Genomic DNA, 214,650 nt, shown 5'->3' on the forward strand with positions numbered 1-214,650 from the left:
GCGCGTCGGGTTCCAGGATGATCGTGACGGGTCCGCCGCCGATCTGGGACGCGACGGTGTCGATCCACCCGCGGTAGGACGCGGCCGATCCATGCCCACCCGAGGCGAAGCTGCCGCAGTCGCGATTCGGCAGCGAATACATGGCCAGCATCGGCATGGCGCCCGCAGCCCAGGCACCGGTCAGGTACTTGGTGACCGCGGCGGCCGGAACCAGGTTGTCGATCCAGTAGGCCTGCGGCGTGTTGGCGATGTAGGCCAGCTGGGGATTGTCCGGGTTGGCACGCGAGGCACGCATGGCCGCGGAGTTCGGGTCCACATAGAAGGGCGACCCGCCGATCGGGGCGGCATCGTCGGCCAGGCGAACCGGCCCGACCTGCACCGGTCCGGTGGACAGAACCATGCCGGCGACGACCGCAGCCGTCATGAACGGGGCGATCCATCGTGCGACCGCACCAGCAGCTGAGGACATCACCGAAGAAAAGCTAGTGCCGGGGGTCCAGAAACGCCAACCGTGTACCGAAGCCACCCGCAGTTCACGGCGTGAGGATGACCTTGACGACCTCGCCACCCCGGGCGGCTACCGCGGCATAACCCTCGGCGGCCTGATCGAGAGACAGGTTGGTGGTGAAGATGCCGTCGACGTCCAGCCGCCCGTTCTGCAGCAGCGGGATCAGTTCCGGCCAGGTCTGCTGAACGGGCGCCGTCGTCATCCGGAAGGTCAGGCTGCGCAGCAGGCCGGTGAGCGCCGGGAACGGGTAGGGGTTGAGGTTGTGCACCCCGACCACCGACACCGTGCCGCGGGCACGCACGGTGGCGATCGCGTCGTCGATCGTGGTGTCGTTGCCGACGGCGTCGATCACCGAGTCCGCGCCCCGGCCACCCGTGGCCTCCATGACCGCCTGCGCTGAGGGCGGCGCGATCGCCGTCGCACCGAGTTTCGCAGCCCGCTCACGCCGCTCGGCCACCGGATCGACGGCGAAAACCTGTGCCGCACCGAGGAACAACGCACTGCGCACTGTGCACAGACCGACCGCACCCAGGCCGATCACCACGGCGGTGCCACCGACCGGGATGTCGGCGCGCTGGGCGGCCGACCACCCGGTGGCCAGATTGTCGGTGAGCAGCAGCGCCGCCTCGGTGCTGATGTTCTCCGGCATTTTCAGCAGCTGGAAGTCGGCGGCCGGCACGGCCATCAGTTCGGCCTGCGCTCCGCCCAGCACACCGGAACCGAAAACCTGTGGACCCGAGGCGCATTGGATCGGATCCAGGGTCGCACAGCCTGCGCAGTGGCCGCAGCCGGCCACCGAGGACACGATGACCTGGTCGCCGACCTTGACCGTGCGCACGTCCGCCCCGACCTCGACCACCGTGCCGATGGCCTCGTGCCCCAGCGAGACCGGCTGGAAGAGCGGATAGTCACCCTCGTAGAAGTGCAGGTCCGAGCCGCAGATGGCGGCCGCGGTCACCTGGACGATGGCTCCGGTCGGTCCCGGCAATACCGGGTCGGGCCAGTTGTCGACCCGGACGGATCCCGGCGTTTCGATGAGCACCGCGCGCATGAGTCTTCCTCACTTCTCTTTTGTCACAACGAAGTTCGACCATTCGGGCTCACGCACCGCGTTCCAGTACACCGGAAGGCGCCACGGACTCACGGTGTGGATCTCCCCGTCGGGGTTCTTGAAGTACGAGTGCTTGATCGAGGGATGGGCCCACACCATCGTGTTGATCTCGGCCTGATGCCTCTGGTGCCACGCCTCGGTGGCCTCGGCGGTCGGCTCAATTGCGTTCCAGCCGTTGCCGATCACTTCCGCAAGGCAGTCGTTGATATAGCGCATCTGCAGCTCGGAGTTGAAGATCAGGCTGCCGCCGTGCGCCAGATGGTTGCCCGGGCCGTAGATCATGAAGAAGTTCGGGAACCCGGGCGCGGTGATGCCGAGGTAGGCGGCGGGTCGCTCCCCCCACGAAGCGCGCAGGTCCACCCCGTCACGGCCGGTGATCGTCATCGGAAACAGCACCTCGGTGGCGCGGAATCCGGTGGCGTAGACGACGACGTCGACGTCGTGGGTCACCCCGTCGGCGGTGACCACCCCGTGCGGGGTGATCCGTTCGATCGGCGTACGCACCAGCTCGACGTCGTCGCGGCGCAGGGTGGTGAGCCAAGTTCCGTTGTCCTGCAACGTGCGTTTGCCGGTCGCGGGATAGTCGGGCAGCACCTTGGCCAAGAGTTCGTGATCGTCACCGACCTGGGTGGTGATCCAGTCGGTGAACATCAGGCGTGCCACCGCGTTGATCTCGCTGACCGCATAGTTCGGGTCGTCGGCGTTGGTGTAGGCCGGATCCGAGCGGGCCGCCTCCAGACCCTTGTCGGCGCCGGGCCACATCACCAGGAAGCGATACCAACGGTTGTAGTACGGAAGGTGATTCATCGCCCAGCGCACACCGTCGCCGACGCTGTCGTGGTACATCGGATTGGGAAACATCCACTGCGCGGTGCGCTGGAACACGGTCAGGTGCTCGACCCGGTCGGCGATGGCCGGCGCGATCTGGAACCCGCTTGCGCCGGCACCGATCAGCGCCACCCGCTTGCCGGTGAGGTCCACGGAGTGATCCCAGGCCGCGGAATGAAATGCGGGACCTTCGAAGGTGTCGGCGCCGTCGATGTCGGGCAGCTGCGGCCGGTTCAGCTGGCCGACCGCGGTGATGACCGCCCTGGCGCGAATGGTGGATTCGGTTCCGTCCTTGCCGCGCACGACCACAGCCCAGCTGCCGTCGTCGTCGCTCCAGGTCGCGGAAACGACCTCGGTTTCCCAGCGCACGTTCTCGTCGAGTTCGTGGCGGGCCAGCACGGTTTCGAAATAGGCACGCAATTCAGGCTGTTCGGCGAAATAGTGCGACCAGTCGTTGCTCGGTTCGAAGCTGTAGCAGTAGAAGTGATTGGCGACGTCGACCCGGGCACCGGGATAGCTGTTCTCCCACCATGTTCCGCCGGGGCCGGCATTCTTCTCGACGACGGTGAACGGGATATTGGCTTGTTTGAGCCGGATCGCGGCGAGCAGACCGGATTCACCGCACCCGATCACGACGACCGGGAAGTCGGCTGTCGCCTCGGGGTCGAGCGCGACGGGACGGCGTGGGTCGACATCCTCGAGGTCCATCTCCTCCAGGACCATCGGGCGGTATTCGTCGTCGACGTGTTCGCAGGCGGCCCAGTCCAGCATCTCGGCGATCAGATCGGGACTCAGCGGCACCGGTCCCGGGCAGCCCCGGTCGCGGTAGTCGGCGATGACCGGCAGCGCCACTTCGCGGGCCTTGGCCTTGTCCTCCTCGGACATGAAGCCCTGGACCTCGTTGAGGAAGACGCCGTTCTGCTTGAACTCGCGGATGAATCGAGGATCGCCGGTGATGTGCACCAGGGACAGCAGCATCGTGGGGATGCTGACCTGCTCCAATGCTGCGGCAATCTCGGCGTCGGTGGACGTGAAGGGTTGCCCCGCATACGGATTGGTCGACATTGACGTGTCCTCTCGCCGCTACGCAATTACGCTACGCAGCGTTCCGTAATTGCCGCCATCACGATACTGTCGGTGCCGTCGTGGATCAAGGTCCTGTCCCAGCCCCATCGCCGGTGGTAATACTGGGCTGCGTGGCGACCACCGACATCCATCCCGAACTGCGCAAAGCCGCGCGGTTCGCCCCCCGCAGGCTGATCACCCCCCTGACGCTGCCGGTCATCCGCCGGCTGACCGTCTTCCAGCGAGCCAGGACCGACGACGTCGACATTCTGACGCTGGAATCGGGCATCGGCATCCGCCTCTACCGGCCCGCCGGAACGGAAACGACCGCCCCGGCCCTGCTGTGGATCCACGGTGGCGGCTACGTCATCGGCAGCGCCGCCCAGGACGATCTGCTGTGCCGCAGATTCGTCAAGGAGCTGGGAATCACGGTGGCCGCGGTCGACTACCGGCTGGCGCCCGAGCACCCGTACCCGGTACCGCTGGAGGACTGCTACACGGCGCTGCAGTGGCTGGCCCGGCTGCCCGGTGTCGACGCCGACCGGATCGCGATCGGCGGGGCCAGTGCCGGTGGCGGCCTGTGCGCGGCGCTGGCGCTGCTGGCCCGTGATCGCGATGGGGTGAAGCCGGTCTTCCAGGTGCTGGTCTATCCGATGATCGACGACCGCAGTGTGGGCACCCACCTCTACAACCCCGGGCACCGGCTGTGGGACGCCACCAGCAACAAGTTCGGCTGGAAGGCCTATCTGGGCGGCGCCGACCCGGCGGTTGCCGCGCCCGCCCGTCGGACCGATCTCGCCGGCCTGCCGCCGGCGTGGCTCGGTGTCGGGACGCTTGATCTCTTCCACGACGAGGACCTCGAGTACGCCGAGCGCCTCAAGGCCGCCGGCGTGCCCTGCCAAGTTCATGTGGTGCCCGGCGCCTTCCACGGGTTCGATGGAATCGTCGCCAAGGCCGACATCTCGACGGCGTTCTTCTACAGCCAGTGCGACAGCCTGCGCGAGAGCTTCGGAGGCTAGGTGTCGGCTGCACTGACCACCGAGCAGCGGGATCTGGCCGACGCGGTGGCCGAGCTGATGGCCAAGCGCTCGCCGGAGACCGAGGTCCGCCGGTTGATGGCGACCGACACCGGATACGACCCCGCGGTGTGGTCTGAGCTGGCCGCGATGGGTCTGCTCGGCCTCGCGATCCCCGATGAGTTCGGGGGTTCCGGCGCCGGAGCCGTCGAGGTCGGGGTGGTCATGGAGGTGATGGGCAAGGCCCTGCTGTGCGCGCCGTACCTGTCGTCGCTGTTGACCACGCAACTGTTGTTGGCCCTCGGCGACTCCGAGGAGCAGGCCGACGTCCTGCCCCGCATCGCAGCAGGCGAATTCCTCACGACAGTGGCGTTCGCCGAGCCGGGGTCGGCCCGGCCGGGGTCAGCCACTGTCGCGCGCGCGGCCGGCTTCGACTGGTTGTTGTCCGGCACCAAGACCTACGTGCTCGATGCGACGATCGCCCAGCGGATCTACGTGCTGGCCGGAGACTCGATCTTTGCGATCGCTCCGGGCGCCCCCGGCCTGGAGATCAGCGCGCTGTCGACGGTGGACCAGACCCGCAAACAGGGCCGAATCACGTTGAACGACACGCCCGCTCGTCTGGTCGGCGCCTTGGACGGCGGGGCCACCGCGCTCGACACCGCACTGGATCTCGCGGCAGTGGCGCTGCTGGGCGAGCAGGCTGGTGGCTCGATGCACGCGATGCGGATGGCCGCCGACTATGCCAAGACACGCTTCCAGTTCGGCCGTGCGATCGGCAGCTTCCAGGCGGTCAAGCACATGTGCGCCGACATGCTGCTGGACGCCGAGTCTTCTGTGTCGGCGGCGCGGCACGTTGCCGCGGCGTTCGACGCCGACGATCCCGGTCGCCTGGTGGATCTGGCTGCCGCACAGTCCTATTGCTCGGAGGCGTTCGTGTCGATCGCGGCGAACAGCATTCAGGTGCACGGCGGCATCGGCTTCACCTGGGAGCACCCCGCCCACCTGTACCTGCGGCGGGCACGGACCGACGCCCAATTGTTCGGCGACCCGGCGTGGCATCGGGAACGCTACGTACGACTGCGGGAGGCGCAGTGACCGACGACGAGGTGCGCGAGGAAGTCCGGCAATGGCTCGCGGACCACTGGGATGCCGCGCTGGATCGTGGGCAGTGGGCGCAGTTGGTGTTCGACGCCGGCTGGGCGGTGCCGAGCTGGGAGCCACAGTGGTGGGGACGCGGATTGAGCGACCCGCAATCTCGCATCGTGGCAGCAGAATTCGCCGCGGTGGGCGCGCCGGGCACGGGGCACGACCGGGCCAACCTGTTCGCCTGCACACTGCACGATCTGGGGACCGACGAGCAGAAGCATCGGCTGATCCCGCCATCGATCCGCGGCGAGACCAAATGGTGCCTGCTGTATTCCGAGCCCGGCGCCGGATCCGATCTGGCCGGGTTGCGCACCCGCGCCGAACGCGACGGCGACGAATGGGTGATCGACGGACAGAAGGTGTGGACGTCGTTCGCGAAGACGGCCGATTACGGGCTGCTGGTGGCCCGTAGCGATTGGGATGTGCCCAAGCACAACGGAATCAGCTTCTTCATGTTCCCGATGCGTCAGCCGGGCGTCGAAGTTCGGCCGATCCACCAGATCACCGGGGAGTCCGAGTTCAACGAGGTGTTCATCTCCGGTGCGAGGGTGCCGGACGCGAACCTGGTCGGCGAGCCGGGTGGCGGCTGGTCGGTGTTGCAGGTGGCGCTGTCCTATGAGCGGCGGTTGATGGGTGACCTGGCCCGCACCACGCGCTCGGCGCGCAAGCCGCAGGCGGACGCCGACAGCCTGGTCGAAATGGCCCGCCGCGCCGGCAGACTCGACGACTCGTTCATCCGCCAGGAGATCGCCCGGGTCGAGGCATATGCGGCGGTGAACCGGTGGAACACCCAGCGCGCCAAGGCCACCACCGACCGGGCCGAGGCCGCCACGTTGCTGGCGCTCGGCAAGATCGCCATGTCCCGGATCCTGCACGAGACGGCGAAGGTGCAGACCGAGATCGCCGGTCCCGAGTCGATGCTGACCGGTCCGGACAATCCGGTCGGTGACGCGGTGACGTTCCGGACGCTGAACGCCTATTTCACCTCCATCGGCGGGGGTACCGACCAGATTCAGCGCAATATCGTCGGCGAGCGCGTCCTCGGCCTGCCGAAAGAGCCGGAGCCATACCGTAATACGGCCTTCCGGGAGTTGCCGACGTCGAGCTAGTTCTGCACAGACTCAGGTTCATCCACAGGCCTGGTTCTGGTGCCAATTCCTGTCGGAGGCGCGGCGTAATCTTTCGAACATGCGTTCGATAGAGGTTGCCCTGGAGGCGCTCGATACCGCGATCGAACTCATGGGTGCCGCCGACATCGAGGAGCTACCAGCACCGCAGCGATTCGCCGCTCTGGAACGCTTCGAAAGCGCGATCCGCCGCCAGGTCGCCATGTCGCACAGCCAGATCACGCAACTCGAGCGCTACGAAGGCTGCCCGCCGATCCCGATCGTGCTGGCCGACGTGTTGCGCATCAGCCGCGCGGCCGCCAAACGCCGCGTTCGCGATGCCGAACAGCTGACACCGCGCACAACGCTAACCGGGGAGCCATTGCCAGCACCACTGCCCGACACCGGCCAGGCCTGGGAGGCCGGCGAATTGGATATCGAGCATGTGCGGGTGATCCAGAAGTTCTTCCGCGACCTCCCCGACCATGTCGGCCCGACCGAGGTGGAGAAGGCTCAACGCACCCTGGCCCAACACGCCCGCACAATGCGGCCCGATCAGCTGGAGAAAGTGGCCGACCGGCTGGCCGCCCACCTCAACCCCGACGGGCGGTTCTCCGACGAAGACCGCGCCCGCAAACGCGGCTTCCAATGGTGCGGCGGCCAACGCGCCGACGGTATGAGTGTGGGAAAGCTGATCGCTGATCCGCTGCTGCGGGCCCAGCTCGACGCCTGGTTTGCGAAATTCGCCGCACCGCAGCCCGACGATCTGCGCAGTCATGCCCAACGCCAGCACGACGCCTTGACCTACTTGGTGCGGGACCGGCTGGGTGATCCGAAGCTGGGGCAGCACAACGGCCTTCCCGTCACAATGATCGTCACCACGATGTTGCAGGACCTGCAAGCCGGAGCCGGTCAGGCAGTCACCGCAGGGGGAACACTGATTCCGATCTCCGACCTCATTCGCAAGGCCACACCGTCGAACAACTACCTGGCAGTGTTCGACGGCGTCACCGGCCAATCGCTGTGGCTGGGCCGCAGCAAGCGACTGGCCTCAGCCGATCAACGAATCATGCTGCTCGCCAAATACCGTGGCTGCACGGCACCCGGCTGCACCGTCAACGGCTACAACAGCCAAGTGCATCACGCCACCACAGACTGGAAACACGGCGGCACCACCGACATCGACCACCTCACCCTGGCCTGCAAATGCGACAACCTGCTCGTTGAGAACGACGGCTGGAACACCCGCCAACTCCCTGACGGCCAGACCGAATGGACTCCACCACCCGACGTCCCATTGCGCGGCGGCACCAACGACTACCACCACCCCGAACGACTGCTGCCGAAGGATGACGAAAAAGACTAATTCCGGACGTGCGGGTGCCCGCCCACGATCGTGGCGGTGACCAGCTCGGCATCCAGCGCGTCGAGCACATCGGCGGGCGGCGCGCCGAGCACACAGAGATCCCCGGGCTGCCCCGGCTCGACGGTCCTGGGCACGTCGGGACGTTCGGCATGACCGGTGAACATCGTCAGAGCCGTTGTCGCCGAGACACATTCATCGGCATTCAGGACCGCGCCACTAGGGGCGGTGCGGCGGGTGGCCGCGTGCATCGCCGCCCACGGGTCCGCGCCGCCGAACGGCAGGTCCGTCGACAGGGCGACCCGGACTCCGGCATCGAGCAACGAGGCCAGCCGCCAGAGCGCGGGCTGGTCGGCCGGCTCGACATCGGCGAGGTACTGGTCACCGCGTTCGGCGACGAAGTTCGGCTGAGTTACCACCAGCACGCCGATGTCGGCGAGCTCGGCGAGGCTGTCGGCGGGCACCACGGCGGCATGTTCGATCCGGTCGCCGGGGTGGGTGCCGGCCGCTCGCAACGCGGCCAGGGATACCACCAGTTGGCTGGCGGTCACGCAGTGCAGGGCAACCGCCCCACTGACGCGGTGTCGTTCGGCGATCCAGCCGGTCAGCTCATCGAGATCCAGCGAATCATCGTGCAGGATGCGCTTTCCCGGGGCCAGCCAGTGCACCCCCTGATGCAATCCCCCATGCCGATGTTCCTCGGTCAAGGTGACGATGTCGTCGGCACCCAACGCCGGGGTGGCGTCGGTGACGCTCGTGACGCCGAAGCCGAGGAGGCGCTTGCTGATCGTGGCCAGATTGGTGTCGCGGCGTGCGACCGCGTCCGACCAGCTGTCGTAACTACGCAGCCTGCCGTCGGGATGATCGGGCAGGCCGACCGCGGCCAGGCCTGCGGAGTTGAGGAACCACAGCACTCCGCTGCGGTGCTGGATGCGCACCGGCGCAGCGTCGAACAGCTCGTCGAGGGTAAACCGGTCGAGTGGGCCCGCAGCGGTTTCGTGGTAGCCGACCGCGCGGATCCAGCCGTCGACCCCTACCGGGGCCTGAGCCAAGACCTGGGAAAGTTCTTCGCGGCTATGAACTTTCGCGGGGCCGACCTGGACGGAGTCCAGTGCGGCCGCGGCGGCCCGCAGGTGCACGTGGTGATCGTGCAGGCCGGGGATCACGGTGCCGCCCGCAGCGTCCAGAACAGTCTCGGCCAGCCGCGGAGTCAGCGTGTCGGCGACCTCTTCGATATGAGATGTCACCCGGATGTCGGCACCTCGGCCGTCGAGTAGGCGGGCGCGCTGGATCAGCATGGGACCGTATTCCTTTGTCTGACAATGGCGTCGACGGCGTCGTTGTCGGCGCCGAGTGGGGCCGCGTGGGCCGTTGCCTGCGGGCGTGTGGGCTCGGTGACCGGCGCTGGGGAATCCTCGGCGGGTAACGTCGCATACCCAGCCGCGACCGTCGCCATTCCCAGTTCGATCGTCTCGCCACCACCTCCGCGCAGGGAATGTGTCACGGCCAGAGCCGATTCCAATCCGGTGAGCGGATCAGCGATAGCGTCGCCACAGAACACCGGCCCGCTCGGGCTGGTCCCCACCAATCCCCCCGCCACTGCCGCGTCGTCACCGAAGGCCGCGCGGTGCGAGTCCGGTCCGTGGCCGCTGATCCGCAGCCACACTCTTCCGTCGCGGCCGGACAGGGTCTCCGGACTCAGGCCCCGCCGCGCCAGCACACCCGGCCGAGAGCCCTCGATCACGATGTCGGCGGCCACCAGCAGAGCCTGAATGCGGTCGAAGTCCCGGTCGAAATCCACGGCATACGAGAGCTTTCCGTGATTGATCCAGTCGTAGAAGCTCTGGTCACCGGATCGCGTCCCGTCGGGGCGCGCCGGGCTCTCCACCTTCACGACGGTGGCACCCGCGGCCGCGAGGAGCCGGCCGCAGAGCGGGCCGGCCCACATCGACGACAGGTCGGCCACCAGCAATCCCGCCGGCGAACGGGGTGGGCCCTGAATCCCCGAGGGCCGGACGTGGGGACTCACGGCGGCCGTCTCGCCGAGGCGCGCCGCGGGCAGGTTCAGCAGGGCCGCCCGGCTGACGGCATCGTCGCCGTAGTGCTGGGCCGCCCACTGCTCGATGGCCGGCCAGGGGTCGTCGGGAACGGTGTCGGCCTCGACGAGGGCCGGGATGGCCGCGATATCGTCGGCGCGCGAGAGGGTCAGCGCCCACCAGCCGTCCCGGGTCGGCATCAGCCGGGTGGCACCGCCTGCCGAGATGCGACCCCGACGCTGCAGTCCGAGCAGCGCGGCCCGGCCCGTCACGATGGTGCCCGCATCCACGGGCACGCCCAGCTGTTCGGTGAGTTCGGCGGCGACGGCTTCGGCGCGGGTCAGCACTGCCGATCGTGAGTGATCCGGCGGCCCGTCGGGCATGCCGGTCAGCCAGGCCAGGGCGCCAGCACCGGAGCTACTCACCCACCCATTGTCGCGCGCACGCGCCAGCGCCTAGAAGTGCAGTGCCGTGAACTTCCAGTCCAGGACCGGACGGTCGTCACTCTCGTCGGCCGCCGCGAAGACCAGCGAGCGCAGGGTGAGCACTCCGCCGCGATCACCGGGTAGCGCATCGGCTCCCTCGATGCGCAGCTCGCTGTACAGCGTGTCGCCCTCGTGGACCGGACCGGTGTGGTCGCAGGACTGCCAGCCCAGCACGGTCACGAGGTTGGGCAGCAGCCGGCTAGCCTGGGCCAGTGCCAACCCGATGGTGTGCCCGCCGTACACCAGACGCTGCCCGCCGACCCGCGAATCATGGTGGGTGGCAGCGATGTTCAGGCTCAGCCGGGCCAGATCGGGCGCGGAGCTGACGACGTCGCCGGTGCTGTGCAGCACAGCGCCGGCCAGGCCCGGCGAGAAGTACGGGCCGGGGACGCGTTCGCGGAAGGCCACCGCATTCCAGGCGAGGGTCGGGTCCGGTGCGGGCGCCAGGTCGGCTCCGACCAGCGACAGATCGTCGGCATGGCCGGTCTCCCCGGCGTCCGGGCTCAGCGGCAGCATCGCGCAGCGGTAGAAGTCCAGCACCTGCCGGCCGGCTTGGTCGGTGGTCGTCATCCGCAACGCCGCCAGCCCCGTCGCGGCCCGACCGGGCTTGGCGGTGTTCTGGCGCAGCCCGACCACCTCGGTGCGGGTGACGATGGTGTCGCCGACGACCGGATAGCGGTGGAAGGTCAGCCCGCGGTAGAAGAGGTTGGCCTTGACCCTCTGGGTCACCAGCGTGCTCTGGCCGATCGCGACATCGCACACCAGCGCCGGATGCACGAGCGCGGCACCGCCGCCCACGACGGCCTGCGCCAGGTCAGCATCCAAGGACAGCCGCATGCGATCGCCCAGGATTGCCTGGTGGGTGGCCGCCGCACCCGACGTCAACGTCATCGACGGCGCCCAGTCGAAGACCTGGCCGACGGCCAGATCATCGAAGTAGGGACCGCCGGCCTCGCTACCGCCAATATGGCCGTACAAAGTCACAGTCGCTCATACTGGCGGTTCTTCCCGTCCCGTGTCAATATGGCCGTACATTTCCCAACCCTGGAGCGATCTGGTGAGCACTGCACTCAACGACGAAGAAACGATGCTGGTAGAGACGGTGCGCGCGTTCGTCGACCGCGACGTCAAACCCACGGTGCGCGAGGTCGAACACGCCAACAGCTATCCCGAGGCCTGGATCGAGCAGATGAAGCGGATCGGGATCTACGGGCTCGCGATCAGCGAGCAGTACGGCGGGTCCCCGGTGTCGATGCCCTGCTACGTCGAGGTCACCCAGGAGTTGGCCCGCGGGTGGATGACCCTGGCCGGCGCGATGGGCGGGCACACCGTAGTGGCCAAGCTGCTCGAGATCTTCGGCACCGAGGAGCAGAAGCAGGCGTACCTGCCGAGGATGGCCACCGGCGAGATTCGGGCCACGATGGCGCTGACCGAACCCGGCGGCGGGTCGGATCTGCAGAACATGATCACCGTCGCCCGCCGCGACGGCGACGAGTTGGTGATCAACGGTGCCAAGACGTGGATCACCAACGCCCGCCGATCGGGTCTGATCGCCCTGCTGTGCAAGACCGATCCGCAGGCCACCCCGCGACACAAGGGCATCTCGGTGGTGCTCGTCGAGGCCGAGACGCCGGGGATGACGGTGTCGCGCGACCTGCCCAAGCTGGGCTACAAGGGCGTCGAATCCTGCGAGATCGCCTTCGACGACTGCCGGCTGCCGGCTACCGCGATCTTGGGCGGCGAGCCCGGTCGTGGCTTCGGCCAGATGATGAAAGGCCTTGAGACCGGCCGCATTCAGGTGGCGTCACGGGCGCTGGGGGTGGCGACCGCCGCATTGGAGGACGCGCTGGCCTACGCCCAGGACCGGGAGAGCTTCGGCCAGCCGATCTGGAAGCACCAGTCGATCGGCAACTATCTTGCCGATATGGCCACCAAGCTGACCGCCGCCCGTCAGCTGACCCGCTACGCGGCCGAACGCTACGACAGCGGCGAGCGCTGCGATATGGAGGCAGGCATGGCGAAGCTGTTCGCCTCCGAGATCGCGATGGAGATCGCGCTCAACGCCGTGCGGATCCACGGCGGCTACGGCTACTCGACCGAGTACGACGTCGAACGCTACTTCCGGGACGCGCCGCTGATGATCGTCGGTGAGGGCACCAACGAGATCCAACGCAACGTCATCGCCGGTCAATTGGTCGCTCGCGGGGGCATTTAACCGGCCATGAAACCCGAGCCCGCGTATCAGGTTCTGCGGCAACGCCTTCGCGAAGAGATCGCCGCCGGGGCCTACCCCGAGGGCGTCCGGTTGCCGACGGAGTCCGAACTGGTCGCCGAGCACGGGCTGTCGCGGCAGACGGTTCGCCGGGCGTTCCAGGACCTGGTTGCCGAGGGGGTGGTGTACCGGGTGCCGGGGCGCGGAACCTACGCCAATCGCGGGTACCTGCGGCAGCTGGGCTCCATCGAGGACCTGATGAGCCTGTCCGAGGACACCACGATGGAAGTCCTGCAGGGTCTTTCACGCCGGGTCGACGTCACCGCGGCAAGCAGGCTGAGGCTGGATCACGACGTGGTCTACACGGTGGTGTTCCGGCGGCTGCACGACGCGGTTCCGTTCGTGGTGACCACCGTGCACCTGCCCGAGTCGATCGCGCGGGTGGTGTTCGACTCCACGGAGCTGGCCGACGGCGCCGTCGGCACCAACACCGTCATCGGTGTTCTCGAACCGCACCTGGACCACCCCATTGCCGAAGCCGCACAGTCGATCACGGTGGCCCCCGCCGACGAGCTGGTCGCCGGGGCGCTCGACTGCCCGCCCGGACACCCGATGCTGCGGGTGGACCGGCTCTATTCCGACACCACCGGCACCCCGGTCGAACTGTCGGTCAGCCACTTCCTGCCCGAGCAGTACACCTATCGGGTCACGCTGCGTCGATCGAGCTGATCTCGTCGACCAGGCCCCACGCCTGCGCGGTCACGGGGTCGATGGTCTGACCCGACAACACCAAATATGCTGTGCGCCAACGTCCGATCCGACGGGTGATGCTCACGGTTCCGCCTGCGCCGGGAATGAGGCCCAGCGTCAGTTCGGGCAGCCCGAGCACCGCGTCAGCGTGACAGCTGACCCAGCCGCAGAACGACGCCATCTCCAGACCGCTGCCGAGAACGCGGCCGTGAATCTCGGCTCGGCAGGCCCGGCCCAGTCGCCGAGTCAGCTCGTCGAGCGCCAGCGCAGGGCTGTGCCGAGTGCGGGCCAGATGAGCGCTGGCTGGATCGGCAAACGTGCCGAACTCGCCGAGATCCCCACCGCTGCAGAAGGATGCGCCGTTGCCGCCGAGCACCACCTCGGTGATGGTGTCGTCGAGTAGCGCGACGTTGAGCGCCTCGAGCAACAGCGCACGGGCGTCGGTGCTGAAGGCGTTGTGCCGCTTGGGCCTGTTGAACCGGATGTGCAGTGTGCCGCCGTCGCGTTCCGCCAGAACGGGATCGGGGATGTCAGGCAGGCTGGCGGGCCCGCGCTCGGCAAGCCAGCGGGCGAACTCGAGGCCGGACTGCAGCGTCGAATAGGCCAGCGATTCGGAGATGACCCCAGGCAGGGCGGGGCCGGTCACGTCCACCGATCGCAGTACGTCATCGCACACCGCACTGGCGTGTGGCCAGTGCTGACAACGCTCCGCAAGCTCTGCCACCGTCTCGTCGACCGATTCCACCGTGACGAACCGACGGTCCTCGTGCTCGGTCTCGGTCAGCGCGAATGTGGCTGTATCAAGCCAGAATTCACCATCCGGCGTCGAAGACTCTCCGACCGCGACGACCACGCCCGGTGGACCCGTCACCCCGATCGGGGGCGGGTCGGACAGGTCGACAAGCAGCATCTAGCCGGTGGTGGCCGGCGAGTACTTGGCGATCAGCTCCTGCTTGTAGAGCTTGCCGGTGTCGGTGCGCGGCAGCTGCGCCTCGAACGAGATGGACCGCGGACACTTGTAGTGCGTCAACCGATCTCGCAGCCATACCAACAGCTCTTCGGCAAACGCGTCGGTAGCGTCGGCCGGGTCGACCACCTGGACGACACCCTTCACGCTTTGGCCCATCTCCTCGTCGGGCACGCCGAACACGGCCGCGTCCATCACCTTCGGGTGGGTGACGAGCATGTTCTCGGCTTCCTGCGGATAGATGTTCACACCGCCGGAGATGATCATGTGGTGCCTGCGGTCGGTGAGGTAGAGGTAGCCGTCCTCGTCGACGTAACCGATATCGCCGACCGACTTCCAGCCGTGGCTGTCGCGCGACTTCGCCGTCTTCTCAGGATCATTGAGGTACTCGAAGTCGAATCCGCCCTCGAAGTAGATCTCTCCCGCCTGTCCTGGCGGCAGCTCGTTGCCGTCCTCGTCGAGGATGTGCAGGCCACCCAGCATCGGCTTGCCGACGGACCCGGGATGGGTCAGCCAGTCCTCGGCGGTGATCAGTGTGGAGCCGATCGCCTCGGAGGAGGCGTAGTACTCGTCGACGATCGGGCCCCACCAGTCGATCATCTGCTTCTTGATCTCGACCGGGCACGGCGCCGCGGCGTGCATGATCCGCTGCAGGCTCGATAGGTCGTACGAATTACGCACGGTCTCAGGAAGTTTCAGCATCCGAGTGAACATCACCGGGACGAACTGCCCGTGGGTGACACCGTGGCGCTGGATCGCGTCGAGGCAGCCCTCGGCGTCGAACTTCTCCAGCACCACCGTGGTGATACCGCCCGCCAGCGTCTGCATCGACCAGACCGACGGCGCGGTGTGGTACAGCGGCGCGGGGCTGATGTACACGGCCTGCGGGTTCATCCAGAACTCGACGAGCGCCGACATCAAGCCGGGCACCTCGGCGGGCGGCAGGTGCGGCAGCTCGCGCTTGATGCCCTTGGGACGCCCGGTGGTGCCTGACGAGTACTGCAGCAGGTCACCGTCGATCTCGTCGTCAATGGGCGTAACCGGTTGATCCGCAACGCATTCGGGGTAGCTCTGCCAACCATCGAGCTGACCGCCTGCGATGATTCGCAGCGATGGCAGACCGTTGGGCAGCTCAGCCTCGAGCCCGGCGAGGGTCTCACGCAGCGCCACCGAGCCGATGACGGCTTTGGCCTCGCTGTTGTCGATGATGTAGGCGGCTTCCGCGGAATTCAGATGGGTGTTGATCGGCACGTAGTACAGGCCGCAGCGCCGCGCCGCCCAGAGCACCGTGTGGAAATGCTCGTTGTTCTCGATGAGCACCGCGACGGCGTCGCCCTCGCGCAGCCCGGCCTGCCGGAACAAGTGTGCCAGCTGGTTGGCCCGGGCTTCCATCTCGCCGAACGTGACGGTTTTTCCGGACGGATACAGGATGACGGCCGGCTTGTCGGGCGTGGCCTCAGCATGCTCGCGGATCTGCATGGCTGCACAATACGACAGGGCCAGTTGACGGGTGTCAACTGGCCCTGTCGTATGTGCTCAGCAGTTAGGAACTCTCGGCGAGACGCTGCTTGAGCGCCTCGAACTCGTCCTTCACGCCGGTCGGCAGCTTCTCGCCGACGAACTCGAACCACTCCTCGATCAGCGGCAGTTCGTCGCGCCACTCCTGAACGTTCACGGCCAGGGCCTCGTTGACGTCAGCCGGATCGGCGTCCAGGCCGTCGAGGTCGAGATCGGCTGCGCCCGGCACGATGCCGATCGGCGTGGTGGAGCCGTTGGCCTTGCCCTCGACGCGCTCGATGATCCACTTCATCACGCGGCTGTTCTCACCGAAGCCCGGCCACAGGAAGCGGCCGTCGTCGCCGCGGCGGAACCAGTTGACGAAGAAGATCTTCGGCAGCTTCGACTCGTCGGCGTTCTTGCCCAGGTTGATCCAGTGCCCCATGTAGTCGCCGACGTTGTAGCCGATGAACGGGATCATCGCCATCGGGTCGCGGCGGACGGTGCCGACCTTGCCCTCGGCGGCGGCGGTCTGCTCGGAACCCAGCGTGGCGCCGATGAAGACGCCGTGCTGCCAGTCGCGGGCCTGCGTCACCAGCGGCACCGTCGTCTTGCGGCGGCCGCCGAACAGGATCGCCGAGATCGGCACGCCCTGCGGGTCATCCCACTCCGGCGCCAGCGTCGGGCACTGCGACATCGGGGTGCAGTAGCGCGAGTTCGGGTGCGCGGCCTTCTCGTCGGAGTCGGGCGTCCACTCGTTGCCCTTCCAATCGATGAGGTGCTGCGGATCGCCTTCGAGGCCCTCCCACCAGACGCCGCCCTCGTCGGTCAGCGCGACATTGGTGAAGACGGTGTTGCCCGCCGCGACGGTCTTCATCGCATTCGGGTTGGAACTCCAGTTGGTGCCCGGCGCGACGCCGAAGAAGCCGAACTCGGGGTTGGTGGCGTACAGCCGGCCGTCCTTGCCGAAGCGCATCCAGGCGATGTCATCGCCGACGGTCTCGGCACGCCAGCCTTGGATGGTGGGCTGCAGCATCGCGAGGTTGGTCTTGCCGCAGGCCGACGGGAACGCGGCGGCGACGAAGTACGCCTTGTTCTCCGGGGAGATCAGCTTGAGGATCAGCATGTGCTCGGCGAGCCAGCCCTCGTCGTGAGCCATCGCCGAGGCGATGCGCAGCGAGTAGCACTTCTTGCCCAGCAGCGCGTTGCCGCCGTAACCCGAACCGAAGCTCCAGATTTCGCGGGTCTCCGGGAAGTGGGTGATGTACTTCGTGTCGTTGCACGGCCACGGCACGTCTTCGGCGCCCGACTCGAGCGGCGCACCGAGCGAGTGCAGCGCCTTGACGAAGAAGCCGTCCTCGCCGATCTTGTCCAGCGCGGCCTTGCCCATGCGCGTCATCGTCCGCATGGAGACGACCACATATTCGGAGTCGGTGATCTCGACGCCGAGCTTCGGATCCTCGGCACCGAGCGGGCCCATGCAGAACGGGACCACGTACATCGTGCGACCGCGCATCGAACCGCGGTACAGGTCGGTCATGAGGGCCCGCATCTCGGTCGGGTCCATCCAGTTGTTCGTCGGGCCGGCGTCGATCGCGCGCTCCGAGCAGATGTAGGTCCGCGACTCCACGCGCGCCACGTCGGACGGAGCCGAGCGGGCCAGGTAGGAGCTGGGCTCCTCGGTGTCGCTCAGCTTGGTGAAGGTTCCGGCGGCGACCAGTTGGTCGCACAGCCGCTGGTACTCCTCGTCGGAGCCGTCGGCGAAGACAACGCGGTCGGGCTGGGTGAGTTCGGCGATTTCCTGGACCCAAGCGAGCAGGCCCTGGTGCTTGGTCGGTGCGTTATCCAGACCGGGGATGGTCGCTGAAGTCATTGCTATTCTCCTGCTTAATTTCTTATGGCCAGGACGCAGGCCGGATTCCGCGCCGAGACACGGTCCTCCCTGAAAAGTAGGTTAACGCGGGTGAGATACCCGCGGTTAATCGGGATTATGTCCGATCACTCACAGGAACGATTCAGAAAGCCATAATCGGGGCTTTCATCGGTCCAGTTCGGCCCGTACCGCCCTCAGCGCCCTCTCGATCACCGGGACTTGCCGGTCCCGAACCGCAGAAGCTCGCGCCCGCTGCATGCCGTGTTCGCGGATTTCCCGGTCGATCCGGGTCACGGATTCGTCCATGCCGGCGTGCTCGACGGCGTCCCGCTCGGCGACGGCTCGGCCCAGTGACGCCTCCGCGGCAAGGACGCGGGTGGCCACCCATTCCTCCATGGCGGTGCGCAGTCCGGTGACGACATCGACGACCCAGCGATCCAGGACCGCCCGGTCGTGCAGCAGTCCGCGGACACCGACCACCCACAGCGTCACCGCCAGCCCGACGGCCGCACCGCCGATGCCGCCTGCGAGCGCCCACTGCGGAGCCAGGTCGGCCAACAGCCGACCCAGTGTCAGCGCGACGCCCAGACCGAAGCCCGCCCCCAGCAGCACCATCAACCGGGTCTCGGCACTGCGTGACCACCGCGGTGCGGTGCCCACCTCGACCACCGGAGCCGACTCGGTCGCGGCGCCGACCGGCAGGCCCAGTTGCTCTCCGACGCCGGCCAGATGCCGCGCGGTGGCCTCCTGTACCTCATCGCTCACCTGCGCGGCCCGGCGTCGCACCCGCTCGGCGAAGCCCCCGAACTCGCGTCGAGAGATCGTCGCGACGTCCTCCTGAAGCGCGGTCCGCGCGGCCGCACAGCGGGTGCGTGCGAAGGAGGACAACTGCACGCGGGCCTGCTGGATCTGGCTGCGCACCGCGATCGAACGCTGCGACTTGTCCAGCCGAAGTCTGCGCAGCTGCTCGGCGCGCTCTTCCCGCAGCACCGTCAGCCGGGCCTCCCGCCCGGCGCCCTCGACATCGCGATCCAGCCGGCGATGGCCACCGACGAGCCGATTTTCCCACGCCCGCAACCGATTTCGACGCTCCAACGAGTCGCAGGCCAGCGTGGCGGTCAATGCCGCAACGAGGTCGTCGACGACGGGCGCACCGATATCCGGGGCAGCCGCGGCCCCGACCCAGATCACGGCACCGTAGCGGGGCGCCCGCTGCGCCAGCAGCGCGCGGTCGGCGTCGAGCACGTCTCGCCAGGTGCGGTACACATCGATCTTGGCCACCACCGCGATCACGGCATCGGTGTCGGCGGCCACCACATCCAATAGCGCACAGTCGGATTCGGTCATCGGGGCGGTGGCCGAGACCACGAACACCACCGCGGCGGGCGCCTCACCGGCGGCCAGATCGGGTGCTTCGAGCACCGTGTGCCCGGGCAGCCGGTGCCGCAGTGCGGCGGCCACACCGCTGGTGCCGGCCAGCCACGGACCCGCGACCAGCACGACGTCGCGACGCAGGATCGACGGCGGCGGCAGGTCCGGGTCGATCTGCGCGACCACGTGGTCGGCGTCGATCACGACAGCCGCTCCGCGACCCCGCCGGCACGCTCCCACAGCAGCAATGAGCCGCGGACGATGTCGGCGCCACAGCTGCGATGCAGTCGGGACACCGGCCCGCGGGAGTATCGCTGCCAGGTGATCGCGCGCCGCAGGTGGGCGGACGCGCTGGCATCGTCATCCACGTCGTCCACCTCCAATCCGGCGGCGCGTATCACCGCGACGGCCGCGGCCATCCGGGTGTCGACCGCCTCGTCTGCAGCCAGGCGCTGGTAGCGCACCGGCGCGGCGGCCGCGTCGATGCCGGCGAGCAGTCCGTCGACCGCGCTGGCCCGCCGCAGCGCGGCCATCAGCCCGGCCCGGTCGGCGCCGGCGCGCAACGCCAGCACACCGTGGGCGATGCCGAACAGGTCGAGCCGGACGAGCAGTCGCTGCCGGGTCGCGGCCGGAAGCCGGTGGGAGGTGGCGGCGAACCGGTCCGTCGAGCCGAGGTCGGCCGGATCGGTGATCAGCGCCCGCAACGCGTCGACCAGGTCGTCGTCGATGACGGTGTCATCGGTGGCGGCGACGGCGGCGAGCCCGGCCAGCGGGAAGAAGGGAACGCCGGTGAGATCGCCGAGGCGCCCGCAGTGTGAGGCGGCGGCCGCCAGCGGACCCGGGCCGCCGAATCCGGCCAGGTCGGCCTTGTTGAGGACGGCGACGACCGGCCGTGGCGACTCCGCGAGGGCGCGCCGGTCCTCGGGTTTCAGGGTCTCGGTGAGCACGTAAACATCGAGGTCCGCGGGCTCCGACGCGTCGGCGATCGCCACACCCGCCCCACGCAGCGCACGGGCCACCGTGCGCCGGCCACATCCGGGGCGGCCACCGACCCTGACCTGCACCGGCAGCTTCACCACACCCGACATGCTGGCATCAGCTGACCTGTTGCGCGATTCACTACCAGGGGAAGGCAACTGTTGGGTATCAAATTGCACCACGGTGCGGGTACACCCACATTCATGAGCGACGATGGACGGATGCATGTGCAGCGCCAGGGTGGCTCAACCACGCCCGATGCCTTGGCGACGCATCCGTATCCCCGGATCACAAGCTTCCGCTCGCGCCGGTCTGCGCTGACCGATGCGCAGCAGGAGGTGTGGGACAGGCTGTGGTCTGAGCTGGGGACCGTCGCGCGCGCCGACGGTGAGCCGGCCGCTCACCTGGACACGAACGCGTGGTTCGGCAGGCAGGCACCGGTCGTCCTGGAGATCGGCTGCGGCACCGGCACCTCGACGCACGCGATGGCGCTGGCCGAACCGGATATCGACGTGGTGGCCGTCGAGGTCTACCGGCGCGGACTGGCACAGCTGCTCAGCGCGATCGACCGGGACGGGGTGACCAACATCCGCCTGGTCCGGGGCGATGCCGTCGACGTGCTCGAGCACATGTTCACCACCGGCGACCTGACCGGGGCGCGGGTGTTCTTCCCCGACCCCTGGCCGAAATCACGTCACCACAAGCGCCGGCTGCTGCAGCCGAACACCATCGCGCTGATTGCCGACCGGCTGCGGCCCGGTGGTGTGCTGCACGCCGCCACCGACCACGCAGGCTATGCCGAGCAGATCGCCGAGGCCGGTGACGCCGAGCCGCTGCTGCGTCGGGTTCAGCCGGACGAGCTGGGGGTACCTCCCGCTTGCGGGGGACTGCCGATCTCGGTGCAGCGCCCCACGACCAAGTACGAGACGAAGGCCGCTCACGCAGGCAGCGCGGTGACCGAACTTCTGTGGATGAGGCGCCCATGAGTGTGATGGAAGACGCCGCAGCGGCCCCGGCACCGCCCGAGGGCGACGACCCGGTGATCAGCCCGTCGGTCCAGCGGGTTCTTCTGGTCTGGGACGCCCCCAATCTGGACATGGGCCTGGGCTCCATTCTCGGCGGACGGCCGACGGCCGCCCACCGACCGCGGTTCGACGCGCTGGGACGCTGGCTGCTGAACCGCACCGCCGAACTGTCGGCCGGCCACCCGGAGATCTCGGTGGAACCCGAGGCAACCGTGTTCACCAACATCGCGCCCGGCAGCGCGGACGTTGTCCGCCCCTGGGTCGAGGCGCTGCGCAACGTCGGCTTCGCGGTGTTCGCCAAACCGAAGGTCGACGAGGACAGCGACGTCGACAGCGACATGCTGGCGCACATCGAACTGCGCCGCACCGAAGGCCTGGCCGCCGTCCTGGTCGCGTCGGCCGACGGGCAGGCGTTCCGCGCGCCGCTGGAAGACATCGCCCGGGCGGGCACCCCCGCCTACGTGCTCGGATTTCGCGAACATGCCAGCTGGGCGTTAGCGTCGGATACCTTGGAGTTCGTCGACCTGGAGGACATTCCTGGTGTTTTCCGAGAGCCGCTGCCGCGAATCGGCCTAGATTCGCTACCAGAGCAAGGGGCGTGGCTGCAACCGTTCCGGCCGTTGTCCTCGCTACTGACATCGCGCGTGTAGGAGAACCCGATGCGCAGGTCGCCACAGATTTAGTTAGGAGATTACGTGTTCGCCTGGTGGGGTCGAACCGTGTATCGGTTCCGATACATCGTGATCGCGGTCATGGTCAGTTTGTGCCTCGGCGCCGGTGTGTTCGGGCTGAGCCTGGGCAAGCACGTCACGCAAAGCGGTTTCTACGACGACAACAGCCAGTCGGTGAAGGCATCGGTGCTGGCCGACGAGGTCTACGGTCGCGATCGATCCAGCCACATCGTGGCGATTTTCACCGCCCCCGAGGGCAAGACCGTCGACGACCCGGAATGGTCCAAGAAGATCGTCGACGAGTTGAACAAGGTCGTCGCTGACCACCCCGATCAGATGCTCCCGTGGGCCGGCTACCTGAAGGCGCCGACCCTGCCCGCAGTCCAGAAACTCGCGACCGACGACAAGACGCGCACGTTCGTCACGTTGCCGCTCAAGGGCGACGACGACGACACCATCCTGAACAACTTCAAGATCGTGCAGCCCGACCTGCAGAAGATGGACGGCGGCAAGGTCGAACTGGCCGGCCTGCAACCGGTGGCCAGTGAGCTGACCGGCACGATCGGCAAGGATCAGCAGCGCGCCGAGGTCCTGGCGCTGCCCTTGGTCGCGGTCGTGCTGTTCTTCGTGTTCGGCGGCGTCGTGGCGGCCTGCCTTCCCGCAATGGTCGGTGGTCTGTCCATCCTGGGCTCACTGGGCATCATGCGGCTGATCTCACTGTTCGCGCCCGTGCACTTCTTCGCCCAACCCGTCGTCACCCTGATCGGCCTGGGTATCGCGATCGACTACGGCTTGTTCGTGGTCAGCCGGTTCCGCGAGGAACTCGCCGAGGGCTATGACACCGAGGCCGCGATCCGGCGCACCGTGATGACAGCGGGCCGCACGGTCACCTTCTCGGCCGTCCTGATCGTGGCCTCGCTGGCCGGCCTGCTGCTGTTCCCGCAGGGCTTCCTGAAGTCGCTGACCTACGCCGGTATCGCCTCGGTCATGCTGGCCGCGATCTTGTCGATCAGCGTGCTGCCCGCGGTGCTGAGCATCCTGGGTCCCAACGTCGACGCACTCGGTGTGCGCACGCTGCTCCGGGTGCCGTTCTTCCGTAACTGGAAGCCGATGCGCGTGTACCTGGAGTGGCTGGCCAACAAGCTGCAGAAGACCCAGACGCGCGAGCAGGTCGAGAAGGGCTTCTGGGGCAAGCTCGTCAACATGGTCATGAAGCGGCCGATCATGTTCGCGCTTCCGATCGTCGTCATCATGATCTTGCTGATCATCCCGCTGGGCAAACTGTCGCTTGGTGGATTCAGTGAAAAGTATTTGCCCCCAACGAATTCCGTGCGCATGGCGCAGGAGGATTTCGACAGGACCTTCCCCGGCTTCCGCACCGAGCAGATGACGCTGGTGATCCAGAACGCCACCCCGGCGCAGATCGAACAGATCACCCAGCAGGCCAATGCGATCTCCGGATTCACCGGGCAGTGGACCCCACGGACCGCGACCGACGAGGGCACCAAAGACCCGAACGTCACCGTGATCCAGAACGGCCTACAGGTCCGCAATGACGCGCCACAGAAGATCAAGGACCTGCGGGCGATACCGCCGCCCAAGGGCGTGACCATCTGGGTGGGCGGCACCCCGGCGCTGGAGCAGGACAGTATCCACAGCCTGCTCGACAAGGGGCCGCTGATGGTGTTGATCCTGATCACCACCACGACGATCCTGATGTTCTTGGCATTCGGCTCACTGGTGCTGCCGATCAAGGCCGCGTTGATGAGCGCACTGACACTCGGTTCGACCATGGGCGTACTGACGTGGATATTCGTCGACGGCCACTTGTCGAAGTGGCTGAACTTCACCGCGACACCACTGACCGCACCGGTGATCGGCCTCATCATCGCCGTGATCTACGGCCTGTCCACCGACTACGAGGTGTTCCTCGTCTCGCGCATGGTCGAGGCCAGGGAGCGCGGAATGTCAACCGCAGAGGCCATCCGGATCGGTACCGCCACCACCGGACGCATCATCACCGCGGCGGCGCTGGTGCTGATCGTGGTGGCCGGCGCATTCGCCTTCTCCGACCTGGTGATGATGAAGTACCTGGCGTTCGGCCTGATCACAGCGCTGGTCCTGGACGCGACGATCATCCGAATGTTCCTCGTCCCCGCGGTGATGAAACTGCTCGGCGACGACTGCTGGTGGGCTCCGCGCTGGATGAAGCGGCTGCAGGTCAAGCTCGGCCTCGGCGAGATCCACCTGCCCGACGAGCGCAAGCGCCCGATCGTGCGTGATCCGGATCCCGCACTGGTCGGCGCCGGCGCGCCCGTCGCGGCGGCGCGCCCGGCGCACGATCCCACCCATCCCGGCATCGAAGGCCGGGCCATGCCGCGGGTCGTGGGCCGTGCCGAATACCGCACCCCGCCCCCGCAGGATCCGCCGTCGGCGGCAGGCACGTCACGGATGCCCGATCCGAGTGACGCCACTACCGACGCACCGACCACCCGCTTCTCGGTAGCCAAGAACGTCGTCAAGAACGCGGTGAACACCGCGGCATCTGCGGCATCGGCGGCCCGGTCCACCCGTCCGCCGGCCCCGCCGGCGCCGGATCGGGAGATCGAGTCGTGGCTGGGCGAATTGCGGGGATCCGGCGGGCAGGAGCGCAGCGACCGGGGAATGACACAGCCGGGTTCTGGGCCTACTCCCCCGCCGCCGCCGTCAACCGAACCCACCGAGACGTTGCCGCCACCGGATGACGCCACAACGGCGATCCCAGCGCAGCGCGAGCCCAAGGACGACGAGGTGTCGCCCGCGATCAGCGCCGAGGAGACCCGGGCGATCCCGGTGAGCCGACCCGAGCAGGGCGACTCCGAGGTCGCCACCGAGAAGCTGAACTCGCGCGGAAAGAAAGAGGGCGACGAGCAGCGTCGCCGCGGCACCGGTGGTGGGCTCAGCGCCGCCGATCTGCTGCGCCGCGAAGGCCGCCTCTGATCGATCCAGAACGCAGAGCGACGATTCAGCCGAAATCTCGCTCTCAGTACTGACTCGATGCCGCCACTCGGGAGCGCCACCCGTTTCCAGTGAATATTTGCTGTGCTGGCACCCCGCCGTAGCTAATCGCCTGTTATACATAGTGCTGGCAGTTCTTCACAAGTAACTTGCAGCAATTTCACAGGTGGCTCTGGGGGGTCAGTCAGTGGTGAGTCGTCAGCGCGTCATGCCCTACCAGTGGCTGGGTGCCGGAGCGGTCACGTTGGGCATCGGCGCGGCGATAGCCGGCGGCTCAGCTGTTGCGCACGCCGACAGTGAGTCCGGCACGGGTTCGGCCGGCCCGTCGTCTCGATCGTCGGCGGGTGACAACTCCGCGTCGTCGAAGCCGCTCCGCAAGAACACTCCGAAGGCCGCGATGGCCGGCTCGGCCAGGAAGGCCGGCTCGGCGAGTACGGCCCGCAGTGCACGGCCGTCGCCAAGGACGCCGAGTCCAGCCACCCCGAGCGCCGAGGTGCTCGCGACAGCCCTGGCGGCGACGACCCGCCGCGGGGCCGGGAAGACACCAGTCTCGACCGCGGTCACCAACTCGACGGCTGAACTCGAACGCGAGAAGGCCGTCGCCGACATCAACATGTCGGTCGGGTGGGTCCCGGGAGTCGGCACCGTCGTCAACGGCATGAGCCTGGTATCGGACTTCCTCGACTTCACCCTCGCGGTGCTGCGGGGCGACACCGCTGATATGGCCGACGAAATACGGGACATGGCTATCGATGTCGTCGGGATGGTTCCGATCATCGGTGCTCCCTTGGCGGCGACGATCCACCGGGCGACGGCGCCGGTCGTCCCACCACCCAATCACGCTCCCGGCGCCGTCAACGACAGCTTCACCGTCGACGAGAACGCCCAGTTGACCGGCAATGTGTTGACCAACGACACCGATCCCGACGGCGACGTCTTAACCGCTGCCGTGGACACCGCGCCGGGCCACGGCGTTCTCACGCTCAATTCCAACGGATCATTCACGTACACACCGGCTTCCGGCTTCTACGGCACCGACGTCTTCAGCTACACGGTCAGCGACGGCAAAGGCGGCACCGCGGCGGGCACTGCCACCATCACGGTGAAATCCGTTGATCCCGCACCTGTCGTGGACCCGCAGCACCCGTACTCGGTCGACTCAATCGACCCCGATACCGGGAAGATCAGCGGACACTTCAACGTCACTGACGACGATGCGCTGACCTATCACGTTGTCACTGCACCAGATCCGACGTTGGGTACCTTCGAGCTTGACGAGCAGACTGGCGCATGGACCTTCACTCCGCACCCTCGGACCAGGGTGCTGGCGAGCTACTTCGAGCCGGATTCGCCTGCAGCGGTGAAGCTTACGTTCGCCGTCACGGCCACCGACGGCATCACGACGACCGCGCCTATCGCGGTGACCGAACAGATCGCCGCGTCCCCGCGCGCCGCAGTCGCGCTGCCCACCGGCACTGTGCCGGTGCTGTCGCTGGTCGATCCCCGCACCGGTGACGCCTACATATTCGGTTACCACGGAGCCTTTTTCGAGGGTTTCGACGAACAGACATCCTCGTACCTGGCGGTCATCGTGCACAGCGACGGCAGCTACGACGTCCCCACAACCGGAAACCAGACGGTGGGTGTGGCGCTCACCGCGTTCATCTCGAATGGCACCACCTACGTGGTGACCCGAGTCGGTGATACCTCCGACAGCTACCAGACCTTCGTGTCGGAGCTGGGGCCCGACGGTCTGACGACTGTCACAGGCCCACTTTCGGGGGTGTTTCAGCGTTCGATTGCCGTGGGCGACACCACGTTCGTGGTGACCGTGTCCCAAGATCTCGACTCGAGTTACCAGTACCACGTCACCGGACTGGGGCCCGCCGGCGTGACACCGACGACGTCGACCCCAGGCTTCCCCTACGGCGATCCAATCGTCGTAGGGGACACCACGTACCTGGTGAGCGAAACCGGTGATGACGAATCCGGCTTCCAGACCCACCTGACAGCGCTGAGACTCGACGGCTCGACAACAACGGCGTCGATTCCCGGCTCTTTCATCCGATCGATCGTCGCCGCCGACGCCACCTACCTGGTGAGCGAAACGGGGCAGTATGAATCCGGCTACCAAACCCACCTGGCAGCGCTAGGGCCCGACGGCGTCACGTCGACGACATCGATACCCGGGCAGTTCCATGAGGACTCGTGGGGATATTCGGTTGTCGTTGGCGAGACCACGTACGTGGTGACACTCACCGGTCGCTACGAATCCGGCTACGAAACCCACGTCACGGCGCTGGGCCCAGAAGGTGTCGGCTCGACGATCACGATTGCCGGCTCGACACAACACGATCCGGTCATCATCGGCGACACCACCTATCTGTTGGTGACCCCGTATTCGCGCATCGTGACCCACGTTCTCGCGTTGACGTCCGACGGCACAGTGCCAGTGGGGTCGATTCCCGGTGTGCTGAGCGGGGATCCGATCACGGTCGGGGGCACCACTTGCCTGGTGTCGCAGACGGGTGCTTCCGACGACGCGGAGACCTGGCAGACCTATGTGACGACGCTGTCACCGACACCGGGCGGCATCACCTTCATCGGCGATCCCATCGCCGGATACCGTTACGGGCATCGCCCGATCGTCGTCGGCGACACGACCTACCTGGTGACCGAAACCTGGAACTCCACCATCGGCTCCGAGACCGACCTGACGGCTATCGGTCCCGACGGGCTGATGTCTGTCGTCACCGATATCCCCGGCCGGATGTGGTCGGATGCGTACGTCGTAACCATCGGCGGCACAACGTATCTGGCGACAACGACAAGCTACTATTACCCTGGCGACTCGACCAACACCTACGAGCACACCTACCTGACCGGACTGGGGCCCGACGGGCCTGCACCGGCATTGGATCCGGTGTCGGGATACCCGGCCACAGCCCCGATCGTCGTCGGCGATACCACCTACCTGGTGATGGAGATCGACGATCCGTCCACCGGATACCAAGTACAGCTGGTATCGGTCACCCCCGACGTCCTCACAGCGATCGGCGGTCCGGTAGCGGGCCGGGTGAATTCCCACAACGATCTCGACGTGATCGTCATCGGCGGCAGCACCTACTTGGCGGTCGAGACCTCCGACCACGAGACCTCCCTCGTCGCAGTGGGATCCGGCGGTCTGACCACCGGGCTCGGCACGCTGCCCGGGCACCTGATCACCACCCCGATCGCCGTCGGCACGACCACCTACCTGGTGACCCAGACCGGCGAATACGAGTCGGCTCAAACATATTTCACGGCAGTCGGGCCTGACGGCCTCCCGCTGTCCACGTCCGCAGTCCGCGGCGAGGTGAGTTCCTATGAGCCGATCATCCTGGCGGGGGACGTCACGCACGTGGTGACAGTCGAATGGGAGGCGACCGACTCCGGCGGCTACTCGAGCAGTACTCGGCACGTCACGGCGTTGATGCCAGACGGCAGCAGCGCGTCGGTGGACCTTCCCGATGGCTGGGGCCAGACGATCACCGTCGGCGACACCACCTACTTCACAACGGAGGTTTATCCCGACGACGGCGGCGAGAGTCAGACCCACCTCGTGGCATTGACACCCGACGGCTTCAGGACGCTCGCCGCTCCGCTGACCGGATACTGGTTTCCGCCAATCTCGCTCGGCGACAACGTGTATCTGCTGTCGATCACCGGCGATCCCGCCTCCGGCATCGAGAGCTACCAGACTCCCATCGTGGTGTTGACCCCCGAGGGCCCCGTTCGGATCGCAGAGCCCGTCCCCGGGGCGGTCCTCGGGACCTCCGACGCGATCTTCGTGGTCGGAGATACCCGGTACATCGCGACGACGGCGGGAGTGTGGGCGATCGGCGTCGGCGAGGGCGACGACAGCCTCAACCTCTGACGCCGGGTCAGTCCTTCTCGCTTTTGGGCGGCACGACGTCAGGTTCGGCGGTGATCACGACGCCGTCCTGCGCCTCGAGTTCGGCGGCCTCCTCGGCGGGGTCGTCGGCCACCAGCACCCGGATCGCGCTGTTGAGGAAGGCCACCAGCGGCACCGACAACAGCGCGCCGACGATGCCTGCCAGCACGCCGCCCGTCGAGATCGCCAGCACGATCGCCAGCGGGTGGATCGACACGGCCCGACCCATCACCAGCGGTTGCAGGATGTGGGCCTCCAGCTGCTGCACCGCGATGATCAGCCCGAGGGTGATCAGGGCGTAGACGACGCCTTTGGCCAGCAGTGCCACCACGACGGCGAGGAATCCGGTGACCACCGCACCCACGAGCGGGATGAAGGCGCCGAGGAACACCAGTGACGCCAGAGGCAGCGCCAGCGGGATACCCATGATCGCCAGGCCGGTGCCGATACCGACCGCGTCCACCAGCGCCACCAGGAAGGTGGCCCGCACGTAGCCGATCAGCGATCCGAACCCGGCGCGACCGGCGTCGCGCACCCGTTCCCGGGTGTGTGACGGGACGATCCTGGTGACGAAGTCGTAGATGTTGCGGCCGCCGTGCAACAAGAAGATCAGCGTGAAGAACACCAGCAGTGCACCGGTGATGATCTCGGTGAGCGTGGCCGCCGTGGACAGCGCGCCGGTGGTCAGCTTCTCCTGGTTGTCGCGCAGCGCCTTGATCGCGGTGGTGCCGGCGCTGTCGATCTGCTCGCGGCTCAGGTGCGCGGGCCCTTCGATGAGCCACTTTCGCAGGTTGTCGATGCTGTGGGTGACCTGTTCCACCAGCCCTGGCAGGCCCGAAACGAATTGGCTGACAACGAAAGTCATGATCCCGCCGAAGATGGCGAAGCCGCCGAGGATGACCAGGGCGACCGCGCCACCCCGCGGCGCCCCGCGGCGGTCGAGCCAGTCGACGGCGGGCAGCAACAGGGCGGCCAGCATGGTCGCCAACGCCACCGGGACCAGGATGACCTCGAGCCGAACGACCACCCACATCAGTGCCAGGATCGCGGCCCCGACCACCAGCAGGCGCCAACACCACGCTGCGGATTTGCGGAGGAAGGGTTCTACCGAATCGTCATCCGTAGCTAGGGTGGCCGGCATGCGGCCAAGCGTAACCGCCACCGGCGGCGATCCCGTGCCGAACACCGTCGATACCGGCCTGCACAGTTAGGCTCAACGGCGTGTCCTACGACGCGTCGGTCAACACCGCCCGCGAGGAACACGACCCCCCGGCGCGCGGGAAGTGGTGGTGGGTCCGCTGGGCGGTGCTCGGCGTCGCCCTGATCGTGCTGGCTGTCGAGGCCACCCTGGTGTGGGATCAGTTGGCCAAAGCCTGGAAGAGCCTCATCACGGCGAACGCGTGGTGGGTGCTGGCCGCCATCGCCGCGGCCATGTTGTCGATGCACAGTTTCGCCCAGATCCAGCGGACCCTGCTGCGATCGGCCGGTGTCGTCGTGCACCAGTGGCGCTCGGAGGCGGCGTTCTACGCAGGTAATGCGCTGAGCACCACGATGCCCGGCGGACCGGTGCTCTCGGCCACCTTCGTCTACCGACAGCAACGGCTTTGGGGCGCCTCGCCGGTGGTGGCGTCCTGGCAGCTGGTGATGTCGGGGGCACTTCAGGTCGTCGGCCTGGCGCTGTTGGGCCTCGGCGGCGCATTCCTGTTGGGCGCCAAGAACAATCCGTTCTCGCTGCTGTTCACCCTCGGCGGATTCATCGCATTGCTCTTGCTCGCGCAGGCGGTGGCCACCCGGCCCGAACTCATCGACGGCATCGGGGTCAAGGTGCTGGGCTGGGTCAACTCGGTACGGGGCAAGCCCGCCGACAGCGGCCTGCACAAGTGGCGCGAGACGCTCAACCAGCTCGAATCGGTCAGCCTGAGCCGGCGCACCCTCGGCGTGGCGTTCAGCTGGTCGTTCTTCAACTGGGTCTGCGACGTGGCATGCCTGGCCTTCGCCGCCTACGCCGCGGGCGGTAAACCGTCGCTGGCCGGGCTGACCGTCGCCTACGCGGCCGCCCGCGCCGTCGGCTCGATCCCCCTGATGCCCGGTGGGCTGCTGGTGGTCGAGGCCGTGCTGGTCCCCGGCCTGGTCTCCAGCGGGATGGCGCTGTCGGCCGCCATCTCGGCGATGCTGATCTACCGCCTGGTCAGCTGGATCTTCATCTCATCGATCGGCTGGGTGGTGTTCTTCTTCATGTTCCGCACCGAGGGCGCACTCGACCCTGACGCGGTGGCCGAAGAGATCGCCGAGGCCGAGGCGGACGCCGCCCGCGGGGGAGCCGACGATCCTGCCGACACCGCCTTACAGGGTCCGGTGCCGCCGCCGTGCCCGGGTCCAGACGACGACGTCCGTCACTGACGCGAGGGGGCGCGTGCTTGAATCCGAGCATGGCAGTTCGTACCAACACCCGGCCCACGGTTCTCGCGCTCGCCGGTGACATCGTCTGCGTCCTGGTGTTCTGCGCCCTCGGCCGGCGCAGTCACGCCGAGGGGCTGACCCTCGCCGGAATCGCCGAGACCGCATGGCCGTTCCTGTCCGGCACGCTGTTGGGATGGGTGATCTCGCGCGGCTGGCGAGCGCCGACCGCCGTCGCTCCCACCGGGGTGATCGTCTGGGTGGCTACCGTTGTGGTCGGAATGTTGTTGCGCAAAGCCAGTTCTCAAGGTGTCGCGACGAGTTTCATCATCGTCGCGTCAGTGGTGACCGCACTGCTTCTGCTTGGCTGGCGCGGGATCGCCGCGCTGGTGCGTAAGCGCAGCGGCTAGTTCAGGCCATCCCGGTCGGAAACTCGGGGCCGGGGAATGCCGCCACCGTGAGCACGGCCCGCAATCCGCCGAGCGGGCCGTCGGACAGTTCGATGTCGCCGCCGTGCAGGGCCGCCTGCTGAGCCACCAGCGCCAGGCCCAGACCCGAACCGCCGGCCGTGGCGGTGCTGCCACGCGCGAAGCGCCCCAACACCTTTCGATGCTCCTCCGCGGGCAGGCCACGGCCGTTGTCGTCGACGGTGATGGCCAGCATCGCCTCGTGACGGCTGGCCCGAAGCACGATGCGGGTCGCCTCGCCGTGGGTGATCGCATTGCGAACCAGGTTGTCCACCGCCAGCCGCAGGCCGGCCGGCCAGCCCCATACCGTGCCGGCCTCGTCGGCCTCCACGATGATCTCGACCGCGCCGGAGCGGACGTTCTCGCGCGCCACCCGGTCCAGCATCTCGGCGACGTCGATCGACTCCCGATCCTCGGCCCGCGCCAGCTGTCCCGACGCCAGCTGCCCGAGCGCGGTGATGATCGCCTCGACGCGGCGCTGCGCCCGCGACAGGTCGCCGACCACTTCCTCGCGCTCTTCGGGCGGCAGGTCGTGAATCCGCAACGTGTCCAGATCGGCCCGCATCGCCGTCAGCGGCGTGCGCAGTTCGTGGGCGGCGTTGGCCGCGAAATCCTGCGCGGCCTGAAGCGAATTCGTGGTCGCCACTTGAGCATCGGCCAACCGGTGCAGCATCGCCACCATCGCCTCGGAGAGGTCCTCGGCCTCGGCGGCACCGTGTACCGGCTCCAGCCGGTCACTGCCTTTGCCCAGCCGCCTGGTCTGTTCGGTGAGCCGCAGCAGCGGCCGGATCGCCGGGCCTGCCAGAATCCAGCCCAGCGCGGCCGCGATCATCACGGCGAGGCAGACGATGAACACATACAGCGGAATCCGGGCGCGGCTCAACAGGATGCTGTCTGCGCGAATCCCGATCGAGACCAGAATGCCGCCGGACTGATCGACGCTCACGGTGCGCACCCGGTAGTCGACGGTGTTGACGGTGACCGTCGCCGTTCCTGGCGGAAGCGGGGGCAGTTGGAATCCACGCTGGAAGACGACCTGGCCCGTCGACCGGGAACGTCCGGTGGTCAGCACCCGGCTGGGGTCGCGCAGCTGCTCGGGAAACATGCTGGCGTCGACGATCGAATCCAGACGCCGATCCAGTTGCGCATTGTCGTTGTTGGCCAACACAACTGACGTCACCAGCGACAGAAGCGCCACGACGACGGCGGCGGCCAACGCGGCGGCCAAGGCGACCCGAACGCGCAAGGAAAGGCTGCGGCCCGACCAATTCACGGAAGGCTCACGGCTCCGACCGCAACACGTAACCGATTCCCCGCACCGTGTGGATCACCCGCGGGACACCCTCGCGCTCAAGCTTGCGGCGCAGGTAACTGATGAACACGTCGGCGACGTTGGTGTCGACCTCGAAGTCGTAGCCCCACACCAACTCCAGCAGACGCTGCCGGGACAGCACCACACCGGAGTTCTCGGCCAGCACCGCCAACAGATCGAACTCACGCTTGGTCAGCTCGACCCGGTCGCCGTTGACGAACACCAGCCGGCGGGCGGTGTCGATGGTCAGCGGTCCGATGGTGACGGCGTCCGAACCCTCGTGCGAGCTCGCCGCCCGCCGCAGCAGCGCGTGCAGCCGCGCCACCAACTCACCCAGGTCGAAGGGCTTCGTCAGATAGTCGTCGGCGCCCGCCTCCAGACCGGCGATGCGGTCGTTGACGGTGTCGCGTGCCGACAGCACACAGATCGGAATATCGTTCCCCAGCGCGCGCAAGGCGGTCACCACCGCGACACCGTCGAGCTCGGGCATCTGAACGTCGAGAACCAACGCGTCGTGATTCTCATTCGCCAAGAGCCGCAGAGCTTCCTTGCCGGTCGCCGCGACCCGGACGTCGAACCCCGAATGCCGCAAACCGCGTGCGACCGAGGTCCGGACATCCGGGTCATCATCGACCATCAGGACGGTGCGGCCGGCGCCTTCCTGCGCGGGCTGCTGTCCTACCCGCACTGCCGAGCTAGGAGACAGGAACGTCAGGGGCGCTGCCGCAGCGGTTCTTGAGGTCAACCAACGGCTGGCGGATGCCCTGCAGCTCGGCCTTCACCGTCGGGTTGTAGTCCAGGTACTGCTTCACCTCGGAGCGGATGGTGTCGCGCGGCGCACCCTCCAGACCGGTGAAGAAGGCGTTGACGTCCGGATGCGTGAACAGGTACGCCGACGTCGCGGCGGACACACCCGCGGCGACCCCGGCAAGGTCGGCAGCGGTGCAGTTCGGCGGCGGATCGGCGAGCGCGGACGGGGCGCCAACCAGGATCGCGCCGGCGACGGCGCCCGTCCCGATCACACCGACGACCGCGCGACGGGCCAGACGGGCATTAACAGACATGCTCGGACTCCTTAAGCGGGTGGGGAGAAGCCATGCCAGTAACCGCTACTGACAGAAGAAAGCTAAGCAGAATTGCTGCAGACTTTCGCGCCTTGAGCTTAACCAATCGTGAGAATGTTCCAATGCGGCTGGTCAGGGCCCCATTCCGCGGTGCCCAACGCCGCGTCGATCAGCGGGTAGTGACCGCCGCAGGCCCAGGTAGCGGGCCGCCGCTGGACGGCACCTGCGTCCCGGCGACCTGCTGCGCGGTCGTCACACCCGGCAGTGGGGTCGCCACACCCGGGATCGTCGACTGCCCGGCGCCGGGCAGGCCACCCGCCTGGGCCGACTGCAGCAAGCCGAGCAGCTGCGGCAGGCTCACCGGCAACGTGCACTGGGTGGACAGACTCGTCAGCGGCTGCTGGAGGGTCTGCAAGTCCTTGGCCGCATCGGGATTGGCGTCGAAATAGGTCTTCAGCGCCGCCACGGTCTGCGGGCCGGCCTGCTGCCGCGAGATCGTCGTCAGCGCCTGGTTGGTCTGCGGGTGGCTGTCCAGGTATGTGCCGGTGTTGGTGGCGACGGTGCCGACGGTCTTGGCGATCGAACTGGCCGCACAGGGGTCCGATGCGGCCGTCGCCGGGGTGGCCGACAGCGCGAGTGCGCCCACGCCCCCGGCGGCCGTCGCGGCCAGCACCGCACACAGGCCGCGGCGCAGCACCTCAGTCGTCGAGAGGGTGAACGCTGCCATGGGGACTCCTCGGGTTCGCTGACAACAAGCCGTGCCGCAGCAGCGCTGCCACCCGGCTAATTCCCCGACCCGGTGAACTTCTCAGCGCACATCCTGCCATCGGCGGCGGCGCAGCTGCCACTTCAGCGTCGGTTACGAGCACCTGATCAGGAGGTCTCAATACAGCTAAGACCGCCCATCACGGCAGGTCACCGCACAGCTATCTGCGGTACGCTCGCAGCCAAGTAACCCGGGGAGAATGCGGGGAGATCGACATCCAGCAGTTCATGATGCGCCTCAGCAGCAACCTGCGCAGATTCCGCTGGCTGGTTTTCACATGCTGGTTGCTGGCCCTGGTGCCGGCCGTATATCTGGCCCTCACCGAGTCCAACCACCTGACCGGTGGCGGCTTCGACGTGGCCGGCTCACAGTCGCTGCATGTGCAGTATCAACTCGAGGACCACTACCCCGAGCAGGGCGCCTCCCCGCTGGCCCTGGTCGCCGCTCCGCGTGCCGACGCCAGCTACGACGATATGAACGCCGCCGTCGCCAAGTTGGAAGAGATAGCAAAAGGCACCCCCAGCGTCGTGGTGGTTCCCAACCCCGCCCAGCCCGCACCTGCCCCGGACAAGCCCTATGTGGTCTCGCTACGGCTGGACTTCCACAACACCGGCGCCGTCGACGTCGCGCGCCAATTGCGCCAGAAGATCGGTGTCGACGGTGACCAGCCCGGGCAGATCCGGGACGGCCGGGTGCGGCTGTACGTGATCGGCCAGGGTGCACTCGGTGCCGCGGCCCAGACGACGACCAAACACGACATCGCCGAGGCCGAGCGCTGGAACCTTCCGATCGTCCTGATTGTCTTGCTCGCGGTGTTCGGATCCCTGGCCGCCGCCGCCGTCCCGCTGGCACTCGGACTGTGCACGGTCGTGGTGACGATGGGCGTGGTCTATCTGTTGTCCACCGTCACCACGATGTCGGTGTTCGTCACGTCCACGGTGTCGATGTTCGGTATCGCCTTGGCCGTCGACTATTCGCTGTTCATCCTGATGCGTTTCCGCGAGGAACTGCGCGCCGGGCGCGATCCCAAACAGGCGGCCGACGCGGCCATGGCCACCTCGGGTCTGGCGGTGCTGCTGTCTGGCCTGACCGTGATCGCCTCACTCACCGGCATCTACCTGATCAACACACCCGTGCTGCGCTCGATGGCCACCGGCGCGATCCTGGCGGTCGCGATCGCCGTGCTGACGTCGGTCACGCTCATCCCGGCCGTGCTGGCCACGTTCGGCCGGTCGGTGGCCAAGCGTTCCTCGATGCTGCAATGGTCCCGGCGTGCGGAGGCGACCCAGTCGCGGTTCTGGACCCGCTGGGTCCACGAGGTCATGCGCCGGCCCTGGTTGTCGGCATTGGCGGCGACATTGGTCCTGTTGCTGATGGCCGCACCGGCGTTCTCGATGGTGCTGGGCAACAGCATGCAGCGACAGTTCAAGTCGTCCCACGAGATCCGCGGCGGCGTCGCGGCCGCCGCCGAAGCGTTGGGCCCCGGCGCATTGGGCCCGGTGCGCGTGCTCGTCACGTTCCCGAAGGGCGGCGCATCCGATCCCGCGAACGCCCCCGCGCTCGAAGCCATCGGCACCGAGATGGCCAAGGCGCCTGACGTCGTCTCGGTCTCCAAACCGGCATTCGCCGACAACAACGGCAGCGCCCTGCTCTCCGCCGTGCTGTCGGTGGACCCCGAGGACCTCGGTGCGCGCAATTCCATCGACTGGATGCGGGCGCATCTGCATGCGCTGCCGGCGGCGTCCGGCACCCAGATCGACGTCGGCGGCCCCACCGCGCTGATCAAGGACTTCGACGACCGGGTCGGCCACACCCAGCCCCTGGTGTTCGTATTCGTCGCGGCGATCGCGTTCGTGATGCTGCTGATCTCCGTGCGGTCGGTGTTCCTGGCGTTCAAGGGCGTGCTGATGACGGTGCTGTCCGTCGCGGCCGCCTACGGCAGCCTGGTGATGGTCTTCCAATGGGGCTGGCTGGAAGGGCTCGGCTTCGAGAAGATCACGTCGATCGACAGCACGATTCCGCCGCTGGTCCTGGCGATGACGTTCGGCCTGTCGATGGACTACGAGATCTTCCTGCTGACCCGGATCCGGGAGCGCTATCTACAAGCCGGTGACACCCGCGACGCCGTCGCCTATGGCGTGTCCACCAGCGCCCGCACGATCACCAGCGCCGCGCTGATCATGATCGCGGTGTTCACCGGGTTCGCGTTCGCCGGCATGCCGCTGGTGGCCGAGCTGGGCGTGGCGTGCGCGGTGGCAATCGCCGTGGACGCCACCATCGTTCGGCTGGTCCTGGTGCCGGCGCTGATGGCCATGTTCGACCAGTGGAACTGGTGGCTGCCGGCCTGGTTGGCCCGCATCCTGCCGTCGGTGGACTTCGAGAAGCCGCTGCCGAAGGTGGACCTCGGCGACCTCGTGGTCATCCCCGACGACATCTCCTCGCTCGTGCCGCCGAGCGCGGATCTGAAGATGGTGGTCAAGGGCGCGGCCCGGCTGAAGAACCTGGCGCCCGACGCCGTCAGCGTCGCCGACCCCCTGGCGTTCACCGGCTGCAGCGAACTGGCGGGCAAGGTCAAGGGCAGCGACGACGCCCGGGCGCTGCCGATGCGCGTCGGTGCGGGCAGCACCGCGACGGTCAAGCTGATTCGGGGCTACCGCAGCGCCAGGATGGCCGCACCCCGGCCGGTGCACCCGGTCACCATGTGGCGCGGGCGGCTCGCCATCGCGCTGGATGCCCTGGAAACCGGGGCCGATCTGGCGCACCCGTCGGTCGAGCGGCTGAGCCCGGTGGAGACCACGAATGTCCAGCTGCCGACCGGCGACCGGCTGCAGATCCCGACCTGCGCCGAGACGCTGCGGATGCAGGCCTACCTGATCATGTGCCGCAACAGCCGGTCGGACTTCGCGGAGTTCGCCGACCTGGTCGGTGTGATGGATACCGAGGCCGCAGCGGTGGTACTCGGTGGCATGGACCGGTATTACTGTTCTGGACAATCTAAGCGACAATGGGTGACAACCCAGTTGGTGCGGCGGCTCGCCGATCCCAACCCGTCCGACGTCGACGACGACGTCCGGTGGGCGGGACCGGAAGGGGCAGCCGAATGGGAGCGGATCAGGCAGCGTTGCCTTTCGGTGGCGGTGGCGATCCTGGAGGAGGCGAGGTGACGGTGGCTGCGGATCGCGATGCCATGCCCGCGCCGGCCACGCAGTCCTTCGCCGACAGCCGACCCGTCGAGTTCTGGCCGACGGCCTCGATCCGGGACGCGCTGGAAACCGGTGACGTCACCGTCTGGCAGCGGATCGTCGTGGCGATCAAGCGTGATCCCTACGGCCGCACCGCCCGCCAGGTCGAGGAAGTGCTGGAGCACTCGCAGCCCTACGGCATCTCCAAGGCGCTGTCGGAGGTTCTGGTCCGGTCGCGCGCACACCTGGAAGCCAACGAACGCGCCGAGGCGGCCCGCCATGTGCGGTTGCTGCTCGACCGGTCCGGGCTTGCCGTGCAGGAGTTCGCCTCCCGTATCGGCGTCGCCCAGCCGGATCTGGCCGCCTACCTCGAGGGGACGGTCAGCCCGCCGGCGTCACTGATGATCCGGATGCGCCGGTTGTCGGACCGCTTCGCCAAGATGCGCGCCCAGCGCGCGTCCGGCGGAGAGTAGCCCGTGGCGGTGCCCTTCTCGATGGGCCAGGATTCGGCTGAGCTGCAACAGATTCTGCGTGACACCCGCACGGTCGCGGTGGTCGGCGTTTCGGACAATCCGGCCCGGCCCAGCAACGAGGTGTACCAATACCTGGCCAGGAACAGTGATTTCGAGCTGTACCCGGTGAACCCGAACGTCTCCGAAATCGACGGAAAGCCCGTCTACCCGTCACTGGCCGCGTTGCCCGTCGTGCCGGACATGGTCGACGTCTTCCGCCGCTACGACGATCTGCCCGCGGTTCTGGCCGAGACCCTCGCGTTGAACCCGCGCCCCAAATACCTCTGGCTGCAACAGGGTCTGTGGCACGACGAGGTCGGCGAACAGGCTGCGGCCGCGGGTCTGCGTGTGGTGATGGACCGGTGTCTGAAAGTCGACTACGCCCGGCTCATCGGGCGTTGATCGGCGCGATGTCGAGGACGACCCACCGATCGTCCTGCTTGGCCAGCCCCACCCGCAGCGCCAGCACGGCGGTGCTCGGCTGCTGACCGGGCTGGCTCTGGGTTCCTCGCATCACCACGGCCACACTGGCCGCTGAGGGGCCGAGCGCCTCCAGGCCCGCGGAGATGGTCTGGGCCGAGGCGGAGATGTTCTTCTTCGCCAAATCCGAAGTGGCCTTGCCGAACTCACCCTTGAACGCGTCTGCCCGCTCGGGCGCCATGAACGATGCGGCCCGGTCGATCGACGACAGCGGGTCGGCGGGGCTGAAGGTGGCGGTGGCCTCGGAGACAGCGGTGGCGATGCGCACCACGTCCGCGGAGTCGCGGGTGAAGTCCTCGTCGGGCTGCGTCCACTGCAGATAGCCGACGACGACCGCGGCCACCACTGCCACGCTGGCCAGCCCGACAACCGCGAGGCGCAGCCCGGGGCCGTCGTCGTCGGTGCCGACGGTCACCGAATCACGGCGGTACAGAACGAAATTGACGACGATGCCCTGGACGATGAGCAGGCATAGCACCGAACACAACGACACCCACCACAACGGCCACTCGAGGACGACGCCGATCGCCAGCAGTGCGGCGATCGCCGCGAGCGGCGCGGCGACGTCGAAGGCCAGCACCCGGGCCAGATTCCTCATCGCAGCGACTCCAGCCGCGAGATCATCAGCTTGCCGTTCACCTCGGAGACGCCAAGGCGCAGATTCCAGCGCACGGTGGCCGGCTTGTCGCCGGCGTTCTCGCTGACCGACGTTGCGACGACCAGGACGTTGTCGGTGCGCTGGGCCAGTTCCGGCGGCAACGCGGCTGCCGGTTGCGGACGCTGCCCCGGCTGCACGTCGAGGTCGTGGTGGACCAATTCGAAGGACACCGAGTCGATCTGTCCGGTGGTGCGGGCCTTCAACGTCCGGACGACCTCGCGGTAGGGCGTGATCGCGGCTTCGAAATCAGAGTTGAGCTGCCCGACGGTGCCGTCGTGCAGCTTCTGCAGGCTGGCGTCGACGTTGTCGACGTTCATGTTGATCAGCACACCGGTCCAGTCCGCGGCCGCGGCCATCACCCGGGTCTGGTAGGCGCGCTCATCGGTGGCGTCGCGGTGTCCCGTCCAGATCAACGTGCCCAGCACGATCGCGGCCACCGACACCAGCCCGAGCACCGCCGAGGCGACGCCGTACGCGGAGAACACCCGCTTGGGCGCCTCGTCCGCGTCAGACTGCACCGTCTTTTCGGGCTCAGGCATGAAGCGAGGCTACCGGGCCGCTCACGGGCCAGACGCCGCGGTCTGACCTCTGGTAAGGATGGTTGGGTGACGGTAGAAGCACTGCGCTCGGGTATCGACCTCTCCCACGTCGAGGCCGAGGTTCGCCCGCAAGATGACCTGTTCGGCCACGTCAACGGACGTTGGCTGACCGAATACACCATCCCCGGGGACCGGGCCACCGACGGCGCGTTTCGCACGCTGTACGACCGGGCCGAAGAGCAGGTTCGGGAGCTGATCACCCAGGCCAGCGGTGCGCCGGGAACCGACGAGCAGCGCATCGGCGACCTGTACGCCAGCTTCCTGGCCGAGGACGTCGTCGAGCGCCGCGGCGTGCAACCCCTGCTCGACGAGCTGGCGACCATCGATGCCGCGGCCGACCCGGTCGCGCTGGCGGCGGTGATCGGGGCCCTGCAACGCACCGGCGTGGGCGGCGGTGTCGGGCTCTATATCGACACCGACTCGAAGAACTCCTCGCGCTATCTGCTGCATGCGTCACAGTCGGGGCTGGGCCTGCCCGACGAGTCGTACTACCGAGACGAGCAGCACGCCGCGATCCTGGGCGCCTACCCCGCGCACATTGCCGCGATGTTCGCCCTGGTGCTGGGCGGCACGGCCGACGACCACGCCGATCGGGCAGCCCGGATCGTGGCTCTGGAGGCCAAATTGGCTGCCGCGCACTGGGATGTCGTCAAGCGCCGCGATGCCGACCTGACCTACAACCTGCGCGCGTTCGCCGATCTCACGGACGAGGCGCCCGGCTTCGACTGGGCGGGCTGGATCGCCGCACAGGGCACGACACCGGAGGTTGTCGCGGAACTGGTTGTGCGCCAGCCCGATTACCTGACGGCGTTCGCCGAGCTGTGGTCGAGCCACGACTTCGCCGACTGGCAGGATTGGGCACGCTGGCGGCTGATCCACGGCCGCGCCGCCGTGTTGACCGACGCCCTGGTGGCCGAGGACTTCGCCTTCTACGGCCGCACCTTGTCGGGCACCGAGCAAATCCGCGACCGCTGGAAGCGGGCGGTGTCACTGGTGGAAAGCCTGATGGGCGACGCGGTCGGCCGGATGTATGTCGAACAACACTTCCCGCCGGATGCCAAGGCCCGCATGGACGTTCTCGTCGACAACCTGCGCGAGGCCTACCGGGTCAGCATCAACGACCTGGAGTGGATGACGCCGGCCACTCGCCAACGCGCGCTGGCCAAGCTGGACAAGTTCACCGCCAAGATCGGCTATCCCGCCAAGTGGCGCGACTACTCGACGCTGGTGATCGATCGAGACGATCTGTACGGCAATGTTATTCGCGGTAACGAGGTCGCACATGACCGCGAGCTGGCCAAGCTGGGCGGGCCGGTCGACCGCGACGAGTGGTTCATGACGCCGCAGACGGTCAACGCCTATTACAACCCCGGCATGAACGAGATCGTCTTCCCCGCCGCGATCCTACAACCGCCGTTCTTCGACGCCGAGGCCGACGACGCGGCCAATTACGGCGGTATCGGCGCAGTGATCGGTCACGAGATCGGTCACGGATTCGACGACCAGGGCGCCAAATACGACGGTGACGGCAACCTGGTCGACTGGTGGACCGACGAGGATCGCGCCGAGTTCGGGGTACGCACCAAGGCGCTCATCGAGCAGTACGAGACGTTCGTTCCGCGCGGGCTCGAGTCGTCCCACCACGTCAACGGAGCCTTCACGGTCGGCGAGAACATCGGCGACCTTGGCGGGCTGTCCATCGCGCTGCTCGCTTATGAGCTGTCATTGGACGGCAAGGAGGCCCCGGTGATCGACGGACTGACCGGTCAGCAGCGCGTGTTCTTCGGCTGGGCTCAGGTGTGGCGCACGAAATCGCGTGAGGCCGAGGCCATTCGACGTTTGGCCACCGATCCGCACTCGCCGCCGGAGTTCCGCTGCAACGGCGTGATCCGCAACATGGACGCGTTCTACGACGCGTTCGAGGTCAGCACCGATGACGAGCTGTACCTGGAACCCGAACATCGCGTGCGGATCTGGAGCTGATGGACGCCTGGGACGCCATCCGGGCGCGGCGCAACGTTCGCAGCTACACGGCGACGTCGATCCCCGAGGCTGACATCGACCAGATCCTCGAGGCCGGCTGGCGGGCCCCGTCGGCGCGCAACAACCAGCACTGGGACTTCGTGATCGTCACCGATCACGCTCAGCTGCAAGAGCTTTCGACTGTGTGGGTGGGCGCAGGGCATATCGCTGGGGCACAGGCCGCGATCGCCCTGGTGATTCCCGAGCCGCCCGACGAGCGTACGAAGCTCCTCGACCAGTACGACCTGGGCCAGGCCACCATGGCGATGGCGATCGCGGCCACCGACCTGGGTGTGGGCACCGGCCACTCGGCAATCGGCGACCAGGACAAGGCTCGCGCGATTCTCGGCGTCCCCGACGGCTATCTCGTCGCGTATCTGCTGGGCCTCGGCTACCCAGCAGACCGTCCGCTCGCTCCGATTCACAAGCCGAGTCGGCGCCCCTTCACCGAGGTGGTGCACCGCGGAAGCTGGTAGGTCAGCGGGCGGCGGCTTCGCGGTTGGCGCCGTCGACCACCGATGCCAGTAGCCCCGGCAGCGCCGCGTCGAGCTCGTCGGCGCGCAGCCGCTGATGAGTGAGCCCGCCGAGCACCAACCGCTCGGTCACCCCGGCCTCGCGCAGAATCTTGAAGTGATGCGTGGCAGTGGATTTGTTGATGCCGTCGTAGAGCGCGCTGCATTGCAGCGGCGCCTGCGCGTTGCGTAGCCGCCGGACCATTTCCAGGCGCACTGGATCCTGCAGCGCGGCCAGCACCAGGTGCAGGGCCGCGACCGGGTGGGAGGGATAGCTCTCCGGCGGGAATGGCGCTGGCTCAGCCATGGTTGTGTCCTCCATCACCACCTGCGAAGTTTGATCGTTATCAAACCAAGCGTACGCTCAAGCAAGTTCGATAGCTGTCAAACATACGGGAGTCGTCATGGCCTGCGTTGACGAGCCACACGCGAGTCACGTCACCGGTCAGCGCTGGGCGTACCCGCTGCTTCTCGTGCTCAGCGGCGTCGCGCTAGGGGTCTCGGGCCTGCCCGCGCCGCTCTACGGCATCTACGAGTCGAACTGGCATCTCACCCCGCTGGCCACCACCATCGTTTTCGCGGTGTACGCCTTCGCCGCACTGGCGGCGGTCCTGGTGTCCGGCCGGATCTCCGACGTCGTCGGCCGTAAGCCCGTCCTGCTCGGCGCGCTGATCGCCCTGATCGCCGGCCTCGGCATCTTCCTGATCGCCGACAGCATCGAGATGCTGCTGCTGGCCCGGACCATTCATGGCGCCGCGGTGGGCTCGATCGTGGTGGCCGCCGCGGCCGCATTGCTGGACCTGCGGCCACACCACGGTGTGCGGTCCGGACAGCTCAGCGGAGTCAGCTTCAACATCGGCATGACCGTCGCGATCGTCGGCTCGTCGGTGCTGGCCCAATACGTCGCCCACCCGCTGCGCACCCCGTATGCGGTCGTCGCCGTGGTGTGCGCCGTCGTCGGCGTCGGTGTGGTGGCGCTACGAGAGACGCATGCCGGGCGTACCGGCGGCCGCATCCGCATCAGTAAGCCGGCTGTGCCGCAACAGATTCGCGACGACTTCTGGTTCGCCGCCCTGGGCGCGATGGCGTCGTGGTCGGTGCTGGGTGTGCTGTTGTCGCTGTATCCGTCACTGGCCGCCGAGCAGACCCACGTGCACAACCTGGTATTCGGTGGCGGCGTGGTCGGGGTGACGGCGTTCTCGGCGGCGATGGCCCAACTGGTTGCCACCCGGGTGCCGGCTCGACGCTCCGCGGTGATCGGCGACATCGGGATGGCCGGCGCGCTGCTGCTGACGATTCCCGTTCTGCACACTCATCACTGGGCGTTGGTGTTCGTCGCGGCCGCCCTGCTGGGCGCGACGTTCGGGCTCGGGTTCGGTGGCTCGCTACGCCACCTGTCCGACGTGGTGCCGGCCGACCGGCGCGGCGAGACGATGTCGGCGTTCTATCTGCTGGCCTATACCGCGATGGCGCTGCCCACGATCGCAGCCGGCTGGGCCGCCACCAAATGGCCACTGGCACAGGTGTTCCCGTGGTTCGCGGCGATCGTCGCGCTGGCCTGCCTTGCCGCGGCAGCGGTGGGTGTCAGGCGTTCGGCGCCGGGGCCGAACCCGGCGTCTTGATCTGAGCTGCCAGCCACGGAAGGGCGTCGGAGAACGACCGCTCGGCGAACTGCCAGGTGTGCCCGCTGATGATCCGGTGCACCGAGCAGCTGATACCCACCTTCTGTGCGGTCGCGCACAGGTCGTCGGCCGCACCGGCCTCGTCGGAGTCGCGGACGTCGTCGTGGCCGCCGAAGCCCGCGGGCGCGTCGGACGTCGGCCGGTGCCCACCGCCGTAGGGCGATGCGGCGTTGGCGGGTTTGACGGTGTCCTCGAACCAGCCCGCGACCCCTTGATAGGGACCGTGTTTGAGCATCACGGTCTGCGGGTCGAACTGATCCCATGCCGCCGCGTTCCCGCCGTAGAGGCGGCTGATCGTCTGATCCTTGGTACCAGCGGTCGGCCCGTGGTCACCGGCGATGTCCTCGAACGTGCTGAACAGTTCCGGATGCATCACGGTCAGGTCGATCGCGCAGGTGCCGCCCATCGACCAGCCCACTATCGCCCAGTTGGCGGCCTGGTCGGAAACGCCGAAATGGTCTATGACATAAGGCCGGACGTCTTTGGTCAGATGGTCGGCGGAGTCGCCGCGCGGCCCGTTGACGCATTCGGTGTCGTTGTTGAAACTCCCGCCGGTGTCGACGAACACGAAGATCGGCGCCTGGCCGCCATGGCTCTGGGCGTACCCGTCGATGATGGGCATCGCATTGCCGGTACGCAGCCAGTCAGCGGGCGTGTTGAACTCGCCGGCCACCATCATGATGACGGGCAGCGTCGGCGGGGTGGGGCCGGCGAACCAGGCCGGCGGCAGGTAGACGTACTCGTTGCGATGGTTGAATCCGCTTGCATCAGAGGGAATGTCGACCTCGACCAGTTTGCCCGTGGTCTGCACGGTGTTCCGCAGGCCAGGAAGGTCGGCGGCGTCGATCTCATTCGGCAACGGACCGGCGGTCAGCGCTCCCCACGCGGTCTGCACGCTCGGGTAGTAGCCCACCCATTTGTTCAGTGCGAGCAGCGCCGTCAGCAGCGTCAACGGAATCGCCAGCAGCGCGACACCTCGTCGCCACCAAGGATTTCCGCGCCAGCCCAGTACCGCCACCGCGATGCCCGCGGCGAAAACCCCGATCCAGATCCACAAGTAGAAGGGCGCCGGATCCGATGCCAAGCCTTCGGAGTTGATGTATTCGAATGCGGCCAACGCGCCGAGCACACCGACCACGACGCAGATCGGCAACCACACCAGCCACCAGCGCCGGGTCCTGCGCCAGCCGATCGCGACTAGTAGCGCAACCACCGCGACGATCTCGAGAGTCAACGGCAACCAGCCGCCCAGCAGTGAAACCCCGTGGGCGTACTGGTGCATGTCAGGCGCGGGTAGCTGCGGCAAGGGTGCCGGCGGCGCGGGCGTCGGTGTCGGCGACGTTGATGGCGGCACGAACCCCATTGTGAGGGGCGTTGCTGTGCCTAAGCTTTGAGCTTGCTAAGCCCGGTTAAGCCAGCTGCCATTGCCAGTCGTCGGCGCCGTCCGGGTTGTTGTAGAGCCCCACCGAGTTCTTGATCACGATCGGGTCGCCGCTGCCGAAGTTGTCGTAGAACCACTTCGCATTGTCCGGAGACAGGTTGATGCAGCCGTGGCTGACGTTGCGCTTGCCCTGGTCGGCCACCGACCACGGGGCGCTGTGAACGAAGGCACCGCTGTTGTCGATGCGCACGGCGTATTGGACTTTGAGCTTGTATCCCTCGGGTGAGGTGTTCGGCACGCCGTAGGTGGCCGAGTCCATGATGATGTCCGGGAACTTCTCCAGCACGTAGTAGGTGCCGTTCTTGGTCTCGTGCTTGCCGTCGGGCTTGCCCATCGAGACCGGCATGGTCTTCACCACCGCGCCGTTCTTGGTCACGGTCATCTGATGCGTCTTGTCGTCGACGGTGGCCACCAGGGCGTCACCCACGCGGAAGCTGGACTTCGCGCCACTGGCGTCGATGTTGACGACGGTGCCCTGCGGCCAGAAGGCGTAGGGCCGCCAGCGCACCTGGGTGTCGGTGGTCCAGTAGAACGCACCCGGAACCGGGGGCACCGACGAGATGTGGATCGCCGACTCGGCCATCGGCCGGTTGGCGATCGGACGGGCGAAGTTAATGATGATCGGCTTGGCGACACCGACCATCGCACCGTTGACCGGATTGAATGACGGCGGCGCGAACACCGGGTCGCCGGTGTAGGGCAGCGGGTTCTGGCCCTTGACCGAGCCGGCGGGAGGCGCGGTCTGCTGCGCGGCCAGCGGGTCAGCCGGCGGCGGCGCGAACGGATCAGCCGGCGGAGGCGGCGGGGGTGCGAACGGATCGGGTGCCGGTGCAGGCGGCGGGAACGCGGCCGGGTCGGCGGGCGGCGGCGCGAACGGATCGGGCGGCGGCACCTGGGCCGGCGGCACGTCCACGATCCCGGGATCGGTGGGCGCTTGGTCGGGATCGGCCAGTGCCGATCCGCTGCCGAGACTGATTCCGGCGGCCACTCCGACCACGCATAACGTGGCGGCGATCGCCCCCTTCACCCGCAGCGTCATAACCAAAACTCCCTCGTACCGACGTTGACCCAGTCTCGCATAACACGCTGGGTGCGCCTGAAGAGTTCATTCGCCAGCGAACCTGGCCTCGAACCCCGTCAACGCTCTGAACTGTGCAGATAGTCGGGCAGACGGTGACAAGCGTTACTTTTCGCTGGTAGCCGGAGCGAGAGCGAACAGCCCTCGGCTGAACATCACGCAGACCAACGCCGCCAGCATCAAGGCACCCGACGCGGTGAGCATGGCGGCCACCCCGGCCCGTTGATAGAGCACGCCTCCGGTCAGCGATCCGGCCATGATGCCGACCTGGAACATCGCCACGTACAGACCCGAGGCGCCGTCCGGGTCGTCCGGCGAGTGCCGCATGGCGGCCGCTTGCAGCATCGGCGGCATCGCGTTGGCCGTCGACCCCCACAGGATGATCGCCGCCGCCCCCACCAGGGACGCGGCCAGGACATGCCGGTCGGCGTAGCCCAGCGCCGCCAGCGTCGCGAAGGCCAGCGACGAGCCCGCGAGGCATCCCACGACCGCGAGCTTCGGCCGCCGGTCCCCCGGCCGCGCCAACAGCGCCATGCCGGTCAACCCGGCGACGCCGTAGGCGGCAAGCAGCCAGGCCTGATGCGCGCCGTGCACGCCGACCACATCGCGGATGACCACCACGATGAACGTGTAGGAGATGAAATGGGCGGTGACACCCACCAGGGTCAGCGCGCACAGCATCACCAGCGGCCGATTGCGGTGGTGGCCGCCCCGCTGCGGGTGGACGCCCTCAGCCGCACCTTCCATCGCCATCGCGGGGAGTGCGATCCGCGCCGCCACCAGCACCACCACCGACGCGACCGTGATCGCACCGACCGCCGGCCGCCAGCCCCACAGTTCGCTCATCGCCGCGGTCAGCGGGCTGCCGACGACCAGGGCCAGCCCGGTGCCGACGTAGACGGCCATGGTGGCGCGACCGGCATGGCTGGGTGGCACCAGGCGCGCGCCGATCGGCGCGATCACCGACCACATCAGTCCGTGGGTCAGCGCGCACAGCACTCGGCCGACGGCCAGCACCGTGAACGTCGGCGCAAGTGCGGAGATCAACTGCGACACCGACAGGCAGGCCAGCGTCCACATCAGGGTGCGCCGCCGCGGCCAGGTCGCCGTCCACCGCACGAGCGGCATCGTGGCCACCGCGGCGACCAGGGCATAACTGGCCAGCAGGGTGCCGACCACGGCCTCGCTGACGTCTAGGTCGCGTGCGATGGCGGGCAGGGCACCGACCGGCATGATCTCGGCGGTGACATAGATGAACGCCGCCGCGGCGAGCACGGCCAACGCCGCCGTCACCCTCGGTGTCCACGGGCCGGTGCGAATCGGCACTGAGGACACCCGGCCACGGTATCGGCTGCCCGTCCGAAACCGGCGGACATTGCCTAGGTCAGGAGCGAACCAACCGGGCGATCGCGGCCGAGGCCTCGGCCAGCTTCTTGTCGGCCTCGTCGCCACCTTCGGCGACGGCATGGCTGACGCAATGGCCGAGGTGTTCATCGAGCAGACCCAGCGCCACCGACTGCAACGCACTGTTGACGGCGCTGATCTGGGTCAGCACGTCGATGCAGTACTTGTCCTCGTCGATCATCTTGGCGATGCCGCGGACCTGGCCCTCGATTCGGCGCAGCCGCTTGGCGTAGTTTTCCTTGCGCGCCGAATATCCATGTGCGCCAGTCATTTACCCTCCCAGCATCTGCTTCATCTGGTCGATCTCGGCCTGCTGCGCAGCGATCATGGTCTTGGCCATCGCGGTCATGTCGGCGCTCTGCCCGTTCGCGATCTCGGCCTTGGCCATCTCGATGGCCCCCTGGTGATGGCCGATCATCGCCTGCAGCCACAGTGTGTCGAACTGCGGCCCGTTGAGCGACTTGAGTCTGGTCATCGTCGCGTCATCGACCATGCCCTGCATGCCGGCGCCGTGGCCGCCGTGCTCGGGCATCGCGTTGGGGTCGACATCCCACTGCAGCAGCAGTGCCTTCATCGCGTTGATCTCCGGCTGCTGCTCGGTGGAGATCTTGCCCGCCAGGGCGCGGACGGCCTGGTTGGTGGTGTGTACGGCAGCGATGGCCGCGAGATCAACGGCCTGCTGGTGATGCGGGATCATCATCTGCGCGAACATGACGTCGTCGGCGTTGTGCGCCGCCACGGTAGAACTGGTGGTGGTCGCCGGGTGGTCGTGCTCGCTGTGATCCTCGGACTTGCTACACGAGGAGACGACGACGGCGGTGGCCAGGGCTGCGGTGACCGCCACGAAGCGGACGGGCGTGGACATCATGAGCCCACCGTACCTGAATACCCCTCGGGGGTATCAAAAGAATTTGGTGACCACCCACGACCACGGCATACTTGTCCGGTGACTCAAACGCCCGATATCAAGCCCCGCAGTCGTGACGTCACCGACGGTCTGGAGAAGACCGCCGCGCGCGGCATGCTCCGCGCGGTAGGCATGGGCGACGACGACTGGGCCAAGCCGCAGATCGGCGTCGGCTCGTCGTGGAACGAGATCACCCCGTGCAACATGTCGCTGCAGCGGCTCGCGCAGGCGGTCAAGACCGGCGTGCACGCCGCCGGCGGCTACCCGCTCGAGTTCGGCACCATCTCGGTGTCCGACGGCATCTCGATGGGTCATGAGGGCATGCACTTCTCGCTGGTGTCCCGCGAGGTCATCGCCGACAGCGTCGAGACCGTCATGCAGGCGGAGCGCCTGGACGGATCGGTGCTGCTGGCCGGCTGCGACAAGTCGATCCCCGGCATGCTGATGGCCGCGGCCCGCCTGAACCTGGCGAGCGTCTTCCTCTACAACGGCTCGATCATGCCTGGCGTCGCGAAGCTCACCGACGGTAGCGAGAAGGAAGTCACGATCATCGACGCCTTCGAGGCTGTCGGAGCGTGTGCGCGCGGACTGATGTCGCGCGAGGACGTCGACATCATCGAACGCGCGATCTGTCCCGGCGAGGGCGCCTGCGGTGGCATGTACACCGCCAACACGATGGCCTCGGCGGCCGAGGCACTGGGAATGTCGTTGCCGGGCAGCGCATCCCCGGTCGCCATCGACGGCCGCCGCGACGAGTACGCGCGCAAGTCCGGTGAGGCCGTTGTCGAGATGCTGCGCCGCGGCATCACCACCAGCGACATCCTCACCAAGGAGGCGTTCGAGAACGCCATCGCCGTGGTGATGGCGTTCGGCGGGTCCACCAACGCGGTGCTGCATCTGCTGGCGATCGCCGCCGAGGCAGGAGTCGAGCTCTCGCTGGCGGACTTCACCCGGGTCGGGCAGAAGGTGCCGCACCTGGCTGACGTCAAGCCGTTCGGTCGCCACGTGATGAAGCACGTCGACGAGATCGGCGGTGTGCCGGTGGTGATGAAAGCTCTGTTGGACGCTGGCCTCTTGCACGGTGATTGCCTCACCGTGACGGGCCAGACCATGGCCGAGAACCTCGCGCACATCGAGCCGCCGGATCCCGACGGCAAGGTGCTGCGCGCGATGAACAATCCGATCCACCCGACCGGCGGCATCACGATCCTGCACGGCTCGCTGGCTCCCGAGGGCGCGGTGGTCAAGTCGGCCGGCTTCGACTCCGATGTGTTCGAAGGCACCGCAAGGGTTTTCGAGCGTGAGCGGGCAGCACTCGACGCTCTCGAGGACGGCACCATCACTCACGGCGACGTGGTCGTCATCCGCTACGAGGGCCCCAAGGGCGGCCCGGGCATGCGCGAGATGCTCGCGATCACCGGCGCCATCAAGGGTGCGGGCCTCGGCAAGGACGTGCTGCTGATGACCGACGGCCGGTTCTCGGGCGGCACGACGGGTCTGTGCGTCGGGCATATCGCGCCCGAAGCCGTCGACGGCGGCCCGATCGCCTTCATCAAGGACGGCGACAAGATCCGGCTCGACGTCGGCAAGGGCACGCTGGACCTGCTGGTCGACGAGGCTGAATTCGAGTCTCGCAAGGTCGGTTTCGAGCCGCTGCCGCCGGTGTACAAGACCGGCGTGCTGGCCAAGTACATCAAGCTCGTCGGCTCGGCCGCGACCGGAGCCGTCTGCGGGTAGCCCGTCACCCACTGTGCTCGTTGTGCATTGATTTCACTGGAAATCCGTGCACAACAAGCACACTCGGCTAGCTGGCGGCTCGCTTCGATCCGCCGACACCCTTCTTCGCCGACGCCTTCGGCGCTGAACTCTTCTTGCTCGTCGTCGAACTCAGCTTCTTCGACGGCTTGGCGGACTTGGCGGTGGGAGACGTCGTCGCCGCGCTGGCAACCGGCGTGGTCGACAACGCGGCCGCAGGCTCCGGCTCCACCGGCGTCACCGGATCCGGCGTATTGGGCGACTGCATCGGCTTGCCGGTCAACACATCGCGGAACCCGGTGAACAGAGCCTTGACTACATCGCGGGGAACCGCTGCCCACTCCTGCGGCGTCAGCGTCGCCTGCGACAGGAACGGAACATATTGCCCCGATTGGTCATACGTCCGGTTGTAGGTGCCGCCCTCGCTCGGCGTCTGCACGTCGGTGTAGCCGATGTTGACCAGAATCGACAGCGCCGGCTGCAGCGCATCGGCCAGCGGCGTGCCCAACGTGATCGGGATCTTCGCCGCCTTGAAGACCTCGTTGAGGATGCGCGACGGCAGGCGCAGCGGCTCCAGCAGCGGAAGATCCGTGGACACCAGGGTGCTGTAGGAGGTGCTCGGCACGCCCAGGGTCAGCAGCGCGATCAGATTGCCCTCGATCGTGGGGAGATCAGCACCCTTCAACTCCGCGCCGCCCAGCAGGTAGGTCGGCAGCACACTGGCCATGAACGAGTTGGCCAGCGCGAACGGGTTCAGCGTCTCGGGGAAGTCCGACAACATGTCATAGCCGAGCGCGACGTTGACGAACCCGCTGGAGAATTTGATACCGACGCTCCCGCCGGACTGTGCGTTGGGGCTGACCGGGTTCATCCCGAACAGATTGAAGACCGGCGCGAAACGCGAGTACAGCCCGCCATTCGGCGTTTCGGGGTTGCGCACCAACGCAATCGGCAGGTATGTGACGTTATAACCCTGCGCGCAGGTCGGACCCGTGGTGCAGGAACTGCCGGTGAAGATGTTCACCTTCCCCGACGGGGTCAGTGGCGTGTAGCCGGCCGGGGTGTTGCCATTGGCGCTCGCCAGCATCGCCTGGTAGGCCGCCAGCGCGGCGGGCACGCCGGTGCCCGAGGCAACCATGAGCGGCCCGGTCGGGCTGGTGGCCAGAATGTTGGGCCGGGTGAACGAGGCGTTGATCGGGTTGAAGCCGCCGAACGTCGCCGCATTCAGGTCGTTGTACAGCCCGACGGGATCGGCCCGGTTGTAGTCGAAGGCGAGCGTGATCGACCCCACCACCGGCACATTGTCGAAGGTGTAGCTCTTGAACCCGAGCTGGTCGGCAAGCCACAGCAGCGGGCCGGTGGTGGTCGTGTCGAGGGTGAGTGCGGCGTTTGCCGAAGGCGCCACCGGCGGCGCGACCGTACCCATCGTCATCGCGACGGCGGTGGCGGCCGATGCACCGACCAGCGCGGCCTTCCTACCCCCGGCCTTCGATCCTCGCCGAATCCTGCCCATCAACGCTGCAGCTACCATTGCCCCACCCCTTTATCCGACCCTGAGGCTGCTCCCGCCGAAGATAACCCCTCAGGTTGGCGGTGGTGGGGATTTGGCAAACTCCGCGCGCGGCAGCACGCCGCGATCAGGTGGCAGCGAACTCGGCGTAGATCGCGGGCAGGATGCCGGCCAGGTGGTTCATCTCCTGTGAGCAGTGCACCAGCAGGTCGCGCGGGTCCGGCAGTTGGTGGGCCGCGATCGGCCGGATCACCGAATCGGTCAATCGGTTGCCGCGCCGCACACCGGTGTACGGACCGCCCATCCAGAATCGGGACCGCATTTCGGCCCCGCCGGGAACAGCCCGGACGTGGTGGACGAACCAGCCGGTGTCCACCGGCACCTCACTGGAGCCCAGCCGCGCGCACACGGCGAGGTCATCGCCCAGCCGGGACGCGTCGAGGCCCAGCGCGGACGGCTCCAGGAACTGGATGGCCGCCTTGGCGTATGCCGAGCCCAGGTACTCCTCGATGATCGAGGTACGCCCGACGTACCCGGTGCCGTCGCTGTCACCCCAGCGCGCGGAGGCGTGCGCGCGCGGATGCCACAGCTTGTATCGGGTGGACTCGCTGCCGTGCCAGGCGAACCACCAGTCCCACATCGCCGGTGTGACGCCGGGCATGTCGGTGCGGATCGCGACGTGGAAGCCGCCGCCGCGAAGCTCGCCGTAACCGTTCTCCGTCTGCTGGTATCCCTCGTCGAGAATGGTTGCCGCGGAATCGAATCCGAGCATCACCTGATCGGCTTGCGGGCCGTGCTCGAGCGCGACGACGGCGTGCCGGGGCAGCTCGGCCATCTCCGGGTTGAAGTACTTGCCCCATGCGGTGTCGCCGTCGCCGGCCCGGTAGCCCAGATACGTCTCGGCCATCAGAGTCGTCCCATCCAGCTGTGGAACCGGCCGTCGGGGTCGTATTGCGCCCGTACCCGGTCGAGCTTGGCCATGCTGTCGTCCGTGGCGAATCTCGCCGGCCGCTTGCCCAGGTTCTCGTCGGCCAGCTGAATGCCGGTGGCCAACGGCGCCATCGACGCCATGTTGGAACGTGGCCAGTCGCCGTACTTTTCGTCGTCGGCCGGGTCCATCCAGCCGGCGTAGAGGGCGAGATAGATCTCGCTCTCCAGGCTGTAGGCCATGTCCTGACGCTCCGGCGAGGGACCCCAGTTCAGCCACAGGAAGTGCGACGGATGCGGCGGCAGCGTGTCCAGGATGCGGTGGATACCCGGCATCAGCTCGGCGGCCGAGGCGTTGGTCCACATGTTGTCAGCCGTGTACCGATGGTCCTCGAGATAGTTGCTCATCACCGCGGTGTACCAATCAGCAAGGGCCATCGGCGCATACGGGAACGCGGCCAGCGCCTTGTCGACGACGGGGCAGCGGTCCAGGATGCCGAAGGCCTCCTTGGCCTCGGCTTCGGTGTCGGCGAACACCGGTGAGGCCATCACGATCGCCGGCTGGTCTATGCCCGCGTTCGGCACGCTGCTGGTGGCCACGATCTGCAGCTCGACGCGGCGGTCCACATCGGCGGAGATGTTGCGCGCCCAAGTGAAGATGTCGTCGGCGAGTTCGATGGGATAGGCGTAGAAGCTGCTGCCCAGCACGGCAGGTTTCTTGTACAGCTTGAGGTGGAACGCGGTGACCACGGCGAAGAAGCCCGGTCCAGAACCGCGGGCTGCCCAGTACAGATCCGGGTGGTTGTCGGCGTCGATGTAGATCTGGTCGCCGTCGGCGGTTACCACGTCGAGGCCGATCACGCTTTCGCAGGCGGGGCCCACGACCCGGCTGTTCCAGCCGTAGCCGCCCTGCAGCAGGTAACCACCGATGCAGACGCCCTTGCAGTGGCCGGCGGGGAAGAACAACCCCACGGCGTCGAGCTCGGCGGCCAGCACGCTGCCGCCCTTGCCCGGGCCGGCGACCGCGGTCCTCTTGTCGGTGTCGATGCTGGTCTGGTCCACCCGGCTCATGTCGAGTAGCACCGCCCCGTCGCGCAGGTGACTGGCCGCCCAGCTGTGCCCGCCGGACTTGATGCTGACCTGCTTGTTGTTGGCCTTGGCGTAGCGCACGGCGGCCACCACGTCGTCGGCGTCGACCGCGTGGACGATGACGTCCGGATAGCGGTCGGGCACGCGCTGGTTCCACACCGTGTCGCGACGCGCCTCTTCGTAACCATCGTCGCCTCGGAAGAAATGACGACCCTCAGGAAGTGACCCCACGAAAGCCTCCTATGGTTCACATAGCGGAACGCTATAATCCGTATTGCGGCACACTACCGTGGTGAGAACGGCGAGGGAAGGGACGTCAGTTGACTGATCCGAAAATTTCCGTGGCCGATGACGGACGCTCGGCCAACACCCGCGACGACGGCATTCAGGTGCTCCGCCGCGCTGCGGCCGCGCTCGACGAGATCGCCACTGCTCCTGGGCGCCTCCGCCTTGTCGACCTGCACAGCCGCCTCGGGCTGGCCAAATCCACCGCGCGGCGGTTGCTGTTCGGCCTGGTCGAGGTGGGATTCGCCACGGTCGACGACGACGGCCGCATCATCCTTGGCGAGCGACTGCTCGGCCTGGCCAACGCCAACGCCGCGCACATCACGTCCGCATTCCGGCCCACCCTGGAACGCGTCGCCGAGGCCACCGGCGAAACCGCCGACCTCTCGGTGTTCCGCGGCGGCCAGATGCTGTTCATCGACCAGATCGAATCGCCGCATCGGCTGCGCGCCGTCTCGGCGATCGGCGGGCGGTTCACCCTCTCCGACACGGCGAACGGGAAGGCCGCACTGGCGCTGTTCGACGACGCCGACGTCGACTCCGCGGTGGCTGCCCTCGATCCGCCGGAAGCGGACCGGGTGCGCGCCGAAGTCCGCGAGATCCGCACCAGCCGAATCGCTTTCGACCGCGACGAACACACCCACGGCATCTCGGCCGCGGGCATCGCCGGCCGCGCGATCGGCGGCAATATCGTCGCGATCTCGGTGCCCGCGCCAACCGAGCGATTCAACAGTCACCGCGACCGCATCGTGGCCGCGCTCCACGCGGCCTTGGCCTCACCGGTCTGGTCGAGCTAGCAGGAATCTGACCATCCGGTTGGTTGGGCTTGCCAGCAGCGTGAGCCACAGAGCACAGTGGCAGGCATGAGCCGCACCGCTTTGCGAATCTGTCCGCTGTGCGAGGCCACCTGCGGGATGGTCCTCACCATCGACGACACCGACCGGGTCACCGCGGCCCGGGGCGATCGTGACGACGTCTTCAGCCACGGCTTCATCTGCCCGAAGGGCGCCAGCTTCGCCGAGCTGGACAACGATCCCGACCGGCTGCAGAACCCACTGGTGCGCCGCGACGGCGAACTGGTCGAGACCACCTGGCCCGAAGCCTTCGCCGCGGCGGCCGAAGGACTACAGCGCGTCATCGGCGAGACCGGCGGCGCATCGGTCGCCGTCTACCTGGGCAACCCGAACGCGCACACCATCGCCGGCTCGCTCTACGGACCCGTCGTCATCAAGTCGCTGGGTACCCGCCAGGTGTACTCCGCCAGCACGCTGGATCAGATGCCCAAGCACGTCTCGTGCGGCTTTCTCTACGGCAACCCGGTGGCGTTCACGGTCCCGGATCTCGACCGCACCGACTACCTCGTGGTCATCGGCGGAAACCCGTTGGTGTCCAACGGTTCTCTGGCCACCGCCGCCGATTTCCCCGGAAAGATCAAGGCCTTGCGGCGGCGCGGCGGCACGTTGGTGGTGATCGATCCCAGCCGGACCCGTACCGCCGAATTGGCCGATCGCCACCTGGCCGTGCGACCCGGCTCGGACGCCGCGCTGCTATTCGCGATCGTGCACGTCCTCTTCGACGAGGATCTGGTCGACCTCGGCCGCCTCGCCGATCACGTCACCGGGCTCGATCGGGTCCGGGCGGCCGCGCAGGACTTCACGCCGGATGCCGTCGCCGGGCACTGCGGAGTGGACGCCGACGAAATCCGCACCCTCGCACGCGAAATCGCCGCGGCGCCCAGTGCGGCGGTCTACGGCCGGATCGGCACCTCGACCGTCGAGTTCGGCACCCTCACCAGCTGGCTGGTGGACGTGGTGAACATCCTGACCGGCAACCTGGACCGGCCCGGCGGGGTGATGTTCGCCAGTTCGCCGATCGCGGGCGCCCCGCGACCGGCGAGGCCCGGCCGCGGTTTCAAGACCGGCCGCTGGCGCAGCCGGGTATCCGGCCACAACGAGGTACTCTCCGAGCTGCCCGCGGTCGCGTTGGCCGAGGAGATCGAGACCCCCGGCGAGGGCCAGATCCGGGCGATGATCACGATCGCGGGCAACCCTGTGCTGTCCGCGCCCGACGGGGCACGGCTGGCCGATGCCCTCGACAGCGTCGGCTTCATGGTGTCGGTGGACCCGTACCTCAACGAGACGACGCGGCACGCCGACGTGATCCTTCCGCCGCCTCCGCCTTCTCGCGCAGCACATTTCGACCTCGCGCTGAGCGGCGCGGTGGTGCGCAACAACGCGCGGTTCTCCCCGCCGGTGCTGCCGCTGGCCGAGGGCAGGCCCGACGAGTGCGAAATTCTCTCGCGGCTGGCCCTGATCGTGCTCGGCATGGGCCCCGACGCCGATCCGACACTGGTCGACGACCAGGTCATCGGATCCACGCTCGGTAAAGAGGTCGCCGACGAGCACTCCCCCGTCGCCGGCCGCTCGGTCGAGGAACTGACCGCAATGCTCCCCGACGGCCGGGGCTACGAGCGACGCCTCGACATGATGCTGCGGCTGGGCCCGTTCGGTGACGGGTTCGGCGCCGACCCCGACGGCCTCACCCTGCAGACGGTGAAGGACGCTCCGCACGGGGTCGACCTCGGCGCGCTGGTCCCGCGCATCCCCGAGGTACTCCGAACACCCTCCGGGACAGTCGAATTGGACCACGATGTGATCCTCGCCGACATCCCGCGACTGTTGGCATCGTTGTCATCGGAACCGGGATTCCTGCTGATCGGCCGGCGCCACCTGCGCTCCAACAATAGCTGGATGCACAATCTGCCCGCCCTGTCCGGCGGCTCCAACCGCTGCACGCTGCAGATCCATCCCGACGACGCCGCGCGGCTGGGCCTCGACGACATGGCTGTGGTGACCGGTCCGGGCGGGAAACTCGAAGTGCCCGTTGAGATCACCGACGCGATCCGGCCGGGTGTGGTGTCCCTGCCGCACGGCTGGGGTCACACCGAACCGGGCACCCGCATGCAGGTGGCGGCGCGGGAGCCGGGCGTGAACGTCAACAACCTCAATGACGGCACGTTGCTGGATCCGTTGTCGGGCACCGCGGTGCTCAACGCCCTGCCGGTCGAGGTCGCTCGGGTCGGCTAGTACATGGAACGCCGGATGTTGTCCTCGCTGTAGCGCTCCTCGAGTTGGGCGTCGGTCCAGTCCGTCCGCAAGGCCCGGGCCATCTGGGCCACGGTGGGCAAGGCGGTCGGGTTCCAGGTCTCGGGCTTCCAGGTGTCGGATCGCAGGAACGCCTTGGAGCAGTGGAAGAACACTTCTTCGATGTCGATCTCCATCACCAGCAGGGGCCGCTTGCCCTGCACGATCATCGTGTCGAAGTAGTCGGCGTCGGCGAGGATCCGGGCCCGCCCGTTGATGCGCAGGGTGTCGCCGCGGCCGGGAATCACAAACAGGGTTCCGACCTGCGGACGTTGTAGCAGGTTGAGGTAGCCGTCGACCCGCCTGTTGCCGACGCGATCCGGGATCGCGATCCGTTGGTCGTCGATCACATGCACGAAGCCCGGCGGGTCGCCCTTCGGGGAAACGTCCACGCGCCCTTGCTCACCCGTGGTCGCCACGAACGCCAGCGGCGAATGTGCCAGCCAATCGCGCTGAACCGGCGATAGCCGGTCCTTGACCTTGTTGGCGACGTAGTGATCGGGCTCGCCCACGATGTCCCGAAGTTCGGCAACGGTGGTCACTTCACGGCGCATGCCTCGAGTATCGTCCGCCGAGCCGCTCAGCGGACACCTTCCTTGGCGTAGACGACGCGCAGCACATGGCCGGCTTCCGGGCCCATCACCAGGGCGGCCAGCTCGCAGAACGTCGCGACGAAGTCCGGACCGTGGGCTGGGCCCTGCGGTGTCAGATGGTGGGCGATCTCGTGCAGCAGGACCAGTTCACGCATCGCCCAATCAGCGGAGTCTCGGTCCGGCACTGCGATAACCCCTGTGCCGTCGGCATTTTCGTAGTGGGCGGCGCTGGCGGCACGTCGGGCCCGCACGCGGAGCGGTCCCGGCGCGGGCCAACGGGCGGTCACGGCGGGCAGCGCGAGAACATCGTCGACGTAGCGCTGGACCGACGGCATCGAGGCGAACCGCCCCTCCGGGGGCAGGGTGAGCTGCGCACCGAAAAAGTCGATGGTGCGGGAACTGTGTTGGGCGGCACGGTCGAACAGCGTGCGGACGAACTCTTCGGCCGCGTAGACGCGGGCGCGCTGGCTGTCGCGCGCCGTCACCTGGGCAGCCGGGTCCGCGCCCCCGGCAGCTCAGGGCTGGACCCCAGCCGGGCCTGTTTGCCCGCTCGGTCGCCCGCGCGCCGGGCGGCCGAGGAGTAGCCCGCCGATGCGCGGCTGGCCTGCCAGGTCCCGCGGGCTTTCGAGTTCTGCCGGTAGTGGTCGCGCAGTTCGAGTTCCTTGTCGCGCAGCGCAATCGCGGTGCCGGGAGCGGTCTTGCGATCCCGGGTGGCCTCCTGGCGGGCCTCCTCCCGCGCCGCCGACAGGCGCTGGGCGACACGGGCGCCGAAAGCCAGCTGGAAGTTGAGCCGCGCGGTGATCGTCGGCGTCGGCTTGTGCGCTCCGGTGGCCAGGTACGCGTCGCAGGTCCGAACCATCTGGACCACCAGGCTCGCGTACAGCGCGTGGCTGGCGTCGATGTCCTCGGTGAAGCCGTAGGCGTAGACGAAGGTCGAGTTCGAGGCGACATCGCACTGCACGTCGTTGGCCGCCGCGATACCGGCGAACAGCTGCACGTAGGTGCGCAACCCGCGCGCACCGGGTTCGCCGATGGTGATGGTCCGCTGGGTCGGCGCTTGGGCGGCCGACCGGGTGGCGGAGTGCGCGCGGGCAACGGCCAGGTCGATCGAGGTGGCGGTGGCCAGCCGTTGCGCGGCGGCCATGAAGGCCTCGGCCTCGTGGACGTTGTCGGTGCCTTCGGCCTGCCGCAACAGCGCCGCGATCCGCGCCAGCATCTTGTCGTCGGTCACGCTTGGCAACCTAGCCGAGCGGTCTGACGGCGGCACTCCACGCGAAGGGTCACTTGTTGACGAAGGTGTCCAGCGCTGCCGTCAGCTGCGGCGAGAGCGGTCCCGGCTTCGAGTAGGCCGCGATGTTGTCGGTCGGATCGTCGCGCAACACATGGTTGACGCCCTTCAGCTCGACCAGGCTCAGCGAGGTGTGGCCCAGCGCGTCGGCGAGCGGCTTCATATCGGCGCACTTGGCCTGACCGTCGGAGTCCGAGCACGTCAGCAACACCGGCGTACCGGCGGGGATGCGGGCGGCCAGGTCCACCGGATCGATGGCGTCGGCCTCGACCACGGCTTTGACGTTGCCGGCGTTGACGATCGCGTTGAGGCCGTCGGGCAGGTTGTCGGGCACGGTGCCCTTGGTCCGGATCTGGTCGACGGCGGCGTTCCACGCGGCGATCGTCGAATCGGCCTGCGGCTGGATCTTCTGGCCACTCGTCACGGCGGCGGCCATGTCGGCTCGGACCCGATTGCTGATCAGGTCGAGATAGCGGCCCGCCAGTGGCTGCAGCAGACCCAGCGAATGGATCTTGGGGGCGCCTGCGGAGGTGTCGTCGGCCAGCCTCATCGCGAAGACGGAGCCCTCGCCGAGCCCGTAGGCCGAGATGCGCTCCTTGTCGGTGCCGGACTGCCCGGCCAGGAACCGGACGGCTGCCTTCGCCCCGGTGGTGTAGACCGCACTGCCCACGTCCTGCCGGTGATCCTCGTAGGGGCCCAGGCCGGTCTGCCCGGTGCCGACCTTGTCGTAGCGCAGCGAGGCCACCCCGTGATCAGACAGGTAACCGGCGAGCTGACGCATGTTGCCGATCGGCCCGGCGACATTGTTGTCGCCATTGCGGTCGGTTCGGCCGCTCTCCGAGATCAGCAGCGCGGCGGGTCCCTGCTGGTTGCCCTTCTGATGGCGGTAGGTGCCGTGGATGGTCAGCCCGTCGGCGTCGAACGTCACCTCGTCCTCGACCCAGGTGGTGGCCGATTCGGTGTGCGACGAGCAACCGGCCACCAGTGCCAGCGCCATCGCCGCCAGGGCGAGGCGACGGCGCAAGCTCACAGCCTGGCCTCGATCCAGGCGGTCACGTCGTCTAGCACCCGGTCGCGCTCGGGCTCGTTGAACACCTCGTGGTACAGCTCCGGGTACACCTTCAGGTGCACGTCGGTGGAGCCGACGCAGTCGACCAGCAGCTCACTGCCTGCGGCGGGCACCAGCGCGTCTTCGGCGCCGTGCACCACCAGCAGCGGCTTGGTGAGCTTGCGGGCCTTCTGCGGCATGGTCTCGCCGACGCTCACCAGCGCCTTGGCGATGCCGGCGGGAATCTTGCCGTGATGCACCAGCGGGTCGGCGTTGTAGGCGGCGACCACCTCGGGATCGCGCGAGATCGCGTTGGAATCGAGCTCCTCGACCGGCAGGTCCGGCAGCAGCGAGCCCACCGCCTTGCCCAGCAGGAGCTTGCCGCGGGACACCCCCGACTGGGCCGCGACGGCCGGGCCGGACAGCACCATGAGGTCGAAGTCGTCCGCGTGGTCGACACCCCAGGCGAACACGATGCCGCCGCCCATGCTGTGGCCGAGCACGATTCGCTTCAGGCCCGGGTGCTCGGTGGTGGCGATTGTGACGAGGGTGCCGAAGTCGCCGGTGTACTCGTCGATCGACCTGACGCGCACCCGCTTTCCGCCGGAGCGGCCGTGGCCGCGGTGGTCGAGCGCATACGTCAGCAGGCCGGCCTGACCGAACCGCTCGGCGACGTGGTCGTAACGGCGGGCATGTTCGCCCAGGCCGTGGGAGAGCACGACGAGCCCGCGCGGCTCGGTGTCCGGTGTCCACACGTCGTAGACGATGCGAACGCCACCGACTCCGTCGAACGTCCGCTCGGTGCGCGTTGTGACCATCAAGGGAGCCTATCGGGAGCGCAGCCCCCTCCTCTTGTCGGTGCGCGTGCGTAAGCTCGGTCGGTGTGAGCGTGCTCGCACATGATCTGGATGACGGGCTCGACCCGAACCGGGGCGATTTCCTGGTGCAGGCCGAGCCGTACCGGCGCGAATTGCTGGCCCACTGCTACCGGATGACCGGCTCGCTGCACGACGCCGAGGACCTGGTGCAGGAGACGTTCCTGCGGGCGTGGAAGTCCTATGACCGCTTCGAGGGCAAGTCCTCGGTGCGCACCTGGCTGCATCGCATCGCCACCAACACCTGTCTGACCGCGTTGGAGGGCAGGCAGCGCCGGCCGCTGCCGACGGGTCTGGGTGCGCCGGACTCGCAACCCACCGACGAGCTGGTCGAGCGGTCCGAGGTGCTGTGGCTGGAGCCGCTACCCGATTCGGCATCGGATGACCCGGCAGACCCTTTGACGATCGTCGGCACCCGGGAGTCGGTGCGGTTGGCCTTCGTTGCCGCGCTGCAGCATCTCTCGCCGCGCCAGCGGGCTGTTCTGGTACTGCGTGATGTGTTGCAGTGGAAGGCCGCTGAAGTGGCCGACGCCATCGGCACCTCCGTCGCCGCCGTGAACAGCCTGTTGCAACGCGCCCGCGCCCAGCTCGACGCCGTCGGCCCCAGCCAGGACGATCAGCTGTCGCCGCCGGATTCTGCCGAAGCCCGCGAGCAGCTGGCCCGCTACATCTCGGCGTTCGAGGACTACGACATCGAGCGGCTGGTGGAAATGTTTACCGCCGAAGCGATTTGGGAGATGCCGCCGTTCGACAGCTGGTATCGGGGCGGCCCCGCCATCGGTGCGCTCATTCACCACAATTGCCCGGCGGAGAAGGCCGAGGACATGCGTCTGCTACCGCTGACCGCCAATGGTCAGCCCGCCGCCGCCATGTACATGCGGCTGCCCGACACCAACGGCCGCTGGGTGCCCTTTCAGCTTCATGTGCTCGACCTCGGCCCCGACGGCATCTCGCACGTCGTGGCCTTCCTGGACACCAGCCTGTTCGCGAAATTCGGTCTACCCGAATCCCTTTAGCTATAGACCCAGCGACTCCTGCGCGGTCCGCAGGGTAGTCGCGGAGGCCTGCAAGCCGAGCAGTTCCGGTACCGAGAGCGGCACCTGTAACACCTGACCGGCGCCGGACGCCGACACGACCGTCGGCAATGAGAGTGCCACATCGGTGATGTCGTACGAGCCACGCTGAACGGTCGAGATCGGGAGGACCCGGTGCTGGTCGCCGAGCACCGCCTCGATGATGCGGGCGGTGGACAGACCGATCGCCAGGTTCGTCGCCCCCTTGCCTTCGATGATTTCGTAGGCGGCATTGACCACCTCGGCCGAGATGCCGGTTCGGGCGGCCTCGTCGAACACCGCCGCGCCGTCGGCGCGGAACTGATCGGCAGGCATCCCGCCGATCGAGACGCTCGACCACAGCGAGATCTCCGAGTCGCCGTGCTCGCCGACGATGAAACCGTGCACATTGCCGACTGCCATGTCGGCGCGTTGGGCGATGAGGAACCGAAACCGACTGCTGTCCAACACAGTTCCCGATCCGAAGATCCGTCCCGGCGGCGCATCGACGGCGTGCGCGGCGGCGTATGTGACGACGTCGACGGGGTTGGTGACGAAGATGATCACCGCGTGCGGGGACAGCGCCAGCAGTTGCGGCGTGAGGTGTTGGGCCATGGCCACATTCGTGGCAGCCAGGTCCAGCCGGCTCTGCCCGGGATGCTGTTTGGCGCCCGCGGTGACCACGACGATCGCCGATCCGGCGGTGACGTCGATCTGGTCGGACCCCGACACCGTGCAGTGCGGGACGAATTGGCTGCCGTGGTTCAGGTCGAGCACCTCGGCACGGACCTTCTTGGCGTTGGTGTCGTAGAGCGCGAGCGCGCCCGCCGATCCGCGGATCAGGCAGGCGTAGGCGATCGCCGTCCCGACGCTGCCGACCCCGACGATGGCGACCTTACGGTTCCGTTGTTCGGACACCCCACCATCATCGGGGTTCGGCGCGCGCGGGGTCAGTCGATGCCGACGATCTCCTGCGCGATGGCGGCCACCCGGGTCTGAGCGGCGGACACCAGGCGCGCCCGGTTCTTGTTCGCCTCCTCGTAGGCGACGATGGCACGGATATCGGCGGGATCCTCGAGTTCCTTCACCGCGGCGACGGCGTCGTTGAGGTTGAGTTCGTCATACCCGTCGATGGGCAGCTCCTCGGGCGTCAGCACGCCGGTGACACTGCGCAGCGAATGCAGGGCGTCGGCTGCGCCGTCGGCACCTTCGCGGCGGGCCACCTTCTCGGCGGTCTCCAGTGCGGCGTCACGAGCTCCGGCCGCCGCCTTCACGGCCACTTCACCAGCATGCTGGCCACGGGTGACCAGCTGGTCCACGACGGGACGACTGTTGCGCAGGGTGTCCAGCGCGCGGTCGATGCCGCGGACCGAGGAGATCACCGGCCAGTTGGCCACCCGGACCGTCAGGCCCGTGAGGATCTGCAGCGGGGTGCGCTTGAGCGCGGCGGGCCCGCCCAGTGCGTCCTCGGCCAGGACGGTGGTCAGCCAGTCGACGGTGGCCGAGTGGGCCGTGATCAAGCGGTTGGCCAGGCTTTCGACCTCGGGCTGCTTGGCCGCCACAGCCAATGCCTTCAGATAGCGCGACCGGTCGAGCAGCTGACCCTCGAGCGCGAGGTCGCCCAGCAGCGCCTCGTCGAACGGCTGCGCCTGCTCGGTGAGTGCCTTGACCGCCGCGGCGGCACGGCCGAGGAACGGTCCGATGACATCGGGGAAGCCGCCGAGGTCGCGGATGGCGCCCTCGATGGCCTCGGCCCGTTCACGGCCGTTGGCAGCGTTCTGGGTGAGCTCGGTACGCACCGCATCGGTACGCGCCTGCGCCACCCTGGTCTCGGCAATCTGGATCTCGGTGTTGGTCAAATCGAGCACCGCCCGCAGCTGGGCGAGCAGAGTGGTGGTGTCTGGCGTGGTCATCGCGTTTTTCCCCTTATGCGTTGACGAATTGGTGTCGGCGCGGGGTTTGTGCGCCTCGTTCAGGGCTCTACCCGCTCTGGCGGGTGTGTATTCGCTTCGCAGGTGGGCTGACAGATTCTCTTCAGGTGATTTCATGTTCAATTAAGGTCGCCGACGACGCGCCTTCACCGGCTGACCACCGCCTTTGCCGGTATCACGATTGAGTCACAGTCGACATCACGATCAGCTAAGAGAATCCCGGTGTGATTAAGGGCTCACAGAACGGGCCCAAACCGGTACCGGCGATCCGAGACCAACATCACGGCCACAGCTGTAACGCTTCCCGTACCCCGCCAATCCTGTTGCGACACAGAGGTTTGCTGGAAAACCTCATGGGTACTTTGGGTTTCAGGACGGGGGAATCCAGTGAAAGAGAGAAGTGATCTATATGTTCAGCGGTATCGCGCCGAGCAAGAAGGCTGCGGCCGTATGTACCGGTTGGCTCGTGGGGGGCATGGCGGCGGCGACACTGGCCGCACCGATGGCCTCGGCAGCACCGGACTGCAGCAGCGCAGGCGTTGCCAACACCGTCAGCTCGGTGACCGGTTCAGCCAATCAGTACCTCGACGGTCATCCCGGCGCCAAGCAGGTCTTGACCGCGGCCTACGGCCAGCCCTTCGGGCAGGCGGAAGCCAACGTTCGCGGGTACTTCACCGCCAACCCCGGGGAGTACTACGACCTGCGCGGGATCCTGTCGCCGATCGGTGACACCCAGCGGGCCTGCAATGTGAACGTGTTGCCGCCCAACCTGCAGACGGCCTACAACGCCTTCATGGCCGGCTGATTCAACGCCATACGTCGATCCGCCGTCACGGCCCCCGGGCTGTGGCGGCGGATTGCGTCACTCGCCAAGACGGTCCAGTGCCGTCGTCATCACCTGATCGAACGCATGAAGCTGCGCCGGTGTCGTCCCGTCGAACAGCACCGAGCGGACGAACGCGACATGGTCAGGCGCCGCAGTGGCCAACGCGTCGCGCCCGGCATCGGTGATCTCGACGGTGGCGCCACGCCGGTCGTCCTGGCTGTCATGCCGCTCCAGGAGCTCGCGATCGCGCATCCGGCGCACCTGATGGGAAACCCGGCTCTGCTCCCAGCCCAGCGCATCGACGAGGCCGAGCACCCGGATCGGCCCGCGCTCAGACAGGGCGACCAATACCTCGTAGTCGGCCAGTGACAATCCGCATCGCGCCTGGAGCTGGCGGTTCATCGCCGCTTGCAGGCGGTTACCCAGCGTCAGGTAGTTGCGCCAGATCCGCTGCTCGTCATCGGTCAACCACCGTTGCGCCATCGCATCAGGATAGCGGAATACATGACACGTCATCTATGTTGTCGCTGTCAGCGCCGGCCACCTAGGCTGGCATGGACCCGAGGGGTGATGACATGGCCGCAACCGTCGACATCAGACGTGCCGCCGACCGCGCCGCGACGAAGATCGACTGGCTCGACTCCAAGCATTCGTTCTCGTTCGGCCACCACTACGACCCGGCGAACACCCACCACGGCCTGCTGTTGGTGAACAACGACGACATCGTCAATCCCGGCACCGGGTTTGACACCCACCCGCACCGGGACATGGAGATCGTCACCTGGGTGCTGCAGGGCTCGCTCGTGCATCAGGACTCCACCGGCAATTCCGGGGTGATCTATCCCGGTCTGGCCCAACGGATGTCGGCGGGCCGAGGGATCCTGCATTCGGAGAAGAACGACTCGTGGACGCTGACTGGTCGTGAAACACACAGCGAGCCGGTACATTTCGTCCAGATGTGGGTGGTTCCCGACGAGTCGGGGCTCGACCCGGGCTATCAGCAGCTGGAGATCGACGACGAGTTGCTGCGCGGCGGCCTGGTGACGATCGCCTCCGGCATGCCCGAACACAAGGACCAGACCGCGATCGCAATTCGCAACCGGTACGCGGCATTACACGGTGCACGGCTGCAGCCCGGCGAAACGGTCGAGTTGCCCGAGGCTCCGTATCTGCACCTGTTCGTCCCGCGTGGGGCGGTGACCCTCGAAGGGGCCGGCGAGCTGAGCGAGGGTGACGCGGTCCGTTTCACCGCGGCCGGCGGTCAGCGGATCACCGCGACGGACCCGTCGGAAATCCTGGTCTGGGAGATGCATGCCGGGCTGGCGGGCTAAAGCCGCCTGCATCGGCGTCGCGGTGGTGACGGCGGCGTGCGGGCATCCGGCGCCGCCGGCACCACCTGCCTCGGCTCCCACCGGTTTGGTGCCCGTCACCGTCGCCGTTCCGGCCGGGTTGGGCGATGCGCCACTGGACATTTCACGCCAGGCGTTGGTGCCGGCCGGTTGGTCCATGGCGGTCTGGGCACGGGTCCCCCGAGCCAGGCTGGCGGCATGGGCACCAGACGGCACCCTCCTGGTTTCGGTGCCCGCCTCCGGTCAAGTGCTGCGGTTGACACCCGGGCAGCAAGTACAGACTTCGGTGTTGCTCGACGGGCTGGATCAACCGCACGGCCTCACGTTCGGCGGCGACAAACTCTATGTGGCCGAAAGCGATCAGGTCGACGAGTTCGACTACCGCAACGGGCAGGCCACCGGCCGCCGCGTCATGTCCGACGGCCTGCCCGACGCCCGCAGCCCCGATCTCGGCGGAGCCTATGCCCACGCCCTCAAGAGCGTGGCCGTCGGCCCGGAAGGCGCGGTGTACTTCTCGATCGGCTCCACCGGGAACGTCACCTCCGCCGACCGGGACGCCACCCCGCCGCGTGCGACGGTCATGCGGATACCTCCCGGCGGCGGTCCGGCGGCCGTATTCGCCACCGGGGTACGCAATGGCACGGGCTTGGCCGTCGCGCCGGACGGGTCGATATGGACGGCGGTGAACAACCGCGATCAGATCGCCGACCCACGTCCGGGTGCGTCGTACGGCAAAGTCACCGACTATGTGAACGACCATCCTTCGGAAGCGATCGCCCGGCTGACCCCGGGACGCGAACTCGGTTGGCCCTATTGCCATCCCGACACGGACGGGCAGCCGGTGTTTCTGCGGGATGTCCAGACCAATGCCGACGGCGGCCGACTGGACTGTGCGGCGCTATCGCCCGTCGAACAGACACTCGGGGCGCATTCGGCTCCACTTGGCTTGAGCTTCGAGGACGGCGCCCTGCCCGCCCCATACACTTCCGGTGCCCTGGTCGGAGTGCACGGTTCGTGGAACCGCACCCCACCCAGGGCACCGGAAGTATCGTTCTTTGCTTGGCACAGCGGGACATTGGGCCCCCAGCAGACCCTCGTCGGGGGATTTCAAGCCAATGATGGCTCGCGCTGGGGACGTCCTGTCGCTGCGGTGGTCGGCCCGGACGGCGCGGTGTACATCACCGACGACTACGCCGGTGCCGTGTACCGGCTCGCGCCGCCGGGCCGCTGACCTCCTAGTGGTGAACTCGGTTGCTGCGTCCGGTGATCGCGAGGTAGGCCGCGATCAGGAGGACGGCGACAACGATGCCGACCAAGAACGGGATGATGGCAAATCCGCCGTTGGCGTTGGAGTATCCGACCTGGTAGGAAATCCACGTTCCCAGGAAGGAGCCCACCGCTCCGAGCAGGACCGTCATGATGATGCCGATGTTCTGCTTGCCGGGCATCACCAACCGCGCCAGCACGCCGACGATCAGTCCGACGACGATGGCTCCGATAATCGTTCCGATCATTGCTGCTCCTTGTGTTCCGGCGGGGCCGCCGACGGCACCGCGCCAAGCAGTGATTCCCCACACACAGCCCGAATAACCATCCCGGGCCCAACGAATTGTCGGTGCGGCAAATCAACGCCCTGGTCGTGACGACGCCGGTGCCGAACCGTCGCGGGTCCGTTACCAAAGTTGACTGTGTGGTTGCTGAGAATGAGGGGGTACGTCCCGTAGCGAATTCTCAGTCACGAAAGGGCAACTGTGCCAACCGTCGCCGCGAAGTTGCGTCGCCTTGCCGCGGGCAGCATGGCCGTGGTCAGCTGCCTGACGCTGGCGGCCACGATGGGCGCGCCCGTGGCGACGGCCGACGGTCGTGAACAACTCGCGCAGGCCATCGCCACCACGCGCGGCAGCTACCTCGTCTACAACTTCGGAAGTGGTTATCCCGCACCGATGCGCAACGCGGCCGGCAACTGGTATGAGCTGAGCAACGGCGGGCACCTGATGATCATCAAGGCGGCCTCCAGGCGGCTCACGCCCCGGCTGCTGGTCGACACCCACTCCGGCTATCAGGCCCGCTGCGAACAGACTCCGGGCACCCGCACCCGCGAGGGACTGGTGCAGGCGTCGGAGACCTACACGCCGCTGCAGGCGTGGCAGGCACTCGGGCAGCCGACCATCGCGATCAACGCCAACTTCTTCGATGTCCGTGGGCAGCAAGCGGGTTCGTGGAAATCGACCGGGTGCAGTTCTCCGCTGGGGGCGTACGTCGACAACACCCAGGGTCAGGGCCGGGCGAACGCCGCGGTGACGGGAACCGTCGTCTACGCGGGCAAGCAGGCGCTGTCCGGCGGCGACGAAGTGTGGACCGCACTGACCACGATGGTCCTTCCCGTCGCGGGCCCGCCGTTCGTCGTGACACCCAAGTCGCCCGACGACTACGACGCGGCGACCCCGGTGATCCAGGGGCTACTGGACAAGGGCACGCGGTTCGCCGCCGTCAGCGGCCTGGGGCTGCTGGCCCCTGGCGACACCGGCCAGCTGAACGACCCCGGCCCCAGCGCGGCACGTACCGCGCTGGCCTACGCCAGGGACAAGGACGAGATGTACGTCTTCCAGGGCGGCAGCTATACGCCGGATCAGATCCAGGATTTGTTCCGGGGCTTGGGCAGCGACACCGCGATCCTGCTCGACGGGGGCGGCTCGTCGGCGATCGTGATGCGCCGCGATACCGGCGGCATGTGGGCGGGTGCGGGCGTACCGAAGGGATCGTGCGACACGATGCAGGTGCTGTGCGACTCCCGCGAGCGCGCGCTGCCCGCGTGGCTCGGGTTCAACTGAGCGCGATTTCGGTGTGAAAACGTTCGCTGAGCGACGGTTTTCACGCCGAAATCGCTTAGGGCAAGCCGAACAACCGGCGTAGGCCCGCGTCACGCACGCGGGTGGGGAGGTTGGTCATCAGCCCCATCTGCGCAGCGGTCGCCAGGCCGACCGGATAGCGCGCCCGGGGCTTGTTGTCGGTCAACGCCTTCAGCACGACCTTCGACACCTTGTCCGGATCCACCGCCAGCCGTTGGGACAGCGGAATCGACTTACGCATGCCTGCAACGTGTTTGGTGTACAACGCCCGATGCTGCGGCGTCATCGCGGCTTCCATATCAATGACACTCTGGTCGGCGGTACGCCACAGGTCGGTATCGGTCTGCGCGGGCTGGACCACGCTCACCCCGATGCCCCACGGTCGAAGCTCGACCCGCAGTGCGTCGGCGGCCGCCTCGAGCGCGAACTTCGATGCGCTGTAGGCACCCATCATCGGCACCGAAAGCTTGCCGTTCACACTGGAAATGAACACGATTCGCCCACGCGACTCCCGCAGCAGCGGCAGCACCGCCGAGGTGACCGCGAGCTGGCCGACGACATTGACCTCCAACTGCTGACGAATCTCCGCTGAGGTCAACGCTTCCAGCGGGCCGCTGACCGCAATGCCGGCGTTGTTGACCACCGCGTCGAGCCGACTGGGCAGAGCCGCGGGCAGCGCGGCACCCTGCGCGTCGTCGGTGATGTCGAGGGTGACCGCGCTGACCTTCGGGAGCGCCGATAGAGCCTCGGCATCCGCCGCGTTACGCACACCGCCGATGACATCCCATCCGGCGGCGGCCAGATACTTCACGATCGACTTGCCGATTCCGCGGGCGGCGCCGGTGACCAGGACTGTAGGCATACCCGCGACTCTAGTTACCCGCTCGCGGGCCGTACCGGAAGATCGCCAGGCTGGCGGCCACCACGATCGCGGCCAGCCCGATCACCGGCGCCACCACCCAGCGCGTCATCGTCGCACCGACCATCGCGCCGGCGCACAGCGTCAAAACCACGCTGTAGCGAAGCTTTTCCCGCTCGCCAGTCCCACCGGCGAGCCGGCTGTCCACGCCAATCCCCACCAGCGTGGACGTCAGCACCGTGGTGCTGAGCTCCTGCACGCCGAACTGGCGCGCGGCGGCGTTCTGCGCACCGAAGGTCACCGCCAGCCCGGCGATCAGGATCAGCTTGCCGTTGTCGTGATAGTTCACGACGCCGGTCCCCGCGAGCACGGCCAGCACGCCCAGCAACACCACCTCCGTGCCCAGCGCCGCCGTCAACCACACCCGCACCTCATAATCGAAGTGGCGTGCGAACCGGCCCCCCAACACGGTCCCGACCAAGAAGCTGACGAACGAGAGGATCGCGGCGATCATGTCGACCCCGGAGTGCGGAACGAACCAGAACCCCAAGAACACCACGTTGCCGGTCATGTTGGCGACGAACACGTGCCCGAGCACCAGCACGCTGATCGCGTCGACCAGACCCGTGGCGAACGTCAACAGCAGCAGCGCGACGACGGTAGAGCGTTCCGATACGGGCGAGGCGACGGCCATGGGCTCAGTATCGCGAACGGATCGTTATAACTTGGGCGTGAGGTCCAGTGACGTCACGGTGGTCATCTTGGTGACCAGCCAATGCGAGCCGTCGCGGGTCAGCTGCACCCGGTAGGAGAGGTACTTCGTCGACGGGATGTCCTTGCTCAGCGGGCTCTTCGAGGTGGTGTTGGTGTAGACGATCGCGGTGGCGTCCTTGCCGTTCAGCGCTTCGACCGCCGCTCCGACCACTTCGGTGCTGTTGGTGACCTTGGCCTGCTTGTTGGTCGGAACGATCGCGTCGACGTACTTGCGGTACTCGTCCTGGAAGTCACCGGACAGATACTTCGCCGACCGGTCGGGCAGCTTGTCCATGTCGTCGGGGGTATAGGTCCACAGCGTCGTGATCGCCTCGGCCGCGGTGCGGGCGATGGTGAGCTTGGTGTCGACGGTCGCCCGGTCCACCAGGTACGGCTGCACGGTCGCACCGGCGAACGCCCCCGCGGCGACGAACAGTGCCGCGCACACACCGACCGCCACGCCAGTCTTGTTGAGACTGCGAGACTTTGGCGATCCTGCGGACTCGTCCGCGGTGAGTTCGGTCGCGGTCGATTCCTCCTCGGGCGCGGCGTCGGTCAGATCACCTGCTTGAAGCTGCTGATCTTCCACTGCGCTCCTTCCTTGGTCGCGGTGGCTAACCATCGGCTACCGCTCTCGATGGTCTTGCCGTCGGGCATCGTGGTCTTGGTCGTGGCGGCCACCACCACATCGGCACTGCCGTCACGGTTCCAGCGCTCGATGCCGACGGCCTGCACGGTTCCCCGCGTCGGCTCTGCCCGGGCCACCTGGATGACGATCTCGTTCTTCCTGGCCTGGAATTGCTTGGCGAAATCGCCGGTGCCCTGGGCCAGGATCCCGTCGGCGTAGTCGTTTGCGTGGAACGGGTCAAGGGACGCGTACTGCGTGACGAAGCCGCGAACGAAGCTCAGCACCGCGACATCCCGAATCGCGTTCTCCCGCTGCGTTTCCCGCTTCACCAGCAGCAGCGCGCTCACAGTGACCGCAGCGATGATCATCACCGCCGCCAGTCCGGCAACCAGCGGGAGCACCCAGCGGCGCGGTTGCGGCTCGGGCAGCCGAAACAGCTCCTCGCTGTCGGGTTCGACCTTGTGCCGTGGGCTCACTTCGGCCCCCCGGGCTTGGCCAGCACCGAGAAGTCCGCGACCTTCCACTGGCCGTCGGCGGCCCGTTCGAATTTCACCTGCACGGTGGCGGTGATCAGACGCAGCTTGGGCGCCTCACCGCGCTGACCCTGCATGAACATCAGCATCTCGGCCCGGTCGCGGCTGTTGGTCAGAACGGAGCTGTTGACCACCCAGTACTCGGTGTCGGACAGGCCGAGCTTGCGCGCCCGATCCTGGTCGGCCACCAGGGTCGGCCGGTAGGCGTCGGTGACCAGTCCGCGGGCCCGCGCGAAATCGGCGTCGGTGGAGGCGAGGCTGTAGCTCAGCATTTCCTGGACGGTCTTGGGCCCCTGCACGGCCAGCTGCTCGCGGGCCTGTTGGACGGCGAGCTCGGGCCGGTACACCAAGAAATAGCTCAACGCGGTGGCCGCGACGGCAAGTGCGGCGAGCACCGCCAGAACCCCGCCCGCCAGCCGTCGCCGGTTGGGCCGATCGCCGTCGGTGCGGTGGACCTCGGTGCGGGTGAGCAGGTCGGCGAACGTGCGGCCCCGGGAATCCCACAGCGGCCACAGCCAGCCCAGGAAGAGCGCCGCGGTGTCCAGCAGGTGCGCCAGATCGCGAATGAGCAAGCGCCACGGGCCAATTGGGGCGCCGTCCCGGCTGACGACGGTGATGCCGGCCAGCAGGCGGCCCAAGGTCCACCCGGTGATCGACGGCAGCAGCAGGCGGTTCACGGCCATCGCGAGGAACACCGCGCCCGCCACCGCGATCGCGGTCCACCGCAGCCAGCCGAGGCCGGAGATCGACGCCGACTGCGCTACCAGCGCGCAGCTGATCACCACACCGGTGCCGAAAAACACGTCGACCGCGAAGGCGCCGGCACGGGCCGGCCAGCTCGCAGGCAACCAGGCGGGAAGCTGGCCGGTGGGCTCGGTGGACTCCGCGGGCTCCGTGTCTTCGACGCGGTCTGCGGCAGCACCGTCCTTGCGAAGCGAAACCGTCACTTGCTCACCTGGTCGAGCTTGGCGATCTTGTACGTGCCTCCCTCGGGCGCCATCCGAACCCGCAGGCGATAGCCCTGCTCCTGATCTTGGGCCTGGCTGTTGGACACCTTCACCCGCACCGCGACCAGGACGTCCATCGACCCGTCGTCGTTGTGCCGTTCCACCGCCGCGCGCATGTTGGAGACCTGAACCTGCACCTTGGCGGCTTGGTAGGCGTCCACCAGAAGTCCGCTGTACAGCGTGGCCTGCGCGCCGAAGTCGCCGGTGGCGCATTCGACGATCTTCTGCTGGCTGGCCGCCATCGCGGCGGCGTCGGGCGCCTGGGTCGCGGTCACACAATCCTTGGCGGCGGCCAGCGCACGGGTCTCCGCCTGCGCCGCGGCGACGCTGTTGTGGTGCGCCCGCAGCGCGAAGAATCCGCCGGTGGCGACAAGCAGGCTCGCGATGACCAGCGCGGCACACACGGCCGCCAGGCGGCGTCCACTCAACCGCGACCCGCGCGGCTGCTGACCATCTACTGCGTCAGTCTCGTCGACCGTATTGGCCTCGGCCTCGACGCTTTCGTCTTCGTCGGTTGGCGGGTTGGGAGTCAGCCGGCCGGAGCCAGCATCGTCTTCCATCCGTCGTCTCCTGTACTGCTCGAGTTGCTGACGTTGTATTTCACACCGTCAGGACCAACCAACTCCCCGCTCTGCGGACTGTAGATGGCCGTATTACTTGCTGCCGGGGTGTACGTGCAGGGGTTCGGTTGCTGGCCGTTGCACTGCACGGTGCCAGTCCCGGGTGGACTGAGGTCGTCACTGATCGGCGGCGTGGGCCCTGGCAGCAGATCGGCCGGCAACGGGTTCATCCCGTTGTTGATCGACGGTGCCGGTATCACGGTACCGGGGTTCACTGGCTGGTCGCATCGAGCGCCCGGCGCCGGGCAGTTCAGCACCTGGTTGGGGTCGCCGTACCAGGGGTTGTTGCCCAGCGGGGTGTACGGCTCGTTGCTGCGGCACTCCATCGGCGTCGCCGCCCGCTTGCCGGGCACATCGGCGCACGGGAAGTTCCGCGCACCACGCACCACGTTGGCGGGGGTGTCCTTGGGGATCTTGCAGTACAGACCGTTCTCCACCGGCATCGGCCTGGTGTCGGCCGGGGCCCGCCACTGGCTGGCCGGCAGGAAGCCGGTCAGACACGGTGGTGGCTGGTTGATGGTCAAGCCGAAGTCCAGCGCCGCCTGGCGCGGGTACGGCGCCGAGACGGACTGCGCGACGGCAGCGCCCTGGGGAAGCAGCACCAGCGACTGCTCGACGCCCTTGTTGTAGCGCTTGAGCATGTCCAGCACGATCTCGAGGTTGGCCAGCGTCTGGGGTAACGCATCCCGCACGTCACTGAACACCGCATTGACCGCATCGGCGGTCGGCGCCGCCTGGCGCAGCCCGTCGCGCAGCGCCTGATCCTGCGCCGCGGTCTGCGACGCGATGGTGTTCAGGTTCGCCGACCACTGCTGGATCGCGCTCGAGGAGTCGATCTGGCTGTCGATGACGGCAGGCGAATTCTGGATGATGTCGTTGACGTCTTGGATGTTCGTCTTGAAATCACTGACGATCGCCTGCGTGCCGTCGACCAGACGTTGCAGCGACGGCCCCAAACCGCCTACCGCTTGGGCGGTTTCGTTCAACAGCACCGGGATCTTGTCGGCAGGCAGCGCGGCGAGCCCCTTGTTGGCCGCATCCAGGGCCGGGCCGATCTCCTCGGGCACCGTCGACTTCGTGATGGTCTGCCCACTGGCGAAGTACTGGCCGGGATTGCCGTCGGACACCAGGTCGAGATACTGCTCACCGACCGCGGACACCGAGTGCACATTGGCGGTCGCATCCAGCGGGATCTTGTACTTGTCGCTGATGCTCATGGTCGCGCGCACACCGGTCTCGGTGGGCTCCACCTCGGTGACCTTGCCGATCGTGATGCCGCGGTAGGTGACGTTGGCCGTCCGGTACAGGCCGCCCGAGGACGGCAGGTCCGCCTTCAGTTCGTACTGCCCGATCCCTGCCAGCGTGGGCAGGCGCAGGAAGTACCAACCCAGCACCAGCAGGGCGATCACGGTCAGCACACCGAACACGATGAGCTGTTTCTTGATGAACGTCGTCAGCATTTCTCCGTCACCCCCCTCACTCGCCGCGCTCGACGAAGGGTCCGCCGCCGTCGGTCATGTTCGGATGCGGTGTGAACCGGACATCCGGAATCATCGTCTGCGGATCACGTCCCCAGGACTGCTCGAGAGCACGGAGCATTCCGGACACACCGGTACCGGTGAGGAACGCGTTGTCGATCGAGCTCAGCGTCAGGTCGAAGGTGGCCGACGTGTTGATGTAGTCGCCACGAATAACCTTCGGGATGTTGTCGATCGGGTACGGGGCCGTGATGACCAGCTTCAGCGAGTCGATCAGGTACGGCGCCGCACGGCCCAGCTGCTTGAGCGGCCGCTGCAGCAGCGCCAGGTTGGTGTCGAAGTCGGCGCGCGCCTGCGACAACGTCTGGTCGGTGATCCGGCTGAACCGGCCGAGCGCCTCGACGGCACCGGTGAACCGATCCCGGGCATCCGCGAAATACTTGATCAGCGGCGGGAATTCGGTGAGCACGCGGTCCAGCGTGGCATCGCGCGCGGCCACGATCGAGACCAGCTCGTTGGTCTTGTCGATGGCCCGGGTCAGGTCGTCGCGCTGCTGGTTGAGCTGATCGGTGAACGTGTCCAGCTTGCCGAGGAAGTCACGGATCTGTTCGGCGTTGCCGTCCAGGATGTTGGTCACCTCGGTCTGGATGATCTCCAGGTTCGGGATGCCGCCGCCGCGCAGCACGGTGGCGATGCTGGCCAGGGTGCGCTCGGTGGTCGGGAAGGACTGGGAGTTCTTCAGCGGAATCGTCGCGCCGTTGCGCAGCGGCTCGGACGACGGATTCGGCGGCGGATCCAGCTCGACGTGCTGGGTGCCCAGAAGGCTGGTCTGACCGATGCGCGCAATTGCGTTGGCGGGCAGCTTGACTCCGGGCTCGAGGTCGAGCGTCAGAGTCGGGATCCAGTTCTTCAGCTCGATGGCGCGCACCGAGCCGACGAAGACGTCGGCCACCCGGACCCGGCTGTTGACGTTGAGCGCCAACGTATCCGGCATCTGGACGTAGACGGTCATCCGGTCCTTGCCAGTGCCTGGGCCGCCGGGCATCGGCACGTTGGCGATACCGCGCCAACCGCACGAGGTCAGCACCAGCGCCGTGATCAGCAGCACGAAACCGCGCCAGCCGAACCGGCGGGTGGTGGTCAGGATCGCGCTCACTGTCCACCTCCTGCTTCAGCGGGCAACGCCGGGCCTGCGGGGGCCGCGGGAGCCGGAGCCGCTCCTGGGGGAGCCCCACCGTTGATCTGCTGCGACAGCGGCAGCGGTCCGGGGATCACGTTCGGTCCCGGCGGCGGCGGCGGGATCGCACCCGGGTACCACGGCGGCGGCAACGGGTTGTTCTGGTCGTAGGAGTTCGACGGAGCTCCACCACGCGGACCGCCCGGCGGGTAGTCCACGGGGTCGGGCCCGCCGAGCAACGCGGCCAGCGAGTCAGGAGTGAGCATGTTCGCGGTGAACGGCTGCACGTCGACGCCCTGCATACCCGGCGCCACGATCCAGCCCGGCTCGTGATTGCCGTGCGAGAACAGCGTGTCCCGCGACCAGATGCCGGGCACCGTCGTGTCCTTGTATCCCGGCGGCGGCTGCAGCCGCGGCTCGGAGTAGGCGATGTATTTCGGCAGCGTCTCAGCGGTCGAGAACTGGTTGACACCGAACGGGGGGAAGTTGAACTTGATCGCGTCCATGATCGGCGCCAGGTACTCCGCGCACATCTCCGCCGAATCCTGGTAGCCCAATCGGCTACCGGACTGGATCGCCGAGCAGATGAACTGCAGCGGGTTGGCGAAGCTGGCCACCGTCGGAATCGCCACCAGCGCACCGTGTGTCGGGTGGTAGATGTTCTGGAGGTTGGCCGCCAGGTTCGGGTAGACGTGCAGCACCGTCTCCAGACCGTTGCGTGAATCCGGCTGCAGCACCTGGGTGGTGACATCAGAGAGGTTCTGGATGTCCTTGGTCAGCACCGAACCGTTGTCGTTGACGAACTTTCGCGCGGTGGTCAGCAGGGCGTCAATGTCCTTGACCGCCTTGGCCACTTCCTGATCGGAGTTCGAGAACGAGTTGGTGAAGGTGGCCAGGTTGTTGTTCAGCGACACCAGCTGCTGGTCGCTCTTGTGCAGCGCGTTGACGAACAGGGCCAGGCTCTTGAGCACGGCGAAGAAGTCGCCGCGTCCCTCGTTCAGCGCGGTGACCGCATCGGACAGCGCCTTGAACGTGGTGTTGATCTGCTCGCCCTTGCCCTCCAGCCCGTTGGCGAAGGACTCCAGGACGTCACCGAACGGGCCCTTCGGCTGCTCGGGTGTGGGGCCGAGTTTGGTGACGATGTCGGAGATCTGGTTGCGCAGGTCGTCCCACTCCACCGGCACCTGGGTGCGATCGATCGGGATGACGGCGTTGTTCTCCATCACCGCACCGCCGGTGTAGGGCGGCGCGAGCTGGATCACCCGGGAGGCGACCAGGCTGGGGTTGAGGATCGTCGCCGTGGCGTTGGCGGGCACCTTGTACTTGTTCTGGTAGTTGAAGGTGACCTTCATCTTGTCGCCGGCCGGCTCGATGCTCTCGATCTTGCCGACCTGAACGCCCATGATCTGCACCCGGTCACCCGGGTAAAGGGCAAGTGCCTCAGGGAAATACGCCACCACCGTGTTGGTGGTCACCTTCTTGTACAGGTAGAAACCGCCGTACGCGGCAGCGAGCGCGACAATCACCACGAGCGTGCTGATGATGACGGTCGCCCGAGACACCTTCGGCAGACCCAGATTTCGAACGTTGAAGACAGTCGACATCGGTTAGGCTCCCCCTCCCTGATCGACGGGCGCCAAGTCACCGACCGGCGGCACCTGCGGCCCCGGTCCCGGCGGCGGGATCGGCCCGATGAGCGCGTTCGGCGGTGGTGCGTAGCCGGGGATGTCGGTGGCGGGTCCCGGTGTCGGAGCGACCGGGACGGTGCGGGCTCCCGGCGGGCCGGGTGCCAGCGGCGGGGCGGGCACACCCTGGATGGCCGGGGAGAGTTCGCCAGGGAAGGCGGCACTCGGGACACCCGGGCTGTAGCCCGCGGCCGGGTTCGGCGCCGAGATCGGCACGTCCGGCGGCGGGTAGTCACCTTCTGCCACCGGCCCGAACGGAAGGTTGTTCAGGTGGGCGCAGGGCAGCGGGTTGTTGTTGGTCGGGATGCCGTCCGGGGGCGGGGTGTACGAGCACGGCGAGCCGGGGCCGACCGCGGGTCCCGGATGGTCCGGGGTGCCCTCGAGCGGAGTCGGGGCCGGCGGCGGAGCACCGTTGGGCTGGCGCTGTCCGTTGGGATCCGGGAACCGGAAGGCCGGCAGACCGGCGTTGCGCCAGAACTCTTCTGGGTCGATACCGCGCTTCTTGAACGCGGCGTCCACCCACGGCTGCAGGATCTGGTAGGGCACCAGGTTGACCACGAGCACCTTGAAGTACGGGCCCGACCCGATGGCCTCGGCCAGTGCACCCATGAACTTCGAGGCGGTGATCAGCACGTCCGACAGATCCGTCTTGTGCTTCACCAGCACATCGCTGATCGTCTTCAGCTGCTCCAGGACGTGATTCAGGTTCGGATTGTCGTTGATGAACCCGGCGAACTGCTCGGAGATCAGTGAGACGTTGGCCAGCAGGTAGTCGATCTCGGAGCGACGCTCGTTGACCGCGGCCAACAGGCTCTGCGCGTTGACCGCCAGCCGGTTGATCTGCTCACTGCGGTTACCCAGAACCGCGGCCACCTTGTTGGCGTTGGCGAGCAATTGCTTGAACTGCTCGTCGCGCTTGCCGATCGTGTCTGAGAACCGGGCGACCCCGTCCAGCGCCGCGCTCAGGTGCGGGTAGGTCTGATCGATGGTCTCCGACAACACATTCAGCGATCGCTTGACGGTGTCGATATCCCAGCCCGCTGCGGCTTTCGTCACGTCGAAGACCGCGTCGTAGATCTGATAGGGCGTGGTGGTCTGCCCCACCGGCAGTACCGCGCTGGCACGCAGCAGCTTGCCGCCGCGCGGCTCGATCTCGAGAACCCGCTTGCCCAGGATCGTCTCGGTGCGGATCGCGACCCGGCTCTCGGTGCCGATCTGCCTGGCGCCCAGGTTGAATCCGATCAGCACGTGATCGCCGTCGATCTTCAGCGACTTCACTTCGCCGACGTCCATACCCGCGATGCGCACCTTGTCGCCCGGGTTCAGGCCCGCGCTGTCGGTGAACTGGCCGTAATAGGTCGGCTGGGCGAACAGTTGCGGAATGCCCGAAAAGCTCTGCCCCACAGCGACGACCAGCAGCACGATCACGATGCCGGCCAGGCCGTTCTTGATCCGGTTGGGAGTCTCTAGCGTCCTCATTGCGGCGTGCACCTACCCGTGGGCTGCTGAGTGATCTTCACGGTGCGGACTGGGCCACCGGGCTGCAGGCCGTTGAGCTTCAGGTTGATGTCGCACAGATAGAAGTTGAAGAAGTCGCCGTAGATACCGCCGGCGCGGCCGATCATCTTGACCGCCTCCGGCAGCTTCGTCAGCAGATCGTCAAGCCGGTCCTGACCGTCGGCCAGCGGCTGCTGGATGGTCTCCAGCTTGCCGATCGTGTCCTTGAGCTGCGGGCGGTCGTCGGCCAGCAGGTCACCGACAGTGCCTGCGGCACTGCTGATGTCGGCGATGGACTGGGCCAGCGGATCCTGCCGATCCTTCAGACCGGTGATCAGGATCTCGAGGTTGTTGACCGTCTGGTCGAAGTCCTTCTCGTGCTTGACCGTGGTGTCGAGCACCGTGTTCAGGTTGGTGATCACATCACCGATCGCCTGGTCGCGGTCGGCCAGCGCGGACGTCAGCTGCGAGGTCTGATCCAGGATGTCGTTGATGGTGCCGCCCTGCCCCTGGAACACCGTGATCAGCGACGAGGCAATGGTGTTGACCTTCTGCGGGTCCAACGACTTGAACAGAGGCTTGAAGCCGCCGATGAGCGCGTCGAGGTCCAGCGCGGGCTGGGTGCGCGACATCGGGATGAAGCCGTTCGCGGGCAGAATCCGGTCTGCGCCTTCGCCGGTGCCACGATCGAGGTTGACGTAGCGGTTGCCGATCAGGTCCTGGTAGCGGATCTGGGCAGTGGTCGACTGGTACAGCGGCAGGGTCCGGTCGACGTTGAGCGTCACCTGAACACGGTCGCCGTTGCCGATGAGCTTGATGTCGGAGACCTTGCCGACCTCGACACCACCAGCACGGACGAACTGACCGTCACGCAAACCGCTGGCATTGCTGAATTCCGCTGTGTACGCGGTCGTTCGGTCGAAACGGAACTGCCCGAACACGATGATGATGATCGCCGTGAAGAGCAGGAGCACCAAGGAGAAGGCTCCGAGTTTGACTGCTGTGCCGGTGATTTTCATGGGTTGATCGTGTTCTCCCCGACTTGGCGTCCCCAGACGTACTCGGTCAGGATCGGCTGGCCGAGCTCGAAGTGGTTGTACGGCGCGAGCGAGGCACCGTCGTCGACCACGAGGTGCGGTGCCGGCCAGAAGTTACGGTCGATCTTCTGCCAGCAGCCGGGTGCACCGCCGGGGCCACCATGCCCGTTGATCCTGGGCAGGTTGTCCGGGTAGACGTAAGGGTTAGGGGCACCGAGGAATTCGGTGACGGTGTCCAGCGAATAGCCGTTGCCGCCGAACGCATCGAGCGCCGGTTGCAGAGCCTCGGCCTCACCCTTGATCTGGCAGTACAGCTGCGGGCTGTAGGTGTCCAGGAGTTTGGCGGTGGGGATCAGGTCGGCCTGGCCACGCACGAAGTAGGGGCCGCCGCGCTCGAAGATGTCGGCACCGGTATTGCCGAACCCGGTCGACGCCAACAAAGCAGCGTCGAGATCCTTCTGCTGCTCATTGAGCGTGCGCGCGGTGGTCACCGCGTGATCGAGGAAGTCCCATAGATCAGGGCTGGCCTTGGTGTACACATCGGCCAGCTTCGAAAGCTGCTGAATATTGGTACGGATCTGCGGCATCTGCGGATTGACGTCATCGAGCACCGCATTGCCGTTGACGATCGACTGCCCGAACTTGGTCCCCAGACCATCCAACGCCTCGGCCGCCGCCGACAACGTCAGATTCAGCTTGACCGGATCCACCTTCTCCGAGATCGACGTCAACGTCTCGAACAACGTATTGAACTCGGTCGTGACCCCGGACGACTGGATCACGTCCGCACTCGAAATCCTGGCCTTGGCCGGATCTTTCGGGCTGGTGAACGAGACGTACTTGTTGCCGAACACGGTGCTGGCCTTGACCTGAGCGTCCACGTTGGCGGGGATCAGCGAGATGTAGCGCGGGGCGACCTCGAGGGTGAGTTCGGCGACCGACTTGCCGTCGCGGTTGACCGAGGCGACATTGCTGACGCGGCCGATCTCCACCCCGTTGTAGGTCACCTTCGACCCGGGATCCATCACCAGGCCCGCGCGGTCGGAGACCATGGTGAGCTTCGTCTTCGGCGTCAGGTCCCCACGGAACTGGAGGTAGACCAGTGCCACCAGGACGACGGCAAGCACCAGGAAGACCACACCCGCCAACTTGAGTGGCGGGCGCCGGGAAGAGTTCAACGGCTGGGTCATACCGCTACACCGTGAGGTTGAAGTTCGGGTCGGTGCCGTACAGCGCCAACGAGGCCAACAGAACAACCGTCGCGACGGCGACCAGAGACGCGCGCATCGAGATCCCGACGGCCTCACCAACACCCACCGGACCACCGCTGGCGTTGTAGCCGAAGTAGCAGTGATTGATCATCACGAACATCGCGATGATGATCGCGACGACGAAGGACCAGAACACGTCGTCGGGGCGCAGGAACGTGCGGAAGTAGTGGTCGTAGGTGCCGGTCGACTGGCCGTACAGCACCGTGGTGGTGAGCTGAGCGGACAGGAACGACAGCAGCAGAGCCATCGCGTACAGCGGGATGATCACGACCATGCCGGCGAGGATGCGGGTCGACACCAGGTAGCTGATGGACTTGATGCCCATCACCTCGAGCGCGTCGATCTCCTCGCTGATCCGCATGGCGCCCAGCTCGGCGGTGGCGCCTGCGCCGACCGTCGCGGCCAGTGCGTGCCCGGACACCAGGGGCGCGACGACGCGGACGTTGACCAGCGCCGCGACGAAGCCGGTGAAGGCCTCGACACCGATGTTGCCCAGTGAGGCATAGCCCTGGATCGCGATGAGCGAACCACCCGACAGGGTCACGAAGCCGACGATCGCGATCGTGCCGCCGATGACGGCCATCGCGCCGGTACCCATCCCGATCTCGGCGATCAGCCGCAGCGTCGCGCGGCGGTAGTAGCGCAACGCGTGCGGGATCTGGCCGACGGCGGTGACGGTGAACCAGGCCACGTCACCGACGCGGGTGACGAACCGGCCGGGAGCCGACGCCCACTGGGTCGCCCTGGAATACGCGCGGGGATACCGGCCCCGCAGAACTGTGGCTGTACTCATGTCAGTGCCCCGTTCCGAAGCGAACACCGATCGTCGTGAGGACCACGTTGACGGCGAACAATGCGACCACGGAAAGCACGAGCGTTTCGTTCACCGCCGTACCAAGGCCTTTGGAGCCGCCGGACACGGTCAGCCCGCGGTAGCAGCCGACCAGGCCGGCGATCAGTCCGAAGGTGAGAGCCTTGACGATCGAGATGATGACCTCGGGAAGTCCGGTGATCAGCGTGAGGGTGGAGACGTAGGCGCCGGCGGAGATGTTCTGCATGTACACGCCGAAGATGAATCCGCCGACCAGGCCGACGGTGATGACCGCGCCGTTGAGTAGGACGGCGACGAACGTCGAGGCGACCACGCGGGGCAGCACGAGACGGTGGATCGGATCGATGCCCAGCACCTCGAGGGCGTCGATCTCCTCACGAATCGTGCGCGCGCCGAGGTCGGCACAGATGGCCGTCGACCCGGCGCCGGCGACCACCAGCACGGTCACGATCGGACCGAGCTGCGTCACCGCGGCCAGCGCGGCACCCGCCCCGGAGACGTCGGCGGCGCCGAACTCCACGAGCAGGATGTTGATGGTGAAGATGATCAGGATCGTGTTCGGGACCGCGACGGCGATCGTCGGCAGGAACGTCACACGGAACTGAAACCAGCCCTGAAGGATGAACTCTCGCCACTCGAACGGCCACTTCGTGGTGGCCTTCGCGGTGAGTACGCACATGCGGAAGAAGCCGCCGATGGCGGTGAGCGCGGGACGGACCTTGTCCGATACGTAGTCGCCAACGCCCGTCGTCGTCGCCGTCACCTGGACACCCACATGACGGAACCACGTCGGTCGTGGCTGGGCGGCAATCCGTCTGGCACATACCCTCCTTGCCCCGACCCGCAGTGAGTGAGTGTCGTCTCCCTACTAACGAGTAGTAAGGCGGACCACAGGAATGTACCCGATCGCAAAGGGCCCGTGCACCGCATCTGCACTATTGACCCTCCCTCGTTATCCAGCGAAATTTGTCGCCCTGGTAAGTGGTTCGCGCGCTAGTTGGGATCGGCTGTATCCGAAGCATTTTCGCCAGCTTGATCCGTTTCGGCGCTGGCGCTGAAGCGAATCCGCAGTTCTGTCTTCAGCACTTTGCCAGCGGGGTTGCGGGGTAAGGCATCCACGATTTCGAGGCCCTTGGGGTGCTTGTAACGGGCCAAACGTTGGGTCAGGAACTCGTCGAGTTCGGCCAGTCGAAGTTCGCCAGATGAGATGGCCGCGACCGCGACCGGGACCTCACCCCACTTCGGATGGGTGCGACCGATGACGGCCACCTCGACGATCGCCGGGTGGGCGGCAAGGACGTTCTCCACCTCTGCGCAATAGATGTTCTCGCCACCGGAGATGATCATGTCCTTTTTCCGGTCGACGACCCAGACGTATCCGTCGGCGTCCATTTTGACCAGATCGCCCGAGTGGAACCAGCCGCCGGCAAACGCCTCGGCGGTGGCCTCCGGGTTGTTCCAGTAGCCGGCCATGAGAGTCGGTGCGCGATAGACGATTTCGCCGACCTCGCCCACCGGCACGTCGTTCATGTCTTCGTCGACGACGCGGGCGGCGACGGTCGGGATGACTTTGCCGACCGATCCGCGCTTCCTGATCGCGTCGTCGCCGAGCAACATGCACGTCACCGGCGACATCTCGGTCTGGCCGAACGCAGCGAGGATCTTGCTGTCGGGGAACGTTTCCGACATCTCGCGCAGCAGGGTGTCCGAAGCCGGGGCCGCACCCCAGGACAGGGACCGCAGCCGGATGTCGCGCGGCTTGGCCTGCTGAGCCGCGCAGACCGCCTGCCACTGCGCGGGCACCAGGAAGATTCCGGTGACCCGTTCGGCCTCGAGAACGTCGAGCAGTTGCCCCGGGTCGAACCCACCCAGCGGGTGGATGACGGTCGGGGTGCCCAGGATCAGGCCGCCGAGGGTGTTGCCGATGCCGGCGATGTGGAACAGCGGCACCCCGATGAACCCGACGTCGTGATTGATGTCAGGGCCGGTGGTGTACATCCCGGTCATGGCCTGGCCGGCCAGGTTGGTGTGGGTCAGCACCGCGCCCTTGGGGCGCCCGGTGGTGCCCGAGGTGTACATGATCAGGGCCGGGCTGTCGTTGGGGATGTCGACGGGCTCGTGCTGCTCGCCCTCTTCGACGATGAGGTCCTCGTAGCCGAGCACACCGTCGTCGGTCGCGCCGCCGGCCACGATGACGCTGGTCAATGCCGGTGCCAGATCACGGACGGCCTTGGCGACGTCGGCGAGCACGGTCTCGGTGACCACCACCGCCGCCTCGCAGTCCTGGACCAGGAAGGCCAGCTCGGGCGGGGTCAGCCGGAAGTTGACCGGGACCGCGATCGCGCCCAACTGGTTAGCGGCCAGGGTGGCCTCGACGAACTCGGGGCGGTTGAGCATCAGGATCATCACCCGGTCGCCGAACCGGACACCGCGCCGGCTCAGCGCATTCGCCAGGGCGGTGACCCGGCGGTCGAAGTCGGCCCAGGTGGTGGTGTGGCCCATGAAGCGCAGTGCGGTCGCGTCCGGCTGCATGAGTGCGTGCCGGGCCAGTTGGTTCGTCCAGTTCTGGCGGCGCGCGAGGTAGGGCTGGTCGGTGGTCGCGGTCAGCTGCCTGGTCACTTGTCCTCTTTATCCGTCCGTCTGGCGTGAACGTTGCGTGAACCCGATGCTGGAGAACGCAGGAATCGTTATATTTGATCAAATCTGTTGTTGCTTGGGTCACACTATTGCCTGGCCGCTCCCCACACAAGTCCTCGGAGGTCACGTGAACGCACCGGCTTCCGCACGGCTTGAAAACCGTCGAGGACGCCGTCGCTCACAGCTGTCGGACGAGGTCGCGGCCCACCTCAGGGAAGCGATCATGACCGGCGCGCTGCGGCCCGGCACGTTCATCCGGCTCGACGAGACGGCCGCCCGGCTCGGCGTCAGCATCACCCCGGTGCGCGAGGCGCTGCTGACCCTGCGGGGCGAGGGGATGGTGGCGCTGGAACCGCGGCGCGGTTACGTGGTGCAACCGCTGAGTCGCCAGGACGTCGCCGATATCTATTGGCTGCAGGCCACGATCGCCAAGGAACTGGTGACCAGTGCGGCCGAGCGACTGACCGAGGGGCAGATCGTCGAGCTGGAGGACGCCAACGAACGGCTGGCCGCCGCGGTCGTCGAGGGCGATCCGACGACCATCGGTGCCGCCGAGTTCGCGTTTCACCGGTTGCTCAACCGTGGGGCCGGGCGGATGAAGCTGGCCTGGTTCCTGCTGCACGCCGCGCGCTACATGCCGCCGCAGATCTACGTCACCGACGCGTCATGGGGTGAGGCGTCCGTCGAGACTCATCGCCAGCTGATCGCCGCGCTGCGCCGCCGCGACACGGCGTCGCTGGTGGAGCTGTCCGGGGCGGAGTTCAGCGATGGTGTGGACCGGCTGCTCGAACAGCTGGAGCGCAACGGGATGTGGCGCTGACTAGCTGCTGGCGCTCAGTTGCTCGGCGCGCGTCTTGAGGTTGTTGGCCAGATGCTCGAGCACATCGTTCACGAGCTTCTTGACCATCATGTCCGGCACCGGCAGCGAGACCTCGACCTCCAGGTCCACCGTGAGCAGGCTCGACGGCCCCATTGCGACCACCGAGAACAGCTGGTCCTGCTTGGTGAACACCTCGCCCTGCTGCAGCACGGTCTGGATCTGATTGTCGCCGGGGTAATAGACAGCCTGGATGAAGGTGCCCGACTGCCCCTGGATCTCCATGTCGAGGCGCAACTGGCTGGGCCGGCCGTCGTCGTAGCGGGCCAGGACGTAGACGGCCTTGGCCTCGTCGTTCCATTCCGGGTACTTCTCGAAATCGGCGACGATGGCCAGGATCGACTCGGCATCGGCATTGACTTCGACGGTCTTACTGACGAGCGGCATCGGGCGAGTCTATCGGCGGTTAGGCGTTGGCCTTGTCGACGTTGGCCGCCGGGCCCAGCGGTGACTCGGCCCGGACCTTCTCGTCGCGGATCAGGCCGCGCAGCAGCGCGGTGCTGAACTCGGCGGCGATCTCCTTGGCGGTGCGCCGGCCGTCCGGGCGCAGCCAGCGATAGGCACCCAGCGTCATCCCGATGTAGCCCAGCGCCACCACGTGGGTATCGCACTCGAAGAACTCGCCGCTGGCAATGCCGCGCCCGATCAGGCCGTGGACGTGCTCGTACACCAGGGATTCCTTTTCCCTGACCTCGGCGACCTGCTCCTCGGTGAACCACTCGGTGATGTAGGGCGCCTCCTGGAAGTACACCGCCGCGCCCTCGGGGTTGTCGGCGATATTCGTCAGCAGCCGGACGGTGTACTGGTAGAGCGCCTCGCGGGCGGTCCAGGACGGATCGTCGTGAACGGCTTCCAGAGTGTTGTCGGCGGCCCGGCGGTAGATGTCGAACAGGATCAGCGACTTGCTGGCGTAGTAGTGGTAGACGGTCGCCTTGTTCAGGCCGACGACGTCGGCGACATCATCCATCCTGGTGCCGTGATAACCGCGCGCGGCAAAGAGCTTGGTGGCGACAGTCAGCAGCTCTTCGCGCCGGGTCATCCCGTTTTCGGGTGGCATGATGTCCTCGCTTGTCCTTTTTCCGGGCTTGTCTTCATGGGAAGGCCCGGCTCTCTATCAACTGGTTGGATAGTTTAATGACCGGTGTCGCGGTATGGACCCGCGGACTAGACTCAGCCGAAGTTGCGGTAGCTCTGGGAGGTGTGGCGGATGGATCCGAATCCGGATTACGACGCAAGCGATGAGGTCGAGTACTTCTTCAGCTGGCTTCCGTGGGCATTGCGTGGGGTGTACCCGCCGCCCGCGTATCCGCCGGTTTAAGCCAGCCTGACCGAATACCTTTGCCGGCCGGCCTGCGGGCGATGCTCGCCCGCGACCCCGATGAACCGCACCGCGCGGCCAGCTCGCTAGAGCTCCTTTTCGACCTCGTCTTCGTGGTCGCCGTGTCCCAGGCGTCCGGTGCCCTGCACCACATCTGGGAGGAACAGCATTTCGTCGAGGGCCTGGTGTCCTACGCGATGGTGTTCTTCGCGATCGTCAACGCCTGGAAGGATTTCACCTGGTTCGCCAGCGCCTACGACACTGACGACTGGCTCTACCGGCTGACGGCATTCGTCCAGATGGGCGGCGCGTTGGTGATCGCCGCAGGGGCGCAGAGCGCGATGCTGGACAAAGACTTCGGGACCATCGTCGCCGGCTACGTGATCATGCGGGTGGCCTCGGCCGCACAGTGGATCCGGGCAGCGATCACCGATCGCGAACACCGGGGCACCTGTGTGCGGTACGCGGTCGGCATCGTCGTCGTCCAGGTGCTGTGGGTGTCCTGGTGGTTCTTTCACGGCCCGGTGTGGCTGTATGTGTTTCTGGCGGCGGCCGATCTGGCGGTCTCGCCGATCGCCGAGCGATACCGGCCAACGGCCTACCACCATCACCACATCGCCGAGCGCTACGGCTTGTTCACGCTCATCGTCCTCGGTGAATCGATCCTGGCGGCGGCCAATTCGATCATCGGCGGGGTGTCGAACGACGATGCCCGGGTCGGCCTGATCGGAGTCGCGGCGTGCGTGCTGGCCATTGTCACCTCGATGTGGTGGATCTACTTCGACCGCCCACAGCATCACCAGACACTGACGTTGCGCCGGTCATTCTTCTGGGGCTACCTGCACTACTTCATCTTCGCTGCGGCCGCGGCGTTCTCGGCCGGGGTTGAGGTGACCGTCGCCGAGCACCTCGGTGAAAGCCACCTCTCGCATACGGCGGCGGGCCTGACGCTGACCGTCCCGCTGGCGGTGTTCCTGCTGACGACCTGGCTGGTGCTCGACGCCGGCCGGCGTGACATCTTCCAAACCGCCGGCGTGATGGTGCTGACCATCGCCATGGTGGCCGCAGCGCTGCTGCCCGCGCCGACGTTCGCTGCGGCCGTGATCATGGTGGCCGCGGCGGCGCTCGTCAGCTGGCGACACTCGGCCGATAAGCTTCCTGCCTTGTGAGCGACTGGACAACCACCGCGGCGCGCCCGCACGAGATGCGGCTTCGCCTGGACTCCTACCCCGTCATCGACGCCATCCAGGCGCGCTATGGCGACATGGACACCAACGCACACCTCAACAACCTGGCGCTGGAGTCACTGCACGAGAACGCGCGGGCGACCATGAACCGCAGCCTGTTCGCCGATATCTACGACAGGAAGACCCGCCGTCTGCGCCTGGTCACCTCGCAGAACGCGGTGCACTTCCTCGCCGAGGTGCACTGGCCGGGGACCATCCAGACCGGGGCCGGGGTGGGCCGCATCGGCCGTACCTCGTTCGTGGCGTCGACGGGATTGTTCGTCGAGGGCAGATGCGTCGGCCTGTGCGACACCGTGCTGGTCTTCCTCGGCGACGAGGGCCCGACGCCGATTCCCGAGGAATGGCTGCCCGCCCTGGAAAAGGTCAGATTGGGCGCGCCGAGATCGACGTAATACCGCCTTGCACTTGGACTTTCGCTGCTAAGTGTCGGTTTGGGCGACTCGCAAGACAGATGGTCTAATTCGTCGGAATGCTGTAACCGTACGAATTGATCGGGGTGATCTGCACATTGCCGGAGGCAGACACCGTCAACTTGAACACCATCCAGTAGGTCCCTCCGCTCACGCCGTCGCCGATGTAGGCGGCGTGAACTTGCGCATCGTTGGTGTAAACCTGCACGGTCACACCAGATGTCGCGAGCGCGGTCGACTCGCTCGAGCCCCTGTTCGAGTAATCGTGGACGTAGAAGTAGTAATCACCCGCGGTCGGGATACGAATCGTTGTCGCCTCGGGTCCGTATGACGTGGTGTCGTCGTAGTCCAGATCAGCGACCAGTGAGTCGGCAGAGTAGTAGGTCTTGCCGCCGTACCACGTGTGGAAACGCGAACCGTCCTGTGTGACAGCCGGTCCGGTCAGATGCGAGTCCAGATCGCTCGGTGTCTGTCCCCAGCGCAGCACGATGCGAACCTGAGCGTTGTCGTAGATCCCGACGGAATCAAATGCGTCAACGACTGCCTGCACCTGGTCCTGGCTGAAGCCGAGGGCTTGAGAACTACTGATGATCGCAGCGCGGGCATCGACGAATTTTGCGGTCGAACTGAGCCTGAACATCGAGTTGTAGTAAACGTGTGCCCAGGTTTCACTGGTGATCGCGGCGGTTCGCGGATCGGTCATCATCGTGTACGCGGCCAAGTTGAAGATGCCGCTGTTCGTGTGCACGCCCCCGTAGTCGCATTCCCTGGTGGTGCAGCCAGGGTTGTCCAGATCGGCGTAGTTTTCGGGCTGCCCGTAGAGCGAGGGGTCAGAAAGCGATCGACGGAAGATTCCGGTGGTGTCGTTCGGTACGTCCTCGCCGAAAACCCAACGTCCGTCGCCCACTTTGCCTTCGATGATGCTGCCCATGATGTCGGCGTACGACTCGTTGAGCGCACCTGACTCGCCGGCATAGACCAATCCGACATTCCCGCCGACGATTTTCGAGATGACCGCATGGGTGAACTCGTGGCCGACGATGTCCAGGGCGTATTCCGATCGCATGCCGAAGGCGAATTGCTGCGCGGTCCCACTCCAAAAGGCATTTGCCCATGGGCCGTTCACCAGAGTGATCACAATTCCTGTGTTTTGGCCGTCATAGGAGGCTCTGCCGAGAACGTTCGCGTAGAAGTTGTAGACCCTCGACATATTGTTGTATGCGATCGACGTGGAGTCGTTCAAGTTCACGCTCACCGCGTGGCCGGGCAACTCGGCAGGCCCGGTGTGTCCCGATGGATCGGCGCTGGTTCCGGTGACATTCATGTAGATCACGCCAGAACTCACATCCGCGTCAGCGATGTTCGAAACCCCGATCAGCACAGTTCCGGCATTGGCGCCGTTGGCATACACGTAATACGTGCTGCTGATGTAGGGCAGATCCGCCGCGGGACTGGTCGTGCTGGCATTGACTTGCCAAGCCAGCGATGGCGAAACAGCGGCGTCGAGAGCGTAGACGACAAGCTCGCCGCTGACCGTCACGCTCGCAAGGATCGTTGCTTGATCCTCGGGTGACAATTGATCGCCGACGCTGCCCAACAGCGCCGCCTGAACAACCGCGACTGCCTGCTCCAGGCCGATATCAGCCGTCGTGTTTACGTTCTGAATACCCTTGACGTAGTAGCTGAATAAGCTCGTGGCAGTACCGGCACCATCGGTCACGAGAATTACCTGACTGCCCACTACCCGCACACCGTTGACCTCTTGGGACAGCCGGTAGAAGGTCTCGTCAACACCGGCCCCAGTCGACTGCGCCACGATGTTCACTGCCGTTGCAAACGCTCCGTCCGCGCCAAGCACCGCACCCAATTTGTTGATCAGGGCGGCCGCATCGGCATTGCTTGCCACGGTGTCATCACTGAACGTCCCGTCGATGACCCGGATCGTCCCGTCGTTGTTCTCCGACACAGCCACAACGTCTTGCGCGACAAGCCCTTCCAAGTCGGCAAGGGTCAGGACGCCGTCGTCGTCCGGATGAGTGCCATCACCGGCTGGTGTCACGATGATGTTCACAGTCCCAGTGGCGGTGCCGCCCTGACCGTCGTCGACGGTATAGGTGAAGGTGTCGCCGCCGACGTAGTCGGCGGCCGGCGTGTAGGTCACGGAACCGCCTGACACTGCGGCCGTGCCGTGAGCAGGTGCTGTGACCCCCGTCAATGCCAGTGTGTCGCCATCGACATCACTGTCGTTGTCCAACACCGCGATCACTGCCACCGCGTCCGCGGCGACGACGGCCGAATCGCCAACGAGATGCGGCACGTCGTTGACCGCCGCCACGACAATTGTGACAACGGCGGGAGCGCTGGTCGCAGAACCATCCGTCACCGTGTATGTAAATGAGTCTGCGCCAAAATAATTCGCATTGGGAACGTACGACCAACTGTCACCGGTGAGCGTCACCACGCCGTGAGACGCCGGCGCGCCGACCGCATACGTCAGCGATGCGGAATCAATATCCGAGCCCGCCAATGTGCCCGTGATCGTGCTGTCCTCAGCCCCTGCGCCAGTCAACCCCTCGGCGGCGACCGGTGCGTCGTTGACTGCAGCCACGGTCACCGCGACAGTGCCCGTCGCCGTACCGCCATGTCCGTCAGAGAGGGTGTAGGTGAAGGTGTCTGCGCCGTTGTAGTCCGCGTCAGGGGTGTAGGTGACGGAGCCCCCTGCCAGCACCGCCGAGCCATGCGCCGGTGTCGAGACACCCGTCACGGTCAGCACATCTCCGTCGACATCGGAGTCATTGCCTGTCAACGTGACCACGGGGACCGAAACCGGTGTGTCCTCAGCGGTACTCGCCGCATCAGCCACCGCAGCCGGTGCGTCGTTGACCGCAGTGACGGTCACCGCAACGGTGCCCGTCGCCGTCCCGCCATGGCCGTCAGAAACCGTATAGGTGAAGCTGTCCGCCCCGGCGAAATCAGCGTTCGGCGTATACGTGACCGTGGTGCCCGCCAACACCGCCGTACCATGGGCCGCCGTCGAGACACCTGTCACGGTCAGCACATCGCCGTTGGCATCGGAATCATTGCCCACCAAGTCCGCAGTGGTCACCGAAACCGCCGTGTCCTCAATGGTGGTGGTGCCGTCATCGACCGTGATCGGCGATTGGTTGCGCCGGTGGATCACGCCGATCGCAGTCAAGAAGTTGGTGATCGCGTTGCTGATGGCGGTGAACACCGAGTTGATCAGCGTGCTGACGCTGGAGATGAAAGACTCCAGCGGGTTGGCCGCCGCCAGCGGAGTAGCCAACGCCGACAACGTCTTTGCCACCCCACTGGCGGTCAGCGGGTCGGCCTCGCCGGGCCCCGGTTGCGCCGCCCGGTGTGCGCTCGTGACGACCTGCCGAATGCGGCCGCCGCCGAATTCCCTTCGCGTACCCGCCAACAGCACCGACTCCGCCGGCGAAGTCGGCGGATCGCCGACCGGTGAACCGGCAGCCGACACTGCCGCCTGCATGCCGCCGACCACGCGGGCGTTCGACAGCGCAGCGACGGCCGCAGGGGCCGGCGAATCAATACCCGCGTGCCCGGGGGCCTCGTCGCGCGGCGGCGCGTGATCGTCGTCGACGACCGAGGGTCCCGACGAGCCGTCCGATCGCGCAGAACTGTCCCCTCGACCGTGACGCCGTGGCGTCTCGCCCTTACCCGGCTTCTCGGCCCTGTCGTCGGCCGGGCCGCGTGCCGTGCGAGCAGGTGACCGCTTGCTGGCCCCTGCCGCGGCCTGACCCGACGACGTCCCCCGGCCCGAATGGTCAGAACTGGCCGAAGATGAGTCCGCTGAGTCGGCATAAGCCACACCACAGGCCAGCGAGGCGCTCAGGCCGACCCCCACCCCCAGTGCTACCGCCAGCGCGCCGATGCGCCCGATCGACTTCTCGGAGCACAGCGTCTTGCCGGTGAGAATTGAGTACATGATGCGGCCTCCCCGTCTACCCGGAACATCCGGTCCCCGCGCGAAGATTAAGGAGCCGGGATCGGGCGCGGATACCGGGATTTCCCTGGTATTCAGCGGGGCGGCCCAAATATCGACGATGTCGTCAAAAAATGAGTAGCGTCCGCCCTCCAGGCGAGTAGTGATTGCTGGCGGTTACCTGCCAGGCGTCTGCCATGATCCTGTGTGTGGCGGGGGTGATCGTCGGCCGCAGCGATGAACTACGGGCGATGCAGGCAATGCTGGACCGGGCTCGGCACGCGCCGACAGCCCTGATCCTCGACGGTCCGGCCGGGATCGGGAAGACCACCCTGCTGCGGGCGACTGCGCAGCGGGCAAATGCGTCGGAATTCCTCGTCTTGACGACCACCGGGGCGGCCGCGGAAGTGGGCCTGGCGTGGACCGCACTTGCTGATCTGTTGGGCGGTATCGACAAGACGGTGTTGGCGGGGCTACCTGCGTTGCACCAGCGTGCCCTGAGTGCGGTGAGCACCGGCGAGGCAGGACCGGGTGGGGACGAGCGGCTGGTGGCCACTGCCTTCCGCGCCGCGTTGGAAGCGGTGTGCCGCCGGCAGCCGGTGCTACTCGTGGTCGACGACGCCCACTGGGTCGACGAGGCCAGCAAGCTCGCGCTCGGTTTTGCTGTACGGCGATTGTCAGGACCGGTCGGCGTGCTGACTGCTTACCGCAGCGGCGAGCCCGGCTCCCGTGACCAGTCCTGGCTGTCACTACCGAACTCCGGCTCCGTGTCCCGGCTGACGATGGGGCCATTGAGTCTCGGGGCGCTATACGAGGTGATCGCCGACCGCGATGGTGCCGCTCCGCCCCGGCCGACGATGATACGAATCCACACCCTCTCTGGCGGCAATCCCTTCTACGCACTGGAACTGGCTCGCGGTCTTCACGCGCACCCCGGCGCCGACTTGACCGTCCTGCCGGCGACCCTGACCCGGCTCATCGTGGGCGAGCGCATCGGCGACCTCGACCCGGTGACCGCGCAGGCGGCCGTGACGGTGGCCATCGCCGCCGAGCCGACCGTGGAGATGGTCGCGGCGGCCACCGGGCATTGCCCCACTGCACTTGTCGCGATCCTGCAGCCCCTGGAAAGCCGCGGGGTGCTCGCCTTCGCCGGCCACCACATCCGGTTCACTCACCCGTTGATCGCGTCAGCACTTGCCACCGACGCCGATCCGGCCGTTCGGCGTCACGCCCACCGCCGACTGGCCGACATCGTCGACAACCCGGAGCTCCGCGCACGCCACCTCGCGCTGAGCACCCCTCACGGGGATCCGGACACATTGACCGCACTCGACCGCGGTGCCGAGACGGCGGCAGCACGCGGGGCCTACAGCGCGGCCGCCGAGCTGGTCGGGCTCGCGATCCGGCTGGGCGGCGACACAGAATCACGCCGGCTGCGCGGAGCCGAGTTCCACTTCCGCGCCGGCGCCCTCGACGACGCCGAGGCGCTGATCGCCCCCGTCGTCGAGACATTTCCCCCGGGGTTGGTCCGGGCACTCGGATTCATGATTCTGGGCGGCGTCCGTGGCTACCGCGACGGGATGGTCAGTGCCGCCGGCGTGCTCCAGCGCGCCGTGGCCGAAGCCGCTGAATACCCGGTGCTGCGCACGCAGGCGCTGATGCTGCTGGCTCTCGCGAGCGGCCTCAGCGACGACATGGCAGCCTGCGTGGACCACGCCCGTCAGGCGCGTGCCGACGCCGACAAGACCGGTATCGCGGCGTTGCGCAGCCAGGCACTAGCCCTGTGGGTGCATGTCAGCTTCATGTACGGGCTGGGCACCGACACCGCCGCATTGCAGGCCGCCCTCGAGATCGAAGACCGCGAGGCGACTGTTCCCGCGACTCTCCAGCCCACTGCCGTGTATGCCCTCAACTGTGCCTGGACCGGGCGGCTCGACGACGCCCGCGCAGCGATGAATGAGGTGGTGCGCCGCTGCGCCGAGCGCGGAAGCGAAGTCGACATGATCTGGGCCGCAGAACAACTCACCATGATCGACATCGGACGGGGCCGCTACCTCGATGCGCAGCAGACTGCGACCGAGGCCCTCGATCGAGCCCGCCAACTCGACGCCCAACTTCCCCTGATCAGCGCGCACACCGCAGTGGCCAGCGCGGCCGCCTATCAGGGAGACGTGAACGTCACTCTCGCCGCGGCCAGCCGGGCGATCGAGACAGCCACCGCTGCCGGACTGAGCTACCTCGTCCGTCCAGCCTTGATGAGCGTGGCGTTCGCACAGGTCTCCGCCGGCGACTACGCGGCTGCATTGCACAGCATGCAGCCACTGCTGGACACCTTCGACCCTCACCACGACAGCGAGATCATGGCCGGGGCATACATTCCCGATGCGGTGGAGGCACTCACCTCCCTCGGCCGCAGCGCGGAAGCTGAACCATTGGTCGCGGCGCTGGAAACCAATGGCGCACATCGGGATCGGCCATGGATGTTGGCGGTGGGAGCGCGGTGCCGCGCGCTTGTGGCGGCGGCCGCCGGTGATCTCGACGGCGCCTATCGGCATGCTGAAGTGGCGCTGGCACACCACGAGCGCTTACCCATGCCGTTCGAACGCGCGCGCACCCAACTACTGCTCGGCCAGCTGCTCCGGCGACGGCGTCGTACGAGGGCCGCCATCGAAGCTGTGCGCGGCGCAGCCGCCGCGTTCGATGAACTCGGCAGTCCGCTGTGGGCTGCCCGGGCCCAGCGGGAACTGGATCGCCTCGCCCCAAGATCGGTGGGTGCCCTCACCGGCGCGGAATGCCAAGTTGCCGAGAAGGCCGCCTCGGGCCTGTCCAACAAGCAGATCGCCGCTGCCATGTATCTGTCACCGAAAACCGTGGAGATGTACCTGTCCAACGCCTATCGCAAGCTGGGCATCCGCTCCCGCGCTCAACTGGCAGGGCGGCTGCACCAGGACCATCTCGCCGAGCACGTCGAACCACGTTAGCTGGCTGAAACTGAGCTGGCCGTGCGCGTTGTCCCAGCGGGCTAATCGCGCTCAGTAGGAAAGTCGCCGTCCGGCACAGTCACGACGGCGGTCGTGCCGCCGCCGGGAGTGTCCACCAACTCGACCGAACCGCCCATCGCTTCGACGCCGACCAGCAGCGACGACAACCCGATATGGCCTTCGGCCACCTTGCGATCCAGAACCGCGGGGTCGAATCCGACTCCGTTGTCGATCACCCGCAATACCAGCGACCCGGGCATGGGCTCAAGCTCCACCCGCAGCCGGGTGGCGCGAGAGTGCTTGTGCGCGTTGGCAAGTAGCTCACGGGCGGCGCGGTAGAGCAGAGCCTGCGACGGCGGCTTACCGACTTCTTCGGCCGCACAGTCGATGGTGACGTTCCAGCGCCGCTCGTACTGGCCGACCAGCTCGCGCAGCGCCGCGCCCAGGCCCACCTGAGCCAGCACCTGCGGGTGCAACGTGGAGACCGCGCTGCGCAGCATGTTGATCGCGTCCTGCAGCGCTTCTTCGACCCGTTCGAAACCGTCCTCGGACGGTTGTTCACGAAGATCCTCCAGGTCCAGCCGAGCGGCCAGCAGATTCTGCAACGGGCCGTCGTGCAGTTGTTCGGACAGCTGACGGTTATTGCGTTCGTCGGCCTGCATCGACTCCGAGACCAGGCGCCGGCGCACCTCGAGAAGAGCGCGCACCCGGGCTCGGCGCCGCGCCAGCACCAGGCACAGTGCGGTGGTGGCCAGAGCCAGCCACATCAGGCAGCCGACCTGCACGTAGACGATGTTGGGCAGGCCCATCGTGTCGTCGCGCTTGGAATAGAAGATCCACGCCCCCAGGTACCCGACCGCGGTGCTCGCACCGATCAGGGCGGTGATCTCGGGCCGGTCCAGGAACGCGACGGTGATCGGGATCAGGAAGAAGATCGGCAGCAGCCATGACGTCGCCCCGCCGGAGGCGACACACATCGCGAGCACGGCCACCACGTCGATAGCGGTTGAGGCCCAACCGAACCACCACTGCAACGGCCTGCGCAGCACGACCGTCAACCACACGGCGGCGGTGGCCGTATAGACGATCAGCACCGTCCAATAGACCATCGGCAACCAATGGTCGACGCCCTCGATCCAGACCAGTAGCGCGATCAACACGATCAGCGGCAGGCGCAGGACAGCGGCGACCCGCACCGGCTCGGTGCCCAGGAAATCGGCCGCGCGCGCCAACGGGGGCGGCAAGTTACTCAAGCAGGCCCCGTCGCATGGCCTCGGCGACCGCCGCGGCGCGATCGCCGACGCCGAGCTTCTCGTAGAGCCGCTGGACATGGGTCTTGACCGTCGAGGGGGCCAGGAACAGCGCCTCGGCGATCGCCGGGATGCTGCGACCGCCCGCGATCATGCTGAGCACCTCGCGTTCCCGGGAGCTCAGCGACGGCCCGGAAGGTTCGGCGCGGCGCCGGATTTCGACGGCCAGCCCCGAGGCCAGCCGAGGTGCCAGAACGTCGCGGCCCTTGGCACAGTCCAGGACCGCGTTGACGATCTCGGACCGGGTGGAATCCTTGGGCAGATAGCCGGCCGCCCCCTGCTGCAGCGCGTGATAGACGATCTCGGCGTCGTCGTGGGCAGAGACCAACAGCACCCTGGTCGACAGTTCGTCGCGGCGCACGGCGGCGGCCACCTCGGCACCGTCCATGCCCGGCATCCGGTAGTCCAGCAGCGCGACATCTGGGCTGTGCTCTTTGATCGCCGCCAGCGCCGACGCACCGTCCTCGGCCTCGGCGACGACCTCGACGTCACCGCTGCCGGACAAGGCCCGAACCAAGCCGTCACGGAACAACGGATGGTCGTCCCCGACGACGACGCGCACCTTGCGGTTATCGGCCATACCAGCAGTTTTCCACATCGTGTCCACCAATCGGGGGACAAACACTTCATCCCTGCCAGGGCCCCATCAGCGGACAGACACCGCACCGCGGGCGGGCAATAGTCATTGCATAGCCGAAAGTCATCGGCCCGCAAGGTAAGGGAGACGGACATGGACCGCACATTCACTCGCCGCTTCACCACCGCTCTGGCGGGACCCACCCTCGCGGTCGGTGTTCTGGCCGGCACCTTGGTCGTCGCCACCCCCGCCGCGGCCGACACCATGGGCCTGAGCCTGGCGGCACCCGACTCCCCCTCCCCCGCCGGGATGGTTCCAATCTCTCTGTGAACAGGGTCGCGGCCCTCGACCCATCAGCCCGTCACCCGCTCGCGGGAGTTCGGAGGTCTATTGATCGATAACCTTTCTCCACATGCCTACGAGGCCCTCCCTACGGTCATAAGGGAGGGCCTCGTCGTGGATTTAACGGGTGTCATATCGTGGCGGCATGGATTTCGCCATGTCTGCCAAGGGTGCTGACTACCACAAACGCCTCACTGAGTTCATGGTCGAGCACGTCTTCCCGGCCGAGAAGTCCTACGACGAGTACCGGGCCGCCGCCGGCCCGAATGACTTCACCGTGCCGCCGGTGGTGGAGGAGTTGAAGGTGCTGGCCCGCGGCCAAGGGCTGTGGAATCTGTTCCTGCCGTCGGAGTCGGGGTTGACCAACCTGGAGTACGCGCCGCTGGCCGAGCTGACCGGCTGGAGCACCGAGATCGCGCCCGAGGTGATCAACTGCGCGGCACCCGACACCGGCAACATGGAGACCCTGCATCTGTTCGCGACCGAGGCACAGCGCAAGCAGTGGTTGGAGCCGCTGCTGGCCGGCGAGATCCGCAGCGCGTTCTCGATGACCGAGCCCGCGGTGGCCTCCAGCGACGCCCGCAATATCCAGACCGCGATCGTCCGCGACGGGGACGACTACATCATCAACGGCCACAAGTGGTGGACTTCGGGCGCCAACGATCCGCGCTGCAAGATCCTGATTGTCATGGGCCGCACCAACGCTGACGCCGCGTCCCATCAGCAGCAGTCGATGATCCTGGTGCCCACCGATACGCCAGGGGTCAACATCAAGCGCTCCACGTCGGTGTTCGGCTGGCAGGACCAGCACGGCCACGCCGAGGTGATCTACGACAACGTGCGGGTGCCCGCGACCAACCTACTGGCCGAGGAGGGCATGGGCTTCGCGATCGCCCAGGCCCGGCTCGGGCCTGGTCGGATCCATCACTGCATGCGAGCGATCGGCGTGGCCGAGCGGGCGCTGGCATTGATGACCGAGCGCGCCCGCACCCGCATCGCGTTCGGCAAGCCGCTCGCCGAGCAGGGTGTGGTGCAGCAGCAGATCGCCTTGTCCCGCAACGAGATCGACCAGGCCCGCCTGCTGTGTGAGAAGGCGGCGTGGACCATCGACCAGCAGGGCAACAAGGAAGCCCGCAATCTCGTCGCCCAGATCAAGGCCGTCGCACCGCAGATGGCGTGCAACGTCATCGACCGCGCCATCCAGGTGCACGGCGGCGGCGGGGTCAGCGACGACTTCCCGCTGGCCCGGATGTACGGCTGGCAGCGGGCCATGCGGATCTTCGACGGACCCGACGAGGTCCACATGCGCAGCATCGCCCGCGCCGAAATCGGCAGGGAACAAAGCGCTTTCGCCGCGGCGGTGACCGGAGCGTGAACAACGGTCAGCTCTCGGGTGCGTGGAACTTCCGCGATATCGCCGCCACCGCCGGGCTACGCCCCGGCCGGTTCTTCAGGTCCAGTGAGCTGAGCCGGCTCGACGAGTCCGGCCGCGAGGTCTTCCGTGGACTCGGTATCACCGACGTCGCCGACCTGCGCTCACCGCAGGAGGTAGAGCGGCGCGGCGCCGGCGCAGTTCCGGACGGCGTCGCGATCCACCTGCTGCCGTTCCCGGATCTGTCGAACACCACCGCCGAGGCTCCGCACGAGACCAGCTGGCAGAAAATGATGACCGACAAGACCGCCGAGGACGACGTCGAGGCCGCGGCGGAACGGTTCATGACCGAGGAGTACCAGAAGTTCCCGGTCCTCGGTGGCGCGCAACGTGCTGTGCGGCAAGTGTTTTCGCTGCTGGGTTCGGGCCGTCCGGTGATCACGCACTGCTTCGCAGGCAAAGACCGCACCGGGTTCACCGTGGCGGTGGTACTCGAGGCGATCGGGATTCGGCAGGACGCCATCTTGACCGACTTCCTGCGCAGCAATGACGCGGTCGACTCGCTGCGCGCGCGCATCATGGAGTCGGTGGTCGACCATGCGGGCGAGACGCCCGAGATCACCACTTTCGCCGAGGCACGCCTGACCAATGGGGTGCTGGGCGTACGTGAGGAATACCTGGCGACCGCGCGGCGCACCATCGACGAGAACTACGGCAACCTGGACGGCTTCCTGCGGGTGTGCGATGTCAGCGTCGAGGACGTCGAGCGAGCCCGTACCGAGCTACTGGGTTAACACCACGCCGGCCACCCACACCACGGTGGCGATCAGCCCGCCGGCGAGCTCGACACCCACCGACAGAGCGGCGGCCTTCAGCGCGTGCCACGTGGCCGCCCAGGCTCGGCGCTGATCGCGGCGCGAGGCCAGCTCGGCGAGGTACACCCCGAGCACGAACCCCAGCAGCAGGCCGACGACCGGCACCACGAAGAAGCCGATCACCCCCAGCACGGCTCCCGCCGCCAGCGTCCACCTGCCGACCTCGGCGGCCCGCATCCGCTTGGCCGGCCACAGATACTTGATCAGCAGACTGGCGCCGAGCACCGCGGTGACCACGCCGAGCACCACCCAGGACACCAGAGTGTGTTCGACCACGGCCCACACCGCGATGGCGGCATAGACCAGCAGGGTGCCCGGTAGCAGCGGCACGATGACGCCGACCAGTCCGATCGCGATGGCCAGGCCAACCAGGACGATGCCACCGGTGCTCACCCCGTCGAATCTAGGCGGTACCCGAGGTCGGATGTCGCTCAAGACTCCTTCGAAGTAACTGGACACTTGTCTTGCAGAATGTCGGACAGGCTGGAGTTGTGGCCGTGCTGCACGGGTGAAACGTGCATCCCGCTCTCTCGCGGTCAGCAGATAATTGCATGTCAAATGCCATTGTGCTACATGTCAGTACCGTAGTGCCCGGGGAGGAGCTAAAGTAGACAGGTGTCCAGTTTGGGGTAGGGAGTGCGCAACCGCACACTGCTATTCCATACACTGACATCTTCCACCCAGCCTCCGCACGACCAACCAGATCGGATCGCACTGATGATCATCGGGATTCCGCGTGAGTCTCTGCCTGGGGAAACACGGGTCGCCGCCACTCCACAGACGGTCGGACAGCTCATCAAGCTCGGTTACGAGGTACTGGTGGAGTCCGGTGCGGGCGTCGCGGCGAGCTTCTCCGACGAGGCGTTCGTCGAGGCCGGTGCCAGTATCGGGACCAACGCGGAAGCACTGGCCACCGATATCGTCCTCAAGGTCAACGCACCGACCAGTGCGGAGATCGCCGCGCTGCGCGACGGCGCCACACTGATCAGCCTGATCTCTCCCGCACTCAAACCTGAACTCGTCGAGGAGCTGTCCACGCGGCCGATCACGGTGCTGGCGATGGATGCCGTGCCACGGATCTCGCGGGCTCAATCCCTGGACGTGCTGTCGTCGATGGCCAATATCGCCGGGTACCGCGCGGTCGTCGAGGCAGCGCATTCGTTCGGCCGGTTCTTCACCGGCCAGGTGACCGCGGCAGGCAAGGTCCCGCCGGCCAAGGTGCTGGTGGTCGGCGCGGGTGTGGCCGGGCTGGCGGCGATCGGTGCCGCGGGCAGCCTCGGTGCCATCGTGCGTGCCACCGACCCGCGCCCCGAGGTCGCCGATCAGGTCAAATCCCTTGGTGGCGAATACCTTTCGATCGAATCAGCAGAGGCCGAGGTATCGGCCACCGGCTACGCCAAAGAGATGGGTGACGACTACAAGGCCCGCGAAGCGGCGCTGTACGCCGAGCAGAGCCAAGACGTCGACATCATCATCACCACTGCCCTGATTCCCGGGCGGCCCGCGCCGCGCATCATCACCGCCGACATGGTGGCCTCGATGAAATCGGGCAGCGTCATCGTCGATATGGCCGCGGCCAACGGCGGCAACGTCGAGGGCACTGTCAAAGACCAGGCCGTCCTCACCGACAACGGCGTGACGATCATCGGCTACACCGACCTGGCCGGCCGACTGCCCGCCCAGGCATCGCAGCTCTACGGCACCAACCTAGTCAACCTGCTCAAACTGCTGACCCCGGAAAAAGACGGCACGCTCGTCCTCGACTTCGACGACGTCGTGCAGCGGTCGGTGACCGTCGTGCGCGATGGCGAGACGACGTGGCCGCCCCCACCGGTCCAGGTCTCGGCTGCCCCGGCACCGACCGCGGCGGCCGCCCCCGCAGTGCAGCAGACCAAAGAGCCGATGACGATGGGCCGCCGGCTCGGCATCACCTTCGGTGCCGCCGCCGTACTGTTTCTGCTCATCGCGTTGTCCCCGGCCGCACTACAGGTGCACCTGACGGTCTTCGCGCTCGCGATCGTCATCGGCTACTACGTGATCGGCCACGTCCACCACGCACTGCACACACCACTGATGTCGGTGACCAACGCCATCTCCGGCATCATCGTCGTCGGCGCGCTGCTCCAGATCGGCCACGGTGACGTCGTCGTCACGACATTGGCCGCCGTCGCCATCCTGCTTGCCAGTATCAACATCTTCGGTGGCTTCGCGGTGACGCGTCGCATGCTCGCGATGTTCTCGAGGAGCTGAGTTGTTCACATTGGAGACGGCCGCCACCGCGGCCTACGTCGTCGCGGCCCTGCTGTTCATTCTCGCCCTGGCGGGATTGTCGAAGCACGAAACCTCGCGGGCCGGAAACACATTCGGCATGGCCGGCATGGTGGTCGCCTTGGTCGCCACCATCACCCTGGCGCTGGCACGCCATATCGAACCACTGGGCCTGGGCCTGCTCGTCGGCGCTATGGCCATCGGTGGCGCCATCGGGTTGTGGCGTGCCCGGGTCGTCGAGATGACCGGGATGCCCGAGCTGATCGCCCTGCTGCACAGCTTCGTCGGTCTGGCGGCGGTGTTGGTCGGCTGGAACGGCTACCTGCACGTCGAACACGATCTGGCCGGCGCCGAGGCCGCAGTGCTGAGCGGCGAGGGCATGCTCGGCATCCACTCCGCCGAGGTCTTCATCGGGGTGTTCATCGGCGCCGTCACCTTCACCGGATCGATCGTCGCCAACCTGAAACTGTCGGCGCGTATCAAATCGGCCCCACTGATGTTGCCCGGCAAGAACTTTCTCAATGTCGGCGCCCTGGTGCTGTTCGTTGCGCTCACCGTCTGGTTCGTCATCGAACCCCAGCTGTGGCTGCTCATCGCCGTCACGGTGTTGGCGCTGCTGCTGGGCTGGCACCTGGTCGCCTCGATCGGCGGTGGCGACATGCCGGTCGTGGTGTCGATGCTCAACAGCTATTCCGGTTGGGCTGCAGCAGCTTCGGGCTTCCTGCTGTCCAACGATCTGTTGATCGTCACCGGCGCCCTGGTCGGATCCTCAGGTGCCTACCTGTCCTACATCATGTGCAAGGCCATGAACCGCTCGTTCATCTCGGTCATCGCCGGTGGGTTCGGCATCGAAGCAGGCCCGGCCGAGGACAAGGATTACGGCGAGCACCGGGAGATCAACGCCGAAGGCGCCGCCGAACTGTTGTCGTCGGCCAGCTCGGTGATCATCACCCCCGGCTACGGGATGGCCGTGGCCCAGGCCCAGTACGGCGTGGCCGAGCTCACCCGCAAGTTGCGCGAGCGTGGTGTCACTGTGCGATTCGGCATCCACCCCGTCGCAGGCCGTCTGCCCGGACACATGAACGTGCTGCTGGCAGAGGCCAAGGTGCCCTACGACATCGTGCTCGAAATGGACGAGATCAACGACGATTTCGACAGCACCTCAGTGGTTTTGGTCATCGGCGCCAACGACACGGTGAACCCGGCGGCATCCGAGGATCCGAGCAGTCCGATCGCCGGCATGCCGGTGCTGACGGTCTGGAATGCCGAGCACGTCATCGTGTTCAAACGGTCCATGGCCTCCGGTTACGCCGGTGTGCAGAACCCACTGTTCTTCCGCGAGAACACCCAGATGCTGTTCGGCGACGCCCGCGACAGGGTCGACGACATCAACGCCGCGCTGTAAGACGGTGCGGTGAACCGCCGCGTCCCGACGTGGTCGGTGCCGATGTTCTTCATCGTCGGCGCCGTATCGCAGTATGTCGGTGCCGCGCTGGCGGTGTTCCTGTTCACCACAGCCAATCCGGCCGCGGTGGCCTGGCTGCGCGCCGCGGGGGCCGCCGTCGTGCTGCTCGCCTGGCGCAGACCGTGGCGCCGGCTGTGGACGCGCCGTGGCCTCGCCGTCGCCGCCGGGTTCGGAATCGTCACCGTCGGAATGAATGTGGCCTTCTTCGAGGCGATTTCACGTATTCCGCTCGGTACCGCGGTGGCGATCGAATTCATCGGACCCGTCGCGGTGGCGACACTGGGCGCGCGGCGGCCCCGTGATGTCCTGGCCGTCATCCTCGCGACAGGCGGGGTGGCGCTGCTCGCCGGGGTGCAGGCCGGTGCCAACGCAGTCGGGGTGTTCTTCGCCCTGACGGCAGCGGCGCTGTGGGCGGGTTACATCCTGCTCGGCAAACGGGTCGCCGACGCGGGTTCGGGGCTGGATTCCCTGGCCATCGGGATGGCCGTCGCGGCAGTGCTTCTGGCGGCGCCCTTGCTGGCTGGTCAGCTCCACACCGATGCGCATGTGCTCGGCGACCCCCGGACCTGGTTGTTGGGACTTGGCGTCGGCGTATTGTCCACGGCGGTGCCGTACGGGCTGGATCAGTTCGTCCTGACGGTCATCAGTCGGGCCCGCTTCGCCTTGCTTCTGGCGCTGCTGCCCGCTGCCGCCGCCGGTACCGGCGCGGTCATGCTGCATCAGTGGCCGACACCCGCCGAGCTCGCGGGCATCGCCTTGGTGATGACGGCGCTGGTCATCAGTGCGGACGACTCGGTTGCCGAGGACACCGGAAACTAGAGCTTGTCGGTGAGGTCCAGGAAATCCGTTGCCGTCACGTCGAATTCGCCGGGCTCGAACGCCACCCGATTGCGCCCTGGTTGTCCCCATTCCAGTGGCCGGTCGACGTATGCGGTCCGCAGCCCCGCGTCGCGTGCGGCCCGCAGGTCACTCGGATGCGCAGCGACCAGCATGAGCTCGTCGGGCGCGACATCCAGGATCCGCGCGCAGCCCAGGTACGCCTCGCGGTCGGGCTTGTAGTGGCCGAACAACTCGGCCGACAGCACGCAATCCCACGGCAGCCCTGCGTGTTTGGCCATGTCCGTCAGCAGCGACACATTGCCATTCGACAGCGTGGTGATGGTGAAACGCTCCTTCAGCCGGTGCAGCCCCGCGACGCTGTCGGGCCAGGCGTCCAGCCGATGCCACGCCCGGTTGAGATGATCGACGTCGTCGTCCGACACCTCGATGCCGGCTTCGCGGAGTAACTCGTCGAGGATCCTGCGGTGCAGGTCGTCCAGCCGCGTCCACGGGAGCTCACCGCGGCGGACCAGATTCATCGCCGGAACGTAACCGGCTCGCCAGCCGTCGGCGAATACGGCCCAATCCCGTTGCACGCCTTGGCGATTCCCGAACTGCTCGAGCTCCGCGATGATGCTCGAGCGCCAGTCGACAACAGTCCCGAACACGTCGAAGGCCAGCACGCGAACCTCTTGCGTGCTGGCCGACGGCGTGGTCATGGTCTAGCCGAGTTTGAAGGTCGCGTGCTCGGCCGACGACAGGTCGTCGATCGCCGACCACTGCGCGGCGATATCGTCGACGCTCGGAACGTGGTCGAAGGTGACGCCCTCGTTCTGGAACAGCGCGGCGCGCTGCACCTTGCCGCCGCCCACGATGAACACCGACGCCGAGTCCGGCACCTCTTCGGTGCACAGGTAGCCGACCACCGGCGCGACGTACTCCGGGGTGAGCTTGGCGAGCACCTCCTTGGGCAGGATGTCCTCGGTCATGCGGGTGGCCGCGATCGGCGCGACGGCGTTGGCCTTGATGTTGTACTTGGCGCCTTCCTGGGCCAGCGAGTTGATCAGACCGACCAGGCCCAGCTTGGCGGCGCTGTAGTTGGACTGACCGAAGTTGCCGAACAGGCCGCTGGTGGAGGTGGCGACGACGACCCGGCCGTAGCTCTGCTCGCGAAAGTGCGGCCAGGCGGCGCGAATCACGTTGTAGCCGCCGTAGAGGTGGACCTTGAGCACGGAGTCCCACGCGGCGAATTCCATCTTGTGGAACGTGCCGTCGCGCAGGATGCCCGCGTTGCTCACCACACCGTCGACCTTGCCGAATTCGTCGATCGCGGTCTTGATGATGTTCGCGGCACCCTCGGGCTCGGCAACCGAGTCGTAGTTGGCGACGGCGCGGCCGCCGGCATCCTTGATCTCCTGCACCACCTGGTCGGCCATGTTGTGGCCGGCGCCGGTGCCGTCACGCGCACCGCCGAGGTCGTTGACCACGACACTGGCGCCCTCGCGAGCCAGGGTCAGGGCGTATTCACGGCCCAGACCACCGCCGGCACCGGTGACGACGACGACTCGATCAACAACTCCGGGCATGACGCATCCTTTCTCCGACTGACTTCAACGTTGCTCTCTGTATACGTGGGCCGCCGGAGCTGCAGGCACCCGGGTTGGGGTCAGGCCTTCTGCGCGACGACGAAGGTCGAGAACGCGTCGGGATCGTCGGACATCGGCACCTCGACCCAGCGGCCCAGCCGGCGCATCACGTCGGTCGAGGGCTCACCCTTGGCGAGCCAGCCGTGGGCGTTGAGCCAGTCGGTTACATCGGCGCGATCCGCGTCGTTGTAGGTCAGGTTCTGCATGTCGATGGTGCGCTCGATACCGAGCTGGTCGGCGAACTTCTCGAACCGCTCGCGGGCCTGCTCGCGCCGCTCCTCGGAGTGGTGGCCCATGGTCTCGGCCGACACCCGGCTGCCGGGCGCGCTGAGTTCGGTGACGAGTTCGAACAACCGGTCCTGGGCGTCGGCGGGCAGGTACATCAGCAGGCCCTCGGCCAGCCAGGCGGTGGGCTGCGACGGGTCGAAACCCTGCTCGGTGAGTGCGGCCGGCCAGTCCTGGCGCAGGTCGACGGGAACCTCGTGGCGCTCGGCAGCCGGCCGCACGTCGTGTTCGGCCAGCTTCTTGGCCTTGTAGTCGAGCACCAGGGGCTGGTCGATCTCGAAGACGCGGGTGCCGGCCGGCCAGTCCAGCCGATAGGCACGCGAGTCCAGTCCCGACGCCAGGATCACGATCTGCCGGATACCGGCGGCGGTGGCATCGGTGAAGAACGCGTCGAAGAAGTGCGTGCGCACCGCCTGGTAGTTGAGCATGTGGGTGAGCATCGCGACGGCTTCGGGATCGGCGTCGGTCAGCCGATCCACGAGGGATGCGTCGAGGAAGTGCTCCCACATCCCGGTCCCGGCGCCCTCGACCAGGATCCGGGCGTACGGGTCCCGGATCAGCGGGTCGGGACGGTCGGTCTCGCTGGCGCGGGCGGCGGCCACCAATACGGCGGTCGAACCCACGCTTGTCGCGATGTCCCAGGTGTCGTCGTCAGTACGCAGAGTGCTCATGGCAGCGGTATCCCCAATTCGGCGTCGCTTTATCGGCTCGACACTGGTCCGCAGGCCCCGGAAGGGGGCGCATCAACCCAGTTCAGCCAGGGTTATACGACGATCGTACCGAGAAACTTAGCCTAGCTATGCGACTGTGGTGTATGTCACCGCGCGCCTAGCCGGCGTGCCAGGCCTTGCCGTTGAGCAGCTCGAGGAACTGGTCGGTGATCGCGACCAGCCGCTCGTTGTCACCCACGAATCCGGCGTAAAAGCCCAGACCCCACATCACGGCCATGAACATCTCCGCGGCCGCCTCGATATCGATGTCGGAACGAACCTCGCCCGACTCGATGGCGTCCTTGATGGCGGCCTTGATGTACCCGCGGGTGAACTCCCGCGAGTCATGGTTGGACTCGGCCAACTCCGGATGTCGCTCGGCCTCGAGCACGGCAGTCACCAGGAACGCAGCAACCGAGCGATCCTGGCCCTCGGCCGACACCACCGCCTGGATGAAGGCACGGATCCGGCCGGCGAGCGTCCCCTCACGCTGCGACTGCTGGACGGCGGCCTCGATGACCATGGCGTTGGTCTGGTCCACTACCTCTTGATAGAGCAGCCGTTTGCTGGCGAAGTAGTGGTTGATGGCGGGTCTGGTCAGGTCAGCACGGATGGCGATTGCCTGAAAGGTGGCAGCGTCGTATCCCAATTCGCTGAACACCTCGCGGGCAGCGCGCATGATGCGCTCGCGTGTTTCCGCGGCCTTAGCTGCTGGGGGGCGACCCGGGCCCCGACTCGCTGTATGCGGCACGGGTCAAATTGTGCCACAACCAAGGTAGAAATTTTGACGGCCGACAACATTTGCTCGCCCGTTCCAAATTAGAATTCCACTCATATTCAAACCGACCTGCGGAATCCGTTGCAGCTGCATCGTTTTGGCTCGTGATCCGTGTGCGGCCTGCGGTTTTCTTTTCGCATATCGGATAGCTGCCGTCACTGTAAATCTTTTGGAAATGAAATTCCGCATGAGAATTAGCTGAGAAGCGATTTGCGCGCGGGAGTTGGGCGTCAATACGCTACCGAGTGATGAAGGCATGTTTGCCGGAGGCGATTTTGGGGCTCTAGAACGCCTTTCGCATGAGCCTGATCGCACGATCAGTGTAAGGCGGGTACATGAGTTTCAAATCTAATTTGGTCGATTTGGCCAACACGGCGCGTCGGTGGCTCAGCGCCTCGAAGCCCCACTTGCCGTGATACGCCCCCATGCCGCTGGCTCCGACACCACCGAACGGAAGTTGCGGGACGAGGCAGTGGACCGCCACGTGGTTGACCACCGCACCGCCGGACGGCATCCGGTCGACGAGGTTCCGGGCCACCTGCTGCGAGCCCGTAAAGACGTACAGCGCCAGTGGCTTGGGCCGGGCATTCACGAACGCGACAGCTTCGTCTGGCGAATCCACCGCGATGATTGGAAGGATCGGACCGAAGATCTCGTCGGACATCACCGGGTCGTCTGCGGCGGGGTTGACGATCACGGTCGGATCGATCCGCAGCGCCGCCCGATCCGAGCCGCCGCCGGTGACCACGGTGCCGCTGGTCGCACTGATCAGTGACACCAGCCGATCGAACTGCCGCTCGTTCACGATCCGCAGCGACGGGTCCTTCTCCTCGGCGCGGAACTGCGCGATCGTCGCCACGATCTTGTCGGCGAGCTCCTTGGCGATCGTGCGATCGGCGAGCACATAGTCCGGGGCGATGCAGGTCTGGCCCGAGTTCAGCATCTTGATCCAGGCGATCCGCCGGGCTGCCACGTCGAGATCGGCGTCGGCGAGCACCACGACCGGGCTCTTTCCGCCCAGCTCCAGGGTGACCGGCGTCAACGTCGGCGCGGCGGCGGCCATGATCTTGCGGCCGATCTCGGTGCCACCGGTGAACAGCGCGTGGTCGAACCCCTGCGCCATCAGGTCCTGGGTGACCGTCGCGTCACCCTCGACCACCCGGATGGCCTCGGAGTCCAGGTACTCCGGGACCAGCCGCGCGATCAACGCCGAAGTGGCCGGCGCCAGCTCCGACGGCTTGATGACCATGCCGTTTCCGGCGGCGATCGCGGCGACCACCGGTGCCATGCACAGGTAGAACGGGTAATTCCACGGCCCGATCACCAGGATCACGCCCAGCGGGTCGTACTGCACCCAGGCCTTGCCCGGAAGTTGTGCCAACGGAAGCCCGTACCGCTGCGGCTTCACCCACTTCTTCAGGTGCTTGCGGGCGAAAGCGGCCTCGGCCTTCGTCGAGCCGATGTCACCGAGCCACGCCTCGAACGACGACCGGCCCAGATCGCTGGCCAGCGCTTCGGCGATCTCCGGCTCACGTTCTTCGCACATCCGCTCCACGGCGCGCAACTGCTCGGCACGCCACGTCAGCGAGCGGGTCCGGCCGCTGTTGAAAACTCGGCGCACGTCGGCGAGCACACCGGCGGCACCGCCCTCGGTGGCCTGGTCATTGGTGATCTGGACGGTCATGCCAACTCCTCGAATCGATCCCGTGTTTCCAGCTTGCCCCATCGCCGGCGTCGCGTCACAGGGGGCCTGGCAGCGGATCGGCACGAAATTGGCCACGAATACTGCACGTCACGGCCGTCTCTGCCGGGGCCGCGCACTATCGTCTTCTGTCATGGCCACCGTTGCCAACCGAGAGGCGTATTTCGAGACCGGCCTCGAGGTTCTCGCAGACGTGGGTTACGGCGGACTCAAACTTGCCGAAGTGTGCAACCGGCTCGGCGTGACGACCGGGTCGTTTTACCACTACTTCTCCAGTTGGCCGGCGTACACCCGAGACCTGGTTTCGTACTGGGTCCAGGACCGGACGGTCCGCCTGATCGGCGCGATCCGCGAGGTCTCCGACCCGCGCCGTCGCATCGAGGCGATCATCCAGGTCGGGTTGTCCCTGCCGCATGGGGCGGAGGCCGCCATCCGATCGTGGAGCTCGGTGGACCCGCACGTGCTCGCGGTGCAGACCGAGGTCGACCGCGCGCGCTTCAAGATCCTCTACGACTCGGCGATCGAGATCGTCGACGACACCCGCCAGGCCGAGGTCTACGCCGCCTGGGCGGTCTACGTCTTCGTCGGCTACGAGCAGGCCACCCTGCCGCGTGAGCCGGGGATGTTCGGCTGGATCGCCCGCTACATGCTCGACGCGCTCGATTCGGGCAGTTTCGCCAGCGTGCCGCGGTGAGCCTGGCTGCCCTGTGGCACCGGGCGGCCGAGCGAGTCAAGACACGCGACCCTGAAAACGACGGTGCGCGCCGCGCCCTGCGGGCAGCCGTCGTCGTCCCGATCGCCGCCGCGGTAAGTTTCGCCGTCGGCGGGGGCACGCAGACCCCGCTGTTCACGATCTTCAGGTCGATCGCGCTCCTGATCGTCACGGACTTCCCCGGCAATATGAACGCGCGGGCGCTCGCCTACAGCGGTCTGGGCGTCAACGGTGCGGTGCTGATCAGCCTGGGCACCCTGGCCGCACCCATCCCCTGGCTGGCGGTCACGCTGATGTTCGTCATCGGGGTGGCCGTCACGTTTTCCGGCGTGCTCAGCGAGATCGTCGCCGCCGGGCAGCGGGCCACCCTGCTGACGTTCGTGCTCCCGGTGTGCACGCCGGTGGGCCCACTCGGTGAGCGGCTGTTCGGCTGGCTGATCGCACTGGCGATCTGCGTGCCTGCCTCGTTGTTCCTCTTGCCGCCGCGACACCACGGCGAGCTGCGCCAGCACGCCGCCGCGGTCTGCGCGGTTCTTGCCAACCGGATCGAGGGCACCGCGTCGGGCGCCGACGTCACCACCGCCATGGACGCTCTTCGCGCCAACTTCCTCGGGGTCGCCTATCGGCCGGTGGCCCTGACCGCCGGCAGCCGCGCCCTGGTCCGGGTGGTCGACGACCTGCAATGGATCTGCGATCGGGTCACCGAGGACACCGGTCACCTGCTCGGGCCGATGCGCGAACCGGTGACGAGAGTGCTGCGGGATTGTGCCCGGGTCCTACGGATCACCCGGCCGGGCGCTCGGACCGGTGCACGCGCGCAACTGGCCGAGGCGTCGATCAACCTGCGCACGGTCGCGATCGGCAGCTACCGACAGGACATCGTCGACATCCTCGCCGAGCCCGACGACGCGGAAGCCGTCGCCCTGGGCCGCACCCTGCTGAATCGGCGCACGATCGGCGCGGCGGTCGGCGTCACGGGACGGCTGATCGCCAGCGCCGCGGCGGCCGACGCGCGGCCGGTGTGGGCGCGGGTGCTGGGCCGGCAGCTTCCCGAGACGGGGATCGCCGAACGGGTGTATTCGGAGACGACGGCCTTCACCGCATTGACCAGCGGCCACCTGGCGACTCGTTCGGTCACGGCCCGCAACAGCGTGCGGACCGGGCTGGGTCTGGCGCTGGCCGTGCTCGTCACGTTTGTGTTCCCGGTGCAGCACGGGTTCTGGGTGGTCCTCGGGGCGTTGTCGGTGCTGCGCAGCAGCGCGCTCACCACCGGCACCACCGTCCTGCGGGCGGTGACCGGCACGGTGATCGGCTTCGTCCTCGGCGCAATCGTCATCGAGCTGCTCGGCACCGACCCGATCGTGATGTGGATTCTCTTGCCGATGGTGGCCTTCGGGTCGGCCTATGTGCCCGAGATCGGTTCGTTCACCGCCAGCCAGGCCGCGTTCACGATGATGGTGCTGATCGTGTTCAACCTGATCGTCCCCAGTGGCTGGGCCGTCGGCCTGATCCGCATCGAGGACGTTGTGGTGGGCGCGTCGGTGGGTGTGGTCGTCTCGCTGCTGCTGTGGCCGCGCGGGATCAAATCCGCTGTGCAGCAGGCGATCGACGCCGTGCGCGAGGTCGGCTCCCGCTATCTGCGGGCCGCGGTGCTGCGGGTCACCCGCGGGGCATTCGAGCAGGCCGAGAACCAGGTCAACGCACTCAGCCACGACGCCTTGACGGCCTCGCGGACATTGGATGACGCCGTGCGCCAATACCTTTCAGAGAATGGCGGACCGACGGACTCCCGCGCGCCAGTGGTGCGGTCGTCCAGCCGCGCGGTCCGGTTGCGTGCCGCAGCCGATCTGATCGCCGATATCGTGCCGCCGCCGCTGGGCGTGTACCCGCGGGCGCGGGCTGTGCTCGAGGCCCACGCCGCCGCGCTGTGTGCCCGCTTCGACGGCAGCGGCGGAACCGGGCTGACCGCACCGATCAGTGACGATCTGGTGCCCGCGCTACGCGCCGAGGCCGGGGCCGGGGATCTGGCGGTATCGGCGGCACTGCCACTGGTCACCGCGGCGGCCAACATCGGCGAGCTCGAACTCACCTATCCGCCGGAGCTGGCCGCGGCCGGTACTGCGACGAGATCGACCTGAGGGCTGCGTTTTCGCGTGATCTACGACCACCAGGTCGATCTCGCGCTTACTTTCCGCGGTGCGGCATCAGCGCGCCGGGCGGGATGGTCCCGAACCGGCCCGCGTTGAAATCGTCCATCGCCTGGATGATCTCGGACTTGGAGTTCATCACGAATGGCCCGTACTGGAAGACCGGCTCACGAATCGGCTTGCCGCCCAACAGAAGAACCTCCATGGCCGGACGGTTGGAGTCCTGGCCGGGATCGGCGGCCACCGTGATGCGGTCACCGGGACCGAGTACGGCGAGCTGGCCCTGCTGAATGGGGTGGCCGATCGAACCGACCGTGCCGCGGCCCGACAACACGTACACCAACGCGTTGTACTCGCGCGGCCAGGGCATGTTCAGCTGGGCTCCTGGCTCGATGGTGCTGTGCGCCAAGGTGATCGGGGTGTGGGTCGCCCCTGGGCCGGCAAAGCCGTCGACGTCACCGGCGATGACGCGGACCAGCGCACCGCCGTCCTCCGAGGACAGGAGCCGGACCGCGGGACCCTCGATGGACTGGTAGCGCGGCTGCGCGAACTTGTCCTTGCGGGGCAGGTTGACCCACAACTGGATGCCGTGGAAGAGCCCGCCGCTCTCGACGAGTTCGGCCGGCGGCGTCTCGATGTGCAGGATGCCGGACCCTGCGGTCATCCACTGGGTGGCCCCGTCAGAGATGAGGCCGCCGCCGCCGTGCGAATCCTGATGGGCGAAGCGGCCGTCGATCATGTACGTGACGGTCTCGAAGCCGCGGTGCGGGTGCCAATCGGTGCCCTTGGGCTCGCCCGGCGAGTACTCGACTTCGCCCATCTGGTCCATGTGGACGAAGGGATCGAGTTCGGCGGCACTGACGCCGGCGAACGCGCGTACGACGGGAAAGCCTTCGCCTTCGAACCCGCGCGGTCCGGTGGTGACGGACCGAACGGGCCGTTCGGTATCGGTCGGGGCGGCTGCGCTCAGCCGCGGCAGGGACAACGTGTCTGCGGTAACTGCTGGCATGCCATCGATAACCGGACCGCGGTCCGATTAATTCCGTCAGCCCAGGACGCCGAGCGCCGCCGCCCGCGCCTCGGCCGCGCTCGCCGTGGTCAGCACGGCATCGGCGGCCTCGCGGCACTGCTGCAGGGTGACCGAGGCGAGCTTGGCGCCGACGCCGGTGACAGCGGCCGACGCCGCGGACAGTGACGTGATGCCCAGCCCGACCAGCACGCAGGCCAGCAGCGGGTCGGCAGCGGCCTCGCCGCAGACCCCGACCGGCTTTCCCCTGTTCGCGCCCGCGCGGGCGGTCTGCGCGACGAGCGCCAGCACACCGGGCTGCCAGGGATCGGTCAACGTGGCCAGCTCGGCCGACATCCGATCGGCGGCCATCGTGTACTGCGCCAGGTCATTGGTGCCGATTGAGAGGAATTCGACGTGGGCCAGGATGTGGTCGGCCAGGAGCGCGGCGGCCGGCACCTCGATCATCACACCGGGGACGAGGCCGCGCTGACGGGCCCGGTCGGCGAACCGCTTGGCCTCGTCGGGCGTGGCGATCATCGGTGCCATGACCCACGGCGGATTGCCGGTCTGCTCGGCGGCGGCCGCGATCGCGTCGAGTTGGCGCTCGAGGACTTCAGGGTGGATAGCCTCGATGCGGATTCCTCGGACGCCGAGTGCCGGGTTGGCCTCGTCGGGGTGACCGACGAACTTCAGCGGCTTGTCCGATCCCGCGTCCAGGGTGCGGATGACGACCTTGCATCCGGCGAAGGCGTCGAGCACCTCGCCGTAGATCGCGGCCTGTTCGTCGACGGTCGGTTCGGTGTCGCGGTTGAGGAAACACAGTTCGGTGCGGAACAGCCCGATGCCTTCGGCGGGAGTTTCCCGCGCGGCCCGGGCGGCGGCTCCGTCCTGGACGTTGGCCAGGATCGACACCGGGTGGCCATCGGCGGTCGCACCCGGACCCGTCCAGCCGGCCATCGCAGCGGCGACGGCTTCAGCGGCTTCGACCGCGGCGGTCGCGTCGGCCGGGTCAGGCGTCACGCTGATGGTGCCGCGGGTGCCGTCGATCAGGACGTCGGTGCCGGCCGGCACGTCATCGAGGCCGGAAACCGCAACCACACAAGGGATTCCGAGCTGTCGGGCAATGATCGCGGTGTGGCTGGTCGGCCCGCCGAGGGTGGTGGCAAGGCCGACGACGAGCGTCGGGTCCAGCCCCGCCGTGTCGGCGGGCGCCAGATCCTCCGCGCACAGGATGGCCGGCCGGTCCGGCACCGGAACGCCGGGCTCGGACAGGCCGCTGAGTTCAGCCACCACCCGGTCGCGGATATCGCGCAGATCGGTGACGCGTTCGGCCATCAACCCGCCCATCTGGGTGAAGAGGTCGACGAACTGGGCGACCGCGGCGGCGGTCGCGCGGACCGCGGGCGCCCCCTCCTTGATGCGCTTCTCGGCAGCACCCAGCCAGGCGCGGTCCTGCGCCAGCATCGCGGTGGCGGCCAGCACTTCGGAGGCGGCTCCGGTGGCGTGCGCGGCACGCTCCCGCAGTCGCTCGGCAACGGCGGCCGCGGCCGCGGCAAACCGCGTCGCCTCGCCGTCGCGCTTGTCCTCGGCGAGCTCGCCGCCCGGATCGAGGTCGTCGATGGCGGGAAGGCGGCCGGGGCGGATGACCGGCGCATAGCGGACGCCGGGGACGACCGGGACACCGGCGAGGACCGGTCCGGCACCGAGTGAGGTAGGTGTGGAAGAGGCGGTCATGTGAACTAGGTTACAACGATTCGTTGACAAGTCAACACGAACGGGAGTAAAACAACACATACCCACATCCGATTCGGCCACAAGCCCACACAAACGGAGAATTGTGTACCCGGAAGAACGTCAGCAGGCAATCGCCGCCCGAGTGCTGTCCCAGGGACGGGCCTCGGTGACCGAGCTCGCCCAGGCCTACGACGTCACGACCGAGACCGTCCGGCGTGACCTCGCGGTCCTGGACCGGGCCGGTGTGCTGCGGCGGGTGCACGGCGGCGCGGTCCCGGTGCGCGCGCTGCACGTGGTCGAGCCCGGCGTCGACGAGCGGGAGACCACCCGCGCCGATTACAAAGAGGCCATCGCCCGGGCCGCCGCGGAATTCCTGCCGCTGTCCGGGGCGACCGTGCTGTTCGACGCCGGCACCACCACCGCCCGCGTCGCGGCCCTGTTGCCGTCTGACCGGGAACTCGTGGCGGTCACCAATTCGGTGCCGATCGCGGCACGACTGGCCGCCATGCCGTCGATCAATCTGCAGCTGCTGGGCGGCCGGGTCCGCGGCCTGACCCAGGCGGCGGTCGGCGAGCCGGTGCTGCGCGCCCTGGATGCCCTGCGCGTGGACATCGCGTTCGTCGGCACCAACGGCATCACCGTCCGGCACGGACTCTCCACCCCCGACAGCGACGAGGCCGCCGTCAAGCGTGCGATCGTGCGTTGCGCCAATTATGTTGTTGTGCTTGCTGATTCATCGAAGATTGGCCGCGAGGAGTTCGTCAGCTTTGCCCCCATCGACAGCGTCGACGCCTTGATCACCGACCGCGAGATCAGTGCGGCCGATCGCGCGGCGCTGACCGACCAGGGCATCGAAGTCGTTGTGGCAGGGGAGGAATCATGATCGTCACCGTCACACCCAATCCCAGCATCGACCGCACCGTGACGTTGCCCGCCCAACTGGTGCGCGGCGCGGTGCACCGGGTGCAGTCGGTGACCAACGAGCCCGGCGGCAAGGGTGTCAACGTCGCACGGGCGCTGACGCTCGCCGGGCTGGACACCGTTGCGGTGCTGCCCGCGGCCAGGCACGACCCGATCATCGCCGCACTGGCGTCGTGCGGCGTTCCCTTCCACGCCGTGCCTATCGACGGCGCGGTGCGCACCAATCTCACGATCACCGAATCCGACGGCACCACAACGAAGATCAACGAGCCGGGCGCGGCGGTCGATGCTCCCGCGCTGGCCGCGCTGACCCAGGCAATCCTCGATCGCGCGGCGACGGCGCGGTGGGTGGTGCTGTCCGGTTCCTTGCCGCCCGGAATTCCGGACACCTGGTACGCGGATGTGGTGGCCCAATTGCAGCCCTACGAATGCAAAGTCGCCGTCGACACCTCGGATGCCCCGCTGGCCGCGCTGGCCGCCGGCTTCGCGACCGCCGCCCCCGACCTGATCAAACCCAACTCCGAGGAACTTGCCAGCTTGGCAGGCGTCGACGCACAGGCACTGGAAGACGCTCTGGCCCAGGGCAACCCAGATCCGGTCGTCGAGGCGGCCCGGCAACTGCTCGACCGCGGCGCCAAGACAGTGCTGGCCACCCTCGGTGCGGCCGGCGCACTGCTGGTCAACGACACCGGCAGCTGGTTGGCCACGCCGCCTCCGATCCAACCCAGGAGCACCGTCGGCGCCGGCGACTCCTCCCTCGCGGGCTACGTGCGCGCCGACGTCGGTGGTGCCCAGGCGCCGCAACGACTGCAGATGGCCGTTGCCTACGGCAGCGCCGCTGCGGCGCTTCCCGGTTCGGCGCTGCCGTCGCCGGCCGAGATCGACCTCGACGACGTCGCGGTGACGTCCCTGTCCCCGTATCCGACTGCCTGAGAATCAGAGAGCATCATGACGCATTCGACCACCTCCATCATCAGCACCGATCTGGTGCTCCTCGACGTCGACGCCGGGTCGGACAAGGAGTCGGTGATCGGCCGGCTCGCCACCCGGCTCGCCGAGAGCGGCCGGGTCAGTGACGGCGCGGCACTTCAAGCGGCCGCCATGGCGCGGGAAGCACAGTCCGCCACCGGCCTTCCCGGCGGTATCGCAATCCCGCACTGCCGGTCCGCGGCGGTCGCGAGTCCCTCGATCGGATTCGCCCGGCTGGCACCGAAGGTCGATTTCGGCGCACCGGACGGACCCGCGGATCTGGTGTTCCTGATCGCCGCGCCGGACGGCGCCGGTGCCGAGCACATGAAGCTGCTGTCCAGCCTGGCGCGCGCCTTGGTGCGGCCGGACTTCGTGCACTCGTTGCGCGAGGCCGCATCGGCCGAAGACGTGGTGGGCCTGGTCGACGGTGTGGTCAACCCCGAGGCGGCCGAGCCGGCCGCTCCTGCCGCCGCCGAACCCGCTCCGGCACAGACCAAGTCGATCGTCGCCATCACAGCGTGCCCAACCGGTATCGCCCACACCTACATGGCCGCCGACGCGCTGAAGCTGGCCGCCGAACGCGCCGGGGTGACGCTGACGGTCGAGACCCAGGGTTCCTCGGGCAGCACCCCGGTGAGCGCCGACACCATCAGCGGAGCCGACGCCGTCATTTTCGCCACCGATGTCGGGGTGAAGGACCGGCAGCGGTTCGCAGGCAAGCCGGTGATCGCCTCCGGCGTCAAGCGAGCCATCAACGAACCCGACACCATGATCGCCGAAGCTGTTGCCGCATCGGATAATCCGAAGGCGCCGCGGGTAGAGGGCACCGCCGCCGCGGCCGACAGCGGCGCGCCCGCGGGCGGGGTCGGGTGGGGAACGCGGATCCGGCAGATCCTGCTGACCGGCGTGAGTTACATGATCCCGTTCGTGGCCGCAGGCGGTCTGCTGATCGCGCTCGGTTTCCTGTTGGCCGGTGCCGACATCGCGAGCAAACCCGAGGGCAAGACGGACTCGTGGGGCCACATCATGGCCCTCACGAACTCTCTGACGAATCTGCCGGAGCCCCTTCGCCAACTGCCTGCATGGTTGCAACCCGTCAATCCGCTCGCCACATATCTCGGCGCGGTGCTCTTCACCCTCGGCGGGCTGGCGTTCAGCTTCCTGGTTCCGGCGCTGGCGGGCTACATCTCGTTCGCGGTCGCCGACCGGCCCGGTATCGCACCGGGTTTCACCGCGGGTGCGGTGGCGGTGTTAGTCGGCGGCGGTTTCATCGGCGGTATCGTCGGCGGCCTGATCGCGGGCTTTGCGGCCCTGTGGATCAGCCGCATCAATGTGCCGCAATGGCTCCGCGGTCTGATGCCGGTGGTGATCATCCCGCTGTTCGCCTCACTCGTCGTCGGCCTGCTGATGTTCCTGCTGCTCGGCCGCCCGCTGGCCGCCATCACCTCGGGTCTGACCAACTGGCTGAACGGCATGACCGGCGGTTCGGTCATCATTCTCGGCATCATCCTGGGCTTGATGATGTGCTTCGACCTCGGTGGCCCGGTCAACAAGGCCGCCTACGCTTTCGCGGTCGCGGGCCTCAACGTCGCCGACCCCGCGTCGCTGCGGATCATGGCCGCGGTGATGGCCGCCGGCATGGTGCCGCCGCTGGCGATGGCGCTGGCCACCACCATCCGGCCCGGCCTGTTCAGTGAGCCGGAGCGTGAGAACGGCCGTGCCGCTTGGCTGTTGGGCGCCTCATTCATCTCCGAGGGGGCGATCCCGTTCGCCGCAGCCGATCCACTGCGGGTCATCCCATCGATGATGGCCGGCGGCGCCGTCACCGGCGCGCTGATCATGGCCTTCGGGGTCTCCCAGACTGTGCCGCACGGCGGGCTCTTCGTGTTCTTCGCGATCGGCAAGCTGGTCTGGTTCCTGGTGGCGCTGGCCGCCGGCACCGTCGTCAGCGCCTTCGCCGTGCTGGGCGCCAAACAGTTCGTCCGCAATACGTCCGCCGCACCGGCGACCGCCTAGTCAGTTTCGACCACAACAACGAAGGAGTCCCATGCACACCAAGACCGTCATCGTCGGATCGGCGATCGGCCTGCACGCCCGCCCGGCCGCGATCATCTCCGAAGCCGTTGTCAACGCCGGTGTTCCGGTGACGTTGTCGCTGGACGGTGGCGAGCCGGTGGATGCCGGTTCCGCGCTGATGATCATGACCCTGGGGGCCGGTAACGGCGCACAGGTCACCGTCGCCTCCGAGGACGAGGCGGCGTGCGCGACGATCGCCGACCTGGTCCAGAAGGACCTCGACGCCTGACGTTGCGGCTCAGGCGTTCTGGGCGCTGCTAACATCCGCACCATGGCCCAGGCGCCCACCAGTAAGGCAGGCGGACCGCTGGGCGAATTCCTGCGAGAGTCGCCCTACCTGAGAAAATGGCTGATTCTCGGGGTGGCGATCGGCATCATCGCCGGACTCGGCGCCGTGGTCTTCTTCCTCGCCCTGCAGTACACCGGCCAGTTCCTGCTCGGATATCTCGGCGGCTATCACCCGCCCGAGGCCTTCGCCGACGGCGGCGGCACCGGGTCGGCCGGCTTCGCCCGACCGTGGGCCATCCCACTGATCGTGTTCGGAGGCGCGCTCGTTTCGGCGGTCCTGGTGGCCAAGCTGGCGCCGGAGGCCGAGGGTCACGGCACCGACAGCGCCATCGAAGCCGTCCACACCGATCCCCGCTCGATTCGCGTGCGCGCGGTGCTGGTCAAGCTGGTCTCCAGCGCACTGACGATCGGCTCCGGCGGATCAGCCGGCCGCGAGGGGCCCACCGCCCAGATCTCGGCCGGGTTCGGGTCGCTACTGACGCGGATGTTCGACCTGTCCGACGACGACGGCCGGGTCGCCGTCTCGCTGGGCATCGGCTCCGGGATCGGCGCGATCTTCGGCGCGCCCCTCGGCGGCGCGGTGCTGGCCGCTTCGATCGTCTACCGCGAAGATTTCGACTACAAAGCACTGATTCCCGGCTTCGTCACCTCAGGGACCGCCTACGCCATCTACGGCTCGATCCTCGGTTTCGAGCCGATGTTCGGATTCGTCGAGCACAACTACGTCTTCGACCCCGCCCAGCTGGGCTGGTTCGCCCTCATCGGAATCGTCTCGGCGGCAATCGGATACCTGTACGCCCGAGTGTTCTACGGCACGGTGGCGCTGACCCGCGCGCTGCCTGGCAACAAGATCATCAAGCCCGCCATCGGCGGTCTGCTGGTCGGCTTACTGGCCCTGGCCATTCCGCAGATCCTGTCGAGCGGCTACGGCTGGGTACAGATCGCGACGACGCGGGAGGGTCTGCTGTCGATCCCGTTGTGGATCGTGCTCGTGCTCCCGCTCGCCAAGATCGTTGCGACGTCGCTGTCGATCGGAAGTGGCGGTTCCGGAGGAATTTTCGGCCCCGGCATCGTGATCGGCGCGTTCGTGGGCGCGGCAATATGGCGGCTGGCCGATCTGGCAGGCATGCCTGCGGTTCCGGGCGGGCCGGGCGTCTTCGTCATCGCCGGCATGATGGCCTGCTTCGGCAGTGTGGCCCACGCACCTCTTGCGGTCATGCTCATGGTCGCCGAGATGACCGGATCGTTCTCCGTGATTCCCGGAGCGATGGTCGCCGTCGGCATCGCCTACCTGATCATCATCCGCACGCCGGTGTCGATTTATCAGGCGCAGCGGCTCAACCGTGAAACCGCAGCCGCCGAACGCATCAACGTCCCCGCGCCGGAGATCCTCGCCACCAGCGAGGATGACGAGCCCCAGAAGTAACAGCTCGGGACACTGTCACAACACGATTCAGCAAAGCTACGTGTGCTATTGCTCGTCGCCGTGGGATATTTCACCAAGGCACGGACCCGATTCAATGGCGAAGGGGTTTACCAGTGAACGCTCCCACAATGGCGCACCGACTGGCCGCAGAATTCGTCGGCACCTTCTGGTTGGTTCTCGGCGGCTGCGGCGCAGCGGTATTCGCGGCGAACCCGGCCGGTGACCTTTCCGTCGGTATCGGATTCCTCGGGGTATCACTCGCTTTCGGCCTGACAGTACTTACCGGCGTATATGCATTCGGCACAATCTCAGGCGGCCACTTCAACCCGGCCGTGACGCTGGGCGCGGCATTGGCCAAGCGCGTGGAGTGGAAGGCGCTTCCGGCGTATTGGGTGGTGCAGGTGGTCGGCGGCCTGGCGGCCGGCGGCGTCATCTACTGGATCGCCAAGGGCAGACCTGATTTCACGCCGACCGGGCACATGGCCGCCAACGGGTTCGGTGAGCATTCGCCCTTCGGCTATTCGATGGCCGCGGTGATCATCGCCGAGGTTCTGCTGACGTTCCTGTTCCTGCTCGTGATCCTCGGTGCGACCGACGACCGCGCGCCAAAGGGGTTCGCGGGCTTGGCGATCGGCTTGATGCTCACGCTGATCCACCTGATCTCGATCCCGATCTCGAACACGTCGGTCAACCCGGCCCGCTCGACCGGCGTCGCCTTCTTCAACGCCGACGGGGCCCCCGCACAGCTGTGGGTGTTCTGGCTGGCCCCGCTTCTCGGCGCAGCCTTGGCCGGCGTGCTCTACCCGGTGTTGTTCGGCCGCAAGGAAGAACTCGCCGAGCGGCCGGTTCGCGACGACGCCCTAGAGGCGGCGAGCGCCAGCTAGCGCGCAGCTTTGGCGGCGCCCTTCTCCGTCGACTTGCCCTCGTGTTCCAATGTGCCGCCGGCACTTTCGAGATGGGCCCGCACAAACCACTGGAACTTCTCCAGCTCGGCAGCATGACCGATGAGGATGTCCTGGGTCACCGGATCCGGCTCTTCGGTAGCCTCGATGCCCTTGCGGGTATCCTCGATCACGCCGTCGTAGACCAGGTCGAGGGCAGCCAGATGCGCCTGCACGGTGTCCCGGCCGAGGGAATAGTCGTCCCACGTGCGATCTTTGAGGATCGCGCCCGGAGTGCCCTGAGGTGACGCGCCGAGTGTGGCGATCCGCTCGGCGACCTCGTCGGCGTAACCACGGACGAGTTCGACCTGCGGGTCGATCATCTCGTGCACGCCGATGAAGTTGGGGCCCACCACATTCCAGTGCACGTGCTTCAGAGTCAGGTGCAGGTCGTTGTATGTGCTCAACTGCTTCTGCAGGAGATCAGTGACCTTGCGAGTATCGGCTTTCGACATCCCGGCGACGGTGAATTTCGAACCCATTTTTTCGCTCCCTTCGCGTTCTGGCTTCACGACGCCACATACCCGGGTTGCGGGGCCGGTAATCCGCTACACCGTCACAACTTGCTGATCTGTTGCACGGGCAGCCGGGCGCCGCGGCGCGGTTCGTACGCCAATCCGCTGGCCTCGAGCATGCGCACAACGCGGTAGCGGTGCGGACGCATCGGTTCGAGCAACTCCACCATCCCGGCGTCGTCGACCGGCTTCCCGATCAGGGTCCAGCCGATCATCTTGGAAACGTGATAGTCGCCGATCGAGAGGGCGTCGGCATCGCCGAAGGCCCGTTGTGCGACCTCGGCCGCCGTCCACACGCCGACACCGGGAAGCGTGGTCAGGGCTTCGCGGGCCTCGGCCGCGGGACGGCCCGACAATCGCTCCAGCGCGGCCGCCCGCTGCGCGCAGCCGACGATCGTGCGGGCCCGGCCGGGGTCGACGTTGGCGCGGTGGAACTCCCAGGACGGGATGCGCCGCCACACCTCCGCCGCGGGCGGCACCCGCATGCGCGCGGGGGCCGGGCCCGGCGCCGGGGTGCCGTATTTGGTGACCAGCACCCGCCAGGCCCGAAACGCATCGGCGCCCGGCACTCGCTGTTCGATCACCGCAGGGATCAGCGCCTCGAGCACTCGCGCGGTGCGGCCCAGCCGCAGATGCGGCACCCGCGCGGCCGCAGCCGCGACCACCGGATGCTGGGGTCGGAAACCCCCGGCATCGTCGTCAACACCGAGCAGCGCGGGTAGCGCCTCGGCGAACTCCTCGGCACCCTCGCCCCACGCCTGACAGGCCACCGCGTCGGGGGCGGTTCGGAAGATCCGCGCGGTGACGGGCCCGCTGGCCTGCAGGCTGGTCCGCCAGATCGCCCGTTCACCGTCGAGCTGGTAGCAGGGGTCGCCCGGCCCGCGCCGCTGCGGCACCAGCGTCAGCCCGGGACTGACCGGACCGGGGAAACTCAACGTGCGCTCGACAGGGTTCAAAGTCAGTCCGGGGCGACGGTGATGTCGGCTTTGGTGGGATAGAAGGCAACGTGTCCGGCGATCGCCGCGACGGCCGGATAGGGCTCCTCATAGGTCCAGATCGCGTCGTCGACCGTCGTGCCCGCGGCGGTGACGCTGTAGTAACCGGCCTCGCCCTTGTACGGGCAGTACGTCTGAGTATCGGTGCGGGTGAGCACCGCGGGGTCGACATCGCCGATCGGAATGTATTGCACGACGGGATAAGTGGATTCGGCAAGGCCGAGGGCCGCGCGGGTGTCGGCGACGAGTTCACCGTTGACCCGGACCTGCACCCGGCCACTGGTCGGGGTGATCGTGATCGGATGCTCGGCGGTGGGTTGCTTGATCTCGCGTGTGCTCATCGGTGCTCCTCCTGAGTTAGGCCGTAGTCCATGCAACATCGCCCCGCCCTCATGATTCCCGTCACGGCCGACGCGCGATGGCATCCGCGACGACCGCGATCGGCGAGGTCGTCGACCGACCGCCGTCCTCGTGCCGGTCGGCCACCTTGTAGGCGGTGTACATCCCGCGCACCCCGAGCCAACGGAACGGCTCGGGCTCCCAGGTCCGCGAGTGGTGGCCGACCCACGGCAGCGCGGTCAGCGGAGTCGACCGCTTGAGCACCAGATCGGCCAGTGTCCGGCCGGCCAGGTTGGTCGCCGTCACGCCGTGCCCGACGTACCCGCCGGCCTCACCGAGGCCGGTCGAAGGGTCCAGGGTGACCCCGGCCGACCAATCCCGCGGCACCGCCAGCACGCCGCACCAGCCGTGCGCGATCGGCACCCCGCGGGTCTGTGGCAGGACGGTGTTGAGCACCCCGGTCAGGTAGGCGATGGTGTCGCTGCCGACGGCGCCGTCCCGGTCGATGCGGGAGCCGTAGCGGTATGGCACGGCCCGGCCGCCGATCGCGATGCGGTTGTCCGCGGTGCGCTGGGCGTAGAAGAACCCGTGGGCCAGATCGCCCATCGTTTCGCGCCCTTCCCAGCCGATGCGCGCCCAGATGTCGTCGGACATCGGTTCGGTGGCGATCATCGCGCTGTTCATCGGCAGCCAGCGCCGGCGCAGCCCGCGCATCCGCGAGGTGAACCCCTCGGTGGCGCGCAGGATGATCGGCGCCCGCAGCGCACCCATCGGCGTTTGCGCGCGTCCCGGACTGATCTCGGTCACCGGGGTCTGCTCGTAGATCGTGACGCCGAGGCGCTGCACCACGTCGGCAAGACCGCGGGCCAGCTTGGCCGGCTGGATCCGCGCGCAATGCGGGTTGAACGAGCCGAGCGTCAAGCTGTCGACCCGCACCCGGGCGGAGGCTTCGGTGGCGGTCAGCACTTCGATGCCGTCGGTCCCCCATTCCCGGTCCTCGTCGGCCTCGGCGCGCAGCCGGCGGGCCTGGGCCGCGTTGCGTGCGACCTCGAGGTTGCCGCCCTTGACGATGTCGGCGTCGATGTTCTCCCGGGCGGCCACCGCGATGACTTCGTCCACGGCGGCGTTCAGAGTCTGCTGCCAGGCCACCACGGCGTCGCGGCCGTATTTCTTGGCCATCAACCCGCGATGCCCGGGGGCGAGCCCGGACAGCCAGCCGCCGTTTCGCCCGGAGGCACCGAAGCCCGCAAAGCGGGCCTCCAGCACGGTGATTCGCAACGATGGGTCCGCTTGTTTGAGGTAGTAGGCGGTCCACAGCCCGGTGTAACCGGCGCCGACGATGCACACGTCGGCGTCGCGATCACCCGGCAGGGCGGGACGCGGGTGAGGCAGTTCGGTGAACCAGTGCGAGACGGCACCGTTGATCGTGACCATGACTCAAACTTAGAACGCGTAGCGGTGGTAGGCCGCCATCATTTTCAGCGCGGGCACCGCCCCCATCACTCTGGCCATGATCCGGTACTCGCGCGGCACGTCACGGAAGGTCTCCGACTCGAACGGAGACACCCAGGCCAGCAACCGCACGCCCGGTACGGCGGCGACGATCTCGCCGGGACCGTTGATGCCCCAGCACAGCGTCGACCCCGACCGCCGCACCACGGAGTTGATCCACTGGCTGCGAATGCCGAACCGGTTGAACGCGTCGAATTGCAGCTCCCCGGACGGGAAATGCGCGACGATCCGGCGCAGAAGCGCGACGCCGTCCGATTCGGCGAGGTACATGGTCAGGCCCTCACCCAGGGCGAGCACCGGTCGGTCGCCGGGGATCTGATCCAGCCAGGAGGGATCGGTGACCGAGGCGGCGATCCGGTGATAGTGCGGCCGCGGCGGGTAGATCTGTTCGCGCAGTTCCATGATCGAGGGGTAGTCGATGTCGTACCACTCGACGCCCGGCCCGGGATCGAGCCGGTAGACCCGGCTGTCCAAGCCCGCGCCCAGATGCAGGACGACCGCGCGGTCGTGGCGCGCCAGGAACTGACGCGCCCAGATGTCGAAGTGCAGCGAACGGGTGGTGACCGACGGTGACATACGGTCGGTGATCGTCGTCTTGGCCCAGTCGTAGTCGATGCGATCCACCGCATCCTTGGCCCAGACGTCACCGAGGATGGGCTGTTGCCGTTGCGCGTCAAGCGCTTTCGCGTACAACGTCGCGAGCATTGTCTGCGGCGGTCCGCTCAGATCGACCGGGATCTTCGACACTCGCTCCAGGCTAGTCCGAGATCACTGGACGGTCAGCTGCCCGTGCATCGACGGATGGTAGGTGCAGTGGAACGCGTAGGTTCCCGGCTGCGTCGGGGCGGTGAACGTGGCCGTTCCCTTGCCGTCGACCTCGACGTCGAACGCGTTGCCGGTGTCGGCGGTGACGGTGTGTTCGGCGCCGTCGGCATTGGTGACGGTCACCGTGGCCCCCGGCGGAACCGACACCGGCGAGGTGAATTTCATACCGGAGATGTCAATCGTCGGGCCAGAGGCCGCCTGGACCGAGGTTGGCGACGGGGACGACGACATGGCCGGCATCGACGACGGAGCTGGTGCGCCTCCCGCCGAGCACGCCGCCACCAGCAGAACGGTGGCGAAGAGTACGGCGACGGACAGCGTGAGAATGCGTGGCGTCATACGCGGGACACGTAATCGCCTGCACCCCGGTTCAGTCCGGTTTGGCCGCCTCTGTCTGTCTCTTGGCTGCCTGCCGTTTGGCCTCGCGAAGCCCGACCCAGAACCGGGCGGCCTCGCGGATTGACTCCTCGACGGGGCGGGGCTGCCAGCCGAGTTCGCGGACGGCCTTGCTGTGATCGAGGGGGCCCTCGGCGCGCATCAGCCGCAGCGAGCCCAGCGACAACTTCTCGTCGGTCTTCTGCAGCCGCGCTTTGGCGGTGCCCATCGCGGCCAGCGCGTAGGCGACCGGCAACGGGATTGTCTTGGCGGGCGGGGGAACTCCCGCCTCGGCGGCGGCGATCCGGGCCACCTCGGCATTGCTGATCATCTTCTCCGAGATCAGGTAGCGCTCGCCGACCCTGCCCCGTTCGGCAGCCAGGATCATCGCGCGGGCCGCGTCTTCGATCCCGACCGCTTCGAGCTCGATACCGCCCATGACGAACGGCAGCTTGCCGAAGGCCGCCCCGGCGATGATGGCACCGTGCGGGGTGCGGCCCCAGTCGCCGGTGCCATACGTCGTCGACACGCACATCGCGACAGCGGGCAGTCCCTTTTCCCGCGCGTAGCGCAGCACCAGTTCCTCGGCCTGCACGCGCGAGCGGACGTAGGGCGTCAGGCCCTTGTCATTGATGATGTCGGTTTCGCTGGTGGTCTTGCCGCGCGTGCGCTCGACGGTGACATAGCTGCTGGTGAAGACGAACCGGTGCAGATCCATATCCTTGGCGATTTCGAGAACGTTGCGGGTGCCCTCGACATTGGTGCGGAACAGCGGTGCGGGATCGCTCAGCCAACCCCGGGCGTCGACGACGCAGTAATACACGTCGTCACACCCGGCCATCGCCTCGCGCAAGACGTCGTTGTCCCAGATGTCGCCGACGAACCGCTGCACGTCGAGGTCGTCGATGGAGATGGTGGACGCGTTGGCGCGCACCATGACCCGGACCTGATGCCCGTCGGCGACCAGCTGGCGGGTGACGTGCGAGCCCAGAAAACCGTTGGCGCCGATGACGAGCTTGGGGCTCACTTCATGCCCCCGTTGGCACGCATCCAGGCGGCCGCCTCCTCGTCGAGGGTGCCCAGCTTCTCGGCCTTCTTGCACCACTTCATGCTGGCCTGCAGGAAGCGCAGCGGGTTGTAGATGTCCTCCTGGCGCGACCACAACCCGTCGCCGGCGTAGGTGACGATCGAGATGTTGGTGGCGCTGATGATCGTGCCGTCACCGGGATCGCGCATGGGGTTGTCGAGCTCGCAGATGACCCGGCCGGTGTCCTCGTCGTAGACCGTCCACAGCGACGGGAACTCGGTCATGTAGCTGCCGGGGAAGCTGCCCATGGTCTTGGTGATCCAGGCACGCACCTCATCGCGGCCTTTCATGGTGCCCATCGCGTGCTCGATGTAGTCGACGTCGGGGGTGTAGTGACTCACCCACGCATCCCAGTCTTGAGTCCGTGCCGCGTCGGCGACGGTCTGCTCGAAAATTGCGAATGCTTCGGTCAGTTCTTCACGGGAGAATCGCGCCACAGCTTCAAACTAGAACACGTTCTATCAGGCTTTGTCGAGCATTTGAGCGCAGGCAGGGGCGTTTCTGACGGATCTGTGACACGGGAACTAACTGAATGGCAGTCGAGGTTGATACGAGCATGTCGCACGACTATCACCGCAATCCCGCCGCCGTTTCCGCGCTGTCGCCCGAGCAGTATCGGGTCACCCAGGAAAACGGCACCGAGCGTCCCTTCACCGGCGAGTACTGGGACAACCACGAGCCGGGCATCTACGTCGACGTCGTCTCGGGCGAACCATTGTTCGCCTCGGTCGACAAGTTCGACAGCGGCTCGGGGTGGCCCAGTTTCACCAAGCCGATCGACACCACCAACGTCGTGACCAAACGGGACTTCAGCCACCTGATGGTGCGCACCGAGGTCCGCTCGGCGGGTGGCGACAGCCACCTGGGACACGTCTTCAAGGACGGGCCGCGTGCCGAGGGAGGGTTGCGCTACTGCATCAACTCCGCTTCGCTGAAGTTCATCCACCTCGACGATCTCGAGGCGCAGGGCTACGGCGACTACACCAAGCTGTTCGAGACATCCAAGGAGGACGTGTGAGCACGACGAAGACGGCGATCCTGGCAGGCGGCTGCTTCTGGGGCATGCAGGACCTGATCCGCAAGCAGCCCGGCGTGGTGTCCACTCGGGTGGGCTACACCGGCGGCCAGAACGATCACCCCACCTACCGCAACCACCCGGGGCATGCCGAGGCGATCGAGATCGAGTACGACCCGGCCCAGACCGACTTCCGTGCGCTGCTGGAGTTCTTCTTCCAGATCCACGATCCGAGCACGAAGAACCGGCAGGGCAATGACGTCGGCACCAGCTACCGCTCGGCCATCTTCTATCTCGACGACGAGCAGAAGCAGGTGGCGCTGGACACGATCGCCGACGTCGACGCCTCCGGACTGTGGCCGGGCAAGGTGGTCACCGAGGTGACCCCGGCCAGCGACTTCTGGGATGCCGAACCGGAGCATCAGGACTATCTGCTGCACTACCCGAACGGCTACACCTGCCACTTCCCGCGGGCGGGCTGGAAGCTACCGAAGCGGGCGCAGGTCTAGCACTGGCTGGTGGGCGCGTTTCGTCGGTGAACGACGACGCGCCCACCCTTCTTCGGGACGAAGGCCACGCCGCGGGAATGCCACTTCTCGCCGGGTGCGGTGGTGGTTGCAATAGTGAAGTTACGCAACACCGTTCGCAGGACCACATCCATCTCCATGTTGGCGAAGGCGGCGCCGATACAGCGACGGGTACCGCCGCCGAACGGTACCCACGCGAACGTATTGGGCTTGGCGTCGACGAAGCGTTGCGGGTCGAACCGTTCCGGATCGGGGAACATCTCCGGGTCTTCGTGCAATTGACTCAGGCTGACCATCACCGAATAGCCTTGCGGTATGCGCCATTCGCCCAATTCGTACACCGGTGCCATGACGTGGCGACCGGAGAAGTCGATCACCGTCCGGTTGCGCTGAACCTCGAAGATCGTGGCCTGCCGATAGCTGTTGTCGTCGGTCTCGGCTTCGGCGACCAAGCGGCGCAACACCTCCGGATGCCGGGATATCCGTTCGAAGGCCCATGCCAGGGTGGAGGCGGTGGTCTCGTGTCCGGCGGCCAGCAGCGTCAGCAGCTCGTCGCCGACCTCGCCGCGGGTCATCGCCGAACCGTCTTCGTAGCTGCTGCGCAGGAACAGCGACAGCACGTCGGTGCGGTCCTCGAAGTTCGGATCGGCCTGCGCCCGGCGGACCAGGGTGTCCACCAAACCCTCGTATTCGCGACGGTATTCGGCGAGCTTTGCCCAAGGCGTCCAAGGCAATTCGCGCGTCGGCGCGGGAAGAACCGCAAGCCGCGAACCCAGTGTCACCCAGCGTGGGATCAGGTCGCGCAGGCGTTCCAGCTCGGCACCGTCGGCTCCGAAGATCGCGCGCAGGATGATGTTGAGGGTGATGTGCATCATCGGTTCGATGGTGGCGAACTCTGTTCCCGACGGCCATGATTCGACCTCGCGCAGAGTCTCTTCCACCACGATCTGTTCGTAGGCCTTGATGCTCTTGCCGTGGAACGGCGGGGTGAGCAGCTTGCGCCGGGCGCGATGCTCGACGCCGTCGAGGGCGAACACCGACCCCGGGCCGAGGAGCCGGCTCAGGTTGGGCTGGATGTTGTACAGCACGTCGGGGCTGGTGGTGAAGATCTGCTTGACCAGTGCGGGATCGGTGACCACGACGGTGTCCCCGAACACCGGCACCTTCAGGGTGAGACTGCGCCCGTACCGGGCGCTCAGCCACTCCGTGGTCGGCCGCCGCGCCGCGACGAAGGCGAGCTTGAGCAGGGCGCTCGGCAGGCCGGGGGACGGTGGCAGCTTGGCGTCGGTGGAGACTGGACGATCGACGGTTGGCGCTTCGCTCATCGGTGGAGGCCCTCCCAAGACTGGCGTGGTACCGCGTTGTACCACGGAGTTGTGAGGTACGGTACCCTTCGGTACCAGGCCCTGACAAGGGGTTGCCGCGAAAACGGGAGGAGGTCCGATGACCACGACGGCCGTCGACGAAACCTCCGTCGGGCGCACCGACGACTTCCGGCAGCGGTTGCTCGACGGCCTTGCCGCCTCCATTGACGAGCGCGGTTACCGAGACACCACCGTCGCCGACATCGTCCGATGTGCCCGCACCTCCAAACGCACGTTCTACAGCGAGTTCGCCAGCAAGGAGGAGTGCTTCGCCGAGTTGCTGACGGCCAACAACGACGAGCTCGTCGCCACCATTCGTGACGCCGTCGATCCGCATGCGCCCTGGCGCGAGCAGGTCCGTCAGGCCGTGGTGGCCTATGTGCACACCATCGAGGAGCGGCCGGCCATCACGCTCAGTTGGATTCGCGAGCTGCCCGCCCTCGGCGAAAATGCCCGGCCCACCCTGCGTCGCGGGTTCGGCCGACTCGCCACCATGATCGTCGCGCTGTCCAGCAACGAGGGTTTCCGCACCGCGGGCCTGGCCCCGATATCGCATGCGGCGGCGGTGATCCTGGTCGGGGGCCTGCGTGAGCTGACCGCGCAGACCGTCGAGGACGGCAACCCGGTCACCGACATCATCGAGCCCGCACTGGCCGTGTCACTGGCCCTGTTGGGACCGAAACACACTGACTGAGAACGACTTTCACTTCAACAGGCGCGGCACCACGAACGCGAACGCCCGCGGAAAGCCCAGCCGCGACAATCGGCCGTGCCGGATATCGTCGATCGCAATGTCCAGCAGCTCACCGGATGACGGTTCGTAACAGCGGAATACCGCGCCGTCGAGCGCCGTGAGCAGCACCCAGTGCCGGGGTATCACCGAACCGATCAGCATCGCCACCGGCCAGCCCGCGTCCACCGCATCGCAGACATCGGCCAGCCGATCACCGCAACGCGCCATTCGCCAGCGGTAGTACACACCGCGCGACGCGCTGTGCCCGGTCATGGCTCGGGCCACCCCGGCCGGCGACGCGCCCAGTGCGTGCGGCCACACCACGTTGATCGCGCGGTGCACCCGCACCTGCTCGGCGTCGAACCACGGCTGCGGATCCCCCGACCTCAGTGGGGCACCGTAATCGGGATCCAGCAGGGCGCCGGCCATCACCGCGACGCTGGGGCCACAGCTGACCCCGTCGCGCTGATGCGGCCAGCTCACGACGGCGGGAATCCGCCCGTGGCCACCGGGCCCCACCGCTGAGGGGTCACGCGGATCAGGCACTTACCCTGCTTGACCATCGCCTCGCGGTACTCGTCCCAGTCCGGGTGCTCGCCGGCCACCGCGCGGAAGTAGTCGACCAGCGGCTCGACGGCGTCGGGCAGCTCGATCACCTCGGCGGGGCCGTCGATCTGCACATAAGCGCCGTTGAACTCCTCGGAGAGCACCACGACGCTGGCACGCGGGGTCCGGCGAAGGTTCACCGACTTGGCCCGTTGCGGGTAACTGGAGATCACCAGGCGGCCGTGCTCGTCGACACCGCCGGTCACCGGCGAGCTCTGCAGAGAGCCGTCGGCGCGGAAGGTGGTGAGCACCATATGGTGCCGGGGCCGCACGAATTGCAGCAACGTGTCGAGGTCAACGGTGTCGGCGGTGGCGATCTTCGGTGACATACGCCCAACTCTAGGCTGGCGCGTCGGGGTTCTGCGTAGGCTCAAAGCGCCGCTTCGAACGAAGGAGGACCGCCTATGACCACCATGCGCGCGGAGCGCTTCTACGCCGATACCAAAACGGTTGTGCTGGAGGATGTTCCGATCCCGGAGCCGGGCGATGGCGAAGTCCTGGTCAAGGTGGCGTTCTGCGGCATCTGCCATTCCGATCTCAGCCTGATCAACGGCACCTTCCCGGCTCAGCGCCCGGTGGTCACCCAGGGCCACGAAGCCTCGGGGATCATCGCCAAGCTCGGCCCCGGCGTCACCGGCTGGTCAGAGGGAGACCGGGTCGTCGTCGCCGCAGGCCGGCCCTGCGGGACGTGCGCCAACTGCCGTCGCGGTGATCTGGCCAACTGCATGCGAATCCAGTTGATGGCCTTCGCCTATGACGGCGCCTGGGCGGAATACACCGTCGCGCAGGCCTCGGGGTTGACCCGGGTGCCCGACAATGTGCCGCTGGAACAGGCCGCAATCCTCGCCGACGCGGTGTCGACGCCCTTCGGTGCCGTCGTCCACACCGGCAAGGTGGGAGTGGGCGAGTCGGTCGGGGTGTGGGGTGTGGGCGGCGTCGGCACCCACGTCGTTCAACTGGCCCGCCTGGTCGGCGCGGTCCCGGTGATCGCGGTCGACATCAATCCGGCGGTGCGCGAGCGGGCGCTGGAGCTCGGCGCCGACTACGCATTCGATTCTCGCGACCCCGATTTCGCCGACAAGCTGGCCGAAGCGACCGGTGGCCGCAAGCTCGATGTCGCGTTCGACGCGGTCGGGCTGAAGGTCACTTTCGAGCAGGCATTGGACTCGCTGACCATCGGCGGCCGGCTCGTCGGGGTCGGCATGAGTGCCGAGTGCCCGACGATCGGGCCGACCTCGATGTTCAACCTGGTGCAGCGTCAGGTACTCGGCCACCTGGGCTACCACAACACCGATATCGAGACCTTGGCTCAGCTGGTGTCCCGCGGGCGCCTCGATCTGTCGCGATCGATCAGCCAGATCATCCCGCTCGAGGACATCGCCGACGGAATTCACATCCTCGAGCACGCCGAGGGCAATCCGATCAGAGTGCTCGTCCAGCCGTAGCGGGTACGGCCCCCGATCTCCATGGTCGTGGAGTAAGGTGCTGGACGGCTCCGGGAAGTCTGGTCGGAATTGTCCGCCGTTGCGCGGTGGCAGCACATCGTGCGCCGCGCACACCGACGAGAGGGCCGGTCCGGGATGCGCGATTCCGACGTCATCAGCGTTAGGGAACTCACCTTCAGGTATCCGAAGTCGTCCGCGCCGGCTATCCGAGGGATGGATTTCGCGGTCGGTCGCGGCGAGATCTTCGGGTTTCTCGGTCCCAGCGGCGCTGGGAAATCCACCACCCAAAAACTGCTGATCGGTCTACTGCGCGGGCATGGCGGCACGGCATCGGTGTGGGGCAAGGACCCGTTGGAGTGGGGACCGGACTACTACCAACGCATCGGCGTCTCGTTCGAATTACCCAACCACTACCAGAAGCTCAGCGGCCTGGAGAATCTCCAGTTCTTCGCGTCGCTCTACGACGGTCGCACCCGGGACCCAGCCGGCCTGCTCGACGCCGTCGGGCTGTCCGACGCCGCGAACATCCGAGTTGGCAAGTACTCCAAGGGAATGCAGATGCGTCTGACCTTCGCACGAGCACTCATCAACGATCCAGAACTACTGTTCCTCGACGAGCCGACCTCGGGGCTTGATCCCGTGAACTCGCGCACGGTCAAGGAGATGATCCGTGACTTGAGGGCAACCGGGCGCACCGTCTTTATGACCACACACGACATGGCGACCGCCGACGAGTTATGCGACCGCGTGGCCTTCGTTGTCGACGGGCAGATCGTCGCGCTGGACACGCCCTCGGAGTTGAAGATCGCGCGAAGCCGGCGCCTGGTTCGCGTGGAATACCGCGACGCGGACGAGAGGTTGGCAAGCGCCGATTTCCCAATGGGCGGCCTGGCTGACGACCCCGCGTTTCATGCCCTGTTGCGTGATCATCACGTCGAGACCATTCACAGCAGGGAAGCCAGTCTCGACGACGTGTTCGTCGAGATCACCGGCAGGCAGCTGACGTGACGCGCCTGGCGAATGCCCTTCGGCTCGAGCTCATTCTGCAAGTCAGACAACGCTTCCTGCACGCCGCCGTGTTCTCCGGCCTCATCTGGCTGGCGGTGCTCCTGCCGTTGTCGCCCGGCCTGCGTCGCGTCGCCGAGCCGTACGTCCTGCTGGGCGATACGTGCATCATCGGGTTCTTCTTCGTTGCGGGAACGGTGTTTTTCGAGAAGCAAGAGCGCACACTCGGCGCACTGATCTCGACCCCGCTGCGATTCTGGGAGTATTTGACGGCGAAAGTGACACCCTTGGTGTCGATCTCGTTGTTCATCGCCGTTGTTGTTCCGACCATCAGCCACGGATTGGGCTACCAGTTGTTCCCGCTGGCGATGGGCACCGTATTGGGAACGCTTCTGATGCTTCTGGTCGGCTTCACGACCTCACTTCCGTTTGCCTCGATCAGCGATTGGTTTCTGGCAGCGACGATTCCGCTCGCCGTGCTGACGGTGCCGCCGGTGCTGTTCTTCTCAGATGTGTGGGTCAATGCGCTGGTATACCTCGTTCCTACGCAAGGAGCGCTGCTCCTGTTGGGCACCGCATTCGACCAGGTCTCACTGGCGCCATGGCAGATGGCGTACTCGGTCGCGTACCCGCTCCTGTGGGTGGCTTTGCTGTCGTACGTCGCACGGCGCGTATTTACTCGGCAGGTCATCGCGCAATCAGGAGGAATGTGACGCCGGTGCCTGTGTTGATGAGCGTGCGGACGGTGAAAGCGCTTGGCCACAACGATATCCGCGGAACATATCGCGACCCGTTGTTGGTCATGATCGTTCTCGCCCCCGTCATCTGGACCACCGGTGTCGCCGTCTTGACCCCCCGCTTCACCACAATGCTGGCGCGCCGCTACGACTTCGACCTCGTCCCCTATTACCCGCTGGTCCTGACGGCGTTTCTCCTACTCACCAGTATCGTGATCGTTGGTGGGCTCGCCGCTTTTCTCGTACTCGACGAGGCGGATGCCGGCACACTGGCGGCCCTTCGGGTCACGCCGGTCCCGCTCGGCGGGTTCTTCGCCTATCGCGCCACCACGGTCGTCGTGGTGACCGCGGCCTATGTCGTCGGAACAATGTCGTTCAGCGGCATCCTGGAACCCGGTGTCGGACCGGCGCTGATCCCGATTGGACTGTTGGCCGGGCTGTCGGCGGTCGTGACGCTGCTGCTGATTGTCGCTCTGGCGGCCAACAAGATTCAGGGTCTCGCGGCTCTGCGTGGGCTTGGCATGCTCATTGCCGGCCTTCCCTGCCTGCCGTGGTTCATCCACTCGAACTGGAGTGTGCTGTTCGGCGTGCTGCCACCGTACTGGGCCGCGAAGTCCTTCTGGTTGGCCAGCAGTCATGACACGTGGTGGCCATACCTGCTTGCCGGTACTGGCTACAACCTGGCCATCGCCTGGCCGTTATTCCGTCGCTTCGTCGCCAAGAACACCTGAACTGTCTCGATGACCGGGAGTACGCAATGGGAAATCCAGCCGCGCAGACCGCGCTCGGACCGATGATCGTCGTGGCCGCCGATCAATACGAACCGGTGCCGCTGGTGCACGACCCGTGGGCTGCGCGGTTGTTGCCGAGGTCCGGGAGGCTGGCGGCAGCGCTCACCCGGTGGTCGCCGGTGCGCCACGCGCTGAAGTCGGCGACCGACCGGAAGATCGCGGGCGGCTGGGCAAGCTTCCTGTGCCGCAAGCGCTACATCGACGACCAGCTGTGCGCGGCGATCGCCAACGGTGCCGAAGCCGTCGTCATTCTGGGCGCCGGCTTCGACACCCGCGCCTATCGGCTCCCGGAGTTGGCCGGCGTCCCGGTCTGCGAGGTCGACCTGCCGAGCAACATCCGGTACAAGGCCGCCGCCCTGAATCGCACGTTCGGCCGGGTCCCGCCGGACGTCACGCTGTTGCCCGTCGACTTCGAGAGCGACAATCTCCTGAAGAGCTTGTGGCAGGCCGGATTCGGGCCGGACCGGCGCACGTTCTACGTCTGGGAAGCCGTCACCCAGTACCTGACCGAGGCGGCCGTGCGCCGGACGTTCGACTATCTCGCGCAGGCGGCACCGGGTAGCGGGCTGGCGTTCACGTTCGTGCGCAAGGACTTCCTCACCGGCCAGCACACCTACGGCGCTGAAGGCGCGCGCCGCGAATTCGTCGTCAACAACGAGCTGTGGCGCTTCGGGCTCCAACCCGAGGAGGTGAGTCCGTTTCTCGCCGAGTACGGCTGGCGCGAGGTCGACCAGGCCGGACCCGCCGAGTACGCGGAGCGCTACCTGCGCCCGGCCGGTCGGGACGCCCCGGTCAGCGAGATCGAAAGAGCCGTACATGCCCAGCACTGATCGCCCGTTCGATGCCCAGGAGCGCGCGGCGTTGTGCGACCTGTTCGTCCGCCTCGGTCCGGATGCCCCGACCCTTCTCGACGGCTGGACCACCAAGGACCTCGCCGCCCACCTCCTGCTTCGTGAGCGCGATCCGCTGGCTGCGCCAGGGCTGGTGATTCCCGGTCCGCTGGCCCGTCTCGCCGAGCGGCGCACGGCAGAGATGGTCCGGCGGCGTGAATTCGGCTGGCTGGTCGGCCGTCTGCGGTCTGGGCCGCCGGTCGGTTTCTTCCGGCTGCCCTGGGTCCGCTCCTTCCCCAGCCTCAACGAGTTCTTCGTCCACCACGAAGACGTTCGCCGAGCCAACGGTCTTGGGCCGCGTGACGATCTGGGCCCCGCGCTGGAGGCTGCACTGTGGCGCAATGTCGAGCGCGGCGCCCGGTTCTTGAGCCGACGGCTACGCGGGGTCGGACTCGACATTGTCTGGACGGGAACGGGCGAGCGCGTCACGGTGCGGGCGGGAGATCCGACGGCGGAGCTCAGTGGGCCGCCCGGCGAGCTGCTGATGTATCTGTTCGGCCGTCAAGCTGCGGCCCAGGTCGAGATAGCTGGACCGCCAACCGCGGTGGACGGCGTACGAAACGGCCACTTCGGGATGTGAACGTCGCCGAGCGGCAAGGCGCGCGACACGCAAAGTGACTAAGCTGGCGCTTCCGGCGCCCGGCGCCGGCGATCTCCTGAGTCCACGAGGAGGGCACATGTCAGCCGCACCGAAGGGGCCCGGCCATATCCGGCTGACATCACACCACGGCGCCGACGATGCCCCGGCGATCCACTGGGGCGCGGCCACGGCTCGCGAGCGTGGGCCGCTGATCGGAACCACCAGCACCCGCAGCCACCGCAACGTGATCGGCACCCACAGCGGCTCCTATAGCGTGTACCGCGCCCTGGCTGTCGCCGCCGGTGCGCTATCGCGCGAGCACCGGGCCGATCTGACCAACACCTCCCCCACCGACAGCATCGGCCCGTATCCGCAGTGGAGTCGCCCCGAGGCGATCGTCAGCCTGGACCCATGGGGCGCCATGGTGGCCGATGCGTTCGCCGCCGAACTGGCAGCCGGCCAGGACATCCGCCCGACCATCGCGGTCACCAAGGCGCACGTGATCCTGCCGGAGATCGCCGACGCCATCGAGAAGGGCCGGCTCGTTCCCGACGGAAAGGTGCTGCTGCCCAGCGGAGCCGCGCTGGTGACCAAGGCCGCGATCGAGCCGGTCTGGTATCTGCCCGGTGTCGCGGAACGTTTCGGTTGCAGCGAGGCCCACTTGCGCCGGGTGCTGTTCGAAGAGACCGGCGGCATGTATCCCGAGCTGGTCACCCGCTCCGATCTGGAGGTCTTCCTTCCGCCGATCGGCGGGCAGACCCTGTACATCTTCGGCGCCCCAACCGATCTCGCCGATCCCACCGTGGAGCTGACCGCCCGGGTGCACGACGAATGCAACGGTTCGGATGTGTTCGGCTCCGACATCTGCACGTGCCGGCCATATCTGACGCATGCGCTCGAGGAGTGCATCCTGGGTGCGCAGCGCGGCGGGGTCGGGTTGGTCGCGTACTCGCGCAAGGAAGGCCGCGCACTGGGTGAGGTGACCAAGTTCCTGGTATACAACGCCCGTAAGCGCCAGGAGGGCGGCGACACTGCCGAGGCGTACTTCGCCCGCACCGAATGCGTTGCCGGAGTGCAAGACATGCGTTTCCAGGAGCTGATGCCAGATGTGCTGCACTGGCTGGGAATACAAAAGATCCACCGCCTGGTCTCGATGAGCAACATGAAGTACGACGCCATCGTCGGGTCAGGGATCGAGGTGGGCGAGCGTGTCAACATTCCCGACGAGCTGATCCCGCCCGACGCCAGGGTGGAGATCGACGCCAAGATGGCCGCCGGCTACTTCACTCCCGGCCCGGTTCCCGATGCCGATGAGCTGAAAAAGGCCAAGGGCCGAGGACTGGAGGGCTGATGGGTTCGGCCATCGAGGTCGACCTCGACAGCCCGGCGGGCGCCGCGGCGGCGCTGCGCAACACCCACACCATCCGGAAGCGGGCTACGGCGCTGACCGAACGTGCCCGCGCCGGCGAATCGCAGTGGTTCACCGTGCACGACGACGAACTAGCCTCGGCCGCAACACTGGTCGCCGACGTCACACGAAGCAGCTACCCCGATCTGCAGATCCCGTTCCACAGCCGATGGCGCCATTTCGAGGCCGGCGGGGTAGATCGCAAAGAACTGTTGGCGAACGCCGACGCCCGCGCACTGGTCGACCTGACCGTGGTCAGCGTGCTGCTCGATGCCGGTGCGGGACCGGACTGGTTCTACGTCGAATCCGAGACCGGTCTTCGGCTGGGGCGTTCGGAAGGTCTGGGGGTGGCCAGCTTTCACGCATTCACCGCGGGCCTGTTCTCGTCGGACCCCAGCGATCCACTGCGCGTCGATGCCGCGGGGCTGACCGGTCTGACCGCGGCACGACTCGGCGACGCCTTTCAGGCCGGCGCCGCCAACCCGCTGGTCGGCCTCGACGGCCGGGTGGCGATCCTGCGTCGGCTGGGGGCGGCCTTGTCCGCCATGCCGGAGGTGTTCGGGGCCGACGGCAGACCCGGCGGGTTGCTGGACGCGGTGCGAACTGCGGGAAGCAGCACCGTGCGAGCCCATGACATCCTCGCGGTGATCCTGACGTCATTGGCACCAATATGGCCTAGCGGCAACATGATCGGGGATCAACCACTCGGCGACTGCTGGCGCCACCCGGCGCTGGACGGGCCGGGACTCACCGCGGGGTGGATTCCATTTCACAAGCTGTCGCAATGGCTCACCTACTCCTTGCTCGAACCGTTCACCTGGGCTGGGCTGACGGTCACCGACCTCGACGAGTTGACCGGCCTGCCCGAGTACCGCAACGGCGGCCTGTTGCTGGACAGCGCAGTACTCCGCCTGCGGGATAACGCTCTGGCATCTCAAACATGGACCCCCGCAGATGAATTGGTGGTCGAGTGGCGTGCGCTGACGGTGGCACTGCTCGACGAGCTGGCCCCGCTGGTCCGCGAACAGCTCGGGGTGGACCCCGCCCGGATGCCGCTGGCCCGGGTGTTGGAGGGCGGTACGTGGGCCGCGGGGCGGCAGCTGGCCCAACGGTTACGTGGGGGGCTGCCGCCACTATCCATCGCCAGTGATGGCACGGTGTTCTGATGCGCAACGTCCACGTCATCGACCACCCGCTGGTACAGCACAAGCTGACCTTGATGCGGCGGGCGGAAACGTCCACCAATACGTTCCGCAGGCTCGCCAACGAGATGGCCACGCTGTTGGCCTACGAGGTGCTGCGCGATACCCCGACCCACGAGATCGAGGTGCGCACCCCGCTGGAGACCACGACCGGCACCGTCATCGACGGCAAGAAACTGGTGTTCGTCTCCATCCTGCGGGCCGGCACCGGGATCCTGGATGGGATGTTGACCGTCGTACCCGGCGCCCGCGTCGGGCACATCGGGCTGTACCGGGATCCGAAAACGCTTGTCGCCGTGGAGTACTACTTCAAGATGCCCAGCGACCTGCAGGAGCGCGAGGTCGTCATCGTCGACCCCATGCTGGCCACCGGCAATTCGGCGGTCGCAGCGGTCGACCGGCTCAAGGAATTTCGGCCCCGGTCCATCAAATTCGTCTGCCTGCTCACCTGTCCGGAAGGCATCGCCGCGCTGCACGACGCCCATCCCGAGGTACCGATCTACACCGCCGCAGTCGACCGCGGGCTCGACGAGCACAGCTATATCGTGCCGGGCCTCGGCGATGCCGGTGACCGGTTGTTCGGCACCAAATAGGGTGCTAATACTCAGTCCTGACGACAGTTTGTGGACCACCGACTCATAGCCGACTCGTCGGCAACATCTCCTATCTCGGTCATTCAACATAGTTCAGGGTGGTCATCATCCCGGCGTCCATGTGATAGCCGTTGTGGCAGTGCAGCATCCAGTCGCCGGGGTTATCGGCGACGAACCTGACCGAGACGCTCTGCATCGGTTTGACGATCACGGTGTCCTTCCGCGGCCCAGCACTACCGTCAGCCCTGATCACCTGGAAGGTGTGGCCGTGCAAGTGCATCGGATGCCACATCATGGTCTGGTTGGTGAACGTCAGAGTGGTGTGTTGACCCTGACGGACGGCCAGCGGGACTGTCTGGTCATAGGGCCGACCGTTGATCTTCCAGTCGTACTGCATCATCCCGCCCGTCAACCGGGCCTCCATCGCGAGGTCGCTTCGGTCAGACAACTGGAGTTCCCTTGCGGCGGTGAAGGTATCCACTGTACCCACACGCCCCGTCAGTTCCGGAGGACGGAAGGCGACATCCGGAGCGCTGCCGCCTCCGGTCGACAGCAGGGCGCGGGCGACAGCGTTCTTCCCCTCAGCGGAAGCGACGAGCGGAAACACGCCGTCGCCGGCGGTCACGAGGACGTCGTAGCGCTCCCCCATTCCCAGCAGGACGGCATCGACGTCGGTGGGCACGACGGGGAAGCCGTCGGTATGAGTGACCGTCATGCGGTGCCCCGCGAGCGCGACGCGGAAGGCGGTGTCGGCCGCGGCGTTGATGATGCGGATACGGATCCGCTGTCCGGGTCTTGCGCTGAACATCGTTGCGGCTGAGGGGATGCGACCATTGATGATGTAGTACGGGTAGCTGACGTCGCCGGCGTCGCCGCCGAGCAGTTCACTGGGTCCGACCCCACCGACACCGGGGGTGCCGGGCATAGCTCCCATACCACCCATACCCGGCATGTGGCCCATGCCGCCCATGCCCGGCATGTGCCCCATGCCACCCATTGATCGCAGCCCCTTGAATATCTCTGCGGGGCTGGTGCCAACACCAGACGTCCAGTCGTCGAGCATCACGATCCACTCGGCGTCATAGCGGCCCGGGTCGGCCGGGTCGTCGATGATGACCGGCACATACAGGCCGTAGTCGGTGTCCAGCCCGGTATGCGGATGGGCCCAGTACGTTCCGGGAAACGGGGAACTGAACCGGTAGGTGAAGCTGGATCCCGGGGCGATGTTGGGAGTAGCCGGAGCGGCCCCGTCCATGTCGTTGCGCAAGGCAATCCCGTGCCAGTGCACCGAGGACGGGTGATCAAGCGCATTGTCGACGGTGATCGCGATGTCGTCGCCGACGCTAGCCCGAATCAGCGGGCCCGGAACCTGCTGGTTGTAGGTCAGCGTGCGCGCCTTGGTACCGCCCAGGTCGATGTCAGCCGCTCCCGCGGCGAGGCGGGCGGTGACCGTCCTGCCCGTGTGCGGCCGAGCCGCCTCCGCGGCGGCAACTTCACCTGGTCTCGTGGAGCCGCCAGAGGCGGAGCGGCTGCAGGCGACCAAAGCCGCGCCCCCGAGCACACTGGCGGCAAGAAAGCCGCGTCGAGTCATGGGTGACTCGATGAGTGGCCGTCGACTCATCACCAATCCCGTCTCCCGTGATTCCCCTACAAGGAGCTCAGGATCTGATTCATGGTGTCGATCTCCTTCTGCTGACTGGTGGCGATCGACTTGGCCAACGCAATGGCATCGGTGAACTGGCCGTTCTTGATCTCGCCCTGCGCCATGGTGATCGCGCCCTGGTGGTGCTTGATCATCTGAGCGAGGTACAACTTGCTGGCCTCGACGCCGTTGGCATTTTGCAACGCCTGCATGTCGGCCATTGACATCATTCCGTCCATACCTGCCATACCTGGCATCATCGAGCCGCTGGGCATGGGCATCGGCATTGCCGAGCTGGTCGGCGACACCGTGGCGGTATCGGTGCCGTGCATTCCAGGCATGTTGTTCATCCCCGGCATTCCGGACATCCCCCACTGATTCAGCCAACCCTGCATCTGGTCGATCTCCGGCTCCTGCGCGGCCTTGATCTGCTTGGCCAGGTCGATCACCCGCGGGTCGATCCCCTGCTTGGCCAAGACCATGTCGCTCATCTCAATCGCCTGCTGGTGATGCGGAATCATCATGTGGGCGAACATCATGTCGGACTGGTTGTGCGCGCTTGCCGGCGCCGACGATGAGCTTCGAGCGGTGGCCTGCGATGACGACGTCGTCTCCTTGGTCCCGGAATTGCTACACGCGCCGATGGCGAACACCGCTGCGAACACCGCCGCTCCGGTCGCCACGATCCTTGCCTGCTTCACAGCACATCCTTTCGTCGGATCAACGATCTCGGTCCGTCACCTAGCCTTCCCAGGCTGGATAGGGCTGCCCTAGTCGTTCTGTGAAGATTCGATAAAGAACCACGGCGGTCCATTGGTGAACGCCGTCGTAGATACCCCCACGGGGTATACACTACGCCGAGGAGGACTCATCATGAGCGTTGCAATCCGCGTTGTCGGGATGTCGTGTGACCACTGCGCCAATACGATTCGCCGGGCGGTGTCGGCACTGACGGGAGTGAACCGCGTCGATGTCGACGTGGCAGGAGGCATTGTCACCGTCGACGGTGACTGCGACGCCTCAGCGGTCGCCGCTGCGATCGCCGACGCGGGCTATACCGCGCTAGGGACAATTGGCCCACGACCCCCGTTACCGATCGCCGGCTCTTCCGACAACGACTGTTGTTGTGGTTGATCATGGTTCGCTGACACGCTCGGCATCATCCCTCGATGATGCGGGTCACGTACGGCGTCATGCCCGCCATCCTGACGGGGGAGATTTTGACCGGCACCCCGGTCTGTTGAGCCTCAAGCATCTGGCCACCGCCGAGGTATATCGCTTCATGCTGGCTGCCGCCGGGCCCCCAGAACAGTAGATCCCCTCGCCTGGCTTGCGATGGCGGGATCTTGCGGCCTGCGTTGTACTGGTCGCCCGACCATCGCGGCAGAAGTACACCCACGCCCGCATACGCGTAGCGGGTGAGCCCCGAGCAGTCGAAACCCACTGTGCCGGAACCGGAGTCAATCCCGTTACTCGGACCAGTGAGACTCCCCCCGCCCCACGAATACGGAACACCGATCTGTGTGCCGGCGCGGCGTATGACGTATTCGATCGCCTGGCTGCCGGAAACACGTCGACCCGCGGCGGGCGCGACGCCGGTGTCGGTACCGGCCAGGCCGAGACTCTGCAGGAAGGACCGTCCGAGGTCCATCGTGGTCTGCACGGCGAGCGTGCTCGCACGAAGTGACGCGTTGGCGATCGCCAGCGGGTCACCGGATGCACCCGCACTGATGACGCTGGGAAGCAAGGGATCCCACGCCACCGCGCCGGAATCCGCGACAGCAGGGATGGAAGGCTGCACGGTCAGCGCCGCGAGTAGGAGACAGACCAGCCGCAGGACTCGGTGGAGCATCTTCGATCACGTCCTTGCTCTGTTGGTTCATACATACGGCTTTAATTAGTACGTAGTTACTCCGTAGTTGTGAACCGTAGCAGTGACGGGCGGGCACTCACACCCGCGTCTCATATCGCTTGAGTAACGATCCCCCCTGAGGGCGTGTCGAATTCGACCGAGCTACTTCTCGTCGGTCTTGCCCGTCCGTCTTGCCAAACGCCGCAAGGCGGCCCGGAGGCCCTCAGACTCCTCATCATCCATCTGCGCGACGAAGTGAGCGAGCACCAGTTCGGGGCGGCCACCGCCTTCAAGCGCCTCACGCATCAGGCTCGCGGTGTGTTCTTCGCGGGTCATGACGGCCCAATACCGGTAGGCGCGGCCATCTTTCTCCCGGTCAAGCCAGCCTTTGGCGTGCAGGTTATCCATTGTCGACATCACCGTGGTGTAGGCGATCCGCCGTTCAGCGGCGAGCTCGTCGAAAATCTCCCGCACCGTGACGGTGTAGGGGTCGCGATCCCAGACCTTCGCCATGACGGTGGCCTCAAGCTCGCCGAATCCCCGAACCCTCATGTTGATCCTCAACTTTCATTGGGGTGGTGCAACATTCGCCATAACAGATGGGGATCACGGTCCACACGACGCGAGACCAACACCAACTACCAAGACTCCCAACGCCAATGCCGTTGCGATGATCACCGCAGCCCGAGTCCTTGATCGGGCTCGGTGCGGCGTGCCGTCAGGAGTGTGTCTTGTCAGGCGTGTCAACCTCAATTGCGCACACTCCCCGGCGATCCCGAGCGCGACGGCAGGCGCGGCCGCGTGCTGAAGAGCCTGGATTGCCTGCCGAACCGGCCACGTGCCATGGATTCGCGCAGCTTGGGCATCGGCATCCAATTCGATAAGGGTACGCACCAGCGACGGCGACTGCCGCATCAGAGGCAACCAGCCGATACCCCGGGACAACGCCTGCGCCACCGCGATGAACACGTGATGACGCCCGCGGAGATGGGCCTTCTCGTGGGAGTCGACGGCACTCACCGCGCCCTGCCCCAGGCGATTGCGAACTCCGACACTCATCACAACCAGAGGCGGGTTGCCCACCAAACTGTAGGCGTGTAGCTCGGGCGTTGGCAGCCACAGAACCGAACCTGGCCGCGGTGCCCGTCCTGTCAACAGCCAAGCCAGCTCGACATGTCGGGCGTGAACCCGGCGACGGTGTCGTGCGGTGCTTCCCAGCTGCCATGTTCCGGCAATGACGGCGATGGCAACGGCAGCGCCACTGAGCGACGCCGCGACGGAATCTGCCCATCTCGGCACGCCAGAATTGGCTGGTAGCCAACAACCATGAATAAGGTGGACCACAACGGGCAGTGCGGTCGCGGACACCGCAAGACATACCAGGATTGCCCAGAGGGTCAGCAACAGTCCCGCATCGACATTCCGCCGCATCCCGCGGCGCAGAAGTGGCGGCGACAACACCCCGGCGAGAAGGCCGCCGATTGTCCATAGAACAGCGCCTGTCATTGGCCGCGCCACCCCTCTCTCCGCCTCACATAGACGGCTGCCCCGCCACCTACTGAGTTCGACAGTAGTCGAATCTCGGTTGTCGCGGCCCAGATCCGTTCTACCGCGCCGGCGGACCACCAGCACTCTGGTTCGGGATATCCGTGATCGGGAGGTTAGGCGCCGGATTCGGTGACGGCGTGTCCGGTAGCAGTGGGATCCGTCTGGCGGGTATATCGGCGATGCTGTTGGCCGGTGGTCCGTTGACCCGACTGCCATAGCTGCTGCCTGGTGAGCGCGAGCCAAGCAGATGACTGACCGTGACCATGTGATACCCGTTGGCAATCAAGACCGGAATGAACTGGTAGATCACGTCGACGGTGCTGGAGTAGGTGTCATGCAGCAATACCACTGAACCTGGCTTGACTTGAGTCTTCAGCATGTAAACCGTTGCGGCGGTGTTTGAATCGTTGATCCAGTCGAAAGGGATGACGTCCCAGAGAATCTCTGCGAGGCCCTGCTGGGCCGCCGCAGCACGAACCGCATCGGAGGACAGCCCGCCAGCGGGGCGATAGATCTGAGGTGAGAGCCCAGTCGCCGCGGCGATCGCCTGGGTGCCTCGACTGAGTTGCGAGGAAATGTCGGCTACCGGGATCGTGCTCATGTTCGGATGCTCCCAGGTGTGGTTGCCGATCTCCATCCCGGCGTCTGCGATCCGCCGCGCGGCGTCAGGATCAGCGGCCACCTTGTTGCCGATCAGAAAGAATGTCGCTTTCGCGTTGCCGGACACCAACACTCGTAGGAGCCGATCGGTAAACGGAGTGGGTCCGTCGTCGAAGGTGAGCGCCACGCATTTGACCTGTGCACAGTCGACACGATCCGGATCATCGGCCTGTCGCTGGCGCGCGGCCAACACCATGGTCCCGACGACGGCGATCACCACAGCCGAGACGGCCATCATGTGCCACCCCACGCGGGGGAGCGCGAAGCAACGCGTCACGCCGACCTACTCGCTGAGGACGCGGGCAGCTTGAGGCGCTTGAGCATCAATGCGTTGACTGCCACGATCAGGCTCGATCCCGACATCGACAAGGCCGCGATCTCCGGGCGCAGAACCAATCCGAACGCCGGCTCGAAGACACCTGCGGCGATCGGCAGCGCAATCACGTTGTATCCCACGGCCCAGCCGAGATTCTGGCGCATCTTGCGCAAGGTCCCCCGCCCGATCCGCAAGGCAGTCGGGACGTCGAGCGGGTCGGAGCGCATCAACACCAGGTCGGCTGTCTCGATCGCCACATCGGTACCCGCCCCTATTGCCACCCCGAGGTCGGCCTGCGCCAGGGCCGGGGCATCGTTGACCCCATCACCGACCATGGCCACCTTGCCGCCCTGCTGCTGGAGGTCAGAGATCTTGGTGGCCTTCTCTCCCGGTAGCACTTCAGCGACAACGGCGTCGATGCCCAGTTGGTCGGCGATCCTGGATGCGGTGGCTTCGTTGTCACCGCTGAGCATGACCACGTGCACGCCCATCTCATGTAGTTCCCGGACCGCTCGTGCAGAAGTCTCCCGAGCTGCGTCCGCCAGTGCGATGACCCCGACGCCGCGCCCGTCCACCGCCACCAGAACCGCGGTGAGCCCGCTGGACGCGAGTTGGTCCCGTCGATCCATCAGACCTGCCGGAAAGTCGACCCGTTCATCGCGCATCAGCTTGCGGTTTCCGACAGCAACCCGGTGCCCGCTGACGGCGGCGGTGGCTCCGCGCCCAGGGACGTTGCGGAATTCGGTCAGTTCGGCGGCGGTGACTCCCCGGTCGCGGGCGTAACGCACGATTGCGGCGGCCAACGGGTGCTCAGATTGGGTCTCCACCCCGGAGACCATCGCCAACACCTCGTACTCGTTCATCGCCTCCGCCACGTAGTCCGTGACTTCGGGCTCACCCTTGGTCAGCGTCCCTGTTTTGTCCATCACGACGGTGTCGATGCGCGCCGAAATCTCAAGGGCGGTCGCATTCTTGAACAGCACCCCACGCTTGGCACCCAGCCCCGTTCCAACCATGATCGCCGTCGGAGTGGCCAGGCCAAGGGCGTCCGGGCAGGTGATGACCACCACGGTGATGGCGAACAGCAGCGCGCTCTGCACACCCGCGCCCGCCACCCACCACACGAGGAAGGTGAGCGCACCGCCGATGAGTGCCACCAACACCAGCCAGAACGCGGCCCGGTCAGCCAGCCGCTGACCGGGCGCCTTGGAGTTCTGCGCTTCTTGAACCATGGCCACGATCTGGGCCAACGCGGTGTCAGAACCAACTTTGGTGGCACGCACTCGCAGTGTCCCGGTGGTATTGATCGACGCCCCGATTACGTTGTCGCCTGGTGCTTTCGACACCGGCAGGCTCTCCCCGGTGACCATCGACTCGTCGACCTCCGAGGCGCCATGCTCGACGGTGCCGTCGACGGGGATCTTGGCGCCGGGCCGGATCAAGAGCAGGTCACCTACGACGACCTCGGCGGTGGGCAATTCCACCAGCTCGTCACCCCGGACCACCACAGCCATCGGTGGTGCAAGTTCCAGCAGAGTTCGAATCGCCTCGTTGGCTCCGCCCCGCGCGCGCATCTCAAACCAATGCCCAAGGAGCACAAAGGTCGTCAGCACGGCGGCAGCTTCGTAGAACACGTCGCCACCACCGGTGAGGGTCACCCCCACGCTGTAGAGCCAGCCTGCTCCCACAGCGACGGCAACCAGCACCATCATGTCGAGGGTTCGTGCCCGCAGTGCCCGCCACGCGCCGTCGAAGAAGATCCACGCCGAGTAGAACACCACCGGCAAGCTCAGGAGAAGCGCGAAGACGTCGTCGCGCAACCCGAACGGCGCAGGCACCGTGAACCCGAACATGTCACGACCCATCGGGGACCACAGCATGATCGGGATCGACAAGACCAGCGCCACGAGGAACCGGTTGCGCATGTCGCGCACCATGGCGTCCATCGACATGGCGCCGTGGCCGCCGTGGCCCATCACGTCCTGCGGCGCGCCACGCGATGCCGGGATCGCGTGGCCGGCCACGTCCGACATCGGCTCGCAGATGTGGTCCGGCACCGAACGTCCGGCGCAGTGAAAACCACAGTCATGAATCCACTTCGCCAGCGAAGCGACTGACGTGACCTCCGGGTCGAAGACCACGGTGGCGGTTTGGTTCACCGCGTTCGCGTGCACCGCATACACGCCTGGGCGACGTAGCAGTGTCGACTCAACCACCGATGTCGAAGTGGCCCAGTGCAACCCGTGAACATCCAGCACCGTTGTGGTGGTGGCCATCAAATACTCCCCATCCGCGGTTGTGACCCAGGACAGGCCCCAAATCTGCCCTACCCCGGTATGTCCCCCATATGCCTTCCATAAAGATTTGACGAAGAAGTGGGGAGCCTGAGCCAACTCCCGAGCCGTCGCCTGCCAGCGCGTATTGTCCGCGAACAGCGTCTTGCGGTGGCGACAGGCAGGAGGACGATGGTCGACAACCCTGGGAATCACGACCGGCGCGGAACTCGCCTGGTGATGTTGGCGGCCCTTGTCCTGGTGGGTGCGACCCTCGTCGCGGTCGCGATCACCACGGGCGCGCTGCCGCCGTGGAAGTCGGACAATACTGGCCCCACAGCCGAACAGTCGGCTCGGGAACGATGCCAAGGCGACGTACTCACAAAGGTGCTATCCCCGTCGACGGCGCGTTTCTCCGACCTTCGCACCGAGGCCAGCACACTGGACAGCGACGGAAAAGACCAGTTCTCCCTGACCCTTGAGGCGCCCCTCAAAGACGTCGACAAGTCCCGGATCACCGTGCTGAACGTCTCCGGAGTGGTCAATGCGCCCAGCGAGGTCGGCACCACGCTCTCCGACCATTTCGACTGCCGGGCCTATTTTGTCGACGGCTCTTTGGTCCACACACTCGTGCTGTTCGAACACGAGCACTGATCTCAGTCGCTGTGACTGTGCTGGTGAGCGTCGGCCTCCACCGGAGCCGCGGATTCCGGATGATGGTCGCCTTCTGTATTCAGACTCATGTCAGTCACCGGCAGCCCCGGTGCAGGCGCGGGTTCGTGGCGATCATGACCCGTCGTCACATCTGCATGGTGGCCCGGCACCTGTTCTGCCTCAGCCGGGCCACCGTGGTGATGGTGCTGGCCCTGGAGGCCAGACGCCAGGCCAACCGTGACCGCACCGGCCATAACGGCGTTGGCTCCCATCAACACCACGGCTCGTCCGAGACCCGAGATCTCGTCGCCCCGATAGCGCCGAAGCAATGCCCACCCGGCACCCATGATCACGTAGCACTGAAGCAGCAGGACGGCTATGCCTGCCGCCTCGACTGCCTCGGGCACCCCCGCGTTGGGACCGAACGGCGCGCCCGCGGTTCGGGACATCACCCACAGCGCCGCTGAACCGAGATTTGCCGCCACGCCGGCCGCAAGCAGTATCTGCGTCGGTCGCAACCAGGTGAGAAATCCCCAAAACAGTTGGAACACCGCGATCGCGGCGAAGAACACCCCCGACGGCTTCCAGTCCGTCCAGTGCATGGGCGCAACCGCGAAATGGATGACGGCTGCGCCGATCGAGGCCACCGCCGCACACCGGGCAGCGAGCTGGCTGTCGGTCTTCCGCACGACTTTGACGCCCACAGCGTCGACCGTGGCACACCGACCCCGTTCGTACGAGCAGCAGGCCATAACGGTCAGATGCCAGATCGGCAACAGCGTTCCCAGTGTCCTCCCAGTCAACAGCCAGGCCTGGGTGGGTCAATAGGGTTCGTGACAACGACGTTTCAAGCCCCGCTGCCGCAGGACTCCGCCGAGGTCGCCGCGTCCCCAGCACACTCGTCGCGAGGGGAGCGCGCCGGGCTGGCGGTCCTGCTCGTCGGCACCGCGGTCATGTACCTGTGGAACATCACCGTCAACGGCATGGGCAACCAGTTCTATGCCGGTGCGGCGCAGGCGGGCTCGAAGAATTGGGAAGCGCTGCTGTTCGGTTCGCTCGATTCCGAGAACTTCATCACCGTCGACAAGCCGCCGGTGTCGCAGTGGGTGATGGGGCTCTCGGGTCAGCTGTTCGGCTTCAGCAGCGCCAGCATGCTGGTCCCCGAGGCGCTGATGGCGGTGGCCACCGTCGCGATTCTCTACGCGGCGGTCGCGCGGATCTGCGGTCCGCGGGCAGGTCTGCTCGCCGGTGCCGCTCTCGCGGTGACCCCGGTCGCTGCCTTGATGTTCCGGTTCAACAACCCCGACGCGGCGATGGTGCTGCTGATGATGGCCTCGGCGTATTGCACAGTGCGTGCACTCGAGCGGGCCAGCGGGAAGTGGCTGGCGTGGGCAGGTGTCGCACTGGGCTTCGCATTCCTGGCCAAGATGCTCGAAGGGCTGCTGGTGGTCCCTGCGGTGGGCCTGGTTTACCTGATCGCCGCGCCAACGAACATCCGCACGCGGATGGTGCACCTGCTCGGCGCCATGGCAGCCTTCCTGGTTTCGGCTGGGTGGTTCGTCGTGCTGACGCTGGTGTGGCCGGCATCGTCGCGGCCCTACATCGCCGGCTCGACCGACAACAGCTTCATGGATCTGGTGTTGGGCTACAACGGTTTTGCCCGGGTTGCCGGCCGCAACCACATGAACTTCGGTCCGAACGACCCGATCGGTAATTCCGTCGGCAACGGCCTGCGTCACCTCGGCGGCTTCGGCGGCATGGACCAGAACGAAGGCGTCGGCCGGCTGTTCACCGGCGAGTTCGGCTTCGAGATCGGCTGGCTGGTCCCCGCAGCACTGCTCGCGTTCGTGCTCGTGGTGGTCTCGCGTTGTCGCGCGCCGCGCACCGACACCGTGCGGGCGGGCGCGCTGTTGTTCGGTGGCTGGCTGCTCGGCGACGGACTGGTATTGAGCTTCATGAAAAGCAATGTGCACCCGTACTACTGCTTGTCTTTGGCACCCGCGGTGGCCGGTGTGGCGGCGATTGGTGCCCACGAGATGTGGGTGCGCCGCCAGTCTCGATTCGGACGTACCGGGCTGACCGCGCTTCTAGCGGTGACGGGCATCTGGAGTTGGTGGGTGCTGGGCCGCAACGAAGGATGGCTGCCCGCGCTGCGCTGGATCGTCCTGATCGGCACGGTGCTCGCCGCAGCTGCGCTGGCGCTTTCCGCGTCGCGCCGACGGCGGGTCGCGGTGGGCGCCGCCGTGCTCGGTGTGACGGCCGTCTTGGCCGGCCCGACGGCGTACGCGGTGGCCACATTGAACGTCGCGCACCGTGGCGGTGGGCCCACTGTCGGACCCGCACGTCCCGAGCCTGCGTTCGCGCGCGCCTTCGGTCAGCCCCAGGACAATCCACAACTGGACACCATGTTGCGCGCCACCAAGACGAAGTGGTCAGCGGCGGTGGTCGGCTCGTCGACGGCGGCCGGTCTCGAATTGTCCAGCGGCACCGCGGTCATGGCGATCGGTGGGTTCACCGGCGCGGACCCGGTACCGAGCTTGGGCCAGTTCAAGGCCGACGTCTCCGATGGCCAGGTGGCCTATTACGTGGTCCAGAGAGACTGGCGCGGCAAGGCCGGCGGCTGGCCCGACAACCGCAATCACACCGGGATCACCGACTGGGTGACCGCCACGTTCGCGGTCACTCAGGTCGGCGATACCGATGTCTACGACCTGTCCAAGCCCAAGTAGTCAGGCCGCCCGGACCAGCTCGTCGGCCTCGCGGGGCGCCCGGCTGGGCAAGGCCAGCTTGACGATCTTGCGGATGACGGTGCCGAACTGCTTGGGCAGCGGGCCCGAGTTGTACGGCACGCCGTAGCGCTCGCACACCTCGCGAACGTGCGGGGCCATCTCGGCGTAGCGGCGGGCAGGCACGTCGGGGAACAGGTGGTGCTCGATCTGGTGGGACAGGTTGCCCGACAACAGATGGAACAGCTTGCCGCCGGTCAGGTTGGCCGAGCCGAGGATCTGCCGGAAGTACCACTGGCCGCGCGACTCGTTGCGGGTCTCCTCGACGGTGAATTCCTGTGTGCCGTCCGGGAAATGGCCGCAGAAGATGATCGCGTAGGACCACACGTTGCGCATCAGGTTGGCCGTCAGGTTGCCGGTGAACACGAACGGCGCGAACGGTCCGGCCAGCAGCGGGAAGGCGACGTAATCCTTGAGGGTCTGCCTGCGGGTCTTGCGCCAGATCTCGCGCAGCACGTCGCGTTTGTCGGACAGCGAGATCTCACCGGAGCGGATGCGTTCGGTCTCCAGCTCGTGCAGCGCAACGCCGTACTGGAACAACACCATCAGCAGGAACGCGTAGAGCGGATTGCCGAGGAAGTACGGGCGCCACGGCTGATCCGGGCTCATCCGCAGGATGCCGTAGCCGATGTCGCGGTCCATGCCGACGATGTTGGTGAAGGTGTGGTGGGAGAAGTTGTGCGAGTGCCGCCACTGGTCGGCGGGGCAGGCGGTGTCCCATTCGAAGGTGCGCCCGGCCAGCGCCGGGTCGCCGGTCCACTCGTACTGGCCGTGCATGATGTTGTGGCCGATCTCCATGTTGTCCAGGATCTTCGAGATCCCCAGCAGCGCGGTGCCAGCCAGCCACGCCGGCGGGAAGATACCGGCCATCAACAGTGCGCGGCCACCGATTTCCATGCCGCGCTGCGCCTTGATGACGCGGCGGATGTAGCCGACGTCGGCCTGGCCGAGGTCGGCCAGCACGCGGTCCTTGATGGCATCGAGCTCGCGCCCGAATGCGTCGGCCTGCTCGGGGGTCAGTGTGATGGGTTGGGAGGTCATGGTTTTCCCTTTCGTCTCACAAGTGCGTTTACAACGCGATCTCGACGTCGCCCACGGGGACGGACACGCAGATCTGCACGTCCTCCTCGTCGGCGGTCGATACCGCGCCGGTGGTCACGTTGCGCACGGCGCCGCGATGCTTGCGGCGGGTGCAGGTGTGGCAGATGCCCATCCGGCATCCGCTGGTGGGGTTCAGTCCGGCGTCCTCGGCCTGGTCGAGCAGGGGACGTCCGTCGTCAGTCGCTTCGACCTTGCTGTCCGCGAACAGGATTCGTCCGCCCGACGGCGCGTCGGGGACCACGAAAGGCATCGGGACGAAGCTCTCAGACGACACTTTCGTGCAGTGTGCGCGCACGGAGTCGACCAAAGTGGGCGGGCCACAGACGAATACGGCATCCGGGTCGGCCATCGCGGTCTGCAGGTGTTCCTGGCCGAAGCGGCCGTCGAGCTCACCGCCCGGGGAACGGGTGTAGCCGTGCAGGACTCGGTATCCCGTGGCGGCGAGCTCGGCTCGGTAGCACGCCTCGTCCGGGGTACGGGCGTAGTGGATGAAGGCGATCTCGCCGTCGTAGTTCTCGGCGTGCAGGGTGCGCAGCATCGACATCACCGGGGTGATGCCACTGCCACCGGACACGAACAGGATGCGCCCGGGCCTGCGGTCGGGCAGGACGAAGTCGCCCGCCGGGTCCGACAGCCCGACAACCATGCCGGGCCGGGCGTGCCGATAGAGGTGGCCCGATACCAGGCCGCCGTCGTGGGTTCCGATCGTCAGCTCGATCAGTGGGGATCCCTCCGCACTGGCCGGCGAGTAGCAGCGGGTGTGGCGGCGGCCGTCGATCTCCACCGTCAGGTTCAGGTGCTGGCCGGCGCGGTAGCCGGTGACAGCAGCATTCGGGTCCAGGAGCAGGGTGACGCTGCGCGGAGTGGTCCGTCGTACGTCGACAACCCTGGCGCGAGCGTCGGTGGTCCAAGTCGGGTCCACCAGCTCGGTGTACCGGTCGACGCCATGCGGCCCGGTGAGCAGATCGACCAGCGGCGAGCGGAGCACCTTCTTGGTCAGAGTTTGAGTGAACATGTGTACACCGTGACTGGTGAAACTGCACGTCGTCAAGGGATCGAGCCAGAGTGTGGTAGCGTTCACAACAGTGAACAGTCGTACGCCGAGCTCACGTCGTGAGCGCTCAAGCAGGTCTCGCTCGCGGGAGACGCCCTCACGCGAAGAGCGCAAAGAGGCCACCCGCAGGGCGATCATCGCGGCCGCGCTGAAGCTCCTCGACGAGCGCAGCTTCAGCGGTCTCAGCCTGCGTGAAGTCACCCGTGAGGCCGGAATAGTGCCCGCGGCGTTCTATCGGCATTTCGAGTCGATGGACGCCCTCGGCCTGGTGCTCATCGACGAGTCGTTCCGCACGCTGCGCGAAATGTTGCGCAGCGCACGCGCGGGCAAGCTGGACCCGAATCGGGTGATCGAGTCGACGGTGGAAATCCTTGTCGCCGGCGTGGCCGAGCAGCGCGAGCACTGGCGGTTCATCGGCCGCGAGCGCTCCAGTGGTGTCACGGTGCTGCGGTATGCGATCCGCACCGAGATCCGGCTGATCACCTCGGAGCTGGCCACCGACCTGGCCCGGTTCCCCGGCTTGAACACGTGGAGCACCGAGGATCTCAACATCTTGGCCAGCCTGTTCGTGAACTCGATGATCATCATCGCCGAAGCCATCGAGGACGCTCATGACGCGGCCGCGCTCGACGAGATCAAGCGCACCGCCGCCAAGCAGCTGCGGATGATCACCGTGGGCGTCAACGCCTGGCAGCCCGAGGAGGGCGAGGACGGCGACGGCGACGCGGCGGCCGAAGCGGTCAGTGATGGCTCGGTACCGCAGACCTAATACGAGCGGGGCAAGCCCAGCGAATGCTCTGCCACGAAGTTGAGGATCATCTCCTTGGAAACCGGTCCCATGTTGAGCATGCGTACCAACCAGAAGTACGGCGCCAGCTGATATTCGTAGGTCACACCGTTGCCGCCGTGTACCGCCACGGCGGTGTCCAGCGCCTCCAGACCTGCTGCCGCGCCCAGGTATTTCGCCATGTTGGCGAGCTCACCCACTTCTGCACCAGAGTCGTAGAGCGCGCAGGCACGATCGGTGAGCAGTTCAGCGGCTTGCAGATGGATGTGCGCGGCCGCCAAGGGGTGTGCCACGCCTTGATGCGCGCCGATGGGCGTATTCCATACCCGCCGTTCATTGGCATACCCGACCGCCTTGTTCAGCGCGTACCGCCCGATACCGGTGCAGAGTGAACTCGTCAGGATGCGTTCGGTATTGAGGCCGGTGAAGGCGACGGCAAGGCCCTTGTTCTCCTGTCCGATGAGATTCTCGACAGGCACCGTGACGTTGTCGAAGAACACCTGATGGCTTCTGTCCGGCTGATTCATCACGGTGCGGATCGGCGTCCACGACAGGCCTGGCGAGTCGGTGTCCACCATGAACACCGACAGCCGGGCCCGACCGCCACTTTCGTCGAATGCGGTGCGCGCGACCACCATCACCCATTGCGCTGACTCCATACCGGTGATGAACACCTTCTGGCCGTTGAGCACATAGGTGTCGCCCTCGCGGCGCGCGGTTGTCGAGATTCGGTGTGCATTCGACCCCGCATCGGGCTCGGTGATCGCGAAAGACAGTCGGGTGTCCCCGCTTGCCACCCCCGGCAACCATCGTGCCTTCTGCTCGTCGTCGGCGCTGCGATCCAGAATTGTCCCCGTCACACCGGAAGAGAACAGCATCGACTGCATCGGGCAACCGGCAACGGCCGCCGCGTGGACGACGATCGCCAGTTCACTCAATCCCAGACCACCACCGCCGTACATCCCCGGCAGGTGTACACCTAGATACCCGTTGGCGCCCAGAGCTTTCCACAGATCCGCACCGCTTCCACCGATGTCGACCTGCTGTTGGTAATAGTCCGGTCCGAACTGCGCGGCGATCCCACCTACGGCCGCACGGATTGCGCGGTGTTCGGAGGTCTCCGCCAGAGTGGTCCCGGTGTGAATCGCCATCGTCATCCTTTTGATCGTGTTGTGCGGCAACAGCCAACGGCCCCTCGGTCAGGCCGGTGTCATAACAATGGGGAGTTCGTAGACACCGCGGGTGAAACTGTCGCGGACATAGGAGATCGGACCGGCAGGGCGGATGTCCTTCGTCCGCTGCAGTACCTCCTCGAGCAGAATCTTCATCTCGAGCATCGCAATGTGCTTGCCCAGACACGCGTGCGGACCACGTCCGAAACTCAGGTGTCGATTTGGGGTTCGCTGCAGATCGAAGCGCGTCGGCTCGGCGAACGCGGCGGAATCGAAGTTCCCGGATGGCAGCAGGATACACACTCGCTCACCCTGGGCGATCGGTTGACCATGTAGTTCGATGTCCTTGGTTACGGTGCGGACAAAGTGCACGAATGGCGTTGCAATACGCACGATTTCGTTTATCGCCGTCTCCGGGATGTCGTCGGCATGGTCACGCAGCCAGGCCATCTGATCCGGTTCGCGCATCAGCTGGTGCAGGCCGTGACTCAGCGCGCTACGGGTACTCTCCGCAGCTCCACTGGCGAGAAGCACGATGTTGCCGAGGATTTCGTCCTCAGACAGCGCATCATCGGCCTCAGCCTGCACCATCTTGGTGACAACGTCATCGCCCGGAGTGGCTCGTTTACGCGCGGCCAACTCGCCTGCATACGCGGTGAGAGCGAAGATGGCCTCGAGCACCGACTCGAACGACGGCGCCAGCCGGGTATCGAACGGGGCGGCGAATCGATCCACCCAGTCGAAGAACTGCGGACGTTCGGCGACCGGAACCCCCAGCACGTCGCCCACCGCCTCCATCGGCATCACGTGGGCGACGTCGGTGACGAAGTTCAGAGTGCCCTTTTCCAGCGCCTCATCGACGACGCGACGTGCATAGCCGCGGAACTTCTCTTCCAGTTGACGGACCATCGTCGGGGTGAAGCCGCGGTTGATCACCTGGCGTTGACGGCGGTGGTCGGCGCCGTCTCGCGTGAGCATGGCGGGCTTACCTCCGACAGTCGGGTCGATCGGGTTGACCGTCCAGATATTGAGCTGGCCACGGTCGGCGGCGAACGTCTCGGAGTCGCGGTCGACGGCGGAGATGTCGTCGTAACGGGACAGCACCCACACCTGCTTCATCAGCATCGGGTCGTCGAAGGTCTGGAGGTAAACCGGTTCGTTGTCGCGGAGATACGCATACTGATCCAAGGGCAAGCCAAAGGTGCCGGGGTTGCCCTGTTCGTAAGTCTCCGGCGCAAGGACGCTGATGTGGGTCCGCCGGTCAGCCAGACGGGTCATTTCGGTACTGCCTCTCATTGGATTTCTTGAGATGTGCTGAAGTGGAGGCTATTTCGGGCTCATGGTCGATCAGCCAGCATCGGCGCCCCGCAGGAAGTCCTGTCAGAGTGAAGCAGGCCGTGCCGCGTCATGTCAAGGGACATTTATGTCCCTTGTTTCCCATCGGTGCCGGTGGCATCATTGCCGCATGGCCAGAACGATCGTTAGCTGACGGCCACAGACGTTCGTTCGATGCAGGAGGCAGTGTGCTCACCCCATCCCCCGACGGGCTGACCGGGGCCATTCCCACCCGTCCGCATATCGAGGTGCGGTCCCCTGCCGATCGCCGGTTGGTGGGCCGCGTACCGGACATGAGCGCAGCCGAGGTCGATACTGTCGCCCGCCGGTTACGCGACTCACAACCCGGCTGGGGCGCCCTCGGATTCCAGGGCCGACGCATGTGGCTCGGGCGCTTTCGGGACTGGATTCTCGACAACGAAGATCGGCTCTTGCGGCTCGTGCAGGACGAGACCGGCAAGACGTGGGGGGATCTGCCGATCGGTGAGATCGTCGCCTCGGTCGACGTGCTCAACTATTGGGCGCGGCACGCCGAACGTTTCCTGGCGCCGCGAAAAGCCCTTCCGCACAACGTGATGATGGCAACCAAGCGGATGCGCGTCACCTATCAGCCGTATCAACTCGTCGGCTCGATCACTCCGTGGAATGCTCAACTCGCGATGCAGATGCTCGACATTCCCGCGGCGCTGATGGCCGGATGTGCGGTCCTGACCAAAGCGTCCGAGGTGACGCCGATGGCCTGGGCCGCCGCTGTCGAAGGCTGGAAGGAGATCGGCGCACCTGATGTCCTCGATGCGGTGACCGGGCGCGGTGCTGCCGGCGCGGCCGTCGTCGACGCCGTCGACATGATTCAGTTCACCGGCAGCGTCGGAACGGGTCGTCGCATCGGTATGCGGGCGGCCGAGCGAATGATTCCGTGCTGTCTGGAGCTCGGCGGAAAAGACGCGATGATCGTGCTCGCCGACGCCGACGTCGACCGAGCGGCCAAAGCCGCAGTGTGGGGCGGCTTTTACAACGCCGGACAGATTTGCGTCTCGATCGAGCGCGTCTATGTCGAGGCTCCGGTGTATGACGAGTTCGTCACCAAGGTCGTCGAACTGACCCGCAAGCTCAGGGTCGGCACCGACGCGCCCGGCAGCTTTGGCGCAGACGTCGGAGCGGTGGCCACTCCGGATCAGCTCGCCATCATCGAGCGCCACGTCGCCGATGCCGTGGCCAAGGGAGCGGCGGTCGCTGCCGGAGGAGGCACCCTCGAGGGAACTGGCCTGTTCCACCAGCCCACGGTGCTGCTCGATGTCGACGAGACGATGGCCTGCATGGTGGAGGAGACGTTCGGGCCGACGCTGCCGATCGTCAAGGTCGCCGACGCCGACGAAGCTTTGCGGCGGGCCAACGAGTCGGAGTTCGGTTTGGCTGCAAGCGTGTTCACCAAGAATCACGCCAGGGGTCGGTTGATTGCGGAGCGCATCGACTCCGGTTCGGTGAACGTGAACAACGTCATGACCAACGTCTTTCAGTTGCCGGTGCCGTTCGGTGGGCGCCGCAACTCTGGTCTGGGCGCGCGCCACGGCGGCGCCGAGGGTATCCGCAAGTACTGCTGGCAGAAGTCGATCATCGAAGAGCGGTTCGATCTGCCGTCTGAGATCTATTGGTATCCGACCAAGGCTCGCAACATCCGATTGATGACCCGCGCGGCCCGGTTGCTGTCGGCCGGCGACTGGCGACGCCGACTCTTTGCACGCTGATCGACGGGAGTGACGATGGAATCAACTACGGCGAGCCGGTCGATACAGAAGGCGTGCGTGTGGGCCGGACCGTTGATGGGCCTCATGTTTGTCGTCGGATTCGTCACCGCGGGATTCTTTCCGCCGCCCTCACCGGACATGACGGCACCGGAAGTCGCCGCGATGATCGAGCAGAATCGGACGGCGATCCGGATTGGCGTTGTCATCTGCCTGGCGTCCTGCCCGCTGTTGATGCCCTTCCTCGCATCGTTCACGATCCAGATGCGGCGCATCGAGGGTCTGCGCCCGATCATGGCCTACACCCAGTTAGCCCTTGGCGCACTCGCCACGATCGAGTTCGTCATCCCGTATGTGTTCATGCTTGTGTCGACGTATCGGGCAGACCAGAACCCGGACGTGACGCGAGCGCTCTATGACCTGAGTTGGTTCTTCTTTCTCGGGGTGATCTCGACTTTCGTCCTGCAATTGCTGCTGTTCGGCGTCGCGGTACTCGTCGACGCTCGGGCTGATCCGGTGTTCCCGAGGTGGCTCGGATACGCCAATATCTGGTTGGCCCTTACCTTTACCCCCGCCAGCTTCCTGGTGTTCTTCAAGACCGGGCCGCTGGCATGGAACGGCGTGTTCGTCTGGTGGGTGCCGGTCTTCGCCTTCCTGTTGTGGTTCGTGCCCAATTTCGTCTACCTGCTGAGGGCAATCGATCGCGACGACCGGCTCCCGTGTAGTCCGCACGACAATCTGGAGCAGGAGGTGGCCGCACTAAAGGCCAGGCTCGACCGTATTGAACCTCTGGCGGCCTGTGACCGGCCCCATGCTCGCTGATCCGCGGTTCGCGAACGTTCTCGGGCCCGAATGCGGCACGATCGCATCCATGGGCAAACTGAATCCCGCCGCCGGTGAAATCCGCACGCGGCGCCGCTCTACCGATCTGCGGGCGATGGTCGTCGAGGCCGCAGAACAGGAATTCAGTCAGCTTGGCTACAAGGGCGCGACGATGGCCGGAATCGCCGTTCGGGCCGGCGTCACCCGCTCCGTGCTGACCCGCCATTTCGCCACCAAGCCAGAGCTGTTCGCCGAGGTGATGACCAAGCCGCTGCTGCAGTTCATCGACGAGTGGACACGTCGGTGGACCAGCCGGCTCGACGGACAGCCCACGGAGCCCGAACTCGTCTACGAGTTCATTTCGGATCTGTACCGCAACAGTCGCGCCCACCTCGGCGCACTGCGACTGCTCATGTTCTCCGGCGAACATCTTGAACCCGCTATCCGAGAACAGGTTTGGGGAACCCTCAACAAAGGTCTCGGAGCTGTCCTGGACATCGCCAATCGCGAGATCGGCTCGCACGGATATCCGACCCGGAATGTCGACGTCACTGTGCGGGCGCTCATCAGCCTGGTCCTCGGTTACGTCACCGTGGACCCCGCCTTATTGCAGACCAAGAGCAGCGACGACGAGGTGGTAACCCACCTGGCCTCACTCATTCTGTACGGCCTGGCGTTGGAGCCCGCACACTAAGGGACATAATTGTCCCTTGACACAGCGTAGCCACACCCCCAGACTGTGATCACGCGTGCTCGCCGACGGCGAGACGACCCAGTCCAGCAAGGGGTGTGCGATGACGGCAGGCATGGTTTCGGAGACTGCTCCGCAGGCGGCCGGCGGGCACGGCGCCGGAACCGCCAGTGGATCGGGCTCCACCCCCAAAGGCGTTCTCAATCTCCAATATCCGATGTCGTACTGGCAGATTGCGTTCTCGCACGACCTCGCCAATGAGTCGGTGATTCCGCTGAGGGTGCTCGAACGCGATGTGGTGTTGTGGCGCGACTCAGCGGGAACGGTTCACTGCATGGCCGCCCACTGTCTGCACCTGGGGGCCAACCTGGGCTACGGCGGCGAAGTGGTGAAGGACAGCCTGCGCTGCCCGTTCCACGCGTGGCGCTATGGGCCCGACGGCAAGGTGGTGCACGTGCCAGGAATCGACGGATCCCCAAAGACGAAGCGGTGCCTGCCGACCTTTCGGGTGATCGAGCGCTACGGGACCATCTTCCTGTGGAATGGACCAGAACCGGCTGACCACGATCTACCGGACTTCCTGGCCGATGAGGGGATCGCCGAAGATTCGATCTTGTTCGAGCATGTCCGGTACAAGTTACCGTTCCCAGCCAAATGGTTTGTCGAAAATCTGCCTGACTCAGCCCATTTCGCAGGACTGCACCGGTTGGGATCCTGGGGTGACACCGAGATCATCGCCCAGTCGGAAACCCGTATCGAATACGTGTGCCACTTCCACGGTAGAGCCCCCTATGTCGGCTGGGAGGACGTCAAGCGCAGTTACCGCCGGGGCGAGATGTGGGGGGTGTCGGATGCGGCCGGCGGTGACTTTCATGCGACGACCTACGGCGGCGGGCTGCATCTGATCGACCTGACCGCCTCACCACCGGAGTTGGCGGAGAGTCGGGCGAGGATCACAGCGCGAGTGCCCCGGGCCACCATTGCCTTGACCGAGAAGATCAACGAACTCAGCGACAGCGCGCGGCTCATCCTCAGCTTCACACCTGTCGATGTGGACAGCCACATCGTTTACCTGACGATGATCGTGCCCAAGATCAAGAATCCCGTACTGCGACTGGTCGGTCGCCCGCTGGTGCGCTCATTGTTGGTGCGCCGCAACTGGTTTGCGATCATGCAGGACACCGCGCTGATGATGTACCGCCAGGAGCCGAAGCACCCCTCGTACAACAGATTCGATCGCGGCCTGGTGAGATTCCGCCGCTTCTGGGATAGCAGGCTACTCGACCGCAGCTTGTGGGCCGGCGACAATGTCCACAGTGCGGGAGCACGGGCGGGCTGCGCGTGGCCGGACGATCCCACCGCAGCGGCGGGCGGCACCGTGCCGACCGGAGGCGAACGATGACGCGTCGAATCGGCACCTGGAGCGCCGTCCTGCTCGTCGCGCTCGTTGCAACCCGGGCGTACCGGCATCACCGTCGTCGTCAATTGATCTTGATGCCAAAGGGAATCAACACTGCAAACGGCGTCACCATGCGCGGTGCCATGAAGGCGGCTCGGCCCACCTCAATCGGCCGAGCCCGATCGGCCGGTTGACGGTAACTACCGCGCATGTGGGTATACGGCCCTCATGCAAACGCCCCGACCCGCGGTGCTCTTCGACATAGACGGCACTCTCGTCGACTCGAATTACCTCCACGTGCACGCGTGGCAGCGGGCCTTCCACGAAGTCGGCCTGCCCGTCGAGGCCTGGCACGTCCACCGCTCGATCGGCATGGACGGCGACACACTCGTCGACGAACTGTCCAAAGGCGCTGACGACGATGTGCAGAAGCGGCTCAAGGACTTACACACCCGCTACTACGAGGCCGACGCCGAGTTGCTGGCCGCCCTGCCCGGCGCACGTCAGCTGTTGCAACGGGTGGCCGACTCCGATCTACAGGTCGTGCTGGCCACGTCGGCACCGGAGAACGAACTGGCTCTGCTGCGCGCGACGCTGTCCTGCGATGACCTGGTATCGGCCATCACCTCCTCGGAGGACGTCGAGCAGGCCAAGCCCAGGCCCGACATCGTCAACGTTGCACTGCAGAAGGCGGGGGTGAGCGCCGAGCATGCCGTGTTCGTCGGCGACACGATCTGGGATGTCGAGGCCAGTGCGCGGGCCGGGGTCCCGTGTATCGCCGTGCTATCGGGCGGAATCTCGCGTGGTGAGCTCGAACAGGCCGGGGCCGCAGCCGTTTTCGATGACACCCAGGATTTGTGTGAGCATCTCGATCGTTCGCCGATCGCCGCGCTGATTGGTCGCCCATGATCTTCGACGAACTGGTGACGCTGTACCGCGATCCGCCCGACGGGGTGCGCGTCAACATGATCATGTCGCTGGACGGCGCTGCCGCATTCGCCGGACGGGCCGGGCCGCTGTCGGACACCAACGACCAGAACCTGCTCTTGGCGTTGCGCGGCTACGCCGACGTCGTGTTGGTCGGCGCGGGCACGGTGCGCGCCGAAGGCTACGGTCCGGTGCGACTGACCGCCGACCAATTCGTCGAGCGCTGGGAGCGGTGGGGCATCGAGTCCGCCCCGCCGATCGCGGTGGTGACCCACACCGGCCACGTGCCCGCCTCGTTGTTCGCCAAGCCCAAGCAGCGGCCCATCCTGGTCACCACCGCGCACCTGGCGCACGCGCACCCGGAACTGCGTGAACATGCCGACCTTCTGATCGCCGGCGACACCGCGGTCGACATCGCCTCGGCGGTGTCCGTCCTGCAGGCCGGCGGCATGCGGCGGATCCTGTGCGAGGGCGGTCCCACCCTGCTCGACGAGCTGGTGTCCAACGACTTGGTCGACGAAATGTGCCTGACCATCTCGCCCACCCTGGCCGCCACCGCCGAAATCGACCGCCCGGGTGCGCACGGTATGAACGCGCCCGCCCGCCTGTCGCTGGGGCACGTCGTGACGGTCGACGACTACGTCTACTTGCGCTACACCCGGCCCGGCCAGGGCAGCCTGTGAGCGAGCCACTGGGCCGACGACCCGAGGGCATCGACGACGCCACCGTCGAAGCGGTCGGAGCACTGTCCGAGGCGCTGGAGTACGTCGAGCGGGCCCGAGGTCACCTCTACTCGTTCCACCAGCTGATGGGTCATGCCGACCTGCTGCTCGGCGAGACCTGCGACAAGCTGCGCGCGGCGGGCCACGCCGAGGTCGCGGCCGAGTTGGAGACCGAGCTCGTCGGCCGCAACGTGCTCAACGGCCGGTGGACCTTTCAGGTCGTCGAGGAGTTCGACGACACGTACTGGTCGGTGTTCCGCGAACACGAGCGCAGGGTGCGTGACCAGCTGATGGAAGGGCACCGCCACGTGTTCGAGGCCGAGATGAAAGAACGGCGTCGCACCAAGGGCCATCCCGATCACGACGCAACTCCAACCGCCGAATTGTCACGACAGTCACAAACATCTCCCAGCTGATTTGGCGCCGGCGGTTCCGGGGTACCCCGCACAATCCGGCCCGCCAATTCGCTCGTAGGGAGTCCATGTGACCAACGCCGCCACGCAAGAGGTATGGCCAGGTAAGGCCTATCCCCTGGGTGCCTCCTACGACGGCTACGGCACCAACTTCGGGGTGTTCTCGGAGGTGGCCGAACGCGTCGAGCTTTGCCTGTTCGACGAGGACGGAACCGAGACGCGGATCGTCCTTCCCGAAGTCGACGGCTTCGTCTGGCACGGCTATCTGCCCGGTGTCGAACCGGGCCAGCGCTACGGCTACCGGGTGCACGGCCCCTACGACCCCGCCGAGGGGCAGCGATGTAACCCGAACAAGCTGCTGCTGGATCCATACGCCAAGGCCATCGACGGCCACTTCGACTGGAATCAGTCGCTGTTCGGCTACGACTTCGGCGACCCGGACAGCCGGAATGACGACGACTCGGCGGCAAGCATGCCCAAGTCGGTGGTCATCAACCCGTACTTCGACTGGGGAGTCGACCGGCCGCCACAACGCGAGTACGCCGACAGCATCATCTACGAAGCCCACGTCAAGGGACTGACCCAAACGCACCCCGACATCCCCGACGCGATGCGCGGAACCTATTCGGCCATCGCACATCCGGCGATCATCGATCACCTGAAAGCCATGGGCGCCACCGCGATCGAGCTGATGCCGGTGCATCACTTCGCCAACGACTCCACCCTGATCGACAAGGGATTGTCAAACTACTGGGGCTACAACACCATTGGGTTCTTCGCCCCCGACAGCAAGTACTCGGCCAGCGCCACACCCGGCGGTCAGGTCCAGGAATTCAAGGCGATGGTCCGTTCGCTGCACGAAGCGGGCATCGAGGTGATCCTCGACGTCGTCTACAACCACACCGCCGAAGGCAACCACCTCGGTCCCACGGTGTCGTTCCGCGGCATCGACAACGGCGCCTACTACCGGCTGGTCGACGACGACAAGCGGTACTACATGGACTACACCGGCACCGGCAACAGCCTCAACGTCGGGCACCCGCATTCCCTGCAGCTGATCATGGACTCGTTGCGGTACTGGGTGCTCGAGATGCACGTCGACGGTTTCCGCTTCGACCTCGCCGCGACCCTGGCCCGGGAGTTCTATGACGTCGACCGGCTGAGTGCGTTTTTCGAACTGGTGCAACAGGATCCGACCGTCAGCCAGGTGAAGCTCATCGCCGAGCCGTGGGACGTCGGCCCCGGCGGCTACCAGGTCGGCAACTTCCCGCCGCAGTGGACGGAGTGGAATGGCAAGTTCCGCGACACCGTCCGCGACTTCTGGCGCGGTGAAGACGCCAGCCTCGGCGAGTTCGCCTACCGCTTGACCGGCTCGGCAGACCTCTACGAGCACACCGCGCGCCGCCCGGTCGCGTCGATCAACTTCGTCACCGCTCACGACGGCTTCACGCTGCGAGACCTGGTGTCCTACAACGAAAAACACAACGACGACAACGGCGAAGACAACAACGACGGGGAGAGCAACAACAGCTCGTGGAACTGCGGGGTCGAAGGCCCCACCGACGACCCCGAGATCAACGCATTGCGAGCTCGCCAGCAGCGCAACCTGATTGCCACCACCATCCTGTCCCAGGGCGTTCCGATGATCTCCCACGGCGATGAGCTGGGACGGACCCAGGGCGGCAACAACAATGGGTACTGCCAGGACAACGAGATCACCTGGATCGACTGGGCCGGCGCCGATACTGAGCTGCTGGACTTCATCGCGTCGGTGTCCGCGCTACGTGCGGCCCACCCGGTGTTCCGTCGGCGGCGGTTCTTCAACGGCCGCCCCGTCCGCCGCCGCGGCAGTGAGGGTCTGCCCGACATCTCCTGGTTCCGCCCGGACGGGTCGGAGATGAGCGACGACGACTGGGATTCCGGCTTCGGCAAGTCGGTCGCGGTCTACCTCAACGGCCACGGCATTCCGGATCTGGATCCGCGTGGTCAGCGGGTGACGGACGACTCGTTCGTGCTGTGCTTCAACGCCCACCACGAACCCATCGAATTCACCCTGCCGCCCGCGGAGTTTGGTAAGGCTTGGCAACCTGTCGTGGACACCGCCGGCGGACCCGGCGAGGTCGACGATGCCGCTGTGGTGAAGTCCGGCGGACCGGTGCGACTCGAGTCCAGGGCGATGTTGGTACTGCGTGCCGCGGAATAGCGCGCTCACGCTGGAAGCACGCCTTGTGCAATAAAAGAACCAGATCACGGCCGATCCCCTCCCCTCCGGGGGACCCGCCATGACCCGTTTTGCACCCGACCCCGATTATCACAATCAGGAACGTGCGATGCGCAGTTTTCAACAACTTGAATTCAAGCATTTCTGCGCACGCAGCAAACACTCAGGAAGACAAGGCTTTTGCGCTGGTGATTACCGCGGCGCCCGCCACATCGGCCACAACGACGGACCGCCCTCGGGCAGCGCGATCTCGCCGGTCACTTCGAAGCCGAACCGCTCGTAGTAAGGGATGTTGACGGGGTTGCTCGACTCCAGATAGGCGGGGGCATATTCAGCGTCGCACCGATCGAGCCGGGACTGCATCAGCGCCCGACCGAACCCACCGCCTCGCACCGTCGGATCACTGCCGATCATCGCCAGATACCAGTGCGGTTCCTCGGGATGGTTGGCTTTCATCAGGTCAGTCAGCGTGCGTGCGGCCGCCAGCCGGCCCCGGAAGGCCCGCATCACGCCGGGCAGCATGGCGAGTTGCTCACGGGGTGACTGCATCCAGCGGCCCGGGGGATCCCATAGCGCGGCAGCGGCCACCCCGTCCTCGGACACCGCGACCTCGGTGCCGCGGCCGGCCAGAAAGTGGTGGCGGGTCAGCGCACTGAACAATCCGGGCAGTGCCGCTTGGCGGCGCGCGGCGTCGGGTTGCACCCACGCCATGACGGGGTCGTCCTGGAACGCCCTGGCCATCACCCGCGCTAGTGCTGGGATGTCAGCTTTGCGGGCTGGACGAACATCGATGGCCACCACTGCAGGTTAGCCATCCAAGTTAAGTTCGGCTTGGCGCTGCGACCACTCCCACAGCCGGGCGGCTTGTTCCGGGTCAACGGCCCAGGCCGCATACCCGCCCTCAGAGCCGTCCACCATCGGATCGGCGACGCCGCAGTCCTCGAGGTAGCACCCGCCGAGCCTGTCGAGCTCGGGGCTGGTTGCCGCCCACACCGTGGTCGCCGCACCGTGCGCGACGTCGGTCACCTCGAGGTTGGCCAGCGTGCCGCCCTCACTGAAATCGTCGCGGGTCATGTGCCGAGCCAGGTCGGTGTAGACGACGCCTGGATGCACGGCGAAGGAGTGCACCCCGCGTGCGCCCCAGCGCCGCTGCGCCTCGACGGTGAACAGCACGTTGGCTGTCTTGCTCTGTCCGTACGCCTGCCACTTGTCGTAGGCGCTCTCGTCGTCGTAATTGGGGTCGTCCCAGCGGATACCGCTGAGCTGGTGCCCGCGGCTGGACAGGTTGACGATGCGGGTGCCTTCACCAAAGCGGTCGACCAGTCCGGTGGTGAGCACGAAGTGCCCGAGATGGTTTGTGCCGAGCTGCATTTCGTAGCCCTGAGCGGTGCGCGACAGCGGCGGCGCCATCACTCCGGCGTTGTTGATCAGGACGTCGATGCGGTCGTGGCGCGCGGCGATGTGCTCGGCAGCGGCGCGTGCCGAGCGCAGATCGCCGAGTTCGAGCACGACGGTCTCGCAGTCGATCGCCTCGCGGGTCTTGTCGACATCGCGCACCGCGGCCACGATCGTCGCCCCGGCGCCCTGCAGGGCGCGGGCGGTCTGCAATCCCAACCCCGTCGAGGCACCGGTGATCACGACGGTGCGTCCCGTCAGGTCGATTCCGTCGAGGACGTCGGTTGTCGTGGGGCTCATGCAGGATCTCCTGTCGAACTGGCGGTGGATTGCCATCGAGGCGCGCGCTTCTCCCGCCAGGCGGCCGGCCCTTCGGCCGCGTCGGGACCGCCCATCAATCTCAGATGCACCGCGGTCTCCTCGGCCGCCACCTCGTCGGCATTCTTCTCGGCCCACAGCAGTCGCTTGCTGTAGGCCACCGAGGCGGGGTTGGCGTTGACGGCGACATCGCGGGCCAGGTCCAGCGCCGCGGGCAGCACGTCGTCAGCGGGCAGGGCACGGCTGGCGATACCGAGCGCGGCGGCCTCGCTGCCGCTGAACGTGCGCCCGGTGAGCAGGATGTCGCCGGCCACGGCCAGGCCGACAGCGTGCTTGAGGGTGTAGTGCACGGCGCAATCGCCGATCATGCCCCGGCGTACCTGCGGGATGGCGAGTTTGGCGTCCTGCGCGACCAGCCGGATGTCGCACTGCAGTGCCAGCGTCAGGCCGATGCCGATCGCGTGCCCGTTGACCGCGGCGATCACCAGCTTGCGCACCCGAAAGGCCGGCGGCTGGACGGGCGAGGCACTGAATCCGGCCTCCGGTGTGTCGAAAGCGGCGGCCTGCGCCGTCATGTCGGCGCCTGCGCAGAACGCCCGTCCCGACCCGGTGACCACGACCGCACGGATCGTGTCGTCGGCATCGCAGCGGCGGTAGGCCTCGCCGAGCGCGGTGGCGGTCTCGCCGGAGAACGCGTTGAGCCGGTCCGAGCCATCCAGGGTGATCAGCGCGACGCCGTAGGAGTCGACGTCGACGCGGACGGCGGTGCTCACGATGGTCCTCCCTTCTCGTCAGCTCAGGACCGTGGTCACAGCCAATGCCACTACACATATCAGCACCATCGCTGTGGCCACGCCGTAGCCGACCAATCCCTTACGGCTGATCGCGAACCGGCCCATGAGGTCGGCGTCGCGGCCCAGCCCGATCATGGTGAACATCAGCGGACCGAGCAGCACCGCATTGAGCACTTGAGTCCCGACCAGGATCGCCACCAGGGGAACGTTCGGTATCAGGACGGCGCCCGCGCCGATCACGGTCACGAAGCCGTAGGTCAGGTAGAAAGTCCGGGCGTCGCGGTATGAGTCGTCGATCGCGGCTTCCACCCCGGCGTATTCGCACACCGAGTACGCGGTGGACAGCGGCAGGATTGACGCGGCCAGGAAGGCGGCACCGATCAGCCCGACCCCGAAGAGCTTGGCCGCCGCCTCGCCGGCCAGCGGCTGCAACGCGATTGCGGCGTCAGCGGCATCGGCGATGCTCTTTCCGTCGCGATGCAGGGTTGCGGCGCACGCGACCACCACGAAGAACCCGATGATCCCCGTCAAGACCGCCCCGGTGACGACATCCACCCGCTCCAGGGACAGGTCGTCGGTGCGGAGCTTCTTGTCGACGGCGTAGGACTGCATGAACGACAGGCCCCATGGCGCCAACGTGGTGCCCAGTGTCGCGGTGACGATGGCGATCGCAGGTGCGGTCATCGGCATCGTCGGCACGAAGGTGCCGTGCAACGCGGCGCCCCAGTCTGGCTTGGCCAAGAATCCTGAGGCGATATAGGCGAGGAACACGGTGGACAGCAGCAGCAGTAACCGCTCGACACGATGGAAGCTGCCCCGGAGCACGAGCAGCGACACTGCCAGTGCCGCTGCCGGCACGCTGATGTACCTGGTGACACCGAAGAGTTCGAATCCCGCTGCTATTCCTGCGAATTCGGCGCATGTGGTACCCACGTTGGCTACGACAAGTGCGGCCAGCACGGCCGCGCCCACCGCGACACCGTAACGCTGGCGCACCAAACCGATCAGCCCCTGGCCGGTGACGACGCCCATCCGGGCGGCAAGGCTGTGGAAGACGACCAGGGCGACCGTGGATAACAGAAGGACCCACAGCAGCTGGTAACCGTGATCGGCTCCGAGGACGGAGTAGGTGGTGATACCGGCCGGGTCATCGTCGGACAGCCCCGCGAGCAATCCCGGTCCGACAACGGCCAGGAGGGCCACGAACTTCGTCGGGGTCCGGGTCGGTGTCGTCACGGCGCCGCTCCCCCGGCATGACGGCGACGTGGCCACACCCGCGATCGGAGGAAGCTCCGGCCCCTGAGACCCGGGGCGTGTTCGAGTCGCTGACGCCATTGGCCGGCATGCTCCTTGGGCATCTCAGACACGATTCGGGCAGCCTCAGTCGTCGGCATCGCCCGGAGCACACGTTCACCGACTGCCGGATGGGCCGTCCGCACCACCTCGGCGGCGACCTCCGGACCTCTGGCCGCCAGAATTTCAGCGGCAGAAGCGGTATCGAGACGGCTGACGAGCACGGCCAGTGCTCGGGCGCCGAGATGGTGCACTGCGGCACGCGGGCTGGCGAGCTGTACGGCGTGACCGCGTTCGGACAGAAGATGCAAATCCGACCACGCGATGGCGTCGGGGCCGAAACGTGCTGCGAGCACTCCTAATCCGAGTCGGCGAAGCACCGCTCCGAATCCGACCTCGACCCCGACCAGCTCGACCGCCCCGCCGCCGGTACGCGCCAACACCACGTCGGCAACACGCGCCAAACGGTAGCCGACAACGTCGACGACCTGGGTGTCGAGCACGTCACGCACCAGCAGAATCTCGTGTGCCCCCAGATCCGCGGAGGCATACCGGGCGGACGCATCAGCCAGGACAACCCGGCCGCGGTCGAACGTGGCCACCTGATCCCACGGCACCAGGAACGCCTCGCCGCGCCGGCGTGTGACCAACACCCGCTCAACCTCGTGGCGGCCAGATTCCGGGGCGAGGCTGACGGTGAGGTCGGCGAGTCGGCCGATCACCGTCCCGTCGGGGCCCAGCACGCCCTGGCCGGTGAGCCGGCTTAGCAACAGCACGATGGAAGCATGCCCGATCGGCGCAGGGCCTGAGCGGCAGTCATTGATTAATGCAGCTGCATCAGCCTATGCTCGCGCCATGTGGGACTTTGAAACCGACCCGGAATATCAGAAGAAACTCGACTGGGTCGAGGAGTTCATGCGGGAGCAGCTCGAACCGCTGGACTTCGCACCGCTGGACCCGTACGAGAAGACCAACCCCGAGGTGCTGCGGGTGCTGCGCCCACTACAGCAGCAGGTGCGCGATCAAGGTCTGTGGGCCGCGCACCTGGGCCCGGAACTCGGCGGCCAGGGCTACGGCCAGGTCAAGCTGGCCCTGCTGAACGAGATCGTCGGACGCTCCCGTTGGGCGCCTTCGGTTTTCGGATCACAGGCACCGGACTCCGGCAATGCCGAGATCCTCGCCATGTTCGGTACCGAGGAGCAGAAGGAGCGGTACCTGCAGCCGCTGCTGAACGGTGAGATCTCGTCGTGCTACTCGATGACCGAACCACACGGCGGTTCGGATCCGGGCCTGTTCACCACGCACGCCGAGCGAGACGGTGACGAGTGGGTGATCAACGGCGAGAAGTGGTTCTCCTCCAATGCGCGCAACGCATCGTTCTTCATCGTCATGGTGGTGACGAACCCGGAAGCCCGCACTCACCAGAAGATGTCGCTGTTCATCGTGCCCGCCGAGACGCCGGGCATCGAGATCATCCGCAACGTCGGGGTCGGCGGGGAATCCGACGATCGCGCTGGGCACGGCTACATCCGCTACAACGATGTCCGGGTACCCGCCGACCATGTGCTGGGCGGCGAGGGGCAGGCGTTCGCGATCGCGCAGACCCGGCTCGGTGGTGGCCGGGTCCATCACGCGATGCGCACGATCGCGTTGGCCCGCAAGGCTTTCGACATGATGTGTGAGCGCGCGGTCTCCCGCAAGACCCGGATGGGGCCGCTGGGCGACTACCAGATGACGCAGGAGAAGATCGCCGACAGCTGGATCCAAATCGAGCAGTTCCGGCTGCTGGTGTTGCGCACCGCCTGGAAGATCGACAAGTACCACGACTACCAGAAGGTGCGCCGGGACATCGCGGCCGTCAAGGTCGCCATGCCGCAGGTGCTGCACGACGTGGTGCAGCGCGCGATGCATCTGCATGGGGCACTGGGGGTTTCCGACGAGATGCCGTTCGTGAAGATGTTGGTGGGTGCCGAGTCACTGGCGATCGCCGACGGCCCGACCGAGGTGCACAAGCTGACGGTGGCCCGGCGCACGCTCAAGGAATATGAGCCCGTCGACACCCTGTTCCCCTCCCAGCACATCCCGACCAGACGCGCTGCCGCCCAGGCCAAGTTGGCCGAGATGCTGGAACACGAGGTCGCCGAACTCTGATGGCGGCCGACACGTCGGCCAACCTGGTGGCCACCGCCGAGCGGCTGTTCGCCGAACGCGGTGTCGACGCGGTGAGCCTGCGTGAGATCGCCCGCGAGGCCGGGGCCCGCAACGTGATGGCGGTGCAGTATCACTTCACCGATCGCGCAGGGGTGCTCGCGGCGATCGCCGACAAGCACCTGCCGATGGTCGATGCCAGCCGCGATGCGCTGCTCGATGCACTCGAGGCCGACGCCGAACCGTCGATGCGGTCGATGGCCTCGGCGCTGGTCCGGCCGCTCGCCGCGAAGCTCGCCGACCCCGACGGCGGCCCGGCTTTCCTGCGGATCCACGCAGACCTGTTGAACCGCCCGGTGCCGACCTTCGACTTCACCGGGCATTCGGCAAGCCTGCAGCGCTGGCGGCAACTGCTCGAGCCGATGTTCGATCCGGTGACGGTCACGCTGCATCCGCGGTTGGGCGCGCTGGTGTACGCCGCGGTCGAATTGGGCAGGCGCGCGGCCACCGCTCCGCACGCCGACGACCGGTTGTTCGTCAGCCACCTGATCGACACGGTTGCCGCGATGCTCGCGGCGCCGCTCTCGGACGAGACCCGGTCGCTGGCCGAGGAGCGGCAGGAGCGGCGCTCGCGGTCTCAGACCCGCACCTCTACAGCGAATACTCAAATCTAGCGATTTGTCTACCGTTCGGCATACACGACCGTCCGCTGTTCGGCCTATATTCGCAGCTAGAACTATTATTTGGAAGATTGTGATGAGAGCCTCTGGCGTAACAGCCAACACATGGAGGAACTCATGGCAAACCAAGAACGTGCTCGCCGTTTTCAGATCGTCACCGCAGGAATGGTGGGCGCGGCGGGCTTCGTAATCGCACTCGCCGGCGCCGGTATGGCGCACGCGGACGGGCTTGTCGCGAACCCGGGATCGGTGGACACCGACGGCACGCAGGGCTCGTGGGCCGAGGCGGTCCACGGTTCTCAGCGCCCGACCCAAGGTGTGCAGTTTGACAGTCACACCTTCGAGAACGGCGGGTGCGAAATCGGACTGGGCAACCAGGTCTGCCATACGTCGGGGCTGTGGTCGAAAGCGAGCAACGACGCCGACAGTGCGCTGGATACCGATGGCATGCAGGCCGACGCGGTCCGCGGACCGAACATCGCCGCCGCACCTCCGGCGAGAGTGTCACTGCCCAGGGGCTACTGACGGTGGCCTCGTAGGCGCCGAGTTGATCGGCTGAGCGCTGGGCGTGTCGCTGGACTGTTGCAGACATCGAGTCGCTTACCTGACAATGGTCGCCACTGCACAGTCGAATCAGCAGGAGCGTCCACCGGTGCCGTTTCACTCCCCTCCCAATTGGCCCAAGCCGCCTCCGGGGTGGGTGCCGGGCCCGGACTGGACCCCTGATCCGTCCTGGCCGCCACCCCCGCCGGGCTGGGTGTTCTGGACCACGTCGGCACCGCCGTCCGCAATACCCCCGTCCACGCTACGGCCTGCCGCAATCACACCACCCAAAGCACCAGCAACACCCCGTTCTGTTGATAAGCCTCGCAGTATTGGCTTCCCTTCTGCATCAACGCCTTCCACCCCTGTTGCGCCTCCGCGGAAACCTGGGATCACAGCTCCCGCGCAACTGTCGACCGCCCCGGTCCGGAATCTGATCGCCCGGCTGGCCGCGCTATGGCGCCGCGGCACCGAGGTTCTCATCGTCTACGTCAATCCGATCAGGCTGGGCTACGCGCTAACCGCCGCAGTCGGTGTCGCCCTGTTCGGCTGGTTCTTCGCCCTATTGCGGCTGTCCCCCAACTGGATTTTCGAGGGCTGGTTGTGGGGCGGCGTCATGCCCGTCGTGGCGATGTTTGTCGGCGTGGCCGTCGGAATCGTCGGTGCCGTCGGAGTACGACGGTGGGATCACGCACGCTGGCTGCGTTGGCGCGCCGCGCCCTGATTCAACTGGCGGATGCGCCGTTGCGCCGCAACCCAACGCCACCCAGCACCAGAGCCACCAGCCCGGCGATAAGGCCGAACAGGGCGCCCACGGTGTGCGACGGAACAACCCGCACCGGGTTGGACACATCCCGCAGCGCCCCGTCGGCACCGATGCCCATGGCGTGCAGGTGATGCTCCCCGGGTCGGATATCGACCGGCAGCGTGACCCGATCTCTGATCGATCCATCGGCGCCGACCTTCGCCGACCCGAGGATCCGCGGTGTCGAATCCAATCGGAAGACGACAGTGGACGACGGGGCGAACCCATTGGCATCAATGTGCGCATCCCCGCCCACGAGGTAGAGATCGGCCGCGCCGAGGGTCGCGTTGGCAATCGCGTTGGTCAACGGGTCCAGCTTCTTCGAGTCCAGCGACACCCAGTTGACCTCGGCCGGATCGGTCATCATCGTCTTGGTGGCCGACCACGCTGAGATCGCCCGCGCCATCGCTTTGTTGCCTGCGGCATTCGGGTGTAGCTGCTCATGATCGCCGGCAGTCAGCAGGTTCTTGGAGAAGTTGGCGAAGTTGTTGGGGGCGTCGCAGATGGTGTGGTTGGGCTGAAACGCCGGTATCACATCGGAGGCGATAAAGATCGGGATGTGTTGGGAGCGCAGTGATCCCACCGCAACCATCAGATCCAGATTGAGCATGTCGATGAATTCGTTGAAGAACACAATCTCGTTGGCGTTGATGCCGATCTCGCAGTGGCCGGCCGCGCTGGCGCCGGCCTGCGCGGAGGGAACAATGCGAGGGTACGGCACGACGATGATGGGGGCGTATTTCCCTCCGCGCTTAGCCCGGGCATCCGGGTCGTTGACCGCCCGATTTACGTCGCGGTAGACCCGGCGCACGCTATCGGCAATCGCGGCAACGCGGTTGGCCGCATCCAGGCGGTACTTCAGCTCATCGGCCGGACCGAACCTTGAGCAGGTCTGCCCGACCGCTGCGACAACACACCAGAAAACCGTGCCCGCGAAGTCGGCGTCGTTACCACCGACGCTCAACAACACCGCTTCCGGTGAGTCCTTGGAGAGCGCCAAGCTCCGCAACCGGCGCAGCTGCGGCTCGACTTTCGTCCCATTCGACACCTTGGTGTCGTAGAAGTCAGCCGTCACCGCGCCAGAACACGCGATCAAGGCCACTTTCTTCGCACCCAGCACGCGCCCGTAGGCATTGGCTGACCGATGGCATTCGTTGCCGCCGGTGCCGCCATTGGTGCCCGCATCATAATCGCCGGCCCCTTCCCCCGACGAGTACGAGTCACCCAGTACCGCAATGCTGTCGACACCCGCCAGCAGCCCGTTCAATGTTGGTTCCGCCGTTGACGTCGTCCCGTCGCGGCGTTGCGGCCTGGCGTTGACGGCGGTGGCGACGACCGTCCAACTGAACTTCTTATCGACCTGAGCGGCATCGGGTCGCACGGTCACCTCGAGTTCCCGCGACTGCCCGGGATCGAGATTGCCAAGGAACTGGATAGGCCGGGGAACCAGCAGTGAACCAGGGTGATTGGCGTCGTCCCGGAAATCCACGGACACCCGCACGTCGGTCGCGGCCTTGCGGCCACTGTTGGCGACCTTGACGACGACCTTGGGGCCGTCTGCGCCGTTGCCACTGACCACCGCCAGCGGATCGGGCACGGACGTCTCAAGTGTCAGCTTCGCACCGCTGAGATCCTCGACCGCATCGCGTAGTTGATCCTTGTCCTTAGCATCGATGTAGCGGCCGCCGGTCGACTTGGCGATACAGGTCAGTTCATCGGCACCCTTGTCGTTGATCTGGAAACCCACTGTATTGACCCGGACTTCGACGCCCTGGGCGGAAAGATCCTTGGCCACCTGACAGACATCGTTTGAGCCGCAATTGGATTCGCCATCGCTGACGAGCACGACGGTGCCACGCTGCGTCGGGCTGTTCTTGATCAGCTCGGCGGCATGTCGCAGAGCCGGCGCGGTCGGGGTATCGCCGTCCGGGGTCAGCCTGCGCACCGCGGCTGCAGTAGTCGGCTGATCCAGCGGTCCCAGCTTGATCTCGACCTTGCCCTCCGAGCACCCGTTGACGAGGCGGGCGCCGTTGCCCGGGTAGGCGATCAACGCGAATTGGGTCTGCGGCGGAAGGGCATCGACCAGGCCGAGAACCGCGGAACGCGCACCCACGATCCGTTCTGTTCCGGAGTCGTCCTTCTCCGCCATCGAGCCCGATGTGTCGAGCACAACGATGACGGGGTTGTAGGCGTCGTTGGTGGTGGTAGTGGTCGCTGGGTCGGCCTGCGCCGCCGGAGCGGCAATGCCCGCTATCGCAGAGAGATTCAGCGTCAACGTGACTGACAGGAGCAACCGGAGGGCCCGACCTATCATTGCGCCGCAATCGCATTGAGCCCCTCAGGCAGTCCGAGGAGCTTCCCGTCGCCGAGTATCACCGTCGGGCTCTGCTTGGGATCCACCGTCGTGACCTCGATCCGCATCCGCATCACACCATTGAGGTCGGCGCGGATCGGCGTCGACTGGCCCAGTCCCACATCAGCTGACGCCAGCTCCCGGCCGTCGCCGAACACCACTACATGTGCCGGTCCCGTCTTACCTCGGTCGTCGGTTCCGACGGTCGCCTCAAGCGCAGCAGCTTGCCGAGACAGCGCATATTCCACGAACGCCGGCTTCTCGCCCGGCTCACACCTGACGCTGTCACCGACAGTGGCTCCGCTGATGGTGACGTTGTCCACTGTCCCGCAACGCGTATCGTCGACCGAGTTGACCGACGCCAGCGTCAGGGCATCACCGGGATCGCCGACGGTGATCGAAACGACTGTCGGCATGGTCTCGCCCGGCTTCGGGGAGATGTCGATGATCTGGCCCTTCGGGACCGACGGGTTGAACTGCGGCACGATCTCCACCACGGCGCCGAGTTGTTCCAAGGCGGTGCGACCTTCGGTCATCGGCTTACCGACGACGTCGGGCACGGGTGCAGGAACGGAGACCGTCAGGTCAATCGCGTCGACAGAAGTCGTTCCAGCAGCGGGATTTTGGGCCACCACCATGGCCGATGGTCCCGCCGCCGGGCGTTCTTTGACGGTCAGCTTCACCCCGCTGAGCGCGGCGTCGCTCAGCACCGTCTGCGCCACGTCGCGGTTCAGGCCCAGAACCGCCGGCATGGGCTGCGCCTTGCGGTCCTGCGCAGACAGCAGGTCTCCCGGATTCACGTTGATGGCTTGCTCAGCCACCACCGTCGGTGGAATCAGCAGATAGGTCAGCGCCCCACCGACCAGCAATAGCCCCACAATAATGGCCGGCCAACGCATTCGTACCAACCATCCCCGCTTTCGCGCAGATGCCGGGATCGCTGTCGTTGGAGCCGCGGCCGTGTCGGCGGGCGGCGACGGCTGCGCACCGCGGCCCCACACCGGCTTAGCCCGATCGTCATTGCCAGGTTGATCTTGGCCACGGACCATTGCTGTCCCTTTTTCGAGGCAGGTTAGGGGTATTGCGTCGGCGGCTGCATCCCCGGCGGCGCAGCTGAGATTGGACGGCTCGATATCACGTACTGCCAGGCAGCGATTGCCAGCACCGCAATCAAACAAATCAGGGCGATGATCAGCCCGGAACCGAGCCCCACACCAAGGTCCCCGTCTCCGCCGACCGTCCGCCGTAAACCCCGCATGCTCACTTCTTTGGCCAATGGGCCCGTGACCGAAGTCGTCCGATTGGGCCTCATGGCCACCGCGGCGGTGAGGACGAGCGTGCAGACGGCCAGCGCCGCCGTCCCACCCCAGAGGGTCCGGTTCAACCCCGACACCGCCTGAGTCATCGCCACCGCTGCGGCGACTGCCAGTGTCAACGGAATGACCGCAGCCACAGGAAGATTGCCGACGATCCAGGTGTAGAAGCCGAAGTGGACACCGACAGTCTGCTCAACGTCGTCGCCGTCCATGACCATGAGCCCAGGGCTAAGATCCGACAGCGCGACCTGAAGCGTCCAGATCGGCAGAAGAGTGCTCAACAATCCGATGACCGCCACCGCGCCCATCAAGGCGGCGGGCAGCCAGGTGATCGGTGGCCGCCTGACGGGGATATGTGGGCCGGGATATGGGCCGGTCATCCGCCGCTCACCACCGCGGCTGAATGGGCGGCACCGTCCCACCCGGCGGCGCGGCCGGCGGGGCCACGACATTGCGCTTGAACACCATCACCACCGCGGCCGCCCAAGCGGCCGCTCCGAAGATCAGGGCGATGATCAAGCCGGCTCCAGGACCCACCGAGGCGACCGAGTTGACAAAGTCCTCGACCGTAACGCTGCCGACGTTCTTTTCGAACTTCGTGGCCATCTGCCCGGTGAGTTCCACCGACGGTAGGGGGCTGCTGATCGTCAGCATCAACGCCAACAACGTTCCAGCGCCGGCGAAGACCGCGGCCAGCGGCGCCGTCTTGCGGTCAGCACCCAAGACAACCGGGACCGCACACAGCGCGGCCAACACCATCAAGACCGGAACAGCCTGCGCCACAATGGGTGGCGCGAAGATCGGCATCACATCGTAAAAGCCGATGTCGACATTGATCTGGCCGGCCGGCGCGTCGTTGTGCGGCACGCTCGCCGCCGAGGGCGTCACGGTGACGCTGTACAAGCTCAGCAGCGACCCGAACAGCACGATCAAGCCCGCCGCCACGACAACGGCCGCGGCTATTTTTGGCGTGCCCAGCGCGGCGAGGTTGATGCTCGGGCGTGGAGCGCCGTAGGACTGCTGAGCCCACTGCGGCTGCGACTGCGTGCCCGGCGCCGGCTGACCGTACGAAGCCCCGGCGGGAAAGGCTGACTGTCCCGCAGGTTGGCCGTACCCCGGGACCGGGTGTGGGCCCGGCTGCTGTCCTGGGTAGTGCTGCGGGTCATACGGATTGCCCACAAATGGCCCCTAACTTCTATCCGTATCGACGCACGACGGTCGATGCTTTGCCGGAAGCATGCCAGTCTCTGACGGTCTCTGTGTAGCAAGGAAATTATTGGTCCAGCTCGAGCCCGCCACATTCGTACGAACGGACGACAGCCGTCGTATCACGGGTAGAACAGGTGCTCGTCAGTAGCTACTGCCATCGCGTCTGACTCCGGCCCACTGTCGACGGCCCCAACATCAGCGGCGGCACTCACAGCTCCTTTCCCGACGAAGCTCTGGCGCTAGGCCGAGCTGCGGCTGGTGATGTACAGGGGAAAGACCACCTCACCTAGCAACAGACAAGCGATGAACCACGCCACCGGCGTATTGAGCTGCAGCGACCCGAGCAATCCGGATACCGGAACACCCTGCCCAGCAGAGGTTTTCGCATCCGCATATACCCATGACGCCGTCGCGAACATGATTGCCAGGACCACACATAGGGCGACGAGCAGGCCACCTGCCTGACTCCTCGCGGGCATTGCTAGTAGCACCTCGTCCCCTCCTGCTGTCGCTGCTGTCGAACGGCTGTAGAGGTCATTTGTTGAAGTTCGACCACGTGACACCCTTTTCAACCGTCGATCCCGGGTTTTCCGCACAGTAGCTGTCCACTTCGTTGGAAGCCACGGTGACATTCATGATGTAGCTGCCTGCCGACGCACTGTAGTGGTGGCTGCCGGCTGGGTCGATCCCGTGAGCGGAGAGCAGGTCACTGACCGCATTGGTATTCGCCACGTACTGCGAAGGGTTCGTTTTCACCGAGTTGTACATAGAGCAACTCATTGCACTTATCAGCGAGCCTCCTCCGCTACAGGCGGTGACAGCAGCAGCCACCGCCGCGGCGATCAGGAAGTGGCCAACCAGTCGCGCCTGTGCAGCTGAACTTGACGTCATCAATCGGGCGATCACAGCGCGCACGGTAATGGGTCGCCGCACGGTCCTGGGAGACAATTCCGCCGAAATCCATCGAACGGATGACACGCCGCCGCCCTGCGCGAGCATTGGGACCTGCGGCTGAAAACATCCCCAGGTTCAACTGCTGTATTCAAGGTTGCTACGGGAGCGCGTCAGTACGCCCTAGAGATCGTCGACCACAATGATCGCGTCCTGGATCGCTCGCGCGACAAGGGCGGACTTGGTCGGGGCCGGGCGGCCGACCGCCGCATACTTCGCCCGGATGCGCTGCAAATGTGTGCGCACGGTGGTCGGCGCGATGTGCAGCTTCTGCGCGACCAGATCCTTACTCTCCGTTTGGAACCAGGCGATGAGGACCTCACGCTCTCGCGCCGCGAGCTTAGGCCGCCCGAAGTTGACGTCGTTGACGATCGCGCCCGCCATTTGTGGTCCCACGTAAGGCTCGTCGGTCCAGGCGGCCTTGACCGCATCGATGAGGTGCCGCTTCCCCTCAGACTTCACGAGGTACGTCACCGCACCCAGATCCAGGCATCGCAGAATGATCTCGTCGGACGACAGGTGGGAGTAAATCACCACGCGATAGCCGGCCGCGATAATGCGCTCGATCCCTTCGAAATCAGAACGCCTGCTTTGTAATTCGAGGTCGAAGATCACCACGTTGTGGCTAACTCCGGGCGGCTGTTCAGCGAGGAACTCCTCTGCCGAAAAGTACCCGCCGGCCACCTTGATTGGTGGATCCGCCTGCGAACACCACACTTTCACGGCTTCGTGGATCGCTTCATGGTCGTCGATGATGGCCACCGTCACCGGCGAGCACCCTTGCTGAGCGCTCATACGGGCTGCTCGCTGCAGGGTACTTCACATGTGATCCAACGGGTGTCGTCAGATGCGATCACCTCGACTCCAGCGCCCAGGCAGACCAGGTCGAAATCTAGATCGACGACATCACAGACCACGCTGCCGGTGAGCTTCGATTCCGCGGTCGTAACAACCACCCGGGCGTAGCTGTGCGCATGGGCCAGCACCCCGCCGATCGTCGCGAGCAGAGCGTTTGCATCGCGTGCGCTGACGTTGGCTGTCTGGGCGTCGATGTGTGCGGTGACGTCGAGGCCTCGCCCGGTTGCAGCGTCGACCACGGCGCGAATCGATTCCAGCCGGGGCGGTGTTCCGCCTCGAGCGGCATCGAAGAGGTGCCGGAGACGTTGGTTCTCGGTGCGGGCCTGCCTGCGCAGCTCCGGCGTCAGCGGCCGGCTACTGCTGAGCTCGGTGAGGACCGGCAGGAGCCGCTCGACCGTGCCGGCGTGGCGCGTCTCGTAATCATCGCGTACAGCCCGAGCTACTTCCGCGTCGATCATGAGCTGATCCCGGATTCGATTCTCGGCGTGGATGTCCTGCACATCCTGCTCGATGACGGACGTGCAGAAAGTAAGCGCGATCTGCGCCACCAGGAAATTGGCCAACCCGCACGCAATCGCCACAACCATGGATGTAGACGGAACACGCAGCAGGTCAATGGCGGCCGGGATCAGCCAGAAGAGCGCGACGATGGTTATCGCCCGAGGCGGCGAGAAGCGCATGAGTTGCGGGACAAGACAGAATCCGACAGCTGAAGCAGCCCAGTGCATCTCGGTGTGCAGCTGGCTTTCGTTCAGTAGCGCTGGCTGTACCAATGTGACGAATGCCAGCACAACAACGGCGACTGTAGAGAATCCCCAGCGATGCCAGATGATTCCGGGAATGGCTGCTAGCGCACAGAGGATCGCGATCGAAGCCAGAAGCCATTCAACCTGTGGGTGTGCCCCATGCGCTATCGACCACGGCGCGGCCACGACGACATTGACCACCGCATAACCCGTTGCAGCCAAGCCGAACACGACGCGGATTCGATCGATGAGACCGGCGGAGCCGTCAGCCGGCTCGCGCGGCTCCGGCTCTTCCGAGTCATCGGTCCAGGTCAATTCCACAACAGTTCCGCGTCCTGGCCCTGAACTAATGGCAGCCGTTCCACCAGCTCGCCGCATTCGCCCAATAATCGACTCGCTCAGGCCGTAGCCGTACCTCGCTTCATCGGCCGCCATGCCAATTCCGTCGTCATGGACGACTATTCGCGTGCACTCGATCTCCACCACGATCGCGTCCGCTTCCGCGTGACGCTCAACGTTGTTGAAGGCCTCGCGCACCGCTGACTGTACCGCGGAGGCAAGACTCCCGCGCAGCCACAGGTGGCGCCGGCCGCTAAATCGAACAGGGATCGTGACGTGGCATGCTGCGGAATGCATTGCTACGACTACGTCGACGCGGCGCAACGGTCGGTACAGCGGGTCCTGCAGGATTGTCAGGTCACGCGCCGCCTGCGCTGCCAGTCGCTCCCGTGCCGGTTCGTCGACCTCGGTTGCCAGCAACAAGGTGGCCGCTGCGGTGTCGTGAAGAGTCGCGAGATGTTCACGTTCGGCGGCGAGACGTTCAGCGGCCACCGTTGTGAAGAGCTGTGCCGAGATACGTTGCTGACGTGCAATATCCATCGCGGTGGTCAATTGGAGCCTTGCGCGGCGGATGAGGAAGGCCGCGAGCGCCACCACCGTGACGCCATACAAGTCGTCGGAGACGAACGGCGCCAGCCAGTTTGTCGCGCTCGCTTCGGCGATCGCATAGATGGCGGTCAGGCTCAGCCATAGCGGCACCGAAAGCCGGGCAGGCAACTCGATGACGATCGTAGCGACGGTCACGGTTGCGATCGCCTGTGCCGCGCCAGTCGCCACGCCCGCGCAGCCGTTCGCCAGCGGGATGGCGACGGCAATCAAAGCAGCCCAACTCCAGTCTGCGACAGCGAGAACGCGGCTTGGCGATCGCGTCACTAGCCGAGTAAGGGCCCAACAGGCAAGTGCCGCTGAGAGATACCTATGCCCATATCCGCACGTGCCAGGATCTGCGAGCATCGCAACCGTAGCTATCAAGTTGGTGCTGTTGCGCACCACCGTGCACAACCCTTTACGGCGGCGCAGGATCCGCCGCGGCGTTGAACCAGTGGTAACCGACATGTCGTGGATCGGCCGATAGTTACAGCCGCGCCTCATCCCTTCCCCCTCTAGAAGCGAACCGACCCACTGTGCTGGCCTGAGCGGAATATAGACGCAAATTTAATTATCGACAACGTAAGTTCACCTATGCGTGCAAGTCTCGGCCGATCGGAGTACAGGCGGTGTCAGTCGTTCGTATGACAGCGGCGCGCACATCAACCCGGGACAGCGCAAACGTCTTGCATTGGTCTCGATCGGCTCACGCAACAGCTTGGGGGCCGTAGGAATTCGGTGGTACAGGAGTGGCAATTAATGACGGCAGTGACGCGTCTCCTGTCAGTCGAACGTCTGAAACATTGCCCATAGCTGTAATCCGAACGTCCTATTGGACTCTGGCCACCTTTACCGATCCGAATGCCGTGCGTAATTTAGCCGTTATCGAAATATCTTTGGTAGTGAAATTAAGGCATGGGGTGACATTGGGTTGCAATCTCTGACGCGGCTTCGGCCGCCCCTCCTGCCATAACCCGCGCTGAGCGCAAATTCGTAGTCGCCTGTTGAAACACCCTCAGCAAGCGTCGATCGGACGGAACACTCCGATATCCGATTTCGCAAAATTGCGTTGACTTCACGGCGCATTCAGCACGCCCATAGGTCCGCGCTCATGGCTAATTAATCCATTCACAAATGTAACAGAAGGGAAATTAAATGGGGAAAGTCACACTGGCGATGGCCGCCTGCGCACTCATCGCAGGGGCGGTGGCTACCGCCGCACCGGCCGCCGCCGGCTGCAACAGCTCGTCGGTCAGCATCTTTGGTGGCGGCAGTCGGTGCGACGGGCCCGTCGACAGACTGGGGAACTTCACCCGATGCGACAGCGGCTACGGGATGGGGATAGGAGGATCGCGTTGCTACGTGGTCAACTTCGGCGACTCCGGACAGCCGCCGCACATTCCCTGATCGATTTGATGCCGACGCATCGCAATTGAGCGGACGCAGCCGATTAGAGTTCCTCGATGCTGATGATGCCGTCTTGGACAGCCCGGGCGACCAAAGCCGCCTTGGTGGGAGCGGACCTCCCCACGGCGGCATACTTGGCGCGGACTCTTTGGAGATAAGTCTTCACCGATCCCGGCGAGATGAACAGCTGGTGGCCGACGAGCTCTTTGCTCTCCGTCTGAAACCATGACAACAGCACTTGCTGTTCACGTTCGGTCAAATCGGGCCGGCCGAGGCGGCGGTCGTTGTTGATGGCGCTGGCCATTCGGGGACCGACGTACGGGATGTCCCTGGCAGCGGCGCGAATGGCCTCCAGAAGATGGTCTTTCCCCTCGGCTTTCGCGACGTAGGCCGTCGCCCCGATGTCCAGCGTCCGGAGGATGGCTTCGTCGCTTTCGATGTGCGAGAAGACGATGACGCGAAATCCGGTGGCGGCGATACGCTCGACAGCACTGAAATCCGGTCGGCGACTCTGTAGTTCGAGGTCAAGCAGCACGACATCTAGATCACCGACATTGCCGCCGCGCTCAGCGACGAATTCGTCGACGGCGGCGTAAGTGGCCACCACATGTACCGGTGGATACGCCTGCTGGCACCACGTCTGGATACCCGCGTGGATGGCGTCGTGGTCATCAATGACGGCAACGCGGATGGCGGGTGCAGTCTCAGCCGGCGAGGACATGGCTATGAGCTCCTTGGTGTGAGGGAATCTGAGAGACGAGCAACCAGATGGTGTTGTCAGCCTCGATGATGTCGATAGCAACACTAGGATCTTCGGAAAGCTCAATAGGCAGCGAAAGTCCATGGCACACAATGCTCACCGAAATGTCCTGAGCTGAGCAGCTAACGACGATCCGGGCGGCTTCGGTGGTATGTGCCATCACTTCTGCAACTGGCCGCAGCAATGCGTCGATCTCCGCGGGCGGGAGATCTGACAAGTCACCCGACAGGTCGACGGTCACTCCGACCTGGCGCGCTTCGGCGGCATCCACCAACGGGCGGACTGCCTGCATAAAGGGATGTTCGAACGTGGCTGCCTGGTCAAACAATGCGCGCATCCTTCGAGACTGGGCACGAGCGCGGGCTCGGAGGTGATCGTCGACGACGGCACCATCGCTGAGCGCTCGCAGTAGAGGGACGACATTGTCGACCAGCTGGGCGTACCGACGTTGATACTCGGCACGCAACGCACGTTCGACCAAGTCGCGCAAAGCAATGCGTTTGTGAGCGTGAATCTCAGCCTGTGCCGCGGTGGCCGACTCGCGCATCAATCCGTTGAAAGTGAGTGCGAAAAGTTGCACGCCAAGAATACTCGCGGTTCCGAGGCCGATGTTGACCAACGTGGCGCTCGTGGGATTGCAGATGAATTCGACTGCGGCACCGACGGACCAGTACGTGATGAGAATCCCTACCCCCTTCCGGGTTGAGAACCCGAGAAGCAGCGGCAGCACGCACCACCCGATCGCGCCTTGCGCCCAGTCGGCATTGCCGCCAACCATCGTCGGCTCCAAAATCAATCGCTGGATGATCAATATGATCATCAACGCTACGCCGGCAGGCCACACCAGACGTGTTCGGCTGGAACGGATTCCGGGGAGCGCCGCAAGCGTGCACGCGGCGGCCGCCAGCGCCAACGCCGCGTTCAGGAAACCGTGACCGGCCGTGATGACCGAGTGCGGAACGGTGAACGCCAGGTTGGCCAAGGCGTAGACAACCAGTGCGAGTCCGTAGCGGACGCGAAGCCGTTCGATTAACCTGTCGGGGTCGTTCGGCAGATCAGTTGCGGTGCCAGAAGACGGCGTGGGCCAACGGAGTTCAGTCTTCGTGCCGCGGCCGGGTGCGGAGGTTATCACCGCGGTTCCGCCGATACGTTGCATCCTTCCGAGTATCGAGTCCGTCACGCCGTGCCCAGTTCGTGGACGTGCAGGATCGAATCCAATACCGTTGTCGGTCAATGCAACTGACTGGTCAGTGACATTGATGATGACCTCGGTTGCCTCCGCGTGCCGATCGACGTTGTTCATCGTTTCGCGTACGGCAGCGATCACGGCCCTCGCGGCCTCTCCGCTCAGCCACAACCGGTCGCGGCCCTCGAAGCGGGCTGGCGTGGCCATGTGACTGGCGCAATTGCGCAGGGCGTCAACTAACTCTTGGCTCGTCGGCGGAGCTTCCCACGAGCTCTCGTCGAGCAATTGCAGGTCGCGGCGCGCTTGCGCGGCGAGCCGGTGCGGCGCCAGATGTCCACCCTGGCCGACGATCAGTAGTGTCGATGCTGCGGTGTCATGCAGCAGCGCTAGCTGTTCTCGCTCGTACTGCCGCACGGCATCACTGACTTGCTGGTTGAATTCCGCAGCTGCGCGTGCAGCGCGTGTCCGGTCGATGGCTGCCGCGATCCGCAAAAGCATGAATCGCAACAGCGCGGCCGTAGCCCATTGCAAGGCAAAGTAGTACAGCGCAGCCACCGGGCCAATATGCGACCAACCAAGAATCTGGGCGCTACCCCATGCATAGGCCGCAGCGACCCCGGCCGTCATGGGCAGGCTCACCGCGGCCGGAACCGACACGGCAAAGCTGACTACCGCCGTACCAGCGATGGCCTGTGGCGCACTGTTGGAGGCGTAGAACAACGGATCGGGAACAAGCGCGGGTATCGACACGCATACAGCCAGCACGAGCAAATAATCGACGGCCAAGGGGAGCCAGTGTCGAGAGCGCGTTGTAATGCGATAAAGCGACCAGCAGGCCAGTGCGGCCAAGAGCCACTCACCGATCGGCAGGGCCCTGGATCCGAGATCGACCAACGCGACCAGCGCGACGATGAGGTTGATCCAGTTGCGCATTAGAAGTCCGACCATGATGGCAGGTCGCAACATGTGACGCCGCGATGCGCTGAGATCGGGCGCGGGGCTGCCGAGGGCCACCATCAATTAGTCACCACCGGGGCACGACCCGCAATGGGTAGCGAAAAATTCGATTCGGGTAGTCGGCTTGTTGGTCCGCATGAATGTTGGACTGCAGACACTTGCTTTGCGGAGTGGCGCTGACCCCATCCACGACGTTCTGCATGGCCGTTTGGATCCGGCCGCAACGGGGTGCGGTGCGTGAATGCTCGCCGTATCAGAGTTCTCGCAACCATCAGCAGCGCTTGCCATTTCGACAGGCCGCGCGACTTCTCGCCGGCACCTCACCTACGCTCCGCGTTGATCAAATCACGTTTGTGATCGACTTCGCGCTCACTGTTACCGATCGCCGGCAGGCGTAATGGGTGAACCAGCGCTTCTTTGTCATACGTTCGACCGACAAGAATGGCAGAAATAGGGCGATGGAATGCAGCGGTCCCGTCACATTTGACGCTCCGATTGCGATTAAATTTCAACCGACGCGAGAATACGTTTGTCGGTTCGTCCGCTGCTGGAGGGGAAACAGCGCTATGCCGTCCGAAGAAGTGCACCTGCGGCCAGTCAGGGTCGCGGTCATCGACGACCATGATGTGGTCCACGCTGGCGTCGAGGCGTGGTGCGCCGATGCACATCCGCCCATCCACGTCGTCGGCAAATTCTCCGATCCCCGGCAGTTTTTCGCGAGCGAGGTCGCCGCACCAGGCGAGGTCGATGTCATCCTTCTCGACTTGCAGATCGATGGTCATCGCCCCGACTTCGACACCCTGCGAAAGCTCTGCGAGTCAGGCCAACGCATCATCGTCTACTCCCATCTCGTCACCGACGAAGTCATCCTGACGTGCCTGGAAATCGGGGCGGTCACCTATTTGGTCAAATCCGAGGGCAAGCTTCACCTCATCGAGGCCATCCACTCGGCTCATACGAGCACCCCATATGTCGGGCCGCGCATGGCGAAAGCGCTTGTCAATGACACAACACTGGGCCGGCTGAAGTTGTCGGACCGTGAGAAGGAAGTGTTGATCGCCTGGTTCCAGACCGAAAGCAAGGAGCTGGTGGGCAAGCGGTTGTATATCGCGCCGACCACCGTGCGCACCCACCTCCAGCGCGCACGGGCGAAGTATGCGAGTGCCGGACGTCCGGCTCCGACCAAATCGGCTCTGCTGGCGCGAGCGATCGAAGATGGAATCCTGAGCCTCACTGATCTCTACTGACCCGGCTTCAGGGCGACGGCACGACGGTCGTCGTCGGAGCTACCGGCTTGCCGCCGCCAAGGTTGGGCACGTGCACCTTCGGCAGCTGTAGCGGCGGAAGCTGGGGGAGCTTCGGCAGTTGCGGTACGGCAGGCGCTGGCACGGACGGGGCGGCCGCTGGCACGGACTCGGCCGCGGCCGGAGCTGCAACGGGAGTCGATGCGGGAGCCGGGGCCGTCGACACCGGGGCCGGTGGCGGAGCCGGTGCTGCCGTCGCTTTGGGAGTGGTCGTTGTCGGATGGACTGTCGTGGTCGTTGTCGGAGCGACCGTCGTCGGATCCGCCGGTGCGGCGGGAGCCACCGTCGTTGTCGGAGCGGTTGGCGACGGATGCGCCGTGGCCGAGGGAGCGGGAGAGGACGTAGACGAGCTGGAGTCGACGGCCGCCGGCTCGGGATTGGGCGACGTCGGCTCTGTCGGGCTCGGCGGCGTCGGTTTGGCCGAGTCGGAATCGGGACTGCTCGACGTCTGGGCACCGCCCTGCGCAGGTTGAGGCGAACCTGCGGCTCCCTCTGTCCCAGCGGCGGTCGTCCCATTCGACTCGCCGTCCGGCGGCGACGGATTCGGGTTGCGCGACCTCCACGGCCCCGGCGGCGGTGGATTCAGATTGATCGTGACGTCGGGCCATTGCACCTGAAACGTTGGCCCCTTCCAACCCGGCTGGTTTGGAGCGGGAGCCGCCGGATCCACTGGCGGTGCCCCAACCGGCTGGGCGATAGGGGGGTCGACTGCGCCGTTCGCATTGCCACTGCCAGGGCTTGATCCGCCGTCGGAACCTCGCGACACCGGTGCGTCCGAAACGTCGGGTGTCGCGGCGGGTTGGGGGCTGGGGGCCGGGCTGGGGCCAACTGGCACACCGATCGGGTTCGGGCGCCACACGTCATCGCCGGGAATGGGGTACACCTTGTTCCCTGTGGTCGTGTTGGGGACGGGCACCGGCTTCTCTGCAGCAGTCGGCCTGATCCCGATCGCGACGGTTACTGCCAAGGCAGAGAATCCGACGACAACCACCGCGGCGGCGGCGCTGCCCAATAACAGCACCCGCGGTCGGCCGAGCGGCTCATCGCTTTCCTCGTCGTATTGGCCGATCCGGCTCAACGGTGACATCGCGCTCTGCAACGGCAGCGGGTGATCGCTGTAGTCGGCGCCCGGCAGCAGGGGGATGGAGCGCGACGAGTCTGCTGCTTGGGAGTACGCCAGATGCGGGCCGAGCTGGGGACTGAGCGCCGTCGGTGCCAAAGGTCCGGTCGACGACGCCATTTCGGGGCCGAGGCCCGCCATGACCGTATTATTCTGCGCCGTCACGGACTGGTCGGATACCCGGTCGGTGGCGGTACCCGCCGCATCGCGTGCGGTCGCAAACGCGGGGAGCAGCGCGGTGTCATGGAGGCCCGCCTCGTCGAGTGCTTCCTTCAATGCGCCGAATTCCCGGCCGGACCAACATACCCGGGTTGCCAGTAGTCGGTGGCCACCGTCAGTGAGCATCCGGTCGGTACCGATGACGGTGGTTGCCAACTCGCCGACCGGGTCGGCCGACAGTTCTAGAAAGAACTGATCGAGGACTGTCTCCTGGTTCGAGGCGTCGAGGAGGGCCAGATCCGCGCGAGCACCGCTGACTGACACGCCGAGAACGAGCTCCATAGCCTCTACCTCTCGGCTCCCCAACGGTCAGCGCGGGCCATTCATCGACGTCCCCCGCGGCTTGATAACGGCCCGGTCATCATGACACTTACGAATTGGTAACAGGTATCGGCCGTTCGGATGACGTGTGGCGGTGAATCTGACTCAGGTCGCGCGGACAACGAATGCCAAAGCGGCGATCACGATTGTCAATGCCAGGTAGATGCAACTGATGGCGATGGCAGCTCGAGCCAAACCCGCTCCGCCCTCCGGCGAGCGCCTGATCCTGCTGCGGGCCGCGGCGGCCACGGGGATGGTTAGCCAAAACACCACCGGCCCGAGCGCCAGCGAGGTGACAAAGGCGACAACCGCCAGTCGATTCAGCGGGGGCGATGGTGGCGGTGCCGCACCCACCACCGGTACTGGAGAGACTGGCTGTCGTATCGGAGAATTCATCGGCGGGCTGACGGGCATCGCTCGTGGCGCCCCCGCCGTGTAGCCCGCACCGAATCGGCTGGGCGGCAGCTGCGGATCAGGCAACTCGGCTCCTGCCCATCATCACTCCCCACCGCTGGCCCGAACACGCCGCGACCTCGCCGCGCCATCGCCCCTTTGCCGCGGGACAGGCCCATCGTCATGACGCGACGGCGAGCGCGGCAATCGTACGTTCGGCCGACAACGAATCACTGCAGCTGTCAGGCGACCGGCGCTACAGTGTGCGGCACGCGGCCGACAGCAACCGGATCGGAGCAGACGTGATGTCAGGACAGCCGGTCGGCGCGGATCTCCTCTGCACCCAGTGCGGCTCAGCCCTGCGGGCGAATGCTCCCTATTGCGGCGCCTGCGGCGCCGCCGTCACCAATCGCCAACCTCGTCAGGCGGTCTCATTCGACACCAACACGATCACCGCAGCGCAACCACACACCCAGGTGAACGCCCCGGCAGTGGTAGCCGCCGGCCGCGGGGTGCGATGCTGCAGCATGCTGCTCGATGTGGCCATCACCATCAGTCCCGCGCTGCCGTTGACGGCAGCCGCCGCAATACTCAGCTCGGCTGCGGTGGTCTACATCGTCATTCCGGTGGCGGCCGTCGCGGTGTGGCTATGGATGCAAATCTGGCAGGGGTTCACCGGAGTCACCTTCGGTAAGGCGATGCTCGGGCTCCAATTGCTTCGGCGTGCAGATCTGTCTCCACCGACATTCGCCGCGTGCTGCCTGCGTAGTGGCATCCTCGCCGGCACCGCCGGACTGGCGGCATTGCCGGTTCTCACCAGCTCCATACCGCACGATGGGCTGCACGATCGGCTCAGTGGCCTGACCATGATCGACGTGACGCTGGGCGCCAATCCGCTTGGTAATCAGCAACGTACAGCGCTGCGCGCCAACAAGAATCGCGGCCTGAACAGGGTTGGTTCGCCCCTCTCGATGACGTCGACCGGGCGGCACGGGTGCACCTGAAACTCATCCTGCGCCGCACTGACGGAACTCGCGCGCAGGTGGCGGTAACAGCCGACGCCACTGCCTCGGTGTCCGACCTCGCCACCGCTCTGGTCACCGGCGACCCGGACCGCGGTGGTGCGCGACCCCGTAGCTCGCTGACGCTCAAACTCGAGCACACCGCCTTCGACACCGGCGCTCCCGGACGAGTACTGGACCCAGCCCGCAGCTTGATCGAGTCAGGCATACGGTCGGGTTCGACGGTCAGCGTCACCCCGGCCGGCATGGTTGCCCAGAGGACCCGGCGCGGTCGCTCGGTAGCCGTGCTGCGGATCCTGGAGGGCCCCGATGTCGGACGTGAATTCTCGCTGGCGCCAGGGAATTCCGTGATAGGTACCGGCCTGGCCAGCGATGTCATGCTGACCGATCCTGGAATCGCAGGTGTGCACGCCGCCGTCACTGTTGGTGAGAGCATCGAGATCGCCAACCTCGCCGGTCCCACGGGAGTCCTGTTGGCAGGGCAGCCCGTTCAGCGGACCCTGGTGGGTGTCACCGACGTGGTTCGGCTGGGCAACACCTCGGTTGCGATCCTGCCGACCGTCCGCCCCGGCACAGTCCAAACTGACAGCGTCGCTATCGAATTCAACCGGTCGCCGCGAGTGGTGCCGCAGTTGCCGGAGCGGATCTTCACCGCTCCACGCCCCCCACAGCGATTTGAGCCACCCCACCTCCCGATTCTCTCGATGCTGCTGCCGTTGTTACTCGGACTGGGCCTCCTGCTGGTCAGCCGCAACCTGCTGTCGGTGTTGTTCATCGCGCTCAGTCCGCTGTTGATGATCGGCATGTACATCGATACACAGTGGCAGGCCCGCAAGAAGCGCCGACAGGAGATCGCTCGCTTCGCCGAGTCGCTGCGGCAGCTGGCCTCGGATCTCACTGCAGCCCAACGGGTGGAGCGTGCGGTGCGATGCACGGAGACGCCCGCGCTGGCCGAAGTGGTTGAGGCCATCCACCGGCTGGGTCCGCTGCTGTGGACACACCGCCCTGAGCATCGCGAATTCCTCGTTCTACGAGTCGGTCTCGGTGACGCACCGTCCAGGTGCCGTATCGACACGTCGAATGAATACGACGCCGAGCCCGAATATGCACAGCAAATCGGCGAACTGCGTGATCAGTTCGACCACGTCGCCGATGTGCCGGTCGTGGCCGACCTTCGGGAATGCGGCTCGCTCGGTGTCTGCGGTCCGCGTGCGGTCGTCGACGGCGTCGCACGCGGGATTGTGATGCAACTGGTGGGGCTGCACTCACCGGCCGAGTTGACGATCAGCGCCTTCTGTTCCCCGGCTTCGCGTACGTCGTGGGAGTGGCTGGAATGGTTGCCGCACAATGGGTCTCTGCATAGTCCGCTATCGGGGAATCACCTCACCGACAGCGCTAACGGCGGCTTGGCACTGTTGGCCCGGCTGGAAGACCTCGTCAAGACGCGCGCCGCGGAGAACGAGTACAGCACTGACCACACCTTTGCCGCGATCGATGATCAAGACAGATTGTCCGCCGACGCTCGTCCACCTCTGGTGCTGCCTGCAGTGGTGGTGCTCGTCGATGACACCGCTCCGATCGATCGTGCCCGCCTGACACGACTGGCCGAGCGCGGCCCCGCGGTCGGAGTGCACCTGATCTGGGTGGCCACCCAGGTCACCAGTCTGCCCGCGTCCTGCCGATCCTTCGTGCTCATCGAGAACGAGACATCCGGCTCGACGATCGGCGAGGTACGGCACGGGCGCCATACGTATCCCGTGGCTTGTGACAGCCTTGATGTAGCTGACGCCAAACAGATCGCACTGCTGCTGGCACCGGTTATCGACGTCGGCGCAGCGGTCGAAGACACGACCGACCTTCCACGCTCGGTCAACTATCTCAGCCTGTCCGGCACTGGCTTGGCCGCCGAGCCGACTGCCGTGGCGCGCCAGTGGCTGGCCAACGACTCTGTCGCCAACCGCACCGGTCAGGCCGCGTCGCCTGCCGCGCAGACAGCCACACTGCGCGCCCTGGTCGGATCCACGGGATTGCAGGACTTCTATCTCGACCTACGAGAACACGGACCGCACGCTCTGGTCGGCGGCACCACAGGTTCCGGTAAGAGCGAGTTCCTCCAGACCTGGGTGCTCGGGATGGCGACCGCGCACAGCCCCGACCGAGTCAATTTTCTGTTCGTGGACTACAAGGGCGGCACGGCGTTCGCCGACTGTGTCGACCTGCCCCACACGGTCGGGCTGGTGACCGATCTGTCCCCGCATCTGGTGCGGCGGGCGCTGACCTCGCTGAGAGCAGAAATCCGGCACCGCGAAAAATTGCTCAACCTCAAACGCGCCAAAGACTTGGCGTCGCTGGAACGCACCGGCGATCCTGACACACCGCCCAGTCTGGTCATCGTTGTCGACGAGTTCGCCGCCTTGGCCACCGAAGTGCCCGAGTTCGTCGACGGTGTGATCGACGTCGCCCAACGGGGGCGATCGCTTGGCTTGCACCTGATCTTGGCCACCCAACGTCCCGCCGGTGTTATCCGCGACAACCTGCGAGCCAACACCAATCTGCGAATCGCACTGCGGCTCAACGACGTCGACGATTCACTCGATGTCATCGACGACCCGCTGGCCGCACATTTCCCGCTGGAGATCCCCGGACGAGTGGTGGCCAAGACCGGCCCCGGCCGACTGACGACATTTCAGGCCGGCTACGTGGGCGGATGGTCCAGCGATCAGCCTGACCGCGCCCCGATCGACATCTCGGAGTTTGTGTTCGGACGACGCCGACCGTGGAACACCGAAGCACCGGCGGCCACCGGATTGACGACGGGTTCACCGACCGATATCGCACGTATGGTCGCCACCACACGTGCTGCGGCCGAGGGCCTGCGTATCCGCCCACCACGCAAGCCGTGGCTGCCGCCGCTGCAATCCAGCTACGCACTGGAGTCGATGACGCCCCACGTGAGCGGCGCTCGACTGGTAATCGGGCGTGCTGACCTGCCCACCGACCAGACTCAGCCGATCGGTGTGTTCGCTCCCGACGATGACGGGAACATGGCGATCTTAGGCACCGGTGGATCGGGCAAGTCAACGGCATTGTGTACGTTGGCGATCGCCGCTGCCCTATCGCCTGACGACGGCCCAGTGCATGTCTATGCATTCGATTTTGCATCCGGCAGTCTGCGGATTCTCGAACCATTGCCACACGTTGCGGCCGTGGTGAGCGGCGACGACGATGAGCGCATCGGACGGGTCTTGCGCCGACTGACCGCAGTGCTCGATCAACGGTCGCGGTCGTTCACCCAAGTAAACGCCGCCACCATCACCGACTACCGACACATCACGGGGCATGACGAACCGCGCATTATGCTGTTGGTCGACGGCATCGGGTCCTTCCGCGAGGCCTACGAACACGTTTCGGGGTCGCCCATTTTCCCGATGTTCAGCCAGCTCACCTCAGACGGGCGCCGACTCGGGATCCACGTCGTGGTCAGCGGCGACCGCCCTGGGTCGCTGTCGATTGGCCTGGCGTCAGCTATCCCGCGCAGGCTCGTTTTGAGGCTGGCGTCCGATGACGACTACAGCATCGCGGGGATTCGCGATGACATCCTGTCGTCGAGCTCGCCCCGCGGTCGGGGCGTGATGGACGGGCAAGAGCTCCACGTCGCTGTCCTAGGTGGCAACGCGAACGTCGCGATGCAGGCCGAGGCCATCGAGGTGCTCGCCGCCGACCAGCGTGCGTCGGACTACCCCGAACCGCAACCAGTCGAGCGGCTTTCAGACCACATCGCTCTCGAGACCCTTCCGCCCCGCACGGGCGATAACATGCCGGCCATTGGAGTGGCCGACGAAACACTGGCACCGATCGGGGTCCATCCGCGTGGCGTCTTGATGGTGACCGGCCCACCGGGCAGCGGACGCCGCAGTGCGCTTGTGACTCTGGCACAGGCCATTCGGCGCGACGATCCGTCTGCGTACATTGTGCACCTGGCCCCAGCCACCACAAGCATCTCCGGGCTGACGGTATGGAACCGATCGGCGACCGGGACTGATGCTGTGCGCCAGGCCGCCGACGACCTCATGGCTGCGGTATCGACTACGACAGCGCCTGCCGCGCTGACGGTGGTGATCGAATCAGTGACCGACTTCAGCGGCACCGATGTCGAATCGACCTTGACTCAGCTCGTCAAAACTCTCTCAGACGCTTCGGCTTTCGTCGTGGGTGAAGCCGAGGTATCCACGTGGTCCCAGGCCTGGCAGCTGGGGCAGCCGTTCAAGTCACCGCGACGCGGACTGCTGCTGGCACCCAGCGCCGGCGACTCCGACACCCTGTTGAACACCTCCATCGGGCCGGTGCGCCGTCACGAATTCCCGCCCGGCCGCGGCGTTCTCATCGAGAAGGGCCGGGGCGTGTGGCTGCAGCTGGCGCAGCCGGACCTCTAGGCCATGACGTACAACGGCGCCGACGTCGAACAGCTGAGATCAACCGCCACCCGATTCGAACGGTTGGCGAACAATCTCGACGCGACGAGCAAATCGGTACACTCGCTGATCAATACGGCCAATCAGTGGCTGGGCCCGGATGCCGACCGGTTTCGTGCGGTGTGGAATGACGGGCCTGCGCGCGCCATGACCACCGCAGCCACAGCGCTTCGTCAAGGCGCTGTCAACTTGCGCCGCAATGCAGATGACCAGGAATCCGCCAGCTCCGAACGCGATGCGGCACCCCGCAGCACAGCACAGTTGTTGGCACACATAAAGAACGACGTCCGCGACGACGACGGCGTCCGCATCGAGAGGGTCGTAGGGCCTGACGGACAGACCCGCCTCATCGTCTACCTCAAAGGCCAGGACTCCACCGACAACCGCACCTTTGCCCGCAACTTCCCCCTACTCGCCGGCGCGGTGGACTCGGAGGTCACCGCCAAGATCGACGCCGCCCTCAAGGATTCACCCGATGGGAAGAACACCGACATCATGCTGGTCGGCTTGAGCCAGGGTGGCATGGACGCTCAGAACATCGCCGCCTCAGGCAGCTACCACGTCACGACGCTGGTGACGTATGGGTCGCCGCTGATTCAGTCCGACATACCTGGAATCGCGGTGCTGCACCTGCGGGCCAGTGGGGATGCCGTTCCCATCGCCGGGGGAATCGTTCGCACCCAAGCCCACCAGCCGTCCGCTTCGACGGACTATCTGTTCGGAGCTGGTTCGGGCGTGTCGGAGTGGACTCTGCTGCAAGACCACAGCAGGGGATATCCAGCTGTTGCACAGAGTTTCGACAACTCGACCGATCCGCACTGGGCCGCCGTCAAGGCCAGCATGGAGAAGTACCAAGGTGTCATCGTCACCGCTACCGAATAACGCCACGGCCGCTGGCTGGAACGATCCGAATCAGCCGCCGGTCATCGATTCCCGGGCACGACCAGTCCTCACCGTCGCTGCGATCGTGCTGACGTTTGTCGTCCTGGCCACGCTGACTGTCGTTGTCCTGCTCGGCCGGCCCCGCGCTGTCAGTGGACCAGTGTCCAATGCCCCGGACCCGTTGGTGTTCACCGAAGCCAACGCGGCCGGCCTGGATCCGTTCACCACCTCGGTGGTCGTCTCGTCAGCGGTGCCGGCACCGGGCACCGCCAACGGCAATGCCGGCTCAGCCGCTCAGGCGCCGGTATCGACCGAACGCGGCGTGAGGCTAGTTTCGGGAACCCAGCATGGTCTCTACGGAGCCGTCGGCACGGAAGTACCCTGCGATGCGGCGGCGCTGGCCAACGATCTCGGTGCTCACCCCGACCGGGCCCAATCGTGGGGGTTGGCTATCGGCCTTCAGGCGCAACAGATTCCGTACTACCTGAATACGCTGACTCCCGTGGTCCTGTCGGCCGACACCTGGGTCACCTCGCACCGTTACGCCAGTGGGAAGGCCGTGGCGTACCAAACCGTCCTACAGGCCGGCGACGCGGTCATGGTGGATCCGGTTGGTGTGCCGCGGGTGCATTGCGCCGGGGGAAGTCCACTCCTGCCGCCGTCCGACGGCAACATCGCCAAATTTAAGTCCGCGGATACGGCTCCATGGACGAGCTACTCGCCACACACCACGGTCGTCGTTGCCTACTCGGCGGCTCACCGCACGAGCCCCGTGGCGGAATTCGTGCTAGTCGACCTCGACTCCGGACAAGCCGTCCCGCGTCCGTCCGGCGGAACGATCGACATGGGACCACCGCCGACAACGGTCGGGGCGCTGCCCGATCCGGTCGCAATCAACGTGCCGCCGGCCGGCGGCGCTACACCGACTCCTCCACGCTGACCTCGGACCCTCGCAGACCGACGTCCGTGTCGCACGTTCGGATGAACCGGCCAGATTTCCTGGAGCTCCACCTCAGTGTCTGCAATACAGTGGCCGTATCTAATCAGGCAACCACAAGACACAGCGCGCGGGAGGAATGCACCCATGGCACGTATGGGAATGGACGTCGAACAGGTAGAACAGTCTGGACGCCAGCTCAAGAGCCACGCCGCCTCGATCGGCAATCTCGTCTCCCAACTGGACAAGCTGGTTCAGGGCCTGACCGGCATCTGGGACGGGCCAGATGCCCAGCGATTCGTCAATGAGTGGTGGCCACAGCACCGCCGTTCCCTGACCGCCGCGCAACAGGAGATCGACGGGCTGGGGCAGTCGGCGCTCAACAACGCCTCCGAACAGCGCAACGTCTCACAGCGCTGAGCACTCCCCGCAGATCTGGTCGCACCGTGTGATCCGTATGCCGCAGAAAGGTATTCATTGATGGCGCGCATGGGTATGGACGTCGACCAAGTCGAGCAGACCGGACGTCAGCTGAAGAGCCACGCCACCGCGATCGGCACCCTCGTCGCTCAGCTCGACAAGGTGGTCAACGCATTACCCGCGGTCTGGCAGGGTCCAGATGCGCAGCGTTTCGTCACCGAGTGGTGGCCTCAGCACCGCCAGTCGCTGACAACCGCGCAGTCTCACATCGACGGGTTGGGCCAGTCGGCGTTGAACAACGCCAGCGAGCAGCGGTCGGTAAGCGCAGATGGCTCGGCATCCGGGTCGACGGCGCCCACTGCCGGGGCCACAACGAGTACGGTCGCCTCCGCGCAGAGCGCTGCGGCAACCAGCGCGATGTCGAGTGCTAACTCGGCGGCAGCTGCCGGTTTCGTTTCGCAGTGGCAGGGCAAGTTCATCGATCCCGATCACTCCTATGGCGCACAGTGTTTCGACGTGTTCCGGCAATACAGCAATCAGGTCGTCGGAGCGAACGGCAGCATTGCCACCGACAGCATGGCGGCCTCGGACATCTACAACCACTACGACAGCAACGGCGTGTCCCAGTACTACGACCGGATCGCCTACGGACAGGGTCAACCCCAAGCCGGTGACATCATCGTCTACGGCAACGGCCAATATGGGCACGTAGCGCTGGTAACGGGCGTCGACGGCAACAACTACTCGGTACTTGAGCAGAACTATAGCCAGGACGGTATCGACGCCAACGATCCGGCCGCTGTGCACTCGTATGCGTTCAGCGATAAGGCTGTGGGCCCCATCCTCGGCTACTTACGCCCCAAGAACGTCAACGTTTAACTGCCGAGATTCCGCTGCCGCTGCATTTCGTTCTCGCTCAGTTACCTCAAGAATCCTGTCCTCTCACTTTGGCGGACACATTGAATTGTGCTTCACCGCTGTGCCGCAGAGCTCGCTGGCAGCAGCCAGACTCGGGTCGACACCGATCGCGTACGATTGCACTCCCGATGTGAATCAGCTGCACTAGAACAGAATTCGTAGCCGCAGCCTGGATGCGACGAGACGTCATAGGTGTGGAAGTTCGGCTACCAGATGCACTTTTGGCCCACGCGCCCTGAGGCCGGCGCCTAGGCAGGCTGTTGCTGTGCTACCCCGCCGCCGGAGTGAGCATGGCGCCACCAAGGGCACCGTAAGGTTTGTCCGAAACTGTGCACAGTGCCGGATTCGTGGCAATCGCCGCCACGACAAGAGCCTCGACACCATTGACATCCACGTCGACCGCCACTGTGGTCGCCTTTTGCGCCTCGAAACGTTCCAGTTCGCGATCGTCGCCCGAGATGGTGACGCGGACGTTGAGCGCGTCAGGTGTGTGCAGCTGCAGGCCTGCCGTCGCTTGCAGGCGGGTGAACTGCCCATTCAGGTCGTAGGTCGTTGTGGCTTCTTCCCCGGAGCATCCGACCCACATGCCCGTTGAGTTCGGGAAGCTCGTTCCCGCCAAGTCCGCACCGATAGCTTTGCCGTTCGGTCCGACCGAATGTTCAGCCTGAAACCGCGAGTACAACGGTACCCCGCTGACCGACGGGGTTGACCCGGCCTGCGGAGAGATCGAGGTGAAGCTCGGAGCCGAAGCTGTCGGATTGGTCGTGCTCTGCGTGGCACGAGGAGAAGCGCCGGACGCGATGCCGTTCGATTCGGAGGAACTGCAACCACCCGTCGTAACCGCGAGGAGCCCGGCCGCGACGATGGCCGCAGCGAGACCGCCCCGTGTAAATGGTCTGCGTTGTCGACGAATTTGGACGGCCACCGGATGCTCCTCGACTGCTTACCCGAAGGTCAACTTTTGGATCAGCCTAGCCGGAAGATCGCAATTCACTCGTCCACATCAGAGATACTCAGCTGAGACCGCTCCGGCCCGAATGAGAAACACCGCCGTCTGACTTCGCATCTGCGCACCAGTCACCTGCGAGATCAACTGAATTTGTAACGGAAGAACCCGAGCCTCCAACACGGTGGACGCCGAATTGAAATGCGAGGACTGTCTAGCTTCCTCAATCGGCCTGGCGATTCCAGTCATGACCCGCTGACTCCCCGACCTTGCTCACATCGTGTTTTCACTGGATCGGTACCGGAATCCTGCTCAGGGAACCGATTTGGGTCTCTCTAGCCGCCGAAGGTCGTCGCACCGGTCGACACTGCCCAGATGATGAAGGCCGAGAGCGATACCACGATCAGAACCACCGCCGCCAACGCTATGAGTACCGCTTTGTTACTGACTCCTAACGGATTGCGGCCGTTTCGAGAAGCGCCAGGGTTCGGCGGAGACACCGGCCGGGAGATCGCCAGCGGACCTGACCGGCTCGCACTGAATGAATTCACCGGCACAGCAAGGGATCCCGATGTGATCGGGCTGTTCCGCTGCCGTCGGATTCTGCGTTCGTCGTCGACAGCACACCATGGACACATGGGTGCCCCGATCGGCAATTGGTGGGCGGGATTCCTCGGGCAGCCCATGAGGCGAATTCGGCCGAGCGCCGAACGCCATTCCCCGGCGGTTGGCCGACACGCCGGATCCTGGCAGCCCACGGTCAAGGCGCGGACGAACAGCTGCTGAATCTCGTTCGGCAGGAACGTGATCGACGGCGCCAACGGGTGGCTCCGCAGGCGCGAATTCGGGCCGCCCGCCCAGTCCCCTGTTCGGGCAAGGCTGACGGCGTCGGGCTGATTCCCTTCACCATTCCAACTCCCGCGCAGGAATGGATGATTGCCCTCCATCAAGAGTTGATGAATATGCACCGCGAGTGCGAACAAGTCTGCGGACTTGGCACGCGGGTACGTTCGGAGGTCGACGCCCATCAGTTCGGGAGCGGTGAATTCGGGCCGCCCCACCGCGCACAGATAGCGCCGGCCTGTCCGGTCGGCGAACTGCATAGAGTCGCAGTCGACGAGGGTCACTTGAGTGGTATCGGCGACGAGGATATTGCGTTCCTGGAAGTCGCCGATCACCGCGTCGACGCGGTGGACGACTTCCACAGCCAGACACAGGTTGGCGGCGACATTGACCAGGTGGCCCCATGTCGCGTGTCGTGTCCACTGCGGCGCGTTGGGGAGTGGGTTACGCCGGTTGGATGGATTGCTCATGGTGTGGAGCTCGACCGACGTGGCGGTGTCGATGCGCGGCATCACGTAACCGACCGGTCCCTCGTCGCTGGTCAGAAGGTGCAACGGCCACGTCAACACGGTCAGCCCGTCGGGCTGCACCGCGCCGTGCGGTGGCGACTGAACCATCGCGCCGACCTTGGCGAGCTTCTCTCGAAGGCCAGTCAATGTGGGGTGGAAGACCTTCGCGGCCCAGTTGGGCCGGCCGACGACCGCGTACACGGTCCCCTCTCCGGTCGCACCCGACAGCGGCGGCCCCAACTGCAGCGGCTGACCGGTGTCGAGTCGGAGAAAGCGCACGCCGGCCATACTCTCACTACCCCTGCCAGGAGGCGCCGTAATCGAGGTCGCGATTCGGACGTCGTCCGAACGGGGGACATCTGAACGCAGGGTGCACCCCTAAAATGCGGAGCAGATCGTCAGGCCCCCAGCCAATCTGGGCCGCGCCGAATATACGCGTCCCAGGGGGTTCAGTGGTGAGTGATAACCCCACCACCGATGAGGTCGGTACCGATTACCGCGCTCTACTACGGCGGTTCAACATGCTGCGCGACATCGTCGCCATGCTGCTGTTGGCCGCAGCACTGCTCGTGCCGTGGAACCTGCAATTCGGAGTTGGCGTCCCGGACAGCCCAACGCGGCTGTACTTGGTCGTCATCCTGGCGACCCTGCTATCGAGCTGTGCCGTGGCCACCTCGTTTGTGAGCCGGTTAGATCCCACTTTGGTCAACCGGGCGCGGTTCTGGCTCAACGTGCCCTACGTGATCGTAGTGGCGGGCTTCGTGCTGTTCGGAACTGTCCAATCGGTCCGCTACAGCGGAAATGGAGAGGTTCCTCCCGGAGTCGGTCCCGCCGTCTGGACAGGCCTGGCCGGAAGCCTCCTGGCCGCCCAACCTGTGCTGGGCAGCCAGGTCGACGGGTTCCGGCACTGGGTCGCCGCCCCACGCTTGCTCGGTATCGCCGCCATGGCACTCGCCGTCCTCGCGACGCTGTTCAACGTCTACCAACGCACCCGGTGGGTCCTGCCAACTCTCGGCAACCCGGTTACCGGCGAGCAAAGCGCCACCGTTGTCGGCATGACGATCATCTACGCGGCCGCAGCACTGGTGGTCGTACTGGTTGCCACGCGCTGGCTGCTGCAGGACCAGGAATCCAGTCGATTGTCGACGGTGATCCTGGGCACCGCTGCGGTGATGGCCGGACTGACGGTGTGGAGCACCGGGCTCGGCCGAGACATCGATGCATTCCACGGCATCGCCCAGACGACGTCGACGACGTCGGTGGGATTCGAGGGGTATCTCGCCTGGGTCGGCGCGGCAGCCATTGTGGCCCCGTGGACGCTGGCAGGCCGACGCCTGTCGGGCCGTCGCGGCGGGTCGCAGTGGCGTGACGTGGCTCGAAAGTGCTTGCTCCTGATTATCGTCTGGTTCGCCAGCTCCACCGCGTTGCGGATCACCGACCTCGTGGTCATCGCCAACCTGAAACTGCCCTACTCCACCTACGGCACCTCGGTGCTGATCGTGCTCGATGCCGGTGCCACGGCACTGGCCGTGTGGCTACGAAGGAGACTCGACAGCGACCGGCGGTCTGGTGTTCTTGGCGTGGCACTGGGTGGAGTGCTTCTCGCTCTGGCTATTTCGCACGTCGCGCTGGGCGTGATGCTTGCGCCCAGGATGGACTACGGTGCCAGCCAGCCGCGATACAATCCGGTTCACGGCAATGATCTGGCACACCAGATCACAAGCAGCTTCGACATCGTGGTGTGCCTACTGACACTGGCCGTTCTGTGCGCGATCGTGCTGATCAGCCGGCTCGGGGCAAGACCGATCGACGTCAGGCAAGTCGCGCCGGAAGAGGTTGATGGCGTTGCTCCACAAAGTTTTCCGTTGACCGAGTTGCCCCCACAACCGTCACCTCGGATATTCCGAACCGGTGAACAGGCCGCGGCAATCGACACCACTTCGCCCAAGACTGGTCCCGTTCCGAAGATCTTTCGCGCAGCTCCGGGCGGCGCGCCGGCCCGAATTGCCTCAGCGACAACCGGTCAGACCTCGACACCGAATCCCGGGCCGGAGCCGACCGGCCCAGCGACACCAGCGCCAGGCCGACCCACGGCACCGAGCATCGCACAGATCTTGGAAGAATCCAGTAAGCGATTCGCCGCCGGCACAACGTATACCGGCGATGAACGCCGGCCGAGGCCCTAGAGTCTTCGTCAGATCTTGCGTCAGCTCGCGCCCATTGCTCGGCTAAACGAGTAGATGAGGATCCATAGCGTCATCACGACCACGAGGACGGCGAGCGGGATTCCCACGATCTTAAACAGGGTGTAGAGGCTCTGGCCCATAGCCTCCGAGAAGTTGTCGGGTTGCCCTCCCTTCGGTTTGGGCTTGGACGAGGCGATCGGTTTGGGAGGGCGTGCGCTCATCCGGGTCGTTTTCGGCTTCGGGCGCGACTTCCTCGTCGGAGGCGTCGCATGCCCGCTCGCGGCGGTTGCCTGTCCAGCTGAACTGTCCACGTGCGGAGTGTGGGTTCCAGCGGCCGTCGATGAGCCGCCCTGTACCACAGTTTGTTTCGGTGTAGCACGCCGATGAATCCGCTCGGCCTCGATCGCACACCAAGGGCAGCGGCCGGCACCTACGGGCACCTGGTGCAGGCTCGAACACTCGGTCAACTTGACTGCTTGCAGCGCGTCACGCCATTCCCTGGCATCCGGCCTCGCTGACGGGTCGCGAGCACCAGCAGTGAAGGCGCGCCCAAAGAGCTGACGAACCTCACCGGGAAGGAAGCTGGGAGACGGCGCCAATGGGTGTGTGCGCAGGGCCGATCCGGGCCCACCTGCCCAGTCCGCGCTTGCGGCCAAGGTCAATGGGCTCGGCTGGTCGCCACTGCCGGTCCACATGCCTCGAAGAAATGGATGGTTCCCACCCATGAGCAGGAGATGTATATGAATGGCGAGCGCAAAGAGGTCGGACGGCTTGTGTCGCACCGCGGCAGATAGGTCCAGACCCACGAGTTCAGGGGCCGTGAACTCCGGACGTCCTACCCCGCAGAAGAACTGGCGTCCTCGCGAATCCGCGAACTGGATCGAATCGCAGTCGACGAGGGTGACGCGGCTCGTGTCATTGACCAGTATGTTGCGTTCCTGAAAATCGCCTATTACTGCATCAACACGGTGTACGACATCCACGGCGTGGCAGAGGTTGGCCGCCACATGCAACAGGTGCCGCCACGTCATCCGCGGAGTCCACTGCGGAGCGGAGGGCAGCGGATTCATCCGGTTGGATGGATTACTCACAGTGTGGATTTCAACCGCATTCCCCGTGTCGATACGCGGCATCACATAGCCGAGCATGTCTCGGGTGTCGATGAGGTGTAGCGGCCAAGTGAGCACGACGAACCCATCGGTGCCCGTTGCACCCGGCGGCGGCGATTCGATCATCGCGGCGAGCTTGTCGCGTCTGTCGGCCAGGTCGGATTTGTCCCGGTGGAAGATCTTGGCGACCCACTCGGGTCGGTCGGCCACCTCGTAGATGGTTCCCTCACCGGCGCTTGCTATTACGCGTCCAAGAGTGAACTCGAGGTCGCCGTGCAGACGGACAACTGACGTCATTTTGGTCCGCACTTAACCGGCAGGCGCGCACCTGCGCCTCGGGTCAAGTTATCATCCGTTTACGTTGTGCCACAGTGCGTTACTGTCGTGTGACGGCTGACCCGGCCGGACCGTCACGCGACCCAGAACTGCCACCCCGGCGGAGCGGGCGGCCACGACGGGTCTGGTTTCCATTCGGCGTCTGGTGTCCAGCCCGGCGGCATCGGCGGCCAGTTGGGCGGCGGATTGAAACGTTTGGCGCGGAACTCGTCAAGGCTGGCAGTCTGAGCCGTTCGTGGGTCAACGCGGCCTAGACCGTAGGGTCGGCCGTCAACCCCGTTGGTACCTGACCCGGCGCCCAATCCCGTCTTGAATCGATCCGCCACCGACGAGGATGCGCCCCTCAGGCGTTGCTCGATCTTCTTGGCCTTCTCGGGATTCGTTTTGCGGTACTTGAAATACCATCCACCGAGAACGAGGAAGATGAGCAGCCAGGCCGGGCCGGAGAAGAACGAGAACCTGAAGCCGCGAATTCCGCGGCGGGCGAGTATCTCTGTCGACTGAGAAAGAACCTGTCGATCGGCGAAGGCATGGATGCTCAACACCGCATCAAGAGTCGTCGACATACTTCGAGTCCGTCCTCGTGGCAGCAATGTCGCTCATCCTGACACGGGATGGCTGGGCGCTGCACAGACTTGATGTCGTACGAACATCTGAACCCACACGTGCTTTCGTCTGTGCCCGACCAACGCTGACTGCCGCGACGCCGTTGTCCGTAGCATCCTCCTGATGACGCAAGTAGGCGTGGGTTCATGCTGATGCGCTTCAACCCGCCGTCGAATTGGCCGGTGCCTCCGGGGTGGTCACCGGGGCCGGGGCGGCGGGTCGATCCGTCCTGGCCGGCACCGCCCCCGGGCTGGCAGTTCTGGGTCGTCGACGAACAATCATCAAAAGTCGAAGAAGAATGGCCGGGGCAGGGTGCCGCATCCGAGCCGCGCGGCACTGAGGCTCGTCGTCGGGTATCGCGATCGATGATGCACGCGGGCATCGTTGCAACGGTGGTAGCTCTCGTAGCTCTGGTCGGAGTTGCGGCGTGGACGTTTGGCACACACTCGCCGACAGGCGCCGAACCTTCATCAAAGCCTGGCGAGGCCCCGACACCCGCGTCGGTCAGCGTGCCAACGGTGTTGATTTTGGATGCATCGGGCTCAATGAATCAGGCCGATGCGCCGGGGCCACGGATCGATGCGGCCAAGACCGCGGCCCGGGGCCTTGTCGACGCTCTGCCTGATGACGCGACGGTCGGGCTGGAGACCTACGGTATGGGCACTGGTTCAACAGAATCCGAGCATGATGCGGGATGTCAGGACGTCCAGCGGGTAATCGCGTTGGGCCCGCTCAACCGCGATGAGATGCGTGCCCATGTCGACGGGCTGAACGCGTCGGGGTACACCCCGATCGGCCTGGCGTTGGACAGAGCTGCGGCACAGCTCCCTGCCGACGATTCGGCGCAAGCGATCGTGCTGGTGTCCGACGGTGAGGACACCTGCGACAGCGCACCGTGTGATAGGGCGAGCCAGATCAAACACACGCATCCCCAACTCGTCATCTCGACGGTCGGATTCAAGACCGATGGGCCGGCCAGTGATCAGCTGAAATGCATCGCGGCCGCCACAGGCGGCATATTCGTGCAAGCCGCCAATGCCAGCCAACTCGCCGCCCGGCTGATTGCCACCCAGGACCCCGGCCAAGCCCAAACCGCACTGACATCCAACGGTATTGGCGACATCGAACTCGGCGCCAACGTCGCCGATATCCGCACCAAGCACTCCGACTTTCCGGACGCGGGCACCACCGGCCGGATCACCGTGGTCTGGCGCGATTGCGACTACGACTTCACCGACGGAACGCTCGACGCCATCCGCCCCCGCAACGGCGGCCGCACCATCGACGGACTCACCGTCGGCTCACCGCTGAGTAAGGCAACCGAACTCTACGGCGGGCCCCTGTCCACCACACCCAACAGCGGTGGAACCACGACGGTGACCTACGACGCCGACCCGAACACCGACGCCGCCTATCAAATGGTTATCGACGGCTATACCAGCGCCGGCACCAACAACCCCTCAAACGGCACCGTCGAGACCATCGTCCTCTGCCGCTGCAAGCCACAAAGCGGGCCCATCGCCAAACCGACAGCGCTATCGCCAACGAGCAATAACCTGGTGTACATCAAAGCCAAGTCTGGCGACACATGGTGCATGATCATGTCGTCAGAGGTGGATTGTGGGGCGCGCTACACCAACCCGCCGGAGCTTTATGGCCAGCCCGCCAACGGGTTCCGGTTCCGCGCCGACGGCACGTCTGAGTGGGTCGTCGGCAACTTTGGCTTGGTCGAGTGGCAACAGATCGACCACGCCACCTACACAGCCATCGGATGGACCGTCGATTCCACGGCGTCGGGTTTAACCTTCACCAATGACGACACCGGGCACAGTGTCTTTGTCAGCCCGGGACGGGTCGAACGCGTCGGCTAGTAGCATCCCGATTCATGGCGCAAACGGGGAGACGCCCGGCATTGATCACGAGGGAGGATCCATCCTGATGCGGTTCAACGTGCCGCCGAATTGGCCAGTGCCACCGAACTGGTCGCCGGGGCCTGGGCGGCCGATAGATCCGTCGTGGCCGGCGCCTCCCCCGGGTTGGCAGTTCTGGATCGTTGAAGAGGCTTTCCCACCGGGGCCTGCAGAGGAGTGGCCGGAGCAGGACATCGGCTACGAACCCCCGGAGCCGGGCAGCTACCGAGCGGTGCCGCGATCGCCGCGGACCGCCGTCATCATCGCGGTGGTGGCGGCGGTCCTCGTGGTCACCGGCGTTGCGCTGTGGGCGTCCAACACTCACTCACCGTCGAACCAGCAAGCGACATCGCACACCGACAAGCTGCAAAGCGCCCCTGCGCTGCCCGAAGTCGGCGCCGACAACATCATTCGCAGCATGACGTTTCCCGCTGGATCATGCGGAGACGGTTCTACGGGTTGGAAACACTCGGTGCCGATCACAGTGACGAACGGCAAGGGTGAAGCGCAGACTTCGTCCGGCCAATTCGGGGGCGCGTCGATCACGGATGCCAAGTTGGTCGGCCCGATCGACGCCAACGGGGACGGGACCGCCGATGCGGTCATCGGCTTCACATGCTTCGGCTCCACCTTCGACATGTGCTGTGCTGGGCGCACATCCATGATGAAATTCCTACGGGTATTCGATTTTTCCAACCCATCGACACCCGAGCCCATAGGCGACACGATCATGCCCGGCACGTCACCGGTCCACGGTGAGACTTACGGTGAAATCCGGTACTTCGATCACGTGCGGATCGACGGTTCGGCAATAGTCACCGACGAGAAGTTGGTCTACGCAGACACCAGCGGAGCAACAGCCGATCTCGGCTTCCCACCCGACTCGACGATCGAAGTTACGCATCACTTCACCGACGGTGAGTGGGTCTCCACCGAGCGAGTGCTCCGATAGCACAACGCAATCGTGTGGACCTCATTTCAACCCAACGGGGTTTGCGGGCGCCGTCTGCAGATACTGCCGCTGGCTAGCTAATCTACGAATCGACAGACAACGCTCTGGACAGTTCGTTCGCATGCGCAATCCGATTAGAGCCGTCACGGCGCAAAGACGGCCACCTTATGGTCGAAACCAAGACTTACAAGCAGTTCGCCAGCTTCAGAATCCCACATCAGACTCGTCGGCCGACCATCTGTATGGATCTCCCGGATGATCTCGCGGGTGTTTGGATCGATCGCCTTGATCATCTGCGCATCCTGCATCGCAACGTAGAGAATGGGACCTGAGGGGTCGAATGCCAGTTCTCGAGGATGCGCACCAACGTTGGTGGTCCAGGGGATTTTTCCTGTGGTGATGTTGACAGCCGACACCGTCCCGTTAGCGAAGTCAGCCGAAAAGACCGTTCCTGCTTGTGAATCGACGGCGAGTGCGGCCGTTTGGACACCGACACCAATTGGAGGTTTGATGGTGTTGGTGGTGCCGTCAATGACCCCTATCGATCCTTCGTCGTTGGCTGTGAACACAATTCGCGTTGACTCGTCGACCGCAATATCAAAAGGCGAGCCACTTAGCTCGAGTGTGGTGCTGACAGTGTCGAACGCGGTGTCGATGACGGACACGGTCTTGCTGCTTTCGTTGGCTACGTAGAGCTGCGCATTGTTTTGATTGACGACCGTGGCTGTGGGCGACTCGCCCACCGGAATTGTTTTAACTACCGAGTTGGTGGTCGTGTCGACGACAGCCACCGTCGCGTTCTCCAGCAGGGGGACATACAACTTTTGGCCAGCGGTCAACAAAGACAGCCCTGATGGCTTCTTGCCCACCGGAATTGCGCCGACGACTTGCCTGCTCGACAAGTCGACTACGGAGACAGTCGTTCCCTCGTACTGCGAGACGTAAAGTTCGCGGCCACTCGGGTCCAGGGCCATATCCAGCGGGAAGTCACCGATGTCGATCGTTGCGGCCAGATGCGTCACGATCCGCTTCGGCGCTCCTTCGCGAGGCCACAGCAGGATTGCGGCTATGGCGGTGGCGGCGACTACGATCGTTGCACCGACGCTGAGGAGTACCCGCCGTCTCCGCCCGACGCCTACTGCCGATTGGTGCGCGCCGCCGGTCAGGGCTTGGGCGTAATCCGTTGTGGCACGTCCCTGATGCTCAGATGGCTGGCGGCTGGTTACGTACGCATGAGGGATTGCTGCCGACGAGGTCTCGGTGGTGTCATTGACCCAGAACTGCCAATCGGCGGGCGCGTGCGGCCAGTCAGGATCCGGCCTCCACCCCGGCTCCGGATAGAACCCCGGAGAAACCGGCCAATTGGGTGGTGGATTGAAACGCATTGCTTCCTCCTCGGGATTCCTGACGACCATCGCCCTCGCACGTGCACATCTGACACCCGTCGAAGAGGGAGCCTATAAAGTCCCGTGGTACTGATTCGGACATCACACTGGCGAGTTGACATTAGTCGGTGGCGTCTCCGAATCCGTGACGGCAAGCGAGTCTGCCGATCATGACACCAGATTCAAGACCGCCCGCAACCATCGAGGCTTGATCGAGTGTGCCGGTTGAGTCCTTGTCGGCCATTCGTACGAATACATCAGCAGTCGGCTAGATTTCAAGCTCGTTGACCCACCTCCAGCGCTAGGGTTCAAAGCCGTGGACAGAAGGCACACTGTGCAGACACGACGCCGCGGCAACCGTATCGTCACCCATCGCGCGGCGACAGCAACACTCGCCGCAGGTCTGCTCGCGTGTGGCCTCGGGGCACCGGCACATGCAGATCCGGCCAGCCTTCAGTTGACGATCAAATTGCAGCGTGGCGTTGCCTACGGCTCCGAAGTCGAACCCAACCACTTCCAACTCGGTCGCACCGCGAATGGACATTGGGTCGTCGATCTCACCTTAACTTGGAACACGGCCGACGGTTCCACCGTCTGGGGCCATGAGACCTCAACAGTGCTCGATGGCAACGGAAACAGCGTCTATTCGGCCAACCAGAGCGTCAACGGATTTGCCGAGAGCGGCCATTGGAAGTTCGCACTAAAAGCGCCAGGGCAGTACACCTACGTCGTTGACGTCGACACCAAACAAGGTCAGCACATTCACGGCGAGCAACCCTTCACGGTCGATCCGTAGTCCCGTTTCCGCAGCAGCTGTCGTCCGTTCGTATGAATCCCGCTTAGCTACTCGACGCATCGACACCGCTAGTGCTAGACCGTTTGCGTGACTGACAATCTGCCCCCGAGCAGGTTCGGTGCGGGCTATACGGTCGGAGGATCCCCAGCGGCACCTGCCGCCCACCAGCCGCACCCTCAGCATTCGCCGTATCCCACGGCACCGCCGCCCATGGGTCCACCACCGGGGTATCCGGCGCCTGGATACGAGCAACCCGGCCCGTACGGCCCGCAACAGCCGATGGGACCGCCCTACTACGCTGCGCCACCGTCGGCGACCCAGGCCGGCGACGTGCTCGGGAAGCTGCGCTCAAACAAGCTCATTCTCCACCTATCTGCTGGAGCACTCGGCGGAGCCGTCGGCGCGTTGCTCGCTGAAGTTGTTCCTCAGGAGTATTCGACAAGCCGATTGATGACGATATGGGTGACAGGCCTCTGGTCGCTCCTCTTCACCAGTGTCATTGCCACGGCGCTATTCCTCTCCGATGCCTGGCATCAACGGCGCGAACTACGGCCCGGGCGCATAGGCCTCACCTGGCTGTTCGGAGCGGCAGCCGGGTTTGTGGCGGGAGCCGTGGCCCAGGCCGTCTACTTGATCCCCGTTGACTCATTTGAGTTCAAAAACTATGTGCTGCGAACGTTCTGCTGGGGTATAGCCGGTGCCCTCATCGGCGGTCTGCTGTCCCGTACCGTCCCGAATCTCGGCGTAGGGCGGGGAATTGCTGCCGGTTTCGTCGGGGGTTGTATCGGCGGTATCAGCTTCGTCCTGATCGCCCAACAACTGCCGGAGACCTGGGGGCGTGTCGTCGGTATTGCCACCCTTGGCCTCTCTCTTGGCCTCGCAATGTATGTGGTAGAGAAGCTCTTTCGCGAAGCGAGCCTCGAAGTGATCTGGGCTCCCGGTGAGACCACTCAGATCGGTCTGGGCCTGCAGCCCATTACGATCGGCGGCAACATCGAAGACGACGTCTTCGTTCGGGAGCTGCCGCCGAACGTTTCCACCATTGTGTTGAACAATGGTCAGATCGAACACTTCGAGAATTACAGCGGCGCACGCACCCTATTGACCAACGGCAGTCAACTTCAGGTCGGGCCGGTGTACTTGGTGATCCACGCACGGCAATGACTCACTGTCATCCCGCGATGACCCGCAGCAATGCCTCCCGTACTTTTCCCCAAACAGCCTCAGGGGAGGAGCCTTTGAGCACTTCGATTGTGAGAATCGGGATACCGCGGTCCCGCCCGACATAAGAGCCCAGCGACCCCGGCGTCGGCGCGAACGATGTGGACTCCTCTACTTCGAGTCCACTCAGCGTGGAAAACTGCTCGGCAAGACCCCGGGCAGGACCGTCGTAGTTGAGGAACTGTCGCCCCGCCCACGAGTGCATTGCCACCACCAGGTCCGGGCGAACCCGCTCGATCGTCTCGTATACGGCACGCGACTCCGGCTGGCTCAATGGTGACAACCCATACGCGGGGTTACTCGTGTCGAAGTTCTTGGCCGGGAAATTTCGATTGATATCAACGCCATTGGCGTTAGTCCGGGTTCCCGCGGCACGGCCGTCTGGATTGGCGTCCTCGAGGATTGTCAAAGTCACCGCGTCGTCGAGTCCGGCAATGGCAAACGCCTCCGGGAGTTGGGCGGTCGAGAAGGTTCCTTCGGCTTCGTCGCCGTGAATGCCGCCGATGAACAGCACCCGACGCGGGCCATGCCCAAAACTCCGGACACGGATGGGCCGCCCCTGCACCGATAAGCCGGTTGTCTCCCAACCGTTGGCATCGACCGGACTCGATATGCTGCCAGGGCCATTCATTGCGGGCTGTGTCGGGGGCAGTTGCTTAGCAGCAGACACTCCGGAGCTGGAGGACGGATCAATCGTAGACGTTGCTGGGCCGCAACCGGATACAACAATCTCAGCCGCGCAGGCCATGGCGGCCCATACCAACGCCCAGTGCCGGCCGATCACGTCGGCATCAGCACATCGGAACGGGGCCCGCCGTGACGGCCAGGTAGACCGAATTCACGTAAGCTCCGTTGTCGAGCCGGTACCAAACAGTGCTGGTGCCATGGCCCGCACTCGTCCGGCTGTCACCAATCGTCTGACAGATCAGGGTCACCCTGATGCCATCGCGGAGGTCGTCCGGGTACAGACGTGGTGCGGCGGCATACGGCGCATCACGTTGCTTGACGCCACAGGTTCCCCCTTCGTCACACGTCCCGACGACGACACCGACGGCTTGTTGCGGTTGCACCGTGACAGTTACCACGCCGCCCGTGCTCGCCGTCGAACTCACTGTTGTTGAGGAAGATCGCTCCGGCGCTGAGGTTTTCGACGCCGTCGTAGTAGCTGTCACCGATGCCGTCGAGCGACTGGTGTCGTGTTGGGTGAGGTTGATGATGATGGCGATGATGGCGGCCACGGCGACAACGGCCCCAATCACTACCGCCGCTATTTTCAGACCACCCCCGCCCGAGGAGTTCGACGCGGGCCTAGCCGGTGACGGTGACGATGGTTGTTGGGGTGGTGGGGTGACCTTGTAGACGTTCTGCGGACCCGGCATAGCGGTAAAGTCCTGGCTACGTTGAGATT

At 66.1% G+C, this 214,650-nt stretch carries 193 protein-coding genes, 1 tRNA gene and 3 pseudogenes (1 of these 197 cut by a window edge); 86 read left to right on the forward strand and 111 right to left on the reverse strand.

The genetic code is table 11. From position 1 onward, the window contains the following. The 3 genes from EV580_RS22665 to EV580_RS22675 all read right to left on the reverse strand — a co-directional run. Nucleotides 1-469, reverse strand: partial view of a glycoside hydrolase family 6 protein gene (locus EV580_RS22665; protein ID WP_133693809.1) — the 5' end (the start) only. Its footprint begins 518 nt before the window's first position; only the first 469 of its 987 coding nucleotides appear in the window; the start codon lies at nucleotides 467-469; the stop codon falls past the left edge of the window. Nucleotides 470-533: 64 nt separating this feature from the next. Next, nucleotides 534-1,559: an alcohol dehydrogenase catalytic domain-containing protein gene (locus EV580_RS22670; RefSeq protein WP_133693811.1), complete on the reverse strand. Its 1,026-nt coding sequence runs from the start codon at nucleotides 1,557-1,559 to the stop codon at nucleotides 534-536. A 9-nt stretch (nucleotides 1,560-1,568) separates the two neighbouring features. Further along, entirely contained in the window at nucleotides 1,569-3,512 is a 1,944-nt protein-coding gene (locus tag EV580_RS22675; RefSeq protein ID WP_133693812.1) for a flavin-containing monooxygenase, read from the reverse strand. A gap of 131 nt (nucleotides 3,513-3,643) precedes the next feature. Between EV580_RS22675 and EV580_RS22680 the strand changes: the two genes are divergently transcribed. From EV580_RS22680 to EV580_RS22695, 4 genes are all read left to right on the forward strand, one after another. Then, nucleotides 3,644-4,531: an alpha/beta hydrolase gene (locus tag EV580_RS22680; protein ID WP_133693814.1), complete on the forward strand. Its 888-nt coding sequence runs from the start codon at nucleotides 3,644-3,646 to the stop codon at nucleotides 4,529-4,531. After that, on the forward strand, nucleotides 4,532-5,626 hold the full coding sequence (locus EV580_RS22685; RefSeq protein WP_133693816.1) for an acyl-CoA dehydrogenase family protein: 1,095 nt from the start codon (nucleotides 4,532-4,534) through the stop codon (nucleotides 5,624-5,626). It abuts the gene before it with no gap. Continuing rightward, entirely contained in the window at nucleotides 5,623-6,786 is a 1,164-nt protein-coding gene (locus EV580_RS22690; RefSeq protein ID WP_133693818.1) for an acyl-CoA dehydrogenase family protein, read from the forward strand. The genes EV580_RS22685 and EV580_RS22690 overlap by 4 nt, the downstream gene beginning before the upstream one ends. A 79-nt stretch (nucleotides 6,787-6,865) precedes the next feature. Next, nucleotides 6,866-8,149, forward strand: a complete 1,284-nt coding sequence (locus EV580_RS22695; protein WP_133693820.1) for an HNH endonuclease signature motif containing protein — start codon at nucleotides 6,866-6,868, stop codon at nucleotides 8,147-8,149. Here EV580_RS22695 and EV580_RS22700 read toward each other — a convergent pair. The 3 genes from EV580_RS22700 to EV580_RS22710 all read right to left on the reverse strand — a co-directional run bounded on the left by EV580_RS22700 (nucleotide 8,146) and on the right by EV580_RS22710 (nucleotide 11,651). Further along, nucleotides 8,146-9,444, reverse strand: a complete 1,299-nt coding sequence (locus tag EV580_RS22700; RefSeq protein ID WP_133693821.1) for an amidohydrolase family protein — start codon at nucleotides 9,442-9,444, stop codon at nucleotides 8,146-8,148. The genes EV580_RS22695 and EV580_RS22700 overlap by 4 nt on opposite strands. Continuing rightward, on the reverse strand, nucleotides 9,438-10,565 hold the full coding sequence (locus EV580_RS22705) for a CoA transferase (RefSeq protein ID WP_208114653.1): 1,128 nt from the start codon (nucleotides 10,563-10,565) through the stop codon (nucleotides 9,438-9,440). The genes EV580_RS22700 and EV580_RS22705 overlap by 7 nt, the downstream gene beginning before the upstream one ends. Nucleotides 10,566-10,637: 72 nt before the next feature. After that, a complete protein-coding gene (locus EV580_RS22710) occupies nucleotides 10,638-11,651 on the reverse strand; it encodes a MaoC family dehydratase (protein WP_133693825.1) in 1,014 nt (337 codons plus the stop codon). 73 nt (nucleotides 11,652-11,724) lie between these two features. Between EV580_RS22710 and EV580_RS22715 the strand changes: the two genes are divergently transcribed. Both EV580_RS22715 and EV580_RS22720 read left to right on the forward strand, forming a co-directional pair. Beyond that, nucleotides 11,725-12,882: an acyl-CoA dehydrogenase family protein gene (locus tag EV580_RS22715; protein WP_133693827.1), complete on the forward strand. Its 1,158-nt coding sequence runs from the start codon at nucleotides 11,725-11,727 to the stop codon at nucleotides 12,880-12,882. 6 nt (nucleotides 12,883-12,888) lie between these two features. Then, the gene (locus EV580_RS22720; protein WP_133693829.1) at nucleotides 12,889-13,608 is read left to right on the forward strand and encodes a GntR family transcriptional regulator; all 720 of its coding nucleotides are present in this window, start codon (nucleotides 12,889-12,891) and stop codon (nucleotides 13,606-13,608) included. Here the strand turns inward: EV580_RS22720 and EV580_RS22725 are convergent. From EV580_RS22725 to EV580_RS22745, 5 genes are all read right to left on the reverse strand, one after another. Next, nucleotides 13,586-14,539, reverse strand: a complete 954-nt coding sequence (locus EV580_RS22725; RefSeq protein WP_133693831.1) for an enoyl-CoA hydratase/isomerase family protein — start codon at nucleotides 14,537-14,539, stop codon at nucleotides 13,586-13,588. The two genes, EV580_RS22720 and EV580_RS22725, sit on opposite strands and share 23 nt — an antisense overlap. Next, nucleotides 14,540-16,075: a fatty-acid--CoA ligase FadD4 gene (gene fadD4 / locus EV580_RS22730; protein WP_133693832.1), complete on the reverse strand. Its 1,536-nt coding sequence runs from the start codon at nucleotides 16,073-16,075 to the stop codon at nucleotides 14,540-14,542. A gap of 64 nt (nucleotides 16,076-16,139) precedes the next feature. Then, the gene (locus tag EV580_RS22735; protein WP_133693834.1) at nucleotides 16,140-17,966 is read right to left on the reverse strand and encodes a phosphoenolpyruvate carboxykinase (GTP); all 1,827 of its coding nucleotides are present in this window, start codon (nucleotides 17,964-17,966) and stop codon (nucleotides 16,140-16,142) included. A gap of 165 nt (nucleotides 17,967-18,131) precedes the next feature. Continuing rightward, nucleotides 18,132-19,541 (reverse strand): hypothetical protein, encoded by a 1,410-nt coding sequence (locus EV580_RS22740; RefSeq protein WP_286171760.1) that lies wholly within the window; start codon nucleotides 19,539-19,541, stop codon nucleotides 18,132-18,134. After that, nucleotides 19,538-20,425: an ERA-like protein 1 gene (locus tag EV580_RS22745; RefSeq protein ID WP_133693838.1), complete on the reverse strand. Its 888-nt coding sequence runs from the start codon at nucleotides 20,423-20,425 to the stop codon at nucleotides 19,538-19,540. The genes EV580_RS22740 and EV580_RS22745 overlap by 4 nt, the downstream gene beginning before the upstream one ends. Before the next feature lie 93 nt (nucleotides 20,426-20,518). On the opposite strand from EV580_RS22745, the gene trmB reads away from it, so the two are divergent. The 4 genes from trmB (at nucleotide 20,519) to EV580_RS22765 (ending at nucleotide 28,924) form a co-directional block, all read left to right on the forward strand. Continuing rightward, nucleotides 20,519-21,301: a tRNA (guanosine(46)-N7)-methyltransferase TrmB gene (gene trmB, locus EV580_RS22750; protein ID WP_133693839.1), complete on the forward strand. Its 783-nt coding sequence runs from the start codon at nucleotides 20,519-20,521 to the stop codon at nucleotides 21,299-21,301. Next, complete coding sequence (locus tag EV580_RS22755) at nucleotides 21,298-21,990, forward strand: NYN domain-containing protein (RefSeq protein WP_133693841.1); 693 nt, start codon at nucleotides 21,298-21,300, stop codon at nucleotides 21,988-21,990. The genes trmB and EV580_RS22755 overlap by 4 nt, the downstream gene beginning before the upstream one ends. Nucleotides 21,991-22,035: 45 nt before the next feature. Next, on the forward strand, nucleotides 22,036-24,990 hold the full coding sequence (mmpL3, locus tag EV580_RS22760; RefSeq protein WP_133693843.1) for a trehalose monomycolate exporter MmpL3: 2,955 nt from the start codon (nucleotides 22,036-22,038) through the stop codon (nucleotides 24,988-24,990). 208 nt (nucleotides 24,991-25,198) lie between these two features. Beyond that, a complete protein-coding gene (locus tag EV580_RS22765) occupies nucleotides 25,199-28,924 on the forward strand; it encodes a cadherin-like domain-containing protein (protein ID WP_133693845.1) in 3,726 nt (1,241 codons plus the stop codon). Nucleotides 28,925-28,931: 7 nt separating this feature from the next. On the opposite strand, the gene EV580_RS22770 is transcribed toward EV580_RS22765, so the two are convergent. Next, nucleotides 28,932-30,083, reverse strand: a complete 1,152-nt coding sequence (locus tag EV580_RS22770; protein ID WP_133693846.1) for an AI-2E family transporter — start codon at nucleotides 30,081-30,083, stop codon at nucleotides 28,932-28,934. 78 nt (nucleotides 30,084-30,161) lie between these two features. Between EV580_RS22770 and EV580_RS22775 the strand changes: the two are divergent. Beyond that, a pseudogene (locus tag EV580_RS22775) lies at nucleotides 30,162-31,342 on the forward strand (lysylphosphatidylglycerol synthase transmembrane domain-containing protein); the annotation flags it as partial. Between the two features lie 29 nt (nucleotides 31,343-31,371). Continuing rightward, nucleotides 31,372-31,749: a DUF3054 domain-containing protein gene (locus EV580_RS22780; RefSeq protein ID WP_133693850.1), complete on the forward strand. Its 378-nt coding sequence runs from the start codon at nucleotides 31,372-31,374 to the stop codon at nucleotides 31,747-31,749. Nucleotide 31,750: 1 nt separating this feature from the next. Here the strand turns inward: EV580_RS22780 and EV580_RS22785 are convergent, their stop codons facing one another. The 4 genes from EV580_RS22785 to EV580_RS22800 all read right to left on the reverse strand — a co-directional run bounded on the left by EV580_RS22785 (nucleotide 31,751) and on the right by EV580_RS22800 (nucleotide 34,909). Beyond that, nucleotides 31,751-33,079, reverse strand: coding sequence for a sensor histidine kinase (locus EV580_RS22785; RefSeq protein ID WP_133693852.1), 1,329 nt, complete (start codon nucleotides 33,077-33,079; stop codon nucleotides 31,751-31,753). A gap of 7 nt (nucleotides 33,080-33,086) precedes the next feature. After that, complete coding sequence (locus tag EV580_RS22790) at nucleotides 33,087-33,755, reverse strand: response regulator transcription factor (protein WP_165934402.1); 669 nt, start codon at nucleotides 33,753-33,755, stop codon at nucleotides 33,087-33,089. Nucleotides 33,756-33,813: 58 nt separating this feature from the next. Next, a complete protein-coding gene (locus tag EV580_RS22795; protein ID WP_133693853.1) occupies nucleotides 33,814-34,182 on the reverse strand; it encodes a heme-binding protein in 369 nt (122 codons plus the stop codon). A gap of 169 nt (nucleotides 34,183-34,351) precedes the next feature. After that, the gene (locus tag EV580_RS22800; protein ID WP_133693855.1) at nucleotides 34,352-34,909 is read right to left on the reverse strand and encodes a hemophore; all 558 of its coding nucleotides are present in this window, start codon (nucleotides 34,907-34,909) and stop codon (nucleotides 34,352-34,354) included. Nucleotides 34,910-35,175: 266 nt separating this feature from the next. Between EV580_RS22800 and EV580_RS22805 the strand changes: the two genes are divergently transcribed. Genes EV580_RS22805 through EV580_RS22815 form a run of 3 tightly spaced genes read left to right on the forward strand, consistent with a single transcriptional unit; the run spans nucleotide 35,176 to nucleotide 39,044 of the window. Further along, nucleotides 35,176-38,112, forward strand: coding sequence for an MMPL family transporter (locus EV580_RS22805; protein ID WP_133693857.1), 2,937 nt, complete (start codon nucleotides 35,176-35,178; stop codon nucleotides 38,110-38,112). A gap of 23 nt (nucleotides 38,113-38,135) precedes the next feature. Beyond that, nucleotides 38,136-38,603 carry an XRE family transcriptional regulator gene (locus tag EV580_RS22810; RefSeq protein WP_166654860.1) on the forward strand — a complete coding sequence of 156 codons (468 nt, stop codon included), beginning with the start codon at nucleotides 38,136-38,138 and terminating at the stop codon, nucleotides 38,601-38,603. A 21-nt stretch (nucleotides 38,604-38,624) separates the two neighbouring features. Next, nucleotides 38,625-39,044 (forward strand): CoA-binding protein, encoded by a 420-nt coding sequence (locus EV580_RS22815; protein ID WP_133694145.1) that lies wholly within the window; start codon nucleotides 38,625-38,627, stop codon nucleotides 39,042-39,044. Here the strand turns inward: EV580_RS22815 and EV580_RS22820 are convergent. Then, entirely contained in the window at nucleotides 39,031-39,720 is a 690-nt protein-coding gene (locus EV580_RS22820; protein ID WP_133693861.1) for a hypothetical protein, read from the reverse strand. The two genes, EV580_RS22815 and EV580_RS22820, sit on opposite strands and share 14 nt — an antisense overlap. Next, nucleotides 39,717-40,319: an Rv1363c family protein gene (locus tag EV580_RS22825; RefSeq protein WP_133693863.1), complete on the reverse strand. Its 603-nt coding sequence runs from the start codon at nucleotides 40,317-40,319 to the stop codon at nucleotides 39,717-39,719. Before EV580_RS22825 ends, EV580_RS22820 begins: the two co-directional genes overlap by 4 nt. Before the next feature lie 66 nt (nucleotides 40,320-40,385). Between EV580_RS22825 and EV580_RS22830 the strand changes: the two genes are divergently transcribed. Continuing rightward, entirely contained in the window at nucleotides 40,386-42,362 is a 1,977-nt protein-coding gene (locus EV580_RS22830; RefSeq protein ID WP_133693864.1) for a M13 family metallopeptidase, read from the forward strand. Further along, nucleotides 42,362-42,877 (forward strand): nitroreductase family protein, encoded by a 516-nt coding sequence (locus EV580_RS22835; protein ID WP_133693866.1) that lies wholly within the window; start codon nucleotides 42,362-42,364, stop codon nucleotides 42,875-42,877. The genes EV580_RS22830 and EV580_RS22835 overlap by 1 nt, the downstream gene beginning before the upstream one ends. A 1-nt stretch (nucleotide 42,878) precedes the next feature. Here EV580_RS22835 and EV580_RS22840 read toward each other — a convergent pair whose 3' ends face one another. Then, the gene (locus EV580_RS22840; RefSeq protein ID WP_255496731.1) at nucleotides 42,879-43,220 is read right to left on the reverse strand and encodes an ArsR/SmtB family transcription factor; all 342 of its coding nucleotides are present in this window, start codon (nucleotides 43,218-43,220) and stop codon (nucleotides 42,879-42,881) included. Between the two features lie 97 nt (nucleotides 43,221-43,317). Here EV580_RS22840 and EV580_RS22845 point away from each other — a divergent pair, with 97 nt between their 5' ends. Further along, nucleotides 43,318-44,535, forward strand: coding sequence for an MFS transporter (locus tag EV580_RS22845; RefSeq protein ID WP_133693869.1), 1,218 nt, complete (start codon nucleotides 43,318-43,320; stop codon nucleotides 44,533-44,535). On the opposite strand, the gene EV580_RS22850 is transcribed toward EV580_RS22845, so the two are convergent. From EV580_RS22850 to EV580_RS22870, 5 genes are all read right to left on the reverse strand, one after another. Further along, nucleotides 44,498-45,958 (reverse strand): alpha/beta hydrolase, encoded by a 1,461-nt coding sequence (locus EV580_RS22850; protein WP_183504279.1) that lies wholly within the window; start codon nucleotides 45,956-45,958, stop codon nucleotides 44,498-44,500. The genes EV580_RS22845 and EV580_RS22850 overlap by 38 nt on opposite strands. 46 nt (nucleotides 45,959-46,004) lie before the next feature. Further along, nucleotides 46,005-47,075, reverse strand: a complete 1,071-nt coding sequence (locus EV580_RS22855; protein ID WP_133693870.1) for a L,D-transpeptidase — start codon at nucleotides 47,073-47,075, stop codon at nucleotides 46,005-46,007. Between the two features lie 144 nt (nucleotides 47,076-47,219). After that, nucleotides 47,220-48,440: an MFS transporter gene (locus EV580_RS22860; protein ID WP_133694148.1), complete on the reverse strand. Its 1,221-nt coding sequence runs from the start codon at nucleotides 48,438-48,440 to the stop codon at nucleotides 47,220-47,222. Nucleotides 48,441-48,498: 58 nt separating this feature from the next. Continuing rightward, nucleotides 48,499-48,789: a copper-sensing transcriptional repressor RicR gene (gene ricR / locus EV580_RS22865; protein WP_133693872.1), complete on the reverse strand. Its 291-nt coding sequence runs from the start codon at nucleotides 48,787-48,789 to the stop codon at nucleotides 48,499-48,501. After that, on the reverse strand, nucleotides 48,790-49,386 hold the full coding sequence (locus EV580_RS22870; protein ID WP_133693874.1) for a DUF305 domain-containing protein: 597 nt from the start codon (nucleotides 49,384-49,386) through the stop codon (nucleotides 48,790-48,792). It abuts the gene before it with no gap. A 243-nt stretch (nucleotides 49,387-49,629) separates the two neighbouring features. Here EV580_RS22870 and EV580_RS34670 point away from each other — a divergent pair. Further along, a pseudogene (locus EV580_RS34670) lies at nucleotides 49,630-50,487 on the forward strand (dihydroxy-acid dehydratase domain-containing protein); the annotation flags it as partial. A 544-nt stretch (nucleotides 50,488-51,031) separates the two neighbouring features. Here the strand turns inward: EV580_RS34670 and EV580_RS33845 are convergent. From EV580_RS33845 to EV580_RS22890, 4 genes are all read right to left on the reverse strand, one after another. Next, nucleotides 51,032-51,130: transfer RNA gene (locus tag EV580_RS33845), tRNA-Thr, on the reverse strand. Between the two features lie 99 nt (nucleotides 51,131-51,229). After that, the gene (locus EV580_RS22880; protein ID WP_133693878.1) at nucleotides 51,230-52,711 is read right to left on the reverse strand and encodes a PE-PPE domain-containing protein; all 1,482 of its coding nucleotides are present in this window, start codon (nucleotides 52,709-52,711) and stop codon (nucleotides 51,230-51,232) included. A gap of 106 nt (nucleotides 52,712-52,817) precedes the next feature. After that, nucleotides 52,818-53,600: a DAPG hydrolase family protein gene (locus EV580_RS22885; protein WP_255496821.1), complete on the reverse strand. Its 783-nt coding sequence runs from the start codon at nucleotides 53,598-53,600 to the stop codon at nucleotides 52,818-52,820. Beyond that, nucleotides 53,597-54,937, reverse strand: coding sequence for an FAD-binding oxidoreductase (locus EV580_RS22890; RefSeq protein ID WP_133693882.1), 1,341 nt, complete (start codon nucleotides 54,935-54,937; stop codon nucleotides 53,597-53,599). The genes EV580_RS22885 and EV580_RS22890 overlap by 4 nt, the downstream gene beginning before the upstream one ends. Nucleotides 54,938-55,026: 89 nt before the next feature. On the opposite strand from EV580_RS22890, the gene EV580_RS22895 reads away from it, so the two are divergent. Both EV580_RS22895 and EV580_RS22900 read left to right on the forward strand, forming a co-directional pair. Further along, nucleotides 55,027-55,788: an IclR family transcriptional regulator gene (locus tag EV580_RS22895; protein WP_221217414.1), complete on the forward strand. Its 762-nt coding sequence runs from the start codon at nucleotides 55,027-55,029 to the stop codon at nucleotides 55,786-55,788. 66 nt (nucleotides 55,789-55,854) lie between these two features. Further along, nucleotides 55,855-58,077 (forward strand): molybdopterin oxidoreductase family protein, encoded by a 2,223-nt coding sequence (locus EV580_RS22900; protein ID WP_133693884.1) that lies wholly within the window; start codon nucleotides 55,855-55,857, stop codon nucleotides 58,075-58,077. Here the strand turns inward: EV580_RS22900 and EV580_RS22905 are convergent. The 5 genes from EV580_RS22905 to EV580_RS22925 are packed head-to-tail and all read right to left on the reverse strand — an operon-like array spanning nucleotide 58,074 to nucleotide 61,881. Then, nucleotides 58,074-58,688, reverse strand: coding sequence for a pyridoxamine 5'-phosphate oxidase family protein (locus EV580_RS22905; protein WP_133693886.1), 615 nt, complete (start codon nucleotides 58,686-58,688; stop codon nucleotides 58,074-58,076). The genes EV580_RS22900 and EV580_RS22905 overlap by 4 nt on opposite strands. 26 nt (nucleotides 58,689-58,714) lie before the next feature. Beyond that, nucleotides 58,715-59,212 carry a TIGR04338 family metallohydrolase gene (locus EV580_RS22910; protein ID WP_133693887.1) on the reverse strand — a complete coding sequence of 166 codons (498 nt, stop codon included), beginning with the start codon at nucleotides 59,210-59,212 and terminating at the stop codon, nucleotides 58,715-58,717. Then, nucleotides 59,209-59,958 (reverse strand): DUF2786 domain-containing protein, encoded by a 750-nt coding sequence (locus EV580_RS22915; RefSeq protein ID WP_133693889.1) that lies wholly within the window; start codon nucleotides 59,956-59,958, stop codon nucleotides 59,209-59,211. Before EV580_RS22915 ends, EV580_RS22910 begins: the two co-directional genes overlap by 4 nt. Before the next feature lie 49 nt (nucleotides 59,959-60,007). Continuing rightward, entirely contained in the window at nucleotides 60,008-61,012 is a 1,005-nt protein-coding gene (locus EV580_RS22920) for an alpha/beta hydrolase family protein (protein ID WP_133694152.1), read from the reverse strand. A 29-nt stretch (nucleotides 61,013-61,041) separates the two neighbouring features. Then, complete coding sequence (locus EV580_RS22925; protein WP_133693891.1) at nucleotides 61,042-61,881, reverse strand: alpha/beta hydrolase; 840 nt, start codon at nucleotides 61,879-61,881, stop codon at nucleotides 61,042-61,044. 65 nt (nucleotides 61,882-61,946) lie between these two features. Between EV580_RS22925 and EV580_RS22930 the strand changes: the two genes are divergently transcribed. Further along, complete coding sequence (locus EV580_RS22930) at nucleotides 61,947-62,954, forward strand: sigma-70 family RNA polymerase sigma factor (protein ID WP_370581501.1); 1,008 nt, start codon at nucleotides 61,947-61,949, stop codon at nucleotides 62,952-62,954. Here EV580_RS22930 and EV580_RS22935 read toward each other — a convergent pair whose 3' ends face one another. Beyond that, nucleotides 62,955-63,908: an L-lactate dehydrogenase gene (locus EV580_RS22935; RefSeq protein WP_133693892.1), complete on the reverse strand. Its 954-nt coding sequence runs from the start codon at nucleotides 63,906-63,908 to the stop codon at nucleotides 62,955-62,957. It lies immediately after the preceding gene. A 32-nt stretch (nucleotides 63,909-63,940) separates the two neighbouring features. Then, the gene (locus EV580_RS22940) at nucleotides 63,941-64,903 is read right to left on the reverse strand and encodes a ferritin-like domain-containing protein (protein ID WP_133693894.1); all 963 of its coding nucleotides are present in this window, start codon (nucleotides 64,901-64,903) and stop codon (nucleotides 63,941-63,943) included. Nucleotides 64,904-65,330: 427 nt separating this feature from the next. Between EV580_RS22940 and EV580_RS22945 the strand changes: the two genes are divergently transcribed. Then, on the forward strand, nucleotides 65,331-65,726 hold the full coding sequence (locus tag EV580_RS22945; RefSeq protein WP_133694155.1) for a heme-binding protein: 396 nt from the start codon (nucleotides 65,331-65,333) through the stop codon (nucleotides 65,724-65,726). A gap of 57 nt (nucleotides 65,727-65,783) precedes the next feature. On the opposite strand, the gene EV580_RS22950 is transcribed toward EV580_RS22945, so the two are convergent. After that, a complete protein-coding gene (locus tag EV580_RS22950) occupies nucleotides 65,784-66,230 on the reverse strand; it encodes a MarR family winged helix-turn-helix transcriptional regulator (RefSeq protein WP_133693895.1) in 447 nt (148 codons plus the stop codon). Between the two features lie 92 nt (nucleotides 66,231-66,322). On the opposite strand from EV580_RS22950, the gene EV580_RS22955 reads away from it, so the two are divergent. Then, entirely contained in the window at nucleotides 66,323-67,078 is a 756-nt protein-coding gene (locus EV580_RS22955) for a pirin family protein (RefSeq protein ID WP_133693897.1), read from the forward strand. Beyond that, complete coding sequence (locus tag EV580_RS22960; RefSeq protein WP_133693898.1) at nucleotides 67,059-68,327, forward strand: PQQ-dependent sugar dehydrogenase; 1,269 nt, start codon at nucleotides 67,059-67,061, stop codon at nucleotides 68,325-68,327. The genes EV580_RS22955 and EV580_RS22960 overlap by 20 nt, the downstream gene beginning before the upstream one ends. A 4-nt stretch (nucleotides 68,328-68,331) precedes the next feature. Here the strand turns inward: EV580_RS22960 and EV580_RS22965 are convergent, their stop codons facing one another. Beyond that, nucleotides 68,332-68,610 carry a GlsB/YeaQ/YmgE family stress response membrane protein gene (locus EV580_RS22965; protein WP_133693899.1) on the reverse strand — a complete coding sequence of 93 codons (279 nt, stop codon included), beginning with the start codon at nucleotides 68,608-68,610 and terminating at the stop codon, nucleotides 68,332-68,334. A gap of 282 nt (nucleotides 68,611-68,892) precedes the next feature. Here EV580_RS22965 and EV580_RS22970 point away from each other — a divergent pair, with 282 nt between their 5' ends. Next, nucleotides 68,893-69,927: a phosphodiester glycosidase family protein gene (locus EV580_RS22970; RefSeq protein WP_255525307.1), complete on the forward strand. Its 1,035-nt coding sequence runs from the start codon at nucleotides 68,893-68,895 to the stop codon at nucleotides 69,925-69,927. Nucleotides 69,928-69,982: 55 nt separating this feature from the next. Here EV580_RS22970 and EV580_RS22975 read toward each other — a convergent pair whose 3' ends face one another. The 15 genes from EV580_RS22975 to fadD5 all read right to left on the reverse strand — a co-directional run bounded on the left by EV580_RS22975 (nucleotide 69,983) and on the right by fadD5 (nucleotide 85,941). After that, entirely contained in the window at nucleotides 69,983-70,807 is an 825-nt protein-coding gene (locus EV580_RS22975) for an SDR family oxidoreductase (protein WP_133693903.1), read from the reverse strand. Between the two features lie 10 nt (nucleotides 70,808-70,817). Continuing rightward, nucleotides 70,818-71,498 carry a YoaK family protein gene (locus tag EV580_RS22980; protein WP_133693904.1) on the reverse strand — a complete coding sequence of 227 codons (681 nt, stop codon included), beginning with the start codon at nucleotides 71,496-71,498 and terminating at the stop codon, nucleotides 70,818-70,820. 24 nt (nucleotides 71,499-71,522) lie between these two features. Continuing rightward, on the reverse strand, nucleotides 71,523-72,146 hold the full coding sequence (locus EV580_RS22985) for an Mce protein (protein WP_133693906.1): 624 nt from the start codon (nucleotides 72,144-72,146) through the stop codon (nucleotides 71,523-71,525). Then, nucleotides 72,113-72,661, reverse strand: coding sequence for an Rv1363c family protein (locus EV580_RS22990; protein WP_133693908.1), 549 nt, complete (start codon nucleotides 72,659-72,661; stop codon nucleotides 72,113-72,115). Before EV580_RS22990 ends, EV580_RS22985 begins: the two co-directional genes overlap by 34 nt. Next, entirely contained in the window at nucleotides 72,658-73,665 is a 1,008-nt protein-coding gene (locus tag EV580_RS22995; RefSeq protein ID WP_133693910.1) for an RDD family protein, read from the reverse strand. Before EV580_RS22995 ends, EV580_RS22990 begins: the two co-directional genes overlap by 4 nt. After that, the gene (locus EV580_RS23000) at nucleotides 73,662-74,285 is read right to left on the reverse strand and encodes an Rv1363c family protein (RefSeq protein ID WP_133693911.1); all 624 of its coding nucleotides are present in this window, start codon (nucleotides 74,283-74,285) and stop codon (nucleotides 73,662-73,664) included. The genes EV580_RS22995 and EV580_RS23000 overlap by 4 nt, the downstream gene beginning before the upstream one ends. Continuing rightward, complete coding sequence (locus EV580_RS23005; RefSeq protein WP_133693913.1) at nucleotides 74,255-75,805, reverse strand: virulence factor Mce family protein; 1,551 nt, start codon at nucleotides 75,803-75,805, stop codon at nucleotides 74,255-74,257. Before EV580_RS23005 ends, EV580_RS23000 begins: the two co-directional genes overlap by 31 nt. 16 nt (nucleotides 75,806-75,821) lie before the next feature. Beyond that, nucleotides 75,822-76,979: a virulence factor Mce family protein gene (locus EV580_RS23010; RefSeq protein ID WP_370581502.1), complete on the reverse strand. Its 1,158-nt coding sequence runs from the start codon at nucleotides 76,977-76,979 to the stop codon at nucleotides 75,822-75,824. Next, nucleotides 76,976-78,604, reverse strand: coding sequence for a virulence factor Mce family protein (locus EV580_RS23015; protein ID WP_133693914.1), 1,629 nt, complete (start codon nucleotides 78,602-78,604; stop codon nucleotides 76,976-76,978). Before EV580_RS23015 ends, EV580_RS23010 begins: the two co-directional genes overlap by 4 nt. Before the next feature lie 3 nt (nucleotides 78,605-78,607). Next, a complete protein-coding gene (locus EV580_RS23020; RefSeq protein ID WP_133693916.1) occupies nucleotides 78,608-80,164 on the reverse strand; it encodes an MCE family protein in 1,557 nt (518 codons plus the stop codon). After that, nucleotides 80,161-81,201 (reverse strand): virulence factor Mce family protein, encoded by a 1,041-nt coding sequence (locus EV580_RS23025; protein WP_133693917.1) that lies wholly within the window; start codon nucleotides 81,199-81,201, stop codon nucleotides 80,161-80,163. The genes EV580_RS23020 and EV580_RS23025 overlap by 4 nt, the downstream gene beginning before the upstream one ends. After that, complete coding sequence (locus EV580_RS23030) at nucleotides 81,198-82,409, reverse strand: MCE family protein (protein WP_133693919.1); 1,212 nt, start codon at nucleotides 82,407-82,409, stop codon at nucleotides 81,198-81,200. The genes EV580_RS23025 and EV580_RS23030 overlap by 4 nt, the downstream gene beginning before the upstream one ends. Nucleotides 82,410-82,413: 4 nt before the next feature. Further along, a complete protein-coding gene (locus EV580_RS23035) occupies nucleotides 82,414-83,283 on the reverse strand; it encodes an MlaE family ABC transporter permease (protein ID WP_133693921.1) in 870 nt (289 codons plus the stop codon). 1 nt (nucleotide 83,284) lies between these two features. Then, on the reverse strand, nucleotides 83,285-84,001 hold the full coding sequence (locus tag EV580_RS23040) for an MlaE family ABC transporter permease (RefSeq protein WP_502703942.1): 717 nt from the start codon (nucleotides 83,999-84,001) through the stop codon (nucleotides 83,285-83,287). A 314-nt stretch (nucleotides 84,002-84,315) separates the two neighbouring features. Continuing rightward, nucleotides 84,316-85,941, reverse strand: coding sequence for a fatty-acid--CoA ligase FadD5 (gene fadD5 / locus EV580_RS23045; RefSeq protein ID WP_133693924.1), 1,626 nt, complete (start codon nucleotides 85,939-85,941; stop codon nucleotides 84,316-84,318). A gap of 145 nt (nucleotides 85,942-86,086) precedes the next feature. On the opposite strand from fadD5, the gene EV580_RS23050 reads away from it, so the two are divergent. Continuing rightward, nucleotides 86,087-86,779 (forward strand): GntR family transcriptional regulator, encoded by a 693-nt coding sequence (locus EV580_RS23050; RefSeq protein WP_133693926.1) that lies wholly within the window; start codon nucleotides 86,087-86,089, stop codon nucleotides 86,777-86,779. Here EV580_RS23050 and EV580_RS23055 read toward each other — a convergent pair whose 3' ends face one another. Together EV580_RS23055 and EV580_RS23060 are read right to left on the reverse strand one after the other, a co-directional pair. Next, nucleotides 86,780-87,223 (reverse strand): SRPBCC family protein, encoded by a 444-nt coding sequence (locus tag EV580_RS23055; RefSeq protein WP_133693927.1) that lies wholly within the window; start codon nucleotides 87,221-87,223, stop codon nucleotides 86,780-86,782. Nucleotides 87,224-87,242: 19 nt separating this feature from the next. Continuing rightward, nucleotides 87,243-87,893 carry a TetR/AcrR family transcriptional regulator gene (locus EV580_RS23060; protein ID WP_133693929.1) on the reverse strand — a complete coding sequence of 217 codons (651 nt, stop codon included), beginning with the start codon at nucleotides 87,891-87,893 and terminating at the stop codon, nucleotides 87,243-87,245. 150 nt (nucleotides 87,894-88,043) lie between these two features. On the opposite strand from EV580_RS23060, the gene EV580_RS23065 reads away from it, so the two are divergent. The 3 genes from EV580_RS23065 to EV580_RS23075 are packed head-to-tail and all read left to right on the forward strand — an operon-like array spanning nucleotide 88,044 to nucleotide 89,793. Then, complete coding sequence (locus tag EV580_RS23065; RefSeq protein WP_005142555.1) at nucleotides 88,044-88,154, forward strand: hypothetical protein; 111 nt, start codon at nucleotides 88,044-88,046, stop codon at nucleotides 88,152-88,154. 20 nt (nucleotides 88,155-88,174) lie between these two features. After that, a complete protein-coding gene (locus tag EV580_RS23070) occupies nucleotides 88,175-89,323 on the forward strand; it encodes a low temperature requirement protein A (protein ID WP_166654840.1) in 1,149 nt (382 codons plus the stop codon). Continuing rightward, entirely contained in the window at nucleotides 89,320-89,793 is a 474-nt protein-coding gene (locus EV580_RS23075; RefSeq protein WP_286171765.1) for an acyl-CoA thioesterase, read from the forward strand. The genes EV580_RS23070 and EV580_RS23075 overlap by 4 nt, the downstream gene beginning before the upstream one ends. Nucleotides 89,794-89,857: 64 nt before the next feature. Here the strand turns inward: EV580_RS23075 and EV580_RS23080 are convergent, their stop codons facing one another. Continuing rightward, nucleotides 89,858-92,425, reverse strand: a complete 2,568-nt coding sequence (locus EV580_RS23080) for an Ig-like domain-containing protein (RefSeq protein ID WP_502703943.1) — start codon at nucleotides 92,423-92,425, stop codon at nucleotides 89,858-89,860. Between the two features lie 21 nt (nucleotides 92,426-92,446). After that, nucleotides 92,447-93,778 (reverse strand): annotated as a pseudogene (locus EV580_RS34675) (cadherin-like domain-containing protein); the annotation flags it as partial. A 206-nt stretch (nucleotides 93,779-93,984) separates the two neighbouring features. Here EV580_RS34675 and EV580_RS23085 point away from each other — a divergent pair. Further along, a complete protein-coding gene (locus EV580_RS23085) occupies nucleotides 93,985-96,756 on the forward strand; it encodes a helix-turn-helix transcriptional regulator (RefSeq protein ID WP_166654841.1) in 2,772 nt (923 codons plus the stop codon). A 41-nt stretch (nucleotides 96,757-96,797) separates the two neighbouring features. Here the strand turns inward: EV580_RS23085 and EV580_RS23090 are convergent, their stop codons facing one another. Together EV580_RS23090 and EV580_RS23095 are read right to left on the reverse strand one after the other, a co-directional pair. Then, nucleotides 96,798-98,009 (reverse strand): sensor histidine kinase, encoded by a 1,212-nt coding sequence (locus EV580_RS23090; RefSeq protein ID WP_133693937.1) that lies wholly within the window; start codon nucleotides 98,007-98,009, stop codon nucleotides 96,798-96,800. Continuing rightward, nucleotides 98,002-98,646, reverse strand: coding sequence for a response regulator (locus EV580_RS23095; protein ID WP_133693939.1), 645 nt, complete (start codon nucleotides 98,644-98,646; stop codon nucleotides 98,002-98,004). Before EV580_RS23095 ends, EV580_RS23090 begins: the two co-directional genes overlap by 8 nt. A 150-nt stretch (nucleotides 98,647-98,796) precedes the next feature. Between EV580_RS23095 and EV580_RS33850 the strand changes: the two genes are divergently transcribed. The 3 genes from EV580_RS33850 (at nucleotide 98,797) to EV580_RS23105 (ending at nucleotide 101,151) form a co-directional block, all read left to right on the forward strand. Continuing rightward, nucleotides 98,797-98,973 carry a hypothetical protein gene (locus EV580_RS33850; RefSeq protein ID WP_166654842.1) on the forward strand — a complete coding sequence of 59 codons (177 nt, stop codon included), beginning with the start codon at nucleotides 98,797-98,799 and terminating at the stop codon, nucleotides 98,971-98,973. A 169-nt stretch (nucleotides 98,974-99,142) separates the two neighbouring features. Next, the gene (locus tag EV580_RS23100) at nucleotides 99,143-100,360 is read left to right on the forward strand and encodes an acyl-CoA dehydrogenase family protein (protein WP_166654863.1); all 1,218 of its coding nucleotides are present in this window, start codon (nucleotides 99,143-99,145) and stop codon (nucleotides 100,358-100,360) included. Further along, nucleotides 100,357-101,151 carry a tyrosine-protein phosphatase gene (locus EV580_RS23105; RefSeq protein ID WP_133693943.1) on the forward strand — a complete coding sequence of 265 codons (795 nt, stop codon included), beginning with the start codon at nucleotides 100,357-100,359 and terminating at the stop codon, nucleotides 101,149-101,151. The genes EV580_RS23100 and EV580_RS23105 overlap by 4 nt, the downstream gene beginning before the upstream one ends. Here EV580_RS23105 and EV580_RS23110 read toward each other — a convergent pair. Then, entirely contained in the window at nucleotides 101,140-101,625 is a 486-nt protein-coding gene (locus EV580_RS23110) for a DUF456 domain-containing protein (RefSeq protein ID WP_133693945.1), read from the reverse strand. The two genes, EV580_RS23105 and EV580_RS23110, sit on opposite strands and share 12 nt — an antisense overlap. Before the next feature lie 324 nt (nucleotides 101,626-101,949). Here EV580_RS23110 and EV580_RS23115 point away from each other — a divergent pair, with 324 nt between their 5' ends. From EV580_RS23115 to EV580_RS23125, 3 genes are read left to right on the forward strand one after another with little or no spacing between them, the layout of a single operon-like run. After that, the gene (locus EV580_RS23115) at nucleotides 101,950-103,482 is read left to right on the forward strand and encodes a Re/Si-specific NAD(P)(+) transhydrogenase subunit alpha (RefSeq protein ID WP_133693947.1); all 1,533 of its coding nucleotides are present in this window, start codon (nucleotides 101,950-101,952) and stop codon (nucleotides 103,480-103,482) included. A 1-nt stretch (nucleotide 103,483) separates the two neighbouring features. After that, nucleotides 103,484-104,905, forward strand: coding sequence for a Re/Si-specific NAD(P)(+) transhydrogenase subunit beta (gene pntB, locus EV580_RS23120; RefSeq protein WP_133693949.1), 1,422 nt, complete (start codon nucleotides 103,484-103,486; stop codon nucleotides 104,903-104,905). Between the two features lie 42 nt (nucleotides 104,906-104,947). Then, nucleotides 104,948-105,784, forward strand: coding sequence for an EamA family transporter (locus tag EV580_RS23125; protein WP_133694160.1), 837 nt, complete (start codon nucleotides 104,948-104,950; stop codon nucleotides 105,782-105,784). On the opposite strand, the gene EV580_RS23130 is transcribed toward EV580_RS23125, so the two are convergent. The 5 genes from EV580_RS23130 to EV580_RS23150 all read right to left on the reverse strand — a co-directional run bounded on the left by EV580_RS23130 (nucleotide 105,781) and on the right by EV580_RS23150 (nucleotide 110,887). Further along, nucleotides 105,781-106,503: a haloacid dehalogenase type II gene (locus EV580_RS23130; RefSeq protein WP_133693951.1), complete on the reverse strand. Its 723-nt coding sequence runs from the start codon at nucleotides 106,501-106,503 to the stop codon at nucleotides 105,781-105,783. The two genes, EV580_RS23125 and EV580_RS23130, sit on opposite strands and share 4 nt — an antisense overlap. A 3-nt stretch (nucleotides 106,504-106,506) precedes the next feature. After that, nucleotides 106,507-107,370, reverse strand: a complete 864-nt coding sequence (locus EV580_RS23135; RefSeq protein WP_133693952.1) for an SDR family NAD(P)-dependent oxidoreductase — start codon at nucleotides 107,368-107,370, stop codon at nucleotides 106,507-106,509. Between the two features lie 80 nt (nucleotides 107,371-107,450). Beyond that, nucleotides 107,451-108,386 carry a class I SAM-dependent methyltransferase gene (locus tag EV580_RS23140; RefSeq protein WP_133693954.1) on the reverse strand — a complete coding sequence of 312 codons (936 nt, stop codon included), beginning with the start codon at nucleotides 108,384-108,386 and terminating at the stop codon, nucleotides 107,451-107,453. A gap of 157 nt (nucleotides 108,387-108,543) precedes the next feature. After that, nucleotides 108,544-109,176 (reverse strand): TetR/AcrR family transcriptional regulator, encoded by a 633-nt coding sequence (locus tag EV580_RS23145; RefSeq protein WP_133693956.1) that lies wholly within the window; start codon nucleotides 109,174-109,176, stop codon nucleotides 108,544-108,546. A gap of 310 nt (nucleotides 109,177-109,486) precedes the next feature. After that, nucleotides 109,487-110,887 (reverse strand): aldehyde dehydrogenase family protein, encoded by a 1,401-nt coding sequence (locus EV580_RS23150; protein ID WP_133693958.1) that lies wholly within the window; start codon nucleotides 110,885-110,887, stop codon nucleotides 109,487-109,489. A gap of 151 nt (nucleotides 110,888-111,038) precedes the next feature. Here EV580_RS23150 and EV580_RS23155 point away from each other — a divergent pair, with 151 nt between their 5' ends. Continuing rightward, the gene (locus EV580_RS23155; RefSeq protein ID WP_133693959.1) at nucleotides 111,039-111,599 is read left to right on the forward strand and encodes a TetR/AcrR family transcriptional regulator; all 561 of its coding nucleotides are present in this window, start codon (nucleotides 111,039-111,041) and stop codon (nucleotides 111,597-111,599) included. Between the two features lie 2 nt (nucleotides 111,600-111,601). Continuing rightward, the gene (locus EV580_RS23160; protein WP_502703944.1) at nucleotides 111,602-113,755 is read left to right on the forward strand and encodes an FUSC family protein; all 2,154 of its coding nucleotides are present in this window, start codon (nucleotides 111,602-111,604) and stop codon (nucleotides 113,753-113,755) included. A gap of 46 nt (nucleotides 113,756-113,801) precedes the next feature. Here EV580_RS23160 and EV580_RS23165 read toward each other — a convergent pair whose 3' ends face one another. Then, nucleotides 113,802-114,773 (reverse strand): pirin family protein, encoded by a 972-nt coding sequence (locus EV580_RS23165; RefSeq protein ID WP_133693962.1) that lies wholly within the window; start codon nucleotides 114,771-114,773, stop codon nucleotides 113,802-113,804. Nucleotides 114,774-114,809: 36 nt separating this feature from the next. Then, nucleotides 114,810-116,507 (reverse strand): phosphoenolpyruvate--protein phosphotransferase, encoded by a 1,698-nt coding sequence (gene ptsP / locus EV580_RS23170; RefSeq protein ID WP_255496733.1) that lies wholly within the window; start codon nucleotides 116,505-116,507, stop codon nucleotides 114,810-114,812. Nucleotides 116,508-116,610: 103 nt separating this feature from the next. Between ptsP and EV580_RS23175 the strand changes: the two genes are divergently transcribed. The 6 genes from EV580_RS23175 to aqpZ all read left to right on the forward strand — a co-directional run bounded on the left by EV580_RS23175 (nucleotide 116,611) and on the right by aqpZ (nucleotide 123,071). After that, complete coding sequence (locus EV580_RS23175) at nucleotides 116,611-117,390, forward strand: DeoR/GlpR family DNA-binding transcription regulator (RefSeq protein WP_133693964.1); 780 nt, start codon at nucleotides 116,611-116,613, stop codon at nucleotides 117,388-117,390. Then, nucleotides 117,387-118,361, forward strand: coding sequence for a 1-phosphofructokinase (gene pfkB / locus EV580_RS23180; protein ID WP_133693966.1), 975 nt, complete (start codon nucleotides 117,387-117,389; stop codon nucleotides 118,359-118,361). Before EV580_RS23175 ends, pfkB begins: the two co-directional genes overlap by 4 nt. Before the next feature lie 15 nt (nucleotides 118,362-118,376). Then, entirely contained in the window at nucleotides 118,377-120,413 is a 2,037-nt protein-coding gene (locus tag EV580_RS23185) for a PTS fructose transporter subunit IIABC (protein ID WP_133693968.1), read from the forward strand. Between the two features lie 31 nt (nucleotides 120,414-120,444). Next, complete coding sequence (locus tag EV580_RS23190) at nucleotides 120,445-120,702, forward strand: HPr family phosphocarrier protein (protein ID WP_133693969.1); 258 nt, start codon at nucleotides 120,445-120,447, stop codon at nucleotides 120,700-120,702. Nucleotides 120,703-120,744: 42 nt separating this feature from the next. Continuing rightward, nucleotides 120,745-122,187 (forward strand): chloride channel protein, encoded by a 1,443-nt coding sequence (locus tag EV580_RS23195; RefSeq protein ID WP_133693971.1) that lies wholly within the window; start codon nucleotides 120,745-120,747, stop codon nucleotides 122,185-122,187. 113 nt (nucleotides 122,188-122,300) lie between these two features. Continuing rightward, nucleotides 122,301-123,071: an aquaporin Z gene (gene aqpZ / locus EV580_RS23200; RefSeq protein WP_133693973.1), complete on the forward strand. Its 771-nt coding sequence runs from the start codon at nucleotides 122,301-122,303 to the stop codon at nucleotides 123,069-123,071. On the opposite strand, the gene EV580_RS23205 is transcribed toward aqpZ, so the two are convergent. The 8 genes from EV580_RS23205 to EV580_RS23240 all read right to left on the reverse strand — a co-directional run bounded on the left by EV580_RS23205 (nucleotide 123,068) and on the right by EV580_RS23240 (nucleotide 129,213). After that, complete coding sequence (locus EV580_RS23205) at nucleotides 123,068-123,610, reverse strand: Dps family protein (protein ID WP_166654843.1); 543 nt, start codon at nucleotides 123,608-123,610, stop codon at nucleotides 123,068-123,070. The two genes, aqpZ and EV580_RS23205, sit on opposite strands and share 4 nt — an antisense overlap. Before the next feature lie 74 nt (nucleotides 123,611-123,684). Then, nucleotides 123,685-124,599, reverse strand: coding sequence for a DNA-3-methyladenine glycosylase family protein (locus tag EV580_RS23210; protein ID WP_133693974.1), 915 nt, complete (start codon nucleotides 124,597-124,599; stop codon nucleotides 123,685-123,687). 2 nt (nucleotides 124,600-124,601) lie between these two features. Next, nucleotides 124,602-124,979: a DUF427 domain-containing protein gene (locus EV580_RS23215; protein ID WP_133693976.1), complete on the reverse strand. Its 378-nt coding sequence runs from the start codon at nucleotides 124,977-124,979 to the stop codon at nucleotides 124,602-124,604. Between the two features lie 61 nt (nucleotides 124,980-125,040). Continuing rightward, nucleotides 125,041-126,411, reverse strand: coding sequence for an NAD(P)/FAD-dependent oxidoreductase (locus EV580_RS23220; protein WP_133693978.1), 1,371 nt, complete (start codon nucleotides 126,409-126,411; stop codon nucleotides 125,041-125,043). Between the two features lie 9 nt (nucleotides 126,412-126,420). Continuing rightward, nucleotides 126,421-127,194: a class I SAM-dependent methyltransferase gene (locus tag EV580_RS23225; protein ID WP_133694165.1), complete on the reverse strand. Its 774-nt coding sequence runs from the start codon at nucleotides 127,192-127,194 to the stop codon at nucleotides 126,421-126,423. A 63-nt stretch (nucleotides 127,195-127,257) separates the two neighbouring features. Continuing rightward, nucleotides 127,258-127,653, reverse strand: coding sequence for a cupredoxin domain-containing protein (locus EV580_RS23230; RefSeq protein WP_133693980.1), 396 nt, complete (start codon nucleotides 127,651-127,653; stop codon nucleotides 127,258-127,260). A 31-nt stretch (nucleotides 127,654-127,684) separates the two neighbouring features. Continuing rightward, nucleotides 127,685-128,716 (reverse strand): NAD-dependent epimerase/dehydratase family protein, encoded by a 1,032-nt coding sequence (locus EV580_RS23235; RefSeq protein ID WP_133693981.1) that lies wholly within the window; start codon nucleotides 128,714-128,716, stop codon nucleotides 127,685-127,687. Further along, the gene (locus EV580_RS23240) at nucleotides 128,713-129,213 is read right to left on the reverse strand and encodes a nuclear transport factor 2 family protein (RefSeq protein WP_133693983.1); all 501 of its coding nucleotides are present in this window, start codon (nucleotides 129,211-129,213) and stop codon (nucleotides 128,713-128,715) included. The genes EV580_RS23235 and EV580_RS23240 overlap by 4 nt, the downstream gene beginning before the upstream one ends. 119 nt (nucleotides 129,214-129,332) lie before the next feature. Here EV580_RS23240 and msrB point away from each other — a divergent pair, with 119 nt between their 5' ends. Continuing rightward, nucleotides 129,333-129,794, forward strand: a complete 462-nt coding sequence (gene msrB / locus EV580_RS23245) for a peptide-methionine (R)-S-oxide reductase MsrB (RefSeq protein ID WP_133693985.1) — start codon at nucleotides 129,333-129,335, stop codon at nucleotides 129,792-129,794. Beyond that, nucleotides 129,791-130,300, forward strand: coding sequence for a peptide-methionine (S)-S-oxide reductase MsrA (gene msrA, locus EV580_RS23250; protein ID WP_133693987.1), 510 nt, complete (start codon nucleotides 129,791-129,793; stop codon nucleotides 130,298-130,300). Before msrB ends, msrA begins: the two co-directional genes overlap by 4 nt. Here msrA and EV580_RS23255 read toward each other — a convergent pair. After that, nucleotides 130,297-131,643 carry a cytochrome P450 gene (locus EV580_RS23255; protein ID WP_133693988.1) on the reverse strand — a complete coding sequence of 449 codons (1,347 nt, stop codon included), beginning with the start codon at nucleotides 131,641-131,643 and terminating at the stop codon, nucleotides 130,297-130,299. The genes msrA and EV580_RS23255 overlap by 4 nt on opposite strands. Nucleotides 131,644-131,761: 118 nt before the next feature. Here EV580_RS23255 and EV580_RS23260 point away from each other — a divergent pair, with 118 nt between their 5' ends. Continuing rightward, nucleotides 131,762-132,376 (forward strand): TetR/AcrR family transcriptional regulator, encoded by a 615-nt coding sequence (locus tag EV580_RS23260; RefSeq protein WP_133693990.1) that lies wholly within the window; start codon nucleotides 131,762-131,764, stop codon nucleotides 132,374-132,376. A gap of 9 nt (nucleotides 132,377-132,385) precedes the next feature. Here the strand turns inward: EV580_RS23260 and EV580_RS23265 are convergent, their stop codons facing one another. Then, nucleotides 132,386-132,898 carry a hypothetical protein gene (locus tag EV580_RS23265; RefSeq protein ID WP_133694166.1) on the reverse strand — a complete coding sequence of 171 codons (513 nt, stop codon included), beginning with the start codon at nucleotides 132,896-132,898 and terminating at the stop codon, nucleotides 132,386-132,388. Continuing rightward, nucleotides 132,895-133,350 (reverse strand): PPOX class F420-dependent oxidoreductase, encoded by a 456-nt coding sequence (locus tag EV580_RS23270; protein WP_133693992.1) that lies wholly within the window; start codon nucleotides 133,348-133,350, stop codon nucleotides 132,895-132,897. The genes EV580_RS23265 and EV580_RS23270 overlap by 4 nt, the downstream gene beginning before the upstream one ends. Before the next feature lie 75 nt (nucleotides 133,351-133,425). Here EV580_RS23270 and EV580_RS23275 point away from each other — a divergent pair, with 75 nt between their 5' ends. The 9 genes from EV580_RS23275 to upp all read left to right on the forward strand — a co-directional run bounded on the left by EV580_RS23275 (nucleotide 133,426) and on the right by upp (nucleotide 141,672). Then, nucleotides 133,426-134,466 (forward strand): zinc-binding dehydrogenase, encoded by a 1,041-nt coding sequence (locus tag EV580_RS23275; protein WP_133693993.1) that lies wholly within the window; start codon nucleotides 133,426-133,428, stop codon nucleotides 134,464-134,466. Nucleotides 134,467-134,601: 135 nt separating this feature from the next. Then, on the forward strand, nucleotides 134,602-135,474 hold the full coding sequence (locus EV580_RS23280; protein WP_133693995.1) for an ABC transporter ATP-binding protein: 873 nt from the start codon (nucleotides 134,602-134,604) through the stop codon (nucleotides 135,472-135,474). Next, nucleotides 135,471-136,184 (forward strand): fluoroquinolone export ABC transporter permease subunit, encoded by a 714-nt coding sequence (locus EV580_RS23285; RefSeq protein ID WP_133693997.1) that lies wholly within the window; start codon nucleotides 135,471-135,473, stop codon nucleotides 136,182-136,184. Before EV580_RS23280 ends, EV580_RS23285 begins: the two co-directional genes overlap by 4 nt. Before the next feature lie 17 nt (nucleotides 136,185-136,201). Further along, nucleotides 136,202-136,939: an Rv2686c family ABC transporter permease subunit gene (locus tag EV580_RS23290; protein ID WP_133694168.1), complete on the forward strand. Its 738-nt coding sequence runs from the start codon at nucleotides 136,202-136,204 to the stop codon at nucleotides 136,937-136,939. A 26-nt stretch (nucleotides 136,940-136,965) separates the two neighbouring features. Next, nucleotides 136,966-137,829, forward strand: coding sequence for an SAM-dependent methyltransferase (locus EV580_RS23295; protein ID WP_133693998.1), 864 nt, complete (start codon nucleotides 136,966-136,968; stop codon nucleotides 137,827-137,829). Further along, on the forward strand, nucleotides 137,816-138,469 hold the full coding sequence (locus EV580_RS23300; RefSeq protein WP_133694000.1) for a TIGR03085 family metal-binding protein: 654 nt from the start codon (nucleotides 137,816-137,818) through the stop codon (nucleotides 138,467-138,469). The genes EV580_RS23295 and EV580_RS23300 overlap by 14 nt, the downstream gene beginning before the upstream one ends. Nucleotides 138,470-138,566: 97 nt before the next feature. Next, the gene (locus EV580_RS23305) at nucleotides 138,567-139,820 is read left to right on the forward strand and encodes a GTP cyclohydrolase II (protein ID WP_133694002.1); all 1,254 of its coding nucleotides are present in this window, start codon (nucleotides 138,567-138,569) and stop codon (nucleotides 139,818-139,820) included. Then, entirely contained in the window at nucleotides 139,820-141,043 is a 1,224-nt protein-coding gene (locus tag EV580_RS23310; protein WP_133694004.1) for a URC4/urg3 family protein, read from the forward strand. Before EV580_RS23305 ends, EV580_RS23310 begins: the two co-directional genes overlap by 1 nt. Continuing rightward, entirely contained in the window at nucleotides 141,043-141,672 is a 630-nt protein-coding gene (gene upp, locus EV580_RS23315) for a uracil phosphoribosyltransferase (RefSeq protein ID WP_133694005.1), read from the forward strand. The genes EV580_RS23310 and upp overlap by 1 nt, the downstream gene beginning before the upstream one ends. Nucleotides 141,673-141,751: 79 nt before the next feature. Here the strand turns inward: upp and EV580_RS23320 are convergent, their stop codons facing one another. Further along, nucleotides 141,752-143,263: a multicopper oxidase family protein gene (locus tag EV580_RS23320; protein WP_133694007.1), complete on the reverse strand. Its 1,512-nt coding sequence runs from the start codon at nucleotides 143,261-143,263 to the stop codon at nucleotides 141,752-141,754. Between the two features lie 56 nt (nucleotides 143,264-143,319). Further along, complete coding sequence (locus EV580_RS23325) at nucleotides 143,320-144,015, reverse strand: DUF305 domain-containing protein (RefSeq protein ID WP_133694009.1); 696 nt, start codon at nucleotides 144,013-144,015, stop codon at nucleotides 143,320-143,322. Between the two features lie 172 nt (nucleotides 144,016-144,187). Between EV580_RS23325 and EV580_RS23330 the strand changes: the two genes are divergently transcribed. Then, on the forward strand, nucleotides 144,188-144,448 hold the full coding sequence (locus EV580_RS23330) for a heavy-metal-associated domain-containing protein (RefSeq protein WP_133694011.1): 261 nt from the start codon (nucleotides 144,188-144,190) through the stop codon (nucleotides 144,446-144,448). Between the two features lie 25 nt (nucleotides 144,449-144,473). Here EV580_RS23330 and ripB read toward each other — a convergent pair whose 3' ends face one another. From ripB to EV580_RS23355, 4 genes are all read right to left on the reverse strand, one after another. After that, the gene (gene ripB / locus EV580_RS23335; protein WP_133694012.1) at nucleotides 144,474-145,166 is read right to left on the reverse strand and encodes an NlpC/P60 family peptidoglycan endopeptidase RipB; all 693 of its coding nucleotides are present in this window, start codon (nucleotides 145,164-145,166) and stop codon (nucleotides 144,474-144,476) included. 162 nt (nucleotides 145,167-145,328) lie between these two features. Then, nucleotides 145,329-145,718 (reverse strand): BlaI/MecI/CopY family transcriptional regulator, encoded by a 390-nt coding sequence (locus EV580_RS23340; protein ID WP_133694014.1) that lies wholly within the window; start codon nucleotides 145,716-145,718, stop codon nucleotides 145,329-145,331. Nucleotides 145,719-146,772: 1,054 nt separating this feature from the next. Then, nucleotides 146,773-147,612, reverse strand: a complete 840-nt coding sequence (locus tag EV580_RS23350) for a polysaccharide deacetylase family protein (RefSeq protein ID WP_133694017.1) — start codon at nucleotides 147,610-147,612, stop codon at nucleotides 146,773-146,775. 35 nt (nucleotides 147,613-147,647) lie between these two features. Then, the gene (locus EV580_RS23355; protein ID WP_133694019.1) at nucleotides 147,648-149,966 is read right to left on the reverse strand and encodes a heavy metal translocating P-type ATPase; all 2,319 of its coding nucleotides are present in this window, start codon (nucleotides 149,964-149,966) and stop codon (nucleotides 147,648-147,650) included. 189 nt (nucleotides 149,967-150,155) lie between these two features. Between EV580_RS23355 and EV580_RS23360 the strand changes: the two genes are divergently transcribed. Next, nucleotides 150,156-150,617, forward strand: coding sequence for a hypothetical protein (locus tag EV580_RS23360; protein ID WP_133694021.1), 462 nt, complete (start codon nucleotides 150,156-150,158; stop codon nucleotides 150,615-150,617). 2 nt (nucleotides 150,618-150,619) lie between these two features. On the opposite strand, the gene EV580_RS23365 is transcribed toward EV580_RS23360, so the two are convergent. Beyond that, the gene (locus tag EV580_RS23365) at nucleotides 150,620-151,321 is read right to left on the reverse strand and encodes a hypothetical protein (RefSeq protein WP_133694022.1); all 702 of its coding nucleotides are present in this window, start codon (nucleotides 151,319-151,321) and stop codon (nucleotides 150,620-150,622) included. Nucleotides 151,322-151,450: 129 nt separating this feature from the next. On the opposite strand from EV580_RS23365, the gene EV580_RS23370 reads away from it, so the two are divergent. Beyond that, nucleotides 151,451-153,346: an ArnT family glycosyltransferase gene (locus EV580_RS23370; RefSeq protein WP_370581504.1), complete on the forward strand. Its 1,896-nt coding sequence runs from the start codon at nucleotides 151,451-151,453 to the stop codon at nucleotides 153,344-153,346. On the opposite strand, the gene EV580_RS23375 is transcribed toward EV580_RS23370, so the two are convergent. Together EV580_RS23375 and EV580_RS23380 are read right to left on the reverse strand one after the other, a co-directional pair. After that, nucleotides 153,347-154,444 (reverse strand): fatty acid desaturase family protein, encoded by a 1,098-nt coding sequence (locus tag EV580_RS23375; protein ID WP_133694026.1) that lies wholly within the window; start codon nucleotides 154,442-154,444, stop codon nucleotides 153,347-153,349. 28 nt (nucleotides 154,445-154,472) lie between these two features. Beyond that, nucleotides 154,473-155,519, reverse strand: a complete 1,047-nt coding sequence (locus EV580_RS23380; RefSeq protein ID WP_133694027.1) for a ferredoxin reductase — start codon at nucleotides 155,517-155,519, stop codon at nucleotides 154,473-154,475. A gap of 70 nt (nucleotides 155,520-155,589) precedes the next feature. Here EV580_RS23380 and EV580_RS23385 point away from each other — a divergent pair, with 70 nt between their 5' ends. Continuing rightward, nucleotides 155,590-156,327, forward strand: coding sequence for a TetR family transcriptional regulator (locus EV580_RS23385; RefSeq protein WP_286171772.1), 738 nt, complete (start codon nucleotides 155,590-155,592; stop codon nucleotides 156,325-156,327). Here EV580_RS23385 and EV580_RS23390 read toward each other — a convergent pair. Then, nucleotides 156,324-157,502, reverse strand: coding sequence for an acyl-CoA dehydrogenase family protein (locus EV580_RS23390; RefSeq protein ID WP_255496734.1), 1,179 nt, complete (start codon nucleotides 157,500-157,502; stop codon nucleotides 156,324-156,326). The two genes, EV580_RS23385 and EV580_RS23390, sit on opposite strands and share 4 nt — an antisense overlap. A 42-nt stretch (nucleotides 157,503-157,544) precedes the next feature. Next, nucleotides 157,545-158,795: a cytochrome P450 gene (locus tag EV580_RS23395; protein ID WP_133694030.1), complete on the reverse strand. Its 1,251-nt coding sequence runs from the start codon at nucleotides 158,793-158,795 to the stop codon at nucleotides 157,545-157,547. A gap of 245 nt (nucleotides 158,796-159,040) precedes the next feature. On the opposite strand from EV580_RS23395, the gene EV580_RS23400 reads away from it, so the two are divergent. The 8 genes from EV580_RS23400 to glgX all read left to right on the forward strand — a co-directional run bounded on the left by EV580_RS23400 (nucleotide 159,041) and on the right by glgX (nucleotide 167,771). Then, nucleotides 159,041-160,597 carry an aldehyde dehydrogenase family protein gene (locus EV580_RS23400; RefSeq protein ID WP_286171775.1) on the forward strand — a complete coding sequence of 519 codons (1,557 nt, stop codon included), beginning with the start codon at nucleotides 159,041-159,043 and terminating at the stop codon, nucleotides 160,595-160,597. A gap of 15 nt (nucleotides 160,598-160,612) precedes the next feature. Continuing rightward, nucleotides 160,613-161,416: a hypothetical protein gene (locus tag EV580_RS23405; protein WP_133694032.1), complete on the forward strand. Its 804-nt coding sequence runs from the start codon at nucleotides 160,613-160,615 to the stop codon at nucleotides 161,414-161,416. Nucleotides 161,417-161,465: 49 nt separating this feature from the next. After that, nucleotides 161,466-162,110: a TetR/AcrR family transcriptional regulator gene (locus EV580_RS23410; RefSeq protein ID WP_166654845.1), complete on the forward strand. Its 645-nt coding sequence runs from the start codon at nucleotides 161,466-161,468 to the stop codon at nucleotides 162,108-162,110. 55 nt (nucleotides 162,111-162,165) lie between these two features. Beyond that, nucleotides 162,166-163,509, forward strand: a complete 1,344-nt coding sequence (locus tag EV580_RS23415) for a Rieske 2Fe-2S domain-containing protein (protein ID WP_133694035.1) — start codon at nucleotides 162,166-162,168, stop codon at nucleotides 163,507-163,509. A gap of 225 nt (nucleotides 163,510-163,734) precedes the next feature. Further along, nucleotides 163,735-164,415: an HAD family hydrolase gene (locus EV580_RS23420; RefSeq protein ID WP_133694037.1), complete on the forward strand. Its 681-nt coding sequence runs from the start codon at nucleotides 163,735-163,737 to the stop codon at nucleotides 164,413-164,415. Beyond that, complete coding sequence (locus EV580_RS23425) at nucleotides 164,412-165,116, forward strand: pyrimidine reductase family protein (RefSeq protein ID WP_133694038.1); 705 nt, start codon at nucleotides 164,412-164,414, stop codon at nucleotides 165,114-165,116. The genes EV580_RS23420 and EV580_RS23425 overlap by 4 nt, the downstream gene beginning before the upstream one ends. Next, nucleotides 165,113-165,571: a hypothetical protein gene (locus EV580_RS23430; protein WP_133694040.1), complete on the forward strand. Its 459-nt coding sequence runs from the start codon at nucleotides 165,113-165,115 to the stop codon at nucleotides 165,569-165,571. The genes EV580_RS23425 and EV580_RS23430 overlap by 4 nt, the downstream gene beginning before the upstream one ends. A 67-nt stretch (nucleotides 165,572-165,638) precedes the next feature. Beyond that, complete coding sequence (gene glgX, locus EV580_RS23435) at nucleotides 165,639-167,771, forward strand: glycogen debranching protein GlgX (protein ID WP_133694042.1); 2,133 nt, start codon at nucleotides 165,639-165,641, stop codon at nucleotides 167,769-167,771. 210 nt (nucleotides 167,772-167,981) lie between these two features. Here the strand turns inward: glgX and EV580_RS23440 are convergent, their stop codons facing one another. From EV580_RS23440 to EV580_RS23460, 5 genes are read right to left on the reverse strand one after another with little or no spacing between them, the layout of a single operon-like run. Next, nucleotides 167,982-168,587, reverse strand: a complete 606-nt coding sequence (locus EV580_RS23440) for a GNAT family N-acetyltransferase (protein WP_133694044.1) — start codon at nucleotides 168,585-168,587, stop codon at nucleotides 167,982-167,984. Nucleotides 168,588-168,596: 9 nt separating this feature from the next. Further along, complete coding sequence (locus EV580_RS23445; RefSeq protein WP_166654846.1) at nucleotides 168,597-169,484, reverse strand: SDR family NAD(P)-dependent oxidoreductase; 888 nt, start codon at nucleotides 169,482-169,484, stop codon at nucleotides 168,597-168,599. Next, nucleotides 169,481-170,275 carry an enoyl-CoA hydratase/isomerase family protein gene (locus EV580_RS23450; RefSeq protein ID WP_133694047.1) on the reverse strand — a complete coding sequence of 265 codons (795 nt, stop codon included), beginning with the start codon at nucleotides 170,273-170,275 and terminating at the stop codon, nucleotides 169,481-169,483. Before EV580_RS23450 ends, EV580_RS23445 begins: the two co-directional genes overlap by 4 nt. An 18-nt stretch (nucleotides 170,276-170,293) precedes the next feature. Continuing rightward, on the reverse strand, nucleotides 170,294-171,532 hold the full coding sequence (locus EV580_RS23455) for an NRAMP family divalent metal transporter (protein WP_286171776.1): 1,239 nt from the start codon (nucleotides 171,530-171,532) through the stop codon (nucleotides 170,294-170,296). After that, a complete protein-coding gene (locus EV580_RS23460; protein WP_133694051.1) occupies nucleotides 171,529-172,365 on the reverse strand; it encodes a PRC-barrel domain-containing protein in 837 nt (278 codons plus the stop codon). The genes EV580_RS23455 and EV580_RS23460 overlap by 4 nt, the downstream gene beginning before the upstream one ends. A gap of 79 nt (nucleotides 172,366-172,444) precedes the next feature. On the opposite strand from EV580_RS23460, the gene EV580_RS23465 reads away from it, so the two are divergent. From EV580_RS23465 to EV580_RS34325, 4 genes are all read left to right on the forward strand, one after another. Continuing rightward, nucleotides 172,445-173,740 carry an acyl-CoA dehydrogenase family protein gene (locus EV580_RS23465; protein WP_133694053.1) on the forward strand — a complete coding sequence of 432 codons (1,296 nt, stop codon included), beginning with the start codon at nucleotides 172,445-172,447 and terminating at the stop codon, nucleotides 173,738-173,740. Further along, a complete protein-coding gene (locus tag EV580_RS23470) occupies nucleotides 173,740-174,411 on the forward strand; it encodes a TetR/AcrR family transcriptional regulator (RefSeq protein ID WP_133694054.1) in 672 nt (223 codons plus the stop codon). The genes EV580_RS23465 and EV580_RS23470 overlap by 1 nt, the downstream gene beginning before the upstream one ends. 123 nt (nucleotides 174,412-174,534) lie before the next feature. After that, nucleotides 174,535-174,942: a hypothetical protein gene (locus tag EV580_RS23475; protein ID WP_133694056.1), complete on the forward strand. Its 408-nt coding sequence runs from the start codon at nucleotides 174,535-174,537 to the stop codon at nucleotides 174,940-174,942. A 127-nt stretch (nucleotides 174,943-175,069) separates the two neighbouring features. After that, on the forward strand, nucleotides 175,070-175,684 hold the full coding sequence (locus tag EV580_RS34325; protein ID WP_286171777.1) for a hypothetical protein: 615 nt from the start codon (nucleotides 175,070-175,072) through the stop codon (nucleotides 175,682-175,684). 1 nt (nucleotide 175,685) lies between these two features. On the opposite strand, the gene EV580_RS23485 is transcribed toward EV580_RS34325, so the two are convergent. The 8 genes from EV580_RS23485 to EV580_RS23520 form a co-directional block, all read right to left on the reverse strand. Further along, entirely contained in the window at nucleotides 175,686-178,040 is a 2,355-nt protein-coding gene (locus EV580_RS23485) for a VWA domain-containing protein (protein WP_166654847.1), read from the reverse strand. Between the two features lie 35 nt (nucleotides 178,041-178,075). Then, nucleotides 178,076-178,987: a PASTA domain-containing protein gene (locus EV580_RS23490; protein ID WP_166654848.1), complete on the reverse strand. Its 912-nt coding sequence runs from the start codon at nucleotides 178,985-178,987 to the stop codon at nucleotides 178,076-178,078. Between the two features lie 203 nt (nucleotides 178,988-179,190). Continuing rightward, a complete protein-coding gene (locus EV580_RS23495) occupies nucleotides 179,191-179,733 on the reverse strand; it encodes a hypothetical protein (RefSeq protein WP_133694061.1) in 543 nt (180 codons plus the stop codon). A gap of 88 nt (nucleotides 179,734-179,821) precedes the next feature. Beyond that, entirely contained in the window at nucleotides 179,822-180,613 is a 792-nt protein-coding gene (locus EV580_RS23500) for a hypothetical protein (RefSeq protein ID WP_133694062.1), read from the reverse strand. A 269-nt stretch (nucleotides 180,614-180,882) separates the two neighbouring features. Then, complete coding sequence (locus EV580_RS23505; RefSeq protein WP_133694064.1) at nucleotides 180,883-181,122, reverse strand: hypothetical protein; 240 nt, start codon at nucleotides 181,120-181,122, stop codon at nucleotides 180,883-180,885. Nucleotides 181,123-181,177: 55 nt separating this feature from the next. After that, nucleotides 181,178-181,549 carry a hypothetical protein gene (locus tag EV580_RS23510; RefSeq protein WP_133694065.1) on the reverse strand — a complete coding sequence of 124 codons (372 nt, stop codon included), beginning with the start codon at nucleotides 181,547-181,549 and terminating at the stop codon, nucleotides 181,178-181,180. 168 nt (nucleotides 181,550-181,717) lie between these two features. Continuing rightward, entirely contained in the window at nucleotides 181,718-182,389 is a 672-nt protein-coding gene (locus tag EV580_RS23515) for a DNA-binding response regulator (RefSeq protein ID WP_133694067.1), read from the reverse strand. Further along, nucleotides 182,386-184,356: an ATP-binding protein gene (locus tag EV580_RS23520; RefSeq protein ID WP_166654849.1), complete on the reverse strand. Its 1,971-nt coding sequence runs from the start codon at nucleotides 184,354-184,356 to the stop codon at nucleotides 182,386-182,388. The genes EV580_RS23515 and EV580_RS23520 overlap by 4 nt, the downstream gene beginning before the upstream one ends. Nucleotides 184,357-185,280: 924 nt before the next feature. On the opposite strand from EV580_RS23520, the gene EV580_RS23525 reads away from it, so the two are divergent. Beyond that, nucleotides 185,281-185,532 (forward strand): hypothetical protein, encoded by a 252-nt coding sequence (locus tag EV580_RS23525; RefSeq protein WP_133694070.1) that lies wholly within the window; start codon nucleotides 185,281-185,283, stop codon nucleotides 185,530-185,532. 43 nt (nucleotides 185,533-185,575) lie between these two features. On the opposite strand, the gene EV580_RS23530 is transcribed toward EV580_RS23525, so the two are convergent. Continuing rightward, on the reverse strand, nucleotides 185,576-186,253 hold the full coding sequence (locus tag EV580_RS23530; protein ID WP_133694072.1) for a response regulator: 678 nt from the start codon (nucleotides 186,251-186,253) through the stop codon (nucleotides 185,576-185,578). Further along, nucleotides 186,237-188,495, reverse strand: a complete 2,259-nt coding sequence (locus tag EV580_RS23535) for a sensor histidine kinase (protein ID WP_166654850.1) — start codon at nucleotides 188,493-188,495, stop codon at nucleotides 186,237-186,239. Before EV580_RS23535 ends, EV580_RS23530 begins: the two co-directional genes overlap by 17 nt. A gap of 506 nt (nucleotides 188,496-189,001) precedes the next feature. On the opposite strand from EV580_RS23535, the gene EV580_RS23540 reads away from it, so the two are divergent. Beyond that, entirely contained in the window at nucleotides 189,002-189,682 is a 681-nt protein-coding gene (locus EV580_RS23540) for a response regulator transcription factor (RefSeq protein ID WP_133694173.1), read from the forward strand. 7 nt (nucleotides 189,683-189,689) lie between these two features. On the opposite strand, the gene EV580_RS23545 is transcribed toward EV580_RS23540, so the two are convergent. Then, nucleotides 189,690-191,360 (reverse strand): DUF7159 family protein, encoded by a 1,671-nt coding sequence (locus tag EV580_RS23545; RefSeq protein WP_133694075.1) that lies wholly within the window; start codon nucleotides 191,358-191,360, stop codon nucleotides 189,690-189,692. 737 nt (nucleotides 191,361-192,097) lie between these two features. On the opposite strand from EV580_RS23545, the gene EV580_RS23550 reads away from it, so the two are divergent. The 6 genes from EV580_RS23550 to EV580_RS23575 all read left to right on the forward strand — a co-directional run bounded on the left by EV580_RS23550 (nucleotide 192,098) and on the right by EV580_RS23575 (nucleotide 200,404). Beyond that, a complete protein-coding gene (locus EV580_RS23550) occupies nucleotides 192,098-192,796 on the forward strand; it encodes an RDD family protein (RefSeq protein ID WP_133694076.1) in 699 nt (232 codons plus the stop codon). Further along, nucleotides 192,787-197,247, forward strand: coding sequence for a type VII secretion EssC family protein (locus EV580_RS23555; RefSeq protein ID WP_133694078.1), 4,461 nt, complete (start codon nucleotides 192,787-192,789; stop codon nucleotides 197,245-197,247). The genes EV580_RS23550 and EV580_RS23555 overlap by 10 nt, the downstream gene beginning before the upstream one ends. A 3-nt stretch (nucleotides 197,248-197,250) precedes the next feature. After that, complete coding sequence (locus EV580_RS23560; RefSeq protein ID WP_133694079.1) at nucleotides 197,251-198,168, forward strand: WXG100 family type VII secretion target; 918 nt, start codon at nucleotides 197,251-197,253, stop codon at nucleotides 198,166-198,168. Next, a complete protein-coding gene (locus EV580_RS23565; RefSeq protein ID WP_133694081.1) occupies nucleotides 198,143-199,108 on the forward strand; it encodes a DUF6777 domain-containing protein in 966 nt (321 codons plus the stop codon). Before EV580_RS23560 ends, EV580_RS23565 begins: the two co-directional genes overlap by 26 nt. A 144-nt stretch (nucleotides 199,109-199,252) precedes the next feature. Next, nucleotides 199,253-199,525 carry a WXG100 family type VII secretion target gene (locus EV580_RS23570; protein ID WP_233716929.1) on the forward strand — a complete coding sequence of 91 codons (273 nt, stop codon included), beginning with the start codon at nucleotides 199,253-199,255 and terminating at the stop codon, nucleotides 199,523-199,525. 60 nt (nucleotides 199,526-199,585) lie between these two features. Next, the gene (locus EV580_RS23575; protein ID WP_133694083.1) at nucleotides 199,586-200,404 is read left to right on the forward strand and encodes a CHAP domain-containing protein; all 819 of its coding nucleotides are present in this window, start codon (nucleotides 199,586-199,588) and stop codon (nucleotides 200,402-200,404) included. A gap of 307 nt (nucleotides 200,405-200,711) precedes the next feature. On the opposite strand, the gene EV580_RS23580 is transcribed toward EV580_RS23575, so the two are convergent. Together EV580_RS23580 and EV580_RS23585 are read right to left on the reverse strand one after the other, a co-directional pair. After that, a complete protein-coding gene (locus EV580_RS23580) occupies nucleotides 200,712-201,368 on the reverse strand; it encodes an NPCBM/NEW2 domain-containing protein (RefSeq protein ID WP_133694085.1) in 657 nt (218 codons plus the stop codon). 356 nt (nucleotides 201,369-201,724) lie between these two features. Next, complete coding sequence (locus EV580_RS23585; RefSeq protein ID WP_286171781.1) at nucleotides 201,725-203,020, reverse strand: protein kinase domain-containing protein; 1,296 nt, start codon at nucleotides 203,018-203,020, stop codon at nucleotides 201,725-201,727. A gap of 176 nt (nucleotides 203,021-203,196) precedes the next feature. On the opposite strand from EV580_RS23585, the gene EV580_RS34330 reads away from it, so the two are divergent. Beyond that, nucleotides 203,197-204,927: a DUF7937 domain-containing protein gene (locus tag EV580_RS34330; RefSeq protein WP_286171782.1), complete on the forward strand. Its 1,731-nt coding sequence runs from the start codon at nucleotides 203,197-203,199 to the stop codon at nucleotides 204,925-204,927. 20 nt (nucleotides 204,928-204,947) lie between these two features. Here the strand turns inward: EV580_RS34330 and EV580_RS23595 are convergent, their stop codons facing one another. After that, nucleotides 204,948-206,246, reverse strand: coding sequence for a hypothetical protein (locus tag EV580_RS23595; protein WP_133694088.1), 1,299 nt, complete (start codon nucleotides 206,244-206,246; stop codon nucleotides 204,948-204,950). A 200-nt stretch (nucleotides 206,247-206,446) separates the two neighbouring features. Further along, nucleotides 206,447-206,938: a hypothetical protein gene (locus EV580_RS34095; RefSeq protein ID WP_208114650.1), complete on the reverse strand. Its 492-nt coding sequence runs from the start codon at nucleotides 206,936-206,938 to the stop codon at nucleotides 206,447-206,449. 408 nt (nucleotides 206,939-207,346) lie between these two features. Between EV580_RS34095 and EV580_RS23605 the strand changes: the two genes are divergently transcribed. Then, nucleotides 207,347-208,849 (forward strand): VWA domain-containing protein, encoded by a 1,503-nt coding sequence (locus tag EV580_RS23605; RefSeq protein ID WP_133694181.1) that lies wholly within the window; start codon nucleotides 207,347-207,349, stop codon nucleotides 208,847-208,849. Nucleotides 208,850-208,916: 67 nt separating this feature from the next. Beyond that, on the forward strand, nucleotides 208,917-209,840 hold the full coding sequence (locus EV580_RS23610) for a hypothetical protein (protein WP_133694090.1): 924 nt from the start codon (nucleotides 208,917-208,919) through the stop codon (nucleotides 209,838-209,840). Nucleotides 209,841-209,983: 143 nt separating this feature from the next. Here EV580_RS23610 and EV580_RS23615 read toward each other — a convergent pair whose 3' ends face one another. Beyond that, nucleotides 209,984-211,225 (reverse strand): YncE family protein, encoded by a 1,242-nt coding sequence (locus EV580_RS23615; protein WP_166654851.1) that lies wholly within the window; start codon nucleotides 211,223-211,225, stop codon nucleotides 209,984-209,986. 334 nt (nucleotides 211,226-211,559) lie between these two features. On the opposite strand from EV580_RS23615, the gene EV580_RS23620 reads away from it, so the two are divergent. Both EV580_RS23620 and EV580_RS23625 read left to right on the forward strand, forming a co-directional pair. Next, complete coding sequence (locus tag EV580_RS23620; RefSeq protein ID WP_133694093.1) at nucleotides 211,560-212,021, forward strand: hypothetical protein; 462 nt, start codon at nucleotides 211,560-211,562, stop codon at nucleotides 212,019-212,021. Between the two features lie 279 nt (nucleotides 212,022-212,300). Beyond that, on the forward strand, nucleotides 212,301-213,185 hold the full coding sequence (locus EV580_RS23625; protein WP_133694095.1) for a hypothetical protein: 885 nt from the start codon (nucleotides 212,301-212,303) through the stop codon (nucleotides 213,183-213,185). A gap of 7 nt (nucleotides 213,186-213,192) precedes the next feature. Here the strand turns inward: EV580_RS23625 and EV580_RS23630 are convergent, their stop codons facing one another. Together EV580_RS23630 and EV580_RS33855 are read right to left on the reverse strand one after the other, a co-directional pair. Then, entirely contained in the window at nucleotides 213,193-213,990 is a 798-nt protein-coding gene (locus EV580_RS23630) for a M14 family zinc carboxypeptidase (RefSeq protein ID WP_353619863.1), read from the reverse strand. Between the two features lie 43 nt (nucleotides 213,991-214,033). Next, on the reverse strand, nucleotides 214,034-214,480 hold the full coding sequence (locus EV580_RS33855; RefSeq protein WP_166654853.1) for a hypothetical protein: 447 nt from the start codon (nucleotides 214,478-214,480) through the stop codon (nucleotides 214,034-214,036). Between the last annotated feature and the right edge of the window lie 170 nt (nucleotides 214,481-214,650).

Origin of the sequence: Mycobacterium sp. BK086, from assembly GCA_004362315.1 — a bacterium.
GTDB lineage: Bacteria > Actinomycetota > Actinomycetes > Mycobacteriales > Mycobacteriaceae > Mycobacterium.

What these genes read in the sequence shown, in the direction of transcription:
- EV580_RS22670 (WP_133693811.1), bottom strand. Translation starts at nt 1,559, where the DNA reads ATGCGCGCGGTGCTCATCGAAACGCCGGGATCCGTCCGGGTCGACAAC.
- EV580_RS22675 (WP_133693812.1), bottom strand. Translation starts at nt 3,512, where the DNA reads ATGTCGACCAATCCGTATGCGGGGCAACCCTTCACGTCCACCGACGCC.
- EV580_RS22695 (WP_133693820.1), top strand. Translation starts at nt 6,866, where the DNA reads ATGCGTTCGATAGAGGTTGCCCTGGAGGCGCTCGATACCGCGATCGAA.
- EV580_RS22700 (WP_133693821.1), bottom strand. Translation starts at nt 9,444, where the DNA reads ATGCTGATCCAGCGCGCCCGCCTACTCGACGGCCGAGGTGCCGACATC.
- EV580_RS22705 (WP_208114653.1), bottom strand. Translation starts at nt 10,565, where the DNA reads ATGCCCGACGGGCCGCCGGATCACTCACGATCGGCAGTGCTGACCCGC.
- EV580_RS22720 (WP_133693829.1), top strand. Translation starts at nt 12,889, where the DNA reads ATGAAACCCGAGCCCGCGTATCAGGTTCTGCGGCAACGCCTTCGCGAA.
- EV580_RS22725 (WP_133693831.1), bottom strand. Translation starts at nt 14,539, where the DNA reads ATGCTGCTTGTCGACCTGTCCGACCCGCCCCCGATCGGGGTGACGGGT.
- fadD4 (WP_133693832.1), bottom strand. Translation starts at nt 16,075, where the DNA reads ATGCAGATCCGCGAGCATGCTGAGGCCACGCCCGACAAGCCGGCCGTC.
- EV580_RS22735 (WP_133693834.1), bottom strand. Translation starts at nt 17,966, where the DNA reads ATGACTTCAGCGACCATCCCCGGTCTGGATAACGCACCGACCAAGCAC.
- EV580_RS22745 (WP_133693838.1), bottom strand. Translation starts at nt 20,425, where the DNA reads ATGTCGGGTGTGGTGAAGCTGCCGGTGCAGGTCAGGGTCGGTGGCCGC.
- trmB (WP_133693839.1), top strand. Translation starts at nt 20,519, where the DNA reads ATGAGCGACGATGGACGGATGCATGTGCAGCGCCAGGGTGGCTCAACC.
- EV580_RS22755 (WP_133693841.1), top strand. Translation starts at nt 21,298, where the DNA reads ATGAGTGTGATGGAAGACGCCGCAGCGGCCCCGGCACCGCCCGAGGGC.
- EV580_RS22770 (WP_133693846.1), bottom strand. Translation starts at nt 30,083, where the DNA reads ATGCCGGCCACCCTAGCTACGGATGACGATTCGGTAGAACCCTTCCTC.
- EV580_RS22780 (WP_133693850.1), top strand. Translation starts at nt 31,372, where the DNA reads ATGGCAGTTCGTACCAACACCCGGCCCACGGTTCTCGCGCTCGCCGGT.
- EV580_RS22790 (WP_165934402.1), bottom strand. Translation starts at nt 33,755, where the DNA reads ATGGTCGATGATGACCCGGATGTCCGGACCTCGGTCGCACGCGGTTTG.
- EV580_RS22795 (WP_133693853.1), bottom strand. Translation starts at nt 34,182, where the DNA reads ATGTCTGTTAATGCCCGTCTGGCCCGTCGCGCGGTCGTCGGTGTGATC.
- EV580_RS22800 (WP_133693855.1), bottom strand. Translation starts at nt 34,909, where the DNA reads ATGGCAGCGTTCACCCTCTCGACGACTGAGGTGCTGCGCCGCGGCCTG.
- EV580_RS22805 (WP_133693857.1), top strand. Translation starts at nt 35,176, where the DNA reads ATGATGCGCCTCAGCAGCAACCTGCGCAGATTCCGCTGGCTGGTTTTC.
- EV580_RS22810 (WP_166654860.1), top strand. Translation starts at nt 38,136, where the DNA reads ATGCCCGCGCCGGCCACGCAGTCCTTCGCCGACAGCCGACCCGTCGAG.
- EV580_RS22815 (WP_133694145.1), top strand. Translation starts at nt 38,625, where the DNA reads ATGGGCCAGGATTCGGCTGAGCTGCAACAGATTCTGCGTGACACCCGC.
- EV580_RS22820 (WP_133693861.1), bottom strand. Translation starts at nt 39,720, where the DNA reads ATGAGGAATCTGGCCCGGGTGCTGGCCTTCGACGTCGCCGCGCCGCTC.
- EV580_RS22825 (WP_133693863.1), bottom strand. Translation starts at nt 40,319, where the DNA reads ATGCCTGAGCCCGAAAAGACGGTGCAGTCTGACGCGGACGAGGCGCCC.
- EV580_RS22835 (WP_133693866.1), top strand. Translation starts at nt 42,362, where the DNA reads ATGGACGCCTGGGACGCCATCCGGGCGCGGCGCAACGTTCGCAGCTAC.
- EV580_RS22840 (WP_255496731.1), bottom strand. Translation starts at nt 43,220, where the DNA reads ATGGCTGAGCCAGCGCCATTCCCGCCGGAGAGCTATCCCTCCCACCCG.
- EV580_RS22845 (WP_133693869.1), top strand. Translation starts at nt 43,318, where the DNA reads ATGGCCTGCGTTGACGAGCCACACGCGAGTCACGTCACCGGTCAGCGC.
- EV580_RS22850 (WP_183504279.1), bottom strand. Translation starts at nt 45,958, where the DNA reads ATGGGGTTCGTGCCGCCATCAACGTCGCCGACACCGACGCCCGCGCCG.
- EV580_RS22855 (WP_133693870.1), bottom strand. Translation starts at nt 47,075, where the DNA reads ATGACGCTGCGGGTGAAGGGGGCGATCGCCGCCACGTTATGCGTGGTC.
- ricR (WP_133693872.1), bottom strand. Translation starts at nt 48,789, where the DNA reads ATGACTGGCGCACATGGATATTCGGCGCGCAAGGAAAACTACGCCAAG.
- EV580_RS22870 (WP_133693874.1), bottom strand. Translation starts at nt 49,386, where the DNA reads ATGATGTCCACGCCCGTCCGCTTCGTGGCGGTCACCGCAGCCCTGGCC.
- EV580_RS22880 (WP_133693878.1), bottom strand. Translation starts at nt 52,711, where the DNA reads ATGGTAGCTGCAGCGTTGATGGGCAGGATTCGGCGAGGATCGAAGGCC.
- EV580_RS22900 (WP_133693884.1), top strand. Translation starts at nt 55,855, where the DNA reads ATGAGCCGCACCGCTTTGCGAATCTGTCCGCTGTGCGAGGCCACCTGC.
- EV580_RS22905 (WP_133693886.1), bottom strand. Translation starts at nt 58,688, where the DNA reads ATGCGCCGTGAAGTGACCACCGTTGCCGAACTTCGGGACATCGTGGGC.
- EV580_RS22920 (WP_133694152.1), bottom strand. Translation starts at nt 61,012, where the DNA reads ATGGCGCTGGCACTGGTGGCCGGTTGCTCGTCGCACACCGAATCGGCC.
- EV580_RS22925 (WP_133693891.1), bottom strand. Translation starts at nt 61,881, where the DNA reads ATGGTCACAACGCGCACCGAGCGGACGTTCGACGGAGTCGGTGGCGTT.
- EV580_RS22940 (WP_133693894.1), bottom strand. Translation starts at nt 64,903, where the DNA reads ATGACCACGCCAGACACCACCACTCTGCTCGCCCAGCTGCGGGCGGTG.
- EV580_RS22945 (WP_133694155.1), top strand. Translation starts at nt 65,331, where the DNA reads ATGTTCAGCGGTATCGCGCCGAGCAAGAAGGCTGCGGCCGTATGTACC.
- EV580_RS22950 (WP_133693895.1), bottom strand. Translation starts at nt 66,230, where the DNA reads ATGGCGCAACGGTGGTTGACCGATGACGAGCAGCGGATCTGGCGCAAC.
- EV580_RS22955 (WP_133693897.1), top strand. Translation starts at nt 66,323, where the DNA reads ATGGCCGCAACCGTCGACATCAGACGTGCCGCCGACCGCGCCGCGACG.
- EV580_RS22960 (WP_133693898.1), top strand. Translation starts at nt 67,059, where the DNA reads ATGCCGGGCTGGCGGGCTAAAGCCGCCTGCATCGGCGTCGCGGTGGTG.
- EV580_RS22965 (WP_133693899.1), bottom strand. Translation starts at nt 68,610, where the DNA reads ATGATCGGAACGATTATCGGAGCCATCGTCGTCGGACTGATCGTCGGC.
- EV580_RS22970 (WP_255525307.1), top strand. Translation starts at nt 68,893, where the DNA reads ATGGCCGTGGTCAGCTGCCTGACGCTGGCGGCCACGATGGGCGCGCCC.
- EV580_RS22975 (WP_133693903.1), bottom strand. Translation starts at nt 70,807, where the DNA reads ATGCCTACAGTCCTGGTCACCGGCGCCGCCCGCGGAATCGGCAAGTCG.
- EV580_RS22980 (WP_133693904.1), bottom strand. Translation starts at nt 71,498, where the DNA reads ATGGCCGTCGCCTCGCCCGTATCGGAACGCTCTACCGTCGTCGCGCTG.
- EV580_RS23000 (WP_133693911.1), bottom strand. Translation starts at nt 74,285, where the DNA reads ATGGAAGACGATGCTGGCTCCGGCCGGCTGACTCCCAACCCGCCAACC.
- EV580_RS23005 (WP_133693913.1), bottom strand. Translation starts at nt 75,805, where the DNA reads ATGCTGACGACGTTCATCAAGAAACAGCTCATCGTGTTCGGTGTGCTG.
- EV580_RS23015 (WP_133693914.1), bottom strand. Translation starts at nt 78,604, where the DNA reads ATGTCGACTGTCTTCAACGTTCGAAATCTGGGTCTGCCGAAGGTGTCT.
- EV580_RS23020 (WP_133693916.1), bottom strand. Translation starts at nt 80,164, where the DNA reads ATGAGGACGCTAGAGACTCCCAACCGGATCAAGAACGGCCTGGCCGGC.
- EV580_RS23025 (WP_133693917.1), bottom strand. Translation starts at nt 81,201, where the DNA reads ATGAAAATCACCGGCACAGCAGTCAAACTCGGAGCCTTCTCCTTGGTG.
- EV580_RS23030 (WP_133693919.1), bottom strand. Translation starts at nt 82,409, where the DNA reads ATGACCCAGCCGTTGAACTCTTCCCGGCGCCCGCCACTCAAGTTGGCG.
- EV580_RS23035 (WP_133693921.1), bottom strand. Translation starts at nt 83,283, where the DNA reads ATGAGTACAGCCACAGTTCTGCGGGGCCGGTATCCCCGCGCGTATTCC.
- EV580_RS23040 (WP_502703942.1), bottom strand. Translation starts at nt 84,001, where the DNA reads ATGTGCGTACTCACCGCGAAGGCCACCACGAAGTGGCCGTTCGAGTGG.
- EV580_RS23055 (WP_133693927.1), bottom strand. Translation starts at nt 87,223, where the DNA reads ATGCCGCTCGTCAGTAAGACCGTCGAAGTCAATGCCGATGCCGAGTCG.
- EV580_RS23060 (WP_133693929.1), bottom strand. Translation starts at nt 87,893, where the DNA reads ATGCCACCCGAAAACGGGATGACCCGGCGCGAAGAGCTGCTGACTGTC.
- EV580_RS23065 (WP_005142555.1), top strand. Translation starts at nt 88,044, where the DNA reads ATGGATCCGAATCCGGATTACGACGCAAGCGATGAGGTCGAGTACTTC.
- EV580_RS23095 (WP_133693939.1), bottom strand. Translation starts at nt 98,646, where the DNA reads ATGGCCGATAACCGCAAGGTGCGCGTCGTCGTCGGGGACGACCATCCG.
- EV580_RS33850 (WP_166654842.1), top strand. Translation starts at nt 98,797, where the DNA reads ATGGACCGCACATTCACTCGCCGCTTCACCACCGCTCTGGCGGGACCC.
- EV580_RS23100 (WP_166654863.1), top strand. Translation starts at nt 99,143, where the DNA reads ATGTCTGCCAAGGGTGCTGACTACCACAAACGCCTCACTGAGTTCATG.
- EV580_RS23115 (WP_133693947.1), top strand. Translation starts at nt 101,950, where the DNA reads ATGATCATCGGGATTCCGCGTGAGTCTCTGCCTGGGGAAACACGGGTC.
- EV580_RS23125 (WP_133694160.1), top strand. Translation starts at nt 104,948, where the DNA reads ATGTTCTTCATCGTCGGCGCCGTATCGCAGTATGTCGGTGCCGCGCTG.
- EV580_RS23130 (WP_133693951.1), bottom strand. Translation starts at nt 106,503, where the DNA reads ATGACCACGCCGTCGGCCAGCACGCAAGAGGTTCGCGTGCTGGCCTTC.
- EV580_RS23135 (WP_133693952.1), bottom strand. Translation starts at nt 107,370, where the DNA reads ATGCCCGGAGTTGTTGATCGAGTCGTCGTCGTCACCGGTGCCGGCGGT.
- EV580_RS23140 (WP_133693954.1), bottom strand. Translation starts at nt 108,386, where the DNA reads ATGAGCACTCTGCGTACTGACGACGACACCTGGGACATCGCGACAAGC.
- EV580_RS23150 (WP_133693958.1), bottom strand. Translation starts at nt 110,887, where the DNA reads ATGACCGTCCAGATCACCAATGACCAGGCCACCGAGGGCGGTGCCGCC.
- EV580_RS23155 (WP_133693959.1), top strand. Translation starts at nt 111,039, where the DNA reads ATGGCCACCGTTGCCAACCGAGAGGCGTATTTCGAGACCGGCCTCGAG.
- EV580_RS23165 (WP_133693962.1), bottom strand. Translation starts at nt 114,773, where the DNA reads ATGCCAGCAGTTACCGCAGACACGTTGTCCCTGCCGCGGCTGAGCGCA.
- ptsP (WP_255496733.1), bottom strand. Translation starts at nt 116,507, where the DNA reads ATGACCGCCTCTTCCACACCTACCTCACTCGGTGCCGGACCGGTCCTC.
- pfkB (WP_133693966.1), top strand. Translation starts at nt 117,387, where the DNA reads ATGATCGTCACCGTCACACCCAATCCCAGCATCGACCGCACCGTGACG.
- EV580_RS23185 (WP_133693968.1), top strand. Translation starts at nt 118,377, where the DNA reads ATGACGCATTCGACCACCTCCATCATCAGCACCGATCTGGTGCTCCTC.
- EV580_RS23190 (WP_133693969.1), top strand. Translation starts at nt 120,445, where the DNA reads ATGCACACCAAGACCGTCATCGTCGGATCGGCGATCGGCCTGCACGCC.
- EV580_RS23195 (WP_133693971.1), top strand. Translation starts at nt 120,745, where the DNA reads ATGGCCCAGGCGCCCACCAGTAAGGCAGGCGGACCGCTGGGCGAATTC.
- EV580_RS23205 (WP_166654843.1), bottom strand. Translation starts at nt 123,610, where the DNA reads ATGGGTTCGAAATTCACCGTCGCCGGGATGTCGAAAGCCGATACTCGC.
- EV580_RS23215 (WP_133693976.1), bottom strand. Translation starts at nt 124,979, where the DNA reads ATGAGCACACGCGAGATCAAGCAACCCACCGCCGAGCATCCGATCACG.
- EV580_RS23220 (WP_133693978.1), bottom strand. Translation starts at nt 126,411, where the DNA reads ATGGTCACGATCAACGGTGCCGTCTCGCACTGGTTCACCGAACTGCCT.
- EV580_RS23225 (WP_133694165.1), bottom strand. Translation starts at nt 127,194, where the DNA reads ATGCTCGCGACGTTGTACGCGAAAGCGCTTGACGCGCAACGGCAACAG.
- EV580_RS23230 (WP_133693980.1), bottom strand. Translation starts at nt 127,653, where the DNA reads ATGACGCCACGCATTCTCACGCTGTCCGTCGCCGTACTCTTCGCCACC.
- msrB (WP_133693985.1), top strand. Translation starts at nt 129,333, where the DNA reads ATGTCGCACGACTATCACCGCAATCCCGCCGCCGTTTCCGCGCTGTCG.
- EV580_RS23255 (WP_133693988.1), bottom strand. Translation starts at nt 131,643, where the DNA reads ATGAGCGAAGCGCCAACCGTCGATCGTCCAGTCTCCACCGACGCCAAG.
- EV580_RS23260 (WP_133693990.1), top strand. Translation starts at nt 131,762, where the DNA reads ATGACCACGACGGCCGTCGACGAAACCTCCGTCGGGCGCACCGACGAC.
- EV580_RS23270 (WP_133693992.1), bottom strand. Translation starts at nt 133,350, where the DNA reads ATGTCACCGAAGATCGCCACCGCCGACACCGTTGACCTCGACACGTTG.
- EV580_RS23275 (WP_133693993.1), top strand. Translation starts at nt 133,426, where the DNA reads ATGACCACCATGCGCGCGGAGCGCTTCTACGCCGATACCAAAACGGTT.
- EV580_RS23280 (WP_133693995.1), top strand. Translation starts at nt 134,602, where the DNA reads ATGCGCGATTCCGACGTCATCAGCGTTAGGGAACTCACCTTCAGGTAT.
- EV580_RS23290 (WP_133694168.1), top strand. Translation starts at nt 136,202, where the DNA reads ATGAGCGTGCGGACGGTGAAAGCGCTTGGCCACAACGATATCCGCGGA.
- EV580_RS23295 (WP_133693998.1), top strand. Translation starts at nt 136,966, where the DNA reads ATGGGAAATCCAGCCGCGCAGACCGCGCTCGGACCGATGATCGTCGTG.
- EV580_RS23300 (WP_133694000.1), top strand. Translation starts at nt 137,816, where the DNA reads ATGCCCAGCACTGATCGCCCGTTCGATGCCCAGGAGCGCGCGGCGTTG.
- EV580_RS23305 (WP_133694002.1), top strand. Translation starts at nt 138,567, where the DNA reads ATGTCAGCCGCACCGAAGGGGCCCGGCCATATCCGGCTGACATCACAC.
- EV580_RS23310 (WP_133694004.1), top strand. Translation starts at nt 139,820, where the DNA reads ATGGGTTCGGCCATCGAGGTCGACCTCGACAGCCCGGCGGGCGCCGCG.
- upp (WP_133694005.1), top strand. Translation starts at nt 141,043, where the DNA reads ATGCGCAACGTCCACGTCATCGACCACCCGCTGGTACAGCACAAGCTG.
- EV580_RS23320 (WP_133694007.1), bottom strand. Translation starts at nt 143,263, where the DNA reads ATGACTCGACGCGGCTTTCTTGCCGCCAGTGTGCTCGGGGGCGCGGCT.
- EV580_RS23330 (WP_133694011.1), top strand. Translation starts at nt 144,188, where the DNA reads ATGAGCGTTGCAATCCGCGTTGTCGGGATGTCGTGTGACCACTGCGCC.
- ripB (WP_133694012.1), bottom strand. Translation starts at nt 145,166, where the DNA reads ATGCTCCACCGAGTCCTGCGGCTGGTCTGTCTCCTACTCGCGGCGCTG.
- EV580_RS23340 (WP_133694014.1), bottom strand. Translation starts at nt 145,718, where the DNA reads ATGAGGGTTCGGGGATTCGGCGAGCTTGAGGCCACCGTCATGGCGAAG.
- EV580_RS23350 (WP_133694017.1), bottom strand. Translation starts at nt 147,612, where the DNA reads ATGATGGCCGTCTCGGCTGTGGTGATCGCCGTCGTCGGGACCATGGTG.
- EV580_RS23355 (WP_133694019.1), bottom strand. Translation starts at nt 149,966, where the DNA reads ATGGCCACCACCACAACGGTGCTGGATGTTCACGGGTTGCACTGGGCC.
- EV580_RS23360 (WP_133694021.1), top strand. Translation starts at nt 150,156, where the DNA reads ATGGTCGACAACCCTGGGAATCACGACCGGCGCGGAACTCGCCTGGTG.
- EV580_RS23375 (WP_133694026.1), bottom strand. Translation starts at nt 154,444, where the DNA reads ATGACCTCCCAACCCATCACACTGACCCCCGAGCAGGCCGACGCATTC.
- EV580_RS23380 (WP_133694027.1), bottom strand. Translation starts at nt 155,519, where the DNA reads ATGTTCACTCAAACTCTGACCAAGAAGGTGCTCCGCTCGCCGCTGGTC.
- EV580_RS23390 (WP_255496734.1), bottom strand. Translation starts at nt 157,502, where the DNA reads ATGACGATGGCGATTCACACCGGGACCACTCTGGCGGAGACCTCCGAA.
- EV580_RS23395 (WP_133694030.1), bottom strand. Translation starts at nt 158,795, where the DNA reads ATGACCCGTCTGGCTGACCGGCGGACCCACATCAGCGTCCTTGCGCCG.
- EV580_RS23405 (WP_133694032.1), top strand. Translation starts at nt 160,613, where the DNA reads ATGGAATCAACTACGGCGAGCCGGTCGATACAGAAGGCGTGCGTGTGG.
- EV580_RS23410 (WP_166654845.1), top strand. Translation starts at nt 161,466, where the DNA reads ATGGGCAAACTGAATCCCGCCGCCGGTGAAATCCGCACGCGGCGCCGC.
- EV580_RS23420 (WP_133694037.1), top strand. Translation starts at nt 163,735, where the DNA reads ATGCAAACGCCCCGACCCGCGGTGCTCTTCGACATAGACGGCACTCTC.
- EV580_RS23425 (WP_133694038.1), top strand. Translation starts at nt 164,412, where the DNA reads ATGATCTTCGACGAACTGGTGACGCTGTACCGCGATCCGCCCGACGGG.
- EV580_RS23445 (WP_166654846.1), bottom strand. Translation starts at nt 169,484, where the DNA reads ATGAGCCCCACGACAACCGACGTCCTCGACGGAATCGACCTGACGGGA.
- EV580_RS23465 (WP_133694053.1), top strand. Translation starts at nt 172,445, where the DNA reads ATGTGGGACTTTGAAACCGACCCGGAATATCAGAAGAAACTCGACTGG.
- EV580_RS23470 (WP_133694054.1), top strand. Translation starts at nt 173,740, where the DNA reads ATGGCGGCCGACACGTCGGCCAACCTGGTGGCCACCGCCGAGCGGCTG.
- EV580_RS23475 (WP_133694056.1), top strand. Translation starts at nt 174,535, where the DNA reads ATGGCAAACCAAGAACGTGCTCGCCGTTTTCAGATCGTCACCGCAGGA.
- EV580_RS23505 (WP_133694064.1), bottom strand. Translation starts at nt 181,122, where the DNA reads ATGCCCGCGAGGAGTCAGGCAGGTGGCCTGCTCGTCGCCCTATGTGTG.
- EV580_RS23515 (WP_133694067.1), bottom strand. Translation starts at nt 182,389, where the DNA reads ATGAGCGCTCAGCAAGGGTGCTCGCCGGTGACGGTGGCCATCATCGAC.
- EV580_RS23525 (WP_133694070.1), top strand. Translation starts at nt 185,281, where the DNA reads ATGGGGAAAGTCACACTGGCGATGGCCGCCTGCGCACTCATCGCAGGG.
- EV580_RS23530 (WP_133694072.1), bottom strand. Translation starts at nt 186,253, where the DNA reads ATGTCCTCGCCGGCTGAGACTGCACCCGCCATCCGCGTTGCCGTCATT.
- EV580_RS23535 (WP_166654850.1), bottom strand. Translation starts at nt 188,495, where the DNA reads ATGGTGGCCCTCGGCAGCCCCGCGCCCGATCTCAGCGCATCGCGGCGT.
- EV580_RS23540 (WP_133694173.1), top strand. Translation starts at nt 189,002, where the DNA reads ATGCCGTCCGAAGAAGTGCACCTGCGGCCAGTCAGGGTCGCGGTCATC.
- EV580_RS23545 (WP_133694075.1), bottom strand. Translation starts at nt 191,360, where the DNA reads ATGGAGCTCGTTCTCGGCGTGTCAGTCAGCGGTGCTCGCGCGGATCTG.
- EV580_RS23550 (WP_133694076.1), top strand. Translation starts at nt 192,098, where the DNA reads ATGTCAGGACAGCCGGTCGGCGCGGATCTCCTCTGCACCCAGTGCGGC.
- EV580_RS23560 (WP_133694079.1), top strand. Translation starts at nt 197,251, where the DNA reads ATGACGTACAACGGCGCCGACGTCGAACAGCTGAGATCAACCGCCACC.
- EV580_RS23570 (WP_233716929.1), top strand. Translation starts at nt 199,253, where the DNA reads ATGGCACGTATGGGAATGGACGTCGAACAGGTAGAACAGTCTGGACGC.
- EV580_RS23575 (WP_133694083.1), top strand. Translation starts at nt 199,586, where the DNA reads ATGGCGCGCATGGGTATGGACGTCGACCAAGTCGAGCAGACCGGACGT.
- EV580_RS34095 (WP_208114650.1), bottom strand. Translation starts at nt 206,938, where the DNA reads ATGTCGACGACTCTTGATGCGGTGTTGAGCATCCATGCCTTCGCCGAT.
- EV580_RS23605 (WP_133694181.1), top strand. Translation starts at nt 207,347, where the DNA reads ATGCACGCGGGCATCGTTGCAACGGTGGTAGCTCTCGTAGCTCTGGTC.
- EV580_RS23610 (WP_133694090.1), top strand. Translation starts at nt 208,917, where the DNA reads ATGCGGTTCAACGTGCCGCCGAATTGGCCAGTGCCACCGAACTGGTCG.
- EV580_RS23615 (WP_166654851.1), bottom strand. Translation starts at nt 211,225, where the DNA reads ATGCGTTTCAATCCACCACCCAATTGGCCGGTTTCTCCGGGGTTCTAT.
- EV580_RS23625 (WP_133694095.1), top strand. Translation starts at nt 212,301, where the DNA reads ATGGGACCGCCCTACTACGCTGCGCCACCGTCGGCGACCCAGGCCGGC.
- EV580_RS23630 (WP_353619863.1), bottom strand. Translation starts at nt 213,990, where the DNA reads ATGGCCTGCGCGGCTGAGATTGTTGTATCCGGTTGCGGCCCAGCAACG.